At 67.4% G+C, this 222,263-nt stretch carries 212 protein-coding genes and 10 pseudogenes (2 of these 222 cut by a window edge); 102 read left to right on the top strand and 120 right to left on the bottom strand.

Features of this window, described 5'->3' with window-relative positions:
- On the bottom strand, positions 1–646 hold the 5' portion of the coding sequence (locus BKK81_RS20405; RefSeq protein ID WP_083384308.1) for a LysR family transcriptional regulator. 368 nt of this gene lie to the left of the window's left edge; only the first 646 of its 1,014 coding nucleotides appear in the window; the start codon lies at positions 644–646; the stop codon falls past the left edge of the window.
- 265 nt (positions 647–911) lie between these two features.
- Here BKK81_RS20405 and BKK81_RS20400 point away from each other — a divergent pair, with 265 nt between their 5' ends.
- The 4 genes from BKK81_RS20400 to BKK81_RS20385 all read left to right on the top strand — a co-directional run bounded on the left by BKK81_RS20400 (position 912) and on the right by BKK81_RS20385 (position 4,864).
- On the top strand, positions 912–1,859 hold the full coding sequence (locus BKK81_RS20400) for a hydroxymethylglutaryl-CoA lyase (RefSeq protein ID WP_071017217.1): 948 nt from the start codon (positions 912–914) through the stop codon (positions 1,857–1,859).
- A gap of 119 nt (positions 1,860–1,978) precedes the next feature.
- On the top strand, positions 1,979–3,076 hold the full coding sequence (locus BKK81_RS20395) for a CaiB/BaiF CoA transferase family protein (RefSeq protein ID WP_071021900.1): 1,098 nt from the start codon (positions 1,979–1,981) through the stop codon (positions 3,074–3,076).
- 81 nt (positions 3,077–3,157) lie between these two features.
- Positions 3,158–4,180: a tripartite tricarboxylate transporter substrate binding protein gene (locus BKK81_RS20390; protein WP_071017215.1), complete on the top strand. Its 1,023-nt coding sequence runs from the start codon at positions 3,158–3,160 to the stop codon at positions 4,178–4,180.
- 159 nt (positions 4,181–4,339) lie between these two features.
- The gene (locus BKK81_RS20385; protein ID WP_071017213.1) at positions 4,340–4,864 is read left to right on the top strand and encodes a gamma carbonic anhydrase family protein; all 525 of its coding nucleotides are present in this window, start codon (positions 4,340–4,342) and stop codon (positions 4,862–4,864) included.
- 55 nt (positions 4,865–4,919) lie between these two features.
- Here BKK81_RS20385 and BKK81_RS20380 read toward each other — a convergent pair whose 3' ends face one another.
- The gene (locus BKK81_RS20380; RefSeq protein ID WP_071017212.1) at positions 4,920–5,654 is read right to left on the bottom strand and encodes a GntR family transcriptional regulator; all 735 of its coding nucleotides are present in this window, start codon (positions 5,652–5,654) and stop codon (positions 4,920–4,922) included.
- A 129-nt stretch (positions 5,655–5,783) separates the two neighbouring features.
- On the opposite strand from BKK81_RS20380, the gene BKK81_RS20375 reads away from it, so the two are divergent.
- From BKK81_RS20375 to BKK81_RS20360, 4 genes are all read left to right on the top strand, one after another.
- Entirely contained in the window at positions 5,784–7,157 is a 1,374-nt protein-coding gene (locus BKK81_RS20375; RefSeq protein WP_071017210.1) for a class-II fumarase/aspartase family protein, read from the top strand.
- A 29-nt stretch (positions 7,158–7,186) separates the two neighbouring features.
- Positions 7,187–8,587 carry a cation:dicarboxylate symporter family transporter gene (locus BKK81_RS20370; protein ID WP_071017208.1) on the top strand — a complete coding sequence of 467 codons (1,401 nt, stop codon included), beginning with the start codon at positions 7,187–7,189 and terminating at the stop codon, positions 8,585–8,587.
- Between the two features lie 102 nt (positions 8,588–8,689).
- Entirely contained in the window at positions 8,690–9,718 is a 1,029-nt protein-coding gene (locus BKK81_RS20365) for a tripartite tricarboxylate transporter substrate-binding protein (protein WP_071017206.1), read from the top strand.
- Positions 9,719–9,723: 5 nt separating this feature from the next.
- A complete protein-coding gene (locus BKK81_RS20360) occupies positions 9,724–11,139 on the top strand; it encodes a class II fumarate hydratase (RefSeq protein ID WP_071017204.1) in 1,416 nt (471 codons plus the stop codon).
- Between the two features lie 58 nt (positions 11,140–11,197).
- Here the strand turns inward: BKK81_RS20360 and BKK81_RS20355 are convergent, their stop codons facing one another.
- Complete coding sequence (locus BKK81_RS20355; protein WP_071017201.1) at positions 11,198–11,968, bottom strand: SDR family NAD(P)-dependent oxidoreductase; 771 nt, start codon at positions 11,966–11,968, stop codon at positions 11,198–11,200.
- A gap of 193 nt (positions 11,969–12,161) precedes the next feature.
- Between BKK81_RS20355 and BKK81_RS20350 the strand changes: the two genes are divergently transcribed.
- Entirely contained in the window at positions 12,162–13,502 is a 1,341-nt protein-coding gene (locus tag BKK81_RS20350) for a citrate synthase family protein (RefSeq protein WP_083384305.1), read from the top strand.
- A gap of 236 nt (positions 13,503–13,738) precedes the next feature.
- On the opposite strand, the gene BKK81_RS20345 is transcribed toward BKK81_RS20350, so the two are convergent.
- Entirely contained in the window at positions 13,739–14,761 is a 1,023-nt protein-coding gene (locus BKK81_RS20345; protein ID WP_231908182.1) for an AraC family transcriptional regulator, read from the bottom strand.
- Between the two features lie 140 nt (positions 14,762–14,901).
- Between BKK81_RS20345 and BKK81_RS20340 the strand changes: the two genes are divergently transcribed.
- The 6 genes from BKK81_RS20340 to BKK81_RS20315 all read left to right on the top strand — a co-directional run bounded on the left by BKK81_RS20340 (position 14,902) and on the right by BKK81_RS20315 (position 20,337).
- Positions 14,902–16,503 (top strand): long-chain-fatty-acid--CoA ligase, encoded by a 1,602-nt coding sequence (locus BKK81_RS20340; RefSeq protein ID WP_071017198.1) that lies wholly within the window; start codon positions 14,902–14,904, stop codon positions 16,501–16,503.
- A gap of 31 nt (positions 16,504–16,534) precedes the next feature.
- Positions 16,535–17,719: a lipid-transfer protein gene (locus tag BKK81_RS20335; protein ID WP_071017196.1), complete on the top strand. Its 1,185-nt coding sequence runs from the start codon at positions 16,535–16,537 to the stop codon at positions 17,717–17,719.
- A gap of 2 nt (positions 17,720–17,721) precedes the next feature.
- Entirely contained in the window at positions 17,722–18,162 is a 441-nt protein-coding gene (locus tag BKK81_RS20330; protein ID WP_071017195.1) for a MaoC family dehydratase N-terminal domain-containing protein, read from the top strand.
- Between the two features lie 19 nt (positions 18,163–18,181).
- Positions 18,182–18,601 carry a MaoC family dehydratase gene (locus tag BKK81_RS20325; RefSeq protein ID WP_071017193.1) on the top strand — a complete coding sequence of 140 codons (420 nt, stop codon included), beginning with the start codon at positions 18,182–18,184 and terminating at the stop codon, positions 18,599–18,601.
- A 68-nt stretch (positions 18,602–18,669) separates the two neighbouring features.
- The gene (locus tag BKK81_RS20320) at positions 18,670–19,500 is read left to right on the top strand and encodes an SDR family NAD(P)-dependent oxidoreductase (RefSeq protein WP_071017191.1); all 831 of its coding nucleotides are present in this window, start codon (positions 18,670–18,672) and stop codon (positions 19,498–19,500) included.
- A 48-nt stretch (positions 19,501–19,548) separates the two neighbouring features.
- Positions 19,549–20,337 (top strand): enoyl-CoA hydratase/isomerase family protein, encoded by a 789-nt coding sequence (locus BKK81_RS20315; protein ID WP_071017190.1) that lies wholly within the window; start codon positions 19,549–19,551, stop codon positions 20,335–20,337.
- Between the two features lie 12 nt (positions 20,338–20,349).
- On the opposite strand, the gene BKK81_RS20310 is transcribed toward BKK81_RS20315, so the two are convergent.
- Entirely contained in the window at positions 20,350–21,555 is a 1,206-nt protein-coding gene (locus tag BKK81_RS20310; RefSeq protein ID WP_071017187.1) for an MFS transporter, read from the bottom strand.
- A gap of 316 nt (positions 21,556–21,871) precedes the next feature.
- On the opposite strand from BKK81_RS20310, the gene dapB reads away from it, so the two are divergent.
- Entirely contained in the window at positions 21,872–22,654 is a 783-nt protein-coding gene (gene dapB / locus BKK81_RS20305; RefSeq protein ID WP_071017185.1) for a 4-hydroxy-tetrahydrodipicolinate reductase, read from the top strand.
- Between the two features lie 63 nt (positions 22,655–22,717).
- Positions 22,718–23,077: pseudogene (locus BKK81_RS20300) on the top strand (LysR family transcriptional regulator); the annotation flags it as partial.
- 510 nt (positions 23,078–23,587) lie between these two features.
- On the opposite strand, the gene BKK81_RS20295 reads toward BKK81_RS20300, so the two are convergent.
- Positions 23,588–24,517 carry a 2-hydroxyacid dehydrogenase gene (locus BKK81_RS20295; protein ID WP_071017183.1) on the bottom strand — a complete coding sequence of 310 codons (930 nt, stop codon included), beginning with the start codon at positions 24,515–24,517 and terminating at the stop codon, positions 23,588–23,590.
- 169 nt (positions 24,518–24,686) lie between these two features.
- Positions 24,687–25,469, bottom strand: coding sequence for a class II aldolase/adducin family protein (locus BKK81_RS20290; RefSeq protein ID WP_071017182.1), 783 nt, complete (start codon positions 25,467–25,469; stop codon positions 24,687–24,689).
- A 173-nt stretch (positions 25,470–25,642) separates the two neighbouring features.
- Between BKK81_RS20290 and BKK81_RS20285 the strand changes: the two genes are divergently transcribed.
- A complete protein-coding gene (locus tag BKK81_RS20285) occupies positions 25,643–26,338 on the top strand; it encodes a Crp/Fnr family transcriptional regulator (protein WP_071017180.1) in 696 nt (231 codons plus the stop codon).
- Between the two features lie 70 nt (positions 26,339–26,408).
- Here BKK81_RS20285 and BKK81_RS20280 read toward each other — a convergent pair whose 3' ends face one another.
- The 6 genes and pseudogenes from BKK81_RS20280 to BKK81_RS20260 form a co-directional block, all read right to left on the bottom strand.
- Positions 26,409–27,425 carry a tripartite tricarboxylate transporter substrate binding protein gene (locus BKK81_RS20280; RefSeq protein ID WP_071017178.1) on the bottom strand — a complete coding sequence of 339 codons (1,017 nt, stop codon included), beginning with the start codon at positions 27,423–27,425 and terminating at the stop codon, positions 26,409–26,411.
- 50 nt (positions 27,426–27,475) lie between these two features.
- On the bottom strand, positions 27,476–27,628 hold the full coding sequence (locus BKK81_RS36085; protein WP_157903291.1) for a hypothetical protein: 153 nt from the start codon (positions 27,626–27,628) through the stop codon (positions 27,476–27,478).
- An 18-nt stretch (positions 27,629–27,646) separates the two neighbouring features.
- Positions 27,647–29,065 carry a pyruvate kinase gene (pyk, locus tag BKK81_RS20275; protein WP_071017176.1) on the bottom strand — a complete coding sequence of 473 codons (1,419 nt, stop codon included), beginning with the start codon at positions 29,063–29,065 and terminating at the stop codon, positions 27,647–27,649.
- Between the two features lie 16 nt (positions 29,066–29,081).
- Positions 29,082–30,425, bottom strand: coding sequence for a glycerate kinase type-2 family protein (locus BKK81_RS20270; protein ID WP_231908181.1), 1,344 nt, complete (start codon positions 30,423–30,425; stop codon positions 29,082–29,084).
- 16 nt (positions 30,426–30,441) lie between these two features.
- A pseudogene (locus tag BKK81_RS20265) lies at positions 30,442–30,864 on the bottom strand (cation:dicarboxylate symporter family transporter); the annotation flags it as partial.
- Positions 30,865–31,051: 187 nt separating this feature from the next.
- On the bottom strand, positions 31,052–32,140 hold the full coding sequence (locus BKK81_RS20260; protein WP_071017173.1) for a tartrate dehydrogenase: 1,089 nt from the start codon (positions 32,138–32,140) through the stop codon (positions 31,052–31,054).
- Between the two features lie 176 nt (positions 32,141–32,316).
- Here BKK81_RS20260 and BKK81_RS20255 point away from each other — a divergent pair, with 176 nt between their 5' ends.
- Complete coding sequence (locus BKK81_RS20255; protein WP_071017171.1) at positions 32,317–33,240, top strand: LysR substrate-binding domain-containing protein; 924 nt, start codon at positions 32,317–32,319, stop codon at positions 33,238–33,240.
- A 60-nt stretch (positions 33,241–33,300) separates the two neighbouring features.
- The gene (locus BKK81_RS35545; RefSeq protein ID WP_156811410.1) at positions 33,301–33,450 is read left to right on the top strand and encodes a hypothetical protein; all 150 of its coding nucleotides are present in this window, start codon (positions 33,301–33,303) and stop codon (positions 33,448–33,450) included.
- Positions 33,451–33,481: 31 nt separating this feature from the next.
- On the opposite strand, the gene lepB is transcribed toward BKK81_RS35545, so the two are convergent.
- On the bottom strand, positions 33,482–34,168 hold the full coding sequence (gene lepB, locus BKK81_RS20250; RefSeq protein WP_071017170.1) for a signal peptidase I: 687 nt from the start codon (positions 34,166–34,168) through the stop codon (positions 33,482–33,484).
- Between the two features lie 180 nt (positions 34,169–34,348).
- On the opposite strand from lepB, the gene BKK81_RS20245 reads away from it, so the two are divergent.
- A complete protein-coding gene (locus tag BKK81_RS20245) occupies positions 34,349–34,966 on the top strand; it encodes a J domain-containing protein (RefSeq protein WP_071017168.1) in 618 nt (205 codons plus the stop codon).
- A gap of 189 nt (positions 34,967–35,155) precedes the next feature.
- On the opposite strand, the pseudogene BKK81_RS34550 reads toward BKK81_RS20245, so the two are convergent.
- From BKK81_RS34550 to BKK81_RS20215, 6 genes and pseudogenes are all read right to left on the bottom strand, one after another.
- A pseudogene (locus BKK81_RS34550) lies at positions 35,156–35,730 on the bottom strand (PIN domain-containing protein).
- A complete protein-coding gene (locus tag BKK81_RS20235; RefSeq protein WP_071017164.1) occupies positions 35,727–36,191 on the bottom strand; it encodes a helix-turn-helix domain-containing protein in 465 nt (154 codons plus the stop codon). Before BKK81_RS20235 ends, BKK81_RS34550 begins: the two are co-directional and overlap by 4 nt.
- 208 nt (positions 36,192–36,399) lie before the next feature.
- Positions 36,400–37,548, bottom strand: a pseudogene (locus tag BKK81_RS20230) (acyltransferase family protein).
- A 7-nt stretch (positions 37,549–37,555) separates the two neighbouring features.
- Complete coding sequence (gene blaOXA, locus BKK81_RS20225) at positions 37,556–38,416, bottom strand: class D beta-lactamase (protein ID WP_083384303.1); 861 nt, start codon at positions 38,414–38,416, stop codon at positions 37,556–37,558.
- Positions 38,417–38,496: 80 nt separating this feature from the next.
- The gene (locus tag BKK81_RS20220; RefSeq protein ID WP_156811409.1) at positions 38,497–40,239 is read right to left on the bottom strand and encodes a M56 family metallopeptidase; all 1,743 of its coding nucleotides are present in this window, start codon (positions 40,237–40,239) and stop codon (positions 38,497–38,499) included.
- Positions 40,236–40,625: a BlaI/MecI/CopY family transcriptional regulator gene (locus BKK81_RS20215; protein WP_071017158.1), complete on the bottom strand. Its 390-nt coding sequence runs from the start codon at positions 40,623–40,625 to the stop codon at positions 40,236–40,238. Before BKK81_RS20215 ends, BKK81_RS20220 begins: the two co-directional genes overlap by 4 nt.
- Positions 40,626–41,103: 478 nt before the next feature.
- On the opposite strand from BKK81_RS20215, the gene BKK81_RS20210 reads away from it, so the two are divergent.
- The gene (locus BKK81_RS20210; RefSeq protein ID WP_071017157.1) at positions 41,104–42,180 is read left to right on the top strand and encodes a porin; all 1,077 of its coding nucleotides are present in this window, start codon (positions 41,104–41,106) and stop codon (positions 42,178–42,180) included.
- 167 nt (positions 42,181–42,347) lie between these two features.
- On the opposite strand, the gene BKK81_RS37100 is transcribed toward BKK81_RS20210, so the two are convergent.
- Positions 42,348–42,608 carry a hypothetical protein gene (locus BKK81_RS37100; RefSeq protein ID WP_197524029.1) on the bottom strand — a complete coding sequence of 87 codons (261 nt, stop codon included), beginning with the start codon at positions 42,606–42,608 and terminating at the stop codon, positions 42,348–42,350.
- Between the two features lie 319 nt (positions 42,609–42,927).
- Between BKK81_RS37100 and BKK81_RS20195 the strand changes: the two genes are divergently transcribed.
- Both BKK81_RS20195 and BKK81_RS20190 read left to right on the top strand, forming a co-directional pair.
- Positions 42,928–43,434, top strand: coding sequence for a ClbS/DfsB family four-helix bundle protein (locus BKK81_RS20195; RefSeq protein WP_071017151.1), 507 nt, complete (start codon positions 42,928–42,930; stop codon positions 43,432–43,434).
- Positions 43,435–43,465: 31 nt separating this feature from the next.
- Positions 43,466–44,242 (top strand): alpha/beta fold hydrolase, encoded by a 777-nt coding sequence (locus BKK81_RS20190; RefSeq protein WP_071017149.1) that lies wholly within the window; start codon positions 43,466–43,468, stop codon positions 44,240–44,242.
- A gap of 47 nt (positions 44,243–44,289) precedes the next feature.
- Here BKK81_RS20190 and BKK81_RS20185 read toward each other — a convergent pair whose 3' ends face one another.
- Both BKK81_RS20185 and BKK81_RS36935 read right to left on the bottom strand, forming a co-directional pair.
- Positions 44,290–44,679, bottom strand: a complete 390-nt coding sequence (locus tag BKK81_RS20185) for a glycine zipper family protein (protein WP_071017147.1) — start codon at positions 44,677–44,679, stop codon at positions 44,290–44,292.
- Positions 44,680–44,730: 51 nt separating this feature from the next.
- On the bottom strand, positions 44,731–45,636 hold the full coding sequence (locus BKK81_RS36935; RefSeq protein WP_156811408.1) for a hypothetical protein: 906 nt from the start codon (positions 45,634–45,636) through the stop codon (positions 44,731–44,733).
- Here BKK81_RS36935 and BKK81_RS20175 point away from each other — a divergent pair.
- The gene (locus tag BKK81_RS20175; RefSeq protein WP_071021895.1) at positions 45,613–46,542 is read left to right on the top strand and encodes an MBL fold metallo-hydrolase; all 930 of its coding nucleotides are present in this window, start codon (positions 45,613–45,615) and stop codon (positions 46,540–46,542) included. The two genes, BKK81_RS36935 and BKK81_RS20175, sit on opposite strands and share 24 nt — an antisense overlap.
- 2 nt (positions 46,543–46,544) lie before the next feature.
- Here BKK81_RS20175 and BKK81_RS20170 read toward each other — a convergent pair whose 3' ends face one another.
- The gene (locus BKK81_RS20170; RefSeq protein WP_071017143.1) at positions 46,545–48,431 is read right to left on the bottom strand and encodes an SAM-dependent methyltransferase; all 1,887 of its coding nucleotides are present in this window, start codon (positions 48,429–48,431) and stop codon (positions 46,545–46,547) included.
- A gap of 412 nt (positions 48,432–48,843) precedes the next feature.
- On the opposite strand from BKK81_RS20170, the gene BKK81_RS20165 reads away from it, so the two are divergent.
- The 10 genes from BKK81_RS20165 (at position 48,844) to BKK81_RS20120 (ending at position 60,272) form a co-directional block, all read left to right on the top strand.
- On the top strand, positions 48,844–49,620 hold the full coding sequence (locus tag BKK81_RS20165; RefSeq protein WP_071017141.1) for a GntR family transcriptional regulator: 777 nt from the start codon (positions 48,844–48,846) through the stop codon (positions 49,618–49,620).
- A 79-nt stretch (positions 49,621–49,699) separates the two neighbouring features.
- The gene (locus tag BKK81_RS20160; RefSeq protein ID WP_071017140.1) at positions 49,700–50,773 is read left to right on the top strand and encodes an aromatic ring-hydroxylating dioxygenase subunit alpha; all 1,074 of its coding nucleotides are present in this window, start codon (positions 49,700–49,702) and stop codon (positions 50,771–50,773) included.
- Positions 50,773–51,717: a PDR/VanB family oxidoreductase gene (locus tag BKK81_RS20155; protein ID WP_083384301.1), complete on the top strand. Its 945-nt coding sequence runs from the start codon at positions 50,773–50,775 to the stop codon at positions 51,715–51,717. Before BKK81_RS20160 ends, BKK81_RS20155 begins: the two co-directional genes overlap by 1 nt.
- Before the next feature lie 274 nt (positions 51,718–51,991).
- Positions 51,992–53,329, top strand: a complete 1,338-nt coding sequence (locus BKK81_RS20150) for an MFS transporter (RefSeq protein ID WP_071017136.1) — start codon at positions 51,992–51,994, stop codon at positions 53,327–53,329.
- 115 nt (positions 53,330–53,444) lie between these two features.
- Positions 53,445–54,539 (top strand): porin, encoded by a 1,095-nt coding sequence (locus tag BKK81_RS20145; protein WP_071017134.1) that lies wholly within the window; start codon positions 53,445–53,447, stop codon positions 54,537–54,539.
- A 228-nt stretch (positions 54,540–54,767) separates the two neighbouring features.
- Positions 54,768–55,862 (top strand): mechanosensitive ion channel family protein, encoded by a 1,095-nt coding sequence (locus BKK81_RS20140; protein WP_071017133.1) that lies wholly within the window; start codon positions 54,768–54,770, stop codon positions 55,860–55,862.
- Positions 55,863–56,174: 312 nt separating this feature from the next.
- Positions 56,175–57,020, top strand: a complete 846-nt coding sequence (locus tag BKK81_RS20135; protein WP_071017131.1) for a TauD/TfdA dioxygenase family protein — start codon at positions 56,175–56,177, stop codon at positions 57,018–57,020.
- Between the two features lie 91 nt (positions 57,021–57,111).
- A complete protein-coding gene (locus BKK81_RS20130) occupies positions 57,112–58,170 on the top strand; it encodes a 3-keto-5-aminohexanoate cleavage protein (protein ID WP_071017130.1) in 1,059 nt (352 codons plus the stop codon).
- Positions 58,171–58,235: 65 nt separating this feature from the next.
- Entirely contained in the window at positions 58,236–59,240 is a 1,005-nt protein-coding gene (locus tag BKK81_RS20125) for a tripartite tricarboxylate transporter substrate binding protein (protein ID WP_071017128.1), read from the top strand.
- 57 nt (positions 59,241–59,297) lie between these two features.
- Entirely contained in the window at positions 59,298–60,272 is a 975-nt protein-coding gene (locus BKK81_RS20120; protein WP_071017126.1) for a quinone oxidoreductase family protein, read from the top strand.
- A 42-nt stretch (positions 60,273–60,314) separates the two neighbouring features.
- On the opposite strand, the gene BKK81_RS20115 is transcribed toward BKK81_RS20120, so the two are convergent.
- Both BKK81_RS20115 and BKK81_RS20110 read right to left on the bottom strand, forming a co-directional pair.
- Positions 60,315–61,349 (bottom strand): AraC family transcriptional regulator, encoded by a 1,035-nt coding sequence (locus tag BKK81_RS20115; RefSeq protein ID WP_071017124.1) that lies wholly within the window; start codon positions 61,347–61,349, stop codon positions 60,315–60,317.
- Positions 61,350–61,534: 185 nt separating this feature from the next.
- A complete protein-coding gene (locus BKK81_RS20110; RefSeq protein WP_071017122.1) occupies positions 61,535–62,575 on the bottom strand; it encodes a Gfo/Idh/MocA family protein in 1,041 nt (346 codons plus the stop codon).
- Positions 62,576–62,863: 288 nt separating this feature from the next.
- Between BKK81_RS20110 and BKK81_RS20105 the strand changes: the two genes are divergently transcribed.
- From BKK81_RS20105 to pcaG, 6 genes are all read left to right on the top strand, one after another.
- The gene (locus BKK81_RS20105) at positions 62,864–63,727 is read left to right on the top strand and encodes a fumarylacetoacetate hydrolase family protein (protein WP_071017120.1); all 864 of its coding nucleotides are present in this window, start codon (positions 62,864–62,866) and stop codon (positions 63,725–63,727) included.
- Positions 63,724–64,752: a cupin domain-containing protein gene (locus BKK81_RS20100; RefSeq protein ID WP_071017118.1), complete on the top strand. Its 1,029-nt coding sequence runs from the start codon at positions 63,724–63,726 to the stop codon at positions 64,750–64,752. The genes BKK81_RS20105 and BKK81_RS20100 overlap by 4 nt, the downstream gene beginning before the upstream one ends.
- A gap of 85 nt (positions 64,753–64,837) precedes the next feature.
- The gene (locus tag BKK81_RS20095) at positions 64,838–65,836 is read left to right on the top strand and encodes a Bug family tripartite tricarboxylate transporter substrate binding protein (RefSeq protein WP_071017116.1); all 999 of its coding nucleotides are present in this window, start codon (positions 64,838–64,840) and stop codon (positions 65,834–65,836) included.
- Between the two features lie 153 nt (positions 65,837–65,989).
- Positions 65,990–67,249, top strand: coding sequence for a flavin-dependent oxidoreductase (locus BKK81_RS20090; RefSeq protein ID WP_071017114.1), 1,260 nt, complete (start codon positions 65,990–65,992; stop codon positions 67,247–67,249).
- Positions 67,250–67,276: 27 nt separating this feature from the next.
- A complete protein-coding gene (gene pcaH, locus BKK81_RS20085; protein WP_071017112.1) occupies positions 67,277–68,002 on the top strand; it encodes a protocatechuate 3,4-dioxygenase subunit beta in 726 nt (241 codons plus the stop codon).
- Positions 68,003–68,059: 57 nt separating this feature from the next.
- Positions 68,060–68,614, top strand: a complete 555-nt coding sequence (gene pcaG / locus BKK81_RS20080) for a protocatechuate 3,4-dioxygenase subunit alpha (RefSeq protein WP_071017111.1) — start codon at positions 68,060–68,062, stop codon at positions 68,612–68,614.
- Positions 68,615–68,802: 188 nt separating this feature from the next.
- On the opposite strand, the gene BKK81_RS20075 is transcribed toward pcaG, so the two are convergent.
- Positions 68,803–69,429: a MarR family winged helix-turn-helix transcriptional regulator gene (locus BKK81_RS20075; RefSeq protein WP_071017109.1), complete on the bottom strand. Its 627-nt coding sequence runs from the start codon at positions 69,427–69,429 to the stop codon at positions 68,803–68,805.
- Between the two features lie 230 nt (positions 69,430–69,659).
- Here BKK81_RS20075 and BKK81_RS20070 point away from each other — a divergent pair, with 230 nt between their 5' ends.
- Together BKK81_RS20070 and BKK81_RS20065 are read left to right on the top strand one after the other, a co-directional pair.
- Positions 69,660–70,652, top strand: a complete 993-nt coding sequence (locus BKK81_RS20070) for a PhnD/SsuA/transferrin family substrate-binding protein (RefSeq protein WP_071017107.1) — start codon at positions 69,660–69,662, stop codon at positions 70,650–70,652.
- 161 nt (positions 70,653–70,813) lie between these two features.
- Complete coding sequence (locus tag BKK81_RS20065) at positions 70,814–71,776, top strand: LysR family transcriptional regulator (protein ID WP_071017105.1); 963 nt, start codon at positions 70,814–70,816, stop codon at positions 71,774–71,776.
- Here BKK81_RS20065 and BKK81_RS20060 read toward each other — a convergent pair.
- Complete coding sequence (locus tag BKK81_RS20060) at positions 71,773–72,900, bottom strand: porin (protein ID WP_156811407.1); 1,128 nt, start codon at positions 72,898–72,900, stop codon at positions 71,773–71,775. The two genes, BKK81_RS20065 and BKK81_RS20060, sit on opposite strands and share 4 nt — an antisense overlap.
- A 644-nt stretch (positions 72,901–73,544) precedes the next feature.
- Between BKK81_RS20060 and BKK81_RS20055 the strand changes: the two genes are divergently transcribed.
- Positions 73,545–73,754: a hypothetical protein gene (locus BKK81_RS20055; protein ID WP_156811406.1), complete on the top strand. Its 210-nt coding sequence runs from the start codon at positions 73,545–73,547 to the stop codon at positions 73,752–73,754.
- Positions 73,755–73,841: 87 nt separating this feature from the next.
- The gene (locus BKK81_RS20050) at positions 73,842–74,327 is read left to right on the top strand and encodes a 2,4'-dihydroxyacetophenone dioxygenase family protein (protein ID WP_071017099.1); all 486 of its coding nucleotides are present in this window, start codon (positions 73,842–73,844) and stop codon (positions 74,325–74,327) included.
- A 65-nt stretch (positions 74,328–74,392) separates the two neighbouring features.
- Here BKK81_RS20050 and BKK81_RS20045 read toward each other — a convergent pair whose 3' ends face one another.
- Positions 74,393–75,154, bottom strand: coding sequence for a glucose 1-dehydrogenase (locus tag BKK81_RS20045; protein ID WP_071017097.1), 762 nt, complete (start codon positions 75,152–75,154; stop codon positions 74,393–74,395).
- Positions 75,155–75,338: 184 nt separating this feature from the next.
- Entirely contained in the window at positions 75,339–75,833 is a 495-nt protein-coding gene (locus tag BKK81_RS36075) for a 2,4'-dihydroxyacetophenone dioxygenase family protein (RefSeq protein WP_197524028.1), read from the bottom strand.
- Positions 75,834–76,133: 300 nt separating this feature from the next.
- Between BKK81_RS36075 and BKK81_RS20035 the strand changes: the two genes are divergently transcribed.
- Positions 76,134–77,039, top strand: coding sequence for a helix-turn-helix transcriptional regulator (locus tag BKK81_RS20035; RefSeq protein ID WP_071017094.1), 906 nt, complete (start codon positions 76,134–76,136; stop codon positions 77,037–77,039).
- A gap of 58 nt (positions 77,040–77,097) precedes the next feature.
- Here the strand turns inward: BKK81_RS20035 and BKK81_RS20030 are convergent, their stop codons facing one another.
- The 4 genes from BKK81_RS20030 to BKK81_RS34535 form a co-directional block, all read right to left on the bottom strand.
- Positions 77,098–77,790, bottom strand: a complete 693-nt coding sequence (locus BKK81_RS20030) for an NnrU family protein (RefSeq protein WP_071017093.1) — start codon at positions 77,788–77,790, stop codon at positions 77,098–77,100.
- A 367-nt stretch (positions 77,791–78,157) separates the two neighbouring features.
- Positions 78,158–78,616, bottom strand: coding sequence for a CHRD domain-containing protein (locus BKK81_RS20025; protein ID WP_071017091.1), 459 nt, complete (start codon positions 78,614–78,616; stop codon positions 78,158–78,160).
- Positions 78,617–79,004: 388 nt separating this feature from the next.
- Complete coding sequence (locus tag BKK81_RS20020; RefSeq protein WP_071017089.1) at positions 79,005–79,850, bottom strand: MBL fold metallo-hydrolase; 846 nt, start codon at positions 79,848–79,850, stop codon at positions 79,005–79,007.
- Between the two features lie 18 nt (positions 79,851–79,868).
- Positions 79,869–80,195 (bottom strand): hypothetical protein, encoded by a 327-nt coding sequence (locus BKK81_RS34535; protein ID WP_083384295.1) that lies wholly within the window; start codon positions 80,193–80,195, stop codon positions 79,869–79,871.
- A 330-nt stretch (positions 80,196–80,525) separates the two neighbouring features.
- On the opposite strand from BKK81_RS34535, the gene BKK81_RS20015 reads away from it, so the two are divergent.
- Positions 80,526–81,446, top strand: a complete 921-nt coding sequence (locus BKK81_RS20015) for a LysR substrate-binding domain-containing protein (RefSeq protein ID WP_071017087.1) — start codon at positions 80,526–80,528, stop codon at positions 81,444–81,446.
- A 96-nt stretch (positions 81,447–81,542) separates the two neighbouring features.
- On the opposite strand, the gene BKK81_RS20010 is transcribed toward BKK81_RS20015, so the two are convergent.
- Both BKK81_RS20010 and BKK81_RS20005 read right to left on the bottom strand, forming a co-directional pair.
- A complete protein-coding gene (locus BKK81_RS20010; protein ID WP_071017085.1) occupies positions 81,543–82,127 on the bottom strand; it encodes a hypothetical protein in 585 nt (194 codons plus the stop codon).
- A 214-nt stretch (positions 82,128–82,341) separates the two neighbouring features.
- The gene (locus BKK81_RS20005; RefSeq protein WP_083384294.1) at positions 82,342–83,325 is read right to left on the bottom strand and encodes a helix-turn-helix transcriptional regulator; all 984 of its coding nucleotides are present in this window, start codon (positions 83,323–83,325) and stop codon (positions 82,342–82,344) included.
- Between the two features lie 290 nt (positions 83,326–83,615).
- Between BKK81_RS20005 and BKK81_RS20000 the strand changes: the two genes are divergently transcribed.
- The 7 genes from BKK81_RS20000 (at position 83,616) to BKK81_RS35535 (ending at position 90,088) form a co-directional block, all read left to right on the top strand.
- The gene (locus BKK81_RS20000) at positions 83,616–84,329 is read left to right on the top strand and encodes a fumarylacetoacetate hydrolase family protein (protein WP_083384293.1); all 714 of its coding nucleotides are present in this window, start codon (positions 83,616–83,618) and stop codon (positions 84,327–84,329) included.
- A gap of 34 nt (positions 84,330–84,363) precedes the next feature.
- Positions 84,364–85,242 (top strand): polysaccharide deacetylase family protein, encoded by an 879-nt coding sequence (locus tag BKK81_RS19995; RefSeq protein WP_071017084.1) that lies wholly within the window; start codon positions 84,364–84,366, stop codon positions 85,240–85,242.
- Positions 85,243–85,330: 88 nt separating this feature from the next.
- The gene (locus BKK81_RS19990) at positions 85,331–86,581 is read left to right on the top strand and encodes an MFS transporter (RefSeq protein WP_071017082.1); all 1,251 of its coding nucleotides are present in this window, start codon (positions 85,331–85,333) and stop codon (positions 86,579–86,581) included.
- Positions 86,578–87,333 (top strand): sulfite exporter TauE/SafE family protein, encoded by a 756-nt coding sequence (locus tag BKK81_RS19985; RefSeq protein WP_071017081.1) that lies wholly within the window; start codon positions 86,578–86,580, stop codon positions 87,331–87,333. Before BKK81_RS19990 ends, BKK81_RS19985 begins: the two co-directional genes overlap by 4 nt.
- A gap of 44 nt (positions 87,334–87,377) precedes the next feature.
- Positions 87,378–88,832 (top strand): amidohydrolase family protein, encoded by a 1,455-nt coding sequence (locus BKK81_RS19980; RefSeq protein ID WP_071017079.1) that lies wholly within the window; start codon positions 87,378–87,380, stop codon positions 88,830–88,832.
- Between the two features lie 406 nt (positions 88,833–89,238).
- A complete protein-coding gene (locus BKK81_RS19975; RefSeq protein WP_071017078.1) occupies positions 89,239–89,901 on the top strand; it encodes a dihydrofolate reductase family protein in 663 nt (220 codons plus the stop codon).
- Positions 89,902–89,917: 16 nt separating this feature from the next.
- Complete coding sequence (locus BKK81_RS35535; protein WP_156811405.1) at positions 89,918–90,088, top strand: hypothetical protein; 171 nt, start codon at positions 89,918–89,920, stop codon at positions 90,086–90,088.
- A 60-nt stretch (positions 90,089–90,148) separates the two neighbouring features.
- Here BKK81_RS35535 and BKK81_RS35530 read toward each other — a convergent pair whose 3' ends face one another.
- Positions 90,149–90,934 (bottom strand): hypothetical protein, encoded by a 786-nt coding sequence (locus BKK81_RS35530; protein ID WP_156811404.1) that lies wholly within the window; start codon positions 90,932–90,934, stop codon positions 90,149–90,151.
- Between the two features lie 604 nt (positions 90,935–91,538).
- Between BKK81_RS35530 and BKK81_RS19970 the strand changes: the two genes are divergently transcribed.
- Positions 91,539–91,856, top strand: a complete 318-nt coding sequence (locus tag BKK81_RS19970; RefSeq protein WP_071017076.1) for a hypothetical protein — start codon at positions 91,539–91,541, stop codon at positions 91,854–91,856.
- Between the two features lie 248 nt (positions 91,857–92,104).
- On the opposite strand, the gene BKK81_RS19965 is transcribed toward BKK81_RS19970, so the two are convergent.
- The 7 genes from BKK81_RS19965 to BKK81_RS19935 all read right to left on the bottom strand — a co-directional run bounded on the left by BKK81_RS19965 (position 92,105) and on the right by BKK81_RS19935 (position 99,655).
- A complete protein-coding gene (locus BKK81_RS19965; RefSeq protein WP_156811403.1) occupies positions 92,105–93,298 on the bottom strand; it encodes an ABC transporter permease in 1,194 nt (397 codons plus the stop codon).
- The gene (locus tag BKK81_RS19960) at positions 93,295–94,782 is read right to left on the bottom strand and encodes an efflux transporter outer membrane subunit (RefSeq protein ID WP_071071223.1); all 1,488 of its coding nucleotides are present in this window, start codon (positions 94,780–94,782) and stop codon (positions 93,295–93,297) included. The genes BKK81_RS19965 and BKK81_RS19960 overlap by 4 nt, the downstream gene beginning before the upstream one ends.
- The gene (locus BKK81_RS19955; protein ID WP_071017073.1) at positions 94,779–95,699 is read right to left on the bottom strand and encodes an efflux RND transporter periplasmic adaptor subunit; all 921 of its coding nucleotides are present in this window, start codon (positions 95,697–95,699) and stop codon (positions 94,779–94,781) included. Before BKK81_RS19955 ends, BKK81_RS19960 begins: the two co-directional genes overlap by 4 nt.
- Positions 95,696–96,448, bottom strand: coding sequence for an ABC transporter ATP-binding protein (locus tag BKK81_RS19950; protein WP_197524027.1), 753 nt, complete (start codon positions 96,446–96,448; stop codon positions 95,696–95,698). The genes BKK81_RS19955 and BKK81_RS19950 overlap by 4 nt, the downstream gene beginning before the upstream one ends.
- Positions 96,449–96,573: 125 nt before the next feature.
- A complete protein-coding gene (locus tag BKK81_RS19945) occupies positions 96,574–97,863 on the bottom strand; it encodes a sensor histidine kinase (protein WP_071017070.1) in 1,290 nt (429 codons plus the stop codon).
- Entirely contained in the window at positions 97,853–98,542 is a 690-nt protein-coding gene (locus BKK81_RS19940; protein WP_071017068.1) for a response regulator transcription factor, read from the bottom strand. The genes BKK81_RS19945 and BKK81_RS19940 overlap by 11 nt, the downstream gene beginning before the upstream one ends.
- 129 nt (positions 98,543–98,671) lie before the next feature.
- Entirely contained in the window at positions 98,672–99,655 is a 984-nt protein-coding gene (locus BKK81_RS19935; protein WP_071017066.1) for an MBL fold metallo-hydrolase, read from the bottom strand.
- A 758-nt stretch (positions 99,656–100,413) separates the two neighbouring features.
- On the opposite strand from BKK81_RS19935, the gene BKK81_RS19930 reads away from it, so the two are divergent.
- A complete protein-coding gene (locus BKK81_RS19930) occupies positions 100,414–101,808 on the top strand; it encodes an FAD-binding oxidoreductase (RefSeq protein ID WP_071017064.1) in 1,395 nt (464 codons plus the stop codon).
- A 200-nt stretch (positions 101,809–102,008) separates the two neighbouring features.
- On the opposite strand, the gene BKK81_RS19925 is transcribed toward BKK81_RS19930, so the two are convergent.
- Positions 102,009–102,416, bottom strand: coding sequence for a hypothetical protein (locus BKK81_RS19925; RefSeq protein ID WP_071017062.1), 408 nt, complete (start codon positions 102,414–102,416; stop codon positions 102,009–102,011).
- 332 nt (positions 102,417–102,748) lie between these two features.
- On the opposite strand from BKK81_RS19925, the gene BKK81_RS19920 reads away from it, so the two are divergent.
- Complete coding sequence (locus BKK81_RS19920; RefSeq protein ID WP_071017060.1) at positions 102,749–103,162, top strand: VOC family protein; 414 nt, start codon at positions 102,749–102,751, stop codon at positions 103,160–103,162.
- A gap of 158 nt (positions 103,163–103,320) precedes the next feature.
- Here BKK81_RS19920 and BKK81_RS19915 read toward each other — a convergent pair whose 3' ends face one another.
- The 5 genes from BKK81_RS19915 to BKK81_RS19895 all read right to left on the bottom strand — a co-directional run bounded on the left by BKK81_RS19915 (position 103,321) and on the right by BKK81_RS19895 (position 107,947).
- Entirely contained in the window at positions 103,321–104,187 is an 867-nt protein-coding gene (locus tag BKK81_RS19915) for an alpha/beta fold hydrolase (RefSeq protein WP_071017058.1), read from the bottom strand.
- 107 nt (positions 104,188–104,294) lie between these two features.
- A complete protein-coding gene (dmpE, locus tag BKK81_RS19910; RefSeq protein WP_071017057.1) occupies positions 104,295–105,083 on the bottom strand; it encodes a 2-oxopent-4-enoate hydratase in 789 nt (262 codons plus the stop codon).
- A 65-nt stretch (positions 105,084–105,148) separates the two neighbouring features.
- Complete coding sequence (locus BKK81_RS19905; protein ID WP_071017055.1) at positions 105,149–106,351, bottom strand: acyl-CoA dehydrogenase family protein; 1,203 nt, start codon at positions 106,349–106,351, stop codon at positions 105,149–105,151.
- A gap of 13 nt (positions 106,352–106,364) precedes the next feature.
- Positions 106,365–106,904: a flavin reductase family protein gene (locus BKK81_RS19900; RefSeq protein ID WP_071017053.1), complete on the bottom strand. Its 540-nt coding sequence runs from the start codon at positions 106,902–106,904 to the stop codon at positions 106,365–106,367.
- Between the two features lie 143 nt (positions 106,905–107,047).
- Positions 107,048–107,947: a VOC family protein gene (locus BKK81_RS19895; RefSeq protein WP_071017051.1), complete on the bottom strand. Its 900-nt coding sequence runs from the start codon at positions 107,945–107,947 to the stop codon at positions 107,048–107,050.
- Positions 107,948–108,279: 332 nt separating this feature from the next.
- Here BKK81_RS19895 and BKK81_RS19890 point away from each other — a divergent pair, with 332 nt between their 5' ends.
- From BKK81_RS19890 to BKK81_RS19880, 3 genes are all read left to right on the top strand, one after another.
- Positions 108,280–110,061, top strand: coding sequence for a sigma-54-dependent Fis family transcriptional regulator (locus tag BKK81_RS19890; RefSeq protein ID WP_197524026.1), 1,782 nt, complete (start codon positions 108,280–108,282; stop codon positions 110,059–110,061).
- A 219-nt stretch (positions 110,062–110,280) separates the two neighbouring features.
- Positions 110,281–110,832 carry a type II RES/Xre toxin-antitoxin system antitoxin gene (gene parS / locus BKK81_RS19885; RefSeq protein ID WP_071017048.1) on the top strand — a complete coding sequence of 184 codons (552 nt, stop codon included), beginning with the start codon at positions 110,281–110,283 and terminating at the stop codon, positions 110,830–110,832.
- Positions 110,829–111,308 carry an RES family NAD+ phosphorylase gene (locus tag BKK81_RS19880; protein WP_071017046.1) on the top strand — a complete coding sequence of 160 codons (480 nt, stop codon included), beginning with the start codon at positions 110,829–110,831 and terminating at the stop codon, positions 111,306–111,308. The genes parS and BKK81_RS19880 overlap by 4 nt, the downstream gene beginning before the upstream one ends.
- A gap of 159 nt (positions 111,309–111,467) precedes the next feature.
- Here the strand turns inward: BKK81_RS19880 and BKK81_RS19875 are convergent, their stop codons facing one another.
- The 3 genes from BKK81_RS19875 to BKK81_RS19865 all read right to left on the bottom strand — a co-directional run bounded on the left by BKK81_RS19875 (position 111,468) and on the right by BKK81_RS19865 (position 114,385).
- On the bottom strand, positions 111,468–112,109 hold the full coding sequence (locus BKK81_RS19875) for a hypothetical protein (protein WP_071017044.1): 642 nt from the start codon (positions 112,107–112,109) through the stop codon (positions 111,468–111,470).
- Between the two features lie 44 nt (positions 112,110–112,153).
- Complete coding sequence (locus tag BKK81_RS19870; protein WP_071017043.1) at positions 112,154–113,020, bottom strand: hypothetical protein; 867 nt, start codon at positions 113,018–113,020, stop codon at positions 112,154–112,156.
- A 474-nt stretch (positions 113,021–113,494) separates the two neighbouring features.
- Positions 113,495–114,385: a LysR family transcriptional regulator gene (locus BKK81_RS19865; protein ID WP_071017041.1), complete on the bottom strand. Its 891-nt coding sequence runs from the start codon at positions 114,383–114,385 to the stop codon at positions 113,495–113,497.
- Positions 114,386–114,491: 106 nt separating this feature from the next.
- On the opposite strand from BKK81_RS19865, the gene BKK81_RS19860 reads away from it, so the two are divergent.
- Positions 114,492–115,487: an aldo/keto reductase gene (locus BKK81_RS19860; RefSeq protein ID WP_071017039.1), complete on the top strand. Its 996-nt coding sequence runs from the start codon at positions 114,492–114,494 to the stop codon at positions 115,485–115,487.
- Between the two features lie 249 nt (positions 115,488–115,736).
- Entirely contained in the window at positions 115,737–116,645 is a 909-nt protein-coding gene (locus BKK81_RS19855; protein WP_071017037.1) for an alpha/beta fold hydrolase, read from the top strand.
- A 64-nt stretch (positions 116,646–116,709) separates the two neighbouring features.
- Here the strand turns inward: BKK81_RS19855 and BKK81_RS19850 are convergent, their stop codons facing one another.
- The 6 genes from BKK81_RS19850 to BKK81_RS19825 all read right to left on the bottom strand — a co-directional run bounded on the left by BKK81_RS19850 (position 116,710) and on the right by BKK81_RS19825 (position 124,430).
- A complete protein-coding gene (locus tag BKK81_RS19850; RefSeq protein WP_071017035.1) occupies positions 116,710–117,843 on the bottom strand; it encodes a GGDEF domain-containing protein in 1,134 nt (377 codons plus the stop codon).
- 70 nt (positions 117,844–117,913) lie between these two features.
- The gene (locus tag BKK81_RS19845) at positions 117,914–119,188 is read right to left on the bottom strand and encodes an anion transporter (RefSeq protein ID WP_071017034.1); all 1,275 of its coding nucleotides are present in this window, start codon (positions 119,186–119,188) and stop codon (positions 117,914–117,916) included.
- 205 nt (positions 119,189–119,393) lie between these two features.
- The gene (locus BKK81_RS19840) at positions 119,394–120,743 is read right to left on the bottom strand and encodes an MFS transporter (RefSeq protein WP_231908180.1); all 1,350 of its coding nucleotides are present in this window, start codon (positions 120,741–120,743) and stop codon (positions 119,394–119,396) included.
- A 136-nt stretch (positions 120,744–120,879) separates the two neighbouring features.
- Positions 120,880–121,566 carry a hypothetical protein gene (locus BKK81_RS19835; RefSeq protein ID WP_071017032.1) on the bottom strand — a complete coding sequence of 229 codons (687 nt, stop codon included), beginning with the start codon at positions 121,564–121,566 and terminating at the stop codon, positions 120,880–120,882.
- Between the two features lie 168 nt (positions 121,567–121,734).
- Positions 121,735–123,084, bottom strand: coding sequence for a sigma-54-dependent transcriptional regulator (locus tag BKK81_RS19830; protein ID WP_071017030.1), 1,350 nt, complete (start codon positions 123,082–123,084; stop codon positions 121,735–121,737).
- Complete coding sequence (locus BKK81_RS19825; RefSeq protein ID WP_071021884.1) at positions 123,069–124,430, bottom strand: two-component system sensor histidine kinase NtrB; 1,362 nt, start codon at positions 124,428–124,430, stop codon at positions 123,069–123,071. The genes BKK81_RS19830 and BKK81_RS19825 overlap by 16 nt, the downstream gene beginning before the upstream one ends.
- Positions 124,431–124,911: 481 nt before the next feature.
- Between BKK81_RS19825 and BKK81_RS34525 the strand changes: the two genes are divergently transcribed.
- Complete coding sequence (locus tag BKK81_RS34525) at positions 124,912–125,346, top strand: hypothetical protein (RefSeq protein WP_083384290.1); 435 nt, start codon at positions 124,912–124,914, stop codon at positions 125,344–125,346.
- 141 nt (positions 125,347–125,487) lie between these two features.
- Here the strand turns inward: BKK81_RS34525 and BKK81_RS19820 are convergent, their stop codons facing one another.
- The 5 genes from BKK81_RS19820 to BKK81_RS19800 all read right to left on the bottom strand — a co-directional run bounded on the left by BKK81_RS19820 (position 125,488) and on the right by BKK81_RS19800 (position 129,789).
- Entirely contained in the window at positions 125,488–126,057 is a 570-nt protein-coding gene (locus BKK81_RS19820) for a YdeI/OmpD-associated family protein (RefSeq protein ID WP_071017029.1), read from the bottom strand.
- Positions 126,058–126,165: 108 nt separating this feature from the next.
- Entirely contained in the window at positions 126,166–126,756 is a 591-nt protein-coding gene (locus tag BKK81_RS19815; protein WP_071017027.1) for a class I SAM-dependent methyltransferase, read from the bottom strand.
- 140 nt (positions 126,757–126,896) lie between these two features.
- On the bottom strand, positions 126,897–127,919 hold the full coding sequence (locus BKK81_RS19810; protein ID WP_197524025.1) for a HEAT repeat domain-containing protein: 1,023 nt from the start codon (positions 127,917–127,919) through the stop codon (positions 126,897–126,899).
- 133 nt (positions 127,920–128,052) lie between these two features.
- Positions 128,053–128,730: a HEAT repeat domain-containing protein gene (locus tag BKK81_RS19805; RefSeq protein ID WP_071021880.1), complete on the bottom strand. Its 678-nt coding sequence runs from the start codon at positions 128,728–128,730 to the stop codon at positions 128,053–128,055.
- A gap of 156 nt (positions 128,731–128,886) precedes the next feature.
- Positions 128,887–129,789, bottom strand: a complete 903-nt coding sequence (locus tag BKK81_RS19800) for a LysR family transcriptional regulator (protein ID WP_071017025.1) — start codon at positions 129,787–129,789, stop codon at positions 128,887–128,889.
- Positions 129,790–129,898: 109 nt separating this feature from the next.
- Between BKK81_RS19800 and BKK81_RS19795 the strand changes: the two genes are divergently transcribed.
- The gene (locus tag BKK81_RS19795) at positions 129,899–130,633 is read left to right on the top strand and encodes an SDR family oxidoreductase (protein WP_071017024.1); all 735 of its coding nucleotides are present in this window, start codon (positions 129,899–129,901) and stop codon (positions 130,631–130,633) included.
- A 221-nt stretch (positions 130,634–130,854) separates the two neighbouring features.
- Here BKK81_RS19795 and BKK81_RS19790 read toward each other — a convergent pair whose 3' ends face one another.
- Positions 130,855–131,172, bottom strand: a complete 318-nt coding sequence (locus tag BKK81_RS19790; protein ID WP_231908178.1) for a MerR family transcriptional regulator — start codon at positions 131,170–131,172, stop codon at positions 130,855–130,857.
- A 127-nt stretch (positions 131,173–131,299) separates the two neighbouring features.
- Between BKK81_RS19790 and BKK81_RS19785 the strand changes: the two genes are divergently transcribed.
- The gene (locus BKK81_RS19785) at positions 131,300–132,130 is read left to right on the top strand and encodes an aminotransferase class IV family protein (RefSeq protein WP_071017018.1); all 831 of its coding nucleotides are present in this window, start codon (positions 131,300–131,302) and stop codon (positions 132,128–132,130) included.
- A 188-nt stretch (positions 132,131–132,318) separates the two neighbouring features.
- On the top strand, positions 132,319–132,627 hold the full coding sequence (locus tag BKK81_RS34520; RefSeq protein WP_083384288.1) for a hypothetical protein: 309 nt from the start codon (positions 132,319–132,321) through the stop codon (positions 132,625–132,627).
- A 211-nt stretch (positions 132,628–132,838) separates the two neighbouring features.
- On the opposite strand, the pseudogene BKK81_RS19780 reads toward BKK81_RS34520, so the two are convergent.
- Together BKK81_RS19780 and BKK81_RS34515 are read right to left on the bottom strand one after the other, a co-directional pair.
- Positions 132,839–133,302 (bottom strand): annotated as a pseudogene (locus BKK81_RS19780) (DDE-type integrase/transposase/recombinase); the annotation flags it as partial.
- Positions 133,303–133,355: 53 nt separating this feature from the next.
- On the bottom strand, positions 133,356–133,688 hold the full coding sequence (locus BKK81_RS34515) for a type IV toxin-antitoxin system AbiEi family antitoxin domain-containing protein (protein ID WP_156811402.1): 333 nt from the start codon (positions 133,686–133,688) through the stop codon (positions 133,356–133,358).
- A 130-nt stretch (positions 133,689–133,818) separates the two neighbouring features.
- On the opposite strand from BKK81_RS34515, the gene BKK81_RS19770 reads away from it, so the two are divergent.
- Positions 133,819–134,082, top strand: coding sequence for a hypothetical protein (locus BKK81_RS19770; RefSeq protein ID WP_071017013.1), 264 nt, complete (start codon positions 133,819–133,821; stop codon positions 134,080–134,082).
- Between the two features lie 31 nt (positions 134,083–134,113).
- Here the strand turns inward: BKK81_RS19770 and BKK81_RS19765 are convergent, their stop codons facing one another.
- From BKK81_RS19765 to BKK81_RS36520, 3 genes and pseudogenes are all read right to left on the bottom strand, one after another.
- On the bottom strand, positions 134,114–134,443 hold the full coding sequence (locus tag BKK81_RS19765) for an XRE family transcriptional regulator (protein WP_071017011.1): 330 nt from the start codon (positions 134,441–134,443) through the stop codon (positions 134,114–134,116).
- Positions 134,436–134,801 (bottom strand): type II toxin-antitoxin system RelE/ParE family toxin, encoded by a 366-nt coding sequence (locus BKK81_RS19760; protein ID WP_071017009.1) that lies wholly within the window; start codon positions 134,799–134,801, stop codon positions 134,436–134,438. The genes BKK81_RS19765 and BKK81_RS19760 overlap by 8 nt, the downstream gene beginning before the upstream one ends.
- 283 nt (positions 134,802–135,084) lie before the next feature.
- Positions 135,085–135,355, bottom strand: a pseudogene (locus BKK81_RS36520) (ISNCY family transposase); the annotation flags it as partial.
- Between BKK81_RS36520 and BKK81_RS36930 the strand changes: the two are divergent.
- A complete protein-coding gene (locus tag BKK81_RS36930) occupies positions 135,262–135,498 on the top strand; it encodes an SDR family oxidoreductase (protein ID WP_335582894.1) in 237 nt (78 codons plus the stop codon). The pseudogene BKK81_RS36520 and the gene BKK81_RS36930 overlap by 94 nt on opposite strands.
- Before the next feature lie 241 nt (positions 135,499–135,739).
- Here the strand turns inward: BKK81_RS36930 and BKK81_RS34505 are convergent, their stop codons facing one another.
- The 4 genes from BKK81_RS34505 to BKK81_RS19745 all read right to left on the bottom strand — a co-directional run bounded on the left by BKK81_RS34505 (position 135,740) and on the right by BKK81_RS19745 (position 137,551).
- Complete coding sequence (locus tag BKK81_RS34505) at positions 135,740–136,114, bottom strand: hypothetical protein (RefSeq protein WP_083384286.1); 375 nt, start codon at positions 136,112–136,114, stop codon at positions 135,740–135,742.
- 163 nt (positions 136,115–136,277) lie between these two features.
- Positions 136,278–136,514: a hypothetical protein gene (locus BKK81_RS19755; protein WP_071017006.1), complete on the bottom strand. Its 237-nt coding sequence runs from the start codon at positions 136,512–136,514 to the stop codon at positions 136,278–136,280.
- 87 nt (positions 136,515–136,601) lie between these two features.
- Positions 136,602–136,880, bottom strand: a complete 279-nt coding sequence (locus BKK81_RS19750; protein WP_071017005.1) for a hypothetical protein — start codon at positions 136,878–136,880, stop codon at positions 136,602–136,604.
- A 419-nt stretch (positions 136,881–137,299) separates the two neighbouring features.
- Positions 137,300–137,551: a DUF1488 domain-containing protein gene (locus BKK81_RS19745; RefSeq protein WP_071017003.1), complete on the bottom strand. Its 252-nt coding sequence runs from the start codon at positions 137,549–137,551 to the stop codon at positions 137,300–137,302.
- Positions 137,552–137,761: 210 nt separating this feature from the next.
- Between BKK81_RS19745 and BKK81_RS36070 the strand changes: the two genes are divergently transcribed.
- A complete protein-coding gene (locus BKK81_RS36070; protein ID WP_197524024.1) occupies positions 137,762–137,899 on the top strand; it encodes a hypothetical protein in 138 nt (45 codons plus the stop codon).
- A gap of 125 nt (positions 137,900–138,024) precedes the next feature.
- A complete protein-coding gene (locus tag BKK81_RS19740; RefSeq protein ID WP_071017001.1) occupies positions 138,025–138,342 on the top strand; it encodes a hypothetical protein in 318 nt (105 codons plus the stop codon).
- 216 nt (positions 138,343–138,558) lie between these two features.
- Here BKK81_RS19740 and BKK81_RS19735 read toward each other — a convergent pair whose 3' ends face one another.
- The 4 genes from BKK81_RS19735 to BKK81_RS19720 form a co-directional block, all read right to left on the bottom strand.
- Positions 138,559–138,768, bottom strand: coding sequence for a cold-shock protein (locus BKK81_RS19735; RefSeq protein ID WP_071016999.1), 210 nt, complete (start codon positions 138,766–138,768; stop codon positions 138,559–138,561).
- Positions 138,769–138,996: 228 nt separating this feature from the next.
- Positions 138,997–141,783, bottom strand: coding sequence for a hybrid sensor histidine kinase/response regulator (locus BKK81_RS19730; RefSeq protein ID WP_231908177.1), 2,787 nt, complete (start codon positions 141,781–141,783; stop codon positions 138,997–138,999).
- Positions 141,780–142,559: a response regulator transcription factor gene (locus tag BKK81_RS19725; RefSeq protein ID WP_071016997.1), complete on the bottom strand. Its 780-nt coding sequence runs from the start codon at positions 142,557–142,559 to the stop codon at positions 141,780–141,782. Before BKK81_RS19725 ends, BKK81_RS19730 begins: the two co-directional genes overlap by 4 nt.
- A 268-nt stretch (positions 142,560–142,827) precedes the next feature.
- Positions 142,828–143,613, bottom strand: a complete 786-nt coding sequence (locus tag BKK81_RS19720) for a response regulator transcription factor (protein WP_083384716.1) — start codon at positions 143,611–143,613, stop codon at positions 142,828–142,830.
- Between the two features lie 487 nt (positions 143,614–144,100).
- On the opposite strand from BKK81_RS19720, the gene BKK81_RS19715 reads away from it, so the two are divergent.
- Positions 144,101–151,234 carry a beta strand repeat-containing protein gene (locus BKK81_RS19715; protein WP_071016993.1) on the top strand — a complete coding sequence of 2,378 codons (7,134 nt, stop codon included), beginning with the start codon at positions 144,101–144,103 and terminating at the stop codon, positions 151,232–151,234.
- 271 nt (positions 151,235–151,505) lie between these two features.
- On the opposite strand, the pseudogene BKK81_RS37095 reads toward BKK81_RS19715, so the two are convergent.
- Both BKK81_RS37095 and BKK81_RS34495 read right to left on the bottom strand, forming a co-directional pair.
- A pseudogene (locus BKK81_RS37095) lies at positions 151,506–151,627 on the bottom strand (IS30 family transposase); the annotation flags it as partial.
- 159 nt (positions 151,628–151,786) lie between these two features.
- A complete protein-coding gene (locus BKK81_RS34495) occupies positions 151,787–153,070 on the bottom strand; it encodes an AIPR family protein (protein WP_156811401.1) in 1,284 nt (427 codons plus the stop codon).
- An 856-nt stretch (positions 153,071–153,926) separates the two neighbouring features.
- Here BKK81_RS34495 and BKK81_RS35520 point away from each other — a divergent pair.
- Positions 153,927–154,103, top strand: a complete 177-nt coding sequence (locus tag BKK81_RS35520; protein ID WP_156811400.1) for a hypothetical protein — start codon at positions 153,927–153,929, stop codon at positions 154,101–154,103.
- Between the two features lie 34 nt (positions 154,104–154,137).
- Positions 154,138–154,512, top strand: coding sequence for a DUF1484 family protein (locus tag BKK81_RS19710; protein ID WP_071016991.1), 375 nt, complete (start codon positions 154,138–154,140; stop codon positions 154,510–154,512).
- Positions 154,513–154,585: 73 nt separating this feature from the next.
- Here the strand turns inward: BKK81_RS19710 and BKK81_RS19705 are convergent, their stop codons facing one another.
- From BKK81_RS19705 to BKK81_RS19695, 5 genes and pseudogenes are all read right to left on the bottom strand, one after another.
- On the bottom strand, positions 154,586–154,999 hold the full coding sequence (locus tag BKK81_RS19705) for a cupin domain-containing protein (RefSeq protein WP_083384278.1): 414 nt from the start codon (positions 154,997–154,999) through the stop codon (positions 154,586–154,588).
- 80 nt (positions 155,000–155,079) lie between these two features.
- Positions 155,080–155,244: pseudogene (locus tag BKK81_RS34490) on the bottom strand (helix-turn-helix domain-containing protein); the annotation flags it as partial.
- Positions 155,243–155,935: pseudogene (locus BKK81_RS19700) on the bottom strand (IS256 family transposase); the annotation flags it as partial. The pseudogenes BKK81_RS19700 and BKK81_RS34490, both read right to left, overlap by 2 nt.
- Before the next feature lie 20 nt (positions 155,936–155,955).
- On the bottom strand, positions 155,956–156,111 hold the full coding sequence (locus tag BKK81_RS35515) for a hypothetical protein (RefSeq protein ID WP_156811399.1): 156 nt from the start codon (positions 156,109–156,111) through the stop codon (positions 155,956–155,958).
- Positions 156,099–157,307 (bottom strand): MFS transporter, encoded by a 1,209-nt coding sequence (locus BKK81_RS19695; protein ID WP_071016989.1) that lies wholly within the window; start codon positions 157,305–157,307, stop codon positions 156,099–156,101. The genes BKK81_RS35515 and BKK81_RS19695 overlap by 13 nt, the downstream gene beginning before the upstream one ends.
- Before the next feature lie 75 nt (positions 157,308–157,382).
- On the opposite strand from BKK81_RS19695, the gene BKK81_RS19690 reads away from it, so the two are divergent.
- Positions 157,383–158,429, top strand: a complete 1,047-nt coding sequence (locus BKK81_RS19690) for an AraC family transcriptional regulator (protein ID WP_071016988.1) — start codon at positions 157,383–157,385, stop codon at positions 158,427–158,429.
- A 462-nt stretch (positions 158,430–158,891) separates the two neighbouring features.
- Positions 158,892–159,656 (top strand): class I SAM-dependent methyltransferase, encoded by a 765-nt coding sequence (locus tag BKK81_RS34485; RefSeq protein ID WP_083384282.1) that lies wholly within the window; start codon positions 158,892–158,894, stop codon positions 159,654–159,656.
- Between the two features lie 700 nt (positions 159,657–160,356).
- On the opposite strand, the gene BKK81_RS19685 is transcribed toward BKK81_RS34485, so the two are convergent.
- From BKK81_RS19685 to BKK81_RS19680, 3 genes are read right to left on the bottom strand one after another with little or no spacing between them, the layout of a single operon-like run.
- Positions 160,357–161,343 carry an NAD(P)H-quinone oxidoreductase gene (locus BKK81_RS19685; RefSeq protein ID WP_071016986.1) on the bottom strand — a complete coding sequence of 329 codons (987 nt, stop codon included), beginning with the start codon at positions 161,341–161,343 and terminating at the stop codon, positions 160,357–160,359.
- Between the two features lie 14 nt (positions 161,344–161,357).
- Entirely contained in the window at positions 161,358–161,687 is a 330-nt protein-coding gene (locus tag BKK81_RS34475) for a carboxymuconolactone decarboxylase family protein (protein ID WP_071039387.1), read from the bottom strand.
- A 13-nt stretch (positions 161,688–161,700) separates the two neighbouring features.
- Positions 161,701–163,137: an NAD-dependent succinate-semialdehyde dehydrogenase gene (locus tag BKK81_RS19680; RefSeq protein ID WP_071016984.1), complete on the bottom strand. Its 1,437-nt coding sequence runs from the start codon at positions 163,135–163,137 to the stop codon at positions 161,701–161,703.
- Between the two features lie 348 nt (positions 163,138–163,485).
- Between BKK81_RS19680 and BKK81_RS19675 the strand changes: the two genes are divergently transcribed.
- Positions 163,486–164,442: a LysR family transcriptional regulator gene (locus tag BKK81_RS19675; RefSeq protein ID WP_071016982.1), complete on the top strand. Its 957-nt coding sequence runs from the start codon at positions 163,486–163,488 to the stop codon at positions 164,440–164,442.
- A gap of 495 nt (positions 164,443–164,937) precedes the next feature.
- Here BKK81_RS19675 and BKK81_RS36060 read toward each other — a convergent pair whose 3' ends face one another.
- Both BKK81_RS36060 and BKK81_RS19665 read right to left on the bottom strand, forming a co-directional pair.
- On the bottom strand, positions 164,938–166,833 hold the full coding sequence (locus BKK81_RS36060; protein WP_071016979.1) for a sensor histidine kinase: 1,896 nt from the start codon (positions 166,831–166,833) through the stop codon (positions 164,938–164,940).
- An 11-nt stretch (positions 166,834–166,844) separates the two neighbouring features.
- Complete coding sequence (locus BKK81_RS19665) at positions 166,845–167,552, bottom strand: response regulator transcription factor (protein ID WP_071016978.1); 708 nt, start codon at positions 167,550–167,552, stop codon at positions 166,845–166,847.
- Between the two features lie 509 nt (positions 167,553–168,061).
- On the opposite strand from BKK81_RS19665, the gene BKK81_RS19660 reads away from it, so the two are divergent.
- The gene (locus BKK81_RS19660; protein ID WP_071016976.1) at positions 168,062–172,843 is read left to right on the top strand and encodes a beta strand repeat-containing protein; all 4,782 of its coding nucleotides are present in this window, start codon (positions 168,062–168,064) and stop codon (positions 172,841–172,843) included.
- A gap of 650 nt (positions 172,844–173,493) precedes the next feature.
- Here the strand turns inward: BKK81_RS19660 and BKK81_RS19655 are convergent.
- On the bottom strand, positions 173,494–174,732 hold the full coding sequence (locus tag BKK81_RS19655; RefSeq protein WP_071016974.1) for a type II toxin-antitoxin system HipA family toxin: 1,239 nt from the start codon (positions 174,730–174,732) through the stop codon (positions 173,494–173,496).
- Positions 174,729–175,100 carry a helix-turn-helix domain-containing protein gene (locus tag BKK81_RS19650; protein ID WP_231908176.1) on the bottom strand — a complete coding sequence of 124 codons (372 nt, stop codon included), beginning with the start codon at positions 175,098–175,100 and terminating at the stop codon, positions 174,729–174,731. Before BKK81_RS19650 ends, BKK81_RS19655 begins: the two co-directional genes overlap by 4 nt.
- A gap of 534 nt (positions 175,101–175,634) precedes the next feature.
- Here BKK81_RS19650 and BKK81_RS34465 point away from each other — a divergent pair.
- Together BKK81_RS34465 and BKK81_RS19645 are read left to right on the top strand one after the other, a co-directional pair.
- Positions 175,635–175,886, top strand: coding sequence for an AbrB/MazE/SpoVT family DNA-binding domain-containing protein (locus BKK81_RS34465; RefSeq protein WP_083384280.1), 252 nt, complete (start codon positions 175,635–175,637; stop codon positions 175,884–175,886).
- Entirely contained in the window at positions 175,880–176,230 is a 351-nt protein-coding gene (locus BKK81_RS19645; protein ID WP_071016973.1) for a type II toxin-antitoxin system ChpB family toxin, read from the top strand. Before BKK81_RS34465 ends, BKK81_RS19645 begins: the two co-directional genes overlap by 7 nt.
- A gap of 161 nt (positions 176,231–176,391) precedes the next feature.
- Here BKK81_RS19645 and BKK81_RS19640 read toward each other — a convergent pair whose 3' ends face one another.
- From BKK81_RS19640 to BKK81_RS19615, 8 genes are all read right to left on the bottom strand, one after another.
- Positions 176,392–176,805: a cupin domain-containing protein gene (locus BKK81_RS19640; RefSeq protein ID WP_083384278.1), complete on the bottom strand. Its 414-nt coding sequence runs from the start codon at positions 176,803–176,805 to the stop codon at positions 176,392–176,394.
- A gap of 80 nt (positions 176,806–176,885) precedes the next feature.
- Complete coding sequence (locus BKK81_RS19635) at positions 176,886–177,713, bottom strand: AraC family transcriptional regulator (protein WP_071016971.1); 828 nt, start codon at positions 177,711–177,713, stop codon at positions 176,886–176,888.
- Positions 177,714–177,816: 103 nt separating this feature from the next.
- Complete coding sequence (locus tag BKK81_RS19630; RefSeq protein ID WP_071016970.1) at positions 177,817–178,233, bottom strand: NUDIX hydrolase; 417 nt, start codon at positions 178,231–178,233, stop codon at positions 177,817–177,819.
- Positions 178,234–178,357: 124 nt separating this feature from the next.
- Positions 178,358–178,822, bottom strand: coding sequence for a hypothetical protein (locus BKK81_RS35510; protein ID WP_156811398.1), 465 nt, complete (start codon positions 178,820–178,822; stop codon positions 178,358–178,360).
- A gap of 129 nt (positions 178,823–178,951) precedes the next feature.
- A complete protein-coding gene (locus BKK81_RS35505; protein WP_156811397.1) occupies positions 178,952–179,791 on the bottom strand; it encodes a hypothetical protein in 840 nt (279 codons plus the stop codon).
- A gap of 10 nt (positions 179,792–179,801) precedes the next feature.
- Positions 179,802–180,575: a DUF7379 domain-containing protein gene (locus BKK81_RS19620; protein ID WP_071016966.1), complete on the bottom strand. Its 774-nt coding sequence runs from the start codon at positions 180,573–180,575 to the stop codon at positions 179,802–179,804.
- Between the two features lie 82 nt (positions 180,576–180,657).
- On the bottom strand, positions 180,658–180,816 hold the full coding sequence (locus tag BKK81_RS35500) for a hypothetical protein (protein ID WP_156811396.1): 159 nt from the start codon (positions 180,814–180,816) through the stop codon (positions 180,658–180,660).
- Positions 180,817–180,865: 49 nt separating this feature from the next.
- Positions 180,866–181,447 (bottom strand): hydrolase, encoded by a 582-nt coding sequence (locus tag BKK81_RS19615; protein ID WP_231908175.1) that lies wholly within the window; start codon positions 181,445–181,447, stop codon positions 180,866–180,868.
- Between the two features lie 101 nt (positions 181,448–181,548).
- Here BKK81_RS19615 and BKK81_RS19610 point away from each other — a divergent pair, with 101 nt between their 5' ends.
- Entirely contained in the window at positions 181,549–182,298 is a 750-nt protein-coding gene (locus BKK81_RS19610; RefSeq protein WP_071016964.1) for a TetR/AcrR family transcriptional regulator, read from the top strand.
- Positions 182,299–182,404: 106 nt separating this feature from the next.
- Here BKK81_RS19610 and BKK81_RS19605 read toward each other — a convergent pair whose 3' ends face one another.
- On the bottom strand, positions 182,405–183,799 hold the full coding sequence (locus BKK81_RS19605) for a serine hydrolase domain-containing protein (RefSeq protein ID WP_071016962.1): 1,395 nt from the start codon (positions 183,797–183,799) through the stop codon (positions 182,405–182,407).
- A gap of 119 nt (positions 183,800–183,918) precedes the next feature.
- The gene (locus BKK81_RS19600) at positions 183,919–184,521 is read right to left on the bottom strand and encodes a TetR/AcrR family transcriptional regulator (protein WP_071016960.1); all 603 of its coding nucleotides are present in this window, start codon (positions 184,519–184,521) and stop codon (positions 183,919–183,921) included.
- Positions 184,522–184,649: 128 nt separating this feature from the next.
- On the opposite strand from BKK81_RS19600, the gene BKK81_RS19595 reads away from it, so the two are divergent.
- The 3 genes from BKK81_RS19595 (at position 184,650) to BKK81_RS19585 (ending at position 187,645) form a co-directional block, all read left to right on the top strand.
- Complete coding sequence (locus tag BKK81_RS19595) at positions 184,650–185,729, top strand: sugar phosphate isomerase/epimerase family protein (protein WP_071016958.1); 1,080 nt, start codon at positions 184,650–184,652, stop codon at positions 185,727–185,729.
- A gap of 69 nt (positions 185,730–185,798) precedes the next feature.
- The gene (locus BKK81_RS19590; protein WP_071016956.1) at positions 185,799–186,689 is read left to right on the top strand and encodes an alpha/beta hydrolase; all 891 of its coding nucleotides are present in this window, start codon (positions 185,799–185,801) and stop codon (positions 186,687–186,689) included.
- A 2-nt stretch (positions 186,690–186,691) separates the two neighbouring features.
- Complete coding sequence (locus tag BKK81_RS19585; protein WP_071016954.1) at positions 186,692–187,645, top strand: alpha/beta hydrolase; 954 nt, start codon at positions 186,692–186,694, stop codon at positions 187,643–187,645.
- A gap of 84 nt (positions 187,646–187,729) precedes the next feature.
- Here the strand turns inward: BKK81_RS19585 and BKK81_RS19580 are convergent, their stop codons facing one another.
- The 3 genes from BKK81_RS19580 to BKK81_RS19570 all read right to left on the bottom strand — a co-directional run bounded on the left by BKK81_RS19580 (position 187,730) and on the right by BKK81_RS19570 (position 189,764).
- The gene (locus BKK81_RS19580) at positions 187,730–188,146 is read right to left on the bottom strand and encodes a hypothetical protein (RefSeq protein ID WP_071016952.1); all 417 of its coding nucleotides are present in this window, start codon (positions 188,144–188,146) and stop codon (positions 187,730–187,732) included.
- 87 nt (positions 188,147–188,233) lie between these two features.
- On the bottom strand, positions 188,234–188,914 hold the full coding sequence (locus tag BKK81_RS19575) for an HAD family hydrolase (protein WP_071016950.1): 681 nt from the start codon (positions 188,912–188,914) through the stop codon (positions 188,234–188,236).
- A gap of 88 nt (positions 188,915–189,002) precedes the next feature.
- Positions 189,003–189,764, bottom strand: a complete 762-nt coding sequence (locus tag BKK81_RS19570) for a GntR family transcriptional regulator (RefSeq protein ID WP_083384276.1) — start codon at positions 189,762–189,764, stop codon at positions 189,003–189,005.
- A gap of 89 nt (positions 189,765–189,853) precedes the next feature.
- Here BKK81_RS19570 and BKK81_RS19565 point away from each other — a divergent pair, with 89 nt between their 5' ends.
- Both BKK81_RS19565 and BKK81_RS19560 read left to right on the top strand, forming a co-directional pair.
- Complete coding sequence (locus BKK81_RS19565) at positions 189,854–190,624, top strand: SDR family NAD(P)-dependent oxidoreductase (RefSeq protein ID WP_071016948.1); 771 nt, start codon at positions 189,854–189,856, stop codon at positions 190,622–190,624.
- A gap of 76 nt (positions 190,625–190,700) precedes the next feature.
- Positions 190,701–191,891 carry an acyl-CoA dehydrogenase family protein gene (locus tag BKK81_RS19560; RefSeq protein ID WP_071016946.1) on the top strand — a complete coding sequence of 397 codons (1,191 nt, stop codon included), beginning with the start codon at positions 190,701–190,703 and terminating at the stop codon, positions 191,889–191,891.
- A gap of 31 nt (positions 191,892–191,922) precedes the next feature.
- Here BKK81_RS19560 and BKK81_RS19555 read toward each other — a convergent pair whose 3' ends face one another.
- From BKK81_RS19555 to BKK81_RS19540, 4 genes and pseudogenes are all read right to left on the bottom strand, one after another.
- Positions 191,923–193,101 carry an AAA family ATPase gene (locus tag BKK81_RS19555; RefSeq protein WP_071016944.1) on the bottom strand — a complete coding sequence of 393 codons (1,179 nt, stop codon included), beginning with the start codon at positions 193,099–193,101 and terminating at the stop codon, positions 191,923–191,925.
- A gap of 251 nt (positions 193,102–193,352) precedes the next feature.
- Positions 193,353–193,899: pseudogene (locus tag BKK81_RS34455) on the bottom strand (enolase C-terminal domain-like protein); the annotation flags it as partial.
- A 135-nt stretch (positions 193,900–194,034) separates the two neighbouring features.
- Positions 194,035–194,511, bottom strand: a complete 477-nt coding sequence (locus BKK81_RS19545; protein WP_071016940.1) for a hypothetical protein — start codon at positions 194,509–194,511, stop codon at positions 194,035–194,037.
- A 151-nt stretch (positions 194,512–194,662) separates the two neighbouring features.
- Entirely contained in the window at positions 194,663–196,471 is a 1,809-nt protein-coding gene (locus tag BKK81_RS19540) for a peptidoglycan D,D-transpeptidase FtsI family protein (RefSeq protein ID WP_071016938.1), read from the bottom strand.
- Between the two features lie 410 nt (positions 196,472–196,881).
- Between BKK81_RS19540 and BKK81_RS19535 the strand changes: the two genes are divergently transcribed.
- Positions 196,882–197,382 carry a flagellar basal body-associated FliL family protein gene (locus BKK81_RS19535; protein WP_071016936.1) on the top strand — a complete coding sequence of 167 codons (501 nt, stop codon included), beginning with the start codon at positions 196,882–196,884 and terminating at the stop codon, positions 197,380–197,382.
- Positions 197,383–197,614: 232 nt separating this feature from the next.
- Complete coding sequence (pstS, locus tag BKK81_RS19530; RefSeq protein WP_071016935.1) at positions 197,615–198,661, top strand: phosphate ABC transporter substrate-binding protein PstS; 1,047 nt, start codon at positions 197,615–197,617, stop codon at positions 198,659–198,661.
- A gap of 52 nt (positions 198,662–198,713) precedes the next feature.
- Here the strand turns inward: pstS and BKK81_RS19525 are convergent, their stop codons facing one another.
- A complete protein-coding gene (locus BKK81_RS19525) occupies positions 198,714–198,968 on the bottom strand; it encodes a hypothetical protein (protein ID WP_071016933.1) in 255 nt (84 codons plus the stop codon).
- Between the two features lie 195 nt (positions 198,969–199,163).
- Here BKK81_RS19525 and BKK81_RS19520 point away from each other — a divergent pair, with 195 nt between their 5' ends.
- The 7 genes from BKK81_RS19520 (at position 199,164) to BKK81_RS19490 (ending at position 206,591) form a co-directional block, all read left to right on the top strand.
- Entirely contained in the window at positions 199,164–200,093 is a 930-nt protein-coding gene (locus BKK81_RS19520; RefSeq protein WP_071016931.1) for a LysR family transcriptional regulator, read from the top strand.
- Positions 200,094–200,349: 256 nt separating this feature from the next.
- On the top strand, positions 200,350–201,612 hold the full coding sequence (locus BKK81_RS19515; protein WP_071016929.1) for a serine hydrolase domain-containing protein: 1,263 nt from the start codon (positions 200,350–200,352) through the stop codon (positions 201,610–201,612).
- A gap of 88 nt (positions 201,613–201,700) precedes the next feature.
- On the top strand, positions 201,701–202,033 hold the full coding sequence (locus BKK81_RS19510; RefSeq protein ID WP_071016927.1) for a DUF2322 family protein: 333 nt from the start codon (positions 201,701–201,703) through the stop codon (positions 202,031–202,033).
- A gap of 118 nt (positions 202,034–202,151) precedes the next feature.
- A complete protein-coding gene (locus BKK81_RS19505) occupies positions 202,152–203,018 on the top strand; it encodes a GntR family transcriptional regulator (protein ID WP_156811395.1) in 867 nt (288 codons plus the stop codon).
- Between the two features lie 349 nt (positions 203,019–203,367).
- On the top strand, positions 203,368–204,255 hold the full coding sequence (locus BKK81_RS19500; RefSeq protein ID WP_083384712.1) for an IclR family transcriptional regulator: 888 nt from the start codon (positions 203,368–203,370) through the stop codon (positions 204,253–204,255).
- 226 nt (positions 204,256–204,481) lie between these two features.
- Positions 204,482–205,738 carry an MFS transporter gene (locus BKK81_RS19495; RefSeq protein WP_071016923.1) on the top strand — a complete coding sequence of 419 codons (1,257 nt, stop codon included), beginning with the start codon at positions 204,482–204,484 and terminating at the stop codon, positions 205,736–205,738.
- 145 nt (positions 205,739–205,883) lie between these two features.
- On the top strand, positions 205,884–206,591 hold the full coding sequence (locus BKK81_RS19490; RefSeq protein ID WP_231908174.1) for a hypothetical protein: 708 nt from the start codon (positions 205,884–205,886) through the stop codon (positions 206,589–206,591).
- A 34-nt stretch (positions 206,592–206,625) separates the two neighbouring features.
- Here BKK81_RS19490 and BKK81_RS19485 read toward each other — a convergent pair whose 3' ends face one another.
- The 4 genes from BKK81_RS19485 to BKK81_RS19470 all read right to left on the bottom strand — a co-directional run bounded on the left by BKK81_RS19485 (position 206,626) and on the right by BKK81_RS19470 (position 210,136).
- Positions 206,626–207,483 (bottom strand): hypothetical protein, encoded by an 858-nt coding sequence (locus tag BKK81_RS19485; RefSeq protein WP_071016921.1) that lies wholly within the window; start codon positions 207,481–207,483, stop codon positions 206,626–206,628.
- Positions 207,484–207,688: 205 nt separating this feature from the next.
- Positions 207,689–208,333 (bottom strand): HugZ family pyridoxamine 5'-phosphate oxidase, encoded by a 645-nt coding sequence (locus BKK81_RS19480; RefSeq protein ID WP_071016919.1) that lies wholly within the window; start codon positions 208,331–208,333, stop codon positions 207,689–207,691.
- A 258-nt stretch (positions 208,334–208,591) separates the two neighbouring features.
- Positions 208,592–209,026 carry an ester cyclase gene (locus BKK81_RS19475; RefSeq protein ID WP_071016916.1) on the bottom strand — a complete coding sequence of 145 codons (435 nt, stop codon included), beginning with the start codon at positions 209,024–209,026 and terminating at the stop codon, positions 208,592–208,594.
- A gap of 87 nt (positions 209,027–209,113) precedes the next feature.
- Complete coding sequence (locus tag BKK81_RS19470; RefSeq protein WP_083384273.1) at positions 209,114–210,136, bottom strand: Bug family tripartite tricarboxylate transporter substrate binding protein; 1,023 nt, start codon at positions 210,134–210,136, stop codon at positions 209,114–209,116.
- Between the two features lie 254 nt (positions 210,137–210,390).
- Here BKK81_RS19470 and BKK81_RS19465 point away from each other — a divergent pair, with 254 nt between their 5' ends.
- The 3 genes from BKK81_RS19465 (at position 210,391) to BKK81_RS19455 (ending at position 213,011) form a co-directional block, all read left to right on the top strand.
- The gene (locus tag BKK81_RS19465; protein ID WP_071016913.1) at positions 210,391–210,930 is read left to right on the top strand and encodes a VOC family protein; all 540 of its coding nucleotides are present in this window, start codon (positions 210,391–210,393) and stop codon (positions 210,928–210,930) included.
- Entirely contained in the window at positions 210,927–211,715 is a 789-nt protein-coding gene (locus tag BKK81_RS19460; protein WP_071016911.1) for an SDR family NAD(P)-dependent oxidoreductase, read from the top strand. The genes BKK81_RS19465 and BKK81_RS19460 overlap by 4 nt, the downstream gene beginning before the upstream one ends.
- 219 nt (positions 211,716–211,934) lie before the next feature.
- Positions 211,935–213,011 (top strand): LacI family DNA-binding transcriptional regulator, encoded by a 1,077-nt coding sequence (locus tag BKK81_RS19455; protein ID WP_071016909.1) that lies wholly within the window; start codon positions 211,935–211,937, stop codon positions 213,009–213,011.
- 10 nt (positions 213,012–213,021) lie between these two features.
- Here BKK81_RS19455 and BKK81_RS19450 read toward each other — a convergent pair whose 3' ends face one another.
- The gene (locus tag BKK81_RS19450) at positions 213,022–214,356 is read right to left on the bottom strand and encodes an MFS transporter (RefSeq protein WP_071016908.1); all 1,335 of its coding nucleotides are present in this window, start codon (positions 214,354–214,356) and stop codon (positions 213,022–213,024) included.
- A gap of 353 nt (positions 214,357–214,709) precedes the next feature.
- Between BKK81_RS19450 and BKK81_RS19445 the strand changes: the two genes are divergently transcribed.
- On the top strand, positions 214,710–215,396 hold the full coding sequence (locus BKK81_RS19445; protein ID WP_071021861.1) for a Crp/Fnr family transcriptional regulator: 687 nt from the start codon (positions 214,710–214,712) through the stop codon (positions 215,394–215,396).
- A 51-nt stretch (positions 215,397–215,447) separates the two neighbouring features.
- Here the strand turns inward: BKK81_RS19445 and BKK81_RS19440 are convergent, their stop codons facing one another.
- Both BKK81_RS19440 and BKK81_RS19435 read right to left on the bottom strand, forming a co-directional pair.
- Positions 215,448–215,954 carry a 2,4'-dihydroxyacetophenone dioxygenase family protein gene (locus BKK81_RS19440; protein ID WP_071016906.1) on the bottom strand — a complete coding sequence of 169 codons (507 nt, stop codon included), beginning with the start codon at positions 215,952–215,954 and terminating at the stop codon, positions 215,448–215,450.
- Positions 215,955–215,991: 37 nt separating this feature from the next.
- Positions 215,992–216,498: an ester cyclase gene (locus BKK81_RS19435; RefSeq protein WP_071016904.1), complete on the bottom strand. Its 507-nt coding sequence runs from the start codon at positions 216,496–216,498 to the stop codon at positions 215,992–215,994.
- A 295-nt stretch (positions 216,499–216,793) separates the two neighbouring features.
- Here BKK81_RS19435 and BKK81_RS19430 point away from each other — a divergent pair, with 295 nt between their 5' ends.
- The 4 genes from BKK81_RS19430 to BKK81_RS36925 all read left to right on the top strand — a co-directional run bounded on the left by BKK81_RS19430 (position 216,794) and on the right by BKK81_RS36925 (position 218,865).
- Positions 216,794–217,300 (top strand): MarR family winged helix-turn-helix transcriptional regulator, encoded by a 507-nt coding sequence (locus BKK81_RS19430; protein ID WP_071021858.1) that lies wholly within the window; start codon positions 216,794–216,796, stop codon positions 217,298–217,300.
- The gene (locus tag BKK81_RS19425) at positions 217,297–218,082 is read left to right on the top strand and encodes a DNA alkylation repair protein (RefSeq protein WP_071016902.1); all 786 of its coding nucleotides are present in this window, start codon (positions 217,297–217,299) and stop codon (positions 218,080–218,082) included. The genes BKK81_RS19430 and BKK81_RS19425 overlap by 4 nt, the downstream gene beginning before the upstream one ends.
- A 104-nt stretch (positions 218,083–218,186) precedes the next feature.
- Complete coding sequence (locus BKK81_RS19420; RefSeq protein WP_071016901.1) at positions 218,187–218,537, top strand: DUF6616 family protein; 351 nt, start codon at positions 218,187–218,189, stop codon at positions 218,535–218,537.
- Positions 218,422–218,865: a substrate-binding domain-containing protein gene (locus BKK81_RS36925; protein ID WP_083384271.1), complete on the top strand. Its 444-nt coding sequence runs from the start codon at positions 218,422–218,424 to the stop codon at positions 218,863–218,865. The genes BKK81_RS19420 and BKK81_RS36925 overlap by 116 nt, the downstream gene beginning before the upstream one ends.
- A 43-nt stretch (positions 218,866–218,908) precedes the next feature.
- On the opposite strand, the gene BKK81_RS19415 is transcribed toward BKK81_RS36925, so the two are convergent.
- The 3 genes from BKK81_RS19415 to BKK81_RS19405 all read right to left on the bottom strand — a co-directional run.
- Positions 218,909–219,676 (bottom strand): flagellar brake protein, encoded by a 768-nt coding sequence (locus BKK81_RS19415; protein ID WP_071016899.1) that lies wholly within the window; start codon positions 219,674–219,676, stop codon positions 218,909–218,911.
- Between the two features lie 456 nt (positions 219,677–220,132).
- Positions 220,133–222,163 carry a family 2A encapsulin nanocompartment cargo protein cysteine desulfurase gene (locus BKK81_RS19410; protein ID WP_071016897.1) on the bottom strand — a complete coding sequence of 677 codons (2,031 nt, stop codon included), beginning with the start codon at positions 222,161–222,163 and terminating at the stop codon, positions 220,133–220,135.
- A protein-coding gene (locus tag BKK81_RS19405; protein WP_071016896.1) for a family 2A encapsulin nanocompartment shell protein crosses the window boundary here: on the bottom strand, positions 222,138–222,263 show its final stretch. The gene runs 807 nt beyond the window's last position; 126 of the gene's 933 nt are visible here — the last part of the coding sequence; its start codon lies beyond the right edge, outside the window; it ends in the stop codon at positions 222,138–222,140. The genes BKK81_RS19410 and BKK81_RS19405 overlap by 26 nt, the downstream gene beginning before the upstream one ends.

Raw genomic sequence — 222,263 nt, 5'->3', positions numbered from 1 at the left:
GGATGGCGGCGTGCCGCTCCAGCATGGTCTGCACGGCCGTCTGCGCCGGCATGCCGACCTGGTCGAAGGCCAGTGTGTCCTCGAAGCGGCAGGCCTCCAGCCGTGCCAGCGGATGGGTGGCGGGCACCACCACGGCCAGGTGGTCGCTGCGGTAGGGCCGGGTCTGGAAGCCCTCCAGGTCGGCCGCATCCCAGCAGATGCCGAGCGGCGCCGAGCCTTCGCGCAGCGAGCGCACGATCTCCGTGCTGAGACTCTCCTCGATGGTGACGCCGATATCGCGGTGCTCCGGCTGGCGCAGGAAGGCGGCGATGTCGTCCGGCAGCGATTCCGCCAGTGACGAGGTGGTGGCGAGCAGCCGCACCTGGCCGCGCACGCCGGCGCCGTAGTCGGCCATGTCGCGCGCCACGCGGCCGGCGGCGGCCAGCATGGCGCGCGCGTGGGCCAGCACGATCTCGCCGGCAGGCGTCGGGATCACGCCGCGGCGGCGGCGTTCCAGCAGCGTGGCGCCCACCGTTTCCTCCAACTGTGCCAGCCGCTTGCTGATGGCCGAGGCCACGATGTGTTCCTGTTCGCCGGCGCGCGCCATATTGCGCGTCTCGCAGACGGCGACGAACAGGCGCAGGGTGGTGAGGTCGAGGTCTCGCATGGCGCAGGTGGGGAGTCCAGGGTTCCGGTCGGGAAGGCACGGGCCGGCAGCGGGCCGGGAGGATGCCGACCCGGCAACGTTACCGCCAGCCGAGGCCGCGGCGCAAGGCTTTCCATTTCGGAAAGTTATCGTGCGCAAATCATCGCTTCTCCAGGACAGCGGAAGGCCATAGAGTGAATCCCGTCGCTTCCCGCCGGGAAGCCCTCCCCACCGATTCCCGCTTCCCCGATTCCCGATTCCCGATTCCCGTTCCCCGTTCTCCGCCATGACCTCTACCTACCCCCGCCGCGCCGTGATCCGCGAGGTCGGCCTGCGCGACGGCCTGCAGAGCCTGCAGGCGATCCTGCCGACCGCGCACAAGAAGACCTGGATCGCCGCCGCGCACGCCGCCGGCCAGCGCGAGATCGAGGTCGGCTCCTTCGTGCCGGCACGCCGGCTGCCGCAGCTCGCCGACACCGCCGAGCTGGTGGCCTTCGCGCGTACCCTGCCGGGCCTGTCGGTCTCGGTGCTGGTGCCGAACCTGCGCGGCGCGCAGGACGCCATCGCCAGCGGCGCCGACCTGATGGTGGTGCCGCTCTCCGCCAGCCATGCCCACAGCCTGGCCAACCTGCGCAAGACCCCGGACGAGGTGGTCGCGGAGGTGGCCCGCATGCGCGCGGCGCGCGACGCGGCCGGTGCGCGCACGCTGATCGAGGGCGGGGTCGGCACCGCCTTCGGCTGCACCATCCAGGGCGCGGTCGATGCCGGCGAAGTGCTGCGCCTGATGCAGGCGCTGCTCGATGCCGGCGCCGACCGCGTCAGCCTTGCCGACACCGTCGGCTATGCCGACCCCGCCATGGTCGGCGCGCTGTTCGAACGGGCCCTCGCCATCGCCGGCGAGCGCCTGTGGTGCGGCCACTTCCACGACACGCGCGGGCTCGGGCTGGCCAATGTGCTGGCGGCACTGCAATGCGGCGTGACACGTTTCGACGCCTGCCTGGCCGGCATCGGCGGCTGCCCGCACGCGCCCGGCGCGAGCGGCAACGTCGCCAGCGAGGACCTGGCCTACATGCTGGGCAGCATGGGCATCGACACCGGCCTCGACATCGGCCGCCTGCTGTCCCTGCGTGCCGAGGTGGCCGGGTGGCTGCAGGGCGAGACGCTGCATGGCACGCTGGCGCGCGCGGGCCTGCCCAGGACCTTTGCCGCGGCGCCCGCGCGCGCGGCGGCCTGAGGAGAGACGCAATGGCCATCGACGAGCACGAAGACACCCTGGCGGCCGCTCGCGCCGGCAGGCCCGATGAGGCCGGCGCGCTGCCGCTCGCCGGCCTCCGCGTGGTGGAGTTCTCCCATATGGTGATGGGCCCCACCTGCGGCATGATCCTGGCCGACCTCGGCGCCGAGGTGATCAAGGTCGAGCCGCCCGGCGGCGACAAGACGCGCCGGCTGCCCGGCCTGGGCATCGGTTTCTTCCGCGCCTTCAACCGCAACAAGAAGAGCGTGGTGCTGGACATCACCACCGCCGCCGGACAGGCTGCCGCGATCGAGCTCGCCGGCCAGTGCGACGTGCTGCTGGAAAACTTCCGCCCGGGCCTGATGCAGGAGTTCGGCCTCGGCTACGAGGCGCTGTCGGCCCGCTTTCCCCGCCTCGTCTACGCCTCGCACAAAGGCTTCCTGCCGGGGCCGTACGAGAAGCGGCTGGCGCTCGACGAAGTGGTGCAGATGATGGCGGGCCTGTCCTACATGACGGGCCCGCCGGGACGCCCGCTGCGTGCCGGCGCCTCGGTCAACGACATCATGGGCGGCATGTTCGGCGCCATCGGCGTGCTGGCCGCGCTGCGCGAGCGCGAGCGTACCGGCCGCGGGCAGGAGATCCAGAGCGCGCTGTTCGAGAACTGCGTGTTCCTGGCCGCCCAGCACATGCAGCAGTTCGCCATGACGGGCGAGATCCCGCCGCCGATGCCGGCGCGCGTCTCGGCCTGGAGCGTGTACGACGTCTTCACGCTGGCCGGCGGCGAGCAGCTCTTCATCGGCGCGGTCAGCGACAAGCAGTTCATCACCTTGTGCAAGGTGCTGGGCCACCCGGAGCTGGCCACGCGCCCCGAGTACGCCGACAACGCCGCGCGCGTGGCCGTGCGCCCGCAACTGCTGGAAGCGCTGGGCGCCATCCTGCGGCACCACCGCGCCGAAGACCTGGCCCCCCGGCTGGAAGCGGCCGGGGTGCCCTACGCGCCGATCATGCGCCCGGACCAGTTGCTGGACGACCCCCACCTGGTGGGCAGCGGCGGGCTGGTGCCGATGCCGATGGACGACGGCAGCGTCGCCCCCACGGTGCTGCTGCCGCTGCTGATGGGCGGGCGCCGCCCTGGCGTGCGCCGCCCCTTGCCGAAGGCCGGCGAACACAACGCCGAACTCTTTCCCGGGCGCGCCGAGGCGTGCGGCGGCAGCTGAGCGCGCGGCGCCCCGTCGTCGAGCGCGCAGACAAGGCCACGACAGAGCCAGGACAAGACAAAACCCAGACCGGAGACAACCATGCACCAGCCCGACCCGCGTGCCCCCGCGCACGCCGACTCCCCCGCCCGGCCCGCCCGCCGCACCCTGCTGAAGCTGGCGGCGCTCGCCGCCGCCGCGGCCTGCCTGCCACCGGCGCCGGCCCTGGCCCAGGGCGGCAGGCCGCTCAGGCTGATCCTGCCGATCAGCGCCGGCTCGGGCGTGGACGTCATCGCGCGCGCCGCCGCCCCCGCGCTGGGCAAGGCGCTCGGGCAGCCGGTGGTGATCGAGAACCTGCCGGGCGCGGGCGGCATCACCGGCGCGGCGGCGGTGGTCAAGGCGCAGCCGGACGGCAACACGCTCGGCCTGGTGTCGAACAACCACGTCATCAATCCGAGCGTGTACCGCGCGATGCCCTTCGATGCCGTCAAGGACGTCACCGCCATCAGCGTGATCGGCGCCACGCCGCTGGTGCTGGTGGTCAATCCCAAGGTGCCGGCGAAGAACGTCAAGGAACTGGTGGCGCTGCTCAAGGCGAAGCCCGATGCCTACAACCTGGCCTCGTCCGGCAATGGCACCATCCTCCACCTGGCCGGCGAGATGTTCCTGGGCGAGGCGGGCGTCAAGGCCCACCACGTGCCCTACAAGGGCACCGGGCCGATGATCACCGACCTGCTGGGCGGCCAGGTCGAGATGGGCGTGGTGGCGCTGAACGCGGTGCTGCCGTACCTGAAGGCCGGCACGCTGCGCGCCATCGGCCTGTGCGGCCACGCCCGCTCGCCGGCGGCGCCGGACCTGCCGACCATCGCCGAACAGGGTTTGCCGCGCTACGACGTCGAGGGCTGGTTCGCCGTGATCGGCCCGCCCGGGATGAAGCCGGCCGACGTCCAGCGCATCCACGACGCCTTCGCCGCCGCCTTCACCAGCCCCGAGGTCGCCGACGCCATGAAGCGGCTCGCCACCGTGGTCGAGCCCGGCACGCCGGCTGCCGCGGCGAGCTTCTTCCGCGCCGAGGCCGAGCGCTATGCGCGCCTGGTCAAGGCCAGCCACGTGGTCGTCGAATAGACGGGCCGCACGACCCGCCGCGCTTCCCACATCCCGCAGCCCGCAGCCCGCAACCCGCAACCCGCAACCCGCAACCCGCAACCCGCAACCCGCAACCCGCAACCCGCAACCCGCAACCCGCAACCCGCAACCCGCAACCCGCAGCCCACACTACCCGACATGCCTCTCTACCGACTGGGCGGGCACGCGCCCGCCATCGCCGCCTCCGCCTACGTCGCCGCCGAGGCCACCGTGATCGGCCGCGCCGAACTGGCCGCGCAGGCCAGTGTCTGGCCCGGCGCGGTGATCCGCGCCGACAACGAAACCATCTGCCTGGGCGCTGGCAGCAATGTGCAGGAAGGCGCGGTGCTGCACACCGACCCCGGCTGTCCGCTGGACATCGGCGCGGGCGTCACCATCGGCCACCAGGCGATGCTGCACGGCTGCACGGTGGGCGATGGCAGCCTGGTCGGCATCCAGGCGGTGATCCTGAACCGCGCGGTGATCGGCGCCGAGTCGCTGGTCGCCGCCGGCGCGCTGGTGACGGAAGGCAAGGCCTTTCCGCCGCGCTCGCTGATCCTGGGCTCGCCGGCCAAGGCGGTGCGCACGCTCAGCGACGAGGAGGTGGCGAACCTGCGCGCCAATGCCGAGGACTATGTGCGGCGGGCGCAGGCCTACCGCACGGAGCTGGAGCGGATCGGCTGAGCTCCCGCACGCCGGTGTCCGGAGCCAACGGATGCCAGGCCCAGGCCACTAGCCGCTAGCCTGCCGAGCGCTTCAAGCGCATCGAGACCGAGAAGCTCTCGGCCGGATGCACGGTGACCGAGACCTCGAAGGTCTCGCCGGCCGCATCCATGTAGCGGCGCACGATCTTCAGCACGGCGGCGCCCGGTTCCAGTTGCAGGGCCTGCGCGATGCGCGCATCGGCCAGCGTCGAGGCGCGCACGTCCTGCTGGATCTCCGCGATCTGGCGCGCGTAGCGCGACTCGATCAGAGCGCTGACCAGCTTGTCCGGCGAGCGCCGGACCTCCTCGCCGATTTCCTCGTAGGCGGGATCGATGTAGACATCGGTCCAGGCCATCGGCGCCGTCCGCGCGCCTTCGCGCAGGCGCACGCTGGCAATGCGCAGCCAGGGCGTGCCCTCGGCGCAGCCGATCTCGCGCGCGGCTTCCCCCGCCACCGCCACCGTCTCCACCGCCTGCACCACGCGCAGGTGCTCCGCGCCGAACTGCACCAGGTCGTCCACCGAGGCGAGCGTGGGGCGGAACACGGCCTTCGGCCGCGTCGCCTCGACGCGTGTTCCCACGTTCTTGCGGCGCGACACCAGCCCCAGTTCCTGCAGTTCCTGCAGCACCGCGCGGATGGTGTAGCGGCTGGCCTGGAACTGCTCGCACAGCTCGAATTCCGTCGGCAGCAGCGTGCCCACCGGGAGGCGTCCCGTGGTGATCCCGTCCAGCAGTTGCCGGGTGATGTCCGCCGAATTGCTTTTGCTCATCTGTGTTGTCTACGTCACCAAAAGATGCGGGCGGGTTAACCCCCATGGCGCCGATATGTTCGAACATATTTAATGTCGAATATGTTCGAACATATTAGCGAACCCGTCCCGACCCTACAAGGTAGCACCATGTCCACCTACTCCATTCCCGCCGCCAGCACCGTCATCGACTCGGCACTGTTCCGTGACGCCTTCGGCACCCAGGCGATGCGCCAGATCTTCTCCGACGGCGCGCTGGTGCAGCGCTACATCGACGTCGAGGTCGCGCTGGCCAAGGCCGAGGCGCGCGTCGGCGTGATTCCCGCCGAGGCCGCCGCCGTCATCGCCAGTGAAGCCCGCATCGAGCGCCTCGACTTCGAGCACATGCGCGAGGAGACCGACATCGTCGGCTACCCGATCCTGCCGCTGGTGCACCAGCTCGTGGCCATGTGCGGCGAGGCGGGCCGCTACGTGCACTGGGGCGCCACCACGCAGGACATCATGGATACGGCGGTGGCGCTGCAGGTGCGCGACGCGCTCGACAGCATCGACGCCGACATCCGCGCACTGCGCGGCATTCTCGCCGGCCTGGCGCTGCGCCACCGCGATACGCCGATGGCGGGCCGCACCCACCTGCAGCAGGCGCTGCCCGTGACCTTCGGCTACAAGGCGGCGATCTGGCTGGCCATGTTCGACCGCCACCAGCAGCGCCTGGCCGAACTGCGCCCGCGCGTGGCGGTGGTCGAATTCGCCGGCGCCGCCGGCACGCTGGCCTCGCTGGGCGAGGCTGGCTTCGCGGTTCAGCGTGCGCTGGCCGAGGAACTCGGCCTGGGCGTGCCCGCCACCACCTGGCACGTGGCGCGCGACGGCTTCGCCGAGGCGGTCAACCTGCTCGCGCTGGTGACCGGTTCGCTCGGCAAGATCGCGCTCGACATCATGATCATGGCCTCGACCGAGTTCGCCGAGGTGTATGAACCCTTCGTCAAGGGGCGCGGCGCCAGCAGCACCATGCCGCAGAAGCGCAACCCGATCTCCAGCGAGCTGATGCTGGCTGCGTCCAAGGCCGTGCGGCAGCACGCCGGGCTGATGGTCGATGCGATGGTGCAGGACTTCGAGCGCGCCACCGGGCCCTGGCACGCCGAGTGGATCGCCATCCCCGAGAGCTTCATGCTGACCGCGGGGGCCCTGCACCAGGCCAGGTTCGCGCTCGGCGGCCTGATCGTCGACGCGGCCCGCATGAAGCACAACCTCGGCCTCTCCAACGGCCTGATCGTGGCCGAGGCCGTGATGATGGGCATGGCGCCCCACATCGGCCGCCAGCAGGCGCACGACGTGGTCTACGACGCCTGCCGCACCGTCAATGAAAGCGGCGGCACGCTGGCCGACGCGCTCAGCGCCCTGCCCGAGGTGACGCGCCACTTCGACCGCGCCGCCATCGAGCGCCTGGTCGACCCGGCCAACTACCTGGGCCTGGCGCCGCAGATGGTCGACCGCGCGCTTGCCTTGTCGCGCCAGGTGGCTTGAGGTTCCGGGGTCAGGTGGAGGAAGACATCATGCACAACACACCCATCCAGGCGCCCGCTGCGGCGCCGGCGCGGCCGCTGCCGTGGTACCGCAGGCTCGGCATGCAGGTGCTGGTCGCGCTGGCGTTCGGCATCGCGGTCGGCTTCGCCTTGCCCGCCTTCGCCGCCAAGCTCAAGCTGCTCGGCGACATGTTCCTGTCCCTGATCAAGGCCGGTGTGGCGCCGCTGGTGTTCCTCACCATCGTGCACGGCATCGCCTCGGCCGGCGACGTGAAGAGCGCGGGGCGGGTCGGCTGGCGCTCCATCGTCTACTTCGAGGTGATCTCCACCCTCGCGCTGATGGCCGGCATGCTGGCCGGCAACCTGCTGCAGACCGGCAAGGGCATGAGCCACGTGGCCGCGGGCGCCGCGCCGGCCGCCGCCAAGGCGGCGCCGCAGGGCATCCTCGAGTTCATGATGCACATCGTGCCGGACAACTTCGTCGGCGCCTTCGCCAAGGGCGAGCTGCTGCAGGTGGTGGTGCTGGCGGTGATGGTGGGCATCGGCATCCTCGCCATCCCGGAAGCGCGCCGCGAGAAGATCAATGCCGGGCTGGACACCATCTCCGAGGTGCTGTTCTCCTTCATCAACCTCGTCATGAAGCTGGCGCCGATCGGCACCTTCGGCGCGGTGGCGTACTCGGTCGGCAGCAACGGCTCGGCGGTGCTGGTGGCGCTGGCGCAGTTCGTGCTGAGCTTCTACGCCGTGGTGGCGCTCTTCATCGCCGTGGTGCTGGGCCTGATCGCGCGGCTGGCCGGCTTCAGCCTGTGGCGCTTCCTGCGGTTCATCAAGGAGGAGGTGCTGATCGTGCTGGGCACGGCCTCTTCGGAAAGCGCGCTGCCGCGCCTGCTGATCAAGCTGCAGCGCCTCGGCTGCGCCAGGCAGACCGTCGGCCTGGTGCTGCCCACCGGCTACGCCTTCAATCTCGATGGCACCTCCATCTTCATGGCCATGGGCGTGATGTTCATTTCCCATGCCTACGGCGTGCCGCTGACGCTGGACCACCAGCTCGGCATCCTCGTGCTGATGCTGCTGACCTCCAAGGGCGCGGCCACGGTGTCGGGCGGCTCCTTCGTCGTGTTCGCCGCCACCGTCACCTCGACCGGCCTGCTGCCGGTGGAGGGCCTGGCAGTCATCTTCGGCGTCTACCGCTTCCTGTCGATGGCCATCGCCACCTGCAACACCATCGGCAACAGCGTGGCCACGGTTGTCGTCGCCAAGTGGTCGGGCACCTTCGATGCCGAGGCCGCCAGGCGGCAGCTGTATCCCGAGCGCTACCCCGAGGCCGTGGCCGACGCGGTGCTCGACGGCGGCATGCTGCCGGCGGGCACCGCGCAGGGCGCCGGCCGCCAGGACAGCGGCGTGCCGCTGCAGAAAGCGCGGGCGCTTTGAGCCGGGGGCGGCGCTGCCGCCCGCATGAAGCGACGCGCACGCAATCCGCGGCAATCCGCTGCGGCAGAACCAGAAACCGATACAAGACAGAGGAGACACCGGATGCAATCCCTTCCATCCCATGCAGGCCGCGCGCAGCGCGCCTCCGCCCGCCTCGGCGCGGTGGCGGCCGGCGCCGCCTTCGCCGTGCTCGCGGCCATCGCCGGCACGGCCCAGGCCCAGGCCTACCCCGCCAAGCCGATCACCTGGATCGTGCCCTTCGCCGCCGGCGGTCCCACCGATGCGCTTGCGCGCAGCATCGCCGAGCGCGTCGCGCGCGAAGTGGGGCAGTCCATCGTCATCGACAACTCGCCCGGCGCGGGCGGCACGGTCGGCGCGGCCAAGGCGGCGCGCGCGCCGGCCGACGGCTATACCCTGCTGGTCGGCCACATGGGCTATATGGGCGCGGCGCCCGCGCTGTACAAGAAGTTGCCGTACGACCCGGTCAAGGACTTCGCCGCGGTGTTCCGCTTCCCGGACACGCCGATGGTGCTGATGGTGCGCAAGGACCATCCCGCCAAGGACGTGCGCGCCCTGGTCGACTATGGCAGGGCGCACCCCGGCAAGCTCTTCCTCAGCAATGCCGGCATGGGCTCCACCTCGCACCTGGTCGCGGCCATGTTCGCGTCGGCGGCGGGCATGAAGGTGGCGCTGGTGCCGTACAAGGGCGCCGGCCCGGCCCTGATCGACGTGATCGGGGCACAGGTCGACGGCATGTTCGACCAGACCAACACCGCATTGCCGCAGATCGCCGAGTCCAAGGTGCGCGCGCTGGCCGTCACCTCGGCGGTGCGCGTGCCGCAGCTCAAGGATGTGCCCACGCTGGCGGAAACCGTGCTGCCCGGCTTCGAGGCCGGCACCTGGTACGGGCTCTACGCGCCGCGGGGCACGCCGCCGGCAGCGCTGGAACGCCTGCAGCAGGCCTACCTGAAAGTGATGGCGGACAAGGCCTTCAGCGCCCGGCTGTCGGCGCAGGCGATCCAGTTGCTGCCGCCCGAGCAGTACACCGGCAGCGCGCTGGCGCGGCACACCGAGGCCGAGGTCGCGCGCTGGAAGACGGTGGCGGCCAAGGCCGGCATCTCGCTGGACTGAGCGCCATGGCCACCCATCGTATCGAGCACGACGCATTCGGTCCGGTCGAGATCCCGGCAGACAAGTACTGGGGCGCGCAGACGCAGCGTGCGCTCGGCGTCTTCGCGGTCGGCGAGGAGCGCCTGCCGGCCTGCCTGATCCATGCCTTCGGCCTGCACAAGATGGCTGCCGCCGCCGCCAACCTGCGCTGCGGCGTGCTGGAAGCGCGGCTGGGCGAGGCGATCCTGCGCGCCGCGGACGAACTGCGCGGCGGCGCGCTCGATGCCCACTTCCCGCTGACCGTCTGGCAGACCGGCTCCGGCACGCAGACCAATATGAATGCCAACGAGGTCATCGCCAACCGTGCCAACGCAACGCTCGGCCAGCCGCTCGGCAGCAAGGCGCCGGTGCATCCGAACGACCACGTCAATGCCTCGCAGTCGTCCAACGACAGCTTCCCGAGCGTGATGCACATCACGGCCGCGCTTGAAGTGCGGGACCGCCTGCAGCCGGCACTGGCGCAACTGCGCGACAGCCTGCGCGAGCGCGCCGACGCCTTCGCCGGGGTGCTCAAGCTCGCCCGCACCCACCTGATGGATGCCGTCCCGACCACCCTGGGCCAGGCTTTCGAGGGTTTTTCCGCGCAGGTGGCCAATGCCGTGGCGCGCCTGGACGATGCCATGCCGCGCCTGCTGGTGCTGCCGCAGGGCGGCACCGCCGCGGGAACCGGGCTCAACGCGCCGGCGGGCTTCGCCGAAGCGTTCTGCGAGGAAGCCGGCCGGCTCGCCGGCCTCGCCTTCCGTCCCAATCCCTGCAAGGTCGAGGGCATGGCCGCGCATGACGCGCTGCTCGAGCTCTCCGGTGTCCTCAACGTGATCGCGGCCGCCTTCACCAAGATCGCCAATGACCTGCGCTGGATGGGCTCGGGGCCGCACTGCGGCCTCGGCGAGCTGCTGCTGCCGGACGACGGCCTGACCTCGTCGATCATGCCGGGCAAGCGCAACCCGACCATCGCCGAGGTCATGGTGCAGGCGGCGATGCAGGTGGCCGGCAACCACGTCACGGTGACCATGGCGGGCGCCTCGGGCAGCTTCGAACTGAACGTGGCCAAGCCGGTGCTGGTCTACAACGTCCTGCAGTCGATCCGCCTGCTCGCCGACAGCGCGCGCATGGCCGCCGCGCGCCTGGTGCCCGGCCTGCGCCCGGTCGAGGCACGGCTGGCGCGGCAGCTGGAGAGCCCGCTGCTGGCGGTCACCGCGCTGAACCCGGTGCTCGGCTACGATCGCGCGGCCGCGATCGTGCGCCATGCCATGGCGCGGGGGATCGCGCCGCGCGAGGCGGCGGTCGAGCTGGGGCTGTTGACGGCGCAGGCGTATGACCGCCTGGTGGACCCGCGCCGCATGGCGCGGGGCGGCGACCCCGGACCGGTGCCCGGCCGTTAGTCCACTGCGTCATTCGAGAGGCACCGCCGCCCGGGGGCGCCTTCTCTGACGCAATGGACTAGCGCCCCCGCTCGGCGCCGCCGTTGACCTGCACGATCTGCGCGGTGACGTGCGCCGCGCCGGGCGAGGCGAGCCAGCCGATGGTGGCGGCGATGTCCTGCGGCGTGCCGGCGCGCAGGGTCATGGCCTCGGCGGCCTTGCTGTCGCGCTGCGCCGGCGACAGGGCGCTGCCGAAGAACCCGGTGTCCTGTACATGGCCCGGAGCGATCACGTTGACCGTGATGCCGCGCGGGCCGAGGGCCTTGGCGAGGTCCTGGCTGTAGGGGTGCAGGGCGGCCTTCGCCGCGCCGTAGCAGCCTTGTCCCGAGCCGCGGTAGGCGGCGATCGAGCTGAGGAACAGGATGCGGCCGCCCGGCGCGCGCAGCTGGTCGGCGAGTGCCTCGGTCAGCAGCACGGCGGACAGGGTGTTGAGGCGGAAGTTGTCCGTCCAGCGGCGCGCCACGCCGGCCAGGCCATCGGCATAGGTCTCGGCGGGCACCTGGCGCAGCACGTGCCCGCCCGCCGCGTTGACGATCACGTCGATGGCGTCGAAGCGCGCGCGCAGGACGTCGCGCACGCGTTCGACCTGGTCCGGCGCGGCCAGGTCGGCCTGCAGCGCGATCACCGGCGGTGCCTGGGGAAAGCGGCCGCCGATGGCCTGCGCGGCCTGTTCGAGCAGCGCGCCGCGTCGTCCGAGGATGACGACCTGGTCGCCCTGTTGCGCGAAATGTTCCGCGGCGGCGCGGCCGATGCCCGTGCCGCCGCCGCTGATGATCACCACTTGGGTCATCGACTTGCTCCGTTCGTTGCGTGCCTGAAGTACAGTGCTATGCCGCGCCGTCCGCGGCGCGCTGCTGCGTGCGCCTGCCGCGTCCGGCGTGCCGGCAACGATCGTCCGCGGCGCCCGCGGCGTCAAGCTTGATACTGCCGATCAACCTGTCCGTTCCCTTCCGTTCTCTTCCCTTCCCAGCCAAGGCCATCCCATGCCGACCTACCTGACTTCCGCCGAGGCCGCCGCGCGGCTCGGGGTCTCGCGCCAGTCGCTCTACGCCTACGTCAGCCGTGGCCTGCTGCGCGCGCGGGAAGCGGAGCGCGCGCGCGAGCGCCGCTATCTCGCCGCCGATGTGGAGCGCCTGGCGCAGCAGCGTGCGCGCGGCCGCAAGCCGGGGGAGGTCGCCAAGGCAACGCTCGACTGGGGGCTGCCCGTGCTCGAGTCCGGCATCACCCTGGTCGAGCACGGGCGCCTGTTCTATCGCGGCACCAGCGCCACCGAGCTGGCCGCCGCCGCCACGCTCGAAGACGTGGCGGCCCAGTTGTGGCAGTGCGATGCCGCGGCTGCATTCGGCGCGCGCGCCCCGGCGCGCTCCCGCACGCTGGCGGGTCTGCAGCGGCACTACCGCGGCCAGCGCGCCGAGGCCAGCCTGCTGCCGCTGTTCGCGGTGGCCAGCGAGGACAGCGCCACCGCCGCGCAGCAGCCCTGCGCGGCGGACCTGGTGCGGGGGTGTGCCGACCTCCTGCGCCTGCTGGCTGCCTGCCTGCTGGGCACGCGGCCCGATGTGGCACCGCTCCATCTCCAGTGCGCACGGGCGTGGGGCGTGGACGCCGCCGGCGCGGAACTGATCCGCATGGCCCTGGTACTGTGCGCGGACCACGAACTCAATGCCTCGAGCTTCACGGCCCGCTGTATCGCCTCGACCGGCGCCAGCCTGCGCGCGGGCGTGATCGGCGGCCTCGCCGCGCTGAGCGGCGACCGCCATGGCGCCACCACCGCGCGCGGCGAGATCTTGTGGGATGAACTGGGTGTCGAGCGGGGCAGGAACGCGATCGAGCGCCGCATGCGCGAACGCCTGGCCCGGGGCGGCGACCTGCCGGGATTCGGCCATCACCTGTATCCCGATGGCGACGTGCGCGCAGCCGCGCTGCTGTCCCGCGTCCTGCCCAGGCACCGCCGCTGGCAGCAGCTGGCCGCCCTCGCCAGCGCGCTGACCGGCCTGCAGCCATCGATCGACTTCGCCCTGGTCGCCGTGCGCAGGCATCTGCGCCTGCCCGTCGGCGCCGCCTTCGGCCTGTTCGCGCTGGGGCGGGCCGTCGGCTGGATCGCCCATGGGCTGGAGCAGCGCACGCAGCCGGGCCTGATCCGGCCGCGCGCGGCCTATGTGGGGGTGCGGCCGGTGGGGGGCGGACTACCAGGCGGACTACCAGGCGGGCCGCAAGTCGGATCCGCCGCCGCGCCCGGGCGCGAGTACCGCGCCGGCAAGCGCGTCGCGCCCCGGGGCGAGCGGCTGGTGGCGGAGGCGATCGCCCCGTCGTCCGGCCGCCGGTGAGCGTTGCCGCCGAGTCAGCCGCGCTTGGTGCAGGGCGAATGCCCGCCGCGCAGGCGGGCGGTCGCTCCCCTCTCTCACTCGCGGGAGAGGGGCGGGGGGAGGGCGGGCGCCCGCAGCCGTGCCGCCTCTCCGCTTGCCAGCGCCGCCCGCAAGGCTCCGGCCTTGCAACGCTTCGCCCCCGCCTCGCCCGGCTGCTCGACGGACCGGGTTTCTCGACGAATGGAAGACTCGGGACACTAAGCGTCCGTCGCCCCGCCGCGCCGGCGATACGCTCCCGGCGCGCTGCCGGTCCAGCCCTTGAAGGCGCGCTGGAAGGCCGCGCTGTCGGTGAAGCCGAGTTCCTGCGCCAGTTCGGCCAGCGGCACCGCGCTGGTATTGAGGCGCTCGATCGCCAGGTCGCGCCGCAGCGCATCCTTCAATGACTGGAAGGACGCGCCTTCGAGCGCCAGCCGCCGCTGCAGCGTGGCGGTCGACATATGCAGCGCGCCGGCGGTCTCGGCGAGGTCCGGCCAGGCCGGCCGCGCGCCCTGCAGATGCGTGCGCACGCGCGCGCTGACGAGGTCGTTGCCGCTGCGCGGCACGATGATGTTGGCCTGCGCATGGGCCAGGAAGTGGCGCAGCGCGGCCTCGTCGCGCCGTATCGGAGCCTGCAGCCATGCCGCGTCGAACCAGAAGGTGGTCAGCTCGCGGCCGAACTCCAGGTCGGAGGGAAAGATCTTGCCGTAGCTGGCAGCGTGCGGCGGATTGCCGAAGGCGAAATCGAAGCGCGCGATCGGCAGGCGGCCGCCCGCCAGCCAGGCCAGCAGGCGCCAGAACACGCGCACCAGCATCTCGTGGAGGAACACCGGACGGCCCGTGGCCGCTTCGTGGAAGCGCAGCGCGAGTCCGGCGAGGGCGCCGTCGCGCCGGTGTTCCAGCGTGACATCGTCCTGCAGCAAGGAAAAGGTGCGGGCCACGCGCCGGATGGCGGTGTCGAGGTCGCGCGCGTTCAGCGCGGCGCGCGCGACCAGCGCGAAGCTGCCCGGCTTCAGCGGGCGCGCGAGAAAGCCCAGGCACTCGTCCTCGCGCTGCTCGATCAGCACGCGGAACAGCGCCACGTACTGCGTGGCCGTCACGCGGGCAGCCGGGTGCGTCAGCGGCGCGCGCGCGATGCCGGCATCGTGGAGAAAGCCGTCGATGGGTTCGCCGCGCGCCTGCACGCCGGCGAGCATGCCGTGCACCAGGGCGACGGGCACGGTCACGGGGGCTTTGGACGTCACGGGCGGCGGTGCCATGGATTGAGGTGTTCTGCCATCGGAACGATGCGGTTTGCAATGGCCGGCTCGGGCCAGCGTTTCTAACATGGGTGGCATCGATAACGCAATCGACCCGCAATCATGCGGGCGGGACGGAGACCAGCATGTACCTGACCCAAGGGCTGCATCGTGCGGTGCAGCAGAAACCTGACCACATCGCGGTGCGCTGCGGCCGGCGCCAGCGCACCTTCCGCCAGCTGGCGGAACGCGTGGCGCGCCTGGCCGGCGCGCTGCAGGCCCTCGGCATGCGCGAGGGCGACCGCGTGGCCATGCTGGCGCTGAACTCCGACCGCTACGTGGAGTACCAGATGGCCGTGCCCTGGGGCGGCGGGGTGATGAACCCGTGCAATACGCGCTGGTCCGCCGCGGAGATCCTCTATGCCCTGAACGACTCGGGCTCGACCATCCTGCTGGTGGACGAGAACTTCCGCGCGCTGGTCGAGCAGGTGCGCGGCGAGGCCACCACCTTGCGCGAAGTGATCTACTGCGATGACGGCGGCGATGGTGACGGCGGCAGTCACGGCGCGCCCGGCACGCGCGCCGTGCCGCCCGGCATGCACGGCTACGAGGCCCTGCTGGCCGCCACCGCCCCGGTGCCCGATGCCATGCGGCGCGGCGAGGACCTGGCGGGCATCTTCTACACCGGCGGCACCACCGGTTTTCCGAAGGGGGTCATGCTCAGCCACGCCAACCTGTGCAGCTCCGGCCTGGCGCTGCACGCCGAGGGCCTGGCGACGCGCGGCGGCACCTATCTGCATGCCGCGCCGATGTTCCACCTGGCCGACATGGGCCTGGCCATGCCGCACTGGATCGAGGGCAATACCCATGCGGTGGTTCCCGCCTTCTCCGTCGAAGGGGTGCTGGAGACGCTGGAGCGCGACCGCGTCACGCACGTGCTGCTGGTGCCGACCATGATCCAGATGCTGGTCGACCATCCGGCCATGCGCCAGCCGCGCGACCTGGGCGCGCTGCGCACCATCGCCTATGGCGCCTCGCCGATCTCGGAAGCGGTGCTGGAACGCGCGATGACGGCCCTGCCCGGCGTGGAGTTCGTGCAGGCCTACGGCATGACCGAGCTGTCGCCGCTGGCGACCATCCTGCCGCCGCTTTACCACAGCGCACAAGGCCGCGGCCTCGGCAAGCTGCGCTCCGCCGGACGCGCCAGTTATTGCACCGAGGTGCGCATCGTCGACCCGCTGGGGCGGGAAGCGCCGCGCGGCTGCGTGGGCGAGGTCGTCGCGCGCGGACCGAACGTGATGCAGGGCTACTGGAACAAGCCGGAACAGAGCGCGGAGGCGCTGCGCGATGGCTGGATGCATACCGGCGACGGCGGCTACATGGACGAAGACGGCTTCATCTTCATCGTCGACCGCATGAAGGACATGATCATCAGCGGCGGCGAGAACGTCTATTCGGCCGAGGTCGAGAACGCGCTGGCCCAGCATGGCGCGGTGGCGTCCTGCGCCGTGATCGGCATCCCCAGCGCGGAATGGGGCGAGGCCGTGCATGCCGTGGTGGTGCGCAGGCCCGGCGCCGACGTTGCGGCCGAGGCGCTGATCGCCCACTGCAAGACGCTGATCGCCGGCTACAAATGTCCGCGCAGCGTCCAGTTCCGCGATGCCATGCCCCTCTCGGGGGCCGGCAAGATCCTCAAGACCGAGCTGCGCAAGCCCTATTGGGAAGCGCTGGCGCGCCAGGTCGGTTAGTCCTCCCACGAACCATCCACCAGGAGCCACCATGACTGCATCCGCGATCGTCGCCGGCGTCGGCATGATTCCCTTCTCCAAGCCGGGGGCGAGCGAAGCCTATCCGGTGATGGCCGCCCGTGCCATCCGTGCCGCGCTGGCCAACGCGGGCCTCGCCTACGACAAGGTACAGCAGGCCTACGCCGGCTATGTCTACGGCGACTCCACCGCCGGCCAGCGCGGGCTCTACGAGGTCGGCATGACGGGCATCCCCGTGATCAACGTCAACAACAACTGCTCGACCGGCTCGACCGCGCTGTACCTGGCGCGCCAGGCGGTGGCGAGCGGCGCCGTCGACTGCGCGCTGGCCTTCGGCTTCGAGCAGATGACGCCGGGCGCGCTGGGCTCGGTGTTCGAGGACCGGCCCAGCCCCTTCGAACGCTTCGACGCCGTGACCGAGGAGCTGGTCGACGTGCCCGGGGTGCCCTTCGCGCTGCGTTACTTCGGCGGCGCCGGGCTGGCGCACATGGAGGAATTCGGCACGCGCCTGGAAACGTTCGCGCGGATCCGCGCCAAGGCCAGCCGCCACGCCGCCAACAATCCGCTGGCGCTGTTCCGCACCGTGGTCACGGCGGAGGAGGTGATGGCCTCGCCGATGATCTGGCCCGGTGTCATGACCCGGCTGATGGCCTGCCCGCCGACCTGCGGTGCGGCGGCCGCGCTGCTGGTGTCGGAGGCCTTCGCCAGGCGCCACGGCCTGGACACCACGGTGCGCATCCGCGCCCAGGCGATGACCACCGACACGCCCGTGGCCTTCGACGCGCGCGATATGCGCGAGGTGGTGGGCTTCAGCATGACGCGCGAAGCCGCCAGGCAGGTGTACGAGGCCGCCGGCGTCGGGCCGGAAGACATCCGCGTGGCGGAGCTTCACGATTGCTTCGCCCACAACGAGCTGATCACCTACGAGGCGCTCGGGCTGTGCCCCGTGGGCGGCGCCGAGAAGTTCGTCGACGATGGCGACAACACCTACGGCGGGCAGGTCGTCACCAATCCCTCGGGCGGCTTGCTGTCGAAGGGCCATCCGCTCGGCGCGACCGGGCTGGCGCAGTGCACCGAGCTGGTCGAGCAACTGCGCGGGCAGGCCGGCGCGCGCCAGGTCGAGGGCGCCCGGCTGGCCTTGCAGCACAACCTGGGGCTGGGCGGCGCCTGTGTCGTCACGCTGTACGAAAGGAGCTGACCATGATCGACAAGCAATGGATCGGCCATGAACTCGGCGCCTCGGTGCTGACGGTCGAGCGGGGCCGCGTGCGCTTCTTCGCCAAGGCGATCGGCGAGACCGATCCCATCTACAGCGACGAGGCGGCCGCGCGCGCCGCCGGCTATGCCGACCTGCCCGCGCCGCCGACCTTCCTGTTCGCGGCCGAGCTGGACTCGGGGGCCATGTTCGGCATGCTGGACCGGCTTGGCGTGCCGCACGCCAAGGTCCTGCATGCGGAGCAGGGCTTCGAGTACCTGGCTCCGGTGGTGGCCGGCGATACCGTGACGGTGCGTTCGCGCATCCAGGACATCTATGAGAAGAAGGGCGGCGCGCTGGAGTTCATCGAAGTCGCGTCCGACGTCGTCAACCAGCGCGGCGAAGCGGTGGCGCGCCTGCGCTCGCTCACCGTCGTGCGCCACTGAGCGGCGCGGAGGAATCCCCATGGCAAGCCCTGAATTCGCTTCGGTCCAGGTCGGCGACGCGCTGCCGCCCCTGCACCTGCCCGCGGTGGACCGCCGCATGCTGGCGCTGTTCGCCGGCGCCTCCGGCGACCACCACCCGATCCACATCGACCTCGACTACGCGCGCCGGGCCGGCATGCCGGACGTGTTCGCGCACGGCATGCTGGGCATGGCCTGGCTGGGCCGCCTGCTGACCGCCTGGGCGCCGCAGGCACGGCTGCGCCGCTTCGACGCGCGCTTCCAGGGCATCACCCATCTCGGCAATGCGGTGCAATGCAGCGGCCGGGTGCTGGAGAAGCTCGAACGCGGCGGCGAGCGCTGCGTGCGCGTCGAGGTGCGCAGCACCAACCAGTTCGGGCAGGTCAAGATCGCCGGCGAAGCGCTGGTGGCGCTGCCCTGACCGGCGCGGGCGAGCCGATCGCACAGAGACCGCACAGATCACACAGACATAGCAAAGGAGACGCCATCATGACCCGCAGACTCGAAGGCAAGGTTGCCCTCGTCACCGGCTCCGGCCGCGGCATCGGCCGCGCCATCGCGCTCAAGCTGGCCGGCGAAGGCGCACGCCTGGTCATCAACGACCTCGACGCCGACCCCGCCGAGGACACCGTGCACGCCATCCGCGCCGCCGGCGGCGAGGCGGTGGCCTGCCTCGGCAGCGTCACCGCGCCGGATTTCGCCGAGCGCTTCGTCGGCACCGCGATGGCCGAATACCAGGGCCTGGACATCCTCGTCAACAACGCCGGCTATACCTGGGACAACGTGATCCAGAAGATGACGGACGAGCAGTGGCATGCCATGCTCGACTGCCACCTGACCGCGCCGTTCCGCATCCTGCGCGCCGCCCAGCCGGTGATCCGCGGCCTGTCGAAGGCCGAGGCGGAGGCCGGCCGGCGCGTGGTGCGCAAGGTCGTCAACATCTCGTCGGTGGCCGGACTGTTCGGTAACGCCGGCCAGGCCAACTACTCCGCCGCCAAGGCCGGCATCGTCGGCATGACGCAGACGCTGGCCAAGGAGTGGGGACGCATGCAGGTCACCGTCAATTGCGTCGCCTTCGGCCTGATCCAGACCCGGCTGACCGGCAGCGCGGCGCAGGACTCGACCGCCCGCATCGAGGGTCGCGACATCAAGGTCGGCGTGAACCCGGACCTGCTGGCGGCCATGGAGCGGGGCATCCCGCTCGGCCGCGGCGGCACGCCGGAGGAGGCCGCCGGTGCGGTGTACCTGCTGTGCATCCCGGAGTCGGACTACGTCAGCGGGCAGACGCTGGTGTGCAGCGGCGGCCTGACCGGCATCTGAGCCGCGGGCAAGGACCAAGGGGACCAACAGGAGGAGAAGGAGGAAACGATGGAACAGGAAGAGGGGATCGCCTGGGGCGTGGACGGGCCGGTCGGACGCATCGTGCTGAAGCGGCCGGAGCGCGCCAATGCCATCTCGCGCGGCGCCAGCCGGGCGCTGGTGCGCGCCATCGACGCGGTGCTGGCGGCGCGGCCGCGCGTGGTGCTGCTGGCGGCCGAGGGGCGCATCTTCTGCGCGGGCGGCGACATCGACGAGTTCGCCGCGGCGGGCGACGGCCTGGCAGGCCTGGTCGACGACATCCTGGCGCCGCTGCACCCGGCGCTGCACCGCCTGGCGACGGCGCCGCTGCCGGTGGTCGCGGCGCTGAACGGCCCGATCGGCGGCGCCGGCATCGGGCTGGCGCTGTGCGCGGACTTCGTGCTGGCGGCGCAGTCGATGAAACTGCGCACCGGCTATGCCGCCATCGGCCTGTCGCCCGACCTCGGCGCGTCCTGGTTCCTGGCGCGCCGCATCGGCGCGGTACGGGCCCAGCAATGGCTGATGCTGAGCGAGGCGATCGACGCGCAAGGCTGCCTGGCGCACGGTGTGGTCGACGCGCTCTACGCGGACGCGGCACTGCCCCGGGCGGCGGAAGATCTGGCGGCGCGGCTGGCGCAGGCGGCGCCGGGCTCGCTGGCCGCCATCAAGACCTTGTGCGGCGGATTGCCCGGGCGCAGCCTGCAGGCCCACCTGGACCTGGAGCATGCCCTGCTGCGCGAACGGGCCGGCAGCGCCGATGCGCGCGAAGGGGTGCAGGCCTTCGTGGCACGGCGGCCGCCGCGTTTCACCGGCGGCTGATGCCGCCCGCCCTCAGCGCTGCAGCCCCTTCTGCACCTGCCACGACAGCGGCAAGGTGAGCAGCAGCATCACCGCCAGCGTGACCACGGCGGCGGTCATGCCGGCCACGTCGCCGAGGCGGCCGAACAGCACCGGCGACAGCGCGCCGCCGCCGATGGTGCCGGTATAGAACAGCGCGAAGGCGTGGTCGCGCCTGCCGGCGCCGGCCAGTTCCGGCACCGCGCCGTACAGCACCGAGGAGGTGCCGTTCAGGGCCAGCCCGAGCAGCGGCAGCATCGCCATCATGGCGGGCAGCGGCAGCCACACCGCCGCCAGGATCAGCAGCGAGGTGCCGGACTCGGTGATCCAGACCGTCTTCATCATGCCGATGCGCGCGCCCAGGTAGCCGCAGAACAGCTTGCCGAAGGCGCCGCCGACGAACAGCAGCGACAGCGCGAGGCCGATGCCGGCGGTACCCGCGCCCTTGCCCTTGAGCAGGAAGGGCAGGAAGGTGAGGAAGCCCATGCGTACCGCGCTGTCCAGCGTGCCGGTCAGCAGCAGCGCGCGCAGGCCGCTCGCCGAGCCCTCGCCCGCGGTGGCCTTGGCGGCCTTGCCCGGGCCGACGGCGCCGGCGCGCGCCGGGATCAGCCACCACAGCAGCGCGGCGGCGGCCAGGCCCAGCAGGCCCATCAGGGTCACGCTGGCGCGCCAGCTCGCCACCGCCAGCAGCAGGCCCACCGCGCCGGGGATCAGGGTCTTGCCGATGTCGCCGGCGAAGTTGTACTGCGACAGCGCCTCCTTCACGCCGCCGCCCGCCTCATGCGCCTCGGTCACCAGCGACGACGCCAGCGGATGCTGGGTGCTGGCGCCCAGCCCGCCCAGCAGCAGCGCGCCCAGCAGCACCGCCACGCCGCCGGCCTGCCCGGCCACGAGATAGGCCAGGCCGGCCAGCGCCGTGCCGCCCACCAGCAGGCGTTCGCGGCCCCAGCGCCGCGCCGCGCGGCTGGCCAGCAACTGGAAGCCGGCCATCATGCCGGAGTACGAGCCGCGCAGCAGTCCGACCAGCGCGTAGCTGATGCCGAACTGCGACTGCCAGATCGGCAGCAGCACGTAGATGAGGTCGGTCAGGCCGTCATGGATAGCGTGGGCGGTGCAGGCGGCGACCAGCGCGCGGCGGCGCGCCGAGGCTGCGGGAAGGCCGGAATCGCCGGAGAAGGTGGCGCTGCGCGGATCGCTCATGGCGGCACGGGGCGGTGATCGGGAGGCGCCCATTTAAGCATCGGCACGTGCCGCAGGGAAGATGGATCAATACGCGGATTGGTCTAGACGTCTGCAGGGTGTCTTCGCGCGGCGCACACCCCGCACGGGGAGATACGCCAGCAGTGTGGGCGCGCGCCCAGCTCCTGCAACCGCCGCGCCGTCACCGTGGCGCCGCCGATCCACTCCAATGCTATCGAGTACGCTTTGCTATGCTTGAAAGGTATGGCAGGGGAGGCCAGCCGGTGGCATCCGGCATGGCTCCCCCGGCCACCAGGCATCCATGAGGAACACAGGCATGACCACACCTATCCGCATCGCTATCGCCGGAGCGCGGGGCCATATGGGCCGGGCCGTGATCGAGCTGGCGGGGCAGGACCCGACGCTGGCGGTGGTGGCCCGCATCGCGCGCGCGGGCAGCGCGGCGGCCGACGGCCAGGTCGAGCTGACGGCCGCGCTGGCGCAGGCCGACGTGGTGATCGATTTCACCAGCGGCGCGGCGTCCGCCGCCCTGGCGTCCGCCTGCGCCGCGCGTGGGGGGCCGGCCCTGGTGATCGGCTCGACGGGCTTCGAGGACGAGGACCTGGCGGCCATCGCCGCCGCCGCGCGGTATATCCCCATCGTGCGCTCGGGCAACTTCTCGCTGGGCCTCAATCTGCTGCTGGGCATGGTGGCGCGCGTGGCGAAGGCCTTGCCGCAGCAGGAGTGGGACATCGAGATCGTCGAGGCGCACCACCGGCGCAAGGTCGACGCGCCGTCGGGCACCGCGCTGATGCTGGGCGAAGCCGCCGCGCAGGGGCGGGGCGTGGCGCTCGAGGCGGTGGCGCAGCGGGGGCGCGACGGCATCACCGGCGCCCGCCCGCCGGGCGAGATCGGCTTTGCCGTGCTGCGCGCCGGCGGCATCGTCGGCGAGCACAGCGTGATGTTCGCCGCGGAAGACGAGATCCTGACGCTGTCCCATTCCGCGCGCGACCGCAGCATGTTCGCGCGCGGCGCGCTCGCGGCGGCGCGCTGGGTGGTGCACCGGCAACCGGGCGAATACGACATGCAGGACGTGCTGGGTCTCGGCGCGCCGGGCTGACGCCGCACCGTGTCGGACATCGCCAGAACGGAGCGTGCGCAGGGCGGCAGCGGGGCAGCCGACCTGCGCCGCATCGAGCTGCGCTACCTGCGCTACATCATTGCCGTGGCCGAGGCCGGCAGCGTGGTGGCCGGCGCCCGATCGGTCGGCATCGTGCAGCCGGCGCTGTCGCGCCAGATCCAGGAACTGGAAGAGGCCATCGGCACGCCGCTGCTGCGGCGCTTGCCCAAGGGCGTGGAGCTGACCGCCGCCGGCACCGGTTTCCTGCGCGATGCCAGGCAACTGCTGGCCGGGCTGCAGGCCAGCCGCGAGCGCGCGCAGCGCAGTGCCGCCGGCCTGCTGGGCGAGCTGCGGCTCGGCGTGCTGCCCAACTACCTGGCGCTGCCGGCGGTGGCGGCGCTGCTGCAGGTGCAGCGCTTCGCAGAGGTGCTGCGCGGGACGGCACGATGCGCTTGCCGAAGCCGACTGGTGCGCCAACACCAATCGCCAAGCACGAGGTCTTGGCTCCCTCTCCCCGCGCGGGGAGAGGACGGGGGAGAGGGGTGGTTTAGCAAGGCGCCACGCCCAACGAAGCCGCCGGTGTGATCCAGCACGCGAGCACCGAATCGAAGCCGCCGGTGTGATCCAGCACGCGAGCACCGAATCGAAGCCGCCGGTGTGATCCAGCACGCAAGCACGGAATCGAAGCCGTCGGCGTGGTCCAGCCGACGAGCACGGACGAGCACGGAATCGAAGCCATCAGTGCGATCCACGCCGCCACGTTCAGCCGGCGCCTGCCCTCTCCCCCGGCCCCTCTCCCGCAGGCGGGAGAGGGGAGCGGGCCGGCGTGATGCGTACGGCGTCGCACTGGACGAGGCCGTCGGTCTGGAGCGGGGAGGCAACCGGCGCGCTCGGGAGCCTGCATCGCGCCTGCATTGCGCCATCCGCCCTGCCTCAATACCCCGCCGCCCGGTCCACCAGGTTCAGCAGCGGCTGGCCGGCGCGCGCGCGGCGCAGGTTCTCGACGCATTGCTGTGCCACCAGCTCGTATGAGGGATCGCAGGCGATATGCGGCGTGGCTTCGATGCGAGGATGGTTCCACACCGGGTCGCCCGCTTCGACCGGCTCCTTGGAGAAGACATCGAGCGCCGCGCCGGCGAGGTGGCCGGCGTCGAGCAGGGCGAGCAGGTCGGGCTCGACCACGTGTTCGCCGCGGCCCACGTTGATGAAGTAGGCGCCGGCCGGCAGCATCGACAGCGTGCGCCGGTTCAGCAGGCCGTGTGTCTGCGGCGTCAGCGGCAGCGTGCAGACGAGGATGTCGCTCTGCGCCAGCAGCGCGGCCAGGCCGTCGTCGCCGGTGAAGTCCGCCACGCCGGGCAGGCCCTTGCCGCCGCGGCTCCAGCCTGCCACCGGGAAGCCGATGGCGGCGAAGGTGCGTGCCACCGCGCTGCCGATCTCGCCCAGTCCCAGCACCCCCACGCGGCAGCGCGACAGCGGCCGGCCCGGATGGCGTTGCCATTCGCCGCGCCGCTGCTGCTCGGCATAGGTGCCCAGCGCGCGGGCGTGGCGCAGCGCGGTGGCCAGCACGTAATGGGCGATGCCGGTCTGCTGGCCGGGGTCGACCACGCGCGTGACCGGCAGGGCGGCCGGCAGGTCGGGCGCGGCCAGCAGCTTGTCGACGCCGGCTGCTGCCGCGCACACCAGGCGCAGCTTGGGAAAGGCGGGCACCACGCCGGGCCGCAGGCCCCAGGCCAGCAGGGCCTCGACCTCGTCCGCGGGCGCGTTCTCGCGGCCGTTCCAGACCGGAATGTCGGGCGCGGCCTCGCGCAGGGCGGCGGTGATGGGGGTTGCCATGAAGGAGGGCAGGTGAACGAGAATGGCCATGGGGGTGCGTGTTCGGATGGTCTTGACGATGCGTGAGCGGCCGCCCCCGGGGGCGGCCGCCTGCTGTCGGGGCCGGCCGTGTCGTCGGCCCGGCCCGTCGAGCGTCTCGGCTTGCGCGGCATTCGCGCGCTTGCCTGGGGATGCCGCGTATGCTGCGTATGCCGCGGGATCAGTTGCGGAAATCCGGCTGGATGCGGTCGAGCCGGCGCAGCAGGCCCGGCCATGCCAGGCCCGAGCCCTTGCCCTTGGTGGCCTGGCGGGCCTGCTCGCCGACGTCGGCGCTGGCCGACTCGGGCACCGTGGTCAGGGTCGAGCCGCCGCTCTGCGCCAGGATCTGGATGCGGCAGGCCGATTCCAGCGTGTACATGGTCAGGAAGGCGTCGGCCACCGAGCGCCCGCAGGTCAGCAGGCCGTGGTTGCGCAGGATCATCTGCTTGCCGCGCCCGAGGTCCGCCACCAGCCGCGCCTTCTCGTCCTCGCGCAGCGCCACGCCCTCGTAGTCGTGGTAGGCCAGGCCCATGCGCGCGAACATCGCCTGCTGGGAGATCGCCAGCAGGCCCTCCTTCTGCGCCGACACCGCCACGCCGTGCGGCGTATGGGTATGCATCACGCAGCCGATCTCCGGGCGCGCCTCGTGCACCGCGCTGTGGATGATGAAGCCGGCCGGGTTGACGTCGTACGGCGTCTCCAGCACCGGCGCGCCGTGGTGGTCCACCTTGACCAGGCTGGACGCGGTGATCTCGTCGAACAGCATGCCGTAGGGGTTGATCAGGAACTGGTCCGGCGCATCCGGCACGCGCGCCGAGATATGCGTGAAGATCAGGTCGTCCCAGCCGAAGTGCGCCACCAGCCGGTAAGCCGCGGCGAGGTCCACGCGGGTCTGCCATTCCGCGTCGGATACGCGCTGCTTGACGGAATCCTTGCCCGTCTCCACCCGTTGCATCTGTGCCATGTCCGTGTCTCCTTGGCTTGTCGTTTCCTGTGGGGTCGAGGCATTCTGCGCCGGGGACGATGCCAAAGTCTGTTAAGTCCTGGACAATCTCGGTGTCATCGGGCGGGGGGACGGATGTGAAGCGAGAGGCAGGAAGTGCCGGCAAGGGCGGTGCCAGGGCGAGGGGCAGGACAGTGGCCAAGGCGGCGGCCAAGGCGGCGGAGCCGCAGGCGCCTCTGCCGCGCGGCGTGCTCGCATCGGGCTGGCTGCGCAACGCCCCGGCCCGCGTGCTCGATGCCGTGGCCAAGGCCGCGCGCCGCGAGCGCTACGCCGATGGCGAGATGATCTTCGCGCGCGGCGATGCGCCGACCAACTTCTACCTGGTGCTGTCGGGGCGGGCGCGCATGAGCCGCGTCAGCGCGGGCGGGCGTGAGGCGGTCTACGCCGTGGTCGGGCGCGGCCAGTGGTTCGGCGAGATCTCGCTGCTCGATGGCAAGCCGCGCACGCATGACGGCTTCGCGGTCGGCAGCACCGAGCTGGTGGCGCTGGGCTGGCACGACTTCCAGCGCATCCTGGCCGTGCATCCGGAAGGCATGCAGCTGATCGTGCGCCAGATCTGCGCGCGGCTGCGCATGGCCTTCGACCACGCGGAGAGCGCGCAGCAGGCGCCGGTGGACGCGCGCATGGCCGAGCGGCTGCTCGAACTGGCGGACAGCACCGAGCGCGTGGTGCATATCTCCGCCGAGGAGCTGGGCGACATGGTCAACCGCTCGCGCCAGACGGTGGCCAAGTACCTGCAGGCCTGGGAGGCCGCCGGCTGGATACGGCGCCGCTACCGCGAGATCGAGCTGGTGGCGCCGCAGGCCTTGCAGCGGCTGGCGGGGCGGTAGGGGCAGTGGCACGGTGGTGGCGGATGAGCACCGTGCCACTGCCCTGCCCTGCCCTGCCCTGTCCTGCCGTTTACTCGATGGCCACCTTGCCGTCCTTCACCAGGCCGGCGAACTTCACCGTTTCCTGGTCGATGCGGCGCGCGAAGGCCTCCGGCGAGCTGGACATCGGCTCCGCGCCGGCGGCCAGCATGCGCTGCTGGAACTCGGGCGACTTGACGATGCGGACGATCTCCGCATTGAGCCGCGCCACCACCGGCCCGGGCGTGCCTGCCGGCGCCAGCACCCCGAACCACGTGCCGATGTCGAAACCCTTCAGGCCCGCTTGTTCCAGCGTGGGGACATCGGGCAGCGCGCTGGAACGCGTGGCCGTGGTCACCGCCAGCGCGCGCAGCTTGCCGGCCTTGATGTGCGGCAGCACGGTGGCGAGCGTATCGAATGACATCGTCACCTGGCCGCCCAGCAGGTCGGTGGTCAGCGGGCCGCTGCCCTTGTAGGGCACGTGCAGCAGGCGGATGCCGGTGGCCGCCTGGAACTGGGTGCCGATCAGGTGCTGCGCGGTACCGTTGCCATTGGAGCCGTAGGAGAACCCGGGCGTGCTTTGCCTGGCCAGCGCGACCAGCTCGGCCACGTCGCGGGCTGGCGTGCGCGCCGGGTTGATGGTGAGCACGTTCGGCACCATGGCGAGGGTGCTGACCGGCACGAGATCCTTCTGGAAGCTGTAGGGCAGCTTCTTGTACACGCTGGTGGCGATGGTGTGGTGCACGGCGCCCATCAGCAGCGTGTAGCCGTCCGCCCGGGCCTTGGCCACGTAGTCGGCGCCAAGCGTGGCGCCGGCGCCCGGACGGTTCTCGACGATGACCGGCTGGCCCAGGCTGCGCGAGAGCTGGTCGCCCAGCGAGCGCGCCAGCAGGTCGGTGGTGCCGCCGGCGGGGAAGGGCACCACCAGGCTGAGCGGCTTGGCCGGCCATTCCTGCGCCAGCGCGAGCGTGGCGGCGCCCAGGCCGAGCGGCAGCGCGGCGAGGCAGCCGAGCCGGCGCAGCGCCTGGCGGCGCTGGCGGTGGTGGTAGCAGTGCTTGGATGCGGGCATGGCTTGTCTCCTCTTGTGTTCGTTTGAGTCGGAAGGTGGGAACTGCGCGGCTACGCTGCCGGTGCCGCCGCGCGCAGCGCGACGCCGATGGCATCGAGCGTCTCGCCGAGCGTGCCGTCGGCCAGCCGTACCTGCGCGGCAACCGTGGGATGGCCGCGCGAGTCGAGGATCTCGTAGCCGCGTACTTCCTGGATGGTCGTCATGGCGCCTGTCTTACTGGATTACTGGACCTGCGCGATGCGCAGCAGGTTGGTGGTGCCGGCCACGGTGAACGGCAGGCCGGCGGAGATCACGATCGATTGCCCGCTCTCGCCGAAGTGCTCGTTGCGCACGGTGTGGCCGGCCAGCTCCGTCATCTCGACCACGTCGACCACCTCGTGGCACAGCACCGCGTGCACGCCCCAGGCCAGCGCCAGGCGGCGCGCCGTGGCCACGCGCGGCGTCATGCCGAGGATCGGTACCTCGGGCCGCTCGCGTGCCATGCGCAGCGCCGAGTAGCCGGAGCTGGTGTAGGCCACCGTGGCCGGCACCTTGAGCAGGCCGGCGACATGGCGCACCGCATAGCCGATCGCATCGGCCGCCTCGGCGCGCGGCGGCGTGTGCGAGGCCTGGATGGCATCGTGGTAGAGCGGATCGGATTCCGTGCGGCGGATGATGCTGTCCATCATCTTCACGGCCTCGACCGGGTAGCGCCCGGAGGCGGACTCGGCCGACAGCATGACGGCGTCGGCGCCGTCGTAGACCGCGGTGGCCACGTCGGAGGCTTCGGCCCGCGTCGGCACCGGCGCGGCGATCATCGATTCCAGCATCTGCGTGGCCACGATGACCGGCTTGCCGGCCTTGCGGCAGGCTCGCACGATCTGCTTCTGCAGCGAAGGGACCTGTTCGGCGGGCATCTCCACGCCGAGGTCGCCGCGCGCCACCATGACCGCATCGGCCTGCGCGACGATGGCCTCCAGGCTGTGGATGGCAGCCGGCTTCTCGAGCTTGGCGACGATGCCGGCGCGCCCCTGCACCATGGCCTGGATCTCCTCGATGTCCTCGGGCCGCTGCACGAAGGACAGCGCCACCCAGTCGACGCCCAGGCCGAGGCCGAAGTCGAGATCGCGCCGGTCCTTCTCGGTCAGCGCCGACAGCGGCAGCACCACGCCGGGCACGTTGAAGCCCTTGCGGTCGGATAGCATGCCGCCATCGAGCACGGTGGTCTCGGCGAAGTCGTCGCCGCAGCATTCCACGCGCAGGCGCAGCTTGCCGTCGTCGAGCAGCAGCTCGGAGCCCTCGCGCAGGGCGCGGAAGATCTCCGGGTGCGGCAGGCTGACCCGCTGCGCCGAGCCCGGCGTGCCGCGATCGAGGTCGAGCCGGAACGGCGCCCCGGCGGCGAGCGGGACCGGGCCGGCGGCGAAGGTGCCGATGCGCAGCTTGGGGCCCTGCAGGTCGAGCAGCACGCCGATCGGCCGCCCGCGTTCGCGTTCCACCGCGCGGATGGTGTCGTAGCGCTGCCGGTGGTCGTCGTGGCTGCCGTGGCTGAAGTTGAGGCGGAACACATCGGCGCCGGCCTCGAACAGCGCGTCGATGGTTTCCGGCGTGGTGCTGGCCGGTCCCAGCGTGGCCACGATCTTGGCATTGCGAAGGCGTCTCATCTCTTTTCCCTTTCCCTCAAGTTCCAGTTGCGGCTGCAGTTGCGGTTGCGGTTGCAATTGCACTTTCCGCTCCGCTTCCAGGCGCGATCAGGATCGCGCGGAAGTCGTTGACGTTGGTCAGCGTCGGGCCGGTCACCACGCTGTCGCCGAGCGCTTCGAAGAAGCCGTGCCCGTCGTTGTCGGCCAGCGCGTCGCGCGCCCGGATGCCGAGCCGCTGTGCGTGCCGCAGGGTGTCGGGCGTGACGATGGCGCCGGCGATCTCTTCCAGTCCGTCGACGCCGTCGGTGTCGCCCGCGATGGCATGGATGCCGGCATGGCCGCGCAAGGTCAGGGCGAGTGCCAGCAGGAACTCGACGTTGCGGCCGCCACGGCCCTGGCCGCGCACGGTCACGGTGGTCTCGCCGCCGGACAGCAGCACGCAGGGCGGCACCACCGGCTGGCGATGGTCGGCGACTTCGCGGGCGATGGCGCCCAGCACCAGGCCGACGTCGCGCGCCTCGCCCTCGATGGCGTCGCCGAGCAGGTGCACGGCCAGTCCCGCCTCGTGCGCCACCTGCGCGGCGGCTTCCAGCGCCATGCGCGGCGTGGCGATCAGCGTGGTGTCGATCCGGGGCAGGCGCACATCGCCCGGCTTGAGCGTCTCCGCCGCCTCGGAGGCCAGCACCTGCAGCACGTGCGGCGGCACTTCCAGGCCGTAGCGGCGCAGAATGTCGAGCGCGTCGGCGCGCGTGCTGGGGTCGGCCACGGTGGGGCCGGAGGCGATGTCGACCGGGTCGTCGCCGGGCACGTCCGACAGCAGCAGGTTGCTCACGCGCGCCGGGTGGCAGGCGGCCGCCAGCCGGCCGCCCTTGATGGTCGATAGGTGGCGGCGCACGCAGTTCATCTCGCTGATGGTGGCGCCCGATTTCAGCAGCGCGCGATTGAGGGCCTGCTTGTCGGCCAGCGTGATGCCCGCCAGCGGCAAAGGCAGCAGCGACGAGCCGCCGCCCGAGACCAGGCTGATCACGAGGTCGTCCGGGCCCAGGCCGGACACCAGTGCCAGCATGCGCCGCGCGGCCTCGTGGCCGGCGGCATCCGGCACCGGGTGCGCCGCCTCGACGATCTCGATGCGCCGGCACGGTACCGCGTAGCCATAGCGCGTGACCACCAGCCCTTCGAGCGGCCACGGCCAGGCCGCTTCCAGCGCCTGCGCCATGGCGGCCGAGGCCTTGCCGGCACCGATCACGATGGTGCGCCCGCGCGGCGGCGGCGGCAGGTGGCGGGCCAGCGTCAGCGCGGGCTGGGCGGCCGCGACAGCGGCGTCGAACATGCGGCGCAGCAGGGTGCGGCAGGCGCTGGTGTCCATGGAGGTCTGGGCCATCTCAGTGCATCCGTCCGCTGGTCGGCACCATGTTCATCAGGAAATCGACGAAGGAGTGCGGTGCCTGCGCCGCGTGGGTGTAGCCGGCGATGGCCTTGGCGTCGAGATGGGCGGGGTCGACGTTCATGCCGGCGCCCGGCCGCACCAGGTTGACGACCACCAGCCCCTGTGCCAGCGCCAGCGTCGACAGCAGCTCGAAGTAGAGCAGCGCGCGCGCGCCGACGCGGCCGAGTTCCTTCATGTTCTCCATGCGGGCGATGCCCAGCACCACGGCGGCGAAGATGATGGGCGCGAACACCATCTTGATGAGCTTGATGAACACGTCGCCAAGCGGCTTGACGCTGCTGGCGAGGTCGGGCGCGAACAGGCCGAGCGCGATGCCGGCGCCGACGCCGATCAGTACCTGGACGTACAGCTTTCCCAATAGCCTGCGGATCATGGCTGTCTCCTGCGGGTGATGCGTGAGGGCAGCCGGGGCACGGCTAGCGTGCCTGGCCCCCGGTCGCGCTGGCGGCGCAGCTCTGGCGGCTGCTGGACGATTCCGCCAAGGGCGGGCGCTGGTGGCGCGCCCGCGGCGGCCCGGACGGTGCCGGGCGGGAAGGGTTGGATAGGGGCGGCGGGGCGGCTCAGGCCGCCTCGGCCTGCCGCTGCGTGGCCAGGTGGTCGCACACGGCGCGCGTCACCTGCGCGGTGGTGGCGCTGCCGCCGAGGTCGCGCGTGTGCAGCGCAGGGTCGGCCGTGACCGCCTCGATGGCCGCCATCAGGCGCTGCGCGGCGGCGTGCTCGCCCAGGTGCTCCAGCAGCATGACCACCGACCAGAAGGTGCCCACCGGGTTGGCCAGGCCCTGGCCCATGATGTCGAAGGCCGAGCCGTGGATGGGCTCGAACATCGACGGGTAGCGGCGCTCGGGATCGATGTTGCCGGTGGGGGCGATGCCGAGGCTGCCCGCCAGCGCGGCGGCGAGGTCGCTCAGGATGTCGGCGTGCAGATTGGTGGCGACGATGGTGTCGAGCGACTTCGGCCGGTTCACCATGCGCGCGGTGGCCGCATCGACCAGCTCCTTGTCCCAGCGCACGTCGGGGAACTCAAGCGCCACCTGTGCCGCCACCTCGTCCCACATCACCATCGCGTGGCGCTGGGCATTGGACTTGGTGATCACGGTGAGCAGCTTGCGCGGGCGCGACTGCGCCAGCCGGAAAGCGAAGCGCAGGATGCGCTCGACGCCCACGCGCGTCATCATCGACACATCGGTGGCGGCCTCGATCGGATGGCCCTGGTGCACGCGTCCGCCCACGCCCGAGTACTCGCCTTCCGAGTTCTCGCGCACGATGACCCAGTCCAGGTCTTCCGGCGCGCAGCGCTTGAGCGGGGCGTCGATGCCCGGCAGGATGCGGGTCGGGCGCACGTTGGCGTACTGGTCGAAGCCCTGGCAGATCTTCAGGCGCAGGCCCCACAGCGTGATGTGGTCGGGGATCTGGTTGTCGCCGGCCGAGCCGAACAGGATCGCATCCTTGCCGCGCAAGGCGTCGAGGCCGTCGGCGGGCATCATCGCGCCGTGCTGGCGGTAGTAGTCGCCGCCCCAGTCGAAGTCCTCGAACTCGAAGCGGAAGCCGGCGCCGGCGTCGGCCAGCGCCGCCATGACTTCCCGCCCCGCCGGCACCACCTCCTTGCCGATGCCGTCGCCGGGAATGGTTGCGATCTGGTAGGTCTTCATCTTCCGTCTCCTGGTCAGGGTTGCCGCTGCATGGCGTGAGGCGGATTCTGGCCGGTGGACGAAGTTTTGGATCGGCACTAAAGTTAAACCATTCTTAACCTGGAATTAACAGTGAGGTTCGCAGTGAAGGTCGTGATGAGGTGCCCGGCAAGGGTCACCGCGAGGAACGCAGCAGGATGACCGCCAACAGCGCGATCCAGCCCGCCGAACTGGGCTTCTTCGCCGCGCTCGCGGGCGCCGGCAGCCTCAGCGCCGCCGCCCGCGACCTGGGCATCACCACGGCGGCCGTCAGCAAGCGGCTGGCGCAGATGGAAGCGCGCATCGGCATGCCGCTGGTGGTACGCACCACCCGGCGCATGAGCCTGACGCCGGAAGGCGAGGTGGTGCTGGAGCACGCGCGCCGCATCCTCGGCGAGATCGACGACCTCGGCCAGTTGCTGACCAGCGCCAAGGGGCGCCCGAGCGGCCTGCTGCGCGTCAACGCCACGCTGGGCTTCGGGCGCATGCACGTGGCGCCGGTGATCGCCGCCTACAGCCGTGCCTACCCCGATGTCGACGTCCAGCTCCAGCTCTCCGCCGACCCGCCGCCGCTCAGCGAGGATGGCTTCGACGTCTGCGTGCGCTTCGGCGAGCCGCCCGACGCGCGCATCGTCGCGCGCCTGCTGGCGCCCAACCGCCGCCTGCTGTGCGCCGCGCCCAAATACCTGCGCGACCACGGCGCCCCGCAATCGCCGGCCGACCTGCCCCGGCACAACTGCATCGGCATCCGCCAGGGCAGTGACGCCTACGGCGTCTGGCGCCTGACCCCGGTCAAGGGCGCCAAGGCGCGTACCGAGTCCGTGCATGTGCGCGGCAACCTCACCACCAACGACGGCGAGATCGCCGTCAACTGGGCGCTCGAAGGCCACGGCATCGTGCTGCGCGCCGAGTGGGACGTCGAGCGCTACCTGCGCAGCGGCCGCCTGGTGCAGGTGCTGCCGCAGTACGCCACGCCCGAAGCGAATATCTATGCGGTGTACCAGCAGCGCCACCAGCTGTCGTCGCGCATCCGGCTGTTCGTGGATTTCCTGGCGGCGAAGTTCGCGGCCTTCGGGCGGTAGGGGAGGGCAGGCGGGTGGAGGCGAGTTGCAGCGTGCCGGTGTTCTTGTGGCATATGCGGCATGCCGCTGGCACGTGCCTACTGGCAGCGCCTGGCCGCGCATCCGTTGTGCAGTGCCGGCTTCGCGCGGATCGCCGCAGGACAGCAGGCGTGGCTGGATACGGTGCAGGGCCAGCTGGCAAGGGTAGTGGCGGGGACCGGCAGCCGCTGAAGCGAAGGCCGGCCCATCCGCGCTGTGGCCGTCAACCGCGCGCGCGGTCCAGTTCCGCCCCGAAGCGTTGCAGGCGCGGCAGGTAGTAGTGCTCCGGATCCAGCGAGAAGGCGACCCGGCGGGTCCGTCCCATGATTTCCTCGCGGGGGAAGAAGCCGTAGTAGCGCGAATCGGCGCTGTTGTCGCGGTTGTCGCCGAGCATCAGGTACTGGCCGGCCGGGACCGGCACCGGCCCGAACGAGCGGCGCGGGCTCGGGGCCAGCGGTGACAGCCGGACCGTATGCGCCATGCCGCCGACCGCTTCGGTGAAATAGGCGGCGCCGGCATCGGGGGCGACGTTCGCGGCGGTGGCGTCCAGCGGCTGGTACGAGGCGCGCTCGCCGTTGATGTAGAGCACGTTGTCACGCATTGCCACGGTATCGCCGGGCACGCCGACGATGCGCTTGACCAGCAGCGTGTGCGCGGCGGCGGAATCGATGGTGACGATGTCGCCCCGCTGCGGCTGGCTCAGGTAGGCCAGGCGCTGGTGCGTGAGCGGGATGCGCAGGTCGTAGGCCATCTTGTCCACCAGGATGCGGTCGCCGATGCGCAGGGTCGGCAGCATGGAGCCGCTCGGCACCACGTTCCAGTCGGCGATCGCGCCACGGAACAGCACCATCAGGAACAGGAAGGCGGCAAGGCCCTTGTTCTCTTTCCACAGCTTGGCGAGGAGTTGCATAGGGAGATGAGGGGAGAAGGCCGCGCTGGCGGCCGAGGTTGGCAAGAGCCCTAGAGTACACCCGAACCGGTACGCCCGAAGCCATGCCTGCGGGGGGCTGCCGCGCTGCAGCAAAAGCGCTCCGGCCCATGCTAGGATGAGCGGCGTCCATCGCAGCACCCGCCCACCCGCCAGCGCACCATGACCACTCTCTACGCGATCCTCGGCGTGCCGGAGCACGCTTCTCTGGAAGAGATCAAGCGCGCCTACCGCCGCGCCGCGATGAAGTCCCACCCTGACCGCAACCTGGGCCGCGAGGCGGAGGCACATGCCGCCTTCCAGGAGATCCGTGATGCCTACGCCATTCTGTCCGACCCGGTGCAGCGCCAGGTCTACGACGAGGTGTACGCGCGCGAGATGGAGCGCTGGCAGGCCGAGCACGAGGCCGAACAGGAACAGGAGCGCGCGGCGCAACGCGAGGCCGAGCGCGCCGCGCAGCAGCACTACGAGGCCATGGTGGCGCTGGCCATGCGCTTTGCCGGCGACGGCCACAACCGCGACGTGATCTTCGGCGTGCTGCTGGGCCGGGATTGCGAGGCGGAACTGGCCGCGCGCATCGCGGACAGCGTGTGGGCCTTGCAGGAGTCACGGCGGGCCGAGGCCGCGGCAGCGGAAGCCCAGGCCCGGGCGGAAGACGAGGCCGGGGCCGAAGGCGAGGCACCGGCGGCTGCCGCGGGCGCGGAGGCGCAGTCCCGGCGGCACACCACCCCCTTCGAGTCCTTCTGGCACGGGCTGTTCGGCCTGCACCCGCAGCGCTGAGGCGGCGCACGCTGCGCTTGCCTCAGTACAGGTCGTTGTGCACGGTGCGGAAGTCGTCGTCATCCATGGCGCACGGCGGCCGCGCCCAGGCCGTCCAGCGCGGCCCATTTCTTGCCCGACGAAGATATCCAGGCCGGCTCGCGGCGGGGATCGATCATGGAATCCCTTCGCGCTGCCGCGAGTCGCGACCTACAGGATGGAACGGTATTGGCCCAGGCCCTTGACGGTTTGCAGCAGGCCCTGGCGTTGCAGCACGTCGAGGTAGCGGTCGACTCCATGGGCGGATGCTTGAGCTGCGCGCGCTGCTGCCGGGCGGCGGCAACGACAGCGGCCGCATCCAGGTCGAACAGGTTGTCGATGAATTCGTCGGGGTGCCGGGCCTCGATGCCGAACGGTGCCAATGCGTCGTCCGGAAAGTCTTTCCGGTTGAAGGTGACGATGACGCTGGCGCCGCAACGAATGGCGGCGGCGAGTACGTGCCGGTCGTCTGGGTCCGGTAACCGTAGTTCGACGGCAAGTGCCTCGTAGTCAAGGACCAAGGCATCAGGGATAGCGCGATCCATCAGGTCCGATGTGCGATCCAGTTGCTCGCGCGTCAGGTCTTCGCGGTTAGCCAGCAGATTGCGCTTCCATTCGTCGTGGATCTGCGGACTCCACCGTGCACGGAACCGCCCCGACAGGCCCAGCCACATGAGAAAGTCGCGCAGTGGCGCTGGATACAGCACGCAAGCGTCATACAGGGCTGTGAATGGCGAATGCCTCATTCGTAACCCATGTCAGACACCTGGGCTTGATGCGCCAACTCGGCCATGGCTTGCTCACTAGCCTGATCGCGCGCGGCCTTGAACTGCATCAGGTCCGAAAAGCGCACGCGGCGGTGCTTGCCAGCCCGATGGAACGGCAGCGCGCCGTCTTCCAGCAACTTGACCAGGTGCGGCCGGGAGACGTTGAGCAGGTCGGCCGCTTCCTGCGTGGTCAACTCGGCATGAACAGGCACGACCTTGACGGCATTGCCGCCGGCCAGTTCGGCCAGGATGTCCACCAGCAGGCGGAGCGCCGATGTTGGCAGCTCCACCTGATGAGCTTGATTCTTGTCATCGAAGATCTGGATGCGCTGGGTCTCGACCTGGGTGGCCAGATAAGCCGCCAAGGCGCGTTGACCTTGCACGGCAGCCTGCACTTCCCGTTCCACGGGTAGCGTTACTCTCGAATAGGCGGCGGTCACGGCATCACTCCTGGGCGTTGATCAGTGATCTACGTTAAACGAAACAATCGAAAAACGCAACAAACGAAACGAATGCCAAGCGATCCTGCCTTCTACGATTGCCTTGAGGCTGGGGGATCGGCTGGCATGCGGTCGTCAGCCCTCGTTTGATCCCCATGACTCCGCTACCGACTCAAGTGCACCGTCGCAATCTGTGCGTGCTCCTGCTTCAGTTCGCAGCGGATGGTCCGCCGCGCCCGTCCGCCGATGGCGCGCTGGCCGGGTAGCGGACCCACCGGCGGCGCCATGCCGCATTGATCGGGTCCGACCACGACCAGGCCACGCACGCTCCCACCGCGACCGAGAGCACCAGGTAGGCAGCCAGCAGGACCGTCTTCGCATCCCCGGCGATCATGGCCGCAGGCATGAGCGTGCGCATCGAGCCCAGCACCAGCAGGTGGAACAGGTAGATCTCGTAGCTCCGGCGCCCGCAGGCCGCCAGTGCCCGGGCCGGCCGCGACAAGGGCGCGGCGCGGCCGCTTCCCAGCAGCAGCAAGGCTGTGGCCAGGGCCATTGCGCTGACGCCCAGCACATGGCTTTGCGCGATCGGCCAGGCCAGGTACAGCGCCGCCATCGCGGCCGCGACCAGCGCGCGGACGGCGCGCTGCTGCAGTACGGGGAACGGCCGCTGCCGTGCCAGCACCGCCGCGCAGCAGCCGATCGCGATGGCGTCGAAGCAGGCCGGATAGGCGTACAGGAATCCGCCCTCGTCGCCCGCGTGGGCGTAGCGGTACAACGGGCCGATGCAGATCGCCGCCAGCGCCAGGGCCAGGCGGACCGACGGGCGCCGCAGGCCCACGCAGGCCAGCGGGAACAGCAGGTAGAACACCGCCTCGACCGACAGCGACCACAGCACGCCCAGCGGATAGTTGATCCAGCCGTGCTACGTGATGAGGACGTTCATCCAGAAGGTCGCGCCGGCGAGATTGACGGTCCATAGCGATACCGGCGCGCCCGCGCGGTTGTCGAAGATCCGCACCCCCGCCAGGGCCAGCGTGTCCACCGCCAGCAGTGCCAGGAACAGGCCGGGCAGGATGCGTGCCGCGCGCAGGGCGTAGAAGCCGGGCAGCCGGATCCGCTCCAGGCTGCCCCAGCGCTCGAGGGCGTTGGTGGTGATCAGGAAGCCGGAAATGACGAAGAAGATCGTCACGCCGTAATTGCCGTTGCGGGCTACGGCCCGCACGGCGGGCCAGCCCAGGGTTGCCGCCAGCACGGTGTCCTGCAGCGGGTAGGCGATATTGAAATGGTGGAGCAGCACCAGCAGGATCGACACGCCGCGCAGCATGTCGATCCGCCCATTGCGCGGATCGGGATGCACGGCGGTTTCAGTCCTTCTTGCTGATGCTGGTGCCGGTGCCGGTGCCGGTGCCGGTGCCGGTGCCGGCGAGGGCGGGGAACTCGCGGAGGATGGCGTCGCGTACCCGCACGCCTGCGTTCGGCGTCGTGGCCTGCTCGTCCTGGATCAGGCGGGCGAACACCAGTTTCCGCTCGCCTTTCTCCGCCCAGCCCACGAACCAGCCGTAGGCATGGTCGCGGTCATAGCTGCCGTCCGAGCCGGGCGATCCGGTCCCGGTCTTGCCGTACACGCGCCATCCGTCCGGGCTCTGCTCCTGCGCGAAGAGGCGCTCGGCCATGTCGTAGGCATGCGCGCCGACGGGCAGCTGCCGGATGGCGATCTTGCGCAGGAAGGCGATCTGCTCCAGCGGCGAGACGCGCAGCGAGGCATTGAACCAGGCGCCCTGTGTGCCGTTCTGCTTGCCGGGCTGGCCCGAGACATCCTGGTTGCCGTACTGGAAGGCCGACGTGTATTGCTGGAGGCGATCCTGCCCCAGGCGCGCGGCGAGCTGCTGCGAGTACCAGAACACGGAGTAGTGGATCCAGCGGGCCGGGTCCACCGGCTGGCGCCACGGCTCGCCGCCCCAGGCCGGATAGCCGGGCTGGAACGGCCACGCGGGCGTGTGCTCGTCCTGCAGGATGCCGGCGTCGAAGCCCATCAGGGCGAGCGGAAGCTTGAAGGTGGATGCCGGCGTATAGCGCTCGGCGCATTGGCCCTGCTGCAGCAGCACGCGTCCGTCGACCGCGTCGGCGACGACGGTGCAGAGGGTGAGGGCGGAGGCCGGCGCGGCGCACGGCCCGCAAAGGATCAGGGCGAGGGACATCCCGCGCCAGTTCAGTCTTGGCTTCATGGCAATCGATCAAGGGTGGAGCACGGAGGAACGGCCGCACCGGCGCCGGGGCCGGCGCGGCCGGGGAGGAGGCAGCGCGGCTACGCCGGCTGTTGGCGCGCCTTGAGCAGCACCAGGGTCAGGTCGCGTCCCTGCACCCGGACGCGCATGACCAGGCAGCGGCCCGCCGCAGGCGACATGCCGGTCTTGGACAGTTGGATGTCCCAGCCCCGGCGGCCGATCAAGGGGTTGGTATTGCGGTAGTGGAGGGCACCGCCCTCGATGTTGACGGTTTCCGCCGGCCGCGTGCTGTCGCGCGCGATCTCCGGATAGGCGGCCGCCGCGTTCACGATGCGCTCGATGTCGGCAGCCGTGGAGCGATTGGCCGGCGACAGGCCGGTCGGTTCGCGCAGCGTCGTGTGCATCAGGCCGAGCTGTGCCATCTTGTCGCGCAAGGACCGCTCGAACGCCGGCGTACCGCCGGGATAGCTGCGCGCCAGTGCGTGGGCGGCCCGGTTGTCCGACGACATCAGCGCCAGCTTCAGCAGCGTGCCCAGCGTCGCGCTGGCGCCCACTGGCAGTTGCGACACGCTGTTGCGGGTGGCCTCGGCATCCTCCCGCTCGATGCGGACGGGGCGGGCGAGGTCCGGGGCGGTATCCAGCACCACCATGGCCGTCATCAGCTTGGTCAGCGAGGCGATCGGGACTTCCTCATGCTCAGCCCGTCCGATCAGCTTGGCCCCCGAGGCGGCATCCACCACCAGCACGTGGGCCGCCCCGCTGGCCTTGACCAGCGCCTCGATGCCGGCCAGGCCGGAGCCGGACGGCGCGGTCGGGGCGGCCGGGACGGTCCATGCGGCGGCGCAGGCCAGCCCCAGCGCCGCGGCAAGCCAGGGGGCCGCCAGCACGGCACGCGAGGGCGCCGGCGCCGGGCGCAGCAGGCGGCGGATGCGCTGGGCCAGTGCCCCGCCGCGCGCCTGCTGCGCCAAGTCGAGGCCGGCGGCCGGCACCGGCATGCCGCGGCTGAGGCTGTCGAGCGCGCGCGCCAGGGTGCGCGGCGCGCCGATGCAGGCCGCGGCCATATCGTCGGCAATGTGCTCGCGTTCCTCGCCGAGGCGGCGCGACAGCCACCACACCGAAGGGTGGAAGAACAGCAGTGCCTCGATCACGCGCTGCAGGAAGTTGACCAGGTAGTCGAGGCGCCGGACATGCGCCAGCTCGTGCGCCAGCAGCGCCTCCAGCAGGTCGGCCGGCATGCCGCTCACCAGGCCGGCGGGCACCAGCACCACGGGCCGCCACCAGCCCGCCGTCACGGGGCTGGACAGGCCGGGCGCGATGCGCAGCGCGACGCCGCGCGGCAGGCGCAGCCGGCCCGATAGCGCCTGCACGCGCGCTGTCCATGCGGCATCGGTCCAGGGCCGGCTGGAGCGGATCACCTGCCGCAGCCAGGCCATGCCCAGCAGCAGCCGCAGCGTCATCCCGCTCACGCCCGCCAGCCACGCCATCGCCAGCCAGGCGCGCCACGGGAGCGCCGGCGCGGCCATGGCCGGCATGCCGGCGAGCACGCCGGACCAGGTCGCCGGCAGCGTGACGATGCCGGCGGCGCCATCCGGCAGCACGGCCGATGCCTGCCAGGTGTCGAGTCGGGCGGCCGCGTCCAGCACGGGTACGACCACGCACAGGACGAGGGCGGCGCACAGTACCGCATAGCGGGCACGGGCGCCGGCAGGGCGCATCCACCACAGCAGGCAGGCCGCCGCGGCCTGGATGCACAGGCCCTGCCACAGGAAGGCCAGCAGCACATCGCCCGCGATCCAGCCGAAGCCGGCCATCGGGGCACTCACTTGCCGTCCCCGCGCAGCAGGTCCTCGATCTCGGCGCGCTCCTGCTGGCTGACGTGACCGCCGCGCAGCGCGGCCAGCACGAGGGCCTTGCCGGAGCCGGCGAAGGCCTTGCTGATCAGGTCCTTCAGCAGGCTGGCCTGGGTCGACTTCTGGCTCTGTGCGGGCGCATAGACATGCGAGCGTTCACTCTCGTCGCGCTCCAGCAGGCCCTTGCCGTGCATGATCTGCATCAGCCGCAGGACGTTCGCGTAGGTCAGCTCGGGCCGATCGGCCGCCATGGCCTGGTGCACCGCCTTGACCGTGGCCGGTCCGGTTTCCCATAGGGTCTGCAGTACGTCGAGCTCGGCGCTGGTGGGTTTGAGGGGGCTGGCGGGGAAGCGGTTCATGGCAGGAGCGGGTGCGGCGCGGCATCGGGATTGCCGGCGCCGCGTGGAGGATTCGATACATGTAGATTATTCTTTCTAGAAAAGAATGTCTAGAAAATATTGTCTATATGTGGGGCCCCGACGAGGCCGGCAGCACTGGCGGCACTGACGGGCACAGAGCGGCCAGAGCGGCCAGAGCGGCCAGAGCGTCACCGGAGCGACCCTGGCAGCGCTGCCGGCACGCCAGTGCTGTAAGTACCGCTTGAACCACTCGAATCATCCGGAAAGTGGCGTGTCAGATGCCTGTCCGCGACTGTTCGTCGGCACGAACAGTCATTTCGCAATCTGGAACAAAGATTGTTGTTTTGATGTAACTGTTTCACGGAATTGTCATCTGGTTTTTCCATGATGCGGCCTGCCATGCCAGGGCCCCGCGCGTCGATCCATCCGCGCCGCGCTCCGGGCAAGGCTCCCTGGCAACACCACATCGAGATTCCAGTTGAAAAAGAACATCGCATTCGCGTTCGCCGCCGCCACGCTCGCCGTGCCCGCCGCGTCCCAAGCCCAGTCGGCCTCCTCCAGCGTCACCCTGTATGGCATCGCCGATGCCGGCGTCAGCTACCAGAGCCATGTCCAAAGCACCCCCGGCCAGGGCGGCAACCTGTTCGGCGTGACCTCCGGCGGCCTGTCCGGCTCGCGCTGGGGCATCCGCGGCGTGGAAGACCTGGGCGGTAACCTGAAGGGCATCTTCGTGCTGGAGAGCGGCTTCAACATCGATACCGGCACCTCCGGCCAGGGCAACCGCCTGTTCGGCCGCCAGGCCTATGTCGGCCTGCAGAGCGAATACGGCGCCATCACCCTCGGCCGCCAGCAGAACGCGCTGTTCCAGTTGTTCGGCGACTATGACCCGATGGCGGTCGGCAACAGCTACTCGCTCAACGCGGTCGACACCAACGGCTTCAACGGCCGTGCCGACAACGCGCTCAAGTACACCGGCACCTTCGGCGGCCTGACCGCCACGGCCTTCTACAGCACCGGCCGCGACAGCACCATCGCCAACGGCAGCGAAGTGCCGGGCAGCTTCCGCGTCGGCACCAACTTCGGCGGCGGCATGGCCTACGCCAACGGCCCGCTGTCGGTGGGCGTGGCCTACGACCAGTACCAGGGCACCACCGTGGCGACCTCCGGCGCCAGCGCCCGCCGCGCCGCCGTCGGCGCTTCGTACAGCCTGGGCCAGGCCAAGCTGTTCGCCGGCTACCGCTGGCTGCGCGACGAGGTCACCACCGCCACCGCGCGCCACGACAACCTGTACTGGGGCGGTGCCACGTACAAGTTCACCCAGGCCTTCAGCCTGACCGGCGCGGCGTACTACACCGATGCGCGCACCGACAGCAAGGACTCGCTGATGTTCGTGCTGGACGCCGACTACGCGCTCTCCAAGCGCACCGACGCCTACCTGCTGCTGGGCTACGTGAAGAACCACGGCAACGCCGCCTATGGCCTGACCAGCACCCAGAACACGCTGCCGGGCCAGAACCAGACCGGCGCCATGCTCGGCGTGCGCCACCGCTTCTGAGCGCGCGCTGACCAACACCGGCGCGCTGTCGGGGCGCGCCGCAGATCCGTCATATCGACCTTGGCCTCTTGCAACGAGCCGGGACGTTCGGCCGGCAGGCTTGCCGGCCTTTTTTCTGCGCCGGTTGCGGGCGAGGCAACGCAAGCACCAGCGTCGGGCCATCGTGATCACGCCACGCCATCGTCTTGGAGCTGGTTTGCAGCCATGGCCGCAAACTGGCCGGCCACGTCGCACAGTCGGTCGATGATCCGGCTGGCAGCATCCGCCTGGACCTCCGCTTCATCAGCAAGGCTCAGCATGGCCCGCCGGTCGAGAGCCGGAGCCTCGCCCATCACGTCCATCTGGTACCCGCCTGACCCCTCGCAGAACGTCACGTCGTAGGCCGGCGCCAACTTCCATGCGCCGGCTGGTGACATGACGCGGGTCAAGCATGGCTGGGCTCTCTCCTGGTACGTTGTCGCCTGGTGCTGTGCTCGTAACGGCGAACGTCCTCCGGGCGGTCCAGCTTGGGCAAGAACCGTCCTTCGAGTTCCTTGATCCGCCCAGGCACCATGGCCAGGCTGACCACGTTCTCGAATCCCGCATCGCGCCCAGCCTCCAGGCCGGACCTCGAATGGATTCCGATGCTGGCGCGACCGGCCACGTCGGCTGGCGTCATCCGCTTGGCTGAGCGCTTTAGAACATGCGCCGAAGCCGGCAGCGCTCACATCATCAAGACCCTGATCGACTGGATCCGATGGAGAAGATATGGCCGTGCCCACGAACAAGGACGAATTGCTCAAAGCGATTGATGCAAACTTCGATAAGCTCATCAAGGAGCTACGCGCCGTGCCGCTGTCGCTGGTCGATGAACGCAGCCTGGAAGGCCATGCGAAGGGAACGCAGATGAGCGTTGCCAACCTCGCTGCCTATCTGGTCGGCTGGAATGAATTGGTCTTGAAATGGCTTGACCAGGACGCGGCCGGCGAGCCGGTCGATTTCCCCGAGACCGGCTTCAAGTGGAACGAACTGGGCCGCCTCGCGCAGAAGTTCTATCGCGACCACGAGATCGTCCCCTGGCCGCAACTCCTGGACCGTTTGGTGGCTGCGAAGGATCGCATTGTCTTGCAGATCGAGACCCATAGCGAGCACGAGCTTTACGGGACATCATGGTATGGGAAATGGACGATGGGAAGAATGATCCAGTTCAACACGGCGTCCCCCTATGCCAACGCGCGCAGCCGCCTGCGTAAGTGGATGAAGACAAAGGGCTGAACTCCATCCATAGGATTTCGAGCGAGAAAGCATGTTCAACATCGGTAAGACAGTGATCGCGGGCGATGCCGCCCTGTTTGTGTCGGAAGCAGGCAAGGCGGGCGGGCAGCCGATCATCTTGCTGCATGGCGGCCTGGGAAGCCGAGACGACTTCCTGCCATTGGCGAAGCATCTGGCAGCGGACTATCGGCTGATTGCCATCGACAGCCGTGGGCATGGGCGATCGGCGTTGGGCGACCTCCCTCTCACCTACCGTCGGCTCGAACAGGATGCCGCCGCCGTTCTGGCCGAGCTTGGCCTGACAGATGCCGGGATCATCGGCCACAGCGACGGCGGTATCGTGGCATTGCGCCTTGCCGCATCCGGTGCCGTCCGGCCTCGCTTTGTCGTGGCGGCTGGCGCGCATTGGCAACTGCCGGCCGATGACCCGGCCCGCGCAATCTATCAGGGCATCACGGTGGACGAGTGGCGTGGCATGTTCCCGCAGCAGGTCCAGCACTACGAGGCTGAAAACCCCGCGCCTGATTTTGCGATGTTGTTCGGTGCAACCGCGGCCATGTGGCTCGGGAACGATGACAACGCCTATCCGGGGCCGGCAGTGCGCTCGATCGCCTGCCCGCTCCTTGTTGTTCATGGCGATGAGGACTTCCTGGTTTCCCGCCGTCAGGCTTTTGAGCTGGTCGAGCAGGTCGAAGGGGCGCGCCTGCTGAATCTGCCTTTCGCCTCGCATACCGTGCTGGAAGACTGCCCTGAAGACGTTCTTCCTGCGCTCAAGTCATTCCTTGCCAGCTTGTCGCAGGTCAAGTGACCCAAGGCCTCGGAGTGGCAGTTCCCATCTCGCGCTGGCCAGGGCATTCAGGGGGTGCGTCCTTGTGGTGCCGGCGGCGGGAAATCGGGCCTGTAATTCGCGGGCGGCCGCGCCGGCGGCGCGGCAAGCATCGGCCCGTAGGCCGGGACCCGGTGTCCGGCGGCATACATGCACTGCAGGTAGGCTGCGTCGTACTCTTGCTGCGCATCGTAGCCGGAGTATCCGGTGCCGCTGGCATTGCCGGAGGCTTGAGACGGGCTCGCACCACTGACGCGGTCCAGCGCCAGGTGGCGGCAGTTCAAGTCATCCCCGCGAAACTGCTCGTACGTCTTGTGGCTGCCCGGAAGCACCATCACGCTGGGGCCGGTCGGCATGCTCGTGCAGCCGCCCATGGCGAGCGCAGCTGCTACCAGGAGGGGGAGGGAACGCCGCTTCATCTGGTCCTCGTCATCCGTGCCTCGTCACCGCTACCCGGGTATCCGCGCGCCCTACGGCGACGGCGGCCGGGCCGGTACCGGCTGCCAGCCGCCCGGGCATTCCTTGACGTAGGGATAGTAGCCGCCGGGCCGGTCGCAGCGGTACCACCACGCGTTGGCCGACGCCAGGTCCGAATCATCGCCCTTCTCGATGTATTGGGCCGCGGGCGCGTAGTAGCCGGAGTAGGCGTAAGGGTCGGGCCAGCCGTCGTACGGATATCCCCACCACCCCCAGCCGGGCCAGCCCCACCAGCCGCCGCCCACCGCGAAGGCCACACGTGCATGCCCACGGTGAAAACCGTCATGGTGGAAGCCGCCGCCGTTGTGGAAGCCGCCGCCGTGCATGCCACCGCCGTGCATGCCGCCACCGCCGCCGCCACCGCCGCCACCGCCGCCGCCGTGACCGGCGGCCAGCGCGGGACCGCCGCCGCCCATCGCGGCCGCTGCCACGCATGCCAGGGCGATCTGGCAAAGCCTGCGCCCGTTCATGATGTGCCTCCTGCTGCGCTGCCTGATTTTCCGCATTTTCCGCCAGGCGGGCGGGGCGTCGAGAACCCCGTACATGCATTGAACGGCTGACAGGTCGGATTTATTCCGCCATCCCGTCCAAGGCCCGGTGCGGCCGAACAGCGCATCCACCGCCGCGGCCTCGCGCGCTTGTTCCGCGGCCTGCGGCTGCACGCGCTCGCGTGCCTGCTGCTGCTGCCGCTGCCGCTGCCGCGGGTGCAGCCGTCCCGCGCCGCACGTGCCGCACGCGCCGCACGCGCCGCACGCGCCAGGACCACGGGTGATACCATCTGCGCTGCCCCTGGCAGCGTGCGCGGCGAGCCCGCCGAGGCGATCGCGGATGCGATCGCCGCTGCCGCGGCCTCCCTCGACAGAAGGACGATCCCCATGGACCAGCTTGTCGGCAGTCATCGTTCCCGTGCCCCGATCCAGCGTGTCGATTTCGATCGGGTCTCGGTGTTCTTCGGCGAAAAGAGCGGCAAGTATCCCGACGGCAACCAGGTGCTGGTGCGCGGCTCGGATACCCGCGCGGCCTTCGATACGCCCATCGTCGCCAACCACATCGGCGCGGAGTTCGAGGCCACCGAGCTGGTGGTGATGGGGCACGTGCACGAAGACCACATGGCCGGCCTGCACCGCCTGCCCCATGCCGCGGTCCATGTGCACGAGGCCGACCTGCCCGCGGCGCGCAGCTGGGACGGCCTGCTGGCCGCCTATGGCAGCCATGCCGGCTACGCGGCGGAGATGCTGGCGCGTTTCCAGCGCGACTTCTTCTACGCGCCGCGCCCCGACGCGCAGGCCTATGTGGATGGCGCCACCTGGGACCTCGGCCAGGTCCGCATCCGCGCCTTCCACATGCCCGGCCATACGGCCGGCCACACCGTACTGCTGGTCGAACCCGAAGGCGTGGCCTTCATCGGCGATATCGACCTGACCGGCTTCGGGCCCTACTATGGCGACGCCTGCTCCAGCCTGGCGGATTTCCGCCGCACGCTGGCGCGGCTGCCGGAGATTCCGGCCAAGGTGTGGGTCACCTCGCACCACCGCGGCGTCTATACCGAGCGCGAACGCTTCCTGCGCGATCTTGCTGCTTTCGCGGCCAAGCTGGACGAGCGCGAGCAGCGCCTGCTGGCCTGGCTCGGCGAAGGCCCGCAGACGCTGGCGCAGCTGGTCGAACGGCGCTTGCTGTATCCGCAGGGCTACGAGGGACTCTGGGTGGTGGACGCCGAGACCCGCACGATCGCGCGGCACCTGGCCGAACTGCTGGCCGACGGGCGGGTGCGGGTGGACGAGGGCGGGGTGTATCGCCTGGGGTGAACTCAGACCACGGCGTGCATCAATCGCATGGCGCTGCCCATGCGGAAGCCATCCGTGCGTCCGGCCAGGTAGCGATCGCTCAGGTCCTCCGGGCTGACGTTGTCCGCTTTGCCGAATCCCAGCGCGCGCAGGCTTTCGGCCAGCGCTGCCGGATCGAAAAAGGTCTTCCACGGCTCTCCGCTTTCCGCGATCTTCGCGCGCACCAGCTCTGTCCCCACGCGCTCCATGGGCGTGAGCAAGGCAGGATCTGCCACATAGTCGAAGACGACGGCGCTGCCGGCCGCGCACGAAGCGATGAAGCGCAGGGTCTCCAGGATCGCCGCTTCCTCCAGGTAGATCGAGACGCCGAGCCACGAGAAGAAAGCGGGCTGGTCCACCCTGAAGCCGGCATCCGACAAGGCGCCTGCCAGGCTGCCGTGTTCAAAGTCCGTGGGCACGTAGGTCAGCGACGCCGGAATCCCGATGCCGGCGGCACTGAGGCATTCCCGTTTCCATTGCTGCGTCGCCGGCAGGTCCACCTCGAAGATCCGTCCCGCCTGGTGGGGCCCGCGATAGGCATAGGTGTCCAGCCCGGCGCCCAGGATGACGTATTGGCGCACGCCATGCTGCGCAGCCTTCGACCACGTATCTTCGGCATAGCGGCTGCGCACCGCGAGGGACAGCCTGAGCCCCCTGGACAATGGGTCATCGTAGTGCCCCGGGTTGCCGCGCACGGCGGCTTCATTGCTGCTGCCCAGGATTCTCAGGGCCAGCGGGTCGTCCAGGATCAACGGCGTATCCAGGAGCCGGTGTGCCGCCCGCAAGGTCGCGACGCGTTGCGCGCTTGGCCTGGGGCCGGTGTTGACGGAGGTCTGTGCGCGCTCTCTCAAGGACAGGATCGCCTTCTGGATAAACAGGATCAGCGGCAGATCGAGGCCGATGCCGACCGACAGTCCGGGTTCGTTCTGCAGCGCCAGGTGAATCCTGCCTTCGAGCGCGGCATCGTCACCGCAGTACGAATCGCGGAACAGCTCCTGCCAGCGGCGGGCCAGGACCTGGACGGCCGGATCGGCCACCCCCGCGCCGGCCTCCATCTGCGCTCGCACCTCCGCGAACAGCTGCGGCCAATCGTCGACGTGGGCGATCATGCGCCGGCGCACGTCTTCCAGTTCGACCGGTGACAGGTACTTGGCAAACAGGTTTGCCCTGGCGTTGACCACCGACAAGGAAATCCATTGATGCATTGCCGGCGTGAAGCCGGTGATCTCCCGGGCCCTGGGTTCCCGTTCCTGCATGGCCTTCAGTCGCGACGCGAGCTGGGCGTTGTCTCCCGTCGTATCCTTCATGTGCTGCACCCAGCGCCAGGCCAGTACCTGTGCCTCCTGATGTTCCGGCAGCCGCCCGGACTCCATCGATCGTCTCGTCTCGGCAATCAGTTCGGCCCTGCGGGCATCGAGGTTTGAACCCGACGCCTGCTGCTGCGCCCGCAAATGATCCAGGTCCTCGCTCGAGAGGTGTTTTTCGTACATGGTCATCATTTCCAGTAGGTTGAGCCAGTCCGCCATGCCGGTTTCGCTGCCGCGGGTGATCTTTTCCGCCAGGTGCTGAAGACCGTCCCGCAGTGCCTGGGCGCGCCGCGCCTGCTCGTCGAGCACGCTGATCTGCCGGTGGATGATCTCAGCCGGCTCGATTCCGACATCGTCCAGATAGGCTTTGATGTCCGACAAGGAACAGCCGAAATGCTTGAGCGCCTGGATCCGGTGCAAGCGGATCACGTCCTCGTGGCTGTATTGGCGAGACCCGCCATCCGAACGGGCGGAGGGGGACAGCAATCCGATCGCGTCATAGTGGTGCAGCGCCCGCACGGTCAGGCCCGCGCGTCTTGCGAGCTCTCCAATCTTCAATGCCATCGAAATTCCTCCGCTGAAACGCACAATAAATCATGACGTAACGTCAGGTTCAAGCCTTGGCGCATGGGTTTCCCGGGTTGGATTCTTGTGGCTTGCCCGGCGATTTGCCGAGCGCATGGACGGCGGTCGAAACGACTCGGAAGCGGCACGGCCTTCCATCCCACGGTAGATGACGGTGCGCCGTCGTGAGAGCTGTTTTCAATGTGCTGTATACAGCATTGCATGAAATGGATGGGGTGAGGTCGGGGGATCGGCTGAATAGGGCCTTATGCGCCGCATTGAATCCATGTTTACCCTGGTTATCCGAGCTTTCTCTTGCTGCGGATTCAAGTGTTGGATACATTCTGTATCCAACACAACATCAAAAGCCGCCTGGTCCCGCGCGGCTCGCCCCCCGAAGGAGACGTCACGGATGGATACGGACAACGACAACCTCAGCGACAGCAAGTCCGGCACCAGTTCTTCCCAGGCGGTCAGGGCCCTGCTAGGCCTGCGCGAGCTGGTACTCGGCGGTGAACTGCCGCCCGGCAGCCGCATCTCCGAGTTGTGGGTGGCCGACCGTCTCGGCGTGTCGCGCACGCCGATCCGCGCGGCGCTGATCCGGCTGCAGGAGGAAGGGCTGGTCGAGCCGATTCCCTCCGGTGGCTTTGCCGTGCGCTCATTCGCCGAGAGCGAGATCAGCGACGCCATCGAGCTGCGCGGCACGATCGAGGGACTGGCTGCCCGCCTGGCCGCCGAACGCGGCGTCAGCTCGAGCCTTCTCAACGCCATGCGCGACGTCATCGCGCAGATCGACACCGCACTGACCGGCGAGCTGACTGCCGTGAAGTTCTCCCAGTACGTCGACCTGAACGCACGCTTCCACCAGTTGCTTGCCGACGCATGCGGCAGCGCGCTGGTCGCGCGCCAGATCGAGAAGGTCACCAGCCTGCCGTTCGCTTCCGCGAGCGCCTTCGTGATGGTGCAGTCCATCGATGAAAGCGCGCGCGAGATGCTGCTTCTGGCCCAGGCGCAACACCGCGCCGTGGTCGAAGCCATCGAGCAGCGCGAAGGCGCACGGGCCGAGGCGCTGATGCGCGAACACAGCCGCATCGCCAACCGGAACTTGAAGATCGCGCTGCAGAACCAGCAGGCGATGTCGCAAGTGCTCGGCGGCAGCCTGATCCGGCGCACGGGCCGTCCGGCCTGACCGCGACACCGGCTCCGCACCTCTCTCTCTTCGTCAACCACCTGGATCCTGGCGCTGCGCGCGCCGGGAGGGGATAGTCATGTTCCTGAAAAACACCTGGTACGTCGCTTGCACGCCCGACGAACTCGCAGGCAAGCCGCTCGGCCGCACCCTCTGCAACGAAAAGATGGTGCTGTACCGCGACGGCAACGGCGCGGTCGCCGCGCTCGAGGACTTCTGCCCGCACCGCGGCGCGCCGTTGTCGCTCGGCTTCGTGCGCGACGGCCAGCTGGTCTGCGGCTACCACGGGCTGACCATGGGCCGCGACGGCAAGTGCGCGGCGATGACCGGCCAGCGTGTCGGCGGCTTCCCGTCGATCCGCAGCTATCCCGCCATCGAGCGCTACGGCTTCGTCTGGGTATGGCCCGGCGACGCCGCGCTCGCCGACGACACGTTGATCCCGCACCTCGAATGGGCCGTGAACCCGGCCTGGGCGCATGGCGGTGGCCTGTATCACATCGGCTGCGACTACCGTCTGATGATCGACAACCTGATGGACCTGACCCATGAGACCTATGTGCATGCGTCGAGCATCGGGCAGGCGGAGATCGAGGAGTCTGCGCCGGCCACGCGCGTGGAAGGCGATACGGTCGTCACCAGCCGCCACATGGAGGGAATCCTGCCGCCACCCTTCTGGGCCGCCGCGCTGCGCGGCAACGGCCTGGCCGACGACGTGCCGTGCGACCGCTGGCAGATCTGCCGCTTCACGCCGCCGAGCCACGTGATGATCGAGGTGGGCGTGGCCCACGCGGGCAAGGGCGGCTACGAGGCGGCGCCGGAACACAAGGCATCGAGCATCGTGGTGGACTTCATCACGCCGGAAACGGAGACCTCGATCTGGTACTTCTGGGGCATGGCACGCAACTTCAAGGCCGAGGATGCCGCGCTGACGGCGATCATCCGCGAGGGGCAGGGCAAGATCTTCGCCGAGGACCTGGACATGCTGGAGGCGCAGCAGCGCAACCTGCTGGCGCATCCCGAGCGCAAGCTGCTCAAGCTCAATATCGACGCCGGCGGCGTCCAGGCGCGACGCATCCTGGACCGGCTGATCGCGCACGAACAGGCCCAGGCCCAGGCCCAGGCCCAGGCCTCCGGGCAGCGGGGAGCGGCATGATGCGGGTCCGGATCGCAGACAAGACCGATGCCGCCGACGGCATCGCCGTGTTCGAACTGGTGGCCGCCGACGGCGGCACGCTGCCGCCCTTCAGCGCCGGGGCGCACGTCGACGTTCATCCCGGCAACGGACTGGTGCGCCAGTACTCGCTGTGCAACGACCCGGCCGAGACGCACCGCTACCTGCTCGGCGTGCTGCGCGATCCCGCTTCGCGTGGCGGCTCGGCTGCCATGCATGCGCTGGCGGCCGGCGATACGCTCGAGATCAGTGCGCCGAAGAACCATTTCCCCTTGCACGCCGACGCCGGGCATTCGGTGCTGGTGGCGGGCGGCATCGGCGTCACGCCGATCCTGGCGATGGCGCAGAGCCTCGCGCGCGCCGGCGCCTCCTTCGAGTTCCACTACTGCACCCGCAGCGCGGCGCGCACCGCGTTCCGCGAGCGGCTTGCGGCCGACGACCTGCGCGGGTGCACGCACCTGTATCACGACGACGCGCCAGGCCGGCAGGCCGACCTGCCGGGCCTGCTGGCCGCGCCGCGCCCCGATGCGCATCTCTACGTCTGCGGCCCGTCCGGCTTCATGGCCGCCGTGCTCGACGCCGCGCGCGCGGCCGGGTGGCCCGAGGCCCGGCTGCACCGTGAGTACTTCGCGGCCCCGGAGGCGCCTGCCGCCCCCGGCGGCGCCTTTCAGGTGAAGGTGCAGAGCAGCGGCCGCATCATCGGGATCGCGCCGGACGTGACCGTGGTGCAGGCCCTGGCCGCGCACGGCGTGGAGATTCCGACCTCGTGCGAGCAAGGGGTCTGCGGCACATGCCTGACGCGCCTTCTGTCCGGCGAGCCGGATCATCGCGACGCCTACCTGACCGAGGAGGAACGCGCCGCCAACGACCAGTTCCTGCCGTGCTGTTCGCGCGCGAAGAGCGGGATGCTCGTGCTGGATCTTTAGTGCCCTGAATCACGGACGCACTGACTCAGTCCGCCATGAGTCCGTCGGAGGGCCACGCGATGCGCCGTCACGAAGGCGCGCAAGGCTCCAGCCTTGCTGCGCTTCGTTCCTGGCCTCGCACGGCTTCTCGGCAGACTCGGTTCTTCCACGAATTCAAGACCCGGGACACGCGTTCAACGCTTCATCCGCTTCATCCGCTTCATCCGCATCACTCCCCCGAAAGCCGTCCGTTCGTGGCGGCACCCAATACAACAAAACCACTGGAGGTAGACCCATGCAGCCCGACATCAGGGAAACCATCAACCACGGCACCATGACCCGCTTCCAGGTGATGGCGGTCACCATCTGCATCGTGCTCAATATGCTGGACGGCTTCGACGTGCTGGCGATGGCCTTCTCGGCCTCGCACATCTCCGCCGCCTGGCACTTGACGGGCAAGGAGATCGGCGTGCTGCTCTCCGCCGGCCTGTTCGGCATGGCGGCCGGCTCGCTGTTCCTGGCGCCGTGGGCCGACCGCATCGGCCGGCGGCCGCTGATCCTGATCTGCCTGGGCACGATCTCGGCCGGCATGCTGTGCTCGGCGCTGGCGCAGGACGTGCCGCAGCTCGCCGTGCTGCGCGCCGTGACGGGGCTCGGCATCGGCGGCATGCTCGCGAGCATCAACGTGATCACCGGCGAGTACGCGTCCGACAAGTGGCGCAGCACGGCGATCGTCCTGCAGGCCACCGGCTATCCGGTCGGCGCGACCATCGGCGGCGCCATTGCCGGGGTGCTGCTGGCCCGCTACGGCTGGCGCAGCGTATTCGTGTTCGGCGGCCTGGTCACGCTGGCGATGATCCCGGTCGTGCTGGCACGGCTGCCGGAATCGCTCGACTTCCTGATCGCCCGGCGTCCCGAGGGCGCGCTCGACAAGCTCAACCGGCTGCTCGCACGCATGGGCCGCCCGACCGTCACCGCGCTGCCTGTGCGCGCGGCCGCGCAAGCCCGCGAAGCCGGCGGCGTGCGCAGCCTCTTTCGCGGCAGCCTGGCCTTGCAGACGCTGATGATCTGGGTGTCGTTCTTCCTCGTGATGTTCACTTTCTACTTCGTGCTTTCCTGGACACCGAAGCTGCTGGTGGCGGCGGGCATGTCCGCGCAGCAAGGCATCACGGGCGGCGTACTGCTGAACGTGGGCGGCATCGTCGGCGGCACGGCGTTCGCCTTCCTCGCCGCGCGCATCGGACTGCGCCCGCTGCTGTGGAGCTGCTTCATCGTGACGGCGCTGCTGATGGTGGGCTTCGGCCTGTATGCCGGCGCGCTGTCGACGGCCTTCGTGCTGGCGATCCTGATCGGTGCCGGCATCTTCGGCTGCATGGTCGGACTCTATGCCTATGCGCCGATCCTCTACCCGGCGCAGACGCGCACGACGGGCATGGGCTGGTCGATCGGGATGGGCCGCTTCGGTGCCGTGCTCGCGCCGCTCGTGGCCGGTTCGCTGCTCGACGCCGGTTGGCCCACCGCCAATCTGTACTACGCCTTCGCGCTCCCGCTGCTGGTGGCGATCGCCAGTGTGGGGCTGCTGGGCAGGTCACAGGCATCCCTTGGCGAGCCGGTGCGCCTGAGCACGCACTGATTCCCCGCCGGCCCTGTGCCGGCCCCCCCATCCCTTGACGAGCAAGGCAAGCCTGCCGGCCGCCGGCCGGCAGGGCCTCGCTCGCACAAAAAAAGCCAGAACGGAGGAGAAACACATGACATCCAAGCTATCCGCTGCCATCATCGCGGCCCTGCTGCCCGCGGCCGCCGCCGCGCAGAACGTGACCGCCTATGGCGTTGTCGACACAGGTATCGAGTACCTCAACGGTATCGGCGCCGCGCACGACAGCGTGGTCCGCATGCCCGCGCTGACCGGCACCGTGCCGTCGCGCTGGGGCCTGCGCGGCACCGAAGACCTGGGCAGCGGCCTGAAGGCCGTGTTCTGGCTGGAGTCGGGCTTCGCCCCCGACAGCGGGGCCAGCAACCAGGGGGGCCGCCTGTTCGGCCGCCAGGCGCTGGTCGGCCTGTCCGGGCCCTGGGGGCAGGTGGCCCTGGGCCGCCAGTACACCATGTTGTTCTGGGCCATGGCCGAGCCGGACATCCTCGGCCCCAACGCGTTCGGCTCGGGTTCGCTGGACAGCTATATCCCCAACGCGCGCACCGACAACGCGATCTCCTACAAGGGGACATTCGGCGGCCTGACCGCGGGTGCGACCTACAGCTTCGGGCGCGACACGGTCAACGCCGGGCCCAGCCCGTCCGGCACCAACTGCGCCGGCGAGAACCCGGCCGACAAGCGGGCCTGCCGCGAGTGGTCGGCGATGCTGAAGTACGATGCCGCGGCATGGAGCGTGGGCGTAGCCTACGATTCGCTGCGGGGCGGCCCCGGCGCCTTTGCCGGACTGACCAATAGCGGGCTGCGCGACGATCGCCTCTCGATCAATGGCTACGTGAAGATCGACGACAAGGCACGGATCGGGCTGGGCTGGCTGCGACGCGACAACCGGGCCAGCGCCACACCCCGCAGCGACATGTTCTATGGCGGCGTCACGTATCAGCTCACGCCGGCGCTCAGCCTCGACGGCGAAGCGTTCCACCTGCGCTTCCACGACAGCGCGAACAAGGCATGGCTGTTTGCGGCACGCGGCGTCTATGCGTTCACCAAGCGGACCTCGGTCTATGCCACCGCCGGTTATATCGACAACGGCGGCAACCTCGCGCTTTCGGTCAGCAACGCGCAGGCCGGCGCGACCCCTGCGCCCGGCGGCAACCAGTTCGGGGCGATGGTAGGGATGAAGCATATCTTCTGACGGCGGTGCATGCGGGAGCGAGGCGCAGGCAAAAGGAGCAGAGGACCTGAGCCGTCCGGGCGCCGCAGACTTCCGCTGCCGGGGCCACAGCGGCGGGGCCGGCCGCGCAGGTAAGGCGGTCGGCTCCCGAGGCCTTTGCGCCGTTCTCGACGAAACTTCTGCCGGATCCTCCGGTCGTTATTCGATAGCCTCGCCGTAGCCCCGCGGCAAGCCAGACGAAGGACGACCATGCGCCTCGAACTTCTCCTCACACATCCCTGGTTCGGCACCTGGATGGCGGCCTTGGTCGCCGTCGCCGTTGCGCTGCTGGCGCATCGCATCGGCCGCGTGCTGCTCCTGCGCATCACCCGGTCCGCGCCCGTGCCGCATGCCATCGTCAGGAAGGCGCGCGCGCCTTCCAAGGCCGTGCTGCTGCTGCTGGCCTTGCAGACGGTCTGGCAGGCCGCGCCGGATGCGCTGCCATGGATCGACATGGTGCGCCATCTCAACGGGCTGCTGATGATCGTCGCCACCACCTGGCTGGTGGCGCGCATGATCGCAGGCTTCGCCCTGGGCGTGATGGAGCGCCATCCGGTCGATGTCGCGGACAATATCAACGCCCGCCGCATCCACACCCAGACGCGGGTGCTGGCGCGCATCGCCATGACGCTGGCGGTGGTGATGGGCGCGGCCATGCTGCTGATGACCTTCCCCGGCGCCCGCCAGGTCGGCACCAGCCTGCTGGCCTCGGCCGGCGTGGTCGGCGTGGTGGCCGGTATCGCTGCCAAGCCGGTCTTCAGCAATATGATCGCCGGCCTGCAACTGGCGCTGACCCAGCCGCTCCGCCTCGACGACGTGCTGATCGTGGAGGGCGAGTGGGGACGCGTGGAGGAGATCACCTCGACCTACGTGGTGCTGCGCATCTGGGACGAGCGCCGCCTCATCATTCCCCTGCAGTACTTCATCGAGAAGCCGTTCCAGAACTGGACCCGCAACAACTCGCAGCTGATGGGCTCGGTGTTCTTCCATGTGGACTACGGCATGCCGCTGGCGCCGCTGCGGGCCGAACTGGAGCGCATCGTGCAGGCCGCGCCGCAGTGGGACCAGCGCTTCTTCAACCTGGTGGTCACCGATGCCACGGAGCGCACCATGCAGTTGCGCGTGCTGTGCACCGCGGCTTCCTCCGGCCAGGTGTGGGACCTGCGCTGCCAGGTGCGGGAAGGGCTGATCGACTTCATGCAGCGCGAGTATCCGCAGTTCCTGCCGCGGCTGCGGGTGGAGGGGGAGGGCGCGCGGGAGGGGGCGCAGGAGGGGGCGCGGGGCGGAGCGCCGCCGGACGCCTGAGCTCGCCTGGCCGCGCGCCACCGGCCCGCACCGCTTCGTCCGTGCTCGTCCGTGTTCATCCCCGCCGCGCCGTGGCCGGGCCATCGTCGGTTTCCCCGGTTCCCCGCGCTTCCCCGACCTTGCCGACCGCTGCGGCACCCGGTCGCTCCCGTTTTCCGCCGTCTTCCGCCGTTCTCCCGCCGTTCCCCCCATTCCGCGCCGGATGTCCCAATTCGGCAAATGAATGTCCCAGATAAGCAAGCGCAAGCCCGCCGCGCGCCCGAAGATAGCCACAGCCGGCACGAACGGCGAGACATCGGAGGAGACGCGGAAATGAAGATCAGGCCCATCACCCCGGCCATCGGGGCGGAGATTTCGTCGGTCCACCTGGGCGAGGCGGCGCGCGACGCCGGCTTGTTCGCGCAGATCAAGGCGGCACTGCTCCAGTACAAGGTGCTGTTCTTCCGCCGGCAGGACATCACGCGCGCCGAGCATGTGGCCTTCGCCGGGCGCTTCGGCGCGCTCGAGACGCATCCGGTTGCGGGCAGCGACCCGGACCATCCCGGCCTGGTGCGCATCTACCGCAGCGACAACCCGCACAGCTACGAGAACAACTATCACTGCGACGGCCTGTGGCGGCCCAATCCGGCCATGGGGGCGGTGCTGCGCTGCATCGAGTGCCCGGAGATCGGTGGCGACACCATCTGGGTGAACATGGTGAAGGCGTACGAAGAGCTGCCGGAAGAGGTCAAGCGCAAGCTCGACGGCCTGCGCGCGCGCGCCAGCATCGAGCAGAGCTTCGGCGCGGTGATGACGCCGGAAGCGCGCGCCAAGCTGGCCCAGGACCATCCCGCGGTGGAGCACCCGGTGGTGCGCACCCATCCGGAGACCGGCGAGAAGGTGCTGTTCGTGGGCGCGGGCTTCACCACGCATTTCACCAACTACAGCACGCCGGCCAATGTGCGCCACGGTATCGACAAGGCGCCGGGCGCTGCCTTGCTGCTCAACTACCTGATCAGCCGCGCCACCATTCCCGAGTACCAGGTGCGCTGGTCATGGCAGCAAGGCGACGTCGCCGTGTGGGACAACCGCTCCACCCAGCACTACGCCCTCAACGACTACTGGCCGGCGCCGCGCAAGATGGAGCGCGCCGGCATCATCGGCGACATCCCCTGCTGAGCGCCCGCGCGGCAGCGTTGCCCCGAAGCACCGATCCCCCGCCCGAGCGCTCCCTGCCGAAGCGCGGGCACCCCCTACCCGGAGACACCCCATGAACTTCCTCGACGGCCATCTCTTTCCCGAGAACCAGCAGCCGCTGATCATCACCGCCGCCCCCTACGCGCCCGGCTGGCTGCCCTCCGACTTCCCGGAGGACATCCCGGTCACGATGGAGGCGCAGATCCAGAAGGCGGTGGACTGCTACAACGCCGGCGCCACCGTGCTGCACCTGCATGTGCGCGAGCTCGACGGCAAAGGCTCCAAGCGCCTGTCCAAGTTCAACGAGCTGATTGCCGGCGTGCGCGCCGCCGTGCCGGAGATGATCATCCAGGTGGGCGGTTCGATCTCCTTTGCGCCCGAGAACGAGGGCCAGGCCGCCAAATGGCTGTCGGACGACACGCGCCACATGCTGGCCGAGCTGGAGCCGGTGCCGGACCAGGTCACGGTGACCGTCAACACCTCGCAGATGAACGTGACCGACCACGCCGAGGACGCCGACTTCCGCGGTACCTCGCGCGAGAACCCCGCCATCTTCCACGCCTACAAGGAGATGACGGTGCCCGCGCAGCCGGGCTGGGTCGAGGAGCATGTGCGCCGCCTGAGCGCCAGGGGCATCCAGAGCGCCTTCCAGTGCTACAACACCAACAGCTTCGAGTCGGTGGAGCGCTTGATGCGCCGCGGCTTCTACAAGGGGCCGCTGGTCATGAACTGGGTCGCCATCGGCGGCGGCATGGACACGCCCAACGTCTACAGCCTCGCCAACTTCATGCGCGGCGTACCCGACGGCGCGGTGGTCACGGTGGAGAGCAATGTGCGTAACGTGCTGCCGGTCAACATGATGGGCATCGCCATGGGCCTGCACGTGCGCTGCGGTACCGAGGACGTGATCTGGAACCAGAAGCGCAGCGCGAAGATGAGCACCGTGGAGCAGATCGAGCAGCTGGTGCGTATCTCGCGCGAGTTCGGCCGCGACATCGCCAGCGCGCGCCAGGCGCGCGAGATCAGCAAGATCGGCGTCTTCTACGACTCGGTGGAGGAATCCCTGCAGGCGAACGGCTTCGCGCCCAACCGCAACGGCGGCACCCAGGGCTTCCTGCGCAAGACGCATTGAGCGCGGCGGCTCGGTAAGAGGCCAGGTGCCGGCATGCGGCCGGACATCACAACGAGGAGACTGCCATGCAACGCTTCACCCCGATCCTGCGCCGGCTTGCGGCGCCCACGCTGGCGCTCGCGCTGGCCCTGGGCGCGCTCGCGCCGGCCATGCGCACCGCCGCTGCCGCCGAATGGCCGGCCCGGCCGCTGCGCATCCTGCTCGGCGCCCCGCCGGGCGGCACCGCGGACATCGTCGCGCGTCTCTATGCGGTCGAGCTGCAGCGCGCGCTCGGGCAGCCGGTGATCGTCGACTACAAGCCGGGGGCGGCCGGCACCATCGCGGTCCAGACCATGCTGTCCGCGCCGCGTGACGGCTATACCTTCCTGCTGATCCAGAAGGGCATCGCCGCCGAAGTGCCCCATGCCATCAAGGTTTCCTACGATCCCTTCAAGGACATCGTGCCGGTCGCGCAACTGACCCGGCAGGGGCTGGTGCTGGTCGGCAATCCGGGCCTGCCGGCGAAGAGCCTCGCCGAGCTGGTGGCCTATATCAAGGCCAATCCCGGCAAGCTCGACTACGCTAACTTCGGCATCGGCCTGCGCGGCCAGACCATCGGCGTGCAGTTCAACCGGCTGGCCGGACTCCAGACCGGCAGCGTCAACTACAAGGGATCGCCGCCCGCGCTGCAGGACATCATGGGCGGACAGGTCGCGCTGATGTTCGACGGCCCGGCCTCGTCGCTGCCGCTGATCAAGGGCGGCAGGCTGCGCGCCTTCGCCATCGCCTTCCCCAAGCGCATCGCCGCGCTGCCCGACGTGCCCACCTTCGCGGAACTGGGCTACCCCGAACTCAACGAGGTGGGCTGGATGGGCCTGTGGGCGGCGTCGGGCGTGCCGCCGGCCATCGTGGCCAAGGTGCGCGAGGCCGCCATCCAGGCGATGCAGTCGCGCGGCCTGCAGAAGAAGCTGGAGGAACTCGGCATGGAGGCCGGCACGCCGGTGGCCACCGAGGCGCTGGCGCGCGACGTGCGCGAATCCTACGAGCGCCAGGGCGCGCTGCTGCGCTCGATCGGCTTCACGCCGCAGTGAGGCCGCCCGGCCGGCGGGGGAACAGGACATGAACAGGCAGGACCGACAGGAGCAAGCATGAAAGCGGCACAGGTACTACCCGGCGCGGACGGCGGACGCATCGTCGTGCAGGAGATCCCCGCACCCACGCCGAAGGCCGGCGAAGTGCTGGTCCGGGTGCGGGCATCGGGCGTCAACTACGGCGAGATCAAGTACATGCGCGAGCACCGTACCGGCCAGCCGATGACCGCCGGGGTGGAGTTCGCCGGGGAAGTGGCCGCCGTGGGCGAGGGGGCCGGCGGCTGGCGCGAGGGCGACCGCGTCATGGGCCACGGCCGCGGCTGCCACGCGCAGTACGTGCTCGCCGCGCCGCAGGCGCTGATGGCGGTGCCGGACACGGTGTCGTGGGTCGACGCCGCGGCCTTTCCCAATGTCTTCATCACCGCGCACGATGCCCTGGTCAGCAATGGCGCGCTGCAGGCCGGCGAGTCCGTCTACATCAACGGCGCCTCGGGCGGCGTCGGCATGGCGGCGATCATGATCGCGTCGGCGCTGGGCGCGCGGCCGGTGATCGCCTCCTCGCGCTCGGCGGAGAAACTGGCGCGCCTGGCCGGCTACGGCGTCGACGTCGGCCTGCTGGCCGGGCCGGAGCCGCTGGCCGGGCGCCTGCGGGACGCCACCGACGGGCGCGGTGTCGACGTCATCCTCGACACCATCGGCGGCACGGTGTTCGAAGACCACGTGCGGAGCCTCGCCGTCAAAGGGCGGCTGGTGAACCTGGCCCGCCTCGGCGGCGCCAGCACCGCCTGCCTCGACCTCAACCTGCTGTGGCTGAACCGCCTGAAGCTGATGGGCGCCACCTTCCGCACGCGCACCGAGCCGGAGCGCCTCGCCTGCGTGCAGGCCTGCGCGCGCGACCTGCTGCCGTGGTTCGGCGCCGGCAAGCTGCGCCTGCCGATCGACCGCGTGTTCGCGCTGGACGCGATCGGCGACGCCTACGACTACATCCTGCGCAGCCAGCACATGGGCAAGATCGTGCTGTCGGTGGACTGAGCGCGCTTCCAACTTCCTTTGCATCGCCGTGCCAGGCCGACGCTAGCCCGCCAGGGCCCGCGCCGCCGGCGCGGCGTTCTGCTTGCGCCACTGCGTCACGCTGCAACCGAAGGCGGCGCGGAACCAGTGGCTGAAGCTGCTCTGGGTGGCGAAGCCCAGCAGGCTGGCGATCTCGCCGAGCGGCAGGTCGCTTTCGGCGAGGTGGCGCAGTACCAGCTGTGAACGCACCTCGTCGAGCAGTGCCGAGAAGCTCAGCCCGTCGGCATCGAGATGGCGGTGCAGCGTGCGCCGGTCGACGCGCAGGTGGCGCGCCACCTGCTGGGCCGTGCAGCGGCCGCCCGGCAGCAGCGCCAGGATCAGCTCGCGGCACGACTCGCGCGTGCCCTCGCCGCGGCGCCGCAGCGCGGCATCGAGATAGTCGCGCGCCAGCCGCGCCGCGCCGGACTGCGCGGGCGCGCGCGGCCGGTCCAGGTCCGCCGCCGCGCAGACGATACCGTTGAAGGCCTGGTTGAACTTCGGCTGGCGGCCGAAGAAGGCGCGGTGGGCCGACAGGTCCGCCGGCGCGCGGTGCGTGAAGCAGACCTGCTGCGGGCGCCACTGTGGGCCGATCAGCTCGCGCAGGATGCGGAACATCATGGCCACCGTCAGCTCCATCGCCTGGCGCGTGGCCGCCCCCGGGGCGGGCAGCAGATCCTCGCGGATGACCACGGTCTGGCCGGTCTCCTCGATGTGTGTCACCAGGGCGGCGCTGATCAGCTTCAGGTAGCGGCACAAGGTATCGAGCGCCAGCCGGGGCGAGGCCTCTTCCTTCAGCACCAGGCTGATCGGCCCCAGGTTGGAAAACCCGCGCCGCGCCGCCAGCCGCAGCGCGAGGTCCTCCACCCCGGTGGCGCTGGCGGTCAGCTCCAGCAGCTCGCGCAGGGCGCGGCTCGGAATCAGGGCCTCGGGGTCCTTCAGCAGCCGCATCGACAAGCCCGCCTTGCGCAGCAGAGCGCCGGGGTCTTGCCCGAGCGACTGCACCAGTTCGATGTAGCCGTTCAGGCTGGCACTGCGGACCAGTCTCCCGACTTGTTCCATTCTGCTGACTCCACACGCTTGGCTGCCATGCCGGGAGGCTTGGGACAGGACCGGCAGAGGCGGGCGGGAGGCCCCGCACGCTGCCGGCATCGGCGTGAAGTATGCCTGAGGTCGTGGCGCCGGGTCGAGCAAGCGGGGGCCTGGCGCGTGCAATGCGCTACGGGCGCCGGAGACAGGCGAGGAGCTCAGCGCCGGAGCGGATCGGCCAGGCCATATGCCGCATCGATCAGTTCGACGGCACGCAAGCAGTCCCGCGCACTCGCCGGGGGAGGGCCGCCGGCACGCCATGCGTCCAGGGTCTTGCGCAGCATCCCGAACGCAGGATTCCCATCCGGCTCTCCGGGCAGGGATGTCTCGTCGTCCGTGCCGACGATGCGCAGCATGCCATCCTTGGCCATCAGTAGCGCATGCTGGCCGCAGATCTTCCATTCGCCGTCGGCGCCGTCGAGCAGCCGATCCCGGCTTGGCAGATTGGTGGCGCCTTCGGTGGTGCGGCGCGGGTAGGCATTGCCAACTTCCAGCGTGGCGAGCACACCGCTTTCGCTGCGCAGCAGCACGCTTGCATAGTCTTCTACCGCCTGGCCGAGCGCACCATTGCTGATCTGTGCTGCGGTGACCGCCCACGGCTCGTCGACCAGCACCCGCAGCGCGTCCAGGCCGTGCGTGCCCAGATTGCGCAGACAGCCGCCGGCCGACGCCTCCGGGTCAAGCATCCAGGCGGAATCCCAGGCGGGGTAGCGTGCGGAACTGAAGCGGTTCATGCGGATGTAGATGTGGGACAAGCGGCCGAAGCGCCCCTCGACAAGCATCTCGCGCGCCTTGCGCATGAATGGCGCGTCGCGCTGGGGCAGTGGAACGGCGACGAAGGCGCCCCGCGCCGTGGCTTTGTCGACAATGCCACGGACTTCGGCGGCGTTGCGTCCCATCGGCTTTTCCATCAGGAAGTCGATGCCCCGATCCAGCAGGTCATGCGCACGCCGCGCCATGCGGTCGTGACGGCCGAGCGCAACGACGAAATCCGGTTGCTCGCTGTCGAGCATCGCCAGGTGGTCGGCGTAGACGGCACCGACCCCGATGGCCCGTGCACGCTTCGCAGCGATCTCGGCATCGTCATCATGCAGTGCCACTACCTCCACGTCTTCCATTTGAACCAGATGTTTCAGGTAGGCGGCGTCATAGATTGAGTGCCAGTGACTGACGTCGATGGCGGCAATGCGGATCGGCATGGCTTTCCTTTGCATGGGTGGTGAAACAGGCCAGGCCCCCGGGGCCGGAGGCGTCGCCGCCGTCATGTCTTCTGGCCGGCGGCAGGCCTGGTGACTTCGATCGTGACTGGAGTGTACATAAGGTTGGTGTGCATATCAATTTATTGACCGTACGCCAATCGTTGGTATACTCACCATATCGAAACGACCCGAAGAGACAACGCCAAGCACGCGTTGCTTGCCTGAGAAGTGGTCGGGATGGTCGTTCCTTATACCGCCGGGTGCCAACTCTTCCTTCTGGAGACAAACTTGAAGCTCTGTCGATTCAACAATGACCGCGTGGGCGTCGTCCTGTCAGGACAGGTGGTGGACGTGACGGAAGCTGTCACGCGAGTACTGGAGGGCTTGCCGCCGGTGGATGGCGATCCCCTGATCGCCTACCTCGACCAGGTTCGCGCCGGATTGCCGTCGGATCTGCTGGCGCGGCAAGCCGCGCCGGCCAGCGCCGTCAGCCTGCTTGCGCCGGTGCGCTTGCCGGGCAAGATCGTGGCGGCGCCGGTCAACTATCACGCGCATATCGCTGAGATGCTGGCGAGCAATATTTCTCCGGGACACAACCTGGCGGATATCGAGAAGGCAGGTCTGTTCCTCAAGGCGACATCGTCCCTGGTGGGGGCTGCCCAGGGAGTCGCGGTGCGCTTTCCCGAGCGGCGGACCGACTACGAGGTGGAGCTGGTAGCGGTGATCGGTCGCGCCGCGAGCGAGGTGCCGGTGGAGGAAGCCTTGGACTACGTCGCCGGCTACGCGGTCGGCCTTGACATCACCGTACGCGGTACCGAGGATCGCAGCTTCCGCAAGTCGATCGATAGCTATACGGTGCTTGGCCCCTGGCTGACCACTCGGGATGAGATCGAAGATCCGAACGCCCTGCGGTTGTGGTTGTCGCAGAATGGCATCGTGAGGCAGAACACGTCCACGGCCGACATGGTGCTCAGCGTCGCGGAGCTGATTGCCTTCGCTTCGCGCTTCTACACGCTCAAGCCAGGCGACCTGCTGTTCACCGGCACGCCGGAAGGCGTGGGTCCGATCCACCCAGGCGATTTCCTGCATGCCGCCTGCGATGGCCTGGATGCCATGGATGTCCGGGTACGTGCCTATGGAGACGAGGCATGACGGCGGAACGGCAGCGCAGCGGCAGCAAGCCGCTGTTGGAGGCACTCGACGAGGTTCATGCACAACCCTTGTGGGATCGCTATATGCGTCTCAATACCCGCGAGCCCCAATATCACGCGCCGCTGATCTGGCCGTGGCAGACGATGGGGCCGCTGGTGGAACGTGCCGCCCGCGAAGTCGACATGGAGGAGGCTGAACGGCGGGTGCTACTGCTGACCCATCCCGATTTCCCTGGCACGGTCTTTACCACGCCGACACTGTCGGGCGGATTGCAGGTTCTCAATCCGGGAGAGTCGGCCGATGCCCATCGGCATACGCTTGCCGCGCTGCGCATCGTCATGTGCGGCAGCGGAGCGGTCACGACGGTCGACGGCAAACGCTGCGAAATGGTCCCCGGCGATGTGATCCTGACGCCGGCATGGAGCTGGCACGAGCATTGCCACGAGGGAAGCGAGCGCATGGTCTGGTTCGATGGGCTCGACTATCCGCTGGCGCGGCAACTCGGCGCGGTGTTCTTCGAGATGGGGCCGGGTCCCGTGCCACCCCGTGGCCTGGCGGCAGCGCCTGACGATAGCCTGGCGGAGGGCGGCATGCTCCCGGAAGGCGACGCGGCGGTGGTGCCTTACTCTCCGCTCTATCGCTACGCCTGGGAGCGCGCCGACCGGGTGCTGGCCGCCATGGCCCCGGGCATCGACGGCTCGCGCCGCCTGCGCTACCTCAATCCGGCCGACGGCGGCCCCGTGATGCCGACCATCGACGTCGAGGCGCTGCGCCTGGCGGCCGGCCGGACAACTGCCGCGGTGCGCACCACCGCGACCGCGATGGTCGTCGTGATCGAAGGGAGTGGCCGCAGCGACATCGGCGACACCGTGTTCCATTGGCAGCAGCACGACGTGTTCACGCTGCCACGGTGGCAGTGGGTCCGGCACCAGGCCGTGAGCGAGCAGGCCACGCTGATGCTGGTCAGCGATCGCGAACTGATGCGCAGGCTGGATTACCTGCGCGAGGAGAGGCGAGCGGATTGAAGATCTCGGCGTTCCGCGGCGTCCGGCATCCGTCCGCGCCGGGGGCCGCCACATGCATACCACACGAAAACTAGGAGACAGCTTCATGTTGAACCCCTTCCTGCGCAGCGGCCTGCTGCGCGCCTGCCTATTACTGTTCCTGGCGGCAACGTTCGGCGCCTGTCCTGTGGTCGCGCGCGCCGAGGATTTCCCGGCCCGGCCGATCACCATTGTCGTGCCATTCACCGCCGGCGGCGCGGCGGACGTCGGCGCGCGCCGTATCGCCGAGAAAGTGACCGAGTACACCGGACAACCCGTGCTGGTCGACAACCGGCCCGGCGGCGGCGGCCAGATCGGGGCCAGCGCCGTCAAGAATGCGCGCCCGGACGGCTATGTGCTCTACCTGGCCAGCGTCGGTTCGCACGCGATCAACAGTTCCCTCTATACGAAGTTGAGCTATGACCCGGTCAAGGACTTCGCGCCGGTGGCGCCCCTGTTCTCGTTTCCCCATGTGCTGGTCGTGCCGCCATCGAGTCCGGCCCGCTCGCCGGCGGACCTGGCGGCGCTGAGCAAGGGCCGGCCGGGCGGCCTCAGCTATGCCTCGATGGGCATCGGCAGCGGTGGACATCTGTTGGCCGAGATGTTCCGTTCGCGGACCCGGCTGGAAGCGACGCACGTGCCCTACAAGGGCTCGTCGCAGGCGGTTGCCGACGCAGTGGCGGGGCGCTTCGACTTCTTCTTCAACGGTATCGTCGACTCGTTGCCGCTGGTGCGCGAGGGCAAGGTGCGCGCCCTGGCCATTGCCGACACGCAGCGTTCGCCGCTGCTGCCCAACCTGCCGACCATGATCGAACTAGGCTATCCCGATTTCGTCCTGAACGCCTGGTTCGGCGTGGTTGCCCCGGCGGGTACGCCCAAGGCCGTCGTGGCGAAGCTGAACGCGGAATTCGCCAAGGCGGCGCGCGATCCCGAGGTCGTGGCGAAGATGGCGGAGCAGGGCGCCAAGATGATGACCGGCACGCCGGAGGAATTCGCCTCCTTGATGCGTTCGGAGACGATCCGGCTGGGCAAGGTCGTGCGCGAGTCCGGCGCTCACCTGGACTGAGGAACGACATGGCTCGGCGTGCTGTCGCGCGACAGCCGCAGGGCGCCACGCACCTAGCCGGACCCTGACCGGCGCCCGTGCCCATGGAAGACAACAAGGCGATGCCGTCAGGGCAGGCTCGCACTCGCTCCGAAACAAGCCAAGGAGATATTCATGCAGCATTCGCAGGAAAAGGAAGTCGTCATCATCGGGGCCGGCATCGGCGGCCTGACGCTGGCGCTGGCGCTACACCGCGTCGGCATCCGCTGTCGCATCTACGAGAGCGTGACGGAACTCAAGCCATTGGGCGTCGGGCTGAACCTGCTGCCGCACGCGATGAAGGAACTCGCCAGACTTGGACTGCAGGAGCGCCTGCTGGCGAAGGGCCAGGAGACGCGTGAGTACTGCTTCTTCACCAGCCATGGCCAGCTCGTGCATCGCGAGCCGCGTGGCAAGTTTGCCGGCTATGCCTGGCCACAGGTGTCGATCCATCGCGGTGACCTGCAGATGACCCTGCTCGCCGCGGTAGAGGAACGCCTGGGCGCCGATGTCCTGCACCTCGGGCAGCGCTGCACGGGCGTGGAGCAGGACGACGCGGGTGTCACCGTCCACCTGCAGGACAGCGGCAGCGGCGCGCCGTTGGCACCGGTCAGCGCGCAGGTCGTGGTGGCTTGCGACGGCGTCCATTCGGTGATCCGCAAGCAGTTTCACCCGGCCGAGGCCAGGCCGCGCTACCAGGGTTCCACGCAGTGGCGCGGCGTTACGCGCGCCAAGCCCTTCATGTCGGGTGCCAGCATGGCCTATGTCGGTACCTACCACACCGGGAAGCTGATTACCTATCCGATCCGCGACAACATCGACGGCGAGGGCACGCAGCTCATCAACTGGGTCATCGAGTTCGCCAAGCCCGAAGAGGAGGAGCGGGACTGGAACCGCCAGGGCCGCCTCGAGGATTTCCTGCACCTTTTCGAGCACAGTCAGTTCGAATGGCTCGACATACCAGCCATGCTGCGCGAGGCGGATGCGGTCTACGAGTACCCGATGGTCGATCAGGATCCCCTCGGCTTCTGGACGGTGGGGCGGGTCACGCTGCTGGGCGACGCCGCGCATCCGATGATGCCGCGCGGCTCGAACGGTGCAGCGCAGGCCATCATCGACGCGACTGCGCTGGCCGATCTGCTGGCCGCGGAGGACGATCCGCGCCGGGCACTGCAGGCCTACGAGCACAAGCGCTTGAAGGCTACCGGCGACGTGGTGCTGGCGAATCGCGAGATTGCACCCGATGCCATCCTGCTGGTCGTGGAGGAACGTACCGGCGGGAAACCGTTCGAGCGGCTCGAGGACGTGATCTCAGCGCAGGAGTTGCTCGCATGGCAAGAGCGCTACAAGCGCGTGGCGGGCTTCGACGCGGGGACACTGTCGGCCGCGCCTTGAGGAACCCTCTCAACTGGAGTCTGGAAGATGGAAGACGTACTGGGTTATCGCCGGCCGGCCGCGGGCACGCAGCCGGACTACCTGTTCCCTCGCTACGTGGCGACGCAGAAGCGCTCGCCCAAAGTGCCGCTGGTGTTGCTCCCGCAGACCTTGTCCGAGATCACGGGGCCCGTGTTCGGCCACCAGGATCTCGGCGCGCACGACAACGACCTGACGTCGCAACACGACGGCCGGCCGCTCGGCGAGCGCATCATCGTCAGCGGGCGGGTGCTGGACGAGAACGGCAGTGCTGTGCCGAACACGCTGGTGGAGATCTGGCAGGCCAATGCCGCCGGTCGTTATCCGCATCGTGCTGACCGTCACGACGCACCGCTTGACCCCAACTTCACCGGCTGTGGCCGAACCTTGACCGACGCGCGGGGCTGTTACCGCTTCCTCACCATCCGGCCAGGCGAGTATCCCTGGCGCAATCACTACAACGGCTGGCGCCCGGCGCACATCCACTTCTCGGTGTTCGGCCCCGCCTTCGCCACGCGGCTGGTCACGCAGATGTACTTTCCCGGCGATCCGCTGCTGGACTACGACCCCATGTACTTGTGCGTGCCCGACGCGAAGGCGCGGCAACGCTTGGTGAGCCGGCTCGACTGGGAGCACACGGTGCCGGAGTTCGCGCTGGCCTACCGCTTCGACATCGTGCTGCGCGGACGCGAGCAAACGCCGTGGGAGCCGTCCGGTGGCTGGGTACGTCGCTAAGGCCGGCATGCGCAAGGCCGGCCGCCCAGCGGCAATCATCGACAGGAGGAATGGATCATGAGCCTTCAAGCAACGACTTCACAGACTGCGGGTCCTTACCTGCATATCGGGTTCACCTGGCTGACGAGCGAGGATCTGGCACCGGGCGAGGTGGGGGAGCGCGTTTCCCTTTCCGGCCGCGTACTGGATGCCGACGGCGCGCCGGTCAACGACGCCATGCTGGAAGTCTGGCAGGCGGACCCGCAGGGGCGCTACGCCCATCCAGAGGGCGGACGGGCGCCGCTGTCCGGCTTTCGTGGCTGGGGGCGGGTGGGTACTGACGAGGCGGGGTGGTTCCGCTTCACTACCGTCAAGCCTGGCGCCGTGCCGGGGCCGGGCGGGAGCCTGCAGGCACCGCACCTGGTGGTCGCGCTGTTCATGCGCGGCATCCTGAAGCAGCTCGTGACACGGGTCTACTTCCCAGGCGAGCCCGCCAACCGGACCGACCCGGTGCTGGCGCTTGTCCCGCACGAGCGCCGCGCTACGCTGGTGGCGCAGGCCGAAGGGCCTGGAGTGCTGCGGTGGAACGTGGTGCTGCAGGGCCGGGACGAGACGGTGTTCTTCGATTTCTGACGAGCTCTGCCTTGCTGCGCCAGGCCCCAGTCCACTGCGTCATTGGAAAAGCACCTGCGATCGACAGCGATTCCAGGCCGTATGCGTCATGGCAAAGGCGTGCCATCGTCGTGCGATGCCCGTGCTTTGCGCCTGGCCTGCGACCTGGATGCACCGCCGCTCGGGAGCGCTTTCTCTGCCGCCAAGGACTAGGCGGTCTCGCCGCCGCGACGTACTGCCTTGCGCGGGGCGCGCGCGGGCGATGGCTTGCTGGCGGTGCCGGTCGTCTTGGCCGGGGACTTGCGTGCGGGCGATTTTTCCTCGGGCGTCCGTGTACCGGGCAGGTCGAGCCGGCCCTGTGCCGCCAGGTCTTCCATCCGGGAAGCATCCAGCGGTGCGCGCGAGTAGGCATTGTTGACGTTGACCAGCTTTGTGAGCATCTCCATGAAGAGGCGCTGCTCGGACTTGCTCAGCGGGGCCAGGATGCGCGCCTCGCTGCGGTCGAGTTCCTGCTCGATCTGGTCCAGCGTGGCACGGGTCGCCGGTGTCACGTGCAGCAGGTTCAAGCGGCGATCATGCGGTGCCCGCGTGCGCGTGATGAGTCCCTTCTCGACGAGGCGGTCGATGACCTTGACCATGGTCGTCTTGTCCATGGCGATCATGTTCGACAGGGTCATCTGGTCGATGCCGGGGACCTCGTCGATCATCTTCAGGGCGGCGTACTGCCGGGGCGTCAGGTCATGGCTGCCGGCTTCCTCGAGGAACAGCGCGACAGAGATCTGGTTGAGGCGACGGATCAAATGGCCGGCCCGCGAGTAGAAGATTTCAAGCGACATAGAACGAGATGCTCCTGAAAGGCGCCGCCCCGAAACGGCCGGTGGCAGTGGGCGGTCCCTGATTTGAATATTGTACCAATGATCGATACAACGATTGCCAGCATACCAACCATATGCTTGCCTATCAAATGGCGGAGGCGGGTTGCGGGGCACGGGTCATTGCTTGTGTCCCCGTGTCTCGGCGCGGGGCGATTTCCTGGAGTTTCCATTCACTGACTGGAGGTTTGCATATGAGCCGATTGCGCTTGACCATGGCCTGCTGGGACTATGACCGAGTGGCCGCACTGAAATCTGGCGAGGTCGCCATCGACGGCGTCGATCTCAATTTCCTCGCCCAGCCCGTGGAAGAGACGTTCTTCCGCATGCTGCGCCACCATGAGTTCGATATTGCCGAGATGTCGCTATCGTCCTATGTCGTGTCCCTGGCGCGGGGTGACTCGCCCTTTATCGCCGTCCCGGTGTTCCCGTCGCGTTTCTTCCGTCATTCCTGCATATTCGTCTCCGCCGCCAGTGGCATCGAGACCCCGGCGGACCTGGCAGGCAGGCGCATCGGCGTGCCCGAGTATCAGATGACGGCCCCCGTCTGGATCCGGGGCATCCTCGCCGACGAGTATGGTGTGGCGCCGGATGCCATGGAGTACTGGACGGGGGGCGAGGAGCAACCGGGGCGCGAGGAAAAGCTGCGCCTGGAGTTGCCGGAGCGTTTCCGGCTCCGCGCGATCGGCGCGGAGCAGACCCTGGCCAGCATGCTGGCTGACGGGGAGATCGATGCCTTGTTCACGGCGCGCACGCCATCGACCTTCCACACTCGCCCGCACCACGTTCGCCGGCTGTTTCCCGACTACCAGGCGGTCGAGCAGGACTACTATCGACGCGCCGGCATCTTCCCGATCATGCATACGGTGGTGATCCGCCGGGAGGTCTACCTGGCCAACCGCTGGCTTGCGCAGTCGCTGTACAAGGCGCTTCAACTGGCGCAGCGGAAGGCGTACGAGGACCTGCGCCAGACCGCAGCGCTCAAGACCATGCTGCCCTGGCTGCCGGCTCACGTCGAGCAAGCCGAAAGCGTGATGGGCCGGGACTGGTGGCCCTATGGTTTTGCTGCCAACCGCCACGTGCTGGAAACCTTCCTGCGCTACCACCACGAGCAGGGCCTGTCCCCGGCCGGCCTCAGGCCCGAAGACCTGTTCGCGCCGGAAGCGCTGGAGTCCTTCCTGATCTAGTCCGCTGAATCATTGAAATGGGAGGGAAGGACATGGTATGCGGGAATCAGCGCTTGGCGCCTGGCCTGCGACCTGGAGGCACCGTCGCGCGGGGGCGCTCGCTCTGACGCAATGGACTGACTGGTGCACGTGCCCGGCGCCGGGCAGAGGGCAGGACCTGCATGAAGATCCAGCAACTCCACGACCTTGCCGCCGTGGTGCGCCACGGCGGTATCCGGGCCGCGGCGCGCGCCCGTCGTGCGTCGCAAGCCGGGATCACCCTGAGCTTGCAGCGGCTCGAACAACAGTATGGCCTGAGCCTGTTCGTGCGCAATGGGCGCGGGATCACCTTGACGTCGCATGGCGAGATCGCGCTTCGTCATGCCGAGGCTGTCTTGCGTGAATGGGAGCGCGCCGAGCAGGCGCTGCGCAGCATGGCGTGCCAGCGTGCCTCGACCGTGCGGATCGGGTTGTCGCTCGACCCGTCAATTTTCGTGGGCACGCACGTGCTGCCCGAGTTTCAGAGACGGCTTCCCGATGTTGAACTCCATGTGATGCATGGCGCTTCGGAGACCATCGTGCACGCGCTGCGCGCTGGACGCATCGAACTGGCCATCGCCACACTGCCACCTCCTGCGGATCGCGCCGGTTTGCGCTGCAGTGCGCTGTACGACAGCGTGCCGGCCATCCTGTGCCGGCAGGGGCATCCCCTGGCAGCGGCGCGCAAGGCGTCCGCATTGAGGGACTGCAACTGGATCGTGCTGGCGGACGCCTGGTCTGTTCCCGCTTCCGGCGCATCGACCTCCACGCAGTCGAATGTGCGGCAGCGCTTCGAGCAGAAGATGGCAGGGCACGGCTTGCCACCGCCTCGCTCGGTGCTGGTACTGTCTTCGCTGATGGATGCCGTTCTTCTGATGGGAGCGTCCGACTACCTTGCCGAGATGCCGCGGGGCGTGCTGGAACGCGCGGGCAGCCCGCATGGGCTGCTGGCGCTGGAGCTCGACGACATGTTGCCGCCGCGGCAGGTCGGACTGATGCGCGCTGCCGACCGGCCTCTGCCTGCCGAAGCGCGCACGCTGGCCGCGATGCTCGCTTCGTTCGGCCGTATCCGCCAGGCGTTGCGCGGCGGCGTGCGGCCGGGCTAGAACTTGTGGCGGATGCCGGCCACCATCACCAGCTGTCGGTCGTTGCTGGAAGGGGCAAAGAGATAGATATCCGCCTTGGCGCCTACGGCCTTCTGATAGGTGCCATAGACATAGACATCCGTGCGCTTGGACAAGAAGTAGTCCAGGCTGAGTTGGGCCATGTGCCAGCGCGGGGTGCTGGAGATGCCGCTGTAGCTGCCGGCAGTGAATACATAGCCTGCGCCCAGCACCAGGGAGGGCGTCAGATGGTAGGTGCCATTGAGGTCGAAGTTGTGCAGGCGCAGTCCGCTGTTGTCGCGATAGGCGTAGTTGACATAGGTGTACATCGCGTTGACTCGCGCCGCGCCGAAACCGTAGCCGGCAGCCAGGCCCGCGACCTGCTGCTTGCGCACGCCGATCGCGGGATTGAGCGGACTGCTATGAAACAGCACGAACGGAGCACCGAAGTAGTCGTCCGTGACCGCTCCACTCGCATTGTTGCCGGCGTTGAGGCCGGGGTTGTCAAGCTGCAGGTAGGCGCCCGCCAAGCGCAGGGAGCCCCTCTCGTAGATGCCGCCGGCGCTGAACGAGCGGTTGTTGGCCGCACTGGAGACATCGGACAGCGCATAGCTCAACTCGCCCCGGAGGCCGCCCCAGTCCGGTGTGACGTACTTGATCGCGTTGTTGTGGCGATAGCTGCCGAAAACGTTGTCGTTGTCGCCCACATGTGTCGCGAGGCCGGCCGCCGCGACCGGGGCGGACATGATGTCGAGGGCATCGTACACCGCGTCGTACTGGCGGCCGAACGTGAGGGTGCCATAGCGCTCGTTGCTGAGGCCGACGAAGGCCTGCCGCCCGAACAGCCGGCCACCTTGCTGTGACTTGCCGTCGTCGATCGCGAAGCCGCTCTCCAGTGCGAAGACAGCTTTGCTTCCGCCACCCAGGTCTTCGCTGCCGCGCAGGCCCCATCGATTGTTCTGCAAGGTGCCGGGCACCATCTTGGTTGCAGCCTGGCCGCCCTCGTTGTTGACGTAGGCAACGCCGACGGACAGCACGCCATACAGCGTCACGGAAGATTGCGCATGCGCCAGGCCGGGCATGCCAAGGATACCCGCGGCGGAACACACTGCCATTCTGAACTTCATCTTGTCTCCTTTCTCTTCTTGGGGAGGGGAATCGCGACGACCAACGTGTCGTCGTCGCGGTTCGGGAACTGCTATTTGAATGTGCTAACCAATCGTTGGTACACGTTTTTTATGGGAAGGATTCGGTGCCGAAAGACGGTCCCGATGCATGGCAGACCCCGCGTCATGCAGGCCGGAGTGCTGCCGCCAAGGCATTACCGGTGCAATCCGCCAGGCTGGCCATGGACGGGAGGTGCCATCTGAACCGCATACAATGCCTCCCGTCGTCCGGTTGTCATTGATCGTAGGCGGATGGTTGGTATGCTATTTATATGGAGGGTGGACGCGCATCGGTGATTTCCCTCGGGCGCGCGGATCTGGTGATCGGTTCTCGTTATCGCGATTTCGGCGATGCTGCCCTTTCCGTCTGCCGGTCCTCCGAGGAGCATGGCCGGGACGCCGGGAGGCCGGGACGGTAGGAGTCGTGCCGCTCGTGATCACCGAGGTCAGGCCGGCGCTGCAGGCCATCGCGTCGCGCGGCCTGGGGCGGTGCGGCGCTTCGTGGAGGAGGGGGGGGAGCCGCCGGGGCGGGGGTGAGGCGGCTTGATCCAGCTTGATGCGGCTTCGTGGTGAAGCGGGGCCATGCGGCGCAAGATCCGCGGCGCATGGCTTGCCGCCACGCGCTGGTCCAGCGCGATGCCAGCGGCCTGATCGCCCTGCTGCGCGCGGTCCGGCCGACCGGCATGGCGGGCGCAACGCAGGGGCCCGCCGCGTCTGCCGTGGCTGCAGCGGCTGCCGCCGTGGTGGCGCCGGCGCTGTCGAAAACGCGGTGCTTTGCAGTTGTCGTGATCTTGTCGCGCACCCTGCTCGCGTGAGCGAGCGCACTCCCTATGATGGTGACGGACCACCGGCCTGTGCCGGTCCCCGTTTTCCCTGCCCACCACCACATAGGAGACAACCGCATGAGTACCTTGCTGAGCGACGCCGCCGCCTGCGACGACAATGCCGGCGCCCGCGCCAGGATCACCTTGCCCTATCCACGCTTCCAGAGACTCGGCCCCATCCCCTGGAAGCCGTGGGTGATGGATGGCGTCGACTACAAGCTGCTGAGCGTGAACGGCCGCAACGGCGGCTTCACCTGCCTGCTCAAGGTGAAGCCCGGGGTGGAAGCGCCGATCCACCATCACCTCGGCGCCATCGAAGTGCTGGTGATGGAAGGGGACATCTGCTACGACACCGATGACATCGGCCGGCCCGGCGACTACATCTTCGAGCCGGCCGGCGACATCCACCAGCCCCGCACGGCCAACGGCTGCGTGTTGTTCTGCGTGTTCGACGGCCCGATCGCCGGCCTTGCGGGTGACGGCAGCATCGCCGGCATCGTCGACTACAAGCTGATGCTCGAGATGGCCGAGCGCGATGGGGTGGCCGCGCACGTGCACCGGTAGCGCGCTGACCGTCGCGGCCGCCGCGCAGTTCGCGCCGGCGGCCGCGACGATGGCGGCCGGCCCGCCTAGGCCGCCGTCAAGCCTCCGTCGGCCACCAGCGCGTGGCCATGAACCAGCGAGGCGCGCGGCGACATCAGCCATGCCACCGCCTCGCCGATCTCCTCCGGCGTGCCGAAGCGCCCGATGGGCTGCAGCGTGCCCCAGGTGCTCTCGGTCTCCGGCTGGGCGGCGATCACCATGTCGACCATGCGCGTGCGCACCACGCCGGGACAGACGGCATTGACCCGGATGCCGCGGCTGCCGTACTCCAGGGCGGCGGTCTTGGTCAGGCCCAGCACCGCGTGCTTGGTGGCGCAATAGACGGACAGGCCGGGCTTGCCGACCAGGCCGCCCACCGAGGCCGTATTGACGATGGCGCCGCCGCCGCCGGGCAGCATGATCTCGATCTGGCGCTTCATGCCGTACCACACCGCCTTCAGGTTGACGGCCAGCAAGGCATCGAAGTGCGCCTCGTCATGTTGTGCGAGCGGCACGCCCGGGCCGGGAATGCCGGCATTGTTGAAGGCGCCGTCGAGGCGCCGGTAGTGCCGCAGCGCCAGTTCGAGCAGGGCGTCGATCTGCTCCGGCCGCGATACGTCCACGCCCATGGCGACGGCTTCGCCGCCGGCCTGCGCGATGCGGTGCGCGGTGTCCTCCGCGGCCGCCGCGTCGATATCGCTGACCACCACGCGGGCGCCCTCGCGCGCCATCGTCTGCGCGGCCGCCGCGCCGATGCCGGCCCCGGCGCCGGTCACCACCACCACCCGGGACTGCAGTGTTCCTGCCATCACCTGCCTCCTGTCTTTTGTCTTCTGTCTCTTGTCTGCATGGCTGCCGTCGGGCGCTTGCATGCCTGCTGGTCGAGCGGTTCGCGAAAGGGGCGGGGCGGGCAGCGGTGCGGCCCGCCCCGCCAGGCAAGCGTCAAGCGCCAAGCAGCAAGCCGCAAGGGACAAGCGGCGCCAGCGTTCGCCTTCAGTGCGCGGACGTCACGCGTACGACATGGCCGGCCGTGCCGTTGGCCTCGGCCAGGGCCAGCATGGTGCGGCAATCCACCACCGCATTGACCTGTCCCTGCGCATCGCAGCCGCCCAGCGGGCCATGGCTGACCGCGAACATGATGCAGCCTTGCGGCGAGACGGGTTCATGCACCGCGCCTCCGGCTTCGTAGGTGTAGCAGCCGGCCTGGCCGGGATCGTCGGCGTCGTAGTAGAAGCCGCCTTCCAGCAGGAAGGCTTCCGCCGACCCCAGGTGCGCGTGCACCGGGGCCTTGGTGCCGGCGTCGACCTTGAGCAGCATGGTGAAGCCACCGCTCAGTTCGTTTACCGCCAGCAGCTTGAAATAGGTGCCGGCCATCACCCAGGGCGTCCAGGGGATCGCGTCGGCATCGATGAAGTCGCGGCCAAGGCGGGCCGTCAGCTTGGCGGAGGAGGCGGAGGCCGGCTCCGGCACGGGGGTCGAAAGGGTCAAGGCAATGTCTCCTGGATTGGGATCGTCGTGGCCATCCGCGGGGGATGGCGCGAGCCAATCTATCAGCCAGGCGACGCTGGAGAGCGCCGGGGATGAACATCTGCGCGATATCGGAACAAGTTGCGATCCTTGCACAGCCGGTGCCTGGCGCGGGACCGGGCGGGTACCCCGGCGGGCATCCGGACGCTGCCCGCCGGAATGATCGCGATATCCGCACAACGCCCTATTTTTTTGCAGGCCCGACTCCCTAGAATGGCAGCAAAACAAGGCCTGGAGCCAGGAAGACAGGAGACCCCCGCCATGGAAGCAAACAGAACCGCCCTGGAGATCATTGCCCGGGAGACCGGGCGGGGGCCCGAACGCCTGCTGGCGAGCCATAGCGGCACCATCTTCGGCGCGCGCTGGAACCATCCGCCCTGCGAGGCCAGGCTGCATGGCAACGCGGACCATGTGCTGGTCTACCACCTCTCCGGCAACACGGATGTCGAGCGCCGCCGGCATGGCCTGGTGACCGGATTCCGCTCGCGCATCGGCGCGCTCACCTTCATGCCGCGTGCCTCGGATACCGAATGGCGCGTCGGCGGCCCTACCCAGGTCCTGCATCTCTACCTGCCCCACTCGGTGTTCGAAGAGTTCTCCCGCGACACCCTGGAGCAGGACGCCTGCCCCGAGATCGACGCGTTCTTCGCCGTCACCGACCCCTGGCTCGACGGCTTCTTCCGCATGCTGGCGAGCGAGTCGCCCACCAACGCCACCGACGGCATGCGCACCGAGTCCCTGGTGCTCGACCAGATCCAGGCGCTGCTGGTCCGGCACCTCGTGCAACGCTACAGCCTGGACGGCCCGGATGCCGGAAGGCACCGCGGTGCGCACGGCGGCACGCTGCGGCAGAGCGTCATGCGCAAGCTTGCCGAAGTGTTCGCCGAGCGGCTGCACGAAGACATCCGCCTGCAGGACCTGGCCCAGGTCGCCTGCATGTCGAAGGACCATTTCCTGCGGATCTTCCACGCCTCGTTCGGCCAGACGCCGCACCGCTACATCACCGCCCTGCGCTTCGAGCGGGCGCGTACCCTGCTCCGCGATGAACCCGATACGCCTGTGCTGGACATCGCCCGGCGTTGCGGCTTCAAGAACCTGAGCCACTTCTCGGCAGCCTTCCGGCGCCATGTGGGCATGAGCCCGAGCCGCTTCCGCGACCTGCGCTGAGCGGCAGGCGCACCGGCGTCGCTCCCGCCGACCGCGGCCGTGGCGTCCGCTTCTGCGGCTACAGCCAGCGCCAGATGCCCGCGGCCGTGCCGGCCAGCGGGAGATGGGCCCAGGATGCCGCGAGCCAAACGACTAGGCCGCCCAGCAGCGCGTGCAGGCCGAAGCCGCCGAGCCGCGCGCGGCCGGCCGCGATCGCCGCGAACGGCAGGTAGCTCGTCTTCGATTCCCAGGCGGGCCAGAGGTCGGGCTGGAGCCGTTCCTTCTTGCGGTCCTGCAGGGCCGAGCCGACCAGCGCGAGGACGATGATGGCGGCCGCCACGATGATGCTCTTGGCCACCGGGAACACCGCGATGTGGCACAGCCCCCACAGGGCGAACGACCACATCATCGGGTGGCGCGTCACCGCGAACACGCCGTGCGCCGTCTCCGGGAACGGGCCGGGCCGGCCGCCGGTGGGAAGCGCCGGGTTGCGGATCAGCGAACCCATCAGCAGGACCGCGGCGATCAGCATGAGCACGCTCGCCAGCGCCCAGAGTCCGCTTCCGACCGGCCATAGCGGTGCCGTCAGGGGCGCGCGCCGGTAGGCCACGATCAACCAGCCGAGCGTCCCGGCCGCCACCAGCGAATAGACGCCCTGGAATCCGGCTTCGCCGATGGCGCCGACCAGGCTCTTGCGCAGCGGATGGGACAGGAGAAAGTGGCTGCCCACGAAGGCGACTGCCGCCGCCACGACTGCGCTGGTGCTTTCCATCGGCCCGGCTCCTCTATTCCAATCGTCGGTTGACCGTACTGCCCCCGATGCGCGACGCAGGGGGCTTCATCCGGATACGCGGCCTGCGCAGTCCAAGCCGCCATACGGCGGCCGGGGCTTTGCCCGGCTTCGATATCCAGTACGGAAGATTACTGCCTGCGTGCCGCCAAAGCCAACGGGACGATATCCCGGTGCCTCTTGTTTTTGCCCCTTATCTGCCGTGACGGGCCAGGCGGAATTCGTCCCGGCGAGGTGCATCCTCCGGATGGCGTTACGGTGCTCCTGGCTGCAATCTTGGCGGGTTCCCGTCTCGATCGCCAACGCGATCCAGATGCTCCACGTGATCCTGTGGGATGTGCTGCAGGCGTCAAGGTCCCTGCGGCGGCAGCACCTGGCCGCGGATCTCGCCGGCCGGATGCGCCTTGGTATGCACGTTGATGTACATCTTGCCGGTAAGAAGCTCCTGCGCGTCAGCCGGGGACAGCGTGGCCTGGCCCTGCAAGGGGCTGGTGAGCGCTGCGTCCTTCCTGGAAATCCAGACTTTCACGTCGGCGTTCTTGCCGGGCGTGGCCGGCCCATGGAAATGCGCCATGGTGGGCTCGCTGGACAGGTCGCTGAGCGTGATGGTCCAGGTGATGACCCGGGTGCCGGGGTCGAAGGTAAGATTGGCGGAGCCGCTTCCCTTGGTCTGGACAGGAGGCACCTCCTGCGTCCCGCTGAGCGCCACGGTGAACGAGACCGGGGCCGCTTGCACCAACGCCATCGATCCGGCCAAGGCCAGGCCGGAGAGCTCCACGAGGGCCCGCCGCCATTGCGAAGCATCCATTTGATCGCCTCCTGTCCGGTGATGCACTGGCTGCGCGGAGGCTGTCCGTTGTCATGTCATGTCATGTCATGGCGGCGGGCAGGTTCGCTGCCGGGGCTCCAATGCCTGGAAGATTCGCCGGCTGCCCGGCCGCCGGCGCCGATCCGAGAAAAGGATAGGCCGCGCCTGCTATCAAATCCAGCACGGCCGCTCTGGGGCCGCTCCGGCCACACATCCGCTCTGCGCCTGCACCGGCACATTGCTACCATCGCTCTCCTGCCGGACGGACAGGACGGAGTGAGAGGACATCCGCCACGACAACGGGGATCGACCACATCGGGCCACCGTTGCCAATCTCGAAGCTTCACAACGCTTTTTTCACCGCGTGGCCGGCCACTTGCCCACCGCCTCATGCTGCGGTCTCATAATGGAGGCCGTACAGCCGTCCGGATCGCTGTATCCGCGCGAAACCCGGCTCGCCCAAGTGCATACCGGCGATCAAAAGCCCTTCCGAACTGACCACGTCCAGAAGCCGCGATCGGGTGGAGGCCGCCAGGGACGGCTCCTGATCGAATGCAATCGATACGTCTGGCCGTTCAATCTGGATGTGAGGGAAATGAACGATATCCCCCCAGACGAGCACACCCTGGTCACTCGATTCGAGGAGATACCCGGTGTGTCCGTCTGTGTGCCCCGGTAGCGGCATCGCCCTGATACCGGGCAGGACTTCGCCCGCATCGAACGTACGGAGTCGGCCGCTGTAGGCGTCGAACACCTGGCGCGCTATCGCGAAGTTGCCGCGGGCCCGCTCACTGGCGCGAGCCAGGTTTCCGTCATCCCGCCAGAACTTGATTTCCTGCCGATGCGCGACAAGCTCCGCGTTCGGAAAGGCCATGTGTCCGGCCGTATCCACCAGCCCGCCGACATGATCGGGGTGGGCGTGAGTGAGCAGGATGGCGTCGATGGTGGCGGGTTCGATGCCGGCAAGCGATAGATTGGCCTGCAGTCGGCCGCCCCATTGCTTGATCCCGCCAGCCCCGCCGTCGATCAGCACCGTGCGGCCCGCTCCGCGCACCACATAGCAGTTGATATGCACAGCAGAGGGTTCCTTCTGTCCTGCATCGCGCTGCATTCTGGACGCCTCGGCGCTGTCGATATTGGAAAGGAAGTCGAGGCTGGCGGTGAGATAGCCGTCGCTGATGGCGGTAATCGTGAAGTCACCGGCTTGCTGACTCGGAAAGCAGGATGCGGACATTGTTCTTCTCGAAGCCTGTCAGTTTCTGGCATGAATGCTCGGCGCGGCATAGCCAAAACAACGGATGCGCGCCGTGAGACCAGTGCGGCGAATGATGGCGTCGTCCAGGGCTTCCATGAATCGGTTCATTACCGTCGGAGTACGAAACGTTTCAAGGCGATATCGGATTTCCGCGAAGATGGGGTGTCCATGTCCGCCCCGGATATTGACGTAGATGATGTGAACGTTCTTGAGTTCAGCTTCAAGGACATTCGTACAGAGTTCGATGCAATCGTCGGAAAGCCCGGCAAGGCTCTCGTCAGACGGTGTTTTCTCCGCATCGAGATAGAAAGCAATGTTTGGCATCGCAGGCCAGTTTTTCCTGTGCTGTCGAGGGGGGGGGGGCGTGGGAGCGTGTCAGTCGCTGCCTTATCGTGAGGGCGGCAGCCTTTCGCGGCGATAGAAGCCGTTCCATTCGGCTTCGCTGTCGGGACCGGCAAAGCTATGTTCCATGGTGTCGGGCATCGGGTTGTCCTTCGTGACGGAAGCCCATCGATCTGCCATGATCGATGTTCATTGCAGTGATGTAAGGCTAGCCTTATATTTCACGCATTGAAATCGAGAAAACGTCATCCTTCAGTGATGTTTGCTCAAGCTGGGCGTGGGCCCATCCGATTGGCGATTGGCGAGACCTCAATGCGACGCAAGATTCCAAGCAGTTCCGCGCTCCTGGCTTTCGAGGCGGCGGCTCGGCACGGCAGCTTCGCCCGCGCCGCCGAGGAGCTGGCACGTACCGAGGGTGCGATCAGCCGTCAGATCGGTCGCTTGGAGGAGTTCCTGGGCGTCGCACTGTTCGAGCGGATTGGCAATCGGGTACGGCTTGCACCCAACGGCACGCGCTACGCGGCGCAGGTTCGTGAAACCCTGGATCGGCTGGAGCGGGACTCCCTGTATCTGATGGGGCAGCCCAGCGAGGGGGCGAGCATCGATATCGCCGCCGTTCCGACCTTCGCCACCCGTTGGCTGATCCCGCGGCTGAAGCGTTTCCAGGCGGCGCATCCGAACATCACCGTGCATATCGCCGAACGTCTGGAACCCTTCCTTCTTGCCGGCAGCGGTTTCGACGCGGCCATTCATTTCGAGCATCCGGCATGGGCGGGCATGCATCGCCATCACCTGCTGGAGGAGGTGCTCGTGCCCGTCTGCAGCCCGGCGTTCCTCGCAGATGCGGGCGCCGACACGTCGCTGGACGCGCTGCCACGGCTTCACCGGCGACAGAATCCGGATGCCTGGCAGGTTTATGCGCAGGAGTCAGGGATCGTGCTCACCAATCCGGCAGTTGGCCCGCGCTACGATCTCCATTCCATGCTGATCGAGGCGGCCCTGGCCGGCCTGGGGGTCGCATTGGTGCCGCGTCTTTATATCGGGGCGGAGCTGGAACAAGGCCGTTTGGTCGCGCCCTGGCCAGACGGCAAAGCGATCACCAAGAACTTCTGCCTCGTTCTTCCCGAGCCGATCGAACTGTGCGAGACGCCCTTGCAGGCGTTCGCGAAATGGCTTCTCGAAGAAGCCCGGGACATGACGCCTCGAAGCAGCGCCAGCGCCTTGCGCCCATGATAGAGGGCATCTATCCAGAGCTTCCCGACATTCTCCCGGGCTGCTGGAGTCGGCCGAGACCGGTTTTCCCGGCCGGGGCCGGTCCAGGCCAAGGCTTCACCGATCCGCGGGTGAATCGACGGTCGTCGCGGATCCTGTGCGGGCAATTTCGAATGCATCTTCCGGCTCGTATCCCTCGACCAGTAGCGAGTCAATCGCATTGCGGAAATCCGCAATGTTGGCGGGCAGCTCGTCCTTGTGCGCGATGTAATAGGCATAACGGAGTTTTCCCGCCTCTTCTGGCTTGCGCTTGACCAGAGGCGTGACGAGCTTTCTCTGCGCCACGATGTACGTCGCGAATTCGGGCGATTTGCTGTGCCAATCGAAATCGAAGGCTTCCTGCTGGACTTCGACGGCGATGTGCCGCTTATCGTATCGGCCACCGGGTTCGTCCGTTTGTCCGTTCACCACGAGGCCGGCCAGGTCCGGCAAGCCGAGCGTTTCGCAGAAGTACTTGACCACGTCGAGCCGCCTGCCCGTCGAGACGGGTATGGCGTTCTGTACCTCGATCAGCGAAGGGTGTCGGCCCTGGGCCTGCCCGACGAGGTTCTTGTACGTGATGGTCTGGCGCCTGATGGCGCAGTCTACGAGGATGGGGAAATAGACCTCGGCGAGAGCGATATCTGTCTTGGTGAATGTCATGGCGTCCGGCTAAGGCATTGTCGAAATGCATGGGGCGCATGCAAGCAGCGTCAATGACGGCTTGCAAAGCGTGATGGTTGCCGGTATTCCATGCCGATCACGATAAGCGGAAATTCCGGCATCTGGATATCGGCAGGCCGGGGCAGGAGCTTAAGCTGTGTCCGCGGGATGCTGCACGGCTCCGCAGGCAGCCCGGCAGTCGCCTGCCGGGGGGCTACTCAACCCAGGTGCGCGCGCCGACGTTCTGGAATTGGCGTCGAAAAGCCAATGGCGTCGACCCTACGATCTGACGGAAGCGCCTGGCAAAGTTATTCGGCTCGCCGAACCCCGTGCTTTGCCCGATTTCCGCGGCGGAGGCGGATGTGAAAACCAGCAGGCTCTTCGCCCGCTCAATGCGTCTTTCCGTCACCAGTTCCAGAAAGGTCTTCCCGGTTTCATTCTTCAGCAGGTGGGCCAGATGGGTGGCGGACACATGGCTGACCTGGGCTGCGTCGCCCAGGGTCAACTCCCCGGCGAGGTTGTCCGTGATATAGCGCATGCAGCGAAGCACGGATTGCTTGTACGGCTGCAGATGCCGGCCGTTGGCCTCGCAAGCACGGATCTTGTCGCCATGGCGTCGCCATACCATGCCGATCAGGTTGAGCAGGTGGCTGCGGATCAGCAGGCTGCTGGCCGTGTCGTCGCTCGACGATTGCTGCGCCTCGAGTGCCATGCGCTCGCAAAGCGCCTGCAGGGACTGTGTGTCCAGATCATCGAACTGGAAATCCAGGCAATGCTGGAAGCGGAAGGGGGCGAGTTCCGGTGCGTGTGCGAGTGGCACATCCGATAAGGCGAAAACGTCAAGATCAAGCGACGGCAGCAGGTATTCCTTGCTGATGTTGATGACGTAGAACTGGCCGTCCGCCTGATTTGGAATGTAGTGAACCACGAACGGCAGCACGAAGCTGACCGTGCCGGGGCGAATCGATCGCTGCTGGTCCCCGATGTAGTGAGTCGTCTCGCCTCGCAGGTTGACGTAGATCTGGAAGTATTCGTGACGGTGCGCTACCGGATTGGGCAGGCAATTGCTCTGATTGTGGATACCGAAATAGGCGCTCTGCGCCCGGGTGGCCATGGTGTAGTTCCGGATGGCCGCGCGCTTTTCGCCGCTGTGGTGCAGGGGGGGCAGCGGGTCGTTCGAGGGATGCGCCTGGTGCATGGGGAAACCGCCGGACAAAGGATCGCAAGGATTGCACATCTTTTCGCAAACCTGTGCATTGAGAGCGGATGACCTCAACTCTAAACTCTAGTCCACCGAATCACTGAAATCGGTCGGTGCCTGACATGCCATGCGGGCTCATCGCGTCGTTGCAAATGCTCGCCATAGCCGGGCTATGGCTGCGCTTTGCGCCTGGCGCTGATTCCCGCAAGACATGTCCTTCAACTCCCATTTCAATGATTCAGCGGACCAGCCACTCCGTCAGAACATCTTACTAAGAGACAATCCCTATGCCTAGTGCCAGTGCAGACAACATCGCGCAGTCGACCGGACTCCCGCGCGTTACCCCGACCTTCCTGGATATTGTCGGCAGTGACCAACGCTTCCAGGTGCGGCGCATCTATTGCGTGGGACGCAATTATCTTGCCCATATCAGGGAGATGGGAGAGGGCGACGAGCGCGACCCGCCATTCTTCTTCCAGAAACCGGCCGATGCCATTGTCACGGATGGGCGTGTCCCTTATCCCACGTTCACCGACGATTTTCAGTTCGAATTCGAGCTGGTGATCGCCATCGGCAGCGAAGCGGTGAACGTATCGCCCGACGCGGCGCTGGACCATGTCTTCGGCTACGCCGCGGGCCTGGATATGACACGGCGGGACCGCCAGCGCGAATGCAATAAGCGCGGCCTGCCGTGGGAGCTGGGGAAGTCGTTCGACCATTCGGCGCCGTGCGGCCCCATCCATCCCGCGGCGCAGGTCGGCCATCTCCGTTCGGGGACACTCAGCCTTGCGGTGAACGGGACGGTGCGACAGGACTCCCTGCTCGAAAAGATGATCTGGAACGTCCACGAGATCGTCAGCGAGCTGTCCAGGCAATACCGGCTGCTTCCGGGCGACCTGATCTTCACCGGCACACCGGAAGGCGTCGGCGCGGTGCAGCGCGGTGACAGGCTCAGCGGACGCATCGAAGGACTCGCCCCCTTGCAGGTCGAGATTGTCTGAGTCCCCAGCCAACGGAGCACACCAGGAGCACACCATGAAGCCGCTTGAGCGCATTTCGTATTCAGCCATTTCAGAGCGTCCCGCCTTGGCGTTGCCGGGCGGCAAGCGCCTGGCTGTCTGGGTGATTGTCAATGTCGAGGAGTGGGATATCAACGAGACCATGCCGCGCACGGTGCTGACGCCTCCCGCCGGTGGCTCTCCGATGCCCGATATCCCGAACTGGGCCTGGCACGAGTACGGCAACCGCGTCGGCTTCTGGCGCATGCTGGACGTCATCGACGAACTGGGGATCGGCGCGACGCTGGCCATCAATGGCTCGGCCATCCAGGCGTACGAGCCGATCGCCAGGGCGGCCAAGGCGCGCAACTGGGAGTTCATCGGCCATGGCTTCGGGCAGCGCAATATGCAGAAGGTGCCCGACGAAACGATCGACATCGCGAAGACCACCGAAGCGATCCGTGCCTATACCGGCAAGCGCCCGCGCGGCTGGCTTGGCCCGGGACTCACGGAAACCTGGCACACGCCGGACATCCTGGCAGAGCAAGGCTACGAGTATGTCTGCGACTGGGTGCTCGACGACCAGCCCGTGGAGCTGAAGACGCGCGATGGTGGCCGCATCGTGAACGTGCCCTATACGCAGGAGTGCAATGACGTGGCGATGATGCTGATCCAGCATCACAAGGCCAGCGAGTATCGCGACCGCGCGATCGACCAGTTCGAGCAGCTCTACGCCGACGCGAAGCACTCGGCCCGCGTGATGGCACTGGTCGTGCATCCGTATATCATGGGTGCGCCACACCGCCTGCGCTACTTCCGGGAGGCGCTGGCACACATCCGGGCACGCGAGGACGTCGCCTTCCTGACCGGGGAGCAGATCCTCGATTGGTACAAGGCAGCGCGAATCGAACGATAGCCGCCCGAGTCCGGCCCGAGTCCGGCCTGAGCCCGGCCTGAGTCCGGGCAATCCAGAACAATCTCGCTTGACGAGAAGGAGACACCAAGTGAATTCCGCGACATCGGCCAATCCGCTGCCCGGTGAGGGGCGCAGCGAAACGCCCGTCACAGCCCTGGAGATCGGCATGTTTCTCGTGCTGCTCGCCTCTTACGCGCTCAATGCGATGGACCGGCAGATCTTTCCGCTGATCGCCGCGGATGTGCGCAGGGAGTTCGGCTTCGGCCTCGCCGACACCGGCCTGCTCTCGACCATCTTCACGCTTGGCATGGCGCTGGCGGGGGTGCCGACGGGATACCTGCTGGCGCGCTGGTCGCGCAAGGCCGTGCTGCAGCTCGGTATCGCGGTGTTCTCGCTGGCCACGCTGCTGACTGCCTATTCGAGCGGCTTCGGCGACATGATCGTGTACCGCGCTGCCACCGGTATCGGCGAGGCGATGCAACTGACCGTGGTGATCGCCATCGCGGCGAGCTATTTCGCGCGCTTCCGCGCGACTGCGGTCGGTGCCATCAACTTCTCCTTCGGTGTCGGCGCCATCGTGGGGCCGCTGCTCGGCGGGCACCTGATCGGCTTCGAGCGCAACTGGCGCTTGCCGCTGATCGTGTTCGGCCTGGCCGGATTTGCCGCGATGGCGTTGATCGCGGTGGCCGTGAGCCAGCGCATGACCGAGAAGGCCGGCACCATCGACACGCGCATCGACACCCGCGGTGCCACGACGATGTGGAACCGGAACACGGTACTGCTGACCGGGATGAGCATCATCGGCGGACTGTGCATCTATGGCTACCTCGGCATGTATCCCACTTATCTGCGTGAGCATCTGCACTACACGCCCGCCGACACCGGCCGGGTCATGAGCATTTTCGGAGGCGGGGTGTTCGCCTCCATCTTCGGCGGCTGGCTCGGCGACCGCTTTCATCCCAAACTGGTGCTGTCGCTGAGCTTCGCAGGGGCCGGCTTGCTCGGCGTCCTCCTGTTCTCGGGGCCGACGGGCATGCTGGTCCAATCGGTGCTGTCCTTTGCCTGGGGGCTGGTGGTGAGTGGCGTGCTGTACGTGAACCTGGCCGGATACCACATCAAGTCCGTGCGCGCCTCGCTGACGAACCGCGCGACCGGTGTCTTCGTGACCACACTCTACGGCGCCGGCGCATTCGCCGGTTACATCATCGGCGGCATCGCGGCACGCTTTGGCTGGAGCGCGGCCGGCTTCCTGCAGATCACCTTGCTATCGGTGGTCGGGATCGCTCTCGCCATGTCTCTGCGGACCGATCGCATGTCTCTGCGCGTGCGCCAGCCATGACGCCGGCGGATTGGGTATTGCTCGGAGGCGCCGCGACCCTGGCCGGCACGCTGAATGCCGTGGCAGGCGGCGGCAGCTTCCTGACGCTGCCGGCCTTGGCGATGGTCGGCGTGCCGCTGGTATCTGCCAATGCCACGGGGACTGCCGCGCTCCTGCCCGGCTACGTGGCGGGTGCCTGGGCCCTGCGCAAGGAACTGTCCGGGCCGATGTCGCCCTCGCTGCTTCGCATGGGGGTGTTGTCAGTGCTGGGCGGGGCGGCAGGCGCGGCCTTGCTGTTGTCGACATCGAACAGCGCCTTCGGCCGCATCGTGCCTTGGCTGCTGCTGGCCGCGACCCTTCTCTTTGCCTGCGGGCCAAGGCTCGTGCGCCGAGGGCGCCCCGCGGCGGATGCCCGGCGCGACCGGGGCGCGGACATCGGCATCGTTGCGATCGCGATCTATGGCGGCTATTTCAACGGCGGTCTCGGCATCTTGCTGCTGGCGGCTCTCAGCGCGCTCGGGCATACCGACTTGAGCCGGATGAATGGCATCAAGAACTTCGTCTCCGTGATCCTGACGCTGATGGCCGTCGCCATCTATGCGGCGAGCGGTGCCATCGCCTGGACGCACGCCCTATGGATGGCCGCCGGCGCCACCGCCGGCGGGTATTTCGGCGGCGCGATGGCGCGGCGATTGCCGCCGGCCGTGGTGCGCGGCTTCGTGGTCCTGACGGGACTGGCCATGACCATTGCCTTCTTTATCAAGTCGCATTGACAACACCGACTCTCCTGTCATCCGCGTCGAACCGGGAAACCAATATGAGAACCACCAGAAGAGCATTCACCAAGGCTGCGGGCGCAATGATCGCCCTGGCAAGCACCGGGATACCCTCGCTCGCCGCTCCGGCGCGGGCGGGCACGCCATCGGCGGCGCCTGCGGTCCGTCGCGGCACCTACCTGATCAAGAATGGGATGGTCATCACGGTTGACCGGAACCAGGGCGTCCTGCCACGGGCGGACATCTTGATCCGGAACGGTGTGATCGAACGGATCGGCCGGGGATTGAGCGTGCCAGGTGCGCAGTTGATCGATGCCACCGACATGATCGTGATGCCCGGCTTCGTCAACTCGCACTACCACATGTGGAGCGCGATCGGACGCAGCTTCACCGCGCGCAACGGTGGCTTTTCCTACTACCCCGCCAAGAGCGCCACGTCAGGCCTGTACACGCCCGAGGACTTCTATAACAGCGTACTTCTCGCGTGCGCCGAACTGGTGAACGGCGGGACCACCACCGTGCACAACTGGTCGCACAATACCCGCTCTCCGGCCCACGCAGACGCCGAGCTGCGCGCGCACCAACACTCGCTGCTGCGCGCACGTTACTCATACGGGCACATCGACAAGCTACCGGTGGATGAGGTCAACCGGTACCACGATCTTGCGCGCGTCCGGCGCGAATGGTTCGGTGCCGATTCCCCGTTCGACGGACTGGTTCATCTGGGACTGAACCTGCGCGGCCCGCAGCAAAGTACCGATGCGGTCTTCCACGAGGAAATGAAATTCGTCAAGGCGAGCGGACTTCCCGTAGCCATCCATGCGCCGCAGGAGTCCCCCAACAACGTCGATGGCGTCGACTACGAGAGGCGGGGCTACCTCGGCCCGGATTTCATGATCGCGCACTACATCCCCGCGACCACCGAAGACCTGGCGGCGATGGCACGTACGAAGACGCCGCTTTCGTTCGCGACACATTCCGAACTCCGGCTCAGCAGCACGGGCGATGCCCGCGCCGCCCTGTTCGCGATGCGCGCCGCCGGGCTGACCATTTCATTGTCCAGCGACGCGACCTCGATCGCCCCGCCGGATATGTTCGAAATGATGCGTTTCACCTGGAATCTCGGGGTGCCATGGGCCGGCACGCCAAGCGAGCGGGCGTCTGCCATCAGCGTGCAAGAGGTGATCGAAATGGCGACGATCAACGGGGCCGTTGCCATGGGGATCGGCGACATTACCGGATCCATTACCGAGGGCAAGCGCGCGGACATCATCCTGGTGCGGGCCAAGGACCTGAACATCTGGCCGATCGGCAATATCGAAACGGCCATTGTGCAGAGCGGCACCACCAGCAATGTCGACACAGTGCTGGTCGACGGGCGACTGATCAAACGGCACGGACGTCTGCTGGCGTACGACGTGAACCGCATCGTGCGCGGTGCCCAGCGGTCTTCCGCCCGGATCCTGGATTCGGCGGGGGAGATATTGAAGTTCTAGGTGGCCCTGCGGGGCAGCGGGGCAGCGGGGCGGATGGAGCCCCCTGTCCGTGGCTTCAGCTGGTCGTTTCGAGACGTGCACCCCGCCCCGGAATTCGGCAAAGAAGCAAAAAGGTTCATCAAGGAGCTCCGGGGAAAGGCTGCGCGCATCACCGTCGCGCGATCCTTCCCCGCCCTGACGGGCGGGGAATGCCGCGCATCCTGATCAAGCCGTGGCGAGCGTCATGTGACGAATGGCCGTCCCCATCGAGCATTCCAGCAACTACAGTAGTATCGAGACGGCTCGGAGGGGACTCGCCGGGAAGCCAGAAGCCTGCGCGCGGCACGACCTTTCCCTGCTGGCAACACGCATGACCGGACGTCGGCGTCCGTCGACCACCTGTCAGGCGTCCAGACGGAGGCAAACGATGGCACGCGTTCGCGTTGACGGCTTCACCCTCTCGCTCGACGGCTACGGGGCCGGTCCGGATCAGGACATAGACCACCCGCTCGGCATTGGCGGGACGGAACTGCACCAGTGGCTGGTTCCGACTCGTACGTTCCAGCAGGCCTTGTTCGGCAAGGACGGCGGTACGACCGGGATCGACGATGATTTCGCCGCCCGTGGCTTCCAGGATGTCGGGGCCTGGATTCTTGGAAGGAATATGTTCGGGCCCATTCGCGGGGACTGGCCGGACACCAGCTGGAAAGGCTGGTGGGGAGATCGTCCACCGTATCACGTGCCGGTCTTCGTCTTGACCCATCATGCTCGTCCTTCCATCGAGATGGAGGGCGGCACGACGTTCCACTTCATCACGGAAGGCATCCGCGCAGCGCTCGACCGCGCACGCGAGGCCGCGGCCGGCATGGACGTGCGGATCGGCGGCGGGCCGGACACGATCCGGCAGTATCTTCGCGAGGGCCTCATTGATGAACTGCACATCGCGATCGCGCCGGTCCTGCTGGGCCGGGGAGAATCGCTGCTCGAAGGGGTCGACTTGCGGGCGCTGGGCTACGGATGCGTTGAGTTCGTGGCGTCGGAAAAGGCCACGCATGCCGTGCTGCGGCGCCAGGGGAACACGGGCGCCTGAACTCTCGCTGCAAGGCGTGGCGACAACCATCGCGATGCATGCGCCCACCCACGCCACCATCTACAGCAATTCCACGCTGGAGGACGAGCTGATCGACGTGGTCGCGACCCACGACGACGTGGCGGTCATCCCTTCCGGATCAGGTGATGGCGTCATCCGTTGGGTCGGCTGCCGGCGCTGGAGGTGAGCACGCGGACCAGGATCTTCAGGCGTTCCAACGGTTCGACGTCCGGCACGGTTCAGAGGGCTAATGGCCGCCTCCATTGGACATCCCACCGAATCCGCCGCGTGCCATACCTCGACCGCCACCGCCACCGCCACCGTGGCCGATACCTGCAACATTGCCACGACTCATCGCCGAACCGCCACCGGGGGATGGAGTCCGACCACGGTCGGGGAACGCAACCGGACCACCCACGTGGACCACGGCTGAACTGCTACCAGGGACCATGGCCTGACCATGGCCGGCGAACGTCTCCGGACGGCCCGCATGAACCATGCTCGGACCAGAACCGATTTCCATGGGCCGACTGTTTCGACTGAACATGCCCGGACTGCCGCGACCGGAACCCATGCCGGAACCGCCACCGGGGCGCATTGCCTGACCGCCGCCAGGAACCCTACCCGGCCTGCCACCCGGGTTCATGCCCGGACTGCTGGCGAAGCCCGTGCCACGGTCCGGGAATCCGTGATGAAACCGGTGATGCCGCGCGCGATGGAAGTCCACAATGAACACGGAATCGAGGAAGGTGGCGGCGCCATAGTAATACCCGGGGTAATAGGGGTATCCGCAATGGAGGTAATAATAATCGTATCCGTCATATGGATACCTGCAGTCCGGATATCCATAATAGGTGTAGGCATCCCCTGGGATTGCGGAATCATACCCGGCGATTTCAGTATTTCCGGGAATCCCGGAATCATATCCGGAGGTATAGATGTCGTCGTAGTAGGTCGCAGTTGGAGTTCCGGTGCATCCCGTTATAGAAATCAGCGCCGAAGCAGCCATCGCGACAGTGCGAATCGTGCTCATGGCTTACCCCCTGCCATATCAAGTGAATCCCGTCATCAATGTTGCCGATGCGGCACGCGTTGAATTGGCTTCAACCTGCAGTCATGCGGCCGGCATCCAAAGTAAGCCGGTAATCCGGTAATCCGCCTTGGCACCCATTCCACGCTGCTCGACCCGCCATCAAGCGCGAATCCTTGATTCGTAACCGACACTTCCCCAGGGATTCCGGCTGCTGCCGGCAAGAAAGGGTCGCCCAGACCATTTCGCTCGCGTTTGAACTCCTTTCACCACTTGTCAGTGGCCATGAACTTTGTCTTTTGATTAAGTCTAGTCGCAAATCCAGCCATGCGTTTTTCCCCGGGCATTCTCGTCCTGGTATCGATGCAACCACTTATCTGCGCCGCTATCTGGACGCGAGGACGTCGCGAGCCCTCGCAAGCCCTCGCAAGCCCCTATTCCGGGCTCGCTTCGACTGCAGGAGCCCGGCCGTGCCGGCGCGCCCAGCCGGCCGCGCAACTGGCACCACGACGTCGCGTTACAGAAAGTCACCGCTGTGCGGATTCGCTAATACACGGCCGAGCCGTGCTCACCTAAAGTCTCTGCAAGAGACGAAAGGAGAGAAATCATGCGGAAGGCTGCAGCACTTGTGCTTCTGGTCGGCGTTACGGCGCTGGGCTCCAACATGGCTGAGGCGCGGGTGGATGTCGGCATCGGCATCGGCTTGCCGGCGCCAGTATTTGTCGCCCCGCCGCCCGAATACTACGAACCGGCCCCGGTCATCGTCCAACCGGCGCCCGTCGTCGCGGCTCCGGCCTACTACGATGACGCGTGGCAGGCTCGCGCTTGGAGAGAGCGCCAGTGGCGCGAGCAGCGGTGGAGGGAGCACGAATGGCGGGAGCGCCAGCGCGGACGGCGTCACTGGCACGACGACGATGACGACTGAACGCTTTCGCCGCCGTGAACCCGCAGGGCAGATCCGCATCTGACAGCCGGGTTCCGGCGCACCTCCGACACGCGCGAGCTGCCGCCGGGCATCATTGCGAATCGCGCCCAATCCTCGCGAGCGAGCTGGACGGTCGTGAGCCAGTGGCGAATGGCCGCCCGCGCCGCGCTTGTGTCCCGGAGCCGTGGCGGTGACCCGGTGGGGCGGTTGGTTCTTCCCTTGCCGCCACCGCGCCCGGAATCCGGCACTCAGCGCCCCGAGAAGACCACCATGGGCTGCAGTTTCAACACCGTTCGCGCACTGAGTGCCGCCGCGACGAGGCTGACCACGAGCACCATCAGGGCGCCGAACAGCGGCGTGAACCACATGATGCGGAAGGGGAAGCCAGCATTGGCCGCGAGGCTGCCGAGCATGCTGCAGAGGCCGATGCCCAGACCGGTACCGATCAATGCGCACAGTCCCGCCTGCGCGAAGATCATCGAGAGCAACGTCCGAGCCGTCGTGCCCATCGCGCTGAGTACAGCGTACTGGCGCAGATTCTCCTGGGTAAACATGTAGAGCATGATGCCGGTCACGCCGAAGCCTACCGACATCGCCAAGGTGAGCATGGCGGCGATGTCGCCGACGTCTTCCGAGTTGGCCAGGATCCAGCGCACGGTACTGGCCTTGAAGTCCGCCGAGGACTGCGCCCGCAGGCCGGTCTGCGCCTCGATGCGTGTCGCTAGTCCCCGGGCCGCGACGCCGTTGGCCGCCCGCACGAGGACGAACGTAAGCTGCCGCCGCTCGGGAGGCAGGATGCGCAAGGCATGGCTCAGCGTGGTGTAGAACAATGGCCGGGGCGGATACCTTGGCAGGCCGTCGGAGCGTCCTGCCACCAGCACACGGCGGTCGTTGACGAGCAGTTCGTCCCCCGCGGCGAGTTCCCGTGCCGGCGCTTGAAGATGGGGGTGGGCGAACGGCCATTGGTCTGCCTTGTCGACGGGGGTCTCCAGTTTGTCGGTCGTGCCGCCGGCATCGACGACCACCGCGTCCGGCGCGCGCAGCGCCATGGGCGAGAGGCCGTCGCGCAGGGGTGGAATGCCGGGCAGTGAGGCATCGTCGACACCGATGACCTGGAAGGGCTGGACCCGTCCGCCCGGCAGGCGCGCCTGAACCGTACCCACGACCAGCGGCACCGCTGACGCCACGCCCTGCACGCTGCGCACGCGGTCCAGTGCCACCCAGGACATATTGGTCGTCTGCTCCACGGCTTCCACCGCCGGCTCCATCACCCAGACGTCGGCCGCGCCGTTCTCGCTGATGAGCGCGAAGCCCTGCGTCATGAAGCCCGTGAAATACGAGGCGGCGAAGGTGACCAGGAACGATGTGAACGTGATGCCGGCAATCAGCCCGGCATACTTGGCCCGATCTCCCAGCAGCATCCTGACGGCAATGTAGATCACCTCGGCTCGCCTCCCTGGTCCAGCGGCCGCGCCGCTCCCGCGCCTTGCGGGTCCATGTTCCAGCCGCCGCCAAGCGCCTTGTACAAGGCAACCAGGCTGAGCGATACGGCTGTGTCGCTTAACGCCAGATCGCTTTGCGCCTGGAAGAGAGCGCGCTGCGCGTCGAGCACCTCGCGAAAGTCGGCCAGGCCGCCCAGATACCGCCCTTGGGCGAATGCGGCGGCTTGTCCTTCCATGTCGACGGTCCTGGCGAGAGCCGCCCGGCGCGCTTGCTCGTGCCGGTATCCGGCCATCGCGTTCTCCGCATCCTCCATGCCTTGCAGGATCGCGCGGCGGTACACGATCAGCGCCTGCTGCTGCTGGGCGTCGCGCACCTCGATGGTGGCGACCACCTGTCCCCCTCGCAGGATGGGCCAGGTGATCGACGGGCCGACCGACCACAGCACGCTGGCGCCGGAAAAGAGATTGCCTGCCGCCACACTGGCGAGCCCCACCGTGCCGAGCAGCGTGAACCTGGGATAGAGGTCCGCCTTGGCCATCCCCAGCCGCGCGCCGGCTGCAGCCACTGCGCGTTCAGCACTGCGGATGTCGGGGCGCTGGCGCAGCAGGTCCGAGGGCAGGCCCAGCGCTGGCAGGGCTGGCGGGGCGGCCAGCGGCCGTTCCGTGCGCAACTCGTCCGCCAACGTACCGGGCGGCTCGCCGACCAGCACGTCCAGGCGATAGAGTGCCTTCTTGTACGCCATATCGAGCGTGGGCAACCGGGCGGCTGTGCGTTCGACCTGAGCCTCGGCGCGGGCAGCGTCGAGGTCCGCGGCCAGGCCGCCGGCGCGACGCGCGCGGATGAGCGCCAGCGTCTCCTGCTGGCTTGCCAGGCTCGCGCGGGCGATACCTCGTTGTGCCTCGATGCCGCGCAGCTCGATGTAGTTTCTCGACACTTCCGCGAGCAACGAGAGAAGCAGGGCGCCACGGTCATAGGCAGCAGCATCGAGATCGGCCTGCGCCGCCTCGGTGGCCCGGCGCGTGGCGCCGAACAGGTCGAGTTCCCACTTCGCATCGAAGCCGGCCTGGAACAGGTTCTCCGGCTGGCCCGGTGACTCGATCTCGCCATCCCGTTTCACGAGCAGCGGGTTCGGTGCGTTCTCGCTGTCCTGTTCGCGCCGCATGGAGGCTGCGGCGCCGATGGACGGGAGCCGCGCGGCGCCTGCGATCGTGCGCCTGGCACGCGCCTCGCGCAACCGTGCCTGGGCGAGCTGGAGATCCACGTTGGACTGCCGGGCGCGCTCGATCAGGTGGTCGAGCTCCTGGTCGTGGAACGTGGTCCACCAGGCCGCATCGGCCTGCGTGGCCGACGCGTGGCTATCGGGCGCCTCGTGCCAGTGTGCCGGCATGGCCGGCGCCGGCGGCGTGGGCACGGCCGTCACCGCGCAGGCGGACAGGGCCGCGCACAACATCGCGGGAAGGCAGCGGCGGTGCCTGGCCATCATGATGCCGGCGCCCCCGGAGACGCCGTCCCGGACGCCTGGATGAACACATCGACCTGCTGGCCGACATAGGTGCCCGGCAGCGAGGCCGGGTCAAAGCTGTAGATGACCTGCAGCACGCGCGCGTCGGTCCGCTCCGTGCTGCGGCCGGTCAGCGTGGTCTTAGGCACGACGTATGGCTCGATTCGTTCGAACCGCAGCGCGGTGTGCAGGCCGGGATTGCCCCGGACGAAGGCTTGCGCCGGCGCATCCGGCCGGACCCGCCCCGCATCGAACTCGTCGATGTCCACGCGCAGATAGAGCCGGGTGTCGTCGCCGAGCACGATCAGGGGCGCGGCCGGCGCTGCGTCCTGGGCGAACTCGCCCGGCCGCACGTTGACTTGCAGGACCTTTCCCGGCGTCAGTGCGCAGACCGTCCGGCGCTCGATGTCCAGCCGGATCTGTGCGATCCGGGCCCTGGCCCCGGCGAGAACGGCTGCGCTGATCGCCACGGCCGAGCGGCGGTTGCTCAGCTCCTCCACGCTGATGGCGCGCGGATCCGGAACACTCTCGGCCAGCCTGAGCAGCCCGCTGGCCTGCGCGGCCCTTGCCGCCGCCTCCTTCTCCGTGGCCAGCGCCGGGAGCAGCTGCGCTTGCAGATCGCGATCGTCGAGCTTGAAGAGCCGGTCACCCGCCTTCACACGGTCGCCCCATTTGACATAGATGTCGGTAACGATGCCGGGCACAGGCGTGCCGACGTCGATGTTGCCACCGTTCGCCTCGATGACGCCGGTCCCCGCCACCTGGGTGGCAAACGGTGCCCTGGCAGGCGGTACTGCCGGACCGTTGGGGACCGCCGGGCGGCTGTCGACGACGACGGCGATGACCGTGACGATCACCCCCGCCACGGCGAGTACCGGCAGCAGGTGCCTGCGGATCATTGCAACGCTCCTGGTAGCGCCGGGCCATCGACACTGACGATCATGCCGTCGTCCAGGTACGCGATGCGGTCGGCAAACTCGAATATGCGGTTGTCGTGCGTGACGACGATGAGGGAGCGCCCGGGCCGTCTTGCTTCATGCTGGAGCAAGGCCATGACGTGGTGCCCGGTAGCGTGGTCGAGATTGCTGGTCGGCTCATCGCAGACGATCAGCCTGGGCTCATGGATCAGCGCGCGGGCGATCGCGACGCGCTGTTGCTGGCCTCCGCTCAACTGTGCAGGCAGCGCATTCGCACGTTCATCCAAGCCGACGGCTGCCAGCATGGCTTCCGCCTTGGCAACGGCCTCCTTGCGCAGCGTACCCCGGATCAACAGCGGCACCGCAACATTCTCGGCGACCGTGAGCGTCCGTAGCAGATTGAATGCCTGGAACACGAACCCGATGGACTCCCCTCGCAAGCGTGCGCGCTCATCCGGGCCGAGCTGCTGGAAATCATGGTCGAGGACCAGGCATTGCCCGGCGTCCCGATCGAGCATGCCGGCAATGATCGACAGCAGCGTGGTCTTGCCGCTGCCGGAAGGGCCGACCAGCATCAGCAGTTCGCCGTAGCGGATATCGAGGTCGATGCCACGCAGGGCTGGCGCCAGGGCATCGCCTGAGCCGAAAGCCTTCTTCAGGCCTCGGCAGCGCACCGCGACGTCGGCGTCATCCGACTTCGCTGGACGGGTTTCGTTAGGTTTCGTCGACACAACACATGGGGCAGGCGACCGGCGAACAGCAGGCGTGCAGGCGTGCAGGCGGCACGATCCGATCGGTGCGCCGCCGACACGGCGGCACTTGGCCCCATGCTAAGCAAGCGGTTGTGAAGATTCTGTCAAGACGCGTCCGATGCTGGGGTGGGCGCGAAACGAAGTGACGCGCGCGTACCACGGCCGAGTTCGCTGTCCAGTTCGATCGCCCAGCCATACTGGTCGCAGATCCGTTTCACGATCGCCAGTCCAATGCCGCAACCGCTTGCCCGGGCTTCTTCCGGCCCAGCCTGGTAGAGGCGCTCGAACACATGTGGCAAGGCCTGCGGGGAGATGCCCGCGCCGGTATCCTCGAGCGCCAGCCTGCCGTCCTCATAGCTGAAGCGGATGTGGCCCTGTGCCGTATGGCGCACCGCATTGTCGACCAGGTTCGAGAGCACGATGGCAAGGGCTGGACGATTCGCCGTGACATGCTGGCCAGGATCGATGTCGACCATTGCTTCGACATCTTTGGCGGCCAGGCTGTCAGCGAACGGCGCCAGCGCCGTCCGGGCCATGTCCGCCATATTCACAGGTTCCTGGTGCTCGGCCGACGCTTCTCTTGCCAGCATCAGCAGGGCTTCGATCACCTCGCGCATCGTGTCGGCCGCGCGTTCGATCTGCTGCAACCGTACGCGGGACTTGCCGCGGATCGAATCGTCCTGATCGAGCAGTTCGCAGCCGGTCTTGACGATGGTCAGCGGGGTGCGCAGTTCATGGCTGACGTTCCCGGTAAATGACTTCTCGCGCTCCACCATGCTGGACATGCGCTGGTGGTAGGCATTGAACGCGCTCGCCAGTTCGGCCACCTCGGCTTCGTCATACCGGCCGGGGTTGACCGACGCCGCATCGCCAAGGCGGAGCGCCTTGACCTGGCGGGCCAGCCCCCCCACCTGACGCACCAGCAGGCCCGATAGGGCATAAGCAAGCCAGATCGTCAGCAGGGCGAAGACGCCGGTGCCTGCCATGAGGGCGTTGATGACTTGCTTGAAGCGCTGCTCGTAGGCGCCGAAATCGTAGACCCGGTACAAGCGTGCGTTGCCGAACGGGGCGACCGCAACGTGGATTTCCTGGCCGCCGACGAGGATCTCATGCGTGCCGAGCGGAAGATCCTTCACCGCTGCCGGCAACACGACCGGCTGCCGGGCGCCGCCCGACACATAGCCATTCATGTGCCGATCGAAGGGCGGCAGCAGGGCCGGATCGCTGCGGTACGACTGCAGCAGGTTGCCGATGTCCTCCTGGATCAGCGCGTCGATCAGACGCTCCTCCTGTGCCTCCGCCAGCGTCTTGACGCCAAGCGCCTGGGCGATCAGCAGCAGGATCGTCACCGCCGAGAAGGCGAGCGCGACCTTGAAGCGCAGGCTATTCCGCATCGGCACGGCCTGCGACGAACCGGTATCCCAGGCCGTGCACGGTTTCGATGAGGTTCGTTTCGCCGGGGGCGGTCAGCGCACGGCGCAGCGTGTAGACGTGCGCCCGCAGCGTATCGCTGTCGCCAAGTGCTTCGCCCCACACCTGTGTCTCGAGTTCGACCCGGCTGAAGACGCGAGCCGGCGACTGCATCAGGATACGCAACAGCTGCAGGCATTTCGGCGGCAGCTTGAGCTGACGGCCGGCACGCATGACCGTCAACGTGGCCAGATCCAGGCGGACGTCCGCGCAGCACAAGATGCCCTGTGCGACCTGGCCCTTGTAGCGCTTGATCAGCGCGCCCAGGCGCGCGCCGACTTCCTTCAGCGAGAACGGCTTGACCAGGTAGTCGTCGGCGCCATGCGTGAATCCGCTGAGCTTGTCGTCGAGGGTATCCTTGGCGGTCAGCATCAGCACGGGCGTATCCCGGCGCGCTTCCTCGCGCAGCTTGCGGCACAGCGCCAGGCCATCCATGCCGGGCAGCGAGAGGTCGAGCAGGATGGCATCCCACGGCTGCGACAAGGCCAGCTGCAGGCCGGCGAGGCCGTTCGACGCCAGGTCGACTTCGTAGCCTGTGTGTTCGAGATAATCGTAGAGGTTGGCCGCAATGCCGGCGTCATCTTCGATAACGAGTATCCGCATGCCGAGCGCTCCAGTAGTCCAAGCAGACCCGGATTGTGCCACCGCAGGCGGCGCGGGACGCAAGGCGTCGGCCCATGCGCTAAGCCGGCTTCCCGCAAGCAGCCGTCCGCGCACGTCGGCCAGAGAAGGTCAGAACTCCATCAGGTCCTTGGCAACGACCACTTGTCCGGAGAAGGACTTCTTGACCTCGGCCGCATAGCGCTCGTAATCGTCATGCTCGTCGACCGTCGGCAAGAGGTGGGTCAATATCACCGTCCTGACCTTAGCGCGCGCCGCCATTTTCCCGACCTCATCCGGCGTCAGATGCTCCTCGACTTCATGCCGCATGAACGCGGCTTGTTGTTGCGCGGTCATGCTTTGCCAAGTCCCGTTCCGGATCAACACCTGCTTCACGTCTTCGCTGGAGCCGACCTCCGTGACGAGGGTATCGGCATTCCTTGCCAATTCGGTCACCGCGTCGCTGGGACCGGTGTCGCCAGTAAAGACGATGACGCGGTCGGGTGTCTGGAAGCGATAGGCATAGGATTTGTACTTGCCATAATATGGACTGCCCTCCGGGATATGGAAGTGCGTGTTCTCGACAGCGCTTACCTGGATGTTCTTGTCCTGGTAGACCACCCCTGGCGCAACATCATGGCCGACGAAGACATCCTCGAGCGGCGTGCGTCTGCCTTCGGCCCAGCGGATTTCCGCATTCACCGTAAAGTACTGAATGGCGCCTTTCACCAGCGCGACAGTCCCGGGCGGGCCATAGACGGCGATGGGATCGTGGCGCTGAAAATCCCATGCAACCGACATGAGGGTGCCCAACCCCGCAGTGTGGTCATCATGGCCGTGCGTGATGAATACCTGCCCGATCTGGCGGAAACTGGCTCCCGCCTGCGTCAACCGGCGCAGCACGCCATCGCCGGCGTCCACAAGATAGTACGTCCCGTCGACGATCAACAGATTTGACGACTGCGCCCGGTCCCTGGCGGGAATCGGCCCTCCGCGCGTACCTAGCGTGATGAGGTGCGTGCCGGTTCGCGTTTCCGTTACCTCACCGTCTGCCTGCCCTGGAGGGAGGACACCCAAGGCAACGACGCCAGCAAGCAACAGTCGATAGATTCGCATTTTCCATCTCTCCCAAAGACCATGCCTCGGCGTCAATCCGCCCGACGGGAGAATGCGGCATCCCGCATGCCACCTGGGTACCGGGCGCCGATGATCGACATGGCGCTGCGGCGTGAAGCGAAGCCATAAGAGGCGTTTCATTTCTGACGCAGACCCGCCGCAGGGAAGACGACCGGCGCCTGCACGGCGGCGTTGACGAGACGGATCGCCGATGACTGACGGGCGCTGCCGGAAGAACCGAGGTTCGCGGTCGACCCGGAGTCGGGTTGCCGTCGAATTCACGGTTTTGACCAAGCAGAGACAGCCGCCGACGCTGTCTCCCGTGGTTCCGGTCTATTGGCTCGGCGCGGCATGCGCGGTGCGGCAAGCTCGGTGTGACCGCGCATACACCCCTCTCTCCGGGGACGAACGAAACGGAACGAGACGATCAGGTCGCGCGCCTCAGGAAGTCCGTGGCTGTCCCCATTTTCCTGGATTCAAGGTGGAGAGCGGCTGTTGGTCAAGAGGGACGCGGCGATGGACGGTACGGCACACCTCGCGCGCGATCCGGGACGTCGACATGAGGCCGGATCAGCGCTGTAACAGAAGGAGACATTGTGCGCACCGCCCAGATGCCTCGTCGCCGTGCGACCGGCCTGCGGTGCCGGTTGGCTCGTTTCATGCATTGTGACAAGGCTCGGGCAATGCTGGCCAGGGATCCGGGCGGGCTTCCTCCGCCCGGCGGCGTCCGGCCGCTGTATGAAGCAAGGAGGGCTGTTATGCCTGCGATTCCGAATGACCGCGTTGACGCACTGCGTCAGAACCTGCGCGGCGCCGTCCTGACCCCCACCGATGCCGGCTACGACGCCGCGCGCACGATCTGGAACGCCATGTGCGACAAGCGCCCCGCGCTGATGGTGCAGTGCGCCGGCGTGGCCGACGTGGTGGCGGCGGTGAACTTCGCCCGCGACAACGGCCTGCAGTTGGCCGTGCGCGGCGGCGGTCACAACATCGCCGGCAGCGCGCTCTGCGACGACGGACTGGTGATCGACTTCTCGCGCATGCGGTCCGTGCAGATCAACCTTGCCACCCGTCGCGCCTACGTCGAGCCGGGCGCCACCCTGGGCGACTTCGACCACGAGGCGCTGGCGGTCGGCCTGGCCACGCCGCTGGGCATCAACTCCACCACCGGCGTCGCCGGCCTGACGCTGGGCGGCGGCTTCGGCTGGCTCTCGCGCAAGTACGGCATGACCGTCGACAACCTCGTCTCCTGCGACGTGGTGACGGCAGACGGCCAGCGCCTGCTTGCCAATCAAAAGGAACATCCGGACTTGTTCTGGGCACTCCGTGGCGGCGGCGGCAATTTCGGCGTGGTGACACTGTTCGAATTCCGCTTGCACACGGTGGGGCCGGACGTGCTGGCCGGCCTGATCGTCTTCCCCGCCGACGAGGCCAAGTCGGTGCTGCGCAAGTACCGGGCCTTCGTCGACACCATGCCCGATGAGCTGAGCGTCTGGGTGGTGCTGCGCAAGGCGCCACCGCTGCCGTTCCTGCCGTCGTCCGTGCACGGCACCGACATCCTCGCGCTGCCGGTCTTCTACGCCGGCGACCCGGCCCAGGGGCAAGCGCTGCTCGCGCCCGTCCATGCCTTCGGCACGCCGTTGGGCGCCCACGTCGGCGTGATGCCCTACACCGCGTGGCAGAAGATGTTTGACCCGCTCCTCGGCCCCGGGGCGCGCAACTACTGGAAGTCGCACAACTTCGCCACCTTGCCGGATGAGGCCATCGACGCCATGGTCGACTATGCCGCGCGCCTGCCGTCGCCGCTGACCGACATCTTCATCGGCCTGATCGGCGGCCAGGCCAGCCGGGTCGCGCCCGACGCCATGGCCTACCACCACCGCGACGCCCGCTTCGTGATGAACGTGCATGCCCGCTGGGAACGTCCCGACGAAGACCAGGCCTGCATCGCCTGGGCGCGCGACTTCTTCCGTGTCACCGAACCGTTCGCCTCCGGCAGCGTCTACGTCAATTTCCTGACCGAGGAGGAAGGCGGCCGCATCGGCGCGGCCTACGGGCCGAACTACGCGAGGCTCGCGCAGATCAAGCAGACCTACGACCCGCAGAACCTGTTCCGGGCGAACCAGAACATCGCCCCGGCCAGCGGATCCTGAGCACCCGCTTCACCATGACCTGCTGCCGGGGGGAGGACCTCCCGAATGCCGGCGCGTCCGTGGGCCGTTCATCCTGACGCCGTCACTGCCGTCAGGATGGCTCCCGGACGAAAGGCCGTCTTCCCATTCGCTTGGCAGGGCAGGGCAGGCTCCCGCGTCACCTCGCCACCCCGCTCGCCACCGCGGATCGGCGATGCGTCCTAGTCCTGGCCCTCCCGACGATGAGGCAGTACGGTCAGGCCCGAAGTCCCGCTGGAGCCTGACTTGCGCTGGCTCCTGAGCACCCCGTTCTGGTCGAACTCGAACAGGACCGTGGACGACTGGATGTCGTTGCCGGAAAACAGCGGGCCGATGAGCGGAATCAGGCTCTCGGCGTGAGGCTTGGCGGTCGCAAACGAGTAGACCAGCACGGTCGAGCCGTCGCCCAGCGTCGCCTGGGACGTGGGCGTCCCGAGCTGGCCGGTGACGTCATCCAGGGTGGAGAAACCCGGGATGAAGTTCGCCAACTGCTCTGGTTCGACATTGACGCCCGTCGTCGATACGCAAGCCGCCGACAGGCAGGCAAGCATCAGGCCGCACACGATGATTTTTGCGTGAACCCGGTCCATATTGTCAGCGCGTCTGGGCGAAAGGGCGAAAGGGCGAAAGGGCGAAAGGGCGAAAGGGCGAAAGGGCGAAAGGGCGAAAGGGCGAAGGGCGAAGGGCGAAGGGGCGAAAGGGCGTCACCGCCTGGCTGCAGAATGCGCCCGGTACGCCCGCTCCTCAAGGATAGAACGATGCGGCGCGCCGCGTCGAAGCCCGCTACACCGCTGACGCAGGCGGTATCGCGGCGGCTGACGCCGGGGTCCATCTTCCCGTCCGGGACGATGGACCCCTCCCTCACGAAAGCTCGATCTCGTATAGACTCGCGCGAGTTCAACAGGACCCATGGAGAAGAACAATGCACCTGCTTGACCACGTGTCGATCAGCGTTCCCGATATCGAGGTGGCGCGGCCCTTCTACGATGCCGTCATGGATGCCCTGGGCGCGCGCAAGGTCTATGACCGGCCCGCCGCAGTCGGCTACGGCGAGCGCTGCAGCGCGGACGACACGGCATCCACCTTCCTGGCGGTCTATCAGGGTTCCGGTGAGGTCGGCGACAGCAAGCGGCATTGGTGCTTCAAGGCACCTTCGCGCGCGCAGGTGGATGCCTTCTTCCAGGCCGGGCTGTCGGCCGGCGGCCGCTCTGACGGCGAGCCCGGCTTGAGGCCGCACTACCACCGCGATTACTACGCCGCCTTCCTGATCGACCCCGCCGGCAACCGCGTCGAGGCCGTGTGTCATGCGGCGCCGCCGGCGGGCGAGGCCGCATGACCTTCGCGGTCGCCGCTTGATGGCTTGCTGCGCCGGCTGCGCGAGCGGCAGAGCCGGGCGCGATCCCGCCGCGGCGCGCTGACTCCCGGTGTCGGGAAGCAAGGCAGCGTGCCTGACCGTGCCAGCGTCGCTGGCGCGGCCTCAGGCCCGCGCCTTGCTCACTTTGCTGACTCGGCGAGGAAATCCAGCACCAGCCGGTTGAAGTGCTCCGCGTGCTCCCATTGCGCCCAGTGCCCGCAGCGGCTGAAGACGTGCATCTGCGCGTCGGGCAGGCCCCACAGCATGCGCAGGCCGCTGTCGAGCGGGACGAAGCGGTCGTCGCGGCCCCAGGTGATCAGCGTGGGCGCGGTGATTTCCTTCAGGCGGCCGCTCATGTCCGGCAGCCAGTCGGGATTGGCGGCGACGCTGGCGACGAAGTTCTGCAGGTGCTCGCGGTGCGCCATCATGTTCTCGAAGCGGCCCTGGATCAGCTCCTCGGTCAGCGTCGAGGGATCGTAGACGAACACATCCAGCATGCGCCGCAGGTTCTCGATGGTCGGCGAATGGTAGACGCCGTACAGGTGCTTGATGCCTTCCAGCGGCATCGGCTGGAACAGGCTGGGGCCCACGCCGGCGCCGCCCATGATGACCAGCTTGGCCAGGCGTTCGGGGTAGCGCAGCGCGAAGGCCAGCGCATTGCCGCCGCCCATCGAGTTGCCGATCAGGTGCGCGCGCTTGATGTCCAGCACATCCAGCAGGCCCTTCAGCGATCTGGCGTTGAGGTCGGCGCGCGAGCCCTTGTCGCAGACCACCGGATCGCTCTTGTTCCAGCCCGGCGAGTCCGGCAGGATCACGCGGTAGCCGGCGGCGACGAAGGCCTCGACGTTGCGGTGGAAATTGCTCCAGCCGGACGCGCCCGGCCCGGAGCCGTGCAGCATCACGACCGCCTCGCCGGTACCGGCGTCGTTGTAGTGGACGCGCAGGGCGAGGCCGTCTTCCTGGATATCGGCGAACCGGCTGGTGCCGGCTTCGGTCAGTGCAGTCATGTTGTCTCCTTGGCGGAATGGGTGCCGCGCATGGCGTTCGCCAGGGCGCGGCACGGGATGGGATCAGGGGTGCATTCGGGGTGGCGAGGGGTGGCGGGCGTGGCGCGCTAGCCGAAGCGGATGGCGCAGCCGCCCAGGCCGCCCAGGCTTACGCGCATGTGGTCGCCGGCCCGCACGGGCACCATGGCGCCGAGCGCGCCGGCGAGGATGAGCGAGCCCGCGGGCAGGGCTTCGCCGAGGCGCCCGAGGGTATTGGCCAGCCAGGCGACGGCATTGACGGGCGAGCCCAGCGTCGCCACGCCCGCGCCGGTGACGGCGACCTCGCCGTTCTTCTCCAGCACCATGCCGCAGGTGCGCAGGTCGAGCGCGCGCGGATCGGCCAGGCGGTCGCCCAGCACGAAGGCGCCGCAGGAAGCGTTGTCCGCCACCGTGTCCTGGATGCGGATGTTCCAGTCGCGGATGCGCGAGTCGACGATCTCGATGCAGGCCATCACGCCATCGGTGGCGGCGAGCACGTCGGCGGCGGTGAGGCCGGGGCCGGCCAGTTCCTTGCCGAGCACGAAGGCGATCTCGCCCTCCGCGCGCGGCTGCAGGAAGGCTTGCGCGGCAACCTGTCCGCCGTCGTCGCAGACCATGCCATCGAGCAGCTCGCCGAAGTCGGGCTGGCGCACGTCCAGCATGTCCATCACGGCGCGGCTGGTGACGCCGATCTTCTTGCCGACGATCCGTTCGCCGCGCCGTATCCGGTGCGACACCATGCGCCGCTGGATGCGGTAGGCCTCCTCGATCGTCATGTCGGGATGGCGGCCGGTCAGCGGCGGGATGGCGGCACGCTCGCACCAGGCCGCGTGCAGTTCGTCGCCGAGGGCGTCGATGCGCTCGCTCGCGAGAGCCATGGACTTCTCCTTGTTCGGGTTGGGGGAAAGCGGCCCGCGCGACGCGCGCCCCGCGGGCCGGGGCATCACTGCGCGGCGGGCAGGTCGAACATGAAGGGCGGCACGCCCTGGCCCAGCAGGTAGCCGCCGAGCACGCCGGCGGTGTCATCCTCGTTCTGGGTGATGTGGTTGCCGGCCACCAGCATGGCGCGCATCCACAGTTGCGCGGGATTGGTCAGCCAGATGGCGCGCGCGCTGAGCTTCTTCCACAGCATCAGGGAGGCGTCCAGGCAGTCCTTGCCGCAGCGCTGGATTTCCAGGAAGTGGTAGACGCGCGACTCCAGCGGCACCAGCTCGCCCCGGCCGACATAGGCCGAGGCCTCCTGGTAGACCTGCGCCAGCCGCCCCTGCGCGGAGCGCACCAGCAGGGCCGCGTTGCCCAGCTTGTCGCGCACATAGGGGTTCTGCGCGGCGGCGCCGGCGGGGCCGACGATGTTCTGCCGCGGCATCATCTGTTCGATATACAGGTCGACCATGCCGCGTGCGTAGCCGACGATCACCGATGACACGGCCGCGTAGAACACCTGGTTGAACGGATAGAGATAGGGCGTGGCGCGCGCCGACATCCGGTAGTCGACGATGCTGTGCGAGCGGTAGTCCGGCACGAAGGCCTCGCCTCGGATGCGCACGCTCTTGCTGCCGGTGCCGCCCAGGCCGACCACATGCCAGTCGTCGACGATCTCGTAGTCGCTGCGCGAGACCACGAAGGAGCGGTAGTCGCGCCGCTGCCCGGCGTCGTCCAGCCAGAAGGCGCCCAGGATCGCGCCGCCCTCGGCATGGTCGCAGCCGCTGGAGGTTTTCCACTCGCCGCTGACCATCCAGCCGCCCTCGACCGGGCGGCACTTGCCGAACGGCGCATAGGACGAGGCGATCAGGATGTCCGGGTCGCGGGCCCACATATCGTCGCCCGCGCGCGGGTCGAACAGCCCGAACTCCCATTGATGGACGCCCAGGATCATCAGGTTCCAGGCGCTGGAGGGGCAACCGCGGCCCAGCTCCATCAGCACCCGGGAGAAAACGATCGGGTCCATCTCCCAGCCGCCCCAGCGGCGCGGCTGCAGGATCTTGAAGAAGCCCGCCGCGCGGAAGGCGTCGATGGTCTCCTTGGGCACGGTGCGTGCCTGCTCGACTTCGGCGGCCTTGGCGCGCAGCGCCGGGATCATGGCCTGGGCGCGGGCGACCAGTTCGGCGGTGCCCGGTTCCTGCATCAGTTCGTGGATGGCGTTCATGGTGTCTCCTCCTTCATTCGATGGAAATGGCGTGCGCAGCGTGGCGGAATTGCCCGTGCGCGTAGACCAGGGGGGCGGCGTCGCCCGGCCCGACCGCGACGCTCTCCACGTCGCAGAGCAGGATCGAGTGGGTGCCGGCCGGCAGGATCTCGGCGATGCGGCAGCGGAAGCTGGCCAGGGCGCCGAGCAGCGCGGGCACCTGGCCTTCCCAGGCGCCGGCGGCAAAGCGCTCGGTGCCCTGCACGCCCGGCACCATGCCGGCGAAGCGCCTGGCGATGTCCACATCGCCGGCGGACAGCACGTTCACGCACAAGGCGCGCGAGGTCTCGAACGCGGCATGGGCAAACACCCGGCGGTTGACGCAGGCCAGCAGGCGCGGCGGCTCGGCGCACAGGGCGGTGACGGCCGTGGCGGTCAGGCCCACGGGCATCCCGTCCAGCGACGAGGTGAGCACGCAGACGCCAGCGGCCAGGCGCCGCATGCCCTGGCGGAAATCCTCCGGCGACGCGGTTGCATCGGGCACGGGCGGCGGCGCGATGGCGGTATCAGGCATGGTTGGAACTCCTGCTTCGGTGGTGGTGGGGCTGGCGGCCGGGCGCGGGACGAACGCCACCGCTCGCGCCCGGGGCGGCGCAAGTGCTGGTGTTGCTCGCATCGGTGTGCCGGCCTGCGGGCCGGACCGGCCGCGCGGCCCGGCTAGGCGGGGCGGGCCGGCGGCCGGTGGCCCCAGTCGCTGAGCTGGCTGTAGTTCTTCACTTCCCAGGCCTGGCCGTCGATGACGATGCCGCCGTGTCCGTACTCGAGGCCGAAGCCGGAGGGCGTTTCCACGTAGAAGGAGAACATCTGGTCGTTGGGGTGGTGGCCGAGGCCGGCGTGGATGGTCAGGCCCGCGCGCAGGCAGCGGTCATAGGCCATGCCCACGTCGTCCATGTCCTGTACCTGCAGCAGCACGTGGTGCAGGCGCTTCGGGAAGGGCATGAAGGCCGTGGCCAGCGAATGGTGGCGCCCCGTGCGGGTGTGGAAGAAGGTGGCGTCGACGGTGGCGCCGGGGACCGCGTGGGCGTCGCGGATGGTGTCGCTGACCCGCAGGCCGAGCACGTTCTTGTAGAAGTGCAGCGACTGCGCATAGTCGCGCGCCACCGGCAGGATGTGACCCATCCCCAGCCGGCCGGTCTCGAAGCCGGCGCCCTTGAGCAGCGCCGAGCGGAACGGCACCGAGATCGGCGCATAGGTGGGCCCGTAGCAGAATTCGTGTACGAAGCCGTTCGGATCGTCGCAGGCGAACACGCGCTCCACCTGGCGGCTGGCGGCCATCTCCCGGCTGCCTTCGCGCACGTCGATGCCGTCGGCGCGCAGCCGGCCGACGTAGTCCCGCAGCTCGTCTTCCGAATCGAATTGCCAGCCGGCCGCCGCGATGTCGTCGTCCGATCCCTCTTCCAGCAGGATGCGTTGCGCGAACTCATCCATGCGCAGGCCCAGCGCGCCGGGGGCCCGCCGTCCCGTCATCAGGCCCAGCACATTGACGGCGAAGTCCTCCCACCGGCTCAGGCTGCTGACGCGGAACACGACGTAGCCCAGGCTTGAAAGCTCCGACATGATGTCTCCTCCTTGTTGATGTCTCTTGCGTCACGGTTGTCGGCGGGGGCATCCGATGCGGATGCCGGCGGGCGCTGATCGAGCCCTGTTCCCGTGTCGACGGGAAGCCAATACGCAACCCGCGTGCCAGGCGCGCGATGCTGGCGTGCAGCATGGCCGGGGCGCGCTGCGCGGCGGGGAAACGCCGCGGGAACAAGGCTTGCATGTGTGGCATCGCAGCAGGCAATACGGTGCCGCGGCCGCTTGAAATTTCTCCGCCGCTGCAAAAAAATCGCCAGGCCTGCAAAATTTTCGCGCCCGCGCCAGACGGGCCGGCCCGTCCAGGAGACAAGATGCCCACCGCCGACGAACTCATGGCCTTCCCGGATATCGCCCCGGTCCGGGACAAGCTGCGTTTCTATCCCGAACGGGCGCAGATCTACCTGGGCAGGCAGCGCATGGTCATGATGCACAGCGCGGCCATCCATGACTTGCGCAACGAACTGGTCGCCTCGCTCGGCGCCGGCACCGCCCGTACCCTGCTGACCCGCATCGGCTTCTCCTCGGGCACGCGCGATGCCGAGACTGCGCTGCAGCTGCACGCCCCCGACGCGGCCATCTTCGACCTGCTGGCGCGCGGCGGGCAGCTCCATGCCCTGCAAGGCGTGGCACTGGTCAAGATGATCAGCGCCGAACTGGACGTCGCACAGGGGCGCTGCCGCCTGGAGTTCCTGTGGGAGCACTCCTTCGAGCACGAGACCGGCCGGCCGCCGCCTCACACCGGCCCGGCTCCCGCCTGCTGGCTGGAGACGGGCTACGCCAGCGGCTTCCTCAGCGCCTGCATGGGCAAGCTCATCCTGGCGCGCGAGATCGAGTGCCGCGCCACCGGCCACGAGGCCTGCCGGGTGATCGCGCAAGCCGCCGCCGACTGGCCCGATGCCGAAGAAGACCTGCGTTTCCTCAATGCGCCGATCCTGGCGCGCGAGTCCGCCGCCGATGCCCGCCCGGGCGGCGGCCGGCGTGGCATGGCGATGCAGCGGCTGGATCGCCTGGAGCGCGCCAAGCACAAGTCCGACGTGGTCGGCCTGTCGCCGGCGTTCCAGGCGGTGGTGGGCAAGATCAACCGCGTGGCCAAGACCACCGCCACCGTGCTGCTGCTGGGCGAAAGCGGCGTGGGCAAGAGCGCCTTCGCCCGCCTGCTGCACGAACAGAGCGACCGCGCCGAGCACGCCTTCGTGGCCGTCAACTGCGCGGCCATCCCGGAAACGCTGATGGAAGCGGAACTGTTCGGCGTCGAACGCGGCGCCTTCACCGGCGCGGACGCCGCCCGCGCCGGTCGCTTCGAACTGGCCGAGGGCGGCACCCTGTTCCTGGACGAGATCGGCACGCTGCCCCTGATCGCGCAGAGCAAGCTGCTGCGCGTGCTGGAGACCGGCGAATTCGAACGGCTGGGCAGCGGCAGCGCGCGCCACGCCAGTGTCCGCATCATCGCCGCCACCAACGAAGACCTCTGGCAGGCCGTGCGCGCGGGACGCTTCCGCGAAGACCTGTTCTTCCGCCTCTACGTGTTCCCCATCGAGATTCCGCCGCTGCGCGAGCGCAAGGAAGACATCCCGGTACTGCTCGAACACTACCTGGAACGTTTCGCCAAGGCCTACGGACGGCGCATCAACGGACTGACGCCGGAGACCATGTCGATGCTCATGTCATACGCCTGGCCGGGCAATATCCGCGAACTGTCGAACGTGATGGAACGTGCCGTCATCCTCTCCGACGACGATCGGGCGCTGGACCTCGCGCATGTGATCACGCTGCGGGAACTGTCGCGCAGCGCGGCGCCGGCATTGACGCAGGAGGCGCCACAGCCACCCGCAGCGGTGGCGGAGGCGATGACTGAGGCGGTGGCGCCGCTACCGCCACCATCTGCCGCCGTGAGCGACGCGGAACGCCGTCCGGCCGACGCCGGCGCGGCGGTGGGCGACCTGCTGCGCCGCCACAAGCTCACGCTGGCGCAGATGGAAAAGACCATGGTCGACACCGCGGTGGAACTGGCGGCGGGCAACCTGTCGCGGGCTGCGGCCATGCTGGGCATTTCCCGGGGGCAGCTGCGCTATCGGCAGACGCGGCGGGAGTGAGGGCGGGGTTGGGTTGACTGGGGTGCCGTTGCGGGATGCGGAGATTGGCGGGCTTATTGTCCGCAGAATATGCGGTGAATAAGGCGGTATCCGCGACATCCAGAAACTCGCCCGCAAAGGAACGCTCGACGCCACCGCATGACTCGCCTGGTTCCTCGACACCCTTTCGAGCGGGAATTACCATTTGAGCTACAATCAATACTCATTTGGGAGTCCGCGATGCAAACCACCGCCGAAGCCAAGCCACGCCGCACCCCGGCCACGCGCCGCGCGGCCCCCGCGCGCCACGCCGTCAAGCGCGGCACCAAACACAGCGAACTGCACGGCATCGAGGACTTCCGCGCCTTCTATGAAGCCTCGCAATCCACCGCCGGCACCCTGCGCGTGATCGCCCTGATCCGCGCCGGCATCCCCGCCAGCGAGATCGCCGTGCTGGCCGAACGCATGGGGCTGAGCAAGGACACCCTGATGCGCACCCTGCAACTGCCGCGCGCCACCGTCGACCGCAAGGCCAAGGCCGACGAACGGCTGTCGAGCGACCAGAGCGAGCGTGTGATCGGCATGGCCAAGCTGGTGGGCCAGGTCCAGGCGCTGGTTGAACGCTCCGGCCAGCCGGCCGGCTTCAATGCCGCGCAGTGGGTCGCGCACTGGCTCGACCAGCCCGCCCCGGCCCTCGGCGGCGAACGGCCCGCGGACCTGATGGACACCGTCGCCGGCCAGCAGATCGTGGCCGACCTGCTCGCCAAGATGGAAAGCGGGGCCTACGCGTGAGGACGGCCTGGCGCATTGCCACCGACACCCCGACCTACACCGCCGACGACCCCAGCGGCACCGGCGCCAGGATCACCGGCGGCCGCTGGAACCGCAAAGGCACCCCGATGGTGTACGCGGCCTCGTCCATCGCGCTGGCCTGCCTGGAAACGCTGGTGCACATCGGCGCCGGCGGGCTGCCGCTGAACCGCTACCTGGTGCGCATCGATATCCCCGACGACCTCTGGGAAGCCGCCGGCCGCCTCACGGCCGCCACGGCGCCGATCGGCTGGGATGCCGTGCCGGCCGGCAAGGTCAGCCTGGATGCGGGCGAGGATTGGGTGGCCGCCGGCCGCTCCGCGCTGTTGCTGGTGCCTTCGATCGTGGTGCCGGAAGAGTGGAATGTGCTGGTGAATCCGGCGCATGCGGAGGCGGGGCGGCTGGGGTGGGGGAAGGTGAGGCGGTGGGTCTATGACGCGCGGTTTGGCGGGATGTGAGTCGTTGCCCGGCTGCGATATCGAAGGAAGGCGAGGCGCTCACGGTGGGCGCCTCGTTCCTTTTCGGATCGCCGCCAGGCGTTGAATTCAAGGCGTTGTGCCTGACGGCGCCGCCTGCCGGCGCGCAGCATCGGCGCGCCCCCGCGATGACCGGCGCGCTTATCGCGCGCTATCCGTCCTGCCGGCAGCGTTCGTCGCCCCGGCGGAATCCCCGGCCGGTACCGTTTCCAGGGCGCCTGCCGGCGCGGATTGCTGCGCTCCTGGTCCGGCCTTGGTAGCGGCAGCGGCGGCGGCCGTGAAGTCGAGGAATGCCCTGGCCTCCTTGTCACGCTGCGCAAGCCGTTCGATGCGCGCCAGTACCTGCGGGAGCCACTTGGGGCGGTATTCCTCCCGCATGCCGGACAGGTCTTCCGCGCCGAAGTGATGCTTCTCCAGCAGCTTGCCCGCGCTCCGCCAGCGATCGGCCACGCGGAACATGGCCTCGTCTGCCTTGCCGGGGCAGACCTTGCGGTTGATCAGGAAGGCCTGGCCCGCGATCTTGTCCGGGGCGGGCGGGTTGACGGTCTCGATGTCGCCGTACTTCTGCGTTTCCGGCCAATCGCGGGCGAACGGCACCATCAGCCCGAGAAACCTGCACTGGCTGTCATCCCGCCACCATTCCCTGTGCAGGCTGATGGCCGTAGCCGTGTCGAGCGTGTCCTGGTCGGCATGGATGAAATCCGCGTCGGCATAAAGCGTGATATTGGACGCCACTACGCCAACGAGGAATACTCCGTTCAAGATGTTGAGCACATCCAACATGGTCTTCTCCGTATTCGATTGAGCTTGAGGCCGGGGCAGCCGCCTCAGAACACGATCGAGTTGATGTAATGCATGGCGGCGATGGGCTCGACTTCTCCCGGCTTGATGCCGTCCATGGCGGGCAGCAGCTTGTTGTCCGCCTCGGTGGCCGGTTCGATGCGCGGGCGGACGTCTTCCACGCCGAGCATGCCGTCCACCGTGGCGCCCGCGGCCATCACCGCACCGCCGACGCCCGTGCTGAGATGGTTCGTGACCGAGAGGTAGGTCGGCTTCACGCCCATCCCCAGCGTGAAGGCAAGTTCGGTGGCCAGCCGTGCGCCGATCTCGTGAGCGAGTTCGTACGAGCTGACGGACACGCCGACACCGGACTTCTTGCCAAGCGAGACCAGCTTGCCTTCGAGCAGGAACGACACGCCGAATACATCGGCACCGTAGGGGAGCTTGCGCATCAGGAAGGGGCGCGTGTTGTACCAGCGGACCTGGACAATCATCTCGCCGCGTTCCTTGAAGGACCTGCCATTGCCCCGGTAGCCCTTGATGAACTCTGCCACGGCGCGCGCATAGTCCTTGCCCTCGCAGCCCTGGGCGCAGGGCAGAACCTTCAGCTTCGGCAGGTAGCCGACGAACTCCGACGCGTTGCCCGGTGCCTTGCCGCTCTCCGACATGCCGCGCAGCAGGTCCTCGTTGACCACCTGCGGCATGTTTTCGCTGGGGCGGAACAGCGCTGGCTTCAACGCTGCCTTGGCCAGGTAAGCCTGCTTGAGCGGATCCTTTTCGGTGGTCACGCCTTCTGGCAGATTGGCTTCCGCCGTGGCGGGAGCCGCTGCCACATTCACCTCTTTCGGCGCTTCTTGTGCCACTGCGCTCAGGCTCGCCAAGCCCAGCAGCAGGCTGCTTGCATACCGTTTCATCCCTGTGATGTCCTCATCTGCGCCTCGAACGGCGCTATCGTCTTCGACGTGGAACCCGCCGCGCGGCAGAGCTTGCGTGCCTTGGCAGAGTTCCGCTCGTCGCGATTAACGGCGATAGCGCCGGAAGGCTTTAGCGGGATGGAAGAGCGGGGCGCATGCCGGATTCCAGGTCGCCGAATCCGCTGGCGACCTGGCTACGCTACCGCGTCCTGAGCGAGCTCCACCGCGTAGATGCCGCGCTTGGCCACGCATGGGACCGGCGGGTCGATCGCTCGCACATTCGCCAGCTCCCAGCACACGTAGCCGGCACTCCATTGCTTGCCTTGGGCGCGGGCTATCTCGGGCGTCCAATCGTGTACGCCTACGATATCGACCACGGCGAGGGCGATGCCGTTCGGGTCTTCTTGTCCGTCCTGGCGCGGATGGAGCGATGCGTTTCTGCCAGCGGTCCGCGTTCCGTTCGAAAGGACTCTGCTATGCGCGATAGCGAAAGAACTCGATGAAGGCCCGCAACGCCGGTCGCATCTGTCGCCGGGAAGGGTAGTAGATGTGAAAGCCATCGAAGAACGGGCACCAATCCTCCATGACTGCAATCAGGCGACCCTCGCGAACGTCGATCGAGACCGATTCCTCAAAGAGGAAAGCCAATCCAAGACCGTCCAACGCCGCCTGCCGCATCAGGGCCTGCTGTGGAAGGATCAGGTTTCCCTTCACCTCCACACTGATTGCGTGCCCGTCGCGCTCCAATTCCCAACGGTATACGCGTCCGCTCTCGAACCGGCGACGGATGCAGTTGTGTGCCGCAAGGTCGCGGGGATGTGCTGGCTTGGGATGCTTGGCGAAATAGGCCGGCGCGGCGACGATGAGGCCGCGCCGGGGCCCGCCCGCGCGCACGGCAATCATGTCGGCCTCCAGGCTTTCCCCGAGCCTGATGCCGGCGTCGCAACCGCTTTCGACGATATCTTCAAAAATGTCCGAGGCACGGACATCCAGTTCGATCATGGGATAGAGCGCAGTGAACTCCGGCAGGCGGCGCATGACGAGTTCGTCGGCCGCGAAAAGCGGCATGGTGATCCGCAAGGGGCCGGAGGGCGCGGCCGCGCCTTCGACCACTTCTGTCAATCCGGTCTCGATCTCGGCAAGCGGCGCGGTTACCCGGCTGAGCAGACGCGCCCCTTCCTCGGTGGGGCGCGTTGAGCGCGTGGTTCGCGCCAGGAGTCGCAAACCGAGGCTGTCTTCCAGTGTAGAGACCGCATGACTGACTGCCGAGGGCGCGATGCCGAGCCGATCGGCCGCAGCGCGAAAACTGCCCGTCTCGGCCACGGTCACGAAAACCACGAGTTGGGAAAGCTGTGTTCGATCCATTGATCGAAATATTAGATTAAGCCAATCTCTATTACAGCACTTATCATCGTTGTTCGCCTCATTTAACCTGCGTTCATCACAAACCCAATGCAAACAGGAACGCCTTATGGAGCATCGCAAGCTCGGAAAAATTGAGGTCTCGGCCATTGGCCTGGGCTGCATGGGGCTGAGCCAGGCCTATGGTGTGCAAGATGAGGCGGCTTCGATCCGGACGCTACATCGGGCGATCGATCTCGGCGTCACCTCGTTCGATACCGCTGAGGTCTACGGCCCGTACCGCAACGAAATCCTTTTGGGCAAGGCGCTCAAGCCTTATCGCGAGCGGGTGGTCATCGCGACGAAGTTCGGCTTCACCTACAGCCGCGATCGAACCGATTTCGGCGAGATCACGGGAACGGATGGCAGGCCTGAGAACGCCAAGGCTGTAGCCGAGGCCTCGCTGAAGCGGCTTCAGACCGATGTGATCGATCTGTATTACCTGCACCGCGTGGATCCAGCGGTGCCGATAGAGGATAGCGTCGGCGCGATGGCCGATCTCGTGACAGAGGGCAAAGTGCGCATGATCGGCCTTTCCGAAGTCTCTGCCGAGACGCTGCGCCGCGCTCATGCCATCCATCCGATCGCTGCCCTGCAGAGCGAATACTCTCTCTGGACCCGTGATGTCGAAACGAACGGCGTTCTTGAGGTCTGCCGAGAGCTAGGTATCACCTTCGTCCCGTTCAGCCCGTTGGGGCGCGGCTTCCTGACCGGCAAAGTGCCCGCCGCAGCCGAGCTGGAGCCGGGAGATCTCCGACACAGCCTGCCGCGCTTCCAGCCTGGCCACATCGAGGCGAACCGGCGACTGGTCACTGTGATCGAGGAAATCGCAGCGGCAAAGGGGGCAAGCGCTGCGCAAGTCGCCCTCGCCTGGGTGCTGGCACAGGGGAACGATATCGTGCCTATTCCGGGTGCGAAGCGCATCGCGCATCTGGAGCAGAATGCCGCGGCTGTCGATCTCGCTCTGACCGCGGGGGAGTGCGCGCAGTTGGAGGCGACATTTACTCCCGAGAACATCTCGGGTGGCCGGTACCCCGACGTGTTCGAGGCGATGGCGCAGAAATAAGCCACGGTCGAGCGTCGGCGGGCGCACGAGAAGGCCACTTCCAAGGTCGCGGTGAGCCGGTCGGCCAGGGAATCACCCGGCTCCCGCGAGTTTTTCCAAGAGCTCGATGCAGGAGCGGAAGAAATCGTGCTTGCGCCACGCGCGGCTTGCACTACGCTTTAGCAGGTTCGCGCCACGCACTTTCTGCGTCCCCTCCAGAGGGCCGCTTCCTGATCGACCCTGGCCACTGCGCCCCGAGAGAAAAAGACCATGCGAAAACTGTTTGCCGCCGTCGTCCTCTTGCTTGCCATCACCCAGCCTGCGCAAGCCCAGGTGAAGCCGTATCCGCCAGGATTCCGTCACCAGAATATCCAGACCGACGGGGCTACCCTGTTTGTGCGCGTCGGCGGCAGCGGGCCGGCGGTGGTATTGCTGCACGGCTTCGGCGATACCGGCGATATGTGGGCACCCCTGGCCGCCGAATTGGCTCGCACGCATACCGTGGTGGTTCCGGATCTGCGCGGCATGGGACTGTCATCACACCCCGAAGGCGGCTATGACAAGCGCACACAGGCGGCCGACATCCGCTCGGTGCTGACGCAATTGAAAATCGACCAGTCCGACGTGGTCGGCCACGACATCGGCACCATGGTGGCCTATGCCTATGCGGCGCGCTATCCGGACAAGACGACGCGGCTGATCGTGATGGACGCCCCGGTGCCGGGGATTCCGCCGTGGGAACAGATCGTCCGCATGCCCGCCCTCTGGCATTTCTCTTTCGGCGGCCCGGATGCGGAGCGGCTGGTGAAAGGCCGGGAGCGGATCTACCTGGACAGGTTCTGGAATGAATTCGCAGGGGATGCCTCGAAGATCGACGAGGCGACGCGGGTTCACTATGCCCGGATCTATGCGAAGCCGGGCGCCATGCACTCTGCATTCGCGCAATTCCTGTCGATTCCGCAGGACGCCGAGGACAATCAGAAATCGCTGGCCACCAAGCTGCCCATGCCGGTGCTGGCAATCGGCGGTGAGAAGTCCTTTGGCCAGAACGAGGCGATCGTCATGCGCAATGCCGCCAGCAATGTGCAGGAACTGGTGATTCCCGATGCCGGCCATTGGCTGATGGAAGAGCAGCCGCAGGCCACGGTGGGCGCGGTGGTGAAGTTCCTCGCGCCATAGTGCCAGGCCTGGTGTTTCGATGCCACACCGGACGCCACCTTATGTCACCTGACTGCGGCGGGATCTACACGACGCTCGTCTTCACAAGGTTGCGCCCGGCGCCCTTCGCCGCATAACAAGCCGTGTCCGCCGTCTGTATCCAGGCATCCCAGGTGCCGCCTTTCTGGCCGCTCCAGGCCACACCGATACTGACGGTGACACTGATGCGCGCGCCATCGATGACAACCGACATGGTTTCGATTCGATGGCGCAGCCGCTCGGCGACCGCCCTGGCGCCTTGCGCATCGACATTCGGAAGAAAGAGCACGAACTCCTCGCCGCCGAATCGCGCCAGGACATCTCCCTCCCGCAGCGCATCCCGGACCGCTCTGGCAACCGACCCCAGCACATGGTCACCCACAGGATGGCCAAACCTGTCGTTGATCTGCTTGAAGTGATCCACGTCCAGGATCGCCAGAGCGCTGTTTGCCAGCGGTGCTGCGGGAAGGCGCGCGAGGAACCACCGGCGGTTGCCGACGCCGGTCAGCGCATCGGTGTCTGCCGCCAGTTGAAGGCCCGCCTCGCGCCGCTCCCGCACCAGTGTCACCACCAGCAGCGCAATCCAGAAATTGACGAAAATCTGAAGAAAAAAAGCCGTGGCAAAGTCAAATGCCGATGGAATATCGAAAACGATGCAGACGAGGCGCACCGCATAGATCAGCGCACTCACCAGCAGGCACGCAGCCAGCGGACGGCGCGCAGGCAAGGGCTCGTTATGCCGGTCCAGCCATATCTCGACTGCCGAAGCCGCCAGGAATGTCACTGCGGTCAGGTGAAAGACGCTTGCCCGTCGAGCATCGACGAGCGGGAATCCTGAGACGATGCCAAGGACGAACCATGCCGCCGGCACGAGTATGACAATCCAGTAAAGGCTGCGGCGGCGGCCGCTCAGGCGCCGCATGCCGTCCCAGAGCAGCGGATAGGCGACCGTGCCCAGGACCAGGCTCAAATGCGTCCACAGCCAGAGCGGCAATGCGGCACGTTCTCCGAATGCGGCCAGTACTGCACCGATTGCCAAGGTAATCAAGGCAATGGCGAGACGCCCTAAGCCGATGCGCCGGGCGGTACGCTTGCGGCTATGCAGGATTGCCGCAGCGCCTGCCATCAACGAGGTAATGTGCAGGAGAATAATGGTGCCCAGATCCAAAGTCAGGTGCATACGGCCCCTTCGGTTGCCAATACACGAATTATCGAAGAAGCATTTTCCAGGACGATGACCTGCGGCGCGATCAGGAAGTGAGAAAGCTTACCCGTACCGTCAGGTAGAGCGCGGAGATCGCCAGCGTCGCGAGCGTGACTGGAATACCGATCCTGGCATGACGGCGCCAATCGATGCGGACGTTCCGCCTGGCCGCGGCATCCACCACGATGATGTTCGAGATACTGCCGGCGATCAGCAGATTGCCCGACAGCGAACTCACCAGCGCCAGCAGCGGCCCGGCCATCTCGTGATGTGCCAACGGCAGCAGCAACATGACAGCCGGCACGTTGGAGACAAGGTTCGACAGGACAAAGGTTGCCCCGAACAGCGGGGCCAGCTGGTCGAGATGCAGCCCTGCACGCGCGAGATCGCCGATGACTTGTGACGCCACGCCGGACTGTTGAATGGCATGGTTGACGACGAAGAGCGCCATGAACAGGACCAGGAGTTCCCAGTCCACCAGGCCGAGCGTTCGCGTGGAGTGCATCTTCCTGCTCAGGAGCAGCACGCCTGCGCCGATCAGTGCCACTTGCTCGCGCGGCCATGGGCCAACCAGGAAGGCGATCAACAGCACCGCGGCAACCATCAGGCCCTTCGCCGTCTGCCAGCGATCGAGCGGCACGCCGTTGCCGCGATCGGCCGCACCGTCGGCCACACCATCGGACGTTCCCGCCGAGGTGGCGGGCGCCGGCGCGGCCCCCTCCCATCGGCCTCTCACCTGCCAGGTGATCAGCGCCCACGCGGCAAGCAGGCCAAGGCCCACCGGGATCGCCGCCTCGGCGATATAGCCGAAGAACGGCAGGCGCAGGGTCTGTCCGATCAGCATGTTCTGCGGGTTGCCGATCAAGGTGGCCGCGGAGCCGATATTGGCCGAGCAGGCCAGGCCCAGCAGATAGGGCACCGGATCCAGGCGCCGTCGCTGACAGGCTTCGATCAGCACCGGCGTCACGGCCAGGCAAACGATATCGTTGCTGAATACCGCTGATAGTGCCGCGACACCGAGCATCAGCGCCGCGAGCAGACCGGCCGGCCGATAAGACCACGCAGCGAACCGCTGTGTGGCCCAGTCGTAGAAGCCGCCGAGGCGCATCTGCGCGGACACCACCATGAAGGAGAACAGCAAAATGATGGTTGGCAGGTGAATGGAGCCTGCTGCGGCCTCCAGGGGCACTGCGTCAACGCCGATCAAGGCAATCGCGCCAAGCAATGCCACGCCCGTCCGATCCAGTTGAAAGAACGGCAGCCCGCCGAGAATCATCCCCAGGTAGACAAGCAGAAAGATTCCTACGATGGTGGCAGTCATTTGGCAATGCGCATCATGCTTCCGGGGGTAATCGCAGCAGAGGCTATCGCGATTCCAAGACACTGGCAACCGCCCCAGATTCCGTCGGTACGGCGAGGCTGATTGGCAAGCCAGCGCCGCCTGGCAACCCGCCCGAAGCCGGATCCGGCTCGTCGTGCCACCGGCACGCCAAGACGAAGTCTGTCAGTACCACGCTGGACTCCGGTCATGGTGATCCCGATGGGCAAGCCGTCGTTCTTGCGGCTTCGGTTCGCTCCGGCTTTCCCTCGAATGTCCCGATCAGCGCATCCCCGTGCCCGGCGAGCGGAGCGCCTGCCGAGCCGGGCGGATGCATTCGGGAGAGAAGGCCGAAGCGACAGGTCAGTAGTCCGATCGCGGCAACGATGCCCAAGGCGACGAACGCCGCGCTATAGCCGAAGCGATGCGCGATCCAGCCGGCCAGCGCGGGACTCATGGCTGCCCCCGCGCCTTGGATCGCCATCACCGCGCCAAGTCCTGCATTGACGTGTCCAGTACCCCGCAGCAGGCCGGCGACGAGTCCAGGCAAGGCGACGCCCAGCAGGCCCGCGCCGATTCCGTCGAGGACCTGCACCGGAATCAATGCCCATGGCGACTCCCAGCAAGCGGCGACCAGCCCGCGCAAGGGCAGGGCCGACAGGGCGGCAATGATCAGGGCCCGGTATCCGTGCCGGCCGGCGTGCCGTCCGGCCCAAAGCGCCGCGGGAATCATGACCAGCTGCGCCACGATGACGATCGATGCCGTGAAGGCGCTGGGGTCCCCCAGTCCGCGCGTGACGATCGACTGCGCAAACAGGGGCAGCATCGCGGCATTGCCCAGATGGAACAGCAGCATGGTGATCGCGAGCAGGCCCAGCTCGCGCGAATCCGTCAGCACCCGCAGGATGGACGGCGCAGGGCTGCGTCCTTGCTCCGGCTGCCTGGATGCGGGGCCACCGCCACGGGCCCGCTCATGATCGATGTCCTGTGGATGGATCCTCCACAAGCAGGCAAGCGCGGCGCATCCCATCAGGGCCATCAGGGCGAACACGGCTGACAGCCCCCAGCGGTAGCCGGCCAGCCCGGCCAATGCCGCCGCCAGCACGTTGCCGGCATGGTTCCAGGCCTCGTTGATGCCGAGTTGCCGGGACACGTCCCTCTGCTCGACGATGCCCAAGGTGATGCCCATGACGCCGGCACCCATCAACGCGCCGAACGCACCGGACACCACCTGGGAGGCGATGGCGACGCCGAACGACGGCACTCTCCACAGTGCCGCCGTGGCGAGCATGAGCGCGATGGTGCTGCCTGCCAGCAGCGTCCGCTTGCGGCGCGACGTGTCGACCCATGCGCCCATCGGCGTGATCGCCAGCATGCCGGCGACGCCGCCGGCGGCCATCACGTAGCCGATGTCATCGGCGCGCCAGCCATGGCTGGCCAGCAGCACGCCGAGGAAGGGCCCCAGGCCGTCGCGGACGTCGGCCAGGAAGAAATTCAGGCCGGACAGCCAGCTGCGCGAACTGGTGTGCGCCGTGGGGAGGGTTGGTGTTGCCATCATCGGTTCTTAGTTCAGCGGTCCTTTGAGCACGAAGAAGGCGCACAGGCAGATGAAGCCGAAGCCCGATCGGCGGGAACGCTGCGCCGGGCCGGAGCGGGCATCCGCCGCGCCGGCCCGGGACACTGGGGGCTTGTGCTTACGGCACGCGGTCGTAGAGCGGCTGCAGGGCGGACAGGGTGGTGCCCATGCTGACGGCCTCCAGTGAGGTGCCGAACGCATTGCGCGTGCCCAGTCCGGAGGCCGCGAACGGCGCGCCCGCCTGCACGGAAAGGCGCAGGCTCTCAGGCGGGAAGCGCACGATGGTGCCGTCGCTCAGGATGACGCCGTTGGCTTCGCCCCGCGGACCGGTGAGGACGGTCTCGACGCGGCCTTCCGCCTGCAGGGGCTGCAGGCGCTGGGTGCGCAGGTGCGGCGGCAGGACGCGGCCTTCGCCTGCCGGCGGCGGCTGGTCATACACGGTGCGCCCGTTGCCGGCGTGGACGATGGCGTCAGCCCTGACCGTGCCCCGCGCTTCGGCTCGTCCGATGACGCGGACAGTGTCCCCGACCTTGACCGTGGCCGTGAGTGCATCGGCCATATGCGGCGGAAACTTGGCGATCGTTCCGTCGCTCAGGCGCAGTCCGTCGACCTCGCCGTAGGGATTGGTGAGCATCCGCTGGACCTGGCCTTCCACCGCGTACTGGCCGATCAGGCCAGGGGCATCCAGCCGCTGAGGCGGTGCCGGCGGCAGATGGGGGGCGGGGCCGGGCGGCATGGCATGCGCGGGCAGACTGCACAGGCCGAACACAAGCGCCGCGGACATGGCGAGGAAACGCGTAGACATGGAGAAACTCCTTGGGTTGGGATAAACGCCACAAGCTGTGGCGCAAGCACCATGCCAACCAGGAGTTGCAATGAAATCAAGGGTTTGCGCGGAAGCCACGGGACGGACTGTCCGCTGCGGTGACGCCAGGGTGTCACCGCAGCGGACACCGGTTTCGCTACGGCAGGCTCAATCGAGGTCGAACTCGGCCAGCTTGCGGTAAAGCTGCTGGCGGGACAGGCCGAGTCGCCGCGCCGCCTCCGCGCGGTTGCCGGCCGTCGCCGCCAGGGCGCGCACGATCATTTCGCGTTCCACGCGGGCGACGGCCAGTGCCATCGGGCCGTCCCAGTCAATGTCCAGACCCGGGGCCGGCGCGGCCGCCGCCTGCAAGCCGATGTGTTCGACCTCGATCACGGATCCGTGGCTGAGGATGGCCGCACGTTCCATGGCATTGCGCAGCTCGCGCACATTGCCGGGCCAGGAGTGGGCCAGCAGCAGCCGGGCCGCCGCCGCGCTCAGCCGCTTGGGCGGGTCGCCGCCCAGCAGGCGCAGGAAATGCTCGGCCAACAGCAGCACGTCGCCCAGGCGTTCACGCAGCGGTGGCAGCCACAGTGGCACCACCTGCAGGCGGTACCACAGGTCTTCCCGGAAGCGCCCCGCCTTGACCGCGGCGGGCAGGTCGAGGTGTGTGGCGGCGACGATGCGCACGTCCACGGGCTGGACGCGGCTGGCGCCGACGGGGGTGATCTCGCGCTCCTGCAGCACCCGCAGGATCTTCGCCTGCGTGGACAGCGGCATGTCGCCGATCTCATCGAGGAACAGGGTGCCGCCATCGGCCTCGCGAAAGCGCCCGATGCGTTCATGGACGGCACCGGTGAATGCCCCTTTGACATGGCCGAACAGCTCGCTTTCCATCAGCTCGGCCGGGATCGCGGCGCAGTTCACCGCGACGAAGGGCCCGGCAGCTCTGCCGCTGTTGCGGTGCAGGGCGCGCGCCACCAGTTCCTTGCCCGTTCCCGTCTCGCCGAGGACCAGCACCGTGGCGTCGCTGCCCGCGGCCAGGCCGATGCGCTTGAAGACCTGGCGCATGGCCTCGCTGCTGCTGACCAGTTCGGTGCCATCGACGGGCTCTCTGGCGCCAGGCGCCGCGGTGGCCGCCTGCTGCCGGTCCGGGGTATCGGCTTCCCGCCGCAGGGCGCGCTCCAGCGTTTCGACCAGGGCGGCCCTGGCCACGGGCTTGGTCAGGTGGTCGAACGCGCCCAGGCGCATCGCCTCGATGGTATTGCCGCCGCTCGCATAGGCGGTGAGCATGATGCAGGGCACCGGCGAGATGCCAGCCGCGCGGCGCAGGAAGGCCAGGCCATCCTCCCCCGGCAGCCGCAGGTCGACGATGGCCGCATCCACGTTCTCGGTGCGCAGCCTGTGCAGGCCCGCATCGGTGGCCTCGGCCTGCAGCACCACATGTCCCAGGTCCTGCAGCATTTCCGCAAGGCTGCCGCGGAACGCGGCGTCATCGTCGACGATCAGGATCTTGGCCATGGCAGCTCCATCTCGATGCGCGTTCCCTTGGCCGACTCGGCGAGAGCGACCCGCCCGCCGTGGCCCTGCACGATCTCGCGCACCAACGCCAGTCCCAGGCCGGTGCCTCCCGCGCGGGCGGTGGCGAACGGCTCGAACAGCGTATCGCGCAAGTCGTCCGGAATGCCGGAGCCATCGTCCGCCACCCACAACAGCAATGCGCCACCGCGTGGGCCGCGCGGACCGCGTGCACCGCGCGCACCGAGTTCGATCTCGCCGCCTTCTCCCGTGTGCGCCATCGCATTGAGCAGCAGGTTGTCATAGACCCGCGCCATCTGCGCCGGGTCGAACAGCGCCCGTCCCCGCGCGCTGGCGGCCAGCTCCGGCGCAACCGCCAGCGTGATCCGAATGCCAAGCCTTTGCGCGGTTTCGGCATGGGCATTGCGCCGTTCTTCCAGCCACGCTGCCAGGTCGACGACCTGGCGCTCCGCGCGGAACGGCTGCGTCAACGCCAGCAGGCTCGATACCAGCGTCTCGAGGCGCGCCGTCTGTGCCAGCACGGCCTCCAGCGCGCCGGCCACACGGGCCTCGCGCAGGTCGGCCGGCGCCGCCATCGCGTTCTCCACCTTCATGCGCATCGTGCCCAGAGGGTTGCGGATCTCGTGCGCGAGCCCGGCGGACACCCGTCCCAGCGTGGCCAGGCGTTCGGACTGGGCCAGCTGCTGCTGCAGATGGGCCGACTGGCGCTGCCACCGCGAAATCATCCAGCCCAGCCAGGCGCCGGAGACCGCGACCAGCGCCAGCAGCAGGCTCACCGCAAGGGTCAAGGTGTTGACCGTTTCCGCGGCCAGCAGCGGCACGCGCATCAGGGTCCAGGCGATCAGGCGCCCGCCATCCCCGCCAACCGCTTCCACCGGGCAAGCGGCGAACGCCACGGCCTCGCGCAAGCCTGGCCGGACGTCGGTCACGAGGCCCGCGGAATCCTGCGCGCGCTGGGCCGTGGAGCCAATGCGCTCCAGCTCGGCGCTCGGCGGATCGCGCTTGATGCCCGTGCCGTCGTAGGTCGGGAAGGCATAGGCCACCACACCCGCATCCGCGCGCCAGAAGCCGCCTTCCATGCCCGGCTGGTCGCGCAGCGCCAGATCGAGCACCGCCTGCGCGGCGGCGGGGACCATGGATCGGCGCCGATCGCCCGCAGACGGAAGTTGCTGGCGAACGCGTGCCGCGCCCGCTTGCAGCGCCTGGCAACTGGTCGAGGTAAGTTGGCGCGCATGCGCAATCTGGGGGCCGGCGCCTTGGCGGCTCAAGAGCAGCAGCAACCACCCCAGCACAAGAGCGGCCGCAGCGATGGAAAGCCACAGGATCAGCAGATCGCGTCGGACGGATGGTTGCAGCGACAGGTCAGGTTTCCTTTTGCAGTGAGATACCGATTGGTCAATCGGTGAGCGTTCCGATGGCAACCAGCGATGGCACCCAGAACCTTGCCAGAAGGGGCATTACCGCGCAAGGAAATGGTCGGTTGGCCTGCCTGCCTGCCTGCCGGTCGCGAGCGGGGCGCCGGTTCCTGCGCAGAGGCAACGACGGGATCATCCGGGCGACCTGGGCTGGTTCCAGCTGGCTGCATTAGGGCGGATCTGAAACCCATTGCGTGGAATCCCAAACTACCAGGAGCTGGCGTGAACTAGCATGGCCGGCGTCCATTGGAATGCTGCTGAGTGGGAAGAAGCAGGCTGTGCGCGCAAGGCGGTTGCCGACGGATTTCCGGAACGTGGGTTGGCGGCATGCTCTGCCGCGATCAACCCAAGATTGGCCGTGTTGGCAATGCCTTGACTTTAAAAGGAGGTGGTGATGGACAAGAGGCGGGTAATCTCTCTCATTGCGGCATTGACTGCCATGCCAATAGCCTTCGCGGGCGGCCTGTCGGATTCCGATGCCGGAACTTATGAGTACCTGGGAAAAAATCGTGCTCCCACCCGTGTCCTTTACCGACTCTCTCATTCAAACGGGAAATGGGAGGCATCAGGGAAAATACCTGGGAAAGAGTGGAAGAACATCTCCTGCGATGCGGGCTGCGAGTACAGGAACAGCACGGCAAAAGAGATCCAGAGCTACTTCCCGCCTGACTGGCTGGCCGGCGTGGAGATCGCTTGCATCCAGAATACGGCCCAGGCCTTCTGCCGGTTCTCACCGAACCAGGATGCAGGCAAGGCCGGTCACGTGGTCGTTGCTCTGGTGACGGGCAAGCCAATACCGATCCTGGTCCGGCGGGTGGATGGCCGGTAGTTGTGCCGATAGTCGCGCCGGTCCGCAATCCGACCCGGAACGCCTGCCCGACGAAGGATTGCCTGATGTCTGTGTTCACTCGGTCCGGTCATCAAGGCTTATATGCCCCGTTTGGCAAAATCTCCGGAAGAAGTGCAAGGCCTACGGATGGAAGGTTTCGCCCCGGTTCAGCATGTTGACGAATTCTTCGATTTTCCGCGCCCTTGTTTCCGGCTTTTTTGCATTCTGTAGCCGAAACAGGATGGCATAGCGGTTACGGCTGTTCAGTGTCGCGAAAAACTGCTTGGCTGCCGGATTGGCGTCCAAAGCCGCCCGCAGGTCGTCCGGCACGATCGAGTGACTGGCCGACGTATAAGCAGCCTGCCAGCGGCCGTCTTTCCTCGCCTTCTCGATTTCGCGCATGCCGGGCGGGCGCATCCTGCCTGCGGCGATCAGCGCTTCAGCCCTGTCCTTGTTGAGTTTGGACCAGATGCTTCTTGCGGAGCGTGGGGTGAAGCGTTGTAACCAGTACTGGTCGCTCTCGGCCTGCTTTTGACCGTCGATCCAGCCATGGCAGAGGGCGCTTTCCAACGCCTGTTCGTAGCTGACGGTCTGCTGCTCCGTGCCCTTCTTCGCCAGACGCAGCCATGCTCCGGCCGAAGTGCTGCCGTGTTGCCCTAGCCAGCTTTCCCATTCGGCCTGACTGGTAAATGTCAGAGCGCCTTCGGTCATGTCACTGTCCTGGAAGGTCGGAAAATCGGAAGGTCGAGTCCATGCGGGGGAAAGCCGTCCGGGGCTGGCCGTGCTGAAACGGACATCACTGTCCGTGGTGCGACAGGGTCAGCCGTTCTTGCGGACGATCAGCCGATGCACGCGTTTGCCCGACGATTCACTGACAAGGTCTTGCTCATCCAGCACGTCGATGGTGTCGCCGAGGGCGGCGCGCACCTGCGCGGTATCGAGCGCCGCATACAGGCGGCCGCGCGCGTCACGCTGCGTGTCGTCGTTGACGCGCCAACTCAGATACAGCGTGCCGCCGGGAGCCAGCAGCGCGGCCAGCCGGGCTGCCGACGCCAGAGCGGCTGGCGGGTCCAGATGCATGAGTACGGTCTCGCAGAGCACGTTGCGGAACGCGCCAAGCGGCACGCCGGCGAGTTCCGGCAGCGCCGCCTGCTCGAAGCGCAGGCCCGGATAGCGGTGCCGCGCCTCGCCCAGCAGGGCCTCACTCGCGTCGTAGCCGGTGGTATCGAACCCGCGCGATGCGAGCCAGGCGGTGTCACGCCCCGCGCCACAGCCGACGTCCGCGGTCGGCCCTGGCGAGAAGTACTGCTCAAGCAGGGCATACATGTCATCTGGCGGCGGCTGGTCGAGCCAGTCTTGTGCGTACGCCGCGGCGTGAGCGTCGTAGGCGTCGAGTGTCGTGCGGTCCATGTCGCGGTGTTCCTCGGGAAGCCGGGTGCGCGTAGTTTAAACCGATCGCCGCGGCGTGGCGCGGCACCCTCTCCCTGGGTCGGCAGGCGCCGATGGACGCTGTCGGTTCTCCGCGGTGAGGCGACGTCGGAGCACGGCCGCTACGCAGATACCTGGCGTCTGAATGGATTGCGAATGCCGATCACGTAGCGCGCGGTGCGCGCCACCGCCGGATCCGGATCGGCGGCCAGCCGTTCAAGCAGGGCCGACGCCGTGTCGTCGATTTCGGCGAGCGCCTGGCAAATGCGGCCACGGGTCTGGGCATCGGCTGCGCCGTCGGAGATCGCTGCTTCAAAGCGTTCCACGATTTGCCTGGCGATCGCTGGGTCGTCCGCCAGCTCGGCCAACGCATCGGCCGCCTCGACATCGTGCGCCCCGACGAGAACCTGCTCGATCAGCAGGGGAATGGCGTCGGCTATCCCCCATCCGCCGAGCACGCGCGCGGCGCGATACCGCACGCGCGCCGTGGGGTCGAGGAGCGAGCCACGCAGCGTCTCCACCGCCTCGGCGCCGCCGAGTTTCGCCAGCGCAAGCACGGCACGTTCGCGCAGTGCCGGATCCGGATCCTGCAGTGCCGCGCCAAGTACGCCGGCGCCGCTGCCCTCGGCTCTTCCCAGCGCCCAGTGCAGCGTACCCGCGACATTCGGCTCCTGCTCCTGAAGCAGTGCGTGGGCGATGAGTGCCGCCAGCGGGGCATCGCTGGACGCGGCGTCGAACGCGGCACGCTGTCGCTCAGGCGCATGCGTCGAGTCCAGTCCTTGCAACAGGTGCACGACTTCCAGCACCGCTGGCCAGTCCTCGGGAGAGGCGGCGGATACGGCGGTCAGCCGGGCAAGCAAGGCTTGCTCTGCGGCCAGCCGCTCCCGGCAGCGAACCATCAGCGCGTCGATGAGTACATTGGGGCGAGGTGCTTGCCGGCTGAGCGCCTGACGCACCTCGGCGAGCCCAAGGCCCAGCGAACGGAGGCTTTCCACCTGGAACAGGCGCCACGCATCGGCTTGCGAGTACTCGCGGTATCCCGCTTCCGTACGTCCCGAGGGGCTGACCAGTCCGATCGCGTCGTAGTGCCGCAGCATGCGCGCGCTGACGCCGGAACGATCGGCCAACTCGCTGATGCGCATCATTTGTCTCCGGTGTCATCTGGGTCATGCCGCCCCGCGTCCCGGCCTGGGCGCCAGGCGGGCCTCGAAAATTCTATCAAACCGCCGACGGCTTCCATCGCCCCGGCCAAGGCGCGGCGCACCACATCGATCGCCGTCAATTTGCCGCTTCGCCGGCGCTGAGCAAGGGGGTACGAGCACGCCAGGCGTCGGCCGGATCCAGCACGAACGCACCTTCCGGGTCGGCGATCAGCCTGAGGCTCGCGCAGGCATGAACGCGCGCCGCCGGGTCCCGGTGCCGGGCCGCCGCCGCATCGAGCGGGGCGACGGCGTCGTCGCCAAGCCTGAGCAATGCCCGGCTCAGACTCCGCTTGAGGTCCTTGTCGCCGCGGCCCAGCTCGAGCACCAGTTCGTGTGCCAGGGCAGCCCGTTGCCCGCTCGGCACCAGCCCCGCGGCGGTGCGCCACGCCGTCCGTGCCACCTCCGGATCGGGGTCATGCAGATGTCCGGTCGTGATCGATGGCCAGGCCGTGGGGTCACCGATCTTCGAGAGCGTATGCAGTGCCTGGCTGCGCGCTTGCGCCACCGGCGAGCGCAGGGCGTCGCGCAGCAAGGGCAAGGTCAGATCCCGCGCATGCCGGGTCAGCGCCCAGGTGAGCATGTCGCGAACGAAGAAATCCGGCTCGACGCCGCAACGCTCCACCAGCAGCGTGATCTGGCCCGGATCGGGCGCCGTGCCGGCACCGAGCGCGGCCGCAAGACGGCGCGACGCGTCCGCATGCTCGAGTGCCGTGGCCAGTGCGTGATGGGAAGTCGGGGGATGGTGATGGGTCATGAACGCCTCCTGGCCCGACATTGGGCGCCTTGTCACTGTGACAAGGTCAAGCGCTTTCGAGCGGGGGCGTATTGCACGCCACGCGCCGGGAAACCCCGGCGCTACCGCGCAACCCCGGCGGCCGGCATGCTCGCGCTGGACATCGATGGCAACGCCTCAAGTCTTGTCGCGCCCCAGGGTCGCCAGGAGAAAATCGATAAAGCTCACCAGCTTGGGTGGCATGTGCGCATCGGGCAGATGCACCACGTGGACGGGCCAGGTCGGGGCCGGCCAGTCGGGAAAGAGACGGACGAGCCGGCCCGCATCCAGGTCGTCCTGCAGCATCACCTGGGGTTGCAGGATGATGCCCAGTCCTGCCAGCGCGGCTTCGCGCAGCGCGAGACCGCCGTTGACGTCGAGATGACCGCGCACCGCGATGCGCTCCACGCCATTGCCGTCGGGGCGTGGAAAGCGCCATTCACGTTCGGGGCCATTCGCCCCTATAAAGGCCAGGCAATGGTGTTGCAGCAGATCCGCTGGCACCCGCGGATGCCCGTGGCGCGCCAGGTAGGCCGGTGACGCGCAGGCAATACGCGGGGAATGGGTCAAGGCCCGCGCAATCAGGCCCGAGTCCGGCAGCACACCGGCGCGGATGGCGACATCGAAGCCTTCCTTGGTGAGATCGACGAAACGGTCATTGAGCGACAGCTCGATCTGGACCTCGGGATAGCGGTCGAGATAGCCGGAGAGCGCCGGTACGAGCACGCGTGTGCCATAGATGACCGGGCTGCTCACCCGCAATCGACCGCGCGGACTGCTCTGCATCTCGCGCGCATCCAACTCGGCGGAGTCCACCAGGGCCAGGATTTCGAGACATCGCGCGTGATAGCGCATGCCGAGTTCGGTCAGGCTCTGGCGCCGCGTGGTGCGATTCAGCAGCCGGCCCTGGAGGCGCCGTTCCAGCTCACGGATATGGTTGCCGACCATGGTGGGCGTCATGCCGCTGCCTTCGGCCGCAGCCGCGAAGCTGCCGCGTTCGACGACGCGTGCAAAGATCGCCATGCTGCTGAATCGATCCATTCGCAAATCCTATTAAGGAGTGTTCGAAGAAATGGCGGCTTTATCAACTTTGACTAAACAATAATACTCAGGTCCTCGCTTCCCCCACAACCGACAGCAAGGACCCACCATGACTATTGCGAGCACGAACCTTCAGCATCAACGCGTCGTCCTGCTGGGCGGCACTTCGGGGATCGGCCTTGCCACGGCACGCGCCGCGCTGGCGGCCGGTGCCGCGGTGACGGTGGTGTCATCGCGCAGCCAGCGCGTCGCCGAAGCCGTCGCCAGCCTCGGCGACGGAGCCGAGGGCTGCACGGTCGACCTGAGCGATGCATCTGCTGTGCGCGGGCTGTTCGAACAACTCGGACCGTTCGACCACCTGGTCTACAGTGCCGGCGATGCGCTGCAGACCGGAGCGCTCGCCGACATGGATCTCGATACGGTCCGCCAGGTTTTCGATCTGCGCGTCTTCGGCGCCATCGCCGCGGTCAAGCATGCGACGCCGTATCTCCGTCCCGGCGGCTCCGTGGTGCTGACCAGTGGTGTCGCCGGCCTGCGGCCACATAAGGGTTGGGTTGCACTGGCCAGCGCCTGCAGCGCATTGGAAGGCCTCACGCGGGCCTTGGCGGTGGAGCTGGCGCCCATTCGCGTCAACCTGGTCAGTCCCGGCCTGGTGCGCACGCCGCTGTGGGCCAATCTGCCCGAAGCCGACCGCGAAGCGCTCTACGCCGCGAGCGGGGCGGCCCTGCCGGTCGGGCGTGTCGGCGAGGCGGAGGACCTCGCGCAGGCGTACGTCCACTTGATGACCAATCGCTATGCCACGGGGCAGACCGTCATCGTGGACGGCGGTGGCGTGCTGGTCTGATAGCCATAGGCTGGATGGATCGTCGACATTGGGTCGGTCTGAGCGGCTTCCGGACCACCGGATTTGCAACCGGCTGGGTCCGGCCAATTGCTGCCACCGGGTTAGAACAGTTCAAAGTCCGCTGAGCACAGTTAACGGACCTCAGCTCGTCACTGGCGTCTGTTGCAATCCTGAAGCTGAAAAAGCACCATGCGTCGAGCGCCCTGCTTGGAACACGCGCCTTAAGACTCGGACAAATCCAGTGCGGCCAGGTAGCTCGCCACGGTATCCCGGCTCTCAGTCAATTCGCGAAGCCTTATCTCTAGTTGCTGCAATTCGCTGGTTAGAACTGCCCGAATTTCGTCACAGTCCTCAAAAACTGCGGGGTCGTCTTCCCTTACGCAGGGCAGCAGAACTCGGATCGCGTTCAATTTCAAGCCGGACGCATTGAGTTGGCGAATACGAATGGCTGCCAAAAGCTGTGAGTCGTCATAGTCACGATAACGCGCTTCGGTGCGGGCAGGTTGCAACAGTCCCTGCTGCTCGTAGTAGCGCAACATTCGTTCACTGACACCGCTACGTTGGGCTAACTCTCCAATCCGCATTCCGAACCTCCTTGCAACAGGACTTGACATTGACAGCGCTGTCAAAGTCTAACCTAACGCTTTCATCAACGAGGAGTTATGGATGACAGGTATCGTCAACACCCTTTCCAGCGAAGCAACAGCGCAATGTGATGGACGCACTGCATCTTCGGTCGACTTGGCTCCAGTCGCGTTCGCTGGCTACGCCCATTTCACCGCCTTGCAGGTACGAGAAGGCAAGGTGCGTGGTCTGGATCTCCATCTTCAGCGCTTGCGCAAGGCCTCCCTTGCTATGTTCGGACGCTCATTGGCGGATGAGGATGTCAGAAAATACCTTCGCTCAGCACTAGAGCTGAAGCCTGAAGGCAACTTATCCTTGACTGCCACCATCTATTCATCTGCAGGAGAATTCACGGCAGCAGAAAGCGACGCTCCCTTGAGCATGCTGGTCCGGACATCATCCGCATTCAATGGCCCGCAAGGGCCTTTGCGGCTGGATATGGTGGACCACCAGCGAATGCTGCCTGAAATCAAACATGTTGGAGAAATCGCAAAAACGTGGTTTCTTCGCAAGGCTGTGGAACATGGCTTTGACGACGCTGCGTTCGTGGATGCAGAGGGTCGACTTAGCGAGGCGACCATTTGGAATCTGGCCTTCTGGGACGGTAGCTCCGTGCTGTGGCCTCGGGCTCCGATGCTGAGGGGCACCACGATGTCCATAGTGATGCGTCAGCTTGAACGTGTGGGCATCTCGCAACAGCATCAGGACATCACGATGGACTCGCTGAAGGCTCTTCACGGTGCAGTGGTCATGAACTCATGGACTCCGGCTGTCGAAGTGCGAAGCCTTGGTGCCATCGACATACCTTCTGCGCCGGATTTCGTAGCGCTGCTCCACCGAGCCTTTGCAGCAGAGCCCCTGATGGCAATTTGAATTCCGAAAGCAGTGGTTGCCGTTGAGTACGTGAATGTCGGCTCAGGGTCGGGAGGCGACGATTGCCGCCTCGCTGCGGTTGACCGAGTTCGGCCAGAAGCGGTCGTTCAAGTCCATGCTTTGTCGTGGCCGCGCATAATTGTGTTGCATCTGGCGAGTCAGATGCTGCTTGGAGGCCAGATTGAGAAATGAAAAATATTCAGGTCATTGACGGCGCAGAAAATTGTGTTTATGACATTTTCGCAGCGACAGGCGAGCAGTTTGATTTGATATTCCCAGAGGGGACTGACATTGCATTCATCGACGAGGTTTATGGTCGATCCGATGAGGCGTTGTTGGATGCTGCCCTCGCCGATATATGGACTCGTCCGGTGAAGAAGAAGGAAGCGAACGGTATTCACGGCACGCTCTTCTTTGAACTTGAGCAGAAGAAGAAATACTACCCTTCCAGGAAAGACGATGAAGCAGTCAATCCTGACGGTAGCCGTTTGCGCTAGCGAAAGCTTTCCAACATGGGACAGCGCAGAAACACATTCCTATCCCGCGCGTAGCCAGCCGGGTGCCATCAGGTTGGTTTTGTGACTGTAAGGTTGCAGCTCGATGTCCACTTTGGAAAATGCCGACAGTCCGCTCCGGGTCGGTAGCCGTCCTTCGGCATCGGGCGGGCCCGGCGTCCGCTATTGGGCAGCAAGCGGCCAATTAGGGCAGGGGCGTGCCTGCCTGAATCAACTTCAGGGTGACGCCGTTCGCATACGCCCACTGATCGAACGCGCGGCTCGTAAACTCGGGTCCCTGGTCCGTTCGCACCGCCTTGGGATAGCCACGGAAGCGAGCGGCACGGTTCAATGCCCGAGCGACATACAAGCCTGAGATGCCGTGGTCGACGACTTGTCGACAGCCTCTTTCGTGAAATCGTCGACGATGGCCAGGCACTTCAGGCGCCGGCCGTTGGCGAGCGCATCCATCACGAAATCGATGAGTCACACCTCGTTGGGTGCATTCGGCAAGGCCCGCTGTTCGCGCTCGATCATTACGCCATAGCGTCTACGACGGCGCCGTACAGCCAGCCCCGCCGCAAGGTACAGGCGATAAACGCGCTTGTGATTGGCGCGCCAAGTGTAGAACGACGCGTCACTGAACCCGTGCTTCCTGCACAGTTCCTTGACCAGCATACCGGCCTCGGCTTCCTTCAGAAACCCAGTGCTTTGCTCTTCCGTAAAGCGCTTCAGTCGATGCGCGGCCGCCAAGCCTTCGGATCAATCTCCATCCAGACCTTGGCGGGAATCTGGTCCGTCAGACCATAGAAGGCCAGTGCGGACGATAGGTAGACGACGCCGCCCGGGACGAGCTTGGACGCCAAGGCTAGGGAATGCTGGCTTTCGAGCTGCGAATCGGAAAGCTGGTAGACACCTCTGCCCACACGCATGACAGCACCGTCGCGCTCAAGCCGGGAGAGAGTTGATGGCGTGATTCCGGCATTGCGAAGCTCGCTGGCACGCAGAAGGCCTGCGGCACGAAGCTGCGCAATGGCACGTTCACGCTGCGAGGGAGAAGGCATCTGGTACAAAACCTAGGGTGATACTCAACACAACGGAGGAACGAGCATGCTGTCAAACTCAAGTTCTTGGCGGTCCGCCCGCGCGGTCTCATGCGGCGGCCCTCGCAGGCAAACTATTGCGGCGGTTGTCGTGCTCGGCATCGTGGCGACGGCGATCGTCGCAGGGACAACGACAGAAGGGCACGGCCCGAGCGTCGTCGCTGACGTGCTCGGCTGGCTCGAGCGATGGCGGGGCGCCCTCGCGCTGGCCAGCTTTGCGATCGCCATCTGGGCAGGTCTCGTGCGCGGCAGCCTGGCTACTTTCCTGGGCGGCATTGCCCTCGCCGGTGTACCTACCGGGACTGGCGACTTGGCGAAAGCTGTTGCGCAGCGCCCGGCGGCGCAGAATTGGTGAAGGGACGTAGGGGCAGGGTGGTAGGAACTGCCTAGTCTACTTGCGCGGTATCGCCGATCTCTGCAAAGTTGGAGATCCGCACGGCGCCATCTGGGAAGCGCGCCACAATCTCAAGTTCGCCGCCCATGGCACGGATGTGGCTGCGCAGCGTTGAGATATACATGTCGGTACGCTGCTCCATCTTGGCGATACTTGGCTGCTTAACATGCAGCACCGAGGCCAGGGCCTCCTGCGACAGACCGCGTGCACGACGCAGCTCGCTCAACGCCATTTCAGCTACCAGGCGCTGGGCCTTCGCATCAGCCCGAGCCCGGGACTCAGGCGCCATCGTGGCCCGCAGCTCCGAAAATTTCTTAGCCATCGTTTTGACCCTCCTGCTTTAGTTCGGCCAGATGCGCGTCATAGAGTGCATCGGCGCGCGGAACATTTTCGTCATACCACCTGTCGTTGCCCGTCTTGTCCCCTCCCAATAGGAGAATTGCCGCGCGGCGCGGGTCGAAAGCGTACAACACTCGGTACGGCCTTCCCTCATGCTGTATGCGAAGCTCCCGCATATGCCCATGCCGAGAGCCATTGATCCCGCTCGAGTGCGGATGTCGAAGGTTCGGTCCGAAATGCTCCAGCAACGAGACCGAGGCGGCAACGGACTCCTGCTCCGCTTCGGAGAGGTCCTCCCACCAGTCGCCAAAGATTGATGTGTACTCTACGTCCCATCCCATGCATCGAATATAGCTCCCAGACTATATTCCGTCAAGGGAATGTCGCTGCCCAAACGCATTGGTCTACGAATCTGAAGTGCAACACCTTGCCATACGGTAAGGTGGCTAGATGCCCCTTGATGTAGGGTGTTGCCACGTCGCGACAAGATGCGCAAAGCCATGAAGCTCGATGTCATTTCATGCGCCAGGCGCGGAGGTCAAGTGCATTCCGGCGCCGGCGAGCGACCTGTTTCCTGCAGATATCACCTGGCGATGCGCAATGAATCTATTTCCACGCCAGCGCGATCACGGCGCACGCCGGTGCACGTTCCTCGAACCGGGGGCGATCGCTACCATCGATCTGCACTAGGTCGCCCAGACAGGCCCGTCGGGTACGCGACTGGTGGACCTTGGGCGGGCGTAGCTTCGGTGGAACCCAGAAGCCAGCATCGCTCATGATGCGGCGTGCGCAACCTGCGCGATATCTCGATGCCATGGCGCTCGCGCAGCTTCTCGCAAGCCAGCGTCGGGCCGAAGTCGGCGTAGCTATCGCGGAGCAGACCGCGAAGCGCTCTACGCCGCGAGCGGGGCGGTCCTGCCGGTCGGGCGTGTCGGCGAGGCGGAGGAGCTCGCGCTGGCTTACGTCTATCTGATGACCAATCCCTATGTCACGGGGCAGACCATTATCGTGGACGGCGGTGGCGTGCAGGCCGGATAGCTATGCCATCGATTGATCGCTGGCAATGGGGCGGTCTGAGCCGCTCCCGAACCGCCGGGCTTGCAAGCGGCCGGGTTCGGCCGTGGATTCAGCGGCCCGATCGACTCCGTCCCCCATCTTGTCGACAGATTCGGGCGCTGGCAGAAGACCCCGCACGGCGGCTACCCGCGTACCGCGCTGCGGAAGGCGGCTGACAGCTCGGCCAGTGCGTCAGCCGTCCGGCCGGCCATCGCGCATCGTTCTAGCCGGGCCAGCGCCGCCGTGGTTGCTTTGCGCTAGCGCCGGTCCCCACGGGCCTGAGCTCGCCCTCCCAGGGCAATGCTTCCGGATCCAGCAGATGCTCTCCCTCGTTGGCCTTGTCAAAGAGACGATCTCGCATGACTTGGCCGATCGCGATTCGACAAAGCACTTCCGAGGTTTGGTCGATCGCCGGTTGTTGATTGCTATTGGCGCCTCGAACAGTAAAAGAACGCCTTCCCGCGCCGACAAAGCTGGTGAACTGGATACCCTCGGCATGCGTGCTGTCGCGGTAACTGACCGACACGTGATAGGCAAGGCCCTTGCCATCGGCGATCAATGTGCAGAGAAAACTGGATGGCGAGCTTGCACTGTGCATGACTGGAGCCGGTTGGTGAACTTCGATAGAGCCGCAGGTGGATGAAGGACGCTCAGATCCTCTCAGATCCGTTAAGTGCTCGTGTCTGCCTTGAGCGTGACACGGTGCGTTGCCAGTACCATGCGATGCGCGCCAACGCGTTCGTGAAGCTGCAGGATTCGATTCAGAATTCGTCGACACCTAGGATCTGATCAATAAGCGCCCGTCCGGCGAGCTCGCCCACCAAGTGCGCCCAGCGGCGTGAAAACGGAGAGCCGAACACCTTGAGGGGTGTGCCGTAGACTGCTTCACGGGCTTCAATCGGCCCCTTGATCTGGAACCACGTATCAAACATCCCCTCGGGGGTCTCCAGCAGGTCAAGGCGTATCGCAAAGCCCCTGTACTCTAAGGTGCATTGCATACTCATCTCCTTGTCGTTCCGGCACGCTTCGCAAGATGGAGCCCAAGATCGGAGGAGTGATGTCGTAGAGGGTTGGAGGCAAGGCAATCATACCCACCTGAAGTCCGGCATCAGGTCGTTGTGCTCGTCGATCACTGCACCGCCCCGTTCGTGAATCCACTGCTTCGTGGATTCCTTGAGATTCGAGTCGCAACCGGCAATCATCCGCAGCTGGCCTGGTTCAATCAGCAGCGTGGCAGCCCGATGCCATTGCGTTGCTGCCAGGCGTATGAATCCGAATCTGTGATGGCTTCCCTCCGACAACGCATCGACCTGCTGGTCATGCATCAGGCGTGTAGCGGGCAGGCTCCGGTATGTGGTCGTCATTCAACGGCCGGCTTTCGTGGTGACGGAGGCTGCGAGCGCGTAGAAGTCGCCGAGTGGCGTCGTGCATGGAAATTCCAGGAATCCCCGTAAGTGACTTTTGCAGTCGCCAATCCTCAGACGTCGTCGAGGGGGACAGCCCGGAAACGAAAGGCAGGCGGGCCCGAGGCCTTCAGGTTTCAGGAGCGCTCTGGTTACGAGTATAGAGGTCCATTGCCTCCCGACCTATCTCCCTTACAAAGTGGCTTTGCAAGCGGTGCACCATGTACTTGCGTGCAAGCGACCCTGGGAGCCACCTCATTGTGCCGTCGGTTGCCAACCGGAAGGCCCTCCGATGGAACGGCACCCGTGGGACATGGGACATCCCGATGGTGAATCCGGCAGTTGCGCCTCCCCCCCGCAGATTCGCCGGCAGGCCGCCCCTACGAAATGGTGTACGTGTTGCGCATTCCTGGTGTGTAGATATCTCTTGCCATTGTCAGTATCGGGTCGCGATAGCGATCGAACGTGTCCAGAAAGGCGGTCTCTTCGAAGGCAGCCCCATGACTCAGGAGCGAAAGAACAGTGTCAGTGACCTGGAAAGCGACCTCGCGCGCACCGTCGTAGCCCCAGAAGCAAACACAGTGCCGCGAGGCGTCGTAGCTGCGGCTGGGATTCGGGAAGTTCAGTGCCATGGTGGGCTCCTGTTGTCCGGTGACGCCGAGCGTTTCCTTGCTCGCTGGCGTGCGCGGCGCCAGTTCCAGTATGCGCCCGTTTCCCTCCAGCCCGATTTCTCTCCGTTGCGTTAGCCACTCGCGCCGCAGGAAAGTTTTTTCCCTTTGCCGGAGACTAAGCGCGTATGCTGGGATTGCCAATCCGGCAAGCCAGTCTTCAGGAGCACCGCCATGGCCAAGAGTCAACTACGTGGCAACCGCGAACCCAAGAAGCCCAAGCAACCCAAGAAGCCGTCCGTGCCGGCCACCCCGTTCAGCAGCATTCAATCCCGCGTCGCCAACGAGGGTGTCGCCAAGAAGAAGACGTGAGTCAGCCTGGCGAAAAGCACGCACGCGGCACAGCGACCACTCGCAACGCGCGACATGGGCCGCAGGGAATCACTATCTCTACATGGAAAGACATTGAAAGCGCAGACCGCTTCGGGAGGCGCATCATGATTCATCACAACACGGACCCTACGTTCCGAGGGCTTCCGCTCACCGCCGAGCAAGACTCGGAAATCCGTCACTATCTGAACCGGAGGGCCAGGCTGGGCAAGCCATGGAATACGCCAGAACTCCGCGCGATGCTTGAGGACATGCTGTTACCACCAGGTACCGAGGAAGACGGTCAGAGCGATGTCCCCCCCGAGACACAGGCCGCAGCGGAACGCGCAACCGCGTTCGTCGACGAGGCCATGGAGCCAATCGAGGCGTACGAGGAATGGCACGTCGCGATGGAAGCCGAGGGCATGAAAGGGAATGCGCACTGAGGTGCGGTCGCATGCAGGTGTGCAGTCCAAGCCAGTGTCCTGCCAAATAGAGATGGCGTGCGTCTTGGCGAGCGGCATCTTATGCGCGACGCTGCTTCCGCTGCTTCCTTGTCGGCGCCTGGATGTTCATAAGGAGTGCGCGCCAACCGGCCTGCAAAAAGCGCAAAAAAGCCCCGCAGATGGCGGGGCTCCTCTCACAGCACAGCGCAGCAACACTTAGATCGGCTCGATCTTCGTTGCCGCCGGCCCTTTCTGGCCTACGCCAACCACATACCGGACCTTCTGGCCTTCCTGGAGCGACTTGAAGCCGCTGCCTTGTCCTTGGATTTCCGAGAAGTGCGCGAACAGGTCATCGCCGCCAGCATCGGGCGTAATAAAGCCGAAGCCCTTGGCATCATTGAACCACTTGACAGTGCCGGTTTCCATGTCTGGATTCCTCCTGAAGACCCGCCAGGCAAGGGCGCCGGCGGAGCGCGAAGATCAAGGAAGAAACAAGGAAAGGCTTGAAGCGTGTTACGCAACCAGTACTTCAAAGTTGCTGCTTGAAGATCTTGCTTGATGTCTTGTACGCGCGTACAAGGGATGTGTCAACAAGCCAATGCGCTGTACCGCAGATCCCTCATGCCCCAGGGAGCATGGTCCCGGAAGCCGCCGCTACGGCGCCACGCCGGCCGCCGGCACGCTCCCGCTGAACATCGCTTGCAGCTCGTCCAGTTCGCCGCGCTTGGCCAGCTGCCTGACCTTCATCACGTAGGGCGCGCACGCGGGGTCCAGCGCCGCGGCTTTGTCCGTCCAGTCGAGCAGGTCGGAGATGGCGCCGAGTTCGGCCAGCATGCGCGCCTCGTCCAGCAGACTCTTCGAGGGTAGCTTCAGCATCTCGACGTCGACTGCCGTGGAGATCGTGAGCTGGTCGGCGCGGGGCAGGTTCAGCAGGGTGGCGATGGTGTTGCGCAGGTCGGCGAGACTGACCGGCTTCTGCAGCGAGGCATCGAAGTGTTCGTCGTCCTTGGACTGATGGGCCGGCACCGCTGACATCATGATCACCGGCACGCCCGGGTGCCGGTCCCGCGCCGCGTGCAGTACCGCTTGTCCGGAAGCGCCCGGCATCAGCAGGTCCGTCACCACCAGCGAGAGCGGCGCGCCATCGGCGGACGACAGCCGATGCACGGCCGCAGCGCCGTCGCCGTACACCTCGACGTCGAAGTCCAGGCTCAGCAGGTCGTCGCGCAGCAGCTCGCGGATTTCGGCGGTGTCTTCGGCCACCAGCACGCGGTGGCCGCGGCCATCGATCTGCGGCAGGGCAGCGGCCGGCTCATGCATGCGCAGGCTGCTGATCGCCGCTTCGTCCATCTCGTTGACGAGCAGTTCCATGACGACGGTGGTTCCCGTGCCCGGCACGCTGTCGAGGTGCAGCGTGCCGCCCATGCGCGTGGTCCAGAGCTTGACGATGGAGAGGCCGAGGCCGATCCCCGGCCGGTGGTCGTCCTCCAGCGCGCGCACGAAGGGCTCGAACACGCGTGCCTGGTCGGCGGCGGCAATGCCGCAGCCGCTGTCGGCGATGGCGAAGCACAGGTTCCAGCGGCGCGGCGCCGCCGCGTCCGCGCGGCCCGTGACGGTCAGGCGGATGGTGCCGTGCTCGGTGAACTTGGCGGCGTTGTCGAGCAGGTTGCCGAGCACCTGCTGCATGCGCCGGTCGTCGAGTTCGATCACGGGCGGCAGGTTGCCGGCGATCTCGACGGAGAAGGCATTGCCGCCGCGTGCCGCCAGCGCGGCGCCATGTTGCGCGACGGTGTCCAGCAAGGCATAGGTATAGACCGGCTGCGGCGACAGCGCGTCGGCGTCGCGCCCGTTGGCGTAGTCGATCAGGTCGTTGACCATGCCGAGCATATGCGTGGCGCTGCGGCGGATGATGCGTCCCCGTTCGGCATCCTCGCGGCCATCCGCCTGGATGAGGTCGGCGAAGCCGATGATCGACGTCAGCGGCGTGCGCAGGTCGTGGCTGATGCGCGCGAGGAAGTCGGTCTTGACGCGGACCGCGTCGTCCGCGCGGACCAGCGCTTCCCGCAGCTCGCGCGTGCGCGTGGTCACCGCCTGTTCGAGTTTCTCCCGGGTTGCCTCGCGCTCCGCCAGCAGCGCCTGCTGCGTACGCTTCTGCTTGAGGACCAGCTGGCGGGAGCGGCCGCCGATCACGAACGAGAGCAGCAGCAGCACACCGAGGCTGTCCCAGATCTGGGCGGTGCCGGCGCTCCACTCGGGCGAGATGAACCCGGCGACGGTCGCCAGGCGCAAGAACAGCGTGGTGCAATCCGGCAGGAAGGCAAGCAGGATCAGGCGCGCATTGGGTATCCCGCGCCGGATCCCGTCGATAAAAGAGGCGACCCATACCAGGTTGCAGAGGAAGGTGCCTTGCACCGCGATCGACGCGCTGGTCCGATAGTCGCCGAAGGCGGTCCAGGCCACGACGCCTGCATGCGCGGCGATCACCGCCAGGTAGATCCAGCGCCAGGCGCGCACGCGCTCGAAGCCCAGGAACCACAGCAGCAAGGTCGAGAACAGGGCGACGCTGGTACTGCCGGCCATGCTCGGCGAGCGCAGCACCCATTCCCCCCCTTGGGGCAGGAAGAGCGCGTACAGGAAGCCTTCGAAAGCCAGTTCGTAGACGACTTCGGCGAGGATGGTGGCCGTCAGCAGCACGAAGATGCGGTCGCGCCAGACCACCGCCAGGACCGCGGAGATGACGGCCATCGCCAGCATCGCGCCTGCCAGCAGCATGTGCACGATCGCTTCGCGCAGTTGCGCGTCCTGGAATGCGCCCGGTTCCCATATCTGCAGCGACAGGAACAGGGCCGAGCGGCTCTGCACACGGACCAGGTACCGCATCTGCTCGCCCGGGGCGAGCGTGACCGGGAATGCGATCTGCGCGGACCCGATGGGCCGTGCCGCCAGCGGCGCGCCGATGCCGGAGCGGTAGCGCTTCTCGGCCGCGGTGCCGGCCTCATCGACCACGTAGAAGGCGACGTCTTCGAGCCGTACCGGATCGAGCGCCAGCCAGCGCGTGACGGGCTGCTTGCCACGGTTGACGAAGGTGCCGCCTATCCACACGGCCGAGCGGGTAAAGCCGCGTGACAGCGTGCGCGGCGTCACCGCCTGCCAGTCCGGCTGGCGCAGCACGGCGGCGGCATCCAGGCTGTGCGAGGGATCATCGAACAGCATGAGCTCCGTCGCCAGCGGGCGCTGCGCATCGATCGGGGCGATATCGACGGCCTGCGGCCACGGTACCTTGCCTGCCGCCAGCGCCTGGTGTGGGCCGAGCATCGCGAACAAAGCGAACAAAGCGAACAGCGCGAGCATCGCGAACGACGGGAACGACGCGAACGACGGTCGCGGCAGGCACAGCAGGCGCGACAGCCGGCCGCCGGCGCGGAAGCGGGGCAGGATCACGGAGTTCCCCGCACGGCGCCCTGGCGGTCGCGCGCGTTCCGCATGTCGGTCGGCGAGATGCCGAAGCGCGCCTTGAAGGCGGTCGCGAAGTTCGCGCCGCTCGTATAGCCGACCCGCATGGCGATCGTCGCAATATCGCTATCGCTTTCGAACAGCAAGCGCTTCGACTCCCGCAAACGCTCTTCGCGCACGTAGTCGAACACCGTCAAGCCGGTGCAGCGCTTCATGGCCAGCGACAGCCGCCGTGCCGACGTGCTGGTCTGGCGCGCCAGCGCTTCCACATCGGGCACATCGACGAAGTTCGCCAGCACGATGGCCCGCACCTGGCGGCAGAGGGCGACGTCGAAGCTGCTGGCCTCGGTGCCCGGCGCGGTGATGTCGGCCGCCGGCGCGGGCGTGCTCGGTTCGACCTCGAGCGTCAGGTGGATGGCGACGCGCAGGCGCACCTCATCGAAGTGGAAAGGCTTCGTGATGTAGTCGATCGCGCCCGCCTCGAGCCCGGCGACGCGTTCTTCCGGATGCCCGGACGCCGTCAGGAAGATCACCGGGATATCGCGCGTGGCCGGGTCCTCCTTCAGCTGCCGGCAGGCGCTCATGCCGTCGCAGCGCGGCATCGCGATGTCCATCAGGATCAGGTCGGGCCGGCTGGCACGCGCCTTGTTCACGCCATCCAGGCCGTCGCTCGCCATGTACACGCGAAAACCCTGCTGCCCGAGAAAATCGGCAAGCAGGCTGCGATCACTGGGCTGGTCATCGACGACGAGGATACGGGTCATGGCGCAGGGGGGAGGGGCAATGGACGAATGGCGGACGCGAGGGCGAGGCGCCGCCGGCAGGCCGTTGCCGGCACGGCGGAAGACAGCGCGAGCCGGCGGCGACCGGTGCAAAAACATGGCCGTCGCCCCCTCCCTTCGGGTGGGGCGGCGGGCATGGGCTCGGTACGATACCGGAAGGCCGGCCGGGCCTGCAGCGCTGCCGCCGCGTGCCCGGAAAAAAGATCGTCCGAGAAACAAGATCGACCGATTCGCAAAGCTCGCCGCACGGTCAGTTCCGCACCGCCTCGACAGCGGCGGCCTCGACATATTGCTGGCGGGATTCGTTCGGTGACATGCCGAAGCGCCGGCGATAAGCCGTCGAGAAGTTCTGCCGGGTCGTGTACCCGGTGGCGCTGGCGACTGCCTGGATGTCGATGGTGGTGCGGGTCAGCAGGCTGGCGGCATACTGCATGCGCGCCTCGAAGAGGAAATCCAGGACCGTCACGCCCGCGCAGCGCTTGAACGCCAGGTTCAGGCGCAAGGCGTTCGTGCTGAGCGCGCTCGCCAGGGACGGCAGCGCCGGCGTCTCGTGGAGCCGCGACAGCAGATGGCGGCGCGCATCGCGGAACAGGTGCGCATCGAGCGCGCTGCTGCCCGCCGTGCCGGTGTCCGCGCCGGCATCCCGGTTGGGATCGGCCTCCCGGCCGTGGCGGCCCGCCCGCGCATGGATGCTCAGGCGCAGCGACACTTCTTTCAGCTCGAAGGGCTTGACGATGTAATCGATCGCGCCCGACTGAAGACCCTGGACCCGCTCGGCCGGCCGCCCCGCCGCGGTCAGGAAGATGATCGGGATCGCGCGCGTGTCGGGTGCCGATTTCAGCAGCCGCGACGCCGTCAGGCCGTCGCAGACCGGCATGCCGACATCCAGCAGGATCAGGTCGGGAAGAATCGCCAGTGCCTTCCTGAAGCCATCGTGCCCGTCCTCGGCGAGATAGACGCGGCTGCCCTTGGCGCCGAGATACTCCGCCAGCAGCCGGCGATCGTCGGGATTGTCGTCGACGACCAGGATGCGCAGCCCCACAAGAGCGTCGCAGCGCGCCTGTGCAACAGCGTTAGACATGGCAACTCCCGTGTTCGGTCTGGGTTCAGGGTGGGGGAAAGATGCCCGCCGGGGAGGCGGAATACCGCCCTGCGGCGTTGGCCGGTTCAGGGTGGTATTTGGCGACAACCTGGGTTATCGGCCGGATTTGGACCACCTTGAGGGGTGGTCGTCCGTCAATATCGGCCCGGCTCGGCGGGCCCGCCCCGTGTCCTGCCGGGCGGCCTTGCGTGGCGCGGTTCCGCGCCGGGTTCGCCGTCCGTCAAGCACCCCCTGCGCGGGCCCAAAAAAGTTTGTCCTGAGCAAACTCCGCATGCAGTTGCGCAAAGGCGCGCGCTTTCCGGCGGGATGGCCGCTTCATAGCATTGGCACCTCATTCCGACTTTACCGAGTTCCGTCAATGAAACGGCCATCTTTGAATCACGTATTTCGTTTGGTTTGGAACGCTGCCTCGAGCAGCTGGGTGGCCGTTGCGGAAACGGCCCGGGGACGCGGCAAGCCTGGGCGTTCGCGCTCGGCGCGCCTCGGCACGCTCGCCGCGATCGCGCTGACGTCGGCCGGCGGGGCGCACGCTGTCACGCAGAGCATCGTGGACGGCAATGGCGCCGGCGGCTGGATGGTCGGCGTGGCCGGCCAGGCGGCCCCGGCGGTCACCAGCAACGCCATCTTCACCAACTTCGTGACGCAGGGCGGCGCCGGCAGCGGCGGCGGCGGCGGCCTGGGCGGCGTGTTCTTCGTCAACAGCGGCGCCAACCTGACCCTCAACAACGTGAGCTTCGTGCAGAACGTTGCCCGGGGCGGCGACGGCGGCAGCACGCCGGACGTCAGCGTCAGCGCGCAGACGATCGCGCTGTCGGACAAGAGCGCCTCCGTGTCGTCGGTGACCGCGTTCCAGCTGACCCCGACGCTGGTGAACAACAACGGCACCATCATGGTGACGGGCGCGACCATGAGCGCGGCCAACCCGCTGGTCCAGGCCGGCGAGGTGGTCAGCGTCGGCGGCACCGGGTCCAACACCACCACCATCTCCAGCGTCAGCGGCAACGCCGTCACCTTCGCGCAGCCCGTCGCCGTCGACAGCCAGTCGATCAAGTCGTTGACCAGCGCACAGCTGGCCGCGGGCACCAACGTCATCAGTTCGGCCAACTTCGGCGCACTGGCCATCTCGGATGTCGCGGTCGGCATGTCGGTGCTGGGCACCGGCATCCCCGCCGGCACGACCATCACCAACGTGACGCGCGACCAGAACAACGCCGTTACCGGCATCACGCTGAGCAACGCCGTCACCGTCAGCGGCAGCCAGTCGCTCAGCCTGGTCAACGTCACGCAGTTCTCCGCCTCGCAGTTCGCCGTTTCCGGCGGCGGGCAGGTCCTGACCCTGCCGGCGACCGGCCTAGGCCTATCGGTCGGCATGACGCTCACCGGCGACGGCATCCCGGCCGGGACCAAGATCGTCGCCATCAACGGCAACCAGGTCACGCTGTCGCAGGCGATCTCCTCGTCGGCCCTGCAGTTCTCGGCCAGCCTGCCGGCGACCACGGTCGGCCAGTCGACCATCCAGCTGACGGCGGTGGACAGCCACCTGAAGGTCGGCTCGGTGGTGACGGGCACGGGCATTCCGCCCAATACCACCGTGGTCGCCATCGACCCGGCGTCGGGCGTGGTGACGCTGAGCAATGCGCTCACCGGCAACCCGACCGCGCTGATCGTCCAGAGCATCACCGCGCAAGGCGCGCGCAGCCTCACGCTGACCAGCACGTCGGGCCTTCAGGTCGGCATGCAGGTGAGCGGCTCGGGCATCCCCGACGGCACCACCATCACCAGCATCAGCGGCAATGTGGTCACCCTCAGCAATAACCTGACCCCGGGCGCGACCGTCACCGGCTTCCTCGCCAGCTCGCCCTACAGCGTGGGCGGCTCGCTCAACAATATCGCTGCCACCGGTACCGTGGGCGCCAACGGCGGCAACGGCGTGTCCGGCCCGCAGGCCATCGTCTACGTGACCGATGGCGAAGGGCGCAGCGGCACCAACGGCGGTTCCGGCAAGAGCGGCAACGGCGCGGCGGGCGGCAAGGGCGGCAATGCGGGTTCCGGCAGCAACGGCATCCCCTTCAACTACGAGATGACCGAGGCCGTCATCAGCGCCACCGTCGACGCCGTCACCAATACCTCGGAGGCAGCGGCGGCGCTCGCCACCTTCCCGCCCGCGGCAGCCTTGTCCGCGGCGCACGTCGCGGCAGCGGCCAAGTCCTATGTCGATCTCGGCGTCGCCATCGCCAACCTGGCGCAATGGGGCGTCGACCTCGCCAACGGCACCGCCGGGCGTGGCGGCGACGGCGGCACCGGTGGCGGCGGCGGCAACGGGTCCACCTTCTACGGCGGCGGCGCCGGCGGTGCCGGCGGCAATGGTGGCACCGGCGCGCTCAGCATCACCGACGGCGGCAATGGCGGTGACGGCGGCGCCGGTGGCGCCGGTGGCTTCGGTGCCGGCGGCGGCTCGGGCGGCGCAGCCGGGCTGGGCGGCGGCACCGGGAACGCGGCCGACGGCAGCGCCGGCGCCGGCGGCAAGGCCGGCTTCGGCGGCGGCGTGGGCAGCGACGGCGACGGCACCGGCGGCGGTGGCGGTTCGGGCTACGGCGGCGCCATCTTCGTGCGCTCGGGCGGCAGCCTGACGCTGACGGGCAACGTGCTGTTCCGCGACAACACCGTGCTCGCCGGCTCCAGCAACAACGGCGGGCAGGCCGGCCAGGCCGCGGGCTCGGACATCTTCATGATGAAGGGCTCCAATGTGCTGCTGGCGCCCGGCGTCGGCAATACCATCCGCATCGAGGGCCAGATCGCCGACGACAGCTCGGCCAGCATCGGCAGCGGCGGCTATGCCCCCGGCGCTGGCGCCGACCTGCAGATCGGCGGCGGCGGCCTGGTGCAGCTGGTCGGCAACAACACCTACTCCGGCAAGACCATCCTGACGGGCGGCACGCTGCAGGCAGACCTGGGCGTGGGCATCAACGCGGCCAGCAGCGTCGTCTTCAACGGCGCCGGCAACCTGGCGTCCGGCCTCACCACCAGCAACGCCGGCACCCTGCTGCTGAGCTCGGACGTGACCCAGCGCGCCGGCTCGGCCGTGCCCGGACAGTTCATCTGGAATGGTGCCGGCGGCTTCGCAGCCGGCACTTCCGCCGGCATCACGGTGGCGCTCGGCCTGACGCCGTCCGGCACGAGCCAGACCCTGCAATGGGGCAGCTCCTACCTGTCGGCAAACTCGACGCTGGTGTTCGGCTCGGAATACAGCCAGGGCGCGGTGCGCTTCCAGAACAACATCGACCTGGCCGGCAACCAGGGCAATGTCGCCGTCTACGGCCAGTACCTCGGCAGCCAGGGCAATATCGCCCCCGATGCGCGCTACACCGCCTACCTGTCCGGCAACATCGCCAACGGCGGCCTGAACGTCGGCGCCGCCGGCTACAACGGCACGCTCTACCTGACCGGCCAGAACCAGCTCAGCGCCTTCGTCCTGAACGGCGGCCTGGTCTCGACCATCGATGACCACGCCAATCTCGGCCACCTGATGCAGTCCGCAGGCGGCAGCGTCACCATCAACGGCGGCACCCTGGTCCTCGGCGGCGCCGAAACGATGACCACCGTCGACGTCAAGGCCGGCGGCCAGATGGTGGCCGGCGGCGCGCTGACGGCGGGCGATGTCAGCAACCGCGGCGTGATCTCGCTGGTCGACGGCGGCACCATGCAAAGCGTGACCAACAATGCCGGCGCGACCTTCGCCACGGCCGGCGCGCTGGCGGTGACCGGGGCAGTGGCCAACAACGCCACCGCCACCGTGGTGCAATCGGGCGACCTAACCGCGGCCAGCGTGGTGAACAACGGCAACTGGACGGTCAGCGGCGCGCAGGCCATCCACACCCCGACCCTGACCGGCAACGGCAGCTTCGCCATGGCCAACGCGGCCGACACGGCCACCATCGACCAGAGCGGCAATTCCACCTTCGCCGGCACCTTCACCGGCAACGGCGCCTTCGCCAAGGACGGCGCCGGCACCCTGACGCTGACCGGAGCCAGCACCAACCTGGGCGGCACCCTGGTGAACGCCGGCACGTTGGACACCACCGGCGGCGGCACCCTGGCCGACACCGGGGCGGTGACGATCGCCAGCGGCGCCACCTTCACGGCGGGCACGGCCGATGTCATCGGCGCGGTGACCAACCACGGCACCTTCAACGTCAATGCGGTGCAGGCCGTGGCGTCGGTGGCCAACGACGGCACCACCAACCTGAACGCCGACCTGGCGAGCGCGGGCGCGGTGACCAACAACGGCACCGTCAATGTCTTCGGCGACCGCTCCGTGGCGGCGACCGGCCTGGCCGGCAGCGCCTCGGGCGTGATCAACCTGGCGCAGGCCACCGACGTGCTGCACCTGACCCAGAGCGGGGCCAGCACCTATGCGGGCACCCTCGCCGGCAACGGCGGGCTGGAAAAGCTCGGCGCGGGAACGTTGACGCTGACCGGCGCCAATACCTACACCGGCGGCACCCTGGTGAGCGCGGGCACGCTCGACACCACCGGCGGCGGCACCCTGGCCGACACCGGCGCGGTGACGATCGCCAGCGGCGCCACCTTCACGGCGGGCACGGCCGATACCATCGGCGCGGTGAACAACTACGGCACCTTCCATATCAATGCGGCACAGACCGCGGCAGCCGTAGCGAACAACAGCGGAGCAGCGGTTACGCAATCGAGCGGCTTGAGCGCGGGCAGCGTGCTGAACAACGGCAGCTGGTCGGTCAGCGGTGCGCAGGCCATCCACACCCCGACCCTGATCGGCAACGGCAGCTTCGCCATGGCCAACGCGGCCGACACGGTCACCATCGACCAGAGCGGCAGCTCCCTCTTCGCCGGCACCTTCACCGGCAACGGCGCCTTCGCCAAGAACGGCGCCGGCACGCTGATGCTGACGGGAGCCAGCACCAACCTGGGTGGCACCCTGGTGAACGCAGGGACGCTGGACACCACCGGCGGCGGCACCCTGGCCGATACCGGCGCGGTGAAGATCGCCAGCGGCGCCACCTTCACGGCAGGCACGGCCGATACCATCGGCGCGGTGACCAACAGCGGCACCTTCAACGTCAATGCGGTACAAACCGTAGCGTCGGTGACGAACAACGGCACCACCAACCTGAATGCCAACCTGGCGAGCTCCGGCACGGTGACCAACAACGGCACCGTCAACGTGGCTGGCGATCGCACCGTCGCCACGGCCGGTCTGGCCGGCAACGCTTCGGGTGTCGTCAACGTGCAGTCGGGCAGCGTGCTGCACCTGGCGCAGTCGGGTGACTCCCGCTACGCGGGCGCCATCGTCGGCGCCGGCTCCGTGGTGAAGGAAGGCACCGGCACGCTCACGCTGACCCGTGCGGCGGGCAGCCCGGCCGGGGCCGTCAACCTCGGCGGCACCCTGGTCATCAACCAAGGCACGGTCGCGCTCGATGGCGACTCCATCCTCAGCCAGACGATGAACGTGGCCGTCAACAGCAAGCAGGGCACGGTCGGCACCCTGAAGCTGGTCAGCGGGAACGAGAGCATCAACGCGCTGAGCGGCGCCGGCAACATCGACCTGGGCTCGAACCGCCTGACCGTCCAGCAAGGCGGCGACTTCTCCGGCACGGTGACCGGCTCCGGCATCTTCGACGTGCGCGGCGGCAGCTTCAACGTCAGCAACACGCTGGCGTCGACCGATACCAACAGCGCCTTCACGCTTGGCAGCAGCACCGGCACCGTCTCCGCGACGGTCACCTCGGGCAGCACGCTGTCCTTCCCGCTGATCCAGCTGAACCAGGGCGCCATGCTGTCGGTGGCCTCCGGCGGCACCGCCAAGGCAAGCACCATCGCGCTCAACTCGAACGCGCTGCTCACGGTGAACACGCAAGCCAACGTCAGCGCCGGCACCGTCAACGTCAACGACAGTGCCAAGCTGGACGTGCAAGGCTCGCTGGCCGCCAACACCATCTCCGTGGTCTCGAACAACGCGGACGCGGTCCCGACGCTGCACCTCGGCAATGCCACCGACCACTCGGTCCTGGGCACGGTCACCGCCTCCAACACGGAAATCATCGGCGGCGTCCTGTCCGGCAACGGCTCGCTGTCGGGCAACGTGACGATGGGCGCCAACGCGCTGCTGTCCCCGGGTAACTCCCCCGGCCGCCTGCAGGTGGAGAACCTGACCCTGGGCAGCGGTTCCACCAGCAAGATGGAAATCGCCAACGCCGCCTTCAACCGGGTGGCCGGCACGGACTTCGACCAGGTCAAGGTGACCGGCGCGCTCAAGATCCAGAACGGCACCACGCTCAACATCGCCAACTACAACGGCGGCGCGGATGTCGCGTTCGGTGAAGTGATCCCGCTGTTCTCCTACACCCCGGGGCAGCTGACCGGCGCCTTCTCCACCGTGCAGAAGAACTACGGACAAGAAGCCCTGTTCAGCCTGGGCACCGGCAGCGTGATCGGCCTGGGCAGCGGCGGCTACAGCGGCTTCTACCAAGCCGTGGTGAAGAACGGCAACGAGAACGCCATCCTGAGCGGACTGCAGGTCAACTCGGCCGGCAACGTCAAGCAGTTCAACGGCGGCAGCCTGCTCGACCGCCTGGTCACCACGCTCGCGGCCGGCGGCAGCACCGAGACCGTGTTCGCCAAGTTCTCGCCCGAGGCCTACACCAGCCTGACCGAGCAAGGCAAGCAAGCCCTGTTCTTCTCGCCCGGCACGGACATCGCCGGCGATATCGGCAGGACGCTGCAAGGCGTCGACGCCAGCGTGTTCGGCGGCCGCCGCAACGCCGACAACGGCGGCTATGCCTCCTATGCGCTGAAGACCGACGGCCTGCAAGGCAGCTACACCGGCGTGGTGAAGAGCACGGTATGGAAGGCCAATGTGGTGGTCAACGACGTCTCCACCAGCAGCAACTACCTGAACGGCCGGTCCAACGGCGTCACCGGCTCACTGTCGGCCGCCACCGAACTGCCCGGCGGGCTGGGACTGCACGCACTGGCCCGCGCCGCGTTCAGCTACTACCGCAGCGACATGAACCGCCAGACCGGCAACGGATCCGCCAAGGCCGACGGCGTCTCGTCCGACGCCTGGCTGGGCGCCATCGGCCTGGCCCACGTGTACAACGGCAGCAAGCTGCGCCTGCAGACCACGCTGGAAGTCGCCCCGTACTCGGTGCGCACCAGCGGCTTCACGGAAGTCAACGCCGCCTCGCCGTCCGACGCGCTGTCCGTGCAGCAGATGAAGCAAAGCGGCACCGCCTTCGTACTGGGCGTGGGCCTGAGCGGCAACCTGACCGACCGCTTCGGCTTCGACACCGGCGTCAAGGTCATCCGCGACAGCCGACGCGACCATTCGGTGATGGCCAGCGTCGCCACGGAAAACGCCAGCTTCTCGGTGCGCAACCCGGGCTTCGGACAGACGCAGTTCAGTGTGAAGGGCGCGCTGAACTACCGCCTGGCCAGCGATATGCAGGTGGGACTGGGGGTCTACTACTTTGGTGGCAGCGACGTGCAAGGGAAGTTGTCGTTTGATAAGCGGTTCTGATCGCCTCGGCATCCAGTTGCCGTCGTTGTCCGGGAGGAAGAAGGGCGGCCAGTGCTTGAGGGTTGCACTGGTTGTCCGTCGCCCGCCTGGCGCGGGGACCGGAGCGCTGATGAGGCGGTTCGGATCGACGGTAAGTGGACTGTTGCGATAGTGTGCCCCCGCCTTTGGCGGGGGTATTTTTTTGGGCTTTTTCGCCGGGCGATTCCAAGTGCGAAGTCCAACACCCCCTCAGTTTTTGAATAAGTAGCCAGCCCGTGGGGTTGGCCAGAACCTAAGCGAGGACTTGTGCCGGGAGCGCCAGTTCAGGGTTTTGGGCGGCCGGAGGTTGAGGCTGTCGGCGATGGCGTCAATTTCTCCCTGCGAGTGGGCGGACAGGCCGGTGCCCTTGGGCAAGGCAAGGTGCTGCAGTTCAGTTTTGAGGTCGCCCGGTAAGTCGGGTGGCGCCTGCGATGGCGCCCCCAAACCAGGAAACATCCGCTCAAGTTGATGCCGTTTCTTAATGAGACGCCTGCTACCTCCTGATCAATGGGCAACTAGCTATTCACAGGCCAGTCACTTTCGAGAGTGTGATGTCGGGGCGGCCTTCTTGGTGGCGACCTTCTTAGCGATGACCTTCTTAGCGACGACCTTCTTAGTGGGGACCTTCTTAGTGGGGAAAATCCGAAGTTGTTTCTTCACTTCTTCGTAGAATGACTGGCTCTTGAGTAGTGTCGCCCAAGACCCTTCCCGCTTTTCGCCCGTTATGAGTGTTTTGTAGAGCGCCTTTCCAATTAATTTATCTAGCTGATCCATTTTTTGAATCGCTTCGTAGTCTTCACCTAATTGATGAGCGACAAGCCCTGATGTGAAAAGAGCAGCTTGAGAAACCATTGGTCGTACTTCTTCAAACTTCACATGTGCGTCCGTACCAAGAATCTTCTTCAGCTGCGACTTCTGTGTCTGTGTCGATTCAAGGCGGAGCTGCCTAATGCTTTTAATTGAGTTCTCAACTGCTTGCAGTATGGAGTACGCACTTACCAATCGAGATGGCGTGAAGTGTGACGTCGCGATATCCTCGAACCTTCCGCCACTGCGCTTCGGCAAAAATATCAGCTTTGGGTTCTTTTTGGCTAAGTCAATATCTTGGAGGTAGACGGAGCAGTACGCTTGGCAGCCGGTCTGCATTTGAATGATCTGATCTTCAGAACAAATCTTCGCCAGGAGATCGGCTCGTTCGGTTTCGGTTAAATTTTCCCAATCACCTTGTTTGCGCTCAAGATACCACCCCATGGGCAATAGCGCGTGCTGCATCTGAATGAAGAACGGGTGGTTCGACTTTAGAAAAGATGACTTAACAACCGTCTGGTTATTTAAATTGACGGCAACATTACCTGCAAATTCTTTGTTATCTCCAATGGAGATAACTCGGAGAAGGACCTTAACCTCTTTTCGAAGCTTGTTATCAGACTGCGCTGCAGCGATCTGGCGAAGTGTTTGTCCGCCATTTACAATCTGAGGGCGCGTGAGGCTCAGGCGCCACGAAGGTTGATCATAGTCCCACGCATCACAAACCACGGTGATGCCGTTGTTGTAAAAGTAGAAATTCTCACTTTCATTCGAAACTGCTGTGTTGTAGATGTCGAGATTCTGTGGTGTCATCCCCTCCGAATTTCGGATGTTTTGTTGGAGAAGTTTCTCGCCATATGTCTGATAGGCAGAGGCCAAACTTTCACCATCAATGTGGCAGACTAGGGACTTATGGTTGTTGATTTTTGTTTGGTAAGGTGGGGTGTCAACTTTCCACTCAATTGTCGATTTAATGGTGGGAATATTCTCTCGATAAACGCGATCAAGCAAGATATCGAGCGAGACTACCTCGTAGGTGAACGCATTTCGATTCGGCCCATTCCAGCTTTTTAGTTTTTCCTCGATTCTGTGTATTTGCTTTGCGGCGAGGCCTCTTCCGGATGTGACGAAGATTAGCTTATATTGTGTGCGAATTGCAGATCGAATCTCTTGGAATGCCTGCTCTAGGCCGGATTTTCTTTTTCGTCCGGTAAGAAATATATCGATCGTAGTTAAAAGTCCATCAACTGCTGCGTCTTCGACGCCAGAGTTTTTTGAGTTTGGATTTTTGAATTGAAAAAATCTTACTGTAGTGCCGTCGTCGGATATGTGGATTGCATCAATCTTTTCATCGTCAAATCCATCGACGATAATTTCGTCGGACTCTGCGCGCTCAAACTGCTCAATGCGTTCGAAATACCAATGTGGAAAGGCAACTCGGGATCTGGTGTCTTGGAGACGAGATTAAGGTACGGACGAGTTTCTGAGAGGTGACGAAGTTCTGTGTTAAGTTGTTCTTTGAAGAGATCCAGGACCGCATTTGTACTCAATTTCTATCCCCGTGAAATTATTGAACTCGCGAACTACTAGGGTGACTTTACCTGATCGCCTATGGTTGCGGCAATTGGGGGCTTGGCTGAAGCCGACCTCGACATATCCCTGGAGGATGGCGGCACGAGCGACCGCTTCTGGCCGCCAACGGCCCTCTGCAGAGGCGGGCAGTGGCCTTTCGCCGACAGGCATTCCCAGACTGGTCCGACAGCCCGGTTGTGCAGCGTGAGCAATTTACTGATCAGATTTTCCCGATTGACACCATACAACCCTTCTCCCAAACTTCCCCGGTCACCGCCAACAACGGTGACCGGGCGTGGAAACCCGAGATATCCAGACGGACTGCTACACTCGTAGCGATTTTGTGTCCGACGCGTTCGCGCGCGCCAGGATTTTCTACGGCGGGCCGGACGGGGCAGCCTTCGGGCTGGCCGATATCCTGGATCTCGGTTTCCACCCCCGTCGCGGGCCCGCCACCCTCACGTGGAAATGAGCGGCGGGTCTTTGATCTGATCCAGGAGGCCGCTATGACCAACAGCACGGCTCACTTCGAGCCAGATTCTCGTTCTACCCCGATGGCGCACCAATTCGCCATCACCCGCCAATCCCCCCTCATCGCCGACCTGATCGAGCTGACCTACCCCGCCAACACCAGCGCCAAGGACAGCCTCCGCGCCCAGGAACTCACTTACGAGCTTGGCTCCCTCAGCAACACCATCCTCGACGTGACCCAGCAGGGCTGCGTGGAGCTATGGCGCGTCAGCGCCGGCCTCGCGGCGGTGCTGCGCTTGCTGGAGGCCGATGAGGAGGCCGACATGGATACCGTGGGCATCCATTGCCTGTTGGCGCCGCTGAAGGCGCAGTTGGATGAGGCGGTCCGCCGTGTGCAAGAGATGATCTGACCGGCAAAGTGCGAGGGCCGCTTGCGGGCGGCCCTCGGGGGATCTTGGTGGCGCGGTGGGGGCGTCCGGTGGTTCAGATCCAGATGTCGTTGGCTGCCGTGCGCTCGCCGCCTTCGTCACCCGTATTCAGCACGCCGCGTGGTTCGATCAGCAGCAGCTTGACCTCGGCCGCGGCGTACGGTTTGTGTTCCACGCCTTTCGGTATCACTGCCATCTCCCCGGCGCGCAGCAGCAGGTTGCCGTCGCGCAGGTCGATGCGCAGTTCGCCTTCCAGCACGATGAAGGTTTCGTCGGTGTCGGCGTGCTGGTGCCAGACGAAGTCGCCTTCGATCTTCACGACCTTGAACTGGTAGTCGTTCATCTCGGCGACTACGCGTGGTTGCCAGTGCCCGTCGATGCGGCGGGCCTTGTCCAGCAGGGGGATGGCGATGCCTTGGCCGCGCGTGGCGGGGGCTTGGGTGCAGGTGTCGATGTTGGTGTCGGACATGGGCTTCTCCTTGGTGGGGGATGGATGAAGCCAAGGCTACGCCGGGGCGCGGCGCCGATCTTGAACGATCTTGCGTGGGCTCAGCGCCGGCGCGGCGCGCTGGCGATCTGCAGCCAGCGCGCGGGGGTGTGGCCGTAGGTCTTGCTGAAGTGGCGGGTCATGTGGCTCTGGTCGGCGAAGCCGGCGGATGCGGCCGCGTCGGCCAGGCTGAGGCCGTGCAGCATCAGCCGGCGCGCGGTGTCCATTGAACACCTTCATCCAGAACTTGGCGCCTTCGGTGGTCTCGATCCACAGGCCCAGGATGTCGCGCGTGCCGTCTGGCAGTACGCCCAAGGCCAGGTAGACGGTCTTGTTGCGCACCACCCCGTCCTCGCGCATCTTGACACGCAGTGCGTCGAAGAACACCACCGGGTACATCACCTCAAGCGGACGGGCCTGCCAGGCGGTCACCTCGTCCATGACCGCATCGGTCACCGAACTGATGAACTCCGGCGAGACCTCGGTGCCGTACTGTTCGGCCAGAAACGCCTGGATCTCGCGCACGGTCATGCCCCGGGCGTACATGGCGATGATCTTGTCGTCGAAGCCGGTGAAGCGCCGCTCGTGCTTGGGGATCAGGGTCGGGGCGAAGCTGCCGTCCCGATCGCGCGGGATATCCACCCGCAGCGGGCGATCGTCGGTCAGGACGGTCTTGGCGGTCTTGCCGTTGCGCTGATTGGCCGTGCCGGCCGGGCGCTCAGCGCCCGGCGGATAGCCCAGATGATGGCCAAGTTCGGCGCCCAGAGCTCGCTCGATCAGGGCCTTCTTGAACGCCATCGAGGCATCCTGAACCGCCTCGGCGGTCATCGGGCCCTTTACGAAATGGGCAATCAGGTCCTCGGGAATGCTCGGCAGCTCGCGCTCAGCAGCCTGGTTGGTCTTGGTTTTGCGTGGCATACATGCTCGTTAGCGACATGTTATGCCCTAAACACAAGATTTCTGACATGCCCGGCATCGATCATGATCCGGCGAACACAAGCCTTGGAAATCTCAATGCTGTGCCGCTCGCGCAGCGTCTCGGCCTCCAGGGCCGGGCCGAAGTCGGCGTAGCTGTCGCGGGTCAGCCCGCGCACGCGCGACTCTCCACTCGTTTCGGCACGCCCGTCACGATCGTCGCAACCGCGATGGCCAGTACGACGGCTGCCCCGACGAACACACCAGCCGCGCCGTTTGCATCAAACATGACGCCACCTGCCGCTGCGCCGGTCGCGATCGCGAGCTGCACGGCCGCAACGATCAGGCCGCCCGCGCTCTCGGCTTCATCGGGTACGGTGCGCGTGACCCATGTCGACCATGCGACCGGCACGCCGCCGAAAGCCATCCCCCAAAGCGCGACAAGCACCGCATCGATCATCGGCGCGCGGCCGAGCGCTACGAGCCCGATCCCGAGCACGACCATTAGCGCGGGCATTGCGATCAGCATGGGCCGCAGCCGGTGTTCAAGCACGCGGCCGGCGAGCGACGTGCCGACGAAGTTCGCGACGCCGTAGCCGAGCAGGATCGCCGATAGACCGTTTACGCCAACGCCCGCGACCTGTTCGAGGAACGGCCGCAGGTACGTGAAGAACGCAAAATGTCCCGTGAACACAAGCGTCGTCGCGAACATTCCGAGGCCGACGGTCGGCCGGCGCAGCACGTCGATCAGCGTGCGCAGGCGCGTCGTTCCACTCGGCGGCATCGACGGCAGCGTCGCGACCTGCGACAGAAACGCGACGCCGCCAAGCGTGGCTGCTAACAGGAACACGTTGCGCCAGCCGATCAGGTGGCCGAAGTAGCTGCCGAGCGGGGCAGCGGCGATCGTCGCAACGGCCACGCCGCTGAAGATAATCGACAGTGCGCGCGGCACCATCGCAGCAGGCACGAGCCGCATCGCGGTGGCCGTCGCCATCGTCCAGAAGCCTCCGAGCGCGATGCCAAGCACAACGCGGCCAATCAGAATCGCCATGAGGTTGGTCGCAAACGCAACCGCGAGATTCGACGCGACCAACAGCACCGAAAACGCGAGCAGCACGCTCCGCCGGTCGATCGTACGCGTCACGGCAGCGGTCAGCAGGCTCGCGACGAGCGCGACCATTGCGGTGGCCGTCACCGTCTGTCCGGCGACACCTTCGGTCACACCGAGGCTGCCAGCCATCGGTGTGAGCAGGCTCGCGGGCAGGAATTCGGCCGTGACGAGGCCGAACACGCCAAGCGACATTGCGAAGACCGCACCCCAGGCGGGTTCGCTGGGGGCCGCTAGCGGGGCGGCCTTGGAAATTCCGGGATTCATGCGTCGTTCCATGAGAGGAAAAATCGGGAAAAGTGCAATGACGGCATATCGTAAGCAGCGATGGCAAGACGGTATATGACATACAATCCGCAATCATTGATCAATCGTCCGGATCCAATGTCCGCTTCCCTTCCTGCTCCCGTTCCCGACGTGCGCGATCTCGTCAGCGAGCTGCTGCTGGGGATGCGCCTGAGCGGCGTCCAATATCGCCGCATCCAGGTCCCGCGCCCGTTCGGGTTGAGCTTCGGGCACGTCCCGGGACGCGCGCAGTTCCATTTCGTCGGGCGCGGGCCGGTCCTGCTGCGCGAAGCGGCTGGCGCAACGATGAGGCTTGAAACCGGTGACGCGATCCTGTTGCCGCACGGCAGCATGCACGCACTTGTGTCCGATCCAGACGCGCTGTGCCGTCCCATCGGTGCCTTCGAGACCGAGAAGATCTGCGACTCGATCGCGTCGGTCGGTACGCCACCGCCGTGCACGGGATCTGATCCGACGGTCGGCGACGCGCTGATCTTCAGCGCGTGCATGGAGTTTGATCTTGGCGGAATGCAGCCGCTCGTCGGCACGATGCCGGAGTTCATGCACGTCGGCACACTGCTCGCGCGCTACCCCGAAATCCGTCCGATGCTCGATGCGATGGAGCGCGAATCCTGCTCGGAGCGCGCAGGCTTCGCGGGGATCCTCGCGCGGCTCGCGGACGTAGTCGCCTCGTTCATCGTGCGCGGCTGGGTCGAGTGCGGCTGCGGCGACGCAACGGGCTGGGTGCAGGCGCTGCTCGACCCGAAGCTCGGCCGCGCGATCGTCGCGCTGCACCGCGATCCGGGCCAAAACTGGAGCGTCGCGGAATTGGCCGCCGAAGCGGGCGTGTCGCGTTCGGTGTTCGCCGAGCGATTTCTCGCGGCGACTGGGATGACGCCCGTGCGCTACCTGACCGAGCTGAGGATGCGGCTCGCCGCGCAATGGATCGCACGTGATCGCGAGGCGATCGAATCCGTTGCGTACCGGCTTGGCTACGGGTCGCTCGCCGCGTTCAGCCGCGCATTCAAGCGGGTGGTCGGGCGGCCACCGGGGGCGGTGCGTGCGGAGGCTGACGCGGCCTACGCCACGCGTGCCGTGCCGTAGGCCGGTCGGGCAGCCGTGCCACTGCAGCAGCCAGAGCAGCCAGCGGATACGGATGACGGCTGCGCGCCTCCGGCTCAGTGCCTGTTTTCGAGCCTGGAGCGGCGCTTGATGACGTGCCAACGGCTGTCGGATACTGACCGTCAGTCGCCATCTAAGGTGTCCGGCCAATCCGGTCGGAGTCAGCGAAAATGCCCGTCGCGCACCTTCTCCAGCGATGCCTTGTCGCCCGTCTCTGCTTCGATTTCTCCGATGCATACCCAACAATCGCCACTGCGACTCGCTGACAATCGGTCACCGTCTCGATTCAGCTCGCGCCCGCAAATCTGGCATTTCATGGTCAAACTCCCCTGGTGGGGACGCTTGGCTCCGATCGGTGGCGACCGGTCGGGTGCCGGCCGGGTTCGGCCACTAGCAGACATTGAAATGCTGATCTGCTACCGTAGACATTTCGCAGGAGGAAAGATGAATTTCTATGATGAAATTTCACCGTTATACCATCTGATTTATCCAAACTGGACGCGCAGTGTGGAGCTTCAAGGGAAGCAACTAGACGACATCATTCAGCAACATTGGCCTGGCAGTACGCGATTGCTTGATGTGTCTTGTGGCATTGGGACCCAGGCTCTGGGACTGGCTGAATTAGGTTACTCAATTAGTGCGTCAGACCTTTCGGAAAAAGAGATTGAGCGAGCAAAAAAAGAAGCTGAGCGGCGCAAACTAGCCATTCAGTTTTCTGTGGCTGACATGCTAAACGCTCATGCGCAACACGGGGCTGGATTCGATGTACTAATTTCATGCGACAACAGCGTTCCACATTTGCTGACAGACGATGATTTGCTTAGCGCATTTCGGCAATTCTTTGACTGTCTGAAGCCGGGGGGAGGGTGCCTAATCACTGTTAGAGACTACGAAAAAGAAGAGCGAGGCAAGAATCTGGTGAAGCACTACGGAGCTCGCATAGAGGATGGCAAACGCTATGTGCTATTTCAGGTCTGGGACTTCACTGGAGTCCACTATGACCTGGCGTTCTTCATCGTGGAAGAGGAACTGACAACCGGCATCATCCATACTCACGTTATGCGCTCAAGGTACTACGCTGTATCCGCAACTCGACTGTGTGAATTGATGTTGAATGCTGGCTTCGAAGACGTTCAGCGATTGGATGGGCAGTACTTTCAACCCGTCATTGTTGGTACAAAGCCATCGGAAGATTTGCTTGGGATTTGACTGACTGTTTAGGGTCGATCTGTATGAAATCCGTTAATTGTGGTGCCCCAGAAACGTCTCTGGTACGTACTTGGCTGGTCCACGTGATGCGTGCGTTGTGCGCGACCGCAAGTCTGCTAAGCTGCCAGGAGTTTCGTTCTCGTGGATCTTCATAATGCGTCGCGCATCGATTGCAATCCGGATATTTTTCGCGTTGTGCTTGCTCGGCGCAACGTTCAATCATCTCAGAACGATCGTGCAACATGGGTTGCTTTGGGATTACGGCTACGGAGCCACAATTTCCCCACTCAGTAAGGTCTACTGGGATACATTGGCAGTCCTCGATCCGTTGGCTGCCTTACTTTTATTTCTCAAACCACGAGCGGGTGTGTGGCTGACGGTACTCATAATCGTGAGCGACGTTCTGCACAACACCTATTACGTTGCCGTGCACAATCAGTGGTCCGCTTCGTTCTATCTAGCGCAAGTCGGATTTCTTGTTGTTGTGCTTTGTCTCGCGCCTGTTGCAGCGCGAGGCGTATCGCCGCGTAGCCGAGTGACGGCATTCAAGAATTCAACTGGTCTACGCTCCCGGGCGCACTAGCGTCCGACGACCGAGTCCGGCCAAGCTGCGACACCCAATCGGCAGCGATAGGTGGCTGAAACTCGACAAGTTTCAGCCATCCAAGCCGGAGCGCATCCGACAGCCTGTCGCCGCACCTTAACTCGTCGTCAGGATGATTTTCCCCACATTCCCCGCAGATTCCATGCGTCGATGGGCGTCGGCAGCTCGCGCCAGAGGAAACGTACTGTCGACAACGGGCTCGAGGCACCGGCCACCGGAAAAGCGGTTGAGCCAATGGTCACGGAAGCGCTGGACCATAGCGTGCTTTTCAGCCGGGGCGCGCGACTTCATGACCGTGCCGATAATCTGGATGTGGCGGTACAGAATAGTCTCCATGTCGACACTTACCTGCCCGCCCCCACCCAGAATCCCAACTTGCACAAGACGCCCCCCGTGCGCGAGGGAAGCGATATTGCGTGCAAAATACGGCTCCCCGATGAAATCAATCACAACGTCGACGCCCCGTCCACCCGTCTTCTGGGCCACGACAGCTGCAAAATCCTGCGTGCGGTAGTCGATCACATGGTCGGCGCCCAGTTGAACAACGCGTTCGTGCTTCGTTGCCTCGGCGGTCGCGAACACAGTCGCTCCGGTCGCGTATGCGAGCTGAACCGCGGCGGAACCCACGCCGCCCGCCGCCGCATGGATGAGCACGGAATCGCCTTGCTTAAGCCGTCCGAGATGCATCATCGCTTCATGCGCCGTGACGAACACTTCGGGGATGGCCGCCGCGTGCACGTAATCGAGCGGCTCCGGAATCGGCATCGCCATGCGCCAGTCGATGCGCGCTAGTTCAGCATACGCGCCGCCGCCGACGACACCCATCACACGGTCGCCGACCTTGTAGCCTTCGACCAATGCGCCTACTTCCAGCACCTCACCGGCGATTTCCAGCCCCATGATGGTCGAGTCTCCGAAATTCGGGCGGCCATAACCGCCGCGTCGATGCGTGAGGTCAGCGCGGTTCACGCCTGCTGCGTGTACACGGACCAGAAGATCGTCGGGGCGCAGCTCCGGGTCGGGAACGTTGGCGAGTTTGAGAACATCGGCGTCGCCGAATTCGTTGAAGGTGATGGCTTTCATGAATGCCTGTCCTTTTATGCCTGTACTTCGCCGAAGGTCGATTGCGCAACGGCAGAAGCCGAGATAGCGGCCGGAAAACCTGCGTAGAACGCGAGGTGGGTAATGGTTGCTGCGAGTTCCTCACGCGTGACGCGGTTACTCAGGGCACGTCGCAGGTGTGCGGGAAGTTCGTCGTGGTGGCCTCCCATAATCAATGCGGCGACGGTCACAAGGCTGCGATCGCGCGGCGAGAGCGCTGGGTCTGCCCAGACCTGCGGAAACAGCACGTCGTCGATGAGTGCAGCGAGCTTCGGCGTGAACGCACGCGCGGCTTCGCGCGGGCTGTCGAAATTGACCTTTGACATGATTGGGCGCTTCTCACACTTGGCTGATGAATTTGTTCGTGAGATAGAACTCGATACCTTCGGCGCCACCTTCGGAGCCGATTCCACTTTCCTTGAGCCCGCCGAACGGAAGCTCGGTGGACACGATGCGGTACTGGTTAATGCCGATCATGCCGGCTTCCAGCCCGTCGCCCACGTCGATGGCGGTGCGCGCATTGCTCGTGAACGCATAGGCCGAGAGGCCGTACGGCAGGCGGTTCGCTTCGGCGAGACCGTCTTCCAGTTCGTCGAAACGCATCAGCACCGCAATGGGACCGAACGGCTCCTCGTGCATCACGCGGGCGTCCATCGGCACGTCGGCGAGCACGGTCGGTTCGAAGAAGTAACCATCGCCCGCAATGCGCTTGCCGCCGGCGAGCACCTTCGCACCGCGCGCAATCGCATCGGCGACGAGTTCTTCCATCTTGGCAATCTGGCGCGCGTTCGCGAGCGGGCCGACCTGCGTGCCGGGCTGCATCCCGTCGCCCACCTTGAGCGCCTGGGTGGCCGACACGAAGTGGCCGACGAACTCGTCGTAGACCTCGCGCTGAATCAGGAAGCGAGTCGACGAGATGCAGACCTGGCCGGTGCCACGGAAGCGGTTCGCCGCGCCTTCGACTGCGGCCCGTTCGACGTCTGCGTCCTTGAACACGAGCACAGGGCCGTGGCCGCCAAGTTCGAGCGTAATCGGCTTGACGCCTTCGGCGGCACGCGCGGCAAGCAGTCGGCCGATGGGAACGGAGCCGGTGAATGTCACCTTGCGGATAACCGGCGACGCAATCAGCGTCTTCGACACCTCATCGGGCACGCCGAAGACCACCTGCAGCACGCCCTTGGGCAAACCTGCATCGTCGAGTGCGCGGGCGAGCGCGAGCGCAGTCGCGGGGCTTTCCTCGCCCGGCTTGATGATGACGCTACAACCGGCAGCCAGCGCTGCCGAGAGCTTCCGGGCAGGCGTGATAGCCGGGAAATTCCACGGCGTAAAGGCGGCCACCGGCCCGATGGCCTGCTTCTTCACCAGTTGTTGCACGCCAGGACGATTCGACGGGACAACGCGACCGTCGATACGACGCGCTTCTTCCGCGAACCATTCGAAGTACTCGGCAGCACGCAGCACTTCATCGCGGCTCTCGGCGAGCGGCTTTCCCTCTTCAAGCGTCAGCAGTTCCGCAATGCGAGCGGCGCGCTCGCGAATCAGGTCCGCGCCGCCTTTGAGAATACGTGCGCGTTCCGCCGGCACCGTATTGCGCCATACGTCGAACGCGCGCTTTGCCGTCCGCAGCGCATGGTCGAGGTCAGCCGCCGTTGCAAGCGGTACCCGGCCCAGTTCCTGCAGCGTAGCGGGATTGACGACCGGGGCAGTGCTGCGTTCGCTGGCAGCAATCCATTCTCCGTTGATGAAAAGATAGAGGGAGTCGTAATGAGCGTTCATTTTCCCAACCTCAATATAGTCAGTAAATCGAAGCAATCAGCTTTCATGCCCAGGCCGAGAACTGAGCTGGTCAGGCCCGGCGAAACTGGAGGAAGCGGCCTTGGCTTGCGGCTGTCAGTAAATGTCTGTCTGCGGAACGCAGTCTAAGCGGGAAGCCCGGCCGGTTTTAGCCTGGGTAGAAGGAATGACTCTTTCCGTGAGAGGGAAAATCCGTGCGCTCCGACCGGTTACGCTTACCAACACACAAGGCGGCGATCGCCTATGATGGCCGGACGCCCGCGCACCATGGCGCGTGGACCGCGCGGCGCGGGGCCGAGACGATGAATTCAGACGAGTGGGACAGGTGGGATGGATAAGTTATATACCATGTCGGTATTTGCAAAAGTCGTCGAAATGGGGAGCTTCACTGCGGTTGCGAACCACCTCGATACGACTGTGGGAAACATCTCTCGCGCCGTTGCGGTGCTTGAGGGGTCACTCGACACCCGGCTCATGCAACGCTCGACCCGCCGCCTCGTCATCACCGACGCAGGACGGCGGTTCTACGACCGATGCGTGAGCATCCTGGCCGACTTGGAGCATGCTGAGGCCGAGGCGCGCGACGCGCTGCTCGAGCCCCGCGGCACGCTGCGCGTCCACTCGGTCCCTGGACTAGGACGCAATCTGGTGACTCGCGCCGTCATGGCGTACCGCAAGTCGTATCCTGAGGTCTCGGTCGACCTTCTGCTGTCCCAGCGCATGCCGAATCTGCTCGAAGAACAACTCGACGTCGGAATCGTGATTACACGGGCGCTACCCGACTCCGGATACATCAGCCAGAACATCGGCGCCAGTCATTGCATTCTCGCGGCATCACCGGCCTATCTGTCTGCGCATCCAGCGCCAGAATGCCCAGAGGACCTCATCGACCACCAGTGCGTTCAACTCGGGACCGTCGACTACGCACCGGACGAGTGGCATCTCGAGAGTCCTGCCGGTAACGCGGTCTTTCGCGCTACGGGGCCGCACTTCAGCGTCAACGATATGGACTCGATGTCACAGGCGCTGCGTGACGGTGCGGGCATCGGCTTGCTCGCCGCGTTCTCGGCAATCGACGACCTGCGCAGCGGCGCGCTCGTTCGCGTGCTGCCGGAGTACCACACACATGTCCGCAATGTCTACGCCGTCTATCCGTCGCGCCAGTTCGTTGACGCGAAAATCAAGCGATTCGTCGAGACGTTGAAGGCCCATGTAGGAGAGCATCTAGACGCTTACGCGAGAGAACTCGACCTCGCTCCGGCCACGATTCCGCCCTCGGGTCGCTAGTTTCAGGTATGGCGAATCTGCGCGAAAGCCGCACATCGATTCGAAGCAGATGTGCAGCCCGATAACCAGGCGCCGATCGCCTTGGTGCGCCGAGTCGGACTCCAGAAGGAAGGACTTTCGTCGCGCTATCTTTGCAAGCTATCTTTGCATCAACGGTGAATGGCGAGATCACGAGCGACGAGCGTTGCTCCCCGACATGCCCATGCCCGCTGAGACCTTGACTTTGAATACACGCAGGTAGGTTCCTATACTGTGGCCGCAGTTCGCCAACTGGGGGGCTACTCAACCCAGGCACGCGCGCCGACGTTCTGGAATCGGCGTCGAAATGCCAATGGCGTCGATCCTACGATTTGCCGATACCGCTTGGCAAAGTTATTCGGCTCGTCGAATTCCGTGCGTTGCCCGATTTTGGCGGCGGAGGAGATACTGAAGTCCTAAGAGGCCAGTTGATAGAGCCTGCTCGCTACGTCTGAACACGTTCCGAGCCACCGAGTTTCAAGAATGCCTCGCAATGCCTGTGCGACGATCAGACACTGGCGGACCGCTGCTATGGTCGACCCGGGACACCGGAAGATGCAGCGTGATGAGCGTCGAGCCCGGCGCAGATTGGATCTCGAACGTGCCGCCCAATCGGCCAACGCGCGCCCGCATGCTCTGCATGCCGGTTCCCCGGTGTGCCGGATTCGCTTGCGCGGAGAAGCCTGTGCCGTTGTCATGGACTGTCATTCGCAGGCCCTGCTTGTCATAGCACACCCCAACGTCGACATGGCTTGCGCGGCTGTGCTTGAACACGTTGGTCAGCGCTTCCTGCAGGATGCGCATGATCTCCAGGCTCTTTGCCGCCGGCAGCATGCAGGCTTCGATACCGATTGGGTGCCAGCGGCATTCAATGCCCCGTGTCTCGAGCAGGCGCGTGAGGCGGTGGCGTAGCGGTGCGATCTGATCTGCCAGCGTGGTTTCGCCGTAGTGCTGGCTGGTGGCCGAATCGATGATGATGCGCAGATCGTCGCGCAACTCCTTCAGGATGGACAGGAATCGCTGGGGCGGAACCTCCTGCGGCGCGCGTTCCAGCGCCACGATGCTGCTGACCAGCGTGCCGCCCAGGCCGTCATGCAGGTCATGCGCAAGATTGAGCCGCTCGCCGAGGCGCGCGTTGGCAATCTCCAGCTCGTGCTGGCGGTGCAAGGTGCGTGTGAGTTCGGATCTCGCGTCTTCGATGCCTCGGGTCAGGTCCTTGTTGAACCCTTCGATGCGGCGCAGGTTTGTGACAAATTGCCGGCCAAGCACGAGCGCCATGCCAATCACCAGCACTTGCGACATCAGCGCCGTGTAGTAGGTGTTGTCGTGGAGGACCGTGAGAAAGGCGAGCAGGTCATGCACGCCCGCCGCCACGAAGACCAGCACGCAATAGGCGAGGATCCGGTGTTCAGTACGCCCGTATCGGAATGCAAAGACCACGAAGGCCAGGCTGACCGCAAAGAACTGGCCGGCCTGCGCGATAAACAGCAGCGATCGCACGTCGTCGATCCGCTGGTGTGGTGTGCAGATCAGTACGACGCTGGACAGGGCGACGAACAGCCACAGCCCACGTTCAGCGCGCGGCCAGCTCCGCTCACAGAAACGCAGGATAAAGAGGGTGTGCGCGGTGCAGTACACCGAGAACGCGACGGCGTTGGCGATCTCCCAGCCGTCGGTACTGCCAAACGGCCACGTGCTGGCCGCAATCTGGTTGTAGCCGACCGCCCACCACGCGAGCGTTGAGAAGGCAAACCAGCTATGGACGGTTTCCCGACGCCGCATCATCCACATCGCCAGGAAGAAGCAGCCCAGCGTGGCGTTGACCGCCAGGCTCACCAACTGAATGTCGAGCCGGAGCCAGCGTGCATCGTCAAAGCGGGCCCGCATCAGCGCGGGCGGCCCGAGTGCCGTGGGGCCAAGACCGGCCTGGTACATGGCCATGCCCGACACACGCACCAGCAGCGTATTGGTGCCTTGGTGCAGCAGGGCCGCCGGCAGCAGCAGATAGCGGGGAGTATTCCAGGCGCGCGTCAGCGGCTCGGCGAGATTCGTATCGCGATTGAGCAGCGTACCGTTCAGGTAGATCGCGCCTGCCATATTGAGATAGTCGAGCAGGGCCGCGACGGGCGTATCAGCGCGCGCTTGCTGCCAGCTCAGGCGATACCACACGACGCCGTCGAAACCAGGCCAGCGTGTCGCCCAGAAATCGGGCAGCTTGACGTCGACCCAGCCCGTGGCTGGTGGTTGATCCTGCTCGATGGGGAGGGCGGGTTGCGCGTCCAGTACGTGGGCGCGAACGGCCTGGACGCGGGAAAACGGCAGTTCCGTGGCGGGCGCAGCCGGTGCGGCAGCCCACGCGGAGGATGCGAGCATCCACGCGCAGACTAGGGCAGCCAACCATTCGAGCGCGCTTCGAAAATCGCTTGCGTGCGTGAATTGACGGCGAGCTTCTTGTAGATATTTCTGATGTGGCATCCGACCGTCAGCTTCGACAATGACAGGACATCGGCGATTTCGCGGTTGGTCAGCCCCTTGGACACCAGCGAGAGAATCTCGATTTCACGCCCGCTCAACGGTGACGCGCCACCTTCCCGCGATGCCGTGGGCGCTTGATTTGCCAGCAGCGTCCCCCCGGTACCGATCAGTTCAAGAATGCGCTTGGCGACAAACGGATCGATCGGTGCACCGCCGCGCAATGCGCTGCGGATCGACAGCGAGATCTCGGCGTCGTCGCGCTCCTTGAGCAGGTAGCCGGTCGCGCCGGCCTGCAGCGCGGTCACGACGACCTGTTCGGTATTCCACGTCGAGATTACCAGAATCGGCAGGGTTGCATCCCGCTGATGCAGCACGCGGATGAGGTCGACTCCGTTGCCGTCAGGCAGGCCCACGTCGACCAAGGCCATGGCGATCGGCTGGTCGGCAAGAAGCGCCTTGGCCTGCGCGATGCTGCCCGCAAACAGCAACGCCTCGGGCGTGTATCCGAGCACCATCAGCAGGTCGCGCAGGCGCGCCTGCATCAGCAGATCGTCTTCCACGATCAGCATTGGGGCGGGCAGCAGCGAGTCGTCGGCGTTCGGGGCGGTGTTGGTCATGGGCGAGGGTGGCGGTGTCCGCCGGGGCGGTTTCGTAGTGTTTGCTCACTTGCGCAGCGTGCGCGTGTGCCGGCGGCAGGCAGGCTTTGCCTTGCCCGGTAGCAGCATAGCCACGGGCGCTCGGGGTGCAATACCTCGTTTGTGGGATGGGCAGGGCGCCGGCCTGCCCGCCGGCCGAGCGCTGGCAGATCCCTACCGTTTTTTAGGTATTCGCCGCCAGGGTTCCGTGTCCTACCATCGGGGCGCGCATGACGTTCGGAGGCTGGCTCGAAAGCAGCGGTGCCATTTCAGCGTGCCCTTCACGAGGTACGGGAATACGCGACCCTGCCAACCGAGCGCGATGGCCGGGGATTGGGGTCAAGGGTCAGTGTGCTGCAAAAGGCATTGCTTGCTTCGGGAAGCGAGCCAGGCCGTTCTTGAAGAAGGGCGCAGGATCGAGGTCTCTGCACGCGCAATGGGGGAGCGGTACGCCGCTGGAATGAAAGCCGGAATACAACGAGCACGAGCCAATGAACCGCATCTATCGAGTCGTCCGGAATCCCATCTCGGGGCTTTCTCAAGCCGTTTCGGAAATCACCCGCTTACGCGGTCAAGGTGGACGCCGCCGTGGATGCGTTGACGGCCGGAGGCTTGCCGGCGCGCTGGCGATGACGCTTGCGTCCGGCGTGGCGCTGGCAGATGGGGCTGGAGGCGCCGGCCTGGCTGCGCTCCCCGGCGCGAGTGGCGGTGCTGGAACCGGAGCCGGTACGCTCGGAAACGGTGGCGGTGGCGGCTATATCTCTGTCTATCCGGCTAGCGGCGGCACGGCCGGAACGTTTGGCGGGACGGGGGGCGCAGGGGGATTCGATGCAGAATCGACTAACGGTACCAGTACGCCAGCACAGGACGGTACAGCAGGTGGCGTTTCAGTCGCGGCTTCTGGCAGCGGCAGCAATTCCAGCGCCATCGTCGGCGGCGGTGGTGGTGGCGGGGGAACCAGCGCGGCCTTCAGTGGTGGGACATCTGGGTCTGCAAGCGGCGGCGCCGGTGGCGTGGGCCTGTCGCTGAGCGGAACGGGCGGCACCTACTCGAACAACGCGGCAGGCTCGATTGTCGGCGGTGGAGGCGGCGGGGGCGGATTCAGTGTGAACAACAGCACGACGAGCGTGATCGCCAATGGTGGGGCGGGAGGCGCCGGCGTTGTCTGGACAGGCAGCAATCAGGCATTCAGCAACGCGGGCTCCATCGTGGGCGGCAGTGGTGGCGGCGGTGGGCTAGCCGAAAACAGGTCAACCCCGGTGGTCAATGCCAGCAACAACGGCGGGGATGCCGGCGCCGGCGTCATGGTTTCCGGTAGCAGCAATGCCCTGACGAATATAGGCGTGATCGCAGGGGGAAACGGCGGGGCTAGAGGGTCCGCATATTCTTCGGGGGGAGACGGCGCTGGAGGCGCCGGCGTCATCGGTGCGGGGCTCACGATCACCAACGGCGGCACGATCTCCGGCGGCATGTCGGGCGACGGTCAAACGCGGGCGGATGCCGTTACCTTCACCGGCGGCGCCAATTTCCTCACGCTGAACAGCGGTTCGGTGCTCAACGGCGTCGTGGATGTGACAAGCGGTGCTACCGCGACGATCACGGCAGGTGCCAGCGGTCTGAATATCACGGGCGGTGCATCCGGCGGTCTTGCGCTGATCGTGAACGGTGCGACCACGATCGATACCGGCACCAACGGACTCACCGTTTCTGGCGCCATCACCGGCAGCGCGGCGCTGACAACGACGGGGGGCAACCCGTTGACGCTTGGCACGGTCAATGTGGGTTCGCTGACCAGCAACGCACCGACCACGCTGACCGGCAATGTCACAACCGCCGGTGCGCAGACCTTCAACGAAAGCGTCATGCTGGGCCCGGCGTCGAGCATCACCTTGCAAAGCACTGGCGGCGGCGCGATTACCGCTGCCAATCTGGGGAACAGTCTTGCTGGCACGGTGAGCTTGATTGGCGGCGACACACAGTTGACCAACCACGGTGACACGACGCTGGGCACCCTGAGCACTGGCGCACTGACGGTCAACAGCAGCGGTGCGCTCAACCTGGGCACCGGTACCATTGCTGGCAATCTCATGGCGACCAGCAGCGGTGCCATGATCCAAACGGGTGCCCTGTCGGTCAGTGGCACCAGCGCGTTCAATGCGGGCAGCGGTGCGATCACCCTGAGCAATGCAGGTAATGCGTTCAATAGTCCGGTCAGTCTGACCGGCGGCGACACGCAACTGACCAACAACGTCGACACAACGCTGGGCACCGTGAACACCGGTGCGCTGACGGTCAACAGCAGCGGCGCGCTCAACCTGGGCACCGGTACCGTTGCCGGCAATCTCAATGCGTTCAGCAGCGGCGCCATGACCCAAACGGGCGCCTTGTCGGTCACTGGCACCAGCACGCTCAATGCGGGTAGCGGCACGATCACGCTGATCAATGCAGCGAACAGTCTTGCCGGCGCCGTGAGTCTGACAGGCGGCAACACGCAACTGACCAACCACGGTGACACGACGCTGGGCACCGTGAACACTGGCGCGCTGACGGTCAACAGCAGCGGCGCGCTCAACCTGGGTACTGGCAACGTTGCCGGCAATCTCAATGCGTTCAGCAGCGGTGCCATGACCCAAACGGGCGCCGTGTCGGTCAGTGGTATCAGCACGCTCAATGCGGGAAGCAACGCCATCACGCTGACCAATGCCAACAACGTCTTCACCGGCACGGTATCTGCGACAGGACAGGGCATAGCGCTGACTGCCTCCGGAAATCTCAGCATCGCCACGCTGACCGACGTCAACAACGGCAACGTCAACCTGAGTGCAACCGGTGCATTGACACTACCCACAAGCGGTGTCAACACGGGCACCGGCGATCTGACGCTGCATTCCGGCAGCACGTTGACGGCAAGCGGCAACCTGAGCGGCGGTGCGGTGGTGTTGTCCGCGGCGAATGGGATGACGCTGACCGGCACGGTTTCCGGCACCAGCGTGAATCTGTCTTCGTCGTCGGGTGCGGCGGTGCTGACGGGGACGCTGTCGGCCGGGAGTGGCGTCACGATCGGCGCAGGGACATTGCAGGTCGGCAATGGCAGTACGTCGGGCTCGATCACCGGCAACGTTGCAAACAGGGGCGCACTGGTGTTTGACCGCAGCGATGCCGTCGGATTCTCGGGCGTCGTCTCCGGGACGGGGTCGTTGACCCAACAGGGGGCGGGTACGTTGACGCTCAACAGCCTCAATACGTACTCCGGCACCACCACCATCAATGGCGGTACGCTGGCATTGGGCGCTGCGGGCAGCATTGCGGGCTCGAGCGGAGTTGTGAACAACGGCACGCTGGACATTTCCGCCGTGAGCGGCGGTGCGACGATCACCGCGCTTTCCGGCACCGGCGTGGTCAATCTCGGCAATCAGACGCTCACGCTGTCGAGCGCCAACGGCACGTTCAATGGTGGCATCAACGGTGCGGGTGGGTTGACGCTCGCGAGCGGTACCGAAACCCTGTCTGGCAACAACGCTTATCGCGGCACAACGACGATTCATGGCGGCACGCTAGCACTGGCGGGTGCGGGCAGCATCGCGAGTTCGAGCGGGGTGATCAACAACGGCACCCTGGATATCTCCAGCACGAGCAATGGCGCCACGATTACGAATCTTGCGGGCAACGGCACGGTCAACCTGGGCAGGCAGACGCTGACGCTATCGAATGCCAGCGGCACCTTCAACGGTAATCTTGCCGGTTCGGGCACGTTAGCCAAACAAGGGTCTGGCCTGCTGATCCTGAACGGCAACAGTTCAGCGTTCAGTGGGGCGACGCAGGTGGGGGCAGGCACGCTGGAGGTGGGCGATATCAATACGCCCACAGCCGTGCTGGGTGGCACGGTCAATGTCGGCGCGAATGGCACGTTGCGCGGCCATGGCACGGTGCTGGGCGATGTCACCAACGGTGGATCGGTTGCGCCGGGCGGCTCCATCGGCACGCTGAATGTGGGCGGCAACTACACGCAGGCGAGCACGGCAACGCTGACAGCCGAGGTCAGCCCGACGGCCGCTTCCCAGTTGCGGGTGGCAGGATCGGCCGCGCTTAACGGCACGTTGGCGATTGTCTACGCGCCGGGTACCTATGGGCCGACACAGTACACGCGTCCGGGCGCCTACGCGGGCACGCAATACACGCTGTTGACGGCCGCAAATGGGATCACCGGCACATTCCGCCAAGTGACCAGCGTTGGCGCACAAAACGTGGGCGTCCTGACGCCGTCGGTGGTCTACGGCGCGAACACAGTGCTGCTGACGTTGGCCGCCCCCGTGATCGCACCGACCAACACGAGCATCTACACCGCCGTCGGCACCGCTGCGATCCTGGGCGCGCAGGCGGACAATGCCGTGCTGCTCGACCGGCTCGACCGGCTCGACCGGCTCGACCGGCTCGATCGCGCATCGTCGGTTATTGCGGGGTCTTCGTCCGGCTGGGCAGTCGCCACCGGCAGCCATACCAAGGTGGGTGGATCGAGCGGGGCACCCGGCTTCCAATCCAACCGCTACGGCTTCCTGGCCGGGTTCGATCAACGCATGGGCGATAACACCGTGGGCGTGGCCGGCGGTTACGCACACACCGACATCAACGAAGCGACCACGGGCGACTCAGGGACCATCGATACGCTGCGTGCGGCGCTGTATGCAAGCCGCGCAGCGGGACCGGTGCAGCTTGCGGGAACCGTCGGCGCCGGGCTGGATTTCCTGTCGCAGAAGCGGCCGTTCGGCGCGCTGGGCACAGCCAAGGGCGACCATGTGGGGCAGGAGGTCACGGCAGGCGGCCAGGCAAGCCTGCCGATGCCGCTCGGCGGCGTGACCGTCACGCCGCGCGTTGGCGCACGCTTTGCATACTTCCACGCCAACGGGTTCGGCGAAAGCGGTGCGGGTGGGCAGAACCTGAACGTCGGCACCGACAACGTCCGCAGCTTGCAGCCGTATGTGGGCGTGACGTTCGACCGGACCTTTGGCGAGGTGCACCCGGTCGATGCACAGTTGCGGCTCAGCTATGCGCGCGAGGTGCTCGACGCCAACCGCGTGCTGAACGTGGCGTCGCAGGACGGCACGCTGTTCGCCGCACCGGGGACGAGCTTGCCTCGCAGCTATCTGACCACCGGCGTGAGCGTGAGCATGCAGACGACCAAGGCGTTGTCCGTCGCGTTGGGCTACAACGTGTTGTTCAATACCACGCATGTCTCGGCACAGGCGGCAAGCATCAAGCTCGGCTATCGGTTCTGATCTGGGGGGCGCTGCCACAAAGGCCCCTTGGTTTCACGACCAAGGGGCTTCTTGGCTTACCGTTCCAGCCACCACCAACGCTCGGCGCCGGCACATTCCCTTCGAAGTTTCCAGGCTACCGCCTGCTTCGCTCATCGCGTGCTGCGAGGGCGCACATGCGAGTAACGACTGCGGCAACCCGGTTGCTCCGGCCGAAGTCGCGGTGTGCGCTAACCACGAAAGTCTTGCGGTGGAGCAGAGGTTGATTGCGGTCTATTCGCAAGTTCTTGGGGGCCTTAAGATTGAAGCGGAGAACGTTCGCTCTATTTATCCTGCAGATGTGGGATGGCACCCCCCTATCTGAGCGACTAGTTGTGAAGCTTCAATACGTTGTATTCATGGTTCATCCGAACTGATTCTGGCCGGCCTCGGCCGACTGCTCTATCGGCAAGTCTCTATCGGCAAGTCCGGCGGCCTCTACGTGGAACTGCTGTGGCCGGAGCGTACGTGCTGTGCATAACAGAATCGACCGAGGGCCCTGCGTGAGGTCTTGCAGGGCGTCTTGCGGGAGGTGCATGAAGCTGTGGCTTAGGAGCGAACGAGATAGACCAGGTAGGCCGCCAGCATACTTCGGGATCATGGAATGGGCGACTCGTGCGTTTGAGCGCGGCTCAGCCGCTTGAGCGCCCGGAGCGACGCCTGCTCGGCTGCGGCGGCAGTACAGCGTCACGCAACATGAAGGGCTCAAGCTCGCGGATATCACGCTCACTGACGCCAGATTCGAGGAAAACCTCTCGCCAGCGTGACACGGTGTCCAGCAACTGCTCGGCCTCGGTGTATGCCTCAGCCGGCGTTAGCATGAACCGCCCTGCTTGCGAGAGCGCATTTGCCAAGCTCGGGTCCGTGCCCGCGTCGCCGACGATGAGCTGCTGGTAGGGAATTCCCTGTAGCTGCGGCTGGATGTCATAGACGGGCGACAGTCGCCAGCGATCGCCGCCGCTATGCAGGAACGCGTGATTCTTAGCGTGGTCGTCGGTATTCTCGATGAGGATGTTCAGGACCATCCGCCGGAACACCTCGCGACTGTCCTCGGCTGGCGTGGGTGAGAAGCGGCGGGCGAACTCGGCGATATCCGCATAAGCCATCTGGTCTTCTTGAATCCCTTCACCGAGCAGCATCGTCCGGGCACTGGCGAAGTGAATGCGGCTGCCGTCTGGCTCCCGGTCAAAGCGCTTCACCAGGAGGGTTTGACTGCGCCCCAATTGCAAATAGCGCGACTCCGGCGTCTCGATACCGCACAGGCGAGCCAGGCGTAACGAAGCATGCTCGATTGCGCAGAAGTCGACATCATCGCCTTCGGCGGGGAATTTCGCGATCCACGCAATACCGTCGTCTTCAATGACTGCCTTGGGGCGGGCTCCGCCGGCGGTGCCGCCCGGGCGAAGGAGGCGCCGAAGCCGATCGTCGATCGGCATCTGCAGTTCTACCGCGCGTGCGGCCTCGATGAGGCTCGGTAGATCCCCGCGGTGAAAGACCGGCGCGTGATTGACCTGGTAGACCCCATCCGACTCTGAGAAGCCAAGGGCACCGATCCGGTCCTCCCCTGCGAGAGCGAGATAGTCGATCGCGGCCCGCCGCCGGGGGTTGTACACCCGGTCGATGACGCGGCGCCCCCATCGATCCGGTCCGGCGTCCTCGAAAATCGGATGCAGTTCCAAGCTGGCAGGCGCGGTGTACTGGCCAGGGCGCAGTGGAAGGTCGGGGCAGAGAGCGGTAGCATCCTGCCGGCTCAAATACTCGGGCGCATAGGAGAAGAGACATTGCCGCCCACCGATCAGATCCAGGCGGCCGCACAGGCGCGGCTCGTGGCCCTCGGGCGGATAGAGCCAGACATACAGGTGGTCACTCATGGCTTCGTCCACTTGGCTTGCGACTTGACCGCCGGCCGCTGCAGGCGCGAGAGCTCCAGGTCGAGCGCCACATCATCGGCGGCAGGGTTGGCGATCTCTGGAAGCCACTTCAAGCGGCCGACCAGCCAGAGCGCCATCGCATAGACAGCCACCGACACTGAAGGATCGCCTTGCTCCATCTTCCGGAGCGTGGGAACCGAGACTTGCATCCGCTCTGCAAAGGCGGCCATTGTCTCCTTGCGGCGCTTCCTGGCGACCTGAAGGTTGAGGCCGAGCTGAACCAGCGAGCGGCTGACCGGTCCAGGAAGGGTCGTGACGGCATTGGCTTTTCGAGGCATGATGCAAGAAATAATATCTATCTTGCTCAAAAACGGAAACTATTATTTGCTTTTTTTGCCATGGGGTGCGATCCATCAGGGGGGGCAGGACACTCTACACGTGCCCCGCAAGACGCACGGGACGGGTGGATAATGCGACGGGCCACCGTCCCGGCCATCGATCCGCGCCAGCTGGGTTTGCCCTCTCCTGCCAGAGTCGCGCTGGCGCACGCCGGCCGATTACAGGCCAGTGCCATCGCCGCGATAGAGGGTCGGGCCTCCCGGCCTGGCACGCCCGATACGGTTCTCGTCCGTATCGAAGGCAGCATGGCGACTTACCGCTGCCCGCATTCGATTCGCTTCGGATCGGTGATCAGGGCGGGACGCGCTCATCCCATTGTTGGGCGTCACCTGGGGCATGTGGGTACTGGCTCACATTCCGCCATATCTGGAAATCTCGGCCTGGGAACTCAGAGAGGTGAATGTGGCACTTTGGTGTTTCATCTGATATCTACATTGTAGATACATCGTCTTGATGCTCGGAGTATACGTATCTACAATGGATCTACACATGGGAGTGTAGCGATGGAACTGTCGATTCAGAAATGGGGTAACAGCGCGGCCGTGCGCCTGCCCACGACCTTGCTTGAACAACTCAAGGTGGCGTTGGGCGACAAACTGTCCGTGGAGGTGCGTCCGGATGGTGTCATGCTTAAACCAGCCAGGCACAAGTATTCACTCGATGAACTGCTTGCGCAGTGCGACTCCAAGGCGCCGACGCCTGACGGGCTGGATGATTGGAGCGGGGCTAAGCCGGTTGGGCGCGAAGTATGGTGAGGCGCGCGAAGTTCGACCGGGGCGACATTGTGCGGGTGAGCCTGAACCCAACGGAGGGGCGTGAGCAGCAAGGGGATTTCCGTCCCGCGCTCGTGCTGTCACCGGCAGCATTCAACGCTCTGGGTGTTGCCCTGGTGGCACCGATTACGCAGGGCGGCGATTTCGCTCGATTCGCCGGATTTGCCGTACCGTTGTCCGGGGCGGGCACGGAGACCCAAGGCGTCGCGCTGGTGAACATGGTGCGCACTCTGGATCTTGAAGCTTGCGGTGCGAGGAAGATTGAACGGGCACCTGCCGAGGTCGTGGAAGATGCGCTCGCCCGTCTTCAAACCATCCTGGAATAGCGCCATTCCCTGTGGCATCCATTGCCTGCTGGCGCCGCTGAAGGCGCAGTTGGATGAGGCGGTCCGCCGCGTGCAAGAGATGATCTGACCGGCAAGGCGCGAGGGCCGCTTGCGTGCGGCCCTAGTGGGATCTTGGTGGCGGGGCGGGGGCGTCCAGTGGTTCAGATCCAGATGTCGTTGGCTGCCGTGCGCTCGCCGCCTTCGTCACCCGTATTCAGCACGCCGCGCGGTTCGATCAGCAACAGCTTGACCTCGGCCGCGGCGTACGGTTTGTGTTCCACACCTTTCGGTATCACGGCCATCTCACCGGCGCGCAGCAGCAGGTTGCCGTCGCGCAGGTCGATGCGCAGTTCGCCTTCCAGCACGATGAAGGTTTCGTCGGTGTCGGCGTGCTGGTGCCAGACGAAGTCGCCTTCGATCTTCACGACCTTGAACTGGTAGTCATTCATCTCGGCGACTACGCGCGGTTGCCAGTGCCCGTCGATGCGGCGGGCCTTGTCCAGCAGGGGGATGGCGATGCCTTGGCCGCGCGTGGCGGGGGCTTGGGTGCAGGTGTCGATGTTGGTGTCGGACATGGGCTTCTCCTTGGTGGGGGATGGATGAAGCCAAGGCTACGCCGGGGCGTGGCGCCGGTCTTGAACGATCTTGCGTGGGCTCAGCGCCGGCGCGGCGCGCTGGCGATCTGCAGCCAGCGCGCGGGGGTGTGGCCGTAGGTCTTGCTGAAGTGGCGGGTCATGTGGCTCTGGTCGGCGAAGCCGGCGGATGCGGCCGCGTCGGCCAGGCTGAGGCCGTGCAGCATCAGCCGGCGTGCGGTGTCCAGGCGGCGCATGACCAGGTAGCGGTAGGGGGTGGTGCCGTAGAAGGTGCGGAAGTCGCGGCACAGGCTCCAGCGGTCGCGGCCGGTGGCGTGTTCCAGTTCTTCCAGTGTGACGACGCGGTGCGCTTGCGCGTGCAGGTACTCGCGCGCACGCCGGGCGCTGGGGAAGTCGCCGGCGGCGCGCATCGGGCGCTGGCCGGACACGGCGGCGAGCGCGTGGGCCAATTCGGCCAGGGCGTCGCTTTGCTCCAGGGGTTCGAGAGGGTAGGTGACTTGCTGGAGCAGGGTGTCGGTGGCGGCCCGCAGGCGGACGTCGGTGCTGATGCCGCCTTCGATGAAGGGCAGGGCCGTGCCGCCCAGCACGTCCTGGAACAGCGCGGGCTCGACGTAGATCATGCGGTAGCGGAAGCCGGCGTCGGTGCCGGCCTGCCCGTCGTGCGCTTCGTCGGGATGCAGCACCAGGGTCTGGCCGGGCAGGCTGTGGCGCATGCCACGCCGGTACTGGAAGCTCTGCACCCCGGCCAGGGTGCGGCCGATGGCGTAGGTGTCGTGCCGGTGCATGGCGTAGGCCTTGCCGTGGAAGAAGGCTTCGATGCGTTCCACGCCGGCGATGGGGGCGGCGCGGTGGACCCAGTCGGGGCGGGGATGCGCTTGGCTGGCGGTCATGGTGGCGGGCTTGGCCGTGGGGAGGCTGGCGGCGATGGGGCATGGTAGCGCACTGGCTGGCGCATTGTGCCGGGCGGGGGGGCGGGCTGTACCCGGAGCAACGCTAGGGCATCGTCGCGAGCCGCTCGGAGACGGTCGAGAGCGCATCGCGGAACAACCCATGCCATCGATCCGACGGCACCTGATCCAAGGGGTGCCAGAAGAAGCGGAAGTCATGGCCGCCATCGTCCTGCGTGTGATGCACCCAGGTGTCCGGCAGCGGATGGGCGACCTGGCAGAGGTGAAGCGACCAGACCTGGCCTTCATAGCCGGATTCCCACAGGCCCAGGTCGACCGCTGCCACGCCTTCAATGCCGGACTCCTCGTGCAACTCGCGGACGGCGGCATCCGCCGGGTGTTCGCCGGCCTCGATCGTGCCCTTGATCAGTTGCATGCCCGCCAGCGGATGTTCGAATGCGAGGATTTCGAGGTGGTTCTGCACGGCTCTCAGTACGACGGGGCAGGCTTTGGTGGGTGTCATGTCGGAATGGCTGCGGGAAGTTCGGGGGGGGCGATGGCGTGCATGATCGGTGCAGCCTGGCTGCGCCGCGCCCGAATGCCGATCAGTTCGCCCGATGGGCATAAGCCGATGCGCGTGAGCGCCATCACCGCCTTTCTATTGGCTCAGAGCCAAGGCAACACGGATGGGGGCATCGCGGATGGATGGAGATGCCGGCAGTGTTGAGGTACTCAAGCACCTTCGGCCTCAGTTCGGCACTACGCAGATGGGCAGAGTCGATGGCCCGGTCCACGATGCCAGGCTTCTCCATCTCCTCTTCCGTGATGCCGAGATCTCGGAGGAGGCCAAGAAACGTGGCCAGCCTCGCCTCGGCCAGCTTGTGCGGTACCCCGGCTTCCGTGTTGGCTTGTACCTCGGCATGGATTTCGCCGCCATTCGGATAGCGCTCGCGCTGATCTGCGCGCCATTCTGCGAGCCGCAGTACCTCCGTGCCAGACAACTGCGATCGGCCGGGCTCGAATTTGGGCTCGAAGTCAAGATTTCCCGGAGTGCATGCCATTGAGGCCGTGGCGGCGGTTGCGAGCTGAGCGAGTGCTAGGGCTTTCTTCATCAGGGCCTCCAGACCGGGACGCACTAATGAATCAAGAACGACAAAGAGAATCAATCGGACCCGTCTGAATATGCCGCGAAATTGTCAATGGCTTCCGGGCAGGGCGGCGCGCCGTTGGGAGCCTATGGGTCAGCCTTCCGGACATTCCGTCGCGACTGTCATTTCAACTGTCTTCAGCATCGATTCACAACTCGGGATGTACTGCACGTCTCGATTGTTGACCGTGCCGAAGTGATCGCGGCGTACCCGTAGCATCACAACCGCGTATTCGGTAGCAAAGGCCGGACAGGTTTTAGTGAAGCGCTGGAAGTCACCTTCGGGTCCGTTACCGATAATGCTGGTATGCAGGTCCTCCGTACCTTCAGTGAAAACGTCCAGCCTGCAATGCTGTGGTGTCTTGGTGTACTGCTCGTACAGCCGGCCAAGCCAAGGTGATGCGCGTAACGAGTCGTGGGATGCCTGGAACAACCCAGCCTCTGCATTCGAGGGCGTTGGCATTTCGCGCTTGTGCGTATCTACGCCGTCGGTGGTATTGCCAGAGCTCTCCCGCATGCCGAGGCCGATTGTCATTGTGTAGGCCACGCGCAAGCGCGTCAGCTCATCGGTGCCGCCAAGCCCATACCATGCCAGTGCGTCGCGATCGTCTCCGCCGACGGGCTGTCCCATCACCTTGGATGCTGTATCGCTGTGCCGGACAGTTTCGCAGACGGACTTCGCATAGACCAATGCGACTCCCTTGATGTAGCCGATCGGTGCATCTCCGCGCCCTTTCCAGCGCGTGGTAGCACAGGCGCTATGTTCGGCGATATCAGCTACCTTGGCTTCCAGCGAATTGAGGGGCGCTGCAGGTGGACGATCGTTGCGCCGGCCCGCTTGAGGTGGGGGGACCTCCTCCTTGTGCCACGGCCAACATCCGGACAGGAGAACGGTGGCGAGAATGAAGGAAGCCGACGAGGCGAGCTTGTGCATACGAGCGGAATCACGCGGGAATCAACTGCTTGCAGAGGAATGCATGGGTTTCCGGTTGATCGAAGAACTGCGTATGCCAGACCTTGCCCTGCTTTTCCGTTGGCGTTCCAAACGCAAGGATGCTGGTTGACTCGATAGCGGGGTGGGGAGAGGCCACGCCGTCATACGGCACAACGAGGTCGTTGTCGACTGCCATGAGGAGCCTGTCGAGCAGGACACCTGTCTCCAGCAGGACGGACTTGGAGCAATCAAAATCCGCACGCACGCCGAAGACGCCATCCGCTGACATCAGTGTTCCGATGTCATTCAGGTCCTTGACAAGGTCGGAGGTCGTGGCGAGTTGGCGAATGCTGGGAAGGTCGAACGCTGCCGCCACGAGAGCTCTTGCCAGACCGATGACAACGCCGAGCGCGAAGCATGGCGAACGCGTTGCGATCAGCGCCGCGATATTCAAGAAATCCTTGATCTTGTCGGGGTCCGCGAGGGGGGAGCCTTGATTGGCCGCCGCAACGAAGATGACTTTTCCCACCGAGCTGATTCTGCCGGTACGGTCGCTTGCAATCTCGTTCAACTCCTCGCTATCGAGGGTCGCGTCGCCCGGGTTCGCGAGCAGCGAGCGGACGATCAAGCCTCCGCGACTATGGCAGACGATGTCCACCGCCCAGTCAGCGTCGGTTGGAATCCGGGACAACAACTCTCGGGCGTTCTCCAGCGGCGTCTTGCTGATCGTCCAGTGGTCGTATGCAAAAACATTCCCGTTGTAGGCCGTTCGCAAGCGCTCCATTCACCACGCGCCGGCACTCCCCGCAGCGTCTCACCCCACTCAGGCCGCCAGCGACCCAACGTCGTAATGGAGCAGATACCCGCTACCATCGCGCTGCACCGAAGCAGCACTGGGAAGATTGGAGTGCATGCCGGTGATGGACAGCTTGTCGTTCGAAGCCGTCCGGTGCGCTGGTGTAGACGGAGATGGCATCGTCGCGCCGGAAGGCGAGTTCGATCTCGTGCACGAGCAGTTGCTGCACGTTGGGCGGGCTGCGCAAGGCCGGCGCGGCGATTGCCCGCCGCCCGCCCTCATTCCGCCAGCGCTTCCAGCACCTCGCCGGACTGCCGCACCCGGCCCAGCCGCGGGAAGATGAAGTCCAGCGATGCCTGGTGCTGCTCCGTCGCGGCGCAGCTCATGGCGTCTTCGACCAGCACCAGCGAGTAGCCGAGTTCGTACGCGGCGCGGGCCGTCGACTCGACGCCGATATTGGTCGAGATCCCGCCGAGCACGATGGTCTGGATGCCACGGCGCCGCAGTTGCAGGTCGAGCTCGGTGCCGTGGAAGGCGTTCCACTGGCGCTTCGTGATCTGGATGTCGCGCGCTTCCGGCGCGAGTTCGGCGGGGTAGTCCCACCAGTTCGCCGGCAGGCCGCCGGGGGGCAGCGGCGTGGGCTGGTCGATGGGCTGCTTGAGCGCGTCGCCGAAGTCTGCGCTCCAGCCGACCCGGACCAGCACGACGGGCGCGTTCACTGCGCGGAAGCGCCTGGCCAGCGTGGCCGCGGTGGCGACGACGGCACTGCCGGGGCGCGGCGCCTTGCCGAAGCCAAGGATGCCTTGCTGGAGATCGATCAGGACGAGGGCGGTGGTGTTGGGGTCGAGTTTCGGCAGCACGATGCGGCTCCGTGAAGGGGGAGAAGGCGCCTGGCGTGGCGCCTGGGTGGGGATGGCTTGCTGGTATATTGTGAGGGTGTGCTCACAAATAGTATATGAGGATGAACTCACAAAAGTCAACGCAGAAGCCAACGCCGCTACCGGGTGAGCCCAAGGCGCCGCGCCGCGCGCGCGGCCATGCGCGCGTCGCCACCTTGCTGGAAGCCGCCAGCGCCGAGTTTGCCGACAAGGGGTTCGAGGCCACGACGATGACGGCGATCGCCGCGCGCGCGCAGTCGTCGATCGGTTCGCTCTACCAGTTCTTCCCGACCAAGGAGCAGGTCGCCGCGACACTGCTGGAGCAGTACGTGGGCGAGCTGGAAGCGGTGCTCGACAGGTTGCGCGAGGAGGTGCCGTCGCTCGACGTGGCCATCGTGGCGGGGCGGCTGGCGACGCTGTTCCTGGCCTTCCGCGCCACGCATCCGGCCTTCGTGGCGCTGGCCGATGTGCCGGCCCTCGTTTCGGCCGAGGCGACGGGCGCGGCCGGCGTACGCGAGCGCATGCGCGGCGGCATCGCCGCGGTGCTGGCGGCCCTCGCGCCGGGTTTGCCGGCGCCGGAGGCCTGGTTGCGCGCGGTGATCGTCCAGCACCTGATGAAGGCGGCCGTCACGTTGGGACTGGATGCGACGGTGGATGATCCCGGCGCGGCGCTGGCCGAGTTCCAGCGCGTGGTCCAGGGCTACCTGGAGGATGCGATGGCGGCCGGCCGCGCCGCGCAGGCCGGCGCCGCGCGGCGCGGCGCGGCATCCAAGGGGCGCACCGCGTCAGGGGGTGGCGCGAGGCGCCAGGGCAAGTCGGGCGAGTCGGCTTGAAGATAGCGTTGGGGCCGTGCTGTGGCCTTCGGCGCCATCCACGTGCGACGCCGTGCGGCAGCTATGCGTGGCACGGACCTGAGTGCCACGTCGCCCATGGCCGGCTTCAGCGCGAGATGGCCGCGTAGATGGCCTGGATCGCCGCGATGAAGGTTGTCTCGGATTCCAACGACCGGTTGTTGGCCGCCGCGTTGGCCGCCACGCTTCCTGTTTCCGCCGTGGCGGCGCGCGGGGCCGAATCCGGGCTCGACGAGAACTTCACCACCGTCAGTTCCCGCTTCGGGTTGATGTAGATCTTCTGCCCGAAGCGCCCGCCGGCCTCGACCGAGCCGTCGCCGTCATTGACCTGGTACCAGTAGTCGCCATAGGTGTAGCCGGGCCGGCCGGCCGCGAGACGGCCTTTGGCGAAGCCCGCCTGGTTGGCGCGCGGCCGCAGGGCGCGGCGCACGGCGGCCACCGGCAGGCCCGCGCCGGCATCGCCGGCCTCGGCGCGGCGCACGGCTTCGGCGAAACGGGCCGCGTCGCGCAGCGTCGTGCTGAGGCCGCCGCTGGCCATCTCCGTGCCCAGCGGATCGATCTGGATATAGGCGTCGTCTTCCGCCAGCCTGGACCAGATCCGTTCCTGCGCAAGCTCCGCCCACGATTGCCCGGCGATGCGGCGCAGCGCCCAGGCGACGGCTTCCGGCGATCCGTTCTGGTAGAACCAGTAGTCCGGCGCGGCAGGCGCCTGGGCAGCCGAGACCGTCTTGAGGAACGCGTAGATATTGTCCGGCGCGCCGGCGCGGCGCGGGATCAGCCCGACCGCGCCAAACAGCCCCAGGTCGGGCGGAAGCTCCGGCGCGTAGGCGACCGCCACTTCCATGTCGAGGTTCTTCTGCAGCGTCGCGTCGCCGAAGGGGGTGCCGGCCAGCTCGGGCACGTAGGCGGACAGCCTGGCGTTCGGGTCGAGCCTGCCGTCGACCATCAGCATGGCCGCCATCAGGCCCGTGACCGACTTGGTCATGGAAGCCCAGATGTGCGGCTGCGCCGGTCCGAAACCTTCCAGGTAGCGCTCGAAGACGATGCGGCCCTGGTGCAGCACGATGAAGCCATCGGTGTGAGTGTCGCGGAGGTAGTCGGCCAGTTTCACCGGCTGCCCGTCCAGCGGGAATTGCAGATCGTCGAGATCACGCGCGGGACGCTCCGGCAGCGGCATGGGCGTGCGGGCATGCCGGAGTCCCGCGGTCGGCGAGGTTTCGCGGGCATGGCGGAAGGACCAGCGCAGATAGGGCGGCAGGAAGGCGTTGGCCTTGTTCACGCGCATCGGCGGAGGAGGAGGAAAGCCCTGCATGACGCTGCCCGCCTGCGGGCCGATCCCATTACCGGCAGCGGCAGCGGGATCGGGGGCCGGCGACTGCGCCACCGCCGCCCCGCCAAGCGCCATCAGGAATGCCATCGCGGCCGCTGCCCGGTCCTTGCGCGGCCGATGCGCGCGGCGGCGGGATGTCTTTTCCTTCTCCATGCGTTGTCTCCTCCTGTGCCAAGGACGCTCAGGAGTGTGGGGGGGCGGGGATCGGTTCCGGCAATGCGCTCCTGGGCATCGGGCCATAACCGGCGGGAATCCCTTCGCCCGCTTCTCCCTCAACGCGTCGTTGCGGCAAGCGACAGCGGCGCCATGGCGAGCGGTACCGACGCCAGCAGGTGCTCGCGCGAGACCCCATCGCGCGCCTGCACCGAGATGCCGTGCAACTGCACCGCATAGAAATCGCCCAGGGCGCGCACAGGGGTATCCGGCTTGAGCTGGCCTTCCTTCACGCCGCGCTGCAGGCGCTCGATCACGGACTTGGTGCGCTGGCGGCGGTGCGCCACCAGCCAGTCCTGCACGCCATCGTTCTGCGCCGAGCAGTTGGTGGCCGCGGATACCACCATGCAGCCATGCGGCAGGTCGCGCTTGGTGTAGAGCTGGATGGCATCGCGCAGCATCCGCTCGATGGCGGCGTGTACCTCCGTTTCCTCGCGCAGGGCGCGATCGGCAAAGCCGCCTTCGCCGGCTTCGTACAGCGCGACGGCTTCGCGGAACAGGGCTTCCTTGCTGCCGAACGCCGCGTAGATGCGCGCGGACGCGATGCCTAGCGCTTCGACCAGGTCCGACATCGACGTGCCTTCGTAACCGCGCCGCCAGAACGCCAGCATCGCCTGTCTCAGCGCCTCGTCCCGGTCGAATTCCCTCGGCCTGCCTGCCATCTTCCCGTCTCGCTCAAATGTCCGTGGGCGGAATTTTATCGCGCACCGAAGTTGACCGGCGCCATCCTCGCCGTCTATTATTTGTCGATCGACAAAGAATTAACGACGACACAAGGAAGGTGGCACGTATGAAGACCATGAAAGGACCCAGCCTGCATCTCGCCCAGTTCAGCGATGACGTTGCGCCGTTCGACACGCTGGACGGCATGGCCGGCTGGGCGGCGCGCACGGGTTTCAAGGCCCTGCAGATTCCGGCATGGGACACGCGGCTGTTCGATGTGGAGACGGCGGCGCACAGCCAGGATTACTGCGACGAGATCCGGGGAACCCTTGCCGCGCATGGCCTGCAGGTCAGCGAATTGACGACGCATATCTTCGGGCAGCTCGTCGCGGTGCATCCCGCCTACGACGCGATGTGCGACAACTTCGCGCCGCAGGCCGTGCAAGGCAATCCGGCGGCGCGCACGGCCTGGGCGCTGGAGCGGCTGGCGCTGGCGGCGAAGGCGTCGCGGCGCCTGGGACTGACGGACATGGGGACGTTCTCCGGCGCGTTCGCCTGGCCCTACCTGTTCCCCTTCCCGCAACGCCCGGCCGGGCTGATCGAGGCTGCGTTCGATGAACTGGCGCGGCGCTGGCGGCCGATCCTCGACCTCTGCGACGAGCAGGGCGTGAACCTCTGCTACGAGATCCATCCCAGCGAAGACCTGCACGACGGGGCGACCTTCGAGCGCTTCCATGAACTGGTGGGTGGGCACGTGCGCTGCAAGATCCTGTTCGATCCCAGCCATTTCGTGCTGCAACAGCTCGACTATCTCGCCTACCTGGACCTCTACCACGAGCACATCCGCATGTTTCATGTGAAGGACGCCGAGTTCCGGCCGAGCGGCCGGCAGGGCATCTACGGCGGCTATACGTCGTGGCTGGAGCGCGCCGGACGCTTCCGCTCGCTCGGCGACGGCCAGGTCGATTTCAAGGCGATCTTCGCCAAGCTCGCGCAGTACGACTACGACGGCTGGGCCACGCTGGAATGGGAGTGCTGCCTGAAGGACCAGGAGGATGGCGCGCGCGAGGGCGTCGACTTCATCAACCGGCACATCATCCGCGTGACCGAACGCATCTTCGACGACTTCGCCGGCGCCGCCGTCGACCGGCGGCAGATCCACGCCATGCTCGGCATCGCGCAGGAGCGGGAGCCCGCGATCCTGTGATCCCACCGTCCCGCTTTCCTATCGAGACCTTTTCAGCGACCTTCACCGAGACCTTCACCGAGACCCGCGATGTCAGCCATGCCCCGTTTTGCCCCCCGTTCCGATTCCGGCCATGAATTCGCCCACGACTACGTGCGGCTCGACGGACAGCGCATCCATGTGGTGAGCGCCGGCAGCGGCCACCCGGTGCTGCTGATTCCGGGCTGGCCGCAGACGTGGTACGCCTGGCGCCACGTGATGCAGGCACTGGCTGCGCACGGTTTCCAGGCCATTGCCGTCGACCCGCCCGGCACCGGATTCTCCGACCGGCCCGACACCGGCTACGACACCGGCGCCACCGCCGCCATGCTGCACCGCGTGATGACCCACCTGGGCCACGCCACCTACCAGGTGGCGGGACATGACGTGGGCATGTGGGTGGCCTATGCGCTGGCGAGCGACCATCCCGGCGTGGTGCGCCGCCTGGCCCTGACCGAGGCCGTGATTCCCGGCCTGGCACCCGCGCCGTCGATCTTCGCGCCGCCGGGCGAGAACATCTTCCTGTGGCATTTCATGTTCAACCAGCTGGCCGACCTGCCCGAGACGCTGATCGCCGGGCGCGAGCGGGCCTACCTGGACTTCATGTTCCAGCGCTGGTCGTGGCGGCGCGATCGCGTGGCGGTCGATACCTATATCGATGCCTATGCCTCGCCGGGCGGCCTGCGCGGCGGTTTCGCCTACTACCGCGCGATTCCCGAGACCATCCGGCAGAACCAGCAGCGCGCGCAGCGCAAGCTCGCCATGCCGGTGCTGGCCATCGGCGCGGAGCACGCCACGCGCGACGCGCCGCTGCTCACCCTGCGCGATAACGCCGATGACTTGCAGGGGGTGGTGATCCCCGACTGCGGGCACTTCATCATGGAGGAGGCAGCCGACGCCTTCATCGGGCACCTGCTGCCCTTCCTCCAAGGCGGGGTGTGACCATGCCGCTCGATGCCGGGATAGAAGGCCTGCTGCGCCAGTGGGCGGCGGCAGGCGAGAGCGCGGCGCCGGCGGATATCGCGCGCCTGCGCGCCGATACCGATGCCGGCCTGCGCCAGTTGCACGGGCCGCAGGCGAGCGTCGAGCGCGTGGCGGTGTTCGAGGTGCCGGCGCGGGACGGGGCCACGCTGCGCGTGCACGGCTATTGGCCCGAGGCCTGCATGGCGCGCGGCATGGCGCAGCCGGCGCTGGTGTTCGCGCACGGCGGCGGCTGGTGCCTCGGCTCGGCCGAGGTCTACGACAACCCCTGCCGCGAGCTGGCCAACGCGACCGCCAGCGTGGTGCTGTCGGTGGACTACCGGCTCGCGCCGGAGCACCGCTATCCGGTGCCCCTGCACGATGTGTTCGACGCCCTGCGCTGGGTCTTCGACAACGCCGCGCGGCTCGGCCTCGATCCCGGCCGCATCGGCGTGGCCGGCGATAGCGCGGGCGGCAATCTCGCCGCTGCCTCCTGCCTGCTGGCGCGCGACGACGGCCGCATCGCCATCGCCCACCAGCTGCTGATCTATCCGGTGCTGAGCCACCGGATGGATGGCACGTCCTACCAGCGCTTCGGCGAGGGCTACTACCTGACGCGCGAACTGATGCGGTACTGCTTCGCGATGTATCTCGCCGACCCGGGCGACGGCGAGGCCCCGACCGTGTCGCCGCTGCTCGCGCCGCGGCTGCAGGGGCTGCCCGAGGCCACCATCCTGACGGCGGAATTCGATCCGCTGCGCAGCGAGGCGGAGGACTACGGCGCGCGCCTGGCCGCCGCCGGCGTCAAGGCGAGCGTGCGGCAGCTCGATGGCATGATTCATGGCTGCCTCCACATGAAGGGGCTGTCGCCCGCGGCCGGCGCGGTGTTCGAGGCGGCGGGGCGGGGCGTGCGGGAGGCCTTCGGGACGCGGCGTTGAGTGAGACGGGAGGCGAGACCGGCTTGATGGCACCGGCTGGCCGATGTACGGCGCGAGTCAGGATGTCCGGGGCCATCCGGTGGTTCAGTCGCTGGCTCTACCGTGCGGGTCCTGATGAAGCGGCGGCATTCGCGCTGGGGCCGGATCGGCCGGCGGCGCAATCTTCATCCGCACGTCTGGCGAGATCTTGCCCTGTCCCCTTTGCTGCGGGATATATGCGCCGGAAAACCCAGGGCCGCCATCGGTGCGCTGGCAGATCACGACGTCCATCGAATTCGGGCCGGGCGTCGGTTCTCCCTGGTGCGTGACGTCGATGCCGCCATGCTTCCGGCACCAGCGCGCGCGCCGCGCGTCGTCTTCCGGCGATGACGGCATGCCCGGCTTCGCGCGGGCGCCGTCCGCCTGCTGGCTGCCGGGGTCCGGGGCCGGCTGGCCCTGTGCCGTGGCCAGCGGGAGCAGGGTGGCGAGCAGGCCGATGATGGCGTGAGGCAGGGAGGACATCCGATCTCCTTCGAGTACGCGGTCAGCGCATGGGCGCAAGCAGGCGGGATGGCGCTGTCCTGTGGCCGGGACGGCGCTGCGCCTGCCTCAGGCCATCCCCACCCCGCCACGGCCGGCAAACCACACCGGCACATGCTCCACCGCCTCATCCAGCCGCCCCAGCAGGCGGAAGCTCATCCCCGCGACTTCCTCGGTCGGCAGCTTCAGGTCGGGCACGGTGACCACCCGCATGCCGGCGCGATCCGCCGCGCGCGCGCCGTTCTCGCTGTCTTCGAAGGCCAGGCAGGTGGCCGGCGCGGCCTGCAGCCGGCTGGCGGCGAGCTGGTAGACGGCGGGGTCGGGCTTGCCGCGCGGCACTTCGTTGCCGCCGGCCAGGGCGCGGAAGAAGCCGAGCACGCCGACCTGGTCGAGGCGGGACTCGATCTCCTGGCGGTTCGACGATGAGGCCACGGCGCAGGGGATGCCGGCCTCGGCCAGGGTGGTCAGCAGGGTGTGCGCGCCGGGCTTGAGCGGGAACAGCGGTGTGTCGGTCGGCGCGTGCAGGCGCTGGCGCACGCGCGCCTGGGCCTCGCGGAAGAGGCTTTCGCTGCCGAGCATGGTGGTCAGCATGGCGAAGCATTCGGGCGCGGCGCGGCCGACGATCTCGAGGTAGCGCGCCGGCGCGATGTCGACGCCGAAGTCGCGCGCGACGGACAGCCAGGTGTCCATGATCGTGCGCTCGGAGTCGATCAGCAGGCCGTCCATGTCGAAGATTGCTGCAGAGAACATTGGGTCCAACCGTGAGGCTCGATGGGTTGCGCGGCGCATGGCCGCGAGGGTTTGCCGTGATGCCGCGGCCGCCCTGCCGCGGCCAAGCCTAGCGCTTTGCCGCGCGGGTTGCGGGCGAGGTTGCCGCCTCCCTTGCTGTTTCGACGCCGATGGCTTCCCTGACGTTCCGCACATGGGCCGTTCCCGCCGCATCGGCCGCCTCGGCCCGTCCCGCCAGCACGGCCTCCGCGATCACCCGGTAGTCCCGCAGGCGCAGGGCCTGCAGGGAGCCCAGCCGGTGCTGGGCGTAGACGATGGGCATCTGGATGGCCGGGAACAGGCGCCGCAGTTCGCGGTTGCCGCTCATCTCCAGCAGGGTGCGGTAGAAGCGCCGTCGCGCCGAGGCGAAGGCGGCGCTGTCATGCGCGGCGTCGGCGTCGGCGAGATCGTCGATGGCCTGGCGCAGGGCCGCGGCGCAGTCCGCGTCGGCGCTGCCGCGCGCGGCGCTGCGGGCGAGCAGGCCGGTGATGCGTTCGGCCACGTCGAGCACGTCGAGGGTGTCCTGCGGGCTCAGCGCGCGGATGGCGGCGCTGCGGTGGCGCGGCAGTTCGACGATGCCTTCGGCGGCCAGGCGCTGCAGGGCTTCGCGCACGGAGTTGCGGCCCACGCCGAAGTGGGCGGCGAGGTCGGTTTCGACCAGGCGCTGGCCGGGCACGAAGCGCTGCAGTTCCAGGCCGTTGACGATGCCGTAGAAGACGGTGTCGGAGGCGCTGCCGTCGCCGGCGGGATCGAGCCCGGGGGCGGTGGTGTGGTCGCTGGCCGGACGGGGTTCCTGGGGTGGTGCGGAGGTGGGGAGGCGGCGCGGAGGCATCGGGGCATTGTAGCCGAGGGCCGGATGGGGCTGGCTTCTTCCTATTAAATCGTCCTACAATCTGCGGGAACAATTGTCAGGAGGCAGGCATGCCGGTGGTGTCGGAGCAACTTCGGGGCAAGCGCGCCCTGGTGACGGGGGCGTCGAGCGGGCTGGGGGCGCATTTCGCGCGCGTGCTGGCCGCGCACGGTGCGGAGGTGGTGTTGGCGGCACGCCGGGCGGAGGCGCTGGAAGCGCTGGCGCGCGAGATCGGGGCCGCCGGCGTCGTCGGCGCCGGTGGCGCGGTGCGCTGCGTGGCGCTGGATGTGACCGATGCGGCATCGCGTGCCACGCTGGCCGACGCGGCCGGGCCGGTGGATATCCTGGTCAACAATGCCGGGGTGGCGCGCGAGGGCGCGGCCCTGCGCCATCCGGAGGCCGACTGGGATGCGGTGATGGACACCAACCTCAAGGGCCTGTTCTACGTGGCGCAGGCGCTGGCGCCCGGCATGCGCGAGCGCGGCGGCGGCAGCATCGTCAACGTGGCGTCCATCCTGGGGCTGCGGCAGGCCGGCGGGGTGGTGTCCTACGCGGTGTCCAAGGCCGGCGTGGTGCAGCTGACCAAGACGCTGGCGCTGGAGTGGGCGCGCTATGGCATCCGCGTCAATGCGCTGGCGCCCGGCTACTTCGACACTGACATCAACCGCGGCCTGTGGGAGACCGAAGCCGGCAAGGCGATGATCCAGCGCATTCCGCAGCGGCGCCTGGGGCAGCTGGAGGACCTGGACGGTCCGTTGCTGCTGCTGGCTTCCGACGCCTCGCGCTACATCACCGGCTCGGTGCTCGCCGTCGATGGCGGGCACCTGGTCAACACGCTCTGAGCCGGGATAGGACCCGATCCCCGCTCCCCCATCCCTGCTTCCTATCGTGAAGACAGACATCGAGAGAAGGACAGCCATGTTCACCCCTTGCCCCACCGAACGCAGCCGCATCATCGCGGACCGTGTCGAAGCCTTTGTGCGCGACGTCGTCATTCCCTACGAGCGCGATGCGCGCCTGGGCGCGCACGGTCCCTCCGAGGACCTGGTGCACGAGCTGCGCGCCAAGGCGCGCGCGGCCGGCGTGCTGACGCCGCATATCCTGGCCGACGGCAGCCACCTGAACCAGCTCGAGACGGCCGCCGTGCTCAAGCGCTCGGGCCTGTCGCCGCTGGGCCCGGTGGCGGTCAATACGATGGCGCCCGACGAGGGCAATATGTTCCTGCTGGGCAAGGTGGGCACGCCCGCGCAGAAGCAGCGCTTCCTCGAACCGCTGGTGCGCGGCGAGGCGCGCTCGGCCTTCTTCATGACCGAGCCGGCCGAGGAGGGTGGCGCCGGGTCCGATCCGTCGATGCTGCAGACCACCGCCGTGCTCGACGGTGATACCTGGGTGGTCAACGGCCGCAAGATGTTCATCACCGGGGCGGAAGGCGCCGCGGTGGGCATCGTGATGGCGCGCACCGGCAGCCCGGACAAGGTGCAGGCGACCATGTTCCTGGTCGACCTGCCGCATCCCGCCATCCGCATCGAGCGCGTGCTCGATACCATCGACAGCTCGATGCCGGGCGGCCATGCGCTGATCGCCATCGATACGCTGCGCGTGCCGCAGGACCAGGTGCTGGGCGAGGTCAACGAAGGGCTGCGCTATGCCCAGGTGCGGCTGTCGCCGGCGCGGCTGTCGCACTGCATGCGCTGGTTCGGCGCCACCGCGCGCGCCCATGAGATCGCCGCCGGCTACGCCACCACGCGCAAGGCCTTCGGCAAGCTGCTGATCGACCATGAAGGCGTGGGCTTCATGCTGGCCGACAACCTGATCGACCTGCAGCAGGCCGCGCTGATGATCGACTGGTGCGCCGGCGTGCTCGACGGCGGCTCGCTGGGCACCGCCGAAAGCTCGATGGCCAAGGTGGCGGTGTCGGACGCGTTGTTCCGCGTGGCCGACCGCTGCGTGCAGATCCTGGGCGGCCTGGGCGTGTCGCGCGATACGGTGGTCGAGCAGGTGTTCCGCGAAGTGCGCGCCTTCCGCATCTACGACGGCCCGACCGAGGTGCACAAGTGGTCGCTGGCGAAGAAGCTCAAGCGCGAGTTGCTGGCGGGGACGGGGCATTGAGGGGAGCTTGCCCCTTCCCGTCCCCACGGCGCTAGCGTATTTCCGGCTCGGCCGCAGGCGGCCATTGTCCTGTCGCCTGCAGTTCGCCGAACCATGCGTGCATGGCGGCATCGTCCGCCGAGTACTCCCCTCGTGCCGACTTCCAGATCAGCGCCGGCGTCCGCGCCCGCAGGCTTTCGAGCGCGGCCTGCACTTTCTGCGCGGTGATGCTGAGACCGGCGCACTGCTGGCGGTAGAACGCCAGCGCGTCTGCATCATAGGGACGGAAATTCTGGCCGACGGCCAGGATGCGCCACAGCACGGCTTGCTCCAGCGGCTTCAGGCCCAGGTAGTCTGAGCGCATCTGCGCCGCATCTTGCGCCCGCTTTTCCTTTGCCGCGGCCAGCACGCCTTGCTCGAACCCCTCGCCGCTCGTGGACTCCAGGGGGTTCAAGGCTTGGCCGATGGCTGCGTGGAAGAACTGGGGGCGCTGGCCGAAGAGCTGGAAGGCTTCGAGCAGCGTGAGGTGGTCGACGGGTTTCAGCTCAGGCCGCTGGGCTTCGATCAGCGCGGTCACATGGTCGACATAGCCCTTGCCAAGCGTTGGCATCTTGTGGATGGACGAACCGTAGAACGGCGCTCCATTGGTATTGACCAGGCGTAGCAGCTTGTCGCGATCCGAGCCGGACATGACCAGCATGAGGGCGACCTCCGCGGGCGTATTGAGCTGGTCGCGCGCTGACTTCAGCGCTGCCATGGCCGTCTCCCCCGCCTCGCTGGTCAGGGCATGCTGTGCTTCGTCGATGATCAGCGCGATGGGGCGTCCGGCGGTTTCGTGCAAGGTGCGCAGTGCCTGGACCAGGGTTGTGCCGTCGATCTTCCCAATACCCGAGGTGTCGACCTTGAGCGTGCCGGCGATGGTCACGCTTGCCAGGCCGGCCTTCCTGGCGGTTTTCGCCACGACGCCCAGATGCTGTTGGAGTTCGCGCGCAATGGCTTCGGCGATCAGGTCGCCCGGGTCGCGGCGCTGGTCGGACCAGAGATCGGTGTAGATCACGAGCACGTTGCGTGACGCCAGTTCGGGTTTGAGATCGTGTTGCAGGAACATCGACTTGCCCGTGCGGCGGGGTGCGGCCAGGAACAGCCCGTTCTGGGCGTCGCCGAACACAGCCCTGCCTTCGAGCTGGTCCGCCAGCTCTGCCGCCAGCGATGGCCGTGCGAAGTAGAGCATGCTTTTATCCTCTTTTATCCAAGGTTCAATAATTTATTATTCTGAGGATAAAAGTCAATAAATGCATTGTTAAGTTATCTATAAGGCATATTTATGCGATGCGGCCCTTTGCCCGACGAGGAGCCAGGGGCAGTGCACGGATCGGCGCGCCAGCCGGGGCGGCGGCTGCCTTCCCCTGTCCGCCCTGCCTCAGGCCCCCGCGCCGAATACCCGCCGAATACCCGCCGAATACCCGCTGCATCCCCCCCCCAGGCCTCCCCATGCCCCTCGAAGCCGATGCCAGGCGCCTGCGGCAGCGTCGCCATGCCGGCGTCGACACAGCTGCCGTCGGCCGCGCCGCGGAAGGGCGCGAAGGCGAGTGGATTGACCTCGGCCCCCCCAGCCCCAGGGCTGCCACCACGTGCAGCGCGAACAGGTGCCGCCGTGCGGCCAGAAGGCGTGGCGCGGCCAGCCGCCGGCGGCGAGGAGGGCGTCGAGGATGCGCAGGTGGCCCGGCAGGCCGTAGCAGTGCGCCGGGTCGAACACCAGCACGCCGTGCGCGCGGCGCAGGCCGCCGTGGCGGTCGAGCAGGTGAGCCTCGGCGTCCGAGAAGAGGGCCTCGCCGGCGGCGATGGGATGAGGGTGACACGCGGCCACAGCGGCCTGGGTGTCAAAGTCGAGCGGGTCGCAGAGGTCCTCGAACCACCAGAGTCCGTACTCACATAGCGCATCGGCCGCGGCCGGCGCGGTGTCGGCGCGATAGCTGTTCATGGCGTCCAGCGCCAGACAGGCGCTGCCGGCCAGGCGGGCGGCCGTCGCGCACCGCGTCGGTGGTGATGGCCAGCAGGTTGGTGGTCAGGCCGCCGGCGGGCAGGAGGGATCGTCGTAGCGCGAGACCGGGATGGGGTGCTCGCGGATCTCGGTGATGCGCATCGGAGCCCTCGGGCCCGGAGGCTAGGTCGCTCGGGCGCGTCCAAGCAGAGCGGTCACCGTTGCGGCTGGGACATGGAATGACTTCAGTGCTGGTGATGCCGGCGAGCGGGCTCTGGCGAGGTGGGTCGTGATTTGGACGTTGGCACCGATGGTGCTCCCCTGGGTAAGGATCTCCCCGACCCTGGCCTTGGGGATCAGGAAGAACACGTACGGCGCATCGTCCAGGTACTGATTCGGATAGCGCATGTCCTTTTCGCCGACGAGAACGAGGAAGTCGAAGCTTTTCCCCTTGTCTTTCCAGCCGAGGGGTTTGCTCCAGTTCCAGCGCCTGGTTGCCGCTCGCGCGACTGGTGTGTTCAGTTTGCTGAATTTCACCTCGACGGTGACGGAGCCACCCACGACGATATCGTGCTCAGCCGCAAAGTCCGTCAGTTCTCCGCCTGTAAGGTCGGCGACCAGCGTTTCCCCCTTCATGCCCTGCAGGACGGCCGTATGCATGCGCAGGAAGGACAGCTCGCTTTCCAGCGCAGAGACGCGCGCCCGTAGCGCGGTTCTCGGTTTCCAGGTCGCTTGTCATGATCGTCACGATGGGCACGCATGGGAGCGGGGGCGCCTGGCGTGGCCGGCCCGGCCACGCGGGGATCCTGCTTCAGGCGTGGCCGCCCAGCGGCCCGCCGGGCTTGCCGGCCGGCAGGTTGTCCTGCGGCATGTCGGTTGGCGCCGCCAGGATGGCGCCGGGCTTGAACGGCAGGTCGGGGCGGATGCCCAGCAGCGGCAGCGCCTGCGAGGCGATCTCGGCGAAGGCCGGGCCGGCGGCCTGGCCGCCGAAGTGCTGCGAGGCCTTGGGTTCGTCGATGGACACGGCGATCACCAGGCGCGGCGCGGACAGCGGCGCGAGGCCGACGAAGGAGGCGCGGTACTTGGAGTGGTCGTAGCCGTGGGCGCCGGCCTTGTAGGCGGTGCCGGTCTTGCCGCCGATGCTGTAGCCGTCGACCTGGGCGGTGGTGGCGGTGCCGCCCACGCTGACCACGCCGGCCAGCATCTGGCGCATCTCGGCGGCGGTCTTGCTGTCGATCACGCGCACGCCCTTGGTTTGCGCGGCGGGGTCGCCCTGGAGGATGGTGATCGGGGCCAGCATGCCGTCGTTGGCGAAGATGGTGTAGGCGCGCGCGAGCTGGAACAGCGAGGCCGAGATGCCGTAGCCGTAGGCCATGGTGGCCTGTTCGATGGGGCGCCATTTCTTGAACGGCCGCACGCGGCCGGTGACCGCGCCGGGGAAGCCGAGCTTGGGCGCCTGGCCCAGGCCGATCTCGGTGAACATGTCCCACATCTCTTCGGCGTGCAGCATCGTCGAGACCTTGGTCATGCCGATATTGCTGGACTTCTGGATCACGCCGGCCGCCGTCAGCACGCCGTTGGCGCTGTCGTCGGTGATGGTGGCGCCCTCGAACACGTAGCGGCCCGGGCCGGTGTCGATCAGGGTGGCAGGCGTGAGGCGGTGCAGGTCCAGCGCCAGCGCCATGGTGAAGGGCTTGAGGATGGAGCCCGGCTCGAACACATCGGTGAAGACGCGGTTGCGCAGCTGCTCGCCGGTCAGGTGCTCGCGGTCGTTGGGGTTGTAGGTGGGCAGGTTGGCCAGCGCCAGCACCTGGCCGGCCTTGACGTCGATCACCACCGCCATGCCGGCCTTGGCGCCGGTGCGCTCCAGCGCGTTCTTCAGCGCCTGGTAAGCGACGTACTGCACGCGCGTGTCGAGCGTCAGGCGGACGTCGGCGCCCACGCGCGCCGGCGTGGAATCGTCCAGGTCCTCGATGGTGTGGCCGATGCGGTCCTTGATGACGTGGCGCACGCCCGAGCGGCCTTCGAGCTGGGTTTCCTCGCCCAGTTCCATGCCTTCCTGGCCCTTGTCCTCGACATTGGTGAAGCCGACCACGTGGGCGGTCACTTCGCCTTCGGGGTAGAAGCGCTTGTACTCGCTGCTTTCGTAGACGCCCGGAATGCCGAGCGCCTCGATCTGCTTGCCGACCTCGGGCGAGACCTGGCGCTTGACGTAGACGAACTTGCGCTCGCCGATCAGCTTGCTGCGCAGTTCGCGCACCGGCATCTCGAGCAGCTTGCCGGCCTGGGCCAGCTGCTGGTCGGGCAGGTCGGCGGGGACTTCGGCGGGCACGGCCCAGATGGTGCGCATGGGCAGGCTGGTGGCCAGCACGTGGCCGTCGCGGTCCTCGATCTTGCCGCGCACGGCGGGCATCACGATGGCGTGCTCGTAGCGCTTTTCGCCCTGGGCGATGAAGAAGCTGTTGCCGGGGCCGGCGATCCAGAAGGCGCGGGAGACCAGTCCGCCGAAGGCGAGGGTGATGAAGCCGACCACCAGCTTGGAGCGCCAGAGCGATGTACGGGTCTGCAGCACGGGGCTGGCTGAGAACTTGACGTTCCTGTTCGGGCGGTTCCTGTGCATGGCGATCGCGGGGAGGCGGCTACGGCATTGTATTTTCGCGAGATCGTAGCATGCGGGCAGGCCGCGTGGCCGCGCCATCGGCCGCTTTGCGCGCAGTGGCGTGCGAAGTCGGCTGGGCGCCGCCCTGCGCGGCGCCCAGGGCTGCCGGGGCGTTGCGTTATTGCCATGCAAGGTGCGCCGGGACGGGCCGCCCGCGCCGGCGCGCCGGACTCAAGCCGGGCCGCTTCCTGCCGTTAGACGATGGTGCGCCGATGATGTGCGGTACATGTGCCGAGCATGTGTTGAACATGTGTTGAACATGTGCTCCGTATGTACCGAGCATGTGCTGCCCATGTTGCGGGTACGCACCATGCATGCGCGGACCGGTGGCGTCCCGGTCCCGCCTTTTCGTTCACCAAGACCACCTTACGATGTCCAAAGCTGCCACTCTCCAATCGAAGCCGACGTCCACCGCACCGGGTGCCGGCAAGACCGGCACGCGCCTGCTGCTGGCCGTCCTGGCCGTGCTGCTGGTCGTCGCGGCCGCCGGCGCGGGCTACTGGTGGTGGGGGCTGCGCGGCAAGGCGGCGGGCGCCGCGCCGGCACCGGCCGCGGCGCCGGCCTACCTGCCGCTCGATCCGCTGGTGGTGAACCTGAGCGACGACGGCTCGGCGGCCCACCTGCTGCGCATCGCCATCACCCTCAAGCTGGCCGGCCCCGACGCCAAGGAGGCGCTGACCGCCCGCATGCCGGAGATCCGCGACCGCGTCCTCAACACGCTGGCGAGCCAGCATGCCGACCGCATCGTCTCCGCCGAGGGCAAGGCGGCGCTGCGCGAGGCGCTGCTGGCGCAGGTCGCTGCCGTGGCCAAGGGCAGCCGCGCCGACGGGCAGGTCGGCGAGGTGTTGTTCACGGAATTCGTGGTGCAGTGACGGACGCTCCCGCGGGGCGCCGGCCGGCCGGGGACAACGCCGTCCTGTGCAGCGCCCCGCGGCGTCCTAGAATGGCCCTATCGCTGCCTCGGAATCGCCGCGCCGCCTGATCGCGATCGCGCGGCACCCGGCGCGGCACCCGGCGCGGCGCGGGCCGGCCTGGCGTACCGGTGCGCCGATGCGGCCGCGGATCCTGGATCCTGCAAGAGCAAGAACAAGCGGAGGTGCCGGCATGGACCGTTCCGACCTGAGCGGCGCCGCGCGGCGCTGGCTGCCGGGCCTCATCCGGCGGTCGTTGTTGTCCCTGGCGTTCCTCCTGCCTGCTGCGCACGGCAGCGAGATCACCGGCGCGGGCTCGACCTTCGTCTACCCGGTGCTGGCCAAGTGGGCTGCCTCCTATTACTCCAAGACCGGCAAGGCGGTGGACTACCAGCCGATCGGCTCGGGCGGCGGCATCCAGCAGGTCAAGGCCGGCTCGGTGACCTTCGGCGCGACCGACATGCCGCTCAGGCCGGAGGAACTGCACAGCGCCGGGCTGGCGCAGTTCCCGCTCGTGGTCGGGGGCGTGGTGCCGGTGGTGAACCTGGACGGCATCCAGCCCGGCCAGCTCCACCTCACGGGGCCGCTGCTGGCCCGCATCTACCTGGGCACGATCAGCAACTGGAACGATCCGGCCATCGCCGCCGACAATCCCGGCCTGGTCCTGCCCGACCGCAAGATCGTGGTGGTCCACCGCAGCGACCTGTCGGGCACCACCTTCAACTGGACCGATTACCTGTCCAAGGTCAGCGATGGCTGGCAACGCCAGGTCGGCGCCGGCACCACGGTACGCTGGCCGGTCGGCTTCGGCGCCAGCGGCAGCGATGGTGTGTCGCTCTACATCCGTAACGTCAAGGGGGCGATCGGCTATGTCGAGCTGACCTATGCGTTGCAGCGCAAGCTGGCCTACGCCGCGGTGCGCAACCAGGCGGGCGTCTTCGTGCAGCCGACCTGGGATAGCTTCAGTGCGGCGGTGGCGTCGGCGCAATGGACGCCGCAGCAGGACTTCTACCAGGTCATCACCAACGCCTCCGGGGACAAGGCCTGGCCCATCACCGGGGTGGTCTACGTGCTGATGCAACGCCGCGGCAAGAGCGCGGGCGATGCCAGGGACGCGCTAGCCTTCTTCCGCTGGGTGCTGCAGGAGGGGCAGGCGGACGCCGACCGCGAGCACTATGTGGCGTTGCCCGAGCCGCTGGTCAGGCAGGTGGAAGGGTATTGGAGCGAGGCGTTCCGCTGAGGGCGGCGGGCACGCGCAAGGCGCGCCGGTATGCGGCCTGCCGCGCCGCGCCTTACAGCGGTGCGCGGTCGGTCGTTTCGTAACGGGCGCCGTCGCTGTAGCTGTCGAACCTGGCGGACTTGGCGCCGTCGACGAAGGTGTCGAACTTCGCGCCGCTCTTGGCGCCGTCGGTGTAGACGTCATAGCGGGCGGTACGGGCGCCGTCGCTGTAAGTGTCGAATCTGCCACTCTTGGCCAGCGCCGGAGCGGCCGTCAGGGCGGCGGCGATGGCGGTGACGACGATCAGGGCGTATTGGTAGGTCTTCATGGCTCACTCACTCCGTTTCTTCAACGGGATGCCGCGTCTTGTATTTGGTCTGCTGCATTGCGACATCCGATGGCGGAATATTAGGCGTTTCCCTTATTTCAATAAATGCTGGCGGCGGAAATGATTGGTTTTGTTTTTGACAATAAATAGGCCGCGCTACGGAAAGAATTCCGGGACGGGCCGGGGGACTGTGCCATGGATCGTCTGCAATCGATGCGTGTCTTCACCAAGGTGGTGGAACTGGGCAGCTTCGCCCGTGCGGCGCAGCAGCTCGAAATGTCCAACGCCGTCGTGACCCGCTACGTGGCCGACCTGGAGAGCCACCTCGGCACCCGCCTGCTGAACCGCACCACGCGCAGCCTGTCCCTGACCGACGCCGGCGAGACCTATCTGCAGCGCTGCCAGCAGATCCTGGAAGACCTCGACGAGGCGGAAGGCCTGGTCACCGCGCGCAGCCAGTCGCTGTCGGGCACGCTGCGGCTGGTCACACCGGTGATGTTCGGCCTGCACCTGCTGCCGGCCTTGATGGCGCGTTTCCAGCAGCGCTACCCCGAGGTGGTCTTCGACGTGATGCTGTCCGACCGCAATGTCGACATCGTGGAGGAGGGGCGCGACGTTGCCGTGATGCTGTCGGACCTGGGCCTGGGCCCGCACCTGGTGGCGCGGCCGCTGGTCTCGGCGGAGATCGTGATGTGCGCTTCGCCCGGCTACCTGCGCGCCCACCCGCCCTTGACCCACCCGCGCGAACTGAGCCAGCACAGCTGCATCGCCATGCGCCTGACAGGCCTGGATACCGAGTGGACGCTGACCGGCCCGGAAGGCGAGCTGACGGTGCCGGTTCGGGCCAGCCTGCTTTGCAGCAATGCCGAACTGGCCCACCAGGCTGCCCTGGCCGACCTGGGCGTGGCGATGCTGGGCTCCTACGTGGTGCGGCCCGAGATCGAAGCCGGGCGGCTGGTGCATGTCCTGCCGCAATACCAGCTGCCGCGCCGCGACGTCAGCGTGGTCTACCCCAGCCGCAAGTTCCTGCCGACCAAGGTGCGGGCCTTCATCGATTTCCTGGTCGACGAGGCGCGCGTCGGCGCCAAGATGGGCGTGCGCGCGGCGGTGCCGGACGTAGCCTGAGCGCTCTTCCTTTCCTTCTCCCTGACAGCCTGATTACCTGGTTGCCTGGCTGCCTGATTGCCGTGGCTGGCTTGCCCGAGGCCTGGAGCAAGTGCTTTGTCATGCGCAAAGATGCTATCATTCTATTTTTAGAATGACTTGATGCGGCAGCAACGTGCGCCGGAGCGCGAGGGGGCATCCGTCTCCTTCCGTCCGTTTCACATCCGTTTCCCGTTCGTTCGGGCCGGTGCCAGCACAGAACACAGGAGAAACACAGATGACCAAGGCAGAGCGACTGGGGTTTTCGGCCGGACGGCTGGCGGCGTTCGATGCGTGGCTGGATGCGCGCTACGTGGCGCCCGGCCGGCTACCGGGCGCGGTCACGCTGGTGCACCGGCGCGGCGAGCTCGTGCACCGCAACGTAATCGGCTCGATGGACCTGGAGCGCGCCCGGCCCATGCGCGAGGACGCCATCTTCCGCATCTACTCCATGAGCAAGCCGGTCACCAGCGTGGCGTTCATGACACTGGTCGAGCAAGGCCTGGTTGCTCTCGACGATCCGGTCTCCCGCTTCATCCCGGCGTGGAAGCATCTCGGCGTGGCCGTGGCCGGCGCGCGCAGCCTCGGCGGTTTCCACACCCGCCCGCTTAACCGCGAGATGCTGGTGGTGGACCTGCTGCGCCATACCGCGGGCCTGACCTATTATTTCCAGGCCCGCACCAATGTCGACGCGGCCTATCGCGAGCTCGCCCTCGGCGAACCGGACAATCCGACCGGGCTGGCCGGCATGATCGAGAGCCTGAGCCAGCTCCCGCTCGACTACTCGCCGGGTGAAGCGTGGAACTATTCGGTGGCGACGCATGTGCTGGGCTATCTGGTCGAGACGATCTCCGGGCGGCCCTTCGCCGACTACCTGCAGGAGGCGGTCTTCGGCCCGGTCGGCATGCCCGACACGGGCTTCTTCGTGCCGGACAGCAAGGCCGAGCGCCTGTGCGCCTGCTACAGCCCGGCGCCCGGAGGCGGGCTGGCGCTGCAGGACGACCCCGCGCACAGCAGCTTCCGCCGCGTTCCGGCCCTGGCCTCGGGCGGCAGCGGCCTGGTGTCGACCGCCCACGACTATCTTCGCTTCTGCCGCATGCTGCTGGCAGGCGGCTCGATCGACGGGCAGCAGGTACTGAGCCCCAAGACGGTGGCGCTGATGACGATGAACCATCTGCCCGGCGGCAACACGCTGGACAGGATGTCGCGCTCCAGCTTCAGCGAGGCGGTCTATCCGGGGCTGGGTTTCGGCCTCGGCTTCGCTGTCACGCAGGATGTGGCCGCCACCATGATGCCGGGCAGCGCGGGGGATTATTTCTGGGGCGGCGGCGCCAGCACCAGCTTCTGGATCGATCCGGTGGAGGACCTGGCGGTGGTGTTCATGACCCAGCTGCTGCCGTCGACCGCCAGCCAGATCCGCCGAGACCTGCGCCACTGGATCTACGGCGCGCTGAGCGAGAGCGAAAGCGACGGCGGGGCGCGCCGGCGGCCGGCTGCCTGACGCCGGCCGTCCCGGGCTCGATCGGATAAGATACGGCCCGCCGCGCCACGCGGCGTGACAAATCCATGGAGTGAATTCAGTGACTGCAGTGATCCAGCCGAGCCATGTGTTCAAGGACAACCTCGCCCAGCTTCCCGCCATCGACGGCATCGAGCGCATCGAACTGGTCGACGCCGGCGGCGCGGTGAGCGCCAGCATCGAGAACGTGCCGGGCAAGCAGGGCTCGCTGGCCGTGTACCACTACCTGCAGCAGGCCTTCGGCGCGCTCGACGCCAAGGCGGCCGAACACGGCCTCGCCGTGTTCGCCGAGCACACCGCCGACGCGCGCAACCGCCCGGGCGCACACCCGAACGTCGATCGCCTGCTGGCGATCGTGGCCGGCGGCGAGCCGCTGGGCCTGCGCGTCGTCGCCAAGGCCTGAGCGTGACCCGGGGCGCTTGCGCCCTGCCGGTCCCGTCCGCAGCAGCCTGCCGGCGCGCCGGCAGGCCGGGAATCCGGCCGGCGGCGCCGCCCAGGCGTGAATCCGGGAGCTTGTGATCTTGAGCACATTGCAGAAGTCCGGGCGCAAGGGTGTCGCCCTCTACCTCCAGATCGCCAGCCTGCTGCGAGGACGCATCCTGCAGGGCGAATGGAAGCGCGGCGACCAGCTGCCGACCATCCCGGAACTGTGCGCCGCTCACGGCGTGGGTACCATCACCGTGCGCCAGGCGCTGGCCCGCCTGAGCGACGAGGGACTGGTGAGCAGTGCCCAGGGCCGCGGCACCTTCGTCACCGCCGACGTGGTCTCGCCGGCGGACAACGAACGCTTGCGCCACGCAATCAATGACCCGCTGCGCCTGGCGCCGGGCCAGGCCATCCGTGTGCTGCTGCGCGAGCCGGTCGACGCCTTGCCCGCGGCGCTGCGCACCGGGCAGCCCGAGCACCCGCCTTATCTGCGCATCCGCGCCCTGCACCTGCACGACGGCGAGCCCTACGGCGTGATGGATAGCTATGTCGCGCGGGAAACCTATGCGCGCTTCCCGGCGGGCAGCGACGAGCGGCACAAGATCGGCTACCTGGTCCGCCAGTACAACCGCATCCCGCTGGACAAGGCCCGCCAGGAAATCACCGCCGCCTATGCCGACCAGGAAACGGCCGACCTGCTGGCCGGCGGCGCAGACTGCAGCATGGCCGACATGCTGGTGCGCGTCCGGCGCTGGTGGACTGCGCGCGACGGGCGCATCGCCTATGCCGGCCTCTACCTCTATCGCGCCGACCGCTTCGTGCTCGACGTGACCCACGACCTCACCGACGGTGACGGCGGCCATGAGGCCGGCCGCAGCATCGACCTGGTGCCCGCCCCGCGCCAGGACAAGCCGCCGGCGCGCACCGCCGCCGCAAAGCCCCGGCGCAGGCTCGGGAACTAGCCTGCCGGGTCTTCCGCTTCTTCCGTTCGCGCAAGACCCATCGGGCCAGCTGCCTTCGTGGCAGGCCTTCTTCCCCCACACATTTTCTTGCTCCCCATTTCGGTCCGCATTGCGGACCATTCATTGTTCTAAGGGCTGCGCCAGCGCCTCCATCGCATGGAGGCTGCAGCACATGGATAGCGGGATTTCGCCTTAATATTGCCTATTTCTATGGTTATCGGACCTATTGTTGCGGGATGGATCGATATACGCCGGCATTCGCAGGCATTTCCTTCGCGGCAGTGTCTCCGTTATGATGGTCCGCTATGCGAACCGAAATTTGAAATTCGTTGACATGGAGTTTTTCGCTATGACAGCATCCGGTCCAAGCAAGGGATCCACCGGCAGCCGGGTGGCGGGTGGCCGCCGACGTGGCGCCGAGGCGGCGCCGAAGCCGAACTACGAGCAGCGGGACATCACCCGTTTCGACGACGCCGCGGACAAGGACCGCCAGTTCGTCACCGCGCTGGCGCGCGGACTGGAACTGCTGCGTTGCTTCGGCGCGGGCGAGCGCCACCTCGGCCTGTCGGAGCTGGCGCGCCGCGCGGGCCTGCCGAAGGCCACGGTGGCGCGGCTGGCGGGCACGCTGGCCAAGCTGGGCTACCTGCGCTACAGCGAGGCGCTGGGCAAGTACAGCCTCGGCACGGGCGTGCTGTCGCTCGGCTACGCGATGCTGTCGAACCTCGACATCCGCGACGTGGCGCGGCCGCTGATGCAGGAGCTGGCCGAGCACGCGCGCGCCTCGGTGTCGATCGGCGTGCGTGACCGGCTCTCGGTGGTCTACATCGAATGGGTACGCAGCAGCGCGCCGATCACGGTGATGCGCGGGATCGGCGTGCGCCTGCCGATCGCCACCACGTCGATGGGGCGCGCCTACCTGGCCGCGGCCGGCGACGCCGAGCGCGACGAGGTGCTGGAGCAGGTGCGCCTGCAGGACGCCGAGGCGTGGCCGCGTATCCGCCAAGGGCTGGAGCAGGCCCGGCAGGAATACGCGGAGCGCGGCTTCTGCCTGTCGGTCGGCGACTGGGACAAGGACATCGCCAGCGTCGGCGTGCCGTTCACCGCGCCGGATGGCACCCGCATGGCATTCAATTGCGGCGGCCCGGCCTTCGTGGTCAGCCGCGAGATGCTGGAGAACGAGATCGGCCCGCGCCTCGTGGCGCTGGTCAAGCGCGTGGGCACGGCCCTGGGCCGGTGACACGCGCAGCAGTGCAGGACAGCAGGCGATCGGCGCCTCCTGGCAGCCCCTTGCCCCGTGCGGGCAGGGCGGAGGCGGGGCGCCGCCCGCAGCAGAGGAACGGACGCCGCGCGCGTACCGGTCCCGCCGCCGGGTCATGGTGATGACACGTGCCGCAGTCCGCCCGCATCGTCGGATCCGCTGGATCTGGCCGATCGGGAGGCAGGCGCGTCCTTTGGAGGAGTAGATGGAAGTGGGTTTGACCGGCCAGCGCGAACTGGCCGCACGCGACCGGGTATGGATCGCGGTGTTCGTTTTCGCCTTTCTCGGGCTGATGGTCGATGGCGCCGACCTGATGTTCCTGTCCTATAGCCTGTCCAGCCTCAAGCAGGAGTTCGGCCTGTCCAACGTGCAGGCGGGGGCGCTCGGCAGCATCACGCTGGCGGGCATGGCCTTCGGCGGCATCTATGGCGGCTGGGCCGCCGACCGCTTCGGCCGCGTGCGCACGGTGGTCTGGACCATCCTCGTCTTCTCGCTCGGCACGGCGGCACTCGGCCTGACCCATGACTTCTGGCAGTTCGCGGTGTTCCGCTTCATCGCCTCGCTCGGCCTCGGCGCGCAGTACGTGGTGTGCAACACGCTGATGGCCGAATACGTGCCCACGGCGCGCCGCACCACGGTGCTCGGCACGCTCCAGGCCGGCTGGTCGGTCGGCTACGTGGTGGCGACGCTGCTGGCCGGCTGGATCCTGCCGTCCTTCGGCTGGCGCTGGCTGTTCTTCCTCGCCATCGTGCCGGTGGTGCTGGCGGTGCTGATGCAGCGCTATATCCCCGAGCCCGCGAGCTACCTCGCCGCGCGCGCCAGGGGCGATCTCGCGCGGCGCCGGGGCAACGCCGGGCCGAGCGCGATGCAGCGCATCTTCGGCAATCCGGCGCATCGCCGCATGTTCCTGCTGTGGTCGCTCACGGCGGGCCTGCTGCAGTTCGGCTACTACGGCGTCAACAACTGGATGCCGACCTACCTCGAGAAGGAACTGCACGTGAAGTTCTCCTCGATGACCGGCTATATGGTGGGCACCTACCTGGCGATGATCTTCGGCAAGATCGCGGCCGGATGGCTGGCCGACAGGTTCGGCCGCCGCGCGGTGTTCGCCATCGGCGCGTTCGGCTCGGCGGTCTTCCTGCCGGTCATCGTGCTGTATCACTCGCCGGCGAACATCGTCTACCTGATGACGATCTTCGGCTTTCTCTACGGCATTCCGTACGGCGTGAACGCTACCTACATGACGGAGAGCTTCGAGGCCAGCATCCGCGGTTCGGCGGTGGGCGGCGCCTATAACGTCGGCCGCCTCGGCGCGGCGATCGCTCCGGCGGCGATCGGCTTCATCGCGACCGACGGGTCGATCGGGCTCGGCTTCCTGGTGATGGGCGGTGCCTACTTCCTGTGCGGCCTGCTGCCGGCGCTCTGCATCAAGGAAAAGCTCTACGATCCGCAGCAGGCCTGACGGCACTGCGGGCGGGACGCATCCGCTCCGGGCGGGGCATCCGGGCATCGGAACATCGGGCCGGCGCGGCGCTGGACGGCTTCACTCAAGCCGTGCGGCGCCGAGGCCGTAAAATCCTGCGGATACCGATTGGAGATGTTCCCGAATGAAGAAGGCATTTTTCCTCGCCGCCGTGCTCGCCACCTCGCTGGCCCAGGCCGCCACCGGCCATGCCGCCGGTAACACGGTCGGCAATGCGACCGGCAATGCGACCGGCAATGCGACCGCCAATGCGACCGGTCGTGCGGCAGGCAATGCGGCCGGCACCGCCGCGCCGGCCAGGGGCGCCGTCGCCTCGGCCGCCTCGGCCGCCGCCGCCGGCAACGTGGCGGCTCCGCTCGGCCTGGAACTCGGCAAGACCAAGTGCGCGCGCCTGACCTCCACGCAGAACCACGTGCGCAGCGGCAAGACGCCCTGGGCCGGCGGCGACGCGATCGAGATCAAGAACCTGGCCCGCTTCAACCTGCCGGGCCTGACCCGCGCCATCGTCAACTGCGACGACCAGGACAACGTGGCCCTGGTGACGCTGACCTTCGAGCGCACGGTGCTGGACGAGGTGAGCGGCAAGCTGGATGGCCGCTACGAGGCGAAGCGCAAGACCGAGTCCGGCGCACAGAACGGCTATGCCGAGTGGACGGCCGCCAACGGCAGCCTGGAATTGCTCTCAGCGCGCGATGGCCGGCAGTTCACCGTGGCCTACTGGGCCAAGAATGCCAAGGCCAGGTATTTCGCCTACAGCGCCGCCGCCGACAAGAAGCAACCGGCCGCCTCCGCGCCGGCGGCGAAGGCGCCGGCCCAGCCTGCACCACTCTGACGCCGGCGCCAACGCCCGACATCAACGCTAGGCACTAGCGCCCGACGTACTGCCCGTTGACGAAGCGGCAGTTCGCGCTGGGCCCGTAGAGCTGTGACAGCGGGAGGAACTGCATGCCATTCATGGTCTGCACGCCGACCATCGGCAGGCGTACCTCGAACACCGCGCCGCAGTTGGTCTGGGTGCCGATACGCACGCGCGCGCGCATCTGCGCGGCTTCCTTCTGGATCGCTTCCTCGCGCGCCTGGCGCGCGGCGCGCTCGGCCGCCTGCTGCTGCTCGCGGCGCTGCAGCACCTGCTTCCAGCGCTCGTCCAGGCGATCCAGCTTCGCCACGAGCTCGGCCTTGCCCGGCTCGTCCAGGAACACCACTTCACGCAGATTGCTGCCCGCGCTCGGAATGGCACGGTAGTCGTTCATCAGATCGGAGCCGGGAGCGCGGCCCGGCTCGCTGCGCATCAGGTCGGCATCCGTGATGGCGGTAAGTATCCCGCCCAGGTCGCGCCGGTAATCGCTGCTGCCGAACGGGGAGCGCTGCGTGCAGGCCTTGCGCGTATCGCAGGCCAGCCAGGCCACGTTGTTGCCATTGAAGTCGACGTCGTCGGTGATGCTCTGCCCGGATTTCAGTACCAGGGTGACGCGGTAGGTGGTGCTGCGGCTGGGGCGCACTTCCACCACCGTGACGCGGGCGATGTCGCGGGCGTTGTAGGCCTGGCCGCGCATCTCGAGCGCCAGCACCGCCTGCTTGTCCTTGCTCCAGCCCCAGCTGCTCCAGGAACCGCCGCGGGCCTGGTAGGCGATGCGGTTGTCCTCGTAGACGTTCAGTGTCGAAGCCAGCCTCGCGGCCTTCTCCTGCGGCGTCGGGGCCACCGTGCAGCCCTGCAGCCAGACCATGGCAGCGCCACACGCGGCTGCCGTCAACATTCTCTTTGCCATACCTTGATGCCAGATGTTCGGGAGGGCCGGCAGCCTTTGCCGGCGTGAGGGGCTACCGTTGCGCGCAAGGCCGGGCATCCCGCTCGGTTATCGGCCGGCCGGATCGCATCTTGAGGACGCCGCGCTGCGGCGAGGGCGGGTGTCGCTTCGCGGCCCGCGGCCGTCAGCGCGGGCGGGCGAGGATGTCGCGCGCGGCGCCGGCGATCGCCTCGGGCTGCAGCGGACGCTCTGCGAAGCGTGCCCTGACGCGCTGCCCCCCGACGGCCAGGTCGATGCCGCAGGCATCCAGGCCGAGCACGCATACACCATCCGGCACCTGCGTGGCCAGCGTGGCGAGCAGGTCCGCTTCCACGCCGGCGTCCAGGCCCGGCAGCGCATCGAGTTCGGCCTGCTCGACCCAGCCCATGCGGCCGAAGCCGGCGATATACCGCACGCGGCGCGGGTTGAGGCGGTAGAAGTGGAAGTCGAGCGAGAGCAGCGCCTCGGTGTTCGGCGCATAGCGCAGGTAGCGCGCGCGCAGGCCGCCGTCCGGCTCGATCCGCTCGGCCTCGCCCAGCAGCGTCAGCCGGCTCGCGGTCTGGACGTCGGCGGCGCCCGGCTGCAGGACCGACAGGCTCGCGCGCGGATCGGCCAGCAGGTTGCGGGTGTGCTCGGCCAGCGCGCTGAGGCAGAGGACCGGACGATGGGCCGCGTCGGTGACATAGGGCACCACCGTCGCATAGGGATACCCGGGCGCGCTGGTCGAGTGGGTGGCGAGGGTGCCGTAGGCGGCTTCGTGCAAGAGATCGATGACGAGTTCGGCGGACATCTTTCACCTGGTTGCGGATCTGGAACGGGCGCGCTGCATGCCGCCGGCGGCGCGCAGCGCCTCTGCCATCGCGCCGCGGATCAGTGCCGACGCCGGGGCGGGCCGCTTCGATTGTAGGCGGGCCCGGCCCGGCGCACCACGCGCGCCTCTTCCGTCTCCCGTGGCTGCCCGGCAAGCGCCGACAGTCCCGTGGCCGCGGCGGGTGCCGTCCATCGCGCTGCCGGCAGAGCCTTCCTTGCGCAGGGCGCCGGGCGCGCCTTACAGCAGCCCGAGCGCGCGCAGCTTGGCGTCGGCCGAGGTGTAGGGACGCTCGCACACGATCTTGTCGGAACCGGGGGCGAATTCGAAGGCGGCGGCCATGCGCACGCGGAAGGTGCGCCCGGTCGGCGCGAAGGTCCTGCCGGCGGCCTGCAGCGGGCCGAGGTGGGTACCCTGCAGCCAGAACTCGACCAGCACCGTGTCGCCGGCGGCGGCGATGGCGATGATCTCGTTGCTCAGGTCGGGGAAGGCGGCGCGCGAGGCGGCGAAGTAGCCGCGCACCGCCTCTTCGCCGTCGTAGACCAGGCCACTGCCGTGCATCTCGTAGCGCGGATGCGCGAAGGTGCCGATGACGGCGTCCCAGTCATGCACGCATTCGAGGGCCATATGGTCCCGCACGGTCTGCAGGCGGGCGTCGTTCAGCGGGTTGGACATGATGTGGCGTTCCTTTCCGTGGAGGGGGATGCTGAAGCCTGCGGGCGGGCGCAAGGCCTGCCCGCATGGGTGTGGTGGCGCGGCGCTTCAATCGAGCGAGATGTGCGCCTGTTGCGCGATGGCCTTCCAGGCGGGGATATCGCGCGCGTTGTTCTCCTGCTGCTGCGCGCCGGAGGCGTACCTGGCGGTGATGCCGAGCGCCAGCAGCCTGCCGATCACGTCGGGATCCTTCAGCGTGGTCTCCAGCACCGCGGAGAGCTTGTCGACGATGGGCCTGGGCGTCTTCGCCGGCACGTACATGGCCCAGCTCAGTTCGCGGTCGAAGTCGATGCCCTGTTCCTTGTAGCTGGCCACCTGCGGCAGGCTGGGCGAGCGCCGCGTGCAGACCGCCAGCGCCTTGAGCTTGCCGTCCTTGACGAAAGGCGTGGCGGTGACCATGTCGACGAAGGCCAGCGGGATGTGGTTGCCGAGCAGGTCGGTGATGATCTGCGAGGTGCCCTTGTAGGGCACGTGCTGCATCGGGATGCCGGCTTTCTGGCTGAGCACCTCGCCGCAGAAGTGGCCGGTCGAGCCCGCGCCCCAGCTCGCGTACTGCATGGGCGCGGCCTGCTTGCGGGCCAGCGCCGCCAGTTCCTTGAGGTTGTCGGCAGGAAAGGGATTGGCCGCCAGCATCACGATGGACGAGCTGCCGATGGTGCCCAGGCTCTGGAAATCCTTGACCGGGTCGTAGGGCAGCCGGGAGTAGACGGCCGGCGCCAGCGGATGCGTCGACATGCCGCCGATCATGATGGTGTAGCCGTCCGGAGCCGCGGTGGCCACCGCATGGGTGCCGATGGTGCCGGCGGCGCCGGGCCGGTTTTCCACCACCACCGGCTGTTTGAGCTGGAGCGCGAAGCGCTCGGCCAGGAAGCGGCCGAGGATATCGCCGCCGCCGCCGGCGGCGAATGGCAGCAGCATGCGGATGGGGCGTTCGGGGTAGCCGGCGGTGCCGGCCGCGGCGGCCGGCACCGCCGGCACCGCCAGCAGCGCGGCGGCCACGGCGGGCAGCCAGGTGCGCAGCGGGCCGGCGAGGCGGCGCGCGCGGCCGGTGGCCGGGTGGGGCTGTCTCATGGTTGTCTCCTTCGGGCGGCACCCGTTCCAGGCGGGGGGGTGGGGGAACGTCTCCCGCTCCGGCTGGGGTGGCAGCCTCGGCTCCAGGGTCTTCTTTTTTAAAGGAGTGGAAACGTTTCTATAAGAGTCTCGGCGACCATTGATGACATAACAATCATGGTTAACGCTAGGAAAACAGTACCTCGCAATTCCTCTAGACTGCTTGAATGGAATCGTTTCCATATCACATCAGACCATCGGACAAGGAGAGCGGAATGAGCCTGCGGTTCGGCGCGGTACGCCAGATCGGCTACGTGGTGCACGACATCGAGAAGGCGATGCGGCATTGGAGCGAGGTGCTGGGCGTGGGGCCCTGGTTCTACAAGGAAGAGGTCGGCACCACGGAGTTCCGCTACTACGGCGCGCCGTCGGCATTGCCGGCGCTGTCGATCGCGCTGGCCAACTCCGGCGGCGTGCAGATCGAGTTGATCCAGCAGCGCAACGATGCGCCCTCGCTCTACCTGGATTCGCTCGCGCGCGGCGCCGAGGGCATGCAGCACATCGCCTATTGGACCGACGACGGCTTCGATGCCGATGGCGCTGCACTGCGCGCGCGCGGTTATGTCGAGGGCCACGGCGGGCGCATGGGCGCGCGCGGGCGCTTTGCCTACTACGTGCATCCGGACCTGCCGGGCAATATCGTCGAGATCTCGGAGATGGCGGGCGGCAAGGGCGAGTACTTCGCCATGATCGCCCAGGCAGCGCAGGGCTGGGACGGCAGCGAGCCGATCCGCCGCATCGGAGTGGCACGATGAGCGCGCCTGCCGAGCGGATCCTCGCACCGGTGCCGGTGCCAAGGGTGGCCGTGGTCACGGGCGCGGCGCGCGGCATCGGGCTGGCGATCGCCGGCCGGCTCGCCGCCGAGGGCCATGCCGTGGCCTTGTGGGACCTCGACCCCGCGGCCGTGGAAGCGGCCGCCGCCGTGTTGCGTGCGCAGCATCGCGCCGTGGCCGCGGTGGCGGTCGACATCAGCAGCGCCGCACAGGTGCGGGCCGCGCTGGATGACACCGTCGCCGCGCTCGGCCGGCCCGCCCTGCTGGTGAACAACGCGGCCATCCTGGGGCCGAACGGTCCCACCGTACAGGTGGCTCCCGCTGCATGGCAGCGCGTCTTCGACATCAATGTGCTGGGCGCGCTGCACTGCGTGCAGGCCGTGGTGCCAATGATGGTGGCCGACGGCTGGGGGCGCGTGGTCAACGTGGCCTCGATCGCCGGCAAGGAAGGCAATCCCTTCGCCGGTGCCTACGCGGCCTCGAAAGCGGCGCTGATCTCTCTGACCAAGAGCCTGGGCAAGGAGCTGGCGGCCAGCGGCGTGCTGCTCAACTGCATCACGCCGAGCGCGGCCGATACCGAGATCTTCGGCACGCACGACGCGGCGCAGCGCGAGCTGCTGCGCCAGCGCCTGCTGGAGCGCGTGCCCATGCAGCGCTTCGTGCGCGTCGAGGAGGTGGCGGAGATGGCGGCCTGGTTGTGCTCCCCGTCATGCAGCTTCAGCACGGGCGCGGTGTTCGATATCAGTGGCGGACGGGCGGTCTACTAGACCACTGAATCATTGAATTGGCATGGCAGGTACCGACCGATTTCAGCGATTCCGTGGACTAGTTCAGTGGACCGGGCATCGCCCGCGCAACCGCATCGGCCTGCGCAGCCGCTTCGGCGATAATGGCCGGCCGGGCAAGACATGGCCCCCGAGCTGCGCCAGGCCAGTCTCTCCCCTCCAAGAATCCCCGGCAACCGCCCACCGGCCCCTGAGCACGATATGAGCAGTCCACCGCGCAGCCAACGCGCCGACCCGCCCGCGCGGGTCACGATCCGAGACGTCGCCCGCGCCGCCGGCGTTTCCGTCGGCACCGCTTCGCGCGCGCTCAACCGCAGCGGGCCGGTCAGCGAAGCCGCGGTACAGGCGGTCGAGCGAGCCGCCAAGGCGCTCGCCTACGCGCCCGACCCGATCGCGCAGAGCATGCGCACCGGCACTTCCGGCGTCATCGGCGTGCTGGTCTCGGACCTCGCCAACCCGCTCTACGGCCGCATCATCACCGCGGTCGAGACCCGCCTGCAGCGCGAGGGCTACGCCATGGTGGTCGGCAACACGCACAACAGCAAGGCACAGGAGCGGATGATGGTGGACCTGTTCCGCCGGCGCCGCGTGGACGGCCTGATCCTGGGACCGTGCGAGGAAGAGCGGCCGGCCTATCTCGAACAGATCGCGCGCGACCTGCCGGTGGTGGCACTGGACCGCGACTTCGGCGCGCACGGCGCCGGCGTGCACGTCGATCATCGCCGTGGTGCCGGCGAGGCCACGCGCTACCTGCTGGATCTCGGCCACACCCGCATCGCGCTGATGTCGTCCGATGGCGCGCTGCGCCCCGGGCGCGAGCGCATCGAGGGCTACCGCGCGGCCCTCGCCGAGCGCGGCCTGCCGGCCGATGAGGCGCTGGTGCGCACCAGCCGTTCGGCCATGGATCTCTCGTTCAGCGATGCGCTGGCCCTGCTGTCGGCGCCGGCACGTCCCACTGCCTTTCTCTGCCTCGGCACGCGCATCCTCTCCGGCGTGCTGCAGGCGCTCAAGCAGAGCGGACTGCGCGTGCCGCGCGATGTCAGCCTGATCTGCATCGGCGACGGTGACCTGCCGCAGCTCTTCTCGCCGGCCATCACCGCGGTGAGCTGGGACCTGGAGGCGGCAGGCACGTCGTCCGCCGAGATGGTGCTGCGTGCCATCGACGGCGCGGCACAGGGCAAGGAAGGCGCCGCGCCTGCGCGCCGGGAGGTCAGCTTGACGCCGCATCTCGTGGTGCGCGAGTCGTGCGCGCCGCCGCCGGCTGCGGCCGCGCGTTGACGCCCTTTGATCAGGCCGTTTCCGCCCGGCGAGGCCCGCTCATCGCCGGCCGGCCGGGGCGGAAATACAGTACGAAGATCAGCGCGGCAAGCACCAGGGCCGAACTGAGCAACAGCAGGCTCAACGTGAAGCCGCCGGTGGCCGCCTTGATGGCGCCGACCGCCACCGGCGCCACCATGCCCGCGCTGCCGCCGACCGTGCTGACGATGGCGATGCCGGCGGCCGCGCTGCGTCCCGACAGCAGGCTGCCCGGCATGGACCACAGCACGGTGAACGCGCTGGAGGTGCCGGCCGCGGCCAGCGCGAGGCACAGGATCGCCGGCAAGGCATCGTGCTGGAAGCGCGTGGTCAGCATCAGGCCGGCCGCACCGGCGAGGGCGCCCGCGGCGAAGTGCCAGCGGCGCTCGCCGGTGCGGTCCGAGTGCCGGCCGACGAGGAGCGAGGCGATCACGCCGGTGGTGGCGGGCACGATGGCGTAGAGGCCGACCTGCATCACCGTCAGCCCCATGCCCTTGAGCATGGTCGGTTGCCAGAAGGCGAGCGCGTAGATGCCGAGGATCAGCAGGAAGGAGACGAAGCCCAGTACCCAGACGCGCGCATCGCGCATGGCGGCGCCGAGGCCGCTGTGGGGATCGGCCGGCGGCGCGGGCGAGTCCGCGCGCAGCAGTGCCTGCAGCCTTGCCTTGTCGGCCTCGTGCAGCCAGGCGGCCTCGGCGGGCCGGTCCGGCAGCGTGCGGAAGGCCACGATGCCCAGCAGCACGCAGGGGATGCCCTCCAGCAGATAGAGCCATTGCCAGCCGCGCAGGCCGGCGGCGCCATCGAGGTAGGTCATGATCGCGCCGGCCATGGGACCGGCCAGGATCGGCGCCACGCTGAACGCCATGAAGAACAGCGCGGTGGCTTGCGCCAGCCGGCGGCGCGGGAACCACAGCGTCAGGTAGTAGAGCACGCCCGGCGCGAAGCCGGCCTCGAACACGCCGATGAGGAAGCGCAGTGCGTAGAACTGCGTCGGCGTGCGCACGAACATCATCGCCGCCGAGGCCAGGCCCCACAGGCACAGGATGCGCAGCAGCGTCGCGCGCACGCCGATGCGCGCCAGCAGCAGGTTGCTCGGCACCTCGAACACCGCGTAGCCGACGAAGAAGAGGCTTGCGCCCAGGCCGAACACGGCATCGCTGAAGGCCAGCTGTTCCTTCATCTGCAACTGCGCATAGCCGACGTTGGTGCGGTCGAGGTAGTTGAACACATAGCAGAGGCACAGCACCGGCAGCAGCCGCCAGCCGATGCGGTGGAACAGCGCAGCCTCGTCGCCCGCGCGTGCCGGGATCGATGTACGCCCGTTCATCGCGCCGCTCCCGTCGGGGCGGCATGGACGGCAGGCACGGTGGGGCCGGCATGGGCCGGTGCGGGCAGGCGTGCGCCTGTTGGCGTGGCGAGGCTCATTGGGGGATGTCTCCGTTCTGTTCTGGTCTTGTCTCGGGTGGATGCCATCGCTGCGGGCGATCGGCGCGGGCGAGCGGTGTGACTTGTCGCGCCCGCATCGATTGTCGGCAGCGGGCGCGCGGGACACTGTCGCCTTTTGGCAGTCGCGGATGGGGGAATACCCTTCTCGCCGTCGCCGGCCATTCCGCGGCGCGGGGATGGCTTGGTATATTGCAGCGGTCGTTTTCCCGAAGTCGCGCGATGCCGTCCGACACCATGCGAGACCACTCCACCACCAGGCCGGAAGGTGCTCCTGCCGAACTGCTCTCACCGGAACTGGAAGCCCTGCTGCGCGCGCACGCCATCCGCAAGCGCCTGGCCCGGGGCGACGTGCTGTTCACCTACGGTTCGTCGCCCGATGCGCTGTTCTGCGTGGAGCGAGGCCAGATCCGCTTCAGCGTCACCGCGGCCAGCGGCAAGGAGGCGGTGCTCAGCATGCTGGAGTCGGGCCAATGGTTCGGTGAGGTGTCGCTCTTCATCGATGCGCCGCGTGTCTACGATGCGCGCGCGATGGTCGACAGCGAACTGCTGATGGTGCCGGCCACTTCCTTCCACGAGATCGTCGACGAGCGGCCGGCTTTCCTGCTGGAGTTCATGCGCCTGGTCTGCCGGCGCTACCGCTGGGCACTGGAGTGGATCGACGAGACCATGCTGCTGCCGCTGCCCATGCGGCTGGCGCGCCGGCTGCTGGCGGCAAAGCATGCGCACGACCTGTCCGCGACGGGCGTCCCGCAAGAGCCGGCGGCGCTGCGGCTGTCGCAGGAAGACCTGGGGCAGATGCTTGGCGTCTCGCGGCAGAGCGTGAACCGCCAGCTCAAGGAATGGGAGGCGCAGGGGATGCTCCGGCTCGACTACGGGCGTGTCACGCTGCTCGACCAGGAGGCCTTGCGCCGCCTGGCCTGAGGCTTGGCTCGATGTCGGGCCGGCGCCGGGGCTCGCATCCCGGCCGGTGCCTCAGCCGACCGAGAATTCCGCACCGCCCCTGGGGCGGATATAGCGCGGCATCGGCATCATGCCGGCCTGCACCGCGCCGAGGATCGCCGATTCGATCGCGCCCGCGTCCATGATGCTGTGGTATTCGCCGCCGACGAAATTGATGTTGGCGCCGTGCACGACCATGATGCCCTCCGCCGCCTCGCTTGCCTCCGCCGGCACCGAGAAGGTGTGGATCGAGCCGCCCGGCTCGTACAGGTAGCTGCCGGCGGTCTGCGGGTCGCCGGGATACTCCACGTAGTTCCACCGTCCCTTGGTCGTGTAGAAATGCACGGTACCGGTGTGGAAATGCGTCGGCAGCACGGTGCCGGGGGCGAAGCAGCCGTACAGTACCCAGACGCCATTCTCGCGGTCGAGGAACAATGGCGTGATGGTCACGCCCGGCACTTCGGTGGGCAGGCGCGGCGCCGTCTCGACATTGAGGGTCAGCAGGCGATCCTGGTGGGTGGTGGCTTCTGGCAGGGTCATGGTCGATGTCTCCGGATTTCGGTGGGGAACATGCCGCTCAGGCGGTGGCCGTCGCGGGCGCCCGGGCGTCGCCCAGCAAGGCCTCGATGGCCTGGTGCCTGCGCTCGGCCGGCAGGCCGGCCAGCAGTTGCCGCAGCATGGACAGGCTGTCGTAGTAGATGCGCTCGCAGGCCAGCCTGTCGCCGTCGAACAGGAAGAAGGCCGTCATGCGGCAGCGGAACGGGTTGCCGGTGGGCGGCAGCCCGTTCAGGTTGCCCCGGTGCGTGCCGAGCAGCCAGAACTCCACCACCACGGCATCGTCGGCGTGGCGCAGCTGGATGATCTCGCTGCGCTGGTCGGGGAAGGCCTGGCGGCTCTGCGCGTAGTAGCGCCGGACATCGTCATGGCCGTCGAAGACATGCCCGGTGGCGATCAGTTCGTAGTGCGGGTGCGGGAAGGTCGACAGCACCGCGTCGAAATCCTGCCGGACCTCGTCGGCGAAGTGGTCCAGCACGATGCGCTCACGGCGGGCGCGCAGTTCGGCGTCGGGGATTGGGGTGGGCATTGCGGTCTCCATGCTCGATATCGTTGTGCGCGGATCGCGCCCGGCTGCGCAAGGGGCGTGCCGTGGATGCGATCGCGGGACGATTATCGGCAGGACGTGCGCGCAAGACTGTCGCGGATTGGCGGTTGCCGTTCAGGAGTTTCCTGGGGGAGCGGACCGGCGCGGCGTGCCGGCTCAGGCGTCCGCCGCCTCGCCGCGGATATGCGAGGCTGCCGCTTTCTGCAGGTCGAGGTCGTACTTGAGCTGCGCCGGATCTTTGACATGTAATTAGGCGCCATATAATATGGCGACTATGATTGAGCTTGAGCAAAAATACCGGGCCCTGCTGGACGAGGCGGAACGCCGTGGGCTGCCGGACGTGGACAATATCCGCCTGTGTTTCCAGGCGCTGTCGCTGGCCGCCGCGATCGACCGCGATTGCGCGGCGATGCTGGCGCCGCATGGATTGTCCGAAGGACGCTTCGTGCTGCTGTTCCTGCTGGACGCGGCCGGCGCGGGCATCGCGCCCAAGGTGCTGGCCGAGCAGGCCGGCGTGACGCGCGCCACGGTCACGGGCCTGCTCGATGGCCTGGAGCGCGAGGCCCTGGTCGAGCGGCGGGCCGATGCCGAGGACCGTCGCGGCGTGCAGGTCCGGCTCACGCGCAAGGGCAAGCAACTGGCCGCGACTGTGTTCGCGCAGCATGGCGGCTGGATCGCCGGCCTGTTCGGCGGCCTGTCCGAGCCGGAGCGGCACCAGCTCTCGGCGCTGCTCGCCAAGGTGGCAGCGGACCTGGCCGCCCGTACGGCGGAGCGGGGCGCATGAACGCGGCGAACGCGGCGGCAACCCGCAAGGGCGCGAGCCGCGCCGCCGATATCGCCCCCGACGTGCTTGCCGCCCTGTCGCGCGGCGAGTTGCAGAGCGCGACGCTGGCGGAGTGCCTGGCGGTGGACCAGGCGCGCTTGCTGGGCGCGGTATTCCCGGCGCTGCCGCCGCCCTTGCACGAGGCCGCCGGGATGGCGTGCCGGCAGGGCATCCTGCAGCGCATGCGCTGCATCGCCGACCTGCTGTGGGCGGAACTGGGAGGCGCCGGCATCGACGCCTGCGCCCGGCACGGCTCCGACACGGTGCGGGGCTGGTCCTGCTTCATGATCGGCGCGCAGCCCGGCCTGGACCTGGACGCGCGCCTGGACGCGATCCGTCAGCTGGCGGACGATCCGCACTTCGGTGTGCGCGAATGGGCCTGGCTGGCACTGCGACCTCACCTGGCTGCGGCGCTGCCCGCCGCGATCGAGCGGCTGGCGGGATGGACTTCGCTGCCCTCGGAGCGCCTGCGCCGCTTCGCCTGCGAGGCGCTGCGTCCGCGCGGTGTCTGGTGCGCGCACCTGGCACCGCTGAAGAAGGATCCCGCCATGGCCCTGCCGGTGTTGTCGCCATTGCGGGCCGATCCGTCAGGCTATGTGCAGGACTCGGTGGCCAACTGGCTCAACGACGCGGCCAAGGACCAGCCGCGCTGGGTCAGTGCGCTGTGCGAGCAGTGGTCGGCACAGAGCCCGGCGCAGGCCACCGCGCGCATCTGCAAGCGTGCCTTGCGCAACGTGAAGTAGGGATGCCGTGAATCGGCCCAGCAACTCAGCAGCGCAGCAGCGCAACAACGCAACCGCGGAACCGCGGAACCGCGGAACCGCGGAACCGCAACAAGGGGAACGACATGACCACATCCGGCCATCACTATCTCGTCGAGCTGTACACGCCGAAGCCGGCGTGGCGGACGCTGGCACCGGAACAGCGCGAGCGCTTCCTGGCCGGCATCGCCCAGGGCATGCAAGGCCTTGGAGCGCTCGGGATCGAGATCCTGTCTCTGGGCCGGGCCGATGCCGGGGTCGAGCGTGCCGCGGGCCATCGCTACCTGGGCATCTGGCGCTGTGCTGACGCGGCGGCCCGGGATGCCTTGCTGGCGGGTATCGAGGCGTCGGGGTGGTACGGCTACTTCGAGCACGTCAATGCCGCCGGCGGCGGTGGCGGCCTGGCATCCCACCTGGCGGAGCTGGCCGGGGACTGAGGACGGGTTGGCGCGCCCGGCCGCCGCGCGCTCAGTCCGCCGAGATCTTGCCGACCTCGATGACCTTCTTCCAGCGCGCGAATTCACCGGCCTGGAGGACCGAGAACTGCTCCGGCGTGTTGGCCACGATCTCGAAGCCCGCCTCCAGCAGCTTGGGCCTGATGGCCGGATCGCGCACCTGAGCCCGTCGCTGACCATGGTGCAGGTCGACGGCGCCGGCATCGGCACCCGGGCGGCGCAGTTGCTGCTGGCGCGCTGCCGGGGAGAGTCGGCGGCGCCGGCGGTGGTGGATGTCGGTTTCCGTGTCGTCGAGCGCGGCTCGACCTAGTCCCTGCATTGGCCGCCGGGCGCCGGCCCGCGGTGCGGCAGGCCTACATCTCGCGGCCGGCCGTCTCGAAACGGTAGACCAGGCGCTGCAGGAAGGTCCGCTGCGCCGGGTCCAGGGCGAGGAAGCGGCAGCCGACCAGGTGCTGGACCAGCGCATGGCGCCGGATGATGCCGTGTCCGGTGGCCTGCAATGTTGCTTCCATCATGCCGTGCACGCCGAAGTGCAGTTCGCAGCGCTCCACCACGGTACCCGTGGGCAGCACGTCCTGCTGCGCCGCGCTCGAGCGCAGGCCGACGCCCGTCTGCGACAGGTTGTCGATGCCCAGCCGCTGCACGCGCCCGTCCCGCGCCGGCAGCGTGCAGGAAAAGTTGTACTCCGGCGCGATCTGCACGCGCGGCTGCTCGCGGCGCTCGTCGAAGTCGAGCCGGGTGGGGAATTCGGCGGCACAGGCCAGCCCGCCCCGGTAGCGCACCGTGCGCGGGTTCAGGATCGGGAAGCCGATCGGTACGTCGCGCAGCCGGGCGGAAAACCGCACCTCGCCCGAGGCCAGCAGGAAATCCTGTTCGGCTGGCGTGCGGCAGCCTTCGAAGAAAAACAGCCGCGCCACCGGATCGACGCCGAGCAGGATGGTCGACATCGCCGCGCCGCCGCGCCCGAGCAGCTGGCCCCGGCACTGCAGCCAGGCCAGGTCCTGCAGCGCCAGGCTGATGCGTGCCGGATCGAGGGCGGATTCCCGCCCGGCCGCCGGCAGGGAATCTGCCTGTGCCTCCGCGTCGGCGCCATGGCCCTGGCTGGGGTCGGGGTGATCCATGAGATATCCATCGGGAAGCGCCTGCCGCTCCGGGGAAGGCGGGCGGCAGGACGCAAGATCGAACCAATCCGAAGGATAACGGCGCGCGGAGCTCCGGGCTGAAGTCGCCCTGGACGATTCCTTGCCGGAACGGGGCGCCGCGGCGGACCGCACGGCCGCCGCCGGCTGGGGCCGGACCCGGCTCCAAGCCGGCCCCGACGTGGTCTTAGCCGGCCGTCACCGCTTGACCGGGCTTGCCGTGGGCGGGCTCCCTCACCTGGCGATCCTGCTCTTGCATGTTTGGCTTCCTGACTTCCGGGGGGAGGGGGGGAGCGCATCATCTCATGGTACCGCCGGGCCGTTCCCTCGATGAAGTCGTGCGCCCCGGGGGGCGGCGTGGCCAGGCGCGCGCGGCGCGCCGGCGCCCTGCCCCGGGGAGCCGCCCGCGCCGCCGCGCCCGCCTTCGCGGCCTCTCCCTCAGCGGCGCCGTCCCGCCAGCCGCCGGACCGTGGCCACCATCGCGTCGACCTCGTCGCAGGTGTTGTAGAACGCCAGCGAGGGCCGCACCGTGGCTTCCAGGCCGAAGCGGCGCAGGATCGGCTGGGCGCAGTGGTGGCCGGAGCGCACCGCGATGCCGTCTTCGTTGAGCGCGCGGCCGACCTCCTCGGTGGTGTAGCCGTGCAGCACGAAGGACAGCACGCTGGCCTTGTCGCGCGCGGTGCCGACCAGGCGTACGCCGGGTACCGGGGCCAGCACGCTGGTGGCGTAGGCCAGCAGTTCGTGCTCGTAGTGCGCGATGCGCTCGATGCCGAGACGCGACACATAGTCGAGCGCCGCGCCCAGGCCGACTGCATCGGCGATGTTGCCGGTGCCGGCCTCGAAGCGCGCCGGCGGCGGCTGGAACACCGTGCGCTCGAAGGTGACGTCGGCGATCATGTTGCCGCCGCCTTGCCAGGGCGGCATGCCTTCGAGGACCGCGCGCTTGCCGTAGACCACGCCGATGCCGGTCGGGCCGTAGATCTTGTGGCCCGAGAAGACGAAGAAGTCGGCGTCCAGCGCCTGCACGTCGACCCGCAGGTGCGAGATCGACTGCGCGCCGTCGACCAGGGCCAGCGCGCCGGCGCGGTGGGCCAGGTCCACGATCTCCGCCACCGGCACCACGGTGCCGAGCGCGTTCGAGACCTGCGTCACCGATACCAGCCGCGTGCGCGGGCCGAGCAGCTTGCGGTACGCATCCAGCAGGACCTGGCCGCTGTCGTCCACCGGGATCACGCGCAGCACGGCGCCCTTGCGCGCGGCCAGCTGCTGCCACGGCACGATGTTGGCGTGGTGCTCCAGGTGCGAGACGATGATCTCGTCGCCGGCGCCGATGTTCTGCTCGCCCCAGGAGTTGGCGATCAGGTTGATCGCTTCGGTGGTGCCGCGCACGAAGATGATCTCCTCGGGCGAGGCGGCGCCGATGAAGCCCCGCACCGTTTCACGCGCGTGTTCGTAGGCATCGGTGGCGCGGCCGGCCAGCGCATGGGCCGCGCGGTGGATGTTGGAGTTCTCGTGCGCGTAGAAGTAGGCCAGGCGGTCGATCACCGCCTGCGGCTTGTGCGTGGTGGCGGCGTTGTCGAACCACACCAGCGGCTTGCCGTTGACGCGTTCGGCCAGGATGGGGAAGTCGCGCCGCACGGCCTCGATGTCGAACGGCGGGCGCGCCGGCGCGAACGGTGTGCCGCGCCGCGCTTCGCGCGGGTGCGCGGCGGCGCGTGCCTCTTCCAGCGCGTAGTGGGCGTGCGGGCCGTGGCCCGCGCCCGGCGCTGCGGACGGTTCGAAGCGCCGCAGCGGCAGCAGGTCGCGCAGCGCGTGCTCGTCCGGCAGGCCGAAGGCGCGCGGGTCGACGGTGGTGCCCGGCAAGGTGGCCGGCGTGGTCGTTGCAGGCCCGCGGGCGGCGTGGTCGAGGAAGTAGTAGGGCGAGGGCGTGGCTGGCGTCGCGGCGGTGGCGCCCAGGCCGTCGGCCTCGGGCACGCCGAGCGCGGTGCCGCCGGCACGCGGCTCCAGCGCCGGCGCGATCGCCACCACGTTGTCGGGCAGGCCGTTCTGCGCCGTGCCGTGCGGCACCAGCGCGGGGGCGCGGTTGCCCAGCGACAGCACGTGCGTGGGGGCGCCCGGCAGCAGGTTGGCGCCGGGCACGCGGCCCTGCAGCGCGTCCTGCGGCGGCAGGCCGGGCACGCCGGTGCCACTGCCGCCCGGCCCGGCCAGCGGCGAGCCGGCGGGAGCCGGGTTGCTGAGCGAGGACAGCAGCGGCGCGGCCGCCGGCAGCGCCGAGGGCAGGCCGCCCACCGCGCCGCTGCCGGCGTTCACTTCGGGCGCGGCGGCGTGGCCGGGCAGCGCGCGGAAGAACCCGGCCGCCAGCCGTGCCAGCGTGGCGGGGTCGGGCAGGCCGGCCGGCAGCGTGGCTGCCGGCACCTCCGGCAGCGCGCCGCCCGCGGCGGCATTACCGGTAGGTGTCTGCATAGTCATGGTACTTGCCGATCTCCACGTCATCGAGCACGGCCAGCGCGTCGGGCGAGTGCACCGCCAGCGAGCAGTACAGCGAGATCAGGTAGGACGCGATGGCCTG

Origin of the sequence: Cupriavidus sp. USMAHM13, assembly GCF_001854285.1 — a bacterium.
Taxonomy (GTDB): domain Bacteria; phylum Pseudomonadota; class Gammaproteobacteria; order Burkholderiales; family Burkholderiaceae; genus Cupriavidus; species Cupriavidus malaysiensis.
The sequence above is the reverse complement of the archived record's forward strand: the minus strand, read 5'-3'. Positions and strand labels throughout refer to the sequence as shown.

Excerpts from the sequence above, each read along its gene's own strand:
- BKK81_RS20400 (WP_071017217.1), top strand. The coding sequence starts at position 912 with ATGACCTCTACCTACCCCCGCCGCGCCGTGATCCGCGAGGTCGGCCTG.
- BKK81_RS20395 (WP_071021900.1), top strand. The coding sequence starts at position 1,979 with ATGGTGATGGGCCCCACCTGCGGCATGATCCTGGCCGACCTCGGCGCC.
- BKK81_RS20390 (WP_071017215.1), top strand. The coding sequence starts at position 3,158 with ATGCACCAGCCCGACCCGCGTGCCCCCGCGCACGCCGACTCCCCCGCC.
- BKK81_RS20385 (WP_071017213.1), top strand. The coding sequence starts at position 4,340 with ATGCCTCTCTACCGACTGGGCGGGCACGCGCCCGCCATCGCCGCCTCC.
- BKK81_RS20380 (WP_071017212.1), bottom strand. The coding sequence starts at position 5,654 with ATGAGCAAAAGCAATTCGGCGGACATCACCCGGCAACTGCTGGACGGG.
- BKK81_RS20375 (WP_071017210.1), top strand. The coding sequence starts at position 5,784 with ATGTCCACCTACTCCATTCCCGCCGCCAGCACCGTCATCGACTCGGCA.
- BKK81_RS20370 (WP_071017208.1), top strand. The coding sequence starts at position 7,187 with ATGCACAACACACCCATCCAGGCGCCCGCTGCGGCGCCGGCGCGGCCG.
- BKK81_RS20365 (WP_071017206.1), top strand. The coding sequence starts at position 8,690 with ATGCAATCCCTTCCATCCCATGCAGGCCGCGCGCAGCGCGCCTCCGCC.
- BKK81_RS20360 (WP_071017204.1), top strand. The coding sequence starts at position 9,724 with ATGGCCACCCATCGTATCGAGCACGACGCATTCGGTCCGGTCGAGATC.
- BKK81_RS20355 (WP_071017201.1), bottom strand. The coding sequence starts at position 11,968 with ATGACCCAAGTGGTGATCATCAGCGGCGGCGGCACGGGCATCGGCCGC.
- BKK81_RS20350 (WP_083384305.1), top strand. The coding sequence starts at position 12,162 with ATGCCGACCTACCTGACTTCCGCCGAGGCCGCCGCGCGGCTCGGGGTC.
- BKK81_RS20340 (WP_071017198.1), top strand. The coding sequence starts at position 14,902 with ATGTACCTGACCCAAGGGCTGCATCGTGCGGTGCAGCAGAAACCTGAC.
- BKK81_RS20335 (WP_071017196.1), top strand. The coding sequence starts at position 16,535 with ATGACTGCATCCGCGATCGTCGCCGGCGTCGGCATGATTCCCTTCTCC.
- BKK81_RS20330 (WP_071017195.1), top strand. The coding sequence starts at position 17,722 with ATGATCGACAAGCAATGGATCGGCCATGAACTCGGCGCCTCGGTGCTG.
- BKK81_RS20325 (WP_071017193.1), top strand. The coding sequence starts at position 18,182 with ATGGCAAGCCCTGAATTCGCTTCGGTCCAGGTCGGCGACGCGCTGCCG.
- BKK81_RS20320 (WP_071017191.1), top strand. The coding sequence starts at position 18,670 with ATGACCCGCAGACTCGAAGGCAAGGTTGCCCTCGTCACCGGCTCCGGC.
- BKK81_RS20315 (WP_071017190.1), top strand. The coding sequence starts at position 19,549 with ATGGAACAGGAAGAGGGGATCGCCTGGGGCGTGGACGGGCCGGTCGGA.
- BKK81_RS20310 (WP_071017187.1), bottom strand. The coding sequence starts at position 21,555 with ATGAGCGATCCGCGCAGCGCCACCTTCTCCGGCGATTCCGGCCTTCCC.
- dapB (WP_071017185.1), top strand. The coding sequence starts at position 21,872 with ATGACCACACCTATCCGCATCGCTATCGCCGGAGCGCGGGGCCATATG.
- BKK81_RS20295 (WP_071017183.1), bottom strand. The coding sequence starts at position 24,517 with ATGGCCATTCTCGTTCACCTGCCCTCCTTCATGGCAACCCCCATCACC.
- BKK81_RS20290 (WP_071017182.1), bottom strand. The coding sequence starts at position 25,469 with ATGGCACAGATGCAACGGGTGGAGACGGGCAAGGATTCCGTCAAGCAG.
- BKK81_RS20280 (WP_071017178.1), bottom strand. The coding sequence starts at position 27,425 with ATGCCCGCATCCAAGCACTGCTACCACCACCGCCAGCGCCGCCAGGCG.
- BKK81_RS36085 (WP_157903291.1), bottom strand. The coding sequence starts at position 27,628 with ATGACGACCATCCAGGAAGTACGCGGCTACGAGATCCTCGACTCGCGC.
- pyk (WP_071017176.1), bottom strand. The coding sequence starts at position 29,065 with ATGAGACGCCTTCGCAATGCCAAGATCGTGGCCACGCTGGGACCGGCC.
- BKK81_RS20270 (WP_231908181.1), bottom strand. The coding sequence starts at position 30,425 with ATGGCCCAGACCTCCATGGACACCAGCGCCTGCCGCACCCTGCTGCGC.
- BKK81_RS20260 (WP_071017173.1), bottom strand. The coding sequence starts at position 32,140 with ATGAAGACCTACCAGATCGCAACCATTCCCGGCGACGGCATCGGCAAG.
- BKK81_RS20255 (WP_071017171.1), top strand. The coding sequence starts at position 32,317 with ATGACCGCCAACAGCGCGATCCAGCCCGCCGAACTGGGCTTCTTCGCC.
- BKK81_RS35545 (WP_156811410.1), top strand. The coding sequence starts at position 33,301 with ATGCCGCTGGCACGTGCCTACTGGCAGCGCCTGGCCGCGCATCCGTTG.
- lepB (WP_071017170.1), bottom strand. The coding sequence starts at position 34,168 with ATGCAACTCCTCGCCAAGCTGTGGAAAGAGAACAAGGGCCTTGCCGCC.
- BKK81_RS20245 (WP_071017168.1), top strand. The coding sequence starts at position 34,349 with ATGACCACTCTCTACGCGATCCTCGGCGTGCCGGAGCACGCTTCTCTG.
- blaOXA (WP_083384303.1), bottom strand. The coding sequence starts at position 38,416 with ATGAAGCCAAGACTGAACTGGCGCGGGATGTCCCTCGCCCTGATCCTT.
- BKK81_RS20215 (WP_071017158.1), bottom strand. The coding sequence starts at position 40,625 with ATGAACCGCTTCCCCGCCAGCCCCCTCAAACCCACCAGCGCCGAGCTC.
- BKK81_RS20195 (WP_071017151.1), top strand. The coding sequence starts at position 42,928 with ATGGCCGTGCCCACGAACAAGGACGAATTGCTCAAAGCGATTGATGCA.
- BKK81_RS20190 (WP_071017149.1), top strand. The coding sequence starts at position 43,466 with ATGTTCAACATCGGTAAGACAGTGATCGCGGGCGATGCCGCCCTGTTT.
- BKK81_RS20185 (WP_071017147.1), bottom strand. The coding sequence starts at position 44,679 with ATGAAGCGGCGTTCCCTCCCCCTCCTGGTAGCAGCTGCGCTCGCCATG.
- BKK81_RS20175 (WP_071021895.1), top strand. The coding sequence starts at position 45,613 with ATGGACCAGCTTGTCGGCAGTCATCGTTCCCGTGCCCCGATCCAGCGT.
- BKK81_RS36935 (WP_156811408.1), bottom strand. The coding sequence starts at position 45,636 with ATGACTGCCGACAAGCTGGTCCATGGGGATCGTCCTTCTGTCGAGGGA.
- BKK81_RS20170 (WP_071017143.1), bottom strand. The coding sequence starts at position 48,431 with ATGGCATTGAAGATTGGAGAGCTCGCAAGACGCGCGGGCCTGACCGTG.
- BKK81_RS20165 (WP_071017141.1), top strand. The coding sequence starts at position 48,844 with ATGGATACGGACAACGACAACCTCAGCGACAGCAAGTCCGGCACCAGT.
- BKK81_RS20160 (WP_071017140.1), top strand. The coding sequence starts at position 49,700 with ATGTTCCTGAAAAACACCTGGTACGTCGCTTGCACGCCCGACGAACTC.
- BKK81_RS20155 (WP_083384301.1), top strand. The coding sequence starts at position 50,773 with ATGCGGGTCCGGATCGCAGACAAGACCGATGCCGCCGACGGCATCGCC.
- BKK81_RS20150 (WP_071017136.1), top strand. The coding sequence starts at position 51,992 with ATGCAGCCCGACATCAGGGAAACCATCAACCACGGCACCATGACCCGC.
- BKK81_RS20145 (WP_071017134.1), top strand. The coding sequence starts at position 53,445 with ATGACATCCAAGCTATCCGCTGCCATCATCGCGGCCCTGCTGCCCGCG.
- BKK81_RS20140 (WP_071017133.1), top strand. The coding sequence starts at position 54,768 with ATGCGCCTCGAACTTCTCCTCACACATCCCTGGTTCGGCACCTGGATG.
- BKK81_RS20135 (WP_071017131.1), top strand. The coding sequence starts at position 56,175 with ATGAAGATCAGGCCCATCACCCCGGCCATCGGGGCGGAGATTTCGTCG.
- BKK81_RS20130 (WP_071017130.1), top strand. The coding sequence starts at position 57,112 with ATGAACTTCCTCGACGGCCATCTCTTTCCCGAGAACCAGCAGCCGCTG.
- BKK81_RS20125 (WP_071017128.1), top strand. The coding sequence starts at position 58,236 with ATGCAACGCTTCACCCCGATCCTGCGCCGGCTTGCGGCGCCCACGCTG.
- BKK81_RS20120 (WP_071017126.1), top strand. The coding sequence starts at position 59,298 with ATGAAAGCGGCACAGGTACTACCCGGCGCGGACGGCGGACGCATCGTC.
- BKK81_RS20115 (WP_071017124.1), bottom strand. The coding sequence starts at position 61,349 with ATGGAACAAGTCGGGAGACTGGTCCGCAGTGCCAGCCTGAACGGCTAC.
- BKK81_RS20110 (WP_071017122.1), bottom strand. The coding sequence starts at position 62,575 with ATGCCGATCCGCATTGCCGCCATCGACGTCAGTCACTGGCACTCAATC.
- BKK81_RS20100 (WP_071017118.1), top strand. The coding sequence starts at position 63,724 with ATGACGGCGGAACGGCAGCGCAGCGGCAGCAAGCCGCTGTTGGAGGCA.
- BKK81_RS20095 (WP_071017116.1), top strand. The coding sequence starts at position 64,838 with ATGTTGAACCCCTTCCTGCGCAGCGGCCTGCTGCGCGCCTGCCTATTA.
- BKK81_RS20090 (WP_071017114.1), top strand. The coding sequence starts at position 65,990 with ATGCAGCATTCGCAGGAAAAGGAAGTCGTCATCATCGGGGCCGGCATC.
- pcaH (WP_071017112.1), top strand. The coding sequence starts at position 67,277 with ATGGAAGACGTACTGGGTTATCGCCGGCCGGCCGCGGGCACGCAGCCG.
- pcaG (WP_071017111.1), top strand. The coding sequence starts at position 68,060 with ATGAGCCTTCAAGCAACGACTTCACAGACTGCGGGTCCTTACCTGCAT.
- BKK81_RS20075 (WP_071017109.1), bottom strand. The coding sequence starts at position 69,429 with ATGTCGCTTGAAATCTTCTACTCGCGGGCCGGCCATTTGATCCGTCGC.
- BKK81_RS20070 (WP_071017107.1), top strand. The coding sequence starts at position 69,660 with ATGAGCCGATTGCGCTTGACCATGGCCTGCTGGGACTATGACCGAGTG.
- BKK81_RS20065 (WP_071017105.1), top strand. The coding sequence starts at position 70,814 with ATGAAGATCCAGCAACTCCACGACCTTGCCGCCGTGGTGCGCCACGGC.
- BKK81_RS20060 (WP_156811407.1), bottom strand. The coding sequence starts at position 72,900 with ATGAAGTTCAGAATGGCAGTGTGTTCCGCCGCGGGTATCCTTGGCATG.
- BKK81_RS20055 (WP_156811406.1), top strand. The coding sequence starts at position 73,545 with ATGGCTTGCCGCCACGCGCTGGTCCAGCGCGATGCCAGCGGCCTGATC.
- BKK81_RS20050 (WP_071017099.1), top strand. The coding sequence starts at position 73,842 with ATGAGTACCTTGCTGAGCGACGCCGCCGCCTGCGACGACAATGCCGGC.
- BKK81_RS20045 (WP_071017097.1), bottom strand. The coding sequence starts at position 75,154 with ATGGCAGGAACACTGCAGTCCCGGGTGGTGGTGGTGACCGGCGCCGGG.
- BKK81_RS20035 (WP_071017094.1), top strand. The coding sequence starts at position 76,134 with ATGGAAGCAAACAGAACCGCCCTGGAGATCATTGCCCGGGAGACCGGG.
- BKK81_RS20030 (WP_071017093.1), bottom strand. The coding sequence starts at position 77,790 with ATGGAAAGCACCAGCGCAGTCGTGGCGGCGGCAGTCGCCTTCGTGGGC.
- BKK81_RS20025 (WP_071017091.1), bottom strand. The coding sequence starts at position 78,616 with ATGGATGCTTCGCAATGGCGGCGGGCCCTCGTGGAGCTCTCCGGCCTG.
- BKK81_RS20020 (WP_071017089.1), bottom strand. The coding sequence starts at position 79,850 with ATGTCCGCATCCTGCTTTCCGAGTCAGCAAGCCGGTGACTTCACGATT.
- BKK81_RS34535 (WP_083384295.1), bottom strand. The coding sequence starts at position 80,195 with ATGCCAAACATTGCTTTCTATCTCGATGCGGAGAAAACACCGTCTGAC.
- BKK81_RS20015 (WP_071017087.1), top strand. The coding sequence starts at position 80,526 with ATGCGACGCAAGATTCCAAGCAGTTCCGCGCTCCTGGCTTTCGAGGCG.
- BKK81_RS20010 (WP_071017085.1), bottom strand. The coding sequence starts at position 82,127 with ATGACATTCACCAAGACAGATATCGCTCTCGCCGAGGTCTATTTCCCC.
- BKK81_RS20005 (WP_083384294.1), bottom strand. The coding sequence starts at position 83,325 with ATGCACCAGGCGCATCCCTCGAACGACCCGCTGCCCCCCCTGCACCAC.
- BKK81_RS20000 (WP_083384293.1), top strand. The coding sequence starts at position 83,616 with ATGCCTAGTGCCAGTGCAGACAACATCGCGCAGTCGACCGGACTCCCG.
- BKK81_RS19995 (WP_071017084.1), top strand. The coding sequence starts at position 84,364 with ATGAAGCCGCTTGAGCGCATTTCGTATTCAGCCATTTCAGAGCGTCCC.
- BKK81_RS19985 (WP_071017081.1), top strand. The coding sequence starts at position 86,578 with ATGACGCCGGCGGATTGGGTATTGCTCGGAGGCGCCGCGACCCTGGCC.
- BKK81_RS19980 (WP_071017079.1), top strand. The coding sequence starts at position 87,378 with ATGAGAACCACCAGAAGAGCATTCACCAAGGCTGCGGGCGCAATGATC.
- BKK81_RS19975 (WP_071017078.1), top strand. The coding sequence starts at position 89,239 with ATGGCACGCGTTCGCGTTGACGGCTTCACCCTCTCGCTCGACGGCTAC.
- BKK81_RS35530 (WP_156811404.1), bottom strand. The coding sequence starts at position 90,934 with ATGAGCACGATTCGCACTGTCGCGATGGCTGCTTCGGCGCTGATTTCT.
- BKK81_RS19970 (WP_071017076.1), top strand. The coding sequence starts at position 91,539 with ATGCGGAAGGCTGCAGCACTTGTGCTTCTGGTCGGCGTTACGGCGCTG.
- BKK81_RS19960 (WP_071071223.1), bottom strand. The coding sequence starts at position 94,782 with ATGATGGCCAGGCACCGCCGCTGCCTTCCCGCGATGTTGTGCGCGGCC.
- BKK81_RS19955 (WP_071017073.1), bottom strand. The coding sequence starts at position 95,699 with ATGATCCGCAGGCACCTGCTGCCGGTACTCGCCGTGGCGGGGGTGATC.
- BKK81_RS19945 (WP_071017070.1), bottom strand. The coding sequence starts at position 97,863 with ATGCGGAATAGCCTGCGCTTCAAGGTCGCGCTCGCCTTCTCGGCGGTG.
- BKK81_RS19940 (WP_071017068.1), bottom strand. The coding sequence starts at position 98,542 with ATGCGGATACTCGTTATCGAAGATGACGCCGGCATTGCGGCCAACCTC.
- BKK81_RS19935 (WP_071017066.1), bottom strand. The coding sequence starts at position 99,655 with ATGCGAATCTATCGACTGTTGCTTGCTGGCGTCGTTGCCTTGGGTGTC.
- BKK81_RS19930 (WP_071017064.1), top strand. The coding sequence starts at position 100,414 with ATGCCTGCGATTCCGAATGACCGCGTTGACGCACTGCGTCAGAACCTG.
- BKK81_RS19925 (WP_071017062.1), bottom strand. The coding sequence starts at position 102,416 with ATGGACCGGGTTCACGCAAAAATCATCGTGTGCGGCCTGATGCTTGCC.
- BKK81_RS19920 (WP_071017060.1), top strand. The coding sequence starts at position 102,749 with ATGCACCTGCTTGACCACGTGTCGATCAGCGTTCCCGATATCGAGGTG.
- BKK81_RS19915 (WP_071017058.1), bottom strand. The coding sequence starts at position 104,187 with ATGACTGCACTGACCGAAGCCGGCACCAGCCGGTTCGCCGATATCCAG.
- dmpE (WP_071017057.1), bottom strand. The coding sequence starts at position 105,083 with ATGGCTCTCGCGAGCGAGCGCATCGACGCCCTCGGCGACGAACTGCAC.
- BKK81_RS19905 (WP_071017055.1), bottom strand. The coding sequence starts at position 106,351 with ATGAACGCCATCCACGAACTGATGCAGGAACCGGGCACCGCCGAACTG.
- BKK81_RS19900 (WP_071017053.1), bottom strand. The coding sequence starts at position 106,904 with ATGCCTGATACCGCCATCGCGCCGCCGCCCGTGCCCGATGCAACCGCG.
- BKK81_RS19895 (WP_071017051.1), bottom strand. The coding sequence starts at position 107,947 with ATGTCGGAGCTTTCAAGCCTGGGCTACGTCGTGTTCCGCGTCAGCAGC.
- BKK81_RS19890 (WP_197524026.1), top strand. The coding sequence starts at position 108,280 with ATGCCCACCGCCGACGAACTCATGGCCTTCCCGGATATCGCCCCGGTC.
- parS (WP_071017048.1), top strand. The coding sequence starts at position 110,281 with ATGCAAACCACCGCCGAAGCCAAGCCACGCCGCACCCCGGCCACGCGC.
- BKK81_RS19875 (WP_071017044.1), bottom strand. The coding sequence starts at position 112,109 with ATGTTGGATGTGCTCAACATCTTGAACGGAGTATTCCTCGTTGGCGTA.
- BKK81_RS19870 (WP_071017043.1), bottom strand. The coding sequence starts at position 113,020 with ATGAAACGGTATGCAAGCAGCCTGCTGCTGGGCTTGGCGAGCCTGAGC.
- BKK81_RS19865 (WP_071017041.1), bottom strand. The coding sequence starts at position 114,385 with ATGGATCGAACACAGCTTTCCCAACTCGTGGTTTTCGTGACCGTGGCC.
- BKK81_RS19860 (WP_071017039.1), top strand. The coding sequence starts at position 114,492 with ATGGAGCATCGCAAGCTCGGAAAAATTGAGGTCTCGGCCATTGGCCTG.
- BKK81_RS19855 (WP_071017037.1), top strand. The coding sequence starts at position 115,737 with ATGCGAAAACTGTTTGCCGCCGTCGTCCTCTTGCTTGCCATCACCCAG.
- BKK81_RS19850 (WP_071017035.1), bottom strand. The coding sequence starts at position 117,843 with ATGCACCTGACTTTGGATCTGGGCACCATTATTCTCCTGCACATTACC.
- BKK81_RS19845 (WP_071017034.1), bottom strand. The coding sequence starts at position 119,188 with ATGACTGCCACCATCGTAGGAATCTTTCTGCTTGTCTACCTGGGGATG.
- BKK81_RS19840 (WP_231908180.1), bottom strand. The coding sequence starts at position 120,743 with ATGATGGCAACACCAACCCTCCCCACGGCGCACACCAGTTCGCGCAGC.
- BKK81_RS19835 (WP_071017032.1), bottom strand. The coding sequence starts at position 121,566 with ATGTCTACGCGTTTCCTCGCCATGTCCGCGGCGCTTGTGTTCGGCCTG.
- BKK81_RS19830 (WP_071017030.1), bottom strand. The coding sequence starts at position 123,084 with ATGGCCAAGATCCTGATCGTCGACGATGACGCCGCGTTCCGCGGCAGC.
- BKK81_RS34525 (WP_083384290.1), top strand. The coding sequence starts at position 124,912 with ATGGACAAGAGGCGGGTAATCTCTCTCATTGCGGCATTGACTGCCATG.
- BKK81_RS19820 (WP_071017029.1), bottom strand. The coding sequence starts at position 126,057 with ATGACCGAAGGCGCTCTGACATTTACCAGTCAGGCCGAATGGGAAAGC.
- BKK81_RS19815 (WP_071017027.1), bottom strand. The coding sequence starts at position 126,756 with ATGGACCGCACGACACTCGACGCCTACGACGCTCACGCCGCGGCGTAC.
- BKK81_RS19810 (WP_197524025.1), bottom strand. The coding sequence starts at position 127,919 with ATGATGCGCATCAGCGAGTTGGCCGATCGTTCCGGCGTCAGCGCGCGC.
- BKK81_RS19805 (WP_071021880.1), bottom strand. The coding sequence starts at position 128,730 with ATGACCCATCACCATCCCCCGACTTCCCATCACGCACTGGCCACGGCA.
- BKK81_RS19800 (WP_071017025.1), bottom strand. The coding sequence starts at position 129,789 with ATGGATCGATTCAGCAGCATGGCGATCTTTGCACGCGTCGTCGAACGC.
- BKK81_RS19795 (WP_071017024.1), top strand. The coding sequence starts at position 129,899 with ATGACTATTGCGAGCACGAACCTTCAGCATCAACGCGTCGTCCTGCTG.
- BKK81_RS19790 (WP_231908178.1), bottom strand. The coding sequence starts at position 131,172 with ATGTTGCGCTACTACGAGCAGCAGGGACTGTTGCAACCTGCCCGCACC.
- BKK81_RS19785 (WP_071017018.1), top strand. The coding sequence starts at position 131,300 with ATGACAGGTATCGTCAACACCCTTTCCAGCGAAGCAACAGCGCAATGT.
- BKK81_RS34520 (WP_083384288.1), top strand. The coding sequence starts at position 132,319 with ATGAAAAATATTCAGGTCATTGACGGCGCAGAAAATTGTGTTTATGAC.
- BKK81_RS34515 (WP_156811402.1), bottom strand. The coding sequence starts at position 133,688 with ATGCCTTCTCCCTCGCAGCGTGAACGTGCCATTGCGCAGCTTCGTGCC.
- BKK81_RS19765 (WP_071017011.1), bottom strand. The coding sequence starts at position 134,443 with ATGGCTAAGAAATTTTCGGAGCTGCGGGCCACGATGGCGCCTGAGTCC.
- BKK81_RS19760 (WP_071017009.1), bottom strand. The coding sequence starts at position 134,801 with ATGGGATGGGACGTAGAGTACACATCAATCTTTGGCGACTGGTGGGAG.
- BKK81_RS34505 (WP_083384286.1), bottom strand. The coding sequence starts at position 136,114 with ATGCACAGTGCAAGCTCGCCATCCAGTTTTCTCTGCACATTGATCGCC.
- BKK81_RS19755 (WP_071017006.1), bottom strand. The coding sequence starts at position 136,514 with ATGCAATGCACCTTAGAGTACAGGGGCTTTGCGATACGCCTTGACCTG.
- BKK81_RS19750 (WP_071017005.1), bottom strand. The coding sequence starts at position 136,880 with ATGACGACCACATACCGGAGCCTGCCCGCTACACGCCTGATGCATGAC.
- BKK81_RS19745 (WP_071017003.1), bottom strand. The coding sequence starts at position 137,551 with ATGGCACTGAACTTCCCGAATCCCAGCCGCAGCTACGACGCCTCGCGG.
- BKK81_RS36070 (WP_197524024.1), top strand. The coding sequence starts at position 137,762 with ATGGCCAAGAGTCAACTACGTGGCAACCGCGAACCCAAGAAGCCCAAG.
- BKK81_RS19740 (WP_071017001.1), top strand. The coding sequence starts at position 138,025 with ATGATTCATCACAACACGGACCCTACGTTCCGAGGGCTTCCGCTCACC.
- BKK81_RS19735 (WP_071016999.1), bottom strand. The coding sequence starts at position 138,768 with ATGGAAACCGGCACTGTCAAGTGGTTCAATGATGCCAAGGGCTTCGGC.
- BKK81_RS19725 (WP_071016997.1), bottom strand. The coding sequence starts at position 142,559 with ATGACCCGTATCCTCGTCGTCGATGACCAGCCCAGTGATCGCAGCCTG.
- BKK81_RS19710 (WP_071016991.1), top strand. The coding sequence starts at position 154,138 with ATGACCAACAGCACGGCTCACTTCGAGCCAGATTCTCGTTCTACCCCG.
- BKK81_RS19705 (WP_083384278.1), bottom strand. The coding sequence starts at position 154,999 with ATGTCCGACACCAACATCGACACCTGCACCCAAGCCCCCGCCACGCGC.
- BKK81_RS19695 (WP_071016989.1), bottom strand. The coding sequence starts at position 157,307 with ATGAATCCCGGAATTTCCAAGGCCGCCCCGCTAGCGGCCCCCAGCGAA.
- BKK81_RS19690 (WP_071016988.1), top strand. The coding sequence starts at position 157,383 with ATGACATACAATCCGCAATCATTGATCAATCGTCCGGATCCAATGTCC.
- BKK81_RS34485 (WP_083384282.1), top strand. The coding sequence starts at position 158,892 with ATGAATTTCTATGATGAAATTTCACCGTTATACCATCTGATTTATCCA.
- BKK81_RS19685 (WP_071016986.1), bottom strand. The coding sequence starts at position 161,343 with ATGAAAGCCATCACCTTCAACGAATTCGGCGACGCCGATGTTCTCAAA.
- BKK81_RS34475 (WP_071039387.1), bottom strand. The coding sequence starts at position 161,687 with ATGTCAAAGGTCAATTTCGACAGCCCGCGCGAAGCCGCGCGTGCGTTC.
- BKK81_RS19680 (WP_071016984.1), bottom strand. The coding sequence starts at position 163,137 with ATGAACGCTCATTACGACTCCCTCTATCTTTTCATCAACGGAGAATGG.
- BKK81_RS19675 (WP_071016982.1), top strand. The coding sequence starts at position 163,486 with ATGGATAAGTTATATACCATGTCGGTATTTGCAAAAGTCGTCGAAATG.
- BKK81_RS36060 (WP_071016979.1), bottom strand. The coding sequence starts at position 166,833 with ATGCTCGCATCCTCCGCGTGGGCTGCCGCACCGGCTGCGCCCGCCACG.
- BKK81_RS19665 (WP_071016978.1), bottom strand. The coding sequence starts at position 167,552 with ATGACCAACACCGCCCCGAACGCCGACGACTCGCTGCTGCCCGCCCCA.
- BKK81_RS19660 (WP_071016976.1), top strand. The coding sequence starts at position 168,062 with ATGAACCGCATCTATCGAGTCGTCCGGAATCCCATCTCGGGGCTTTCT.
- BKK81_RS19655 (WP_071016974.1), bottom strand. The coding sequence starts at position 174,732 with ATGAGTGACCACCTGTATGTCTGGCTCTATCCGCCCGAGGGCCACGAG.
- BKK81_RS34465 (WP_083384280.1), top strand. The coding sequence starts at position 175,635 with ATGGAACTGTCGATTCAGAAATGGGGTAACAGCGCGGCCGTGCGCCTG.
- BKK81_RS19645 (WP_071016973.1), top strand. The coding sequence starts at position 175,880 with ATGGTGAGGCGCGCGAAGTTCGACCGGGGCGACATTGTGCGGGTGAGC.
- BKK81_RS19640 (WP_083384278.1), bottom strand. The coding sequence starts at position 176,805 with ATGTCCGACACCAACATCGACACCTGCACCCAAGCCCCCGCCACGCGC.
- BKK81_RS19635 (WP_071016971.1), bottom strand. The coding sequence starts at position 177,713 with ATGACCGCCAGCCAAGCGCATCCCCGCCCCGACTGGGTCCACCGCGCC.
- BKK81_RS19630 (WP_071016970.1), bottom strand. The coding sequence starts at position 178,233 with ATGACACCCACCAAAGCCTGCCCCGTCGTACTGAGAGCCGTGCAGAAC.
- BKK81_RS35510 (WP_156811398.1), bottom strand. The coding sequence starts at position 178,822 with ATGAAGAAAGCCCTAGCACTCGCTCAGCTCGCAACCGCCGCCACGGCC.
- BKK81_RS35505 (WP_156811397.1), bottom strand. The coding sequence starts at position 179,791 with ATGCACAAGCTCGCCTCGTCGGCTTCCTTCATTCTCGCCACCGTTCTC.
- BKK81_RS19620 (WP_071016966.1), bottom strand. The coding sequence starts at position 180,575 with ATGGAGCGCTTGCGAACGGCCTACAACGGGAATGTTTTTGCATACGAC.
- BKK81_RS19610 (WP_071016964.1), top strand. The coding sequence starts at position 181,549 with ATGAACTCACAAAAGTCAACGCAGAAGCCAACGCCGCTACCGGGTGAG.
- BKK81_RS19605 (WP_071016962.1), bottom strand. The coding sequence starts at position 183,799 with ATGGAGAAGGAAAAGACATCCCGCCGCCGCGCGCATCGGCCGCGCAAG.
- BKK81_RS19600 (WP_071016960.1), bottom strand. The coding sequence starts at position 184,521 with ATGGCAGGCAGGCCGAGGGAATTCGACCGGGACGAGGCGCTGAGACAG.
- BKK81_RS19595 (WP_071016958.1), top strand. The coding sequence starts at position 184,650 with ATGAAGACCATGAAAGGACCCAGCCTGCATCTCGCCCAGTTCAGCGAT.
- BKK81_RS19590 (WP_071016956.1), top strand. The coding sequence starts at position 185,799 with ATGTCAGCCATGCCCCGTTTTGCCCCCCGTTCCGATTCCGGCCATGAA.
- BKK81_RS19585 (WP_071016954.1), top strand. The coding sequence starts at position 186,692 with ATGCCGCTCGATGCCGGGATAGAAGGCCTGCTGCGCCAGTGGGCGGCG.
- BKK81_RS19580 (WP_071016952.1), bottom strand. The coding sequence starts at position 188,146 with ATGTCCTCCCTGCCTCACGCCATCATCGGCCTGCTCGCCACCCTGCTC.
- BKK81_RS19575 (WP_071016950.1), bottom strand. The coding sequence starts at position 188,914 with ATGTTCTCTGCAGCAATCTTCGACATGGACGGCCTGCTGATCGACTCC.
- BKK81_RS19570 (WP_083384276.1), bottom strand. The coding sequence starts at position 189,764 with ATGCCTCCGCGCCGCCTCCCCACCTCCGCACCACCCCAGGAACCCCGT.
- BKK81_RS19565 (WP_071016948.1), top strand. The coding sequence starts at position 189,854 with ATGCCGGTGGTGTCGGAGCAACTTCGGGGCAAGCGCGCCCTGGTGACG.
- BKK81_RS19560 (WP_071016946.1), top strand. The coding sequence starts at position 190,701 with ATGTTCACCCCTTGCCCCACCGAACGCAGCCGCATCATCGCGGACCGT.
- BKK81_RS19555 (WP_071016944.1), bottom strand. The coding sequence starts at position 193,101 with ATGCTCTACTTCGCACGGCCATCGCTGGCGGCAGAGCTGGCGGACCAG.
- BKK81_RS19545 (WP_071016940.1), bottom strand. The coding sequence starts at position 194,511 with ATGCATACGGCCGTCCTGCAGGGCATGAAGGGGGAAACGCTGGTCGCC.
- BKK81_RS19540 (WP_071016938.1), bottom strand. The coding sequence starts at position 196,471 with ATGCACAGGAACCGCCCGAACAGGAACGTCAAGTTCTCAGCCAGCCCC.
- BKK81_RS19535 (WP_071016936.1), top strand. The coding sequence starts at position 196,882 with ATGTCCAAAGCTGCCACTCTCCAATCGAAGCCGACGTCCACCGCACCG.
- pstS (WP_071016935.1), top strand. The coding sequence starts at position 197,615 with ATGGACCGTTCCGACCTGAGCGGCGCCGCGCGGCGCTGGCTGCCGGGC.
- BKK81_RS19525 (WP_071016933.1), bottom strand. The coding sequence starts at position 198,968 with ATGAAGACCTACCAATACGCCCTGATCGTCGTCACCGCCATCGCCGCC.
- BKK81_RS19520 (WP_071016931.1), top strand. The coding sequence starts at position 199,164 with ATGGATCGTCTGCAATCGATGCGTGTCTTCACCAAGGTGGTGGAACTG.
- BKK81_RS19515 (WP_071016929.1), top strand. The coding sequence starts at position 200,350 with ATGACCAAGGCAGAGCGACTGGGGTTTTCGGCCGGACGGCTGGCGGCG.
- BKK81_RS19500 (WP_083384712.1), top strand. The coding sequence starts at position 203,368 with ATGACAGCATCCGGTCCAAGCAAGGGATCCACCGGCAGCCGGGTGGCG.
- BKK81_RS19495 (WP_071016923.1), top strand. The coding sequence starts at position 204,482 with ATGGAAGTGGGTTTGACCGGCCAGCGCGAACTGGCCGCACGCGACCGG.
- BKK81_RS19490 (WP_231908174.1), top strand. The coding sequence starts at position 205,884 with ATGAAGAAGGCATTTTTCCTCGCCGCCGTGCTCGCCACCTCGCTGGCC.
- BKK81_RS19485 (WP_071016921.1), bottom strand. The coding sequence starts at position 207,483 with ATGGTCTGGCTGCAGGGCTGCACGGTGGCCCCGACGCCGCAGGAGAAG.
- BKK81_RS19480 (WP_071016919.1), bottom strand. The coding sequence starts at position 208,333 with ATGTCCGCCGAACTCGTCATCGATCTCTTGCACGAAGCCGCCTACGGC.
- BKK81_RS19475 (WP_071016916.1), bottom strand. The coding sequence starts at position 209,026 with ATGTCCAACCCGCTGAACGACGCCCGCCTGCAGACCGTGCGGGACCAT.
- BKK81_RS19470 (WP_083384273.1), bottom strand. The coding sequence starts at position 210,136 with ATGAGACAGCCCCACCCGGCCACCGGCCGCGCGCGCCGCCTCGCCGGC.
- BKK81_RS19465 (WP_071016913.1), top strand. The coding sequence starts at position 210,391 with ATGAGCCTGCGGTTCGGCGCGGTACGCCAGATCGGCTACGTGGTGCAC.
- BKK81_RS19460 (WP_071016911.1), top strand. The coding sequence starts at position 210,927 with ATGAGCGCGCCTGCCGAGCGGATCCTCGCACCGGTGCCGGTGCCAAGG.
- BKK81_RS19455 (WP_071016909.1), top strand. The coding sequence starts at position 211,935 with ATGAGCAGTCCACCGCGCAGCCAACGCGCCGACCCGCCCGCGCGGGTC.
- BKK81_RS19450 (WP_071016908.1), bottom strand. The coding sequence starts at position 214,356 with ATGAACGGGCGTACATCGATCCCGGCACGCGCGGGCGACGAGGCTGCG.
- BKK81_RS19445 (WP_071021861.1), top strand. The coding sequence starts at position 214,710 with ATGCGAGACCACTCCACCACCAGGCCGGAAGGTGCTCCTGCCGAACTG.
- BKK81_RS19440 (WP_071016906.1), bottom strand. The coding sequence starts at position 215,954 with ATGACCCTGCCAGAAGCCACCACCCACCAGGATCGCCTGCTGACCCTC.
- BKK81_RS19435 (WP_071016904.1), bottom strand. The coding sequence starts at position 216,498 with ATGCCCACCCCAATCCCCGACGCCGAACTGCGCGCCCGCCGTGAGCGC.
- BKK81_RS19425 (WP_071016902.1), top strand. The coding sequence starts at position 217,297 with ATGAACGCGGCGAACGCGGCGGCAACCCGCAAGGGCGCGAGCCGCGCC.
- BKK81_RS19420 (WP_071016901.1), top strand. The coding sequence starts at position 218,187 with ATGACCACATCCGGCCATCACTATCTCGTCGAGCTGTACACGCCGAAG.
- BKK81_RS36925 (WP_083384271.1), top strand. The coding sequence starts at position 218,422 with ATGCCTTGCTGGCGGGTATCGAGGCGTCGGGGTGGTACGGCTACTTCG.
- BKK81_RS19415 (WP_071016899.1), bottom strand. The coding sequence starts at position 219,676 with ATGGATCACCCCGACCCCAGCCAGGGCCATGGCGCCGACGCGGAGGCA.
- BKK81_RS19410 (WP_071016897.1), bottom strand. The coding sequence starts at position 222,163 with ATGACTATGCAGACACCTACCGGTAATGCCGCCGCGGGCGGCGCGCTG.